210 protein-coding genes, 4 tRNA genes and 1 pseudogene (2 of these 215 only partly in view) are annotated in these 222,294 nt (G+C 70.0%); 115 read left to right on the top strand and 100 right to left on the bottom strand.

All coding sequences use genetic code 11. The annotated features are described in order from the left end of the window. Positions 1-2,138, top strand: partial view of an ABC transporter permease gene (locus tag DJ017_RS15565; RefSeq protein ID WP_111529574.1) — the 3' portion only. Its footprint begins 382 nt before the window's first position; 2,138 of the gene's 2,520 nt are visible here — the last part of the coding sequence; the start codon falls outside the window, past its left edge; it ends in the stop codon at positions 2,136-2,138. A gap of 62 nt (positions 2,139-2,200) precedes the next feature. Continuing rightward, positions 2,201-4,897 carry a phosphoenolpyruvate carboxylase gene (ppc, locus tag DJ017_RS15560; RefSeq protein ID WP_111529573.1) on the top strand — a complete coding sequence of 899 codons (2,697 nt, stop codon included), beginning with the start codon at positions 2,201-2,203 and terminating at the stop codon, positions 4,895-4,897. 4 nt (positions 4,898-4,901) lie between these two features. Here ppc and DJ017_RS15555 read toward each other — a convergent pair whose 3' ends face one another. Together DJ017_RS15555 and DJ017_RS15550 are read right to left on the bottom strand one after the other, a co-directional pair. Further along, on the bottom strand, positions 4,902-5,663 hold the full coding sequence (locus DJ017_RS15555; RefSeq protein ID WP_111529572.1) for a metallophosphoesterase family protein: 762 nt from the start codon (positions 5,661-5,663) through the stop codon (positions 4,902-4,904). Next, positions 5,647-6,426: a nucleotidyltransferase family protein gene (locus DJ017_RS15550; protein ID WP_111529571.1), complete on the bottom strand. Its 780-nt coding sequence runs from the start codon at positions 6,424-6,426 to the stop codon at positions 5,647-5,649. The genes DJ017_RS15555 and DJ017_RS15550 overlap by 17 nt, the downstream gene beginning before the upstream one ends. 354 nt (positions 6,427-6,780) lie before the next feature. Between DJ017_RS15550 and DJ017_RS15545 the strand changes: the two genes are divergently transcribed. Both DJ017_RS15545 and DJ017_RS15540 read left to right on the top strand, forming a co-directional pair. Next, the gene (locus tag DJ017_RS15545; RefSeq protein WP_227000164.1) at positions 6,781-12,639 is read left to right on the top strand and encodes a HAMP domain-containing protein; all 5,859 of its coding nucleotides are present in this window, start codon (positions 6,781-6,783) and stop codon (positions 12,637-12,639) included. Between the two features lies 1 nt (position 12,640). Further along, positions 12,641-14,740, top strand: coding sequence for a response regulator (locus tag DJ017_RS15540; RefSeq protein ID WP_111529570.1), 2,100 nt, complete (start codon positions 12,641-12,643; stop codon positions 14,738-14,740). Between the two features lie 3 nt (positions 14,741-14,743). On the opposite strand, the gene DJ017_RS15535 is transcribed toward DJ017_RS15540, so the two are convergent. The 4 genes from DJ017_RS15535 to DJ017_RS15520 form a co-directional block, all read right to left on the bottom strand. After that, entirely contained in the window at positions 14,744-15,028 is a 285-nt protein-coding gene (locus DJ017_RS15535) for a hypothetical protein (RefSeq protein ID WP_111529569.1), read from the bottom strand. Positions 15,029-15,065: 37 nt separating this feature from the next. Beyond that, a complete protein-coding gene (locus tag DJ017_RS15530) occupies positions 15,066-16,139 on the bottom strand; it encodes an aldose 1-epimerase (protein WP_111529568.1) in 1,074 nt (357 codons plus the stop codon). Beyond that, entirely contained in the window at positions 16,136-17,443 is a 1,308-nt protein-coding gene (locus DJ017_RS15525; protein WP_111529567.1) for a family 1 glycosylhydrolase, read from the bottom strand. The genes DJ017_RS15530 and DJ017_RS15525 overlap by 4 nt, the downstream gene beginning before the upstream one ends. Positions 17,444-17,553: 110 nt before the next feature. After that, positions 17,554-17,784, bottom strand: coding sequence for a hypothetical protein (locus DJ017_RS15520; protein WP_111529566.1), 231 nt, complete (start codon positions 17,782-17,784; stop codon positions 17,554-17,556). A 149-nt stretch (positions 17,785-17,933) separates the two neighbouring features. Here DJ017_RS15520 and DJ017_RS15515 point away from each other — a divergent pair, with 149 nt between their 5' ends. The 6 genes from DJ017_RS15515 (at position 17,934) to DJ017_RS15490 (ending at position 23,179) form a co-directional block, all read left to right on the top strand. Next, positions 17,934-18,782, top strand: coding sequence for an SMP-30/gluconolactonase/LRE family protein (locus DJ017_RS15515; RefSeq protein WP_111529565.1), 849 nt, complete (start codon positions 17,934-17,936; stop codon positions 18,780-18,782). Positions 18,783-18,898: 116 nt separating this feature from the next. Further along, positions 18,899-20,623 (top strand): IlvD/Edd family dehydratase, encoded by a 1,725-nt coding sequence (locus tag DJ017_RS15510; protein ID WP_111529564.1) that lies wholly within the window; start codon positions 18,899-18,901, stop codon positions 20,621-20,623. Further along, complete coding sequence (locus tag DJ017_RS15505) at positions 20,623-21,378, top strand: SDR family NAD(P)-dependent oxidoreductase (RefSeq protein ID WP_111529563.1); 756 nt, start codon at positions 20,623-20,625, stop codon at positions 21,376-21,378. The genes DJ017_RS15510 and DJ017_RS15505 overlap by 1 nt, the downstream gene beginning before the upstream one ends. After that, on the top strand, positions 21,378-22,292 hold the full coding sequence (locus tag DJ017_RS15500) for a 2-dehydro-3-deoxygalactonokinase (protein WP_111529562.1): 915 nt from the start codon (positions 21,378-21,380) through the stop codon (positions 22,290-22,292). Before DJ017_RS15505 ends, DJ017_RS15500 begins: the two co-directional genes overlap by 1 nt. Then, positions 22,289-22,912 (top strand): 2-dehydro-3-deoxy-6-phosphogalactonate aldolase, encoded by a 624-nt coding sequence (locus DJ017_RS15495; RefSeq protein WP_111529561.1) that lies wholly within the window; start codon positions 22,289-22,291, stop codon positions 22,910-22,912. Before DJ017_RS15500 ends, DJ017_RS15495 begins: the two co-directional genes overlap by 4 nt. Positions 22,913-22,972: 60 nt before the next feature. Continuing rightward, complete coding sequence (locus tag DJ017_RS15490; RefSeq protein ID WP_111529560.1) at positions 22,973-23,179, top strand: hypothetical protein; 207 nt, start codon at positions 22,973-22,975, stop codon at positions 23,177-23,179. A 21-nt stretch (positions 23,180-23,200) separates the two neighbouring features. On the opposite strand, the gene DJ017_RS15485 is transcribed toward DJ017_RS15490, so the two are convergent. Continuing rightward, on the bottom strand, positions 23,201-25,456 hold the full coding sequence (locus DJ017_RS15485) for a family 1 glycosylhydrolase (protein WP_111529559.1): 2,256 nt from the start codon (positions 25,454-25,456) through the stop codon (positions 23,201-23,203). 115 nt (positions 25,457-25,571) lie between these two features. Here DJ017_RS15485 and galE point away from each other — a divergent pair, with 115 nt between their 5' ends. The 3 genes from galE to DJ017_RS15470 all read left to right on the top strand — a co-directional run bounded on the left by galE (position 25,572) and on the right by DJ017_RS15470 (position 29,759). Beyond that, entirely contained in the window at positions 25,572-26,627 is a 1,056-nt protein-coding gene (galE, locus tag DJ017_RS15480) for a UDP-glucose 4-epimerase GalE (protein WP_111529558.1), read from the top strand. A 163-nt stretch (positions 26,628-26,790) separates the two neighbouring features. Then, entirely contained in the window at positions 26,791-29,202 is a 2,412-nt protein-coding gene (gene glf / locus DJ017_RS15475; protein ID WP_227000163.1) for a UDP-galactopyranose mutase, read from the top strand. Positions 29,203-29,324: 122 nt separating this feature from the next. Continuing rightward, entirely contained in the window at positions 29,325-29,759 is a 435-nt protein-coding gene (locus tag DJ017_RS15470) for a helix-turn-helix domain-containing protein (RefSeq protein WP_227000162.1), read from the top strand. A 16-nt stretch (positions 29,760-29,775) separates the two neighbouring features. On the opposite strand, the gene DJ017_RS15465 is transcribed toward DJ017_RS15470, so the two are convergent. After that, positions 29,776-31,410, bottom strand: a complete 1,635-nt coding sequence (locus tag DJ017_RS15465; RefSeq protein WP_111529557.1) for an AMP-binding protein — start codon at positions 31,408-31,410, stop codon at positions 29,776-29,778. 86 nt (positions 31,411-31,496) lie between these two features. Next, the gene (locus tag DJ017_RS15460) at positions 31,497-31,958 is read right to left on the bottom strand and encodes an Lrp/AsnC family transcriptional regulator (protein WP_165830646.1); all 462 of its coding nucleotides are present in this window, start codon (positions 31,956-31,958) and stop codon (positions 31,497-31,499) included. A 119-nt stretch (positions 31,959-32,077) separates the two neighbouring features. Here DJ017_RS15460 and DJ017_RS15455 point away from each other — a divergent pair, with 119 nt between their 5' ends. The 6 genes from DJ017_RS15455 (at position 32,078) to DJ017_RS15430 (ending at position 37,453) form a co-directional block, all read left to right on the top strand. Beyond that, positions 32,078-32,290, top strand: a complete 213-nt coding sequence (locus tag DJ017_RS15455; protein ID WP_111529555.1) for a DUF6356 family protein — start codon at positions 32,078-32,080, stop codon at positions 32,288-32,290. Between the two features lie 100 nt (positions 32,291-32,390). After that, positions 32,391-32,846 (top strand): hypothetical protein, encoded by a 456-nt coding sequence (locus tag DJ017_RS15450; protein ID WP_111529554.1) that lies wholly within the window; start codon positions 32,391-32,393, stop codon positions 32,844-32,846. A gap of 146 nt (positions 32,847-32,992) precedes the next feature. After that, on the top strand, positions 32,993-33,253 hold the full coding sequence (locus DJ017_RS15445) for an SWIB/MDM2 domain-containing protein (protein ID WP_111529553.1): 261 nt from the start codon (positions 32,993-32,995) through the stop codon (positions 33,251-33,253). A gap of 282 nt (positions 33,254-33,535) precedes the next feature. Beyond that, a complete protein-coding gene (locus tag DJ017_RS15440) occupies positions 33,536-34,726 on the top strand; it encodes a hypothetical protein (RefSeq protein ID WP_111529552.1) in 1,191 nt (396 codons plus the stop codon). A 101-nt stretch (positions 34,727-34,827) separates the two neighbouring features. Further along, positions 34,828-37,107, top strand: a complete 2,280-nt coding sequence (locus DJ017_RS15435; RefSeq protein ID WP_111529551.1) for a hybrid sensor histidine kinase/response regulator — start codon at positions 34,828-34,830, stop codon at positions 37,105-37,107. A gap of 85 nt (positions 37,108-37,192) precedes the next feature. Then, complete coding sequence (locus DJ017_RS15430; protein WP_111529550.1) at positions 37,193-37,453, top strand: hypothetical protein; 261 nt, start codon at positions 37,193-37,195, stop codon at positions 37,451-37,453. Between the two features lie 66 nt (positions 37,454-37,519). Here DJ017_RS15430 and DJ017_RS15425 read toward each other — a convergent pair. Further along, positions 37,520-37,595, bottom strand: a tRNA-Lys gene (locus tag DJ017_RS15425). 128 nt (positions 37,596-37,723) lie between these two features. On the opposite strand from DJ017_RS15425, the gene DJ017_RS15420 reads away from it, so the two are divergent. Next, positions 37,724-38,017 (top strand): Hpt domain-containing protein, encoded by a 294-nt coding sequence (locus tag DJ017_RS15420; RefSeq protein WP_227000161.1) that lies wholly within the window; start codon positions 37,724-37,726, stop codon positions 38,015-38,017. 18 nt (positions 38,018-38,035) lie between these two features. On the opposite strand, the gene DJ017_RS15415 is transcribed toward DJ017_RS15420, so the two are convergent. Together DJ017_RS15415 and gcvA are read right to left on the bottom strand one after the other, a co-directional pair. Continuing rightward, positions 38,036-38,362: a chorismate mutase gene (locus DJ017_RS15415; RefSeq protein WP_111529548.1), complete on the bottom strand. Its 327-nt coding sequence runs from the start codon at positions 38,360-38,362 to the stop codon at positions 38,036-38,038. Between the two features lie 17 nt (positions 38,363-38,379). Then, positions 38,380-39,336 carry a transcriptional regulator GcvA gene (gene gcvA, locus DJ017_RS15410; protein WP_111529547.1) on the bottom strand — a complete coding sequence of 319 codons (957 nt, stop codon included), beginning with the start codon at positions 39,334-39,336 and terminating at the stop codon, positions 38,380-38,382. Between the two features lie 175 nt (positions 39,337-39,511). On the opposite strand from gcvA, the gene cobA reads away from it, so the two are divergent. From cobA to DJ017_RS15380, 6 genes are read left to right on the top strand one after another with little or no spacing between them, the layout of a single operon-like run. Beyond that, positions 39,512-40,348 (top strand): uroporphyrinogen-III C-methyltransferase, encoded by an 837-nt coding sequence (cobA, locus tag DJ017_RS15405; RefSeq protein ID WP_111529546.1) that lies wholly within the window; start codon positions 39,512-39,514, stop codon positions 40,346-40,348. Continuing rightward, on the top strand, positions 40,345-40,704 hold the full coding sequence (locus DJ017_RS15400; RefSeq protein ID WP_111529545.1) for a DUF2849 domain-containing protein: 360 nt from the start codon (positions 40,345-40,347) through the stop codon (positions 40,702-40,704). Before cobA ends, DJ017_RS15400 begins: the two co-directional genes overlap by 4 nt. 7 nt (positions 40,705-40,711) lie before the next feature. After that, positions 40,712-42,367, top strand: coding sequence for a nitrite/sulfite reductase (locus tag DJ017_RS15395; protein WP_111529544.1), 1,656 nt, complete (start codon positions 40,712-40,714; stop codon positions 42,365-42,367). Then, positions 42,351-42,851 carry a DUF934 domain-containing protein gene (locus DJ017_RS15390; protein ID WP_111529543.1) on the top strand — a complete coding sequence of 167 codons (501 nt, stop codon included), beginning with the start codon at positions 42,351-42,353 and terminating at the stop codon, positions 42,849-42,851. The genes DJ017_RS15395 and DJ017_RS15390 overlap by 17 nt, the downstream gene beginning before the upstream one ends. 2 nt (positions 42,852-42,853) lie before the next feature. Further along, on the top strand, positions 42,854-43,594 hold the full coding sequence (locus DJ017_RS15385) for a phosphoadenylyl-sulfate reductase (protein ID WP_111530133.1): 741 nt from the start codon (positions 42,854-42,856) through the stop codon (positions 43,592-43,594). 36 nt (positions 43,595-43,630) lie between these two features. After that, complete coding sequence (locus DJ017_RS15380) at positions 43,631-44,452, top strand: ferredoxin--NADP reductase (RefSeq protein WP_111529542.1); 822 nt, start codon at positions 43,631-43,633, stop codon at positions 44,450-44,452. Here the strand turns inward: DJ017_RS15380 and DJ017_RS15375 are convergent, their stop codons facing one another. Together DJ017_RS15375 and DJ017_RS15370 are read right to left on the bottom strand one after the other, a co-directional pair. After that, positions 44,453-44,974, bottom strand: a complete 522-nt coding sequence (locus DJ017_RS15375; protein ID WP_111529541.1) for an AAA family ATPase — start codon at positions 44,972-44,974, stop codon at positions 44,453-44,455. A 166-nt stretch (positions 44,975-45,140) separates the two neighbouring features. Continuing rightward, a complete protein-coding gene (locus DJ017_RS15370) occupies positions 45,141-45,620 on the bottom strand; it encodes a 3D domain-containing protein (protein ID WP_111529540.1) in 480 nt (159 codons plus the stop codon). A 186-nt stretch (positions 45,621-45,806) separates the two neighbouring features. On the opposite strand from DJ017_RS15370, the gene DJ017_RS15365 reads away from it, so the two are divergent. The 3 genes from DJ017_RS15365 to DJ017_RS15355 all read left to right on the top strand — a co-directional run bounded on the left by DJ017_RS15365 (position 45,807) and on the right by DJ017_RS15355 (position 47,921). Further along, on the top strand, positions 45,807-46,394 hold the full coding sequence (locus DJ017_RS15365; protein WP_111529539.1) for a glutathione S-transferase family protein: 588 nt from the start codon (positions 45,807-45,809) through the stop codon (positions 46,392-46,394). A 61-nt stretch (positions 46,395-46,455) separates the two neighbouring features. Then, the gene (locus DJ017_RS15360; protein WP_111529538.1) at positions 46,456-47,466 is read left to right on the top strand and encodes a phospholipase C/P1 nuclease family protein; all 1,011 of its coding nucleotides are present in this window, start codon (positions 46,456-46,458) and stop codon (positions 47,464-47,466) included. Further along, the gene (locus DJ017_RS15355; protein WP_111529537.1) at positions 47,466-47,921 is read left to right on the top strand and encodes an NUDIX domain-containing protein; all 456 of its coding nucleotides are present in this window, start codon (positions 47,466-47,468) and stop codon (positions 47,919-47,921) included. The genes DJ017_RS15360 and DJ017_RS15355 overlap by 1 nt, the downstream gene beginning before the upstream one ends. On the opposite strand, the gene DJ017_RS15350 is transcribed toward DJ017_RS15355, so the two are convergent. Then, positions 47,918-48,385 carry a low affinity iron permease family protein gene (locus DJ017_RS15350; protein ID WP_111529536.1) on the bottom strand — a complete coding sequence of 156 codons (468 nt, stop codon included), beginning with the start codon at positions 48,383-48,385 and terminating at the stop codon, positions 47,918-47,920. The genes DJ017_RS15355 and DJ017_RS15350 overlap by 4 nt on opposite strands. 78 nt (positions 48,386-48,463) lie before the next feature. On the opposite strand from DJ017_RS15350, the gene folD reads away from it, so the two are divergent. Then, positions 48,464-49,372 carry a bifunctional methylenetetrahydrofolate dehydrogenase/methenyltetrahydrofolate cyclohydrolase FolD gene (folD, locus tag DJ017_RS15345; protein WP_111529535.1) on the top strand — a complete coding sequence of 303 codons (909 nt, stop codon included), beginning with the start codon at positions 48,464-48,466 and terminating at the stop codon, positions 49,370-49,372. Between the two features lie 20 nt (positions 49,373-49,392). On the opposite strand, the gene DJ017_RS15340 is transcribed toward folD, so the two are convergent. Genes DJ017_RS15340 through DJ017_RS15325 form a run of 4 tightly spaced genes read right to left on the bottom strand, consistent with a single transcriptional unit; the run spans position 49,393 to position 52,941 of the window. Next, the gene (locus DJ017_RS15340) at positions 49,393-50,010 is read right to left on the bottom strand and encodes an ABC-type transport auxiliary lipoprotein family protein (protein WP_111529534.1); all 618 of its coding nucleotides are present in this window, start codon (positions 50,008-50,010) and stop codon (positions 49,393-49,395) included. Beyond that, positions 50,007-50,945, bottom strand: a complete 939-nt coding sequence (locus DJ017_RS15335) for an MlaD family protein (protein ID WP_111529533.1) — start codon at positions 50,943-50,945, stop codon at positions 50,007-50,009. Before DJ017_RS15335 ends, DJ017_RS15340 begins: the two co-directional genes overlap by 4 nt. Beyond that, on the bottom strand, positions 50,945-51,817 hold the full coding sequence (locus DJ017_RS15330) for an ABC transporter ATP-binding protein (RefSeq protein WP_111529532.1): 873 nt from the start codon (positions 51,815-51,817) through the stop codon (positions 50,945-50,947). Before DJ017_RS15330 ends, DJ017_RS15335 begins: the two co-directional genes overlap by 1 nt. Next, the gene (locus DJ017_RS15325; protein ID WP_111529531.1) at positions 51,814-52,941 is read right to left on the bottom strand and encodes an ABC transporter permease; all 1,128 of its coding nucleotides are present in this window, start codon (positions 52,939-52,941) and stop codon (positions 51,814-51,816) included. The genes DJ017_RS15330 and DJ017_RS15325 overlap by 4 nt, the downstream gene beginning before the upstream one ends. A gap of 260 nt (positions 52,942-53,201) precedes the next feature. Between DJ017_RS15325 and DJ017_RS15320 the strand changes: the two genes are divergently transcribed. Next, a complete protein-coding gene (locus DJ017_RS15320) occupies positions 53,202-53,540 on the top strand; it encodes a hypothetical protein (protein ID WP_111529530.1) in 339 nt (112 codons plus the stop codon). A 6-nt stretch (positions 53,541-53,546) separates the two neighbouring features. Here DJ017_RS15320 and trhA read toward each other — a convergent pair whose 3' ends face one another. Then, positions 53,547-54,227, bottom strand: a complete 681-nt coding sequence (trhA, locus tag DJ017_RS15315; RefSeq protein WP_111529529.1) for a PAQR family membrane homeostasis protein TrhA — start codon at positions 54,225-54,227, stop codon at positions 53,547-53,549. Between the two features lie 114 nt (positions 54,228-54,341). On the opposite strand from trhA, the gene DJ017_RS15310 reads away from it, so the two are divergent. Then, positions 54,342-54,875 (top strand): YdcF family protein, encoded by a 534-nt coding sequence (locus DJ017_RS15310; protein ID WP_111529528.1) that lies wholly within the window; start codon positions 54,342-54,344, stop codon positions 54,873-54,875. 14 nt (positions 54,876-54,889) lie between these two features. On the opposite strand, the gene DJ017_RS15305 is transcribed toward DJ017_RS15310, so the two are convergent. The 5 genes from DJ017_RS15305 to DJ017_RS15285 form a co-directional block, all read right to left on the bottom strand. After that, positions 54,890-55,297 carry a hypothetical protein gene (locus DJ017_RS15305; RefSeq protein WP_133255464.1) on the bottom strand — a complete coding sequence of 136 codons (408 nt, stop codon included), beginning with the start codon at positions 55,295-55,297 and terminating at the stop codon, positions 54,890-54,892. A gap of 88 nt (positions 55,298-55,385) precedes the next feature. After that, positions 55,386-55,973, bottom strand: a complete 588-nt coding sequence (locus DJ017_RS15300; protein ID WP_111529526.1) for a CatB-related O-acetyltransferase — start codon at positions 55,971-55,973, stop codon at positions 55,386-55,388. Positions 55,974-56,083: 110 nt separating this feature from the next. After that, positions 56,084-56,158 (bottom strand) — tRNA-Val (locus DJ017_RS15295). 35 nt (positions 56,159-56,193) lie between these two features. After that, positions 56,194-56,895 (bottom strand): phosphoglycolate phosphatase, encoded by a 702-nt coding sequence (gene gph, locus DJ017_RS15290; protein ID WP_111530132.1) that lies wholly within the window; start codon positions 56,893-56,895, stop codon positions 56,194-56,196. 13 nt (positions 56,896-56,908) lie between these two features. Further along, positions 56,909-59,176, bottom strand: coding sequence for a transferrin receptor-like dimerization domain-containing protein (locus DJ017_RS15285; protein WP_111529525.1), 2,268 nt, complete (start codon positions 59,174-59,176; stop codon positions 56,909-56,911). Positions 59,177-59,288: 112 nt separating this feature from the next. Here DJ017_RS15285 and glmU point away from each other — a divergent pair, with 112 nt between their 5' ends. The 6 genes from glmU to DJ017_RS15255 all read left to right on the top strand — a co-directional run bounded on the left by glmU (position 59,289) and on the right by DJ017_RS15255 (position 66,309). After that, positions 59,289-60,647 carry a bifunctional UDP-N-acetylglucosamine diphosphorylase/glucosamine-1-phosphate N-acetyltransferase GlmU gene (gene glmU, locus DJ017_RS15280; protein WP_111529524.1) on the top strand — a complete coding sequence of 453 codons (1,359 nt, stop codon included), beginning with the start codon at positions 59,289-59,291 and terminating at the stop codon, positions 60,645-60,647. Continuing rightward, entirely contained in the window at positions 60,647-61,333 is a 687-nt protein-coding gene (rpiA, locus tag DJ017_RS15275) for a ribose-5-phosphate isomerase RpiA (protein ID WP_111529523.1), read from the top strand. The genes glmU and rpiA overlap by 1 nt, the downstream gene beginning before the upstream one ends. Positions 61,334-61,353: 20 nt before the next feature. Next, positions 61,354-62,160, top strand: coding sequence for a glycosyltransferase family 25 protein (locus tag DJ017_RS15270; protein WP_111529522.1), 807 nt, complete (start codon positions 61,354-61,356; stop codon positions 62,158-62,160). Between the two features lie 95 nt (positions 62,161-62,255). After that, positions 62,256-63,638: a glutathione-disulfide reductase gene (gene gor / locus DJ017_RS15265; RefSeq protein ID WP_111529521.1), complete on the top strand. Its 1,383-nt coding sequence runs from the start codon at positions 62,256-62,258 to the stop codon at positions 63,636-63,638. Then, positions 63,635-64,828 carry an O-antigen ligase family protein gene (locus DJ017_RS15260; RefSeq protein ID WP_111529520.1) on the top strand — a complete coding sequence of 398 codons (1,194 nt, stop codon included), beginning with the start codon at positions 63,635-63,637 and terminating at the stop codon, positions 64,826-64,828. Before gor ends, DJ017_RS15260 begins: the two co-directional genes overlap by 4 nt. Positions 64,829-64,923: 95 nt before the next feature. Next, complete coding sequence (locus DJ017_RS15255) at positions 64,924-66,309, top strand: class II 3-deoxy-7-phosphoheptulonate synthase (protein WP_111529519.1); 1,386 nt, start codon at positions 64,924-64,926, stop codon at positions 66,307-66,309. On the opposite strand, the gene DJ017_RS15250 is transcribed toward DJ017_RS15255, so the two are convergent. Beyond that, positions 66,306-66,827: a Tautomerase enzyme gene (locus DJ017_RS15250; RefSeq protein ID WP_111529518.1), complete on the bottom strand. Its 522-nt coding sequence runs from the start codon at positions 66,825-66,827 to the stop codon at positions 66,306-66,308. The genes DJ017_RS15255 and DJ017_RS15250 overlap by 4 nt on opposite strands. Before the next feature lie 5 nt (positions 66,828-66,832). Then, positions 66,833-67,555, bottom strand: coding sequence for a cysteine hydrolase family protein (locus DJ017_RS15245; protein WP_227000160.1), 723 nt, complete (start codon positions 67,553-67,555; stop codon positions 66,833-66,835). A gap of 73 nt (positions 67,556-67,628) precedes the next feature. On the opposite strand from DJ017_RS15245, the gene DJ017_RS15240 reads away from it, so the two are divergent. Then, on the top strand, positions 67,629-68,534 hold the full coding sequence (locus DJ017_RS15240; RefSeq protein ID WP_111529517.1) for a LysR family transcriptional regulator: 906 nt from the start codon (positions 67,629-67,631) through the stop codon (positions 68,532-68,534). 15 nt (positions 68,535-68,549) lie between these two features. Here the strand turns inward: DJ017_RS15240 and DJ017_RS15235 are convergent, their stop codons facing one another. From DJ017_RS15235 to DJ017_RS15225, 3 genes are all read right to left on the bottom strand, one after another. Further along, a complete protein-coding gene (locus tag DJ017_RS15235; RefSeq protein WP_111529516.1) occupies positions 68,550-68,903 on the bottom strand; it encodes a YciI family protein in 354 nt (117 codons plus the stop codon). A gap of 111 nt (positions 68,904-69,014) precedes the next feature. Continuing rightward, on the bottom strand, positions 69,015-69,509 hold the full coding sequence (locus DJ017_RS15230; RefSeq protein ID WP_111529515.1) for an SRPBCC domain-containing protein: 495 nt from the start codon (positions 69,507-69,509) through the stop codon (positions 69,015-69,017). A gap of 120 nt (positions 69,510-69,629) precedes the next feature. Next, positions 69,630-70,175 (bottom strand): AAA family ATPase, encoded by a 546-nt coding sequence (locus DJ017_RS15225; protein ID WP_165830645.1) that lies wholly within the window; start codon positions 70,173-70,175, stop codon positions 69,630-69,632. Between the two features lie 302 nt (positions 70,176-70,477). Here DJ017_RS15225 and DJ017_RS15220 point away from each other — a divergent pair, with 302 nt between their 5' ends. After that, the gene (locus tag DJ017_RS15220; protein WP_133255463.1) at positions 70,478-71,002 is read left to right on the top strand and encodes a hypothetical protein; all 525 of its coding nucleotides are present in this window, start codon (positions 70,478-70,480) and stop codon (positions 71,000-71,002) included. Between the two features lie 75 nt (positions 71,003-71,077). Then, positions 71,078-72,457: an MATE family efflux transporter gene (locus tag DJ017_RS15215; protein WP_111529512.1), complete on the top strand. Its 1,380-nt coding sequence runs from the start codon at positions 71,078-71,080 to the stop codon at positions 72,455-72,457. On the opposite strand, the gene DJ017_RS15210 is transcribed toward DJ017_RS15215, so the two are convergent. The 3 genes from DJ017_RS15210 to DJ017_RS15200 all read right to left on the bottom strand — a co-directional run bounded on the left by DJ017_RS15210 (position 72,454) and on the right by DJ017_RS15200 (position 76,424). Beyond that, the gene (locus DJ017_RS15210; RefSeq protein ID WP_111529511.1) at positions 72,454-74,382 is read right to left on the bottom strand and encodes a pyrroloquinoline quinone-dependent dehydrogenase; all 1,929 of its coding nucleotides are present in this window, start codon (positions 74,380-74,382) and stop codon (positions 72,454-72,456) included. The two genes, DJ017_RS15215 and DJ017_RS15210, sit on opposite strands and share 4 nt — an antisense overlap. A gap of 60 nt (positions 74,383-74,442) precedes the next feature. Beyond that, on the bottom strand, positions 74,443-75,342 hold the full coding sequence (locus DJ017_RS15205) for a cobalamin biosynthesis protein CbiG (protein ID WP_111529510.1): 900 nt from the start codon (positions 75,340-75,342) through the stop codon (positions 74,443-74,445). Between the two features lie 80 nt (positions 75,343-75,422). Beyond that, positions 75,423-76,424 (bottom strand): NADP-dependent oxidoreductase, encoded by a 1,002-nt coding sequence (locus DJ017_RS15200; protein WP_111529509.1) that lies wholly within the window; start codon positions 76,422-76,424, stop codon positions 75,423-75,425. A gap of 115 nt (positions 76,425-76,539) precedes the next feature. On the opposite strand from DJ017_RS15200, the gene DJ017_RS15195 reads away from it, so the two are divergent. Further along, positions 76,540-77,463, top strand: coding sequence for a Gfo/Idh/MocA family protein (locus DJ017_RS15195; protein WP_111529508.1), 924 nt, complete (start codon positions 76,540-76,542; stop codon positions 77,461-77,463). Positions 77,464-77,531: 68 nt separating this feature from the next. On the opposite strand, the gene DJ017_RS15190 is transcribed toward DJ017_RS15195, so the two are convergent. After that, positions 77,532-80,189, bottom strand: a complete 2,658-nt coding sequence (locus DJ017_RS15190; protein WP_133255462.1) for a TonB-dependent receptor — start codon at positions 80,187-80,189, stop codon at positions 77,532-77,534. A 206-nt stretch (positions 80,190-80,395) separates the two neighbouring features. Beyond that, the gene (locus DJ017_RS15185) at positions 80,396-83,263 is read right to left on the bottom strand and encodes a TonB-dependent receptor (RefSeq protein WP_111529506.1); all 2,868 of its coding nucleotides are present in this window, start codon (positions 83,261-83,263) and stop codon (positions 80,396-80,398) included. Between the two features lie 206 nt (positions 83,264-83,469). Between DJ017_RS15185 and DJ017_RS15180 the strand changes: the two genes are divergently transcribed. After that, the gene (locus DJ017_RS15180) at positions 83,470-83,949 is read left to right on the top strand and encodes a glutathione peroxidase (protein WP_111529505.1); all 480 of its coding nucleotides are present in this window, start codon (positions 83,470-83,472) and stop codon (positions 83,947-83,949) included. Positions 83,950-83,982: 33 nt separating this feature from the next. Here DJ017_RS15180 and acuI read toward each other — a convergent pair whose 3' ends face one another. The 3 genes from acuI to DJ017_RS15165 all read right to left on the bottom strand — a co-directional run bounded on the left by acuI (position 83,983) and on the right by DJ017_RS15165 (position 90,625). After that, positions 83,983-84,978, bottom strand: a complete 996-nt coding sequence (gene acuI / locus DJ017_RS15175; protein ID WP_111529504.1) for an acrylyl-CoA reductase (NADPH) — start codon at positions 84,976-84,978, stop codon at positions 83,983-83,985. Between the two features lie 124 nt (positions 84,979-85,102). Continuing rightward, complete coding sequence (locus tag DJ017_RS15170) at positions 85,103-87,622, bottom strand: TonB-dependent receptor (RefSeq protein WP_111529503.1); 2,520 nt, start codon at positions 87,620-87,622, stop codon at positions 85,103-85,105. 261 nt (positions 87,623-87,883) lie between these two features. Continuing rightward, positions 87,884-90,625: a TonB-dependent receptor gene (locus tag DJ017_RS15165; RefSeq protein WP_111529502.1), complete on the bottom strand. Its 2,742-nt coding sequence runs from the start codon at positions 90,623-90,625 to the stop codon at positions 87,884-87,886. A gap of 370 nt (positions 90,626-90,995) precedes the next feature. Here DJ017_RS15165 and ilvD point away from each other — a divergent pair, with 370 nt between their 5' ends. After that, the gene (gene ilvD, locus DJ017_RS15160) at positions 90,996-92,735 is read left to right on the top strand and encodes a dihydroxy-acid dehydratase (RefSeq protein WP_111529501.1); all 1,740 of its coding nucleotides are present in this window, start codon (positions 90,996-90,998) and stop codon (positions 92,733-92,735) included. Further along, positions 92,735-93,424 carry an aspartate/glutamate racemase family protein gene (locus DJ017_RS15155; RefSeq protein ID WP_111529500.1) on the top strand — a complete coding sequence of 230 codons (690 nt, stop codon included), beginning with the start codon at positions 92,735-92,737 and terminating at the stop codon, positions 93,422-93,424. Before ilvD ends, DJ017_RS15155 begins: the two co-directional genes overlap by 1 nt. On the opposite strand, the gene DJ017_RS15150 is transcribed toward DJ017_RS15155, so the two are convergent. From DJ017_RS15150 to xth, 4 genes are read right to left on the bottom strand one after another with little or no spacing between them, the layout of a single operon-like run. Further along, complete coding sequence (locus DJ017_RS15150; RefSeq protein WP_111529499.1) at positions 93,421-94,113, bottom strand: NnrU family protein; 693 nt, start codon at positions 94,111-94,113, stop codon at positions 93,421-93,423. The genes DJ017_RS15155 and DJ017_RS15150 overlap by 4 nt on opposite strands. Before the next feature lie 47 nt (positions 94,114-94,160). Further along, positions 94,161-94,865, bottom strand: coding sequence for a hypothetical protein (locus DJ017_RS15145; RefSeq protein ID WP_111529498.1), 705 nt, complete (start codon positions 94,863-94,865; stop codon positions 94,161-94,163). Between the two features lie 49 nt (positions 94,866-94,914). Beyond that, a complete protein-coding gene (locus DJ017_RS15140; protein WP_111529497.1) occupies positions 94,915-95,349 on the bottom strand; it encodes a MarR family winged helix-turn-helix transcriptional regulator in 435 nt (144 codons plus the stop codon). A gap of 5 nt (positions 95,350-95,354) precedes the next feature. Continuing rightward, on the bottom strand, positions 95,355-96,149 hold the full coding sequence (gene xth, locus DJ017_RS15135; protein ID WP_111529496.1) for an exodeoxyribonuclease III: 795 nt from the start codon (positions 96,147-96,149) through the stop codon (positions 95,355-95,357). A 123-nt stretch (positions 96,150-96,272) separates the two neighbouring features. Here xth and DJ017_RS15130 point away from each other — a divergent pair, with 123 nt between their 5' ends. The 3 genes from DJ017_RS15130 (at position 96,273) to DJ017_RS15120 (ending at position 99,891) form a co-directional block, all read left to right on the top strand. Continuing rightward, a complete protein-coding gene (locus DJ017_RS15130; RefSeq protein WP_227000159.1) occupies positions 96,273-97,325 on the top strand; it encodes a phosphotransferase family protein in 1,053 nt (350 codons plus the stop codon). Positions 97,326-97,408: 83 nt separating this feature from the next. Then, positions 97,409-99,079 (top strand): class I adenylate-forming enzyme family protein, encoded by a 1,671-nt coding sequence (locus DJ017_RS15125; protein ID WP_111529495.1) that lies wholly within the window; start codon positions 97,409-97,411, stop codon positions 99,077-99,079. Then, positions 99,076-99,891: a phytanoyl-CoA dioxygenase family protein gene (locus DJ017_RS15120; protein ID WP_111529494.1), complete on the top strand. Its 816-nt coding sequence runs from the start codon at positions 99,076-99,078 to the stop codon at positions 99,889-99,891. Before DJ017_RS15125 ends, DJ017_RS15120 begins: the two co-directional genes overlap by 4 nt. A 1-nt stretch (position 99,892) precedes the next feature. Here the strand turns inward: DJ017_RS15120 and DJ017_RS15115 are convergent, their stop codons facing one another. Then, positions 99,893-100,081 (bottom strand): hypothetical protein, encoded by a 189-nt coding sequence (locus DJ017_RS15115; protein WP_111529493.1) that lies wholly within the window; start codon positions 100,079-100,081, stop codon positions 99,893-99,895. Between the two features lie 181 nt (positions 100,082-100,262). Between DJ017_RS15115 and DJ017_RS15110 the strand changes: the two genes are divergently transcribed. Beyond that, a complete protein-coding gene (locus DJ017_RS15110) occupies positions 100,263-100,475 on the top strand; it encodes a hypothetical protein (RefSeq protein WP_111529492.1) in 213 nt (70 codons plus the stop codon). Here the strand turns inward: DJ017_RS15110 and DJ017_RS15105 are convergent. Next, positions 100,472-101,251, bottom strand: coding sequence for a metallophosphoesterase family protein (locus DJ017_RS15105; RefSeq protein ID WP_111530129.1), 780 nt, complete (start codon positions 101,249-101,251; stop codon positions 100,472-100,474). The two genes, DJ017_RS15110 and DJ017_RS15105, sit on opposite strands and share 4 nt — an antisense overlap. Further along, positions 101,251-102,042: a hypothetical protein gene (locus tag DJ017_RS15100; RefSeq protein ID WP_111529491.1), complete on the bottom strand. Its 792-nt coding sequence runs from the start codon at positions 102,040-102,042 to the stop codon at positions 101,251-101,253. The genes DJ017_RS15105 and DJ017_RS15100 overlap by 1 nt, the downstream gene beginning before the upstream one ends. 149 nt (positions 102,043-102,191) lie before the next feature. On the opposite strand from DJ017_RS15100, the gene DJ017_RS15095 reads away from it, so the two are divergent. From DJ017_RS15095 to DJ017_RS15085, 3 genes are read left to right on the top strand one after another with little or no spacing between them, the layout of a single operon-like run. Further along, on the top strand, positions 102,192-102,845 hold the full coding sequence (locus tag DJ017_RS15095) for a glutathione S-transferase family protein (RefSeq protein WP_227000158.1): 654 nt from the start codon (positions 102,192-102,194) through the stop codon (positions 102,843-102,845). Continuing rightward, the gene (locus tag DJ017_RS15090; protein ID WP_111529490.1) at positions 102,845-103,189 is read left to right on the top strand and encodes an ArsR/SmtB family transcription factor; all 345 of its coding nucleotides are present in this window, start codon (positions 102,845-102,847) and stop codon (positions 103,187-103,189) included. The genes DJ017_RS15095 and DJ017_RS15090 overlap by 1 nt, the downstream gene beginning before the upstream one ends. Then, positions 103,189-103,656 (top strand): SRPBCC family protein, encoded by a 468-nt coding sequence (locus DJ017_RS15085; RefSeq protein ID WP_111529489.1) that lies wholly within the window; start codon positions 103,189-103,191, stop codon positions 103,654-103,656. Before DJ017_RS15090 ends, DJ017_RS15085 begins: the two co-directional genes overlap by 1 nt. On the opposite strand, the gene erpA is transcribed toward DJ017_RS15085, so the two are convergent. Further along, entirely contained in the window at positions 103,653-104,000 is a 348-nt protein-coding gene (gene erpA, locus DJ017_RS15080; RefSeq protein ID WP_111529488.1) for an iron-sulfur cluster insertion protein ErpA, read from the bottom strand. The genes DJ017_RS15085 and erpA overlap by 4 nt on opposite strands. Before the next feature lie 82 nt (positions 104,001-104,082). Here erpA and DJ017_RS15075 point away from each other — a divergent pair, with 82 nt between their 5' ends. The 12 genes from DJ017_RS15075 (at position 104,083) to DJ017_RS15020 (ending at position 115,458) form a co-directional block, all read left to right on the top strand. Continuing rightward, positions 104,083-105,261: a deoxyguanosinetriphosphate triphosphohydrolase gene (locus DJ017_RS15075; protein WP_111529487.1), complete on the top strand. Its 1,179-nt coding sequence runs from the start codon at positions 104,083-104,085 to the stop codon at positions 105,259-105,261. 161 nt (positions 105,262-105,422) lie between these two features. After that, on the top strand, positions 105,423-106,325 hold the full coding sequence (locus DJ017_RS15070; protein ID WP_111529486.1) for an SPOR domain-containing protein: 903 nt from the start codon (positions 105,423-105,425) through the stop codon (positions 106,323-106,325). Further along, a complete protein-coding gene (gene nagZ, locus DJ017_RS15065) occupies positions 106,322-107,353 on the top strand; it encodes a beta-N-acetylhexosaminidase (protein WP_111529485.1) in 1,032 nt (343 codons plus the stop codon). The genes DJ017_RS15070 and nagZ overlap by 4 nt, the downstream gene beginning before the upstream one ends. Continuing rightward, positions 107,350-108,156 (top strand): segregation and condensation protein A, encoded by an 807-nt coding sequence (locus DJ017_RS15060; RefSeq protein WP_111529484.1) that lies wholly within the window; start codon positions 107,350-107,352, stop codon positions 108,154-108,156. Before nagZ ends, DJ017_RS15060 begins: the two co-directional genes overlap by 4 nt. A 142-nt stretch (positions 108,157-108,298) precedes the next feature. Next, the gene (scpB, locus tag DJ017_RS15055; RefSeq protein ID WP_377284561.1) at positions 108,299-108,946 is read left to right on the top strand and encodes an SMC-Scp complex subunit ScpB; all 648 of its coding nucleotides are present in this window, start codon (positions 108,299-108,301) and stop codon (positions 108,944-108,946) included. A 139-nt stretch (positions 108,947-109,085) separates the two neighbouring features. Then, the gene (locus tag DJ017_RS15050) at positions 109,086-109,298 is read left to right on the top strand and encodes a Sec-independent protein translocase family protein (protein ID WP_111529482.1); all 213 of its coding nucleotides are present in this window, start codon (positions 109,086-109,088) and stop codon (positions 109,296-109,298) included. A gap of 56 nt (positions 109,299-109,354) precedes the next feature. After that, entirely contained in the window at positions 109,355-109,930 is a 576-nt protein-coding gene (tatB, locus tag DJ017_RS20845; RefSeq protein ID WP_111529481.1) for a Sec-independent protein translocase protein TatB, read from the top strand. Then, entirely contained in the window at positions 109,927-110,844 is a 918-nt protein-coding gene (gene tatC / locus DJ017_RS15040; protein ID WP_111529480.1) for a twin-arginine translocase subunit TatC, read from the top strand. Before tatB ends, tatC begins: the two co-directional genes overlap by 4 nt. 63 nt (positions 110,845-110,907) lie before the next feature. Next, the gene (gene serS, locus DJ017_RS15035; protein ID WP_111529479.1) at positions 110,908-112,194 is read left to right on the top strand and encodes a serine--tRNA ligase; all 1,287 of its coding nucleotides are present in this window, start codon (positions 110,908-110,910) and stop codon (positions 112,192-112,194) included. Next, positions 112,191-112,967: a 5'/3'-nucleotidase SurE gene (gene surE, locus DJ017_RS15030; protein ID WP_111529478.1), complete on the top strand. Its 777-nt coding sequence runs from the start codon at positions 112,191-112,193 to the stop codon at positions 112,965-112,967. Before serS ends, surE begins: the two co-directional genes overlap by 4 nt. 4 nt (positions 112,968-112,971) lie before the next feature. Further along, positions 112,972-113,628 carry a protein-L-isoaspartate(D-aspartate) O-methyltransferase gene (locus tag DJ017_RS15025; protein ID WP_111529477.1) on the top strand — a complete coding sequence of 219 codons (657 nt, stop codon included), beginning with the start codon at positions 112,972-112,974 and terminating at the stop codon, positions 113,626-113,628. A 102-nt stretch (positions 113,629-113,730) separates the two neighbouring features. Continuing rightward, positions 113,731-115,458 (top strand): LysM peptidoglycan-binding domain-containing protein, encoded by a 1,728-nt coding sequence (locus tag DJ017_RS15020; RefSeq protein WP_111529476.1) that lies wholly within the window; start codon positions 113,731-113,733, stop codon positions 115,456-115,458. Positions 115,459-115,491: 33 nt separating this feature from the next. On the opposite strand, the gene DJ017_RS15015 is transcribed toward DJ017_RS15020, so the two are convergent. Beyond that, a complete protein-coding gene (locus DJ017_RS15015; protein WP_111529475.1) occupies positions 115,492-116,331 on the bottom strand; it encodes an ATP-binding protein in 840 nt (279 codons plus the stop codon). Positions 116,332-116,446: 115 nt separating this feature from the next. On the opposite strand from DJ017_RS15015, the gene yajC reads away from it, so the two are divergent. The 6 genes from yajC (at position 116,447) to DJ017_RS14985 (ending at position 121,249) form a co-directional block, all read left to right on the top strand. Further along, positions 116,447-116,797, top strand: coding sequence for a preprotein translocase subunit YajC (gene yajC / locus DJ017_RS15010; protein WP_111529474.1), 351 nt, complete (start codon positions 116,447-116,449; stop codon positions 116,795-116,797). A 15-nt stretch (positions 116,798-116,812) separates the two neighbouring features. Then, positions 116,813-118,420, top strand: coding sequence for a protein translocase subunit SecD (secD, locus tag DJ017_RS15005; RefSeq protein WP_111529473.1), 1,608 nt, complete (start codon positions 116,813-116,815; stop codon positions 118,418-118,420). A 12-nt stretch (positions 118,421-118,432) separates the two neighbouring features. Next, on the top strand, positions 118,433-119,413 hold the full coding sequence (gene secF, locus DJ017_RS15000) for a protein translocase subunit SecF (RefSeq protein WP_111529472.1): 981 nt from the start codon (positions 118,433-118,435) through the stop codon (positions 119,411-119,413). Positions 119,414-119,427: 14 nt separating this feature from the next. Next, a complete protein-coding gene (locus DJ017_RS14995) occupies positions 119,428-119,787 on the top strand; it encodes an Mth938-like domain-containing protein (protein WP_111529471.1) in 360 nt (119 codons plus the stop codon). Between the two features lie 108 nt (positions 119,788-119,895). Continuing rightward, complete coding sequence (locus DJ017_RS14990) at positions 119,896-120,495, top strand: urate hydroxylase PuuD (RefSeq protein ID WP_111529470.1); 600 nt, start codon at positions 119,896-119,898, stop codon at positions 120,493-120,495. A 61-nt stretch (positions 120,496-120,556) separates the two neighbouring features. Continuing rightward, positions 120,557-121,249, top strand: a complete 693-nt coding sequence (locus DJ017_RS14985; protein ID WP_111529469.1) for a squalene/phytoene synthase family protein — start codon at positions 120,557-120,559, stop codon at positions 121,247-121,249. A 12-nt stretch (positions 121,250-121,261) separates the two neighbouring features. Here the strand turns inward: DJ017_RS14985 and trmFO are convergent, their stop codons facing one another. After that, entirely contained in the window at positions 121,262-122,665 is a 1,404-nt protein-coding gene (gene trmFO / locus DJ017_RS14980) for a methylenetetrahydrofolate--tRNA-(uracil(54)-C(5))-methyltransferase (FADH(2)-oxidizing) TrmFO (RefSeq protein ID WP_111529468.1), read from the bottom strand. A gap of 128 nt (positions 122,666-122,793) precedes the next feature. Here trmFO and DJ017_RS14975 point away from each other — a divergent pair, with 128 nt between their 5' ends. Both DJ017_RS14975 and DJ017_RS14970 read left to right on the top strand, forming a co-directional pair. Beyond that, positions 122,794-123,678: a hypothetical protein gene (locus DJ017_RS14975; RefSeq protein ID WP_111529467.1), complete on the top strand. Its 885-nt coding sequence runs from the start codon at positions 122,794-122,796 to the stop codon at positions 123,676-123,678. Positions 123,679-123,721: 43 nt separating this feature from the next. After that, positions 123,722-124,534: a hypothetical protein gene (locus tag DJ017_RS14970; RefSeq protein WP_111529466.1), complete on the top strand. Its 813-nt coding sequence runs from the start codon at positions 123,722-123,724 to the stop codon at positions 124,532-124,534. A 6-nt stretch (positions 124,535-124,540) separates the two neighbouring features. On the opposite strand, the gene DJ017_RS14965 is transcribed toward DJ017_RS14970, so the two are convergent. The 9 genes from DJ017_RS14965 to DJ017_RS14930 form a co-directional block, all read right to left on the bottom strand. Then, positions 124,541-125,152 carry a glutathione S-transferase family protein gene (locus DJ017_RS14965; protein WP_111529465.1) on the bottom strand — a complete coding sequence of 204 codons (612 nt, stop codon included), beginning with the start codon at positions 125,150-125,152 and terminating at the stop codon, positions 124,541-124,543. Further along, positions 125,149-128,040 (bottom strand): excinuclease ABC subunit UvrA, encoded by a 2,892-nt coding sequence (gene uvrA, locus DJ017_RS14960; RefSeq protein ID WP_111529464.1) that lies wholly within the window; start codon positions 128,038-128,040, stop codon positions 125,149-125,151. Before uvrA ends, DJ017_RS14965 begins: the two co-directional genes overlap by 4 nt. A 200-nt stretch (positions 128,041-128,240) precedes the next feature. Further along, complete coding sequence (locus DJ017_RS14955; protein ID WP_111529463.1) at positions 128,241-130,226, bottom strand: OPT family oligopeptide transporter; 1,986 nt, start codon at positions 130,224-130,226, stop codon at positions 128,241-128,243. A gap of 90 nt (positions 130,227-130,316) precedes the next feature. Beyond that, positions 130,317-130,778, bottom strand: coding sequence for a DUF1203 domain-containing protein (locus DJ017_RS14950; protein WP_227000226.1), 462 nt, complete (start codon positions 130,776-130,778; stop codon positions 130,317-130,319). Between the two features lie 27 nt (positions 130,779-130,805). Then, the gene (locus DJ017_RS14945) at positions 130,806-131,534 is read right to left on the bottom strand and encodes a 2OG-Fe(II) oxygenase (RefSeq protein WP_111529461.1); all 729 of its coding nucleotides are present in this window, start codon (positions 131,532-131,534) and stop codon (positions 130,806-130,808) included. A gap of 201 nt (positions 131,535-131,735) precedes the next feature. Then, positions 131,736-132,647, bottom strand: coding sequence for a LysR substrate-binding domain-containing protein (locus DJ017_RS14940; RefSeq protein ID WP_111529460.1), 912 nt, complete (start codon positions 132,645-132,647; stop codon positions 131,736-131,738). A 152-nt stretch (positions 132,648-132,799) separates the two neighbouring features. Further along, positions 132,800-135,661, bottom strand: coding sequence for a TonB-dependent receptor domain-containing protein (locus DJ017_RS14935; RefSeq protein ID WP_111529459.1), 2,862 nt, complete (start codon positions 135,659-135,661; stop codon positions 132,800-132,802). A gap of 187 nt (positions 135,662-135,848) precedes the next feature. Then, positions 135,849-136,019: a hypothetical protein gene (locus tag DJ017_RS20440; RefSeq protein ID WP_165830644.1), complete on the bottom strand. Its 171-nt coding sequence runs from the start codon at positions 136,017-136,019 to the stop codon at positions 135,849-135,851. A gap of 89 nt (positions 136,020-136,108) precedes the next feature. Then, positions 136,109-136,867 carry a hypothetical protein gene (locus DJ017_RS14930; protein ID WP_111529458.1) on the bottom strand — a complete coding sequence of 253 codons (759 nt, stop codon included), beginning with the start codon at positions 136,865-136,867 and terminating at the stop codon, positions 136,109-136,111. Between the two features lie 95 nt (positions 136,868-136,962). Here DJ017_RS14930 and DJ017_RS14925 point away from each other — a divergent pair, with 95 nt between their 5' ends. The 3 genes from DJ017_RS14925 (at position 136,963) to DJ017_RS14915 (ending at position 139,591) form a co-directional block, all read left to right on the top strand. Continuing rightward, on the top strand, positions 136,963-137,325 hold the full coding sequence (locus DJ017_RS14925) for a cupredoxin domain-containing protein (protein ID WP_111529457.1): 363 nt from the start codon (positions 136,963-136,965) through the stop codon (positions 137,323-137,325). A 74-nt stretch (positions 137,326-137,399) separates the two neighbouring features. After that, a complete protein-coding gene (locus tag DJ017_RS14920) occupies positions 137,400-137,852 on the top strand; it encodes an MgtC/SapB family protein (protein WP_111529456.1) in 453 nt (150 codons plus the stop codon). 137 nt (positions 137,853-137,989) lie between these two features. Beyond that, positions 137,990-139,591, top strand: a complete 1,602-nt coding sequence (locus DJ017_RS14915) for an ABC-F family ATP-binding cassette domain-containing protein (RefSeq protein WP_111529455.1) — start codon at positions 137,990-137,992, stop codon at positions 139,589-139,591. Here DJ017_RS14915 and DJ017_RS14910 read toward each other — a convergent pair. The 5 genes from DJ017_RS14910 to DJ017_RS14890 form a co-directional block, all read right to left on the bottom strand. After that, positions 139,586-140,026 (bottom strand): PaaI family thioesterase, encoded by a 441-nt coding sequence (locus DJ017_RS14910; protein WP_111529454.1) that lies wholly within the window; start codon positions 140,024-140,026, stop codon positions 139,586-139,588. The genes DJ017_RS14915 and DJ017_RS14910 overlap by 6 nt on opposite strands. A 13-nt stretch (positions 140,027-140,039) precedes the next feature. Beyond that, a complete protein-coding gene (locus tag DJ017_RS14905; RefSeq protein ID WP_111529453.1) occupies positions 140,040-140,555 on the bottom strand; it encodes a 6,7-dimethyl-8-ribityllumazine synthase in 516 nt (171 codons plus the stop codon). 351 nt (positions 140,556-140,906) lie between these two features. Continuing rightward, positions 140,907-141,359, bottom strand: a complete 453-nt coding sequence (locus tag DJ017_RS14900) for a flagellar basal body protein (RefSeq protein ID WP_111529452.1) — start codon at positions 141,357-141,359, stop codon at positions 140,907-140,909. Beyond that, on the bottom strand, positions 141,359-141,667 hold the full coding sequence (locus tag DJ017_RS14895) for a rod-binding protein (RefSeq protein ID WP_111529451.1): 309 nt from the start codon (positions 141,665-141,667) through the stop codon (positions 141,359-141,361). The genes DJ017_RS14900 and DJ017_RS14895 overlap by 1 nt, the downstream gene beginning before the upstream one ends. After that, on the bottom strand, positions 141,667-142,776 hold the full coding sequence (locus tag DJ017_RS14890) for a flagellar basal body P-ring protein FlgI (RefSeq protein WP_111529450.1): 1,110 nt from the start codon (positions 142,774-142,776) through the stop codon (positions 141,667-141,669). The genes DJ017_RS14895 and DJ017_RS14890 overlap by 1 nt, the downstream gene beginning before the upstream one ends. 200 nt (positions 142,777-142,976) lie before the next feature. Here DJ017_RS14890 and fliX point away from each other — a divergent pair, with 200 nt between their 5' ends. Continuing rightward, on the top strand, positions 142,977-143,441 hold the full coding sequence (fliX, locus tag DJ017_RS14885) for a flagellar assembly regulator FliX (RefSeq protein WP_111529449.1): 465 nt from the start codon (positions 142,977-142,979) through the stop codon (positions 143,439-143,441). A gap of 97 nt (positions 143,442-143,538) precedes the next feature. Further along, a complete protein-coding gene (gene dksA / locus DJ017_RS14880) occupies positions 143,539-143,967 on the top strand; it encodes an RNA polymerase-binding protein DksA (RefSeq protein ID WP_111529448.1) in 429 nt (142 codons plus the stop codon). Positions 143,968-144,028: 61 nt separating this feature from the next. On the opposite strand, the gene DJ017_RS14875 is transcribed toward dksA, so the two are convergent. Continuing rightward, on the bottom strand, positions 144,029-144,631 hold the full coding sequence (locus DJ017_RS14875) for an LOG family protein (RefSeq protein WP_111529447.1): 603 nt from the start codon (positions 144,629-144,631) through the stop codon (positions 144,029-144,031). 112 nt (positions 144,632-144,743) lie between these two features. On the opposite strand from DJ017_RS14875, the gene DJ017_RS14870 reads away from it, so the two are divergent. Together DJ017_RS14870 and DJ017_RS14865 are read left to right on the top strand one after the other, a co-directional pair. Next, on the top strand, positions 144,744-145,520 hold the full coding sequence (locus DJ017_RS14870; RefSeq protein ID WP_111529446.1) for a hypothetical protein: 777 nt from the start codon (positions 144,744-144,746) through the stop codon (positions 145,518-145,520). Between the two features lie 113 nt (positions 145,521-145,633). After that, a complete protein-coding gene (locus DJ017_RS14865; RefSeq protein WP_111530127.1) occupies positions 145,634-147,397 on the top strand; it encodes an ABCB family ABC transporter ATP-binding protein/permease in 1,764 nt (587 codons plus the stop codon). Here DJ017_RS14865 and DJ017_RS14860 read toward each other — a convergent pair. From DJ017_RS14860 to DJ017_RS14850, 3 genes are read right to left on the bottom strand one after another with little or no spacing between them, the layout of a single operon-like run. Further along, entirely contained in the window at positions 147,390-147,920 is a 531-nt protein-coding gene (locus DJ017_RS14860; protein ID WP_111529445.1) for a GNAT family N-acetyltransferase, read from the bottom strand. The genes DJ017_RS14865 and DJ017_RS14860 overlap by 8 nt on opposite strands. 13 nt (positions 147,921-147,933) lie before the next feature. Next, complete coding sequence (locus DJ017_RS14855; RefSeq protein WP_165830643.1) at positions 147,934-151,167, bottom strand: efflux RND transporter permease subunit; 3,234 nt, start codon at positions 151,165-151,167, stop codon at positions 147,934-147,936. Positions 151,168-151,194: 27 nt separating this feature from the next. After that, entirely contained in the window at positions 151,195-152,268 is a 1,074-nt protein-coding gene (locus DJ017_RS14850; RefSeq protein ID WP_111529443.1) for an efflux RND transporter periplasmic adaptor subunit, read from the bottom strand. A 235-nt stretch (positions 152,269-152,503) separates the two neighbouring features. On the opposite strand from DJ017_RS14850, the gene DJ017_RS14845 reads away from it, so the two are divergent. Beyond that, entirely contained in the window at positions 152,504-152,944 is a 441-nt protein-coding gene (locus DJ017_RS14845; RefSeq protein WP_111529442.1) for a VOC family protein, read from the top strand. Between the two features lie 3 nt (positions 152,945-152,947). Here DJ017_RS14845 and DJ017_RS14840 read toward each other — a convergent pair whose 3' ends face one another. From DJ017_RS14840 to cyoA, 7 genes are read right to left on the bottom strand one after another with little or no spacing between them, the layout of a single operon-like run. Next, positions 152,948-153,481, bottom strand: a complete 534-nt coding sequence (locus tag DJ017_RS14840) for a response regulator transcription factor (protein WP_111529441.1) — start codon at positions 153,479-153,481, stop codon at positions 152,948-152,950. After that, a complete protein-coding gene (locus DJ017_RS14835; RefSeq protein WP_111529440.1) occupies positions 153,478-154,791 on the bottom strand; it encodes an ATP-binding protein in 1,314 nt (437 codons plus the stop codon). The genes DJ017_RS14840 and DJ017_RS14835 overlap by 4 nt, the downstream gene beginning before the upstream one ends. After that, positions 154,775-155,527 carry an SURF1 family protein gene (locus tag DJ017_RS14830; RefSeq protein ID WP_111529439.1) on the bottom strand — a complete coding sequence of 251 codons (753 nt, stop codon included), beginning with the start codon at positions 155,525-155,527 and terminating at the stop codon, positions 154,775-154,777. The genes DJ017_RS14835 and DJ017_RS14830 overlap by 17 nt, the downstream gene beginning before the upstream one ends. Beyond that, on the bottom strand, positions 155,527-155,928 hold the full coding sequence (cyoD, locus tag DJ017_RS14825; protein ID WP_111529438.1) for a cytochrome o ubiquinol oxidase subunit IV: 402 nt from the start codon (positions 155,926-155,928) through the stop codon (positions 155,527-155,529). Before cyoD ends, DJ017_RS14830 begins: the two co-directional genes overlap by 1 nt. Continuing rightward, complete coding sequence (cyoC, locus tag DJ017_RS14820; protein WP_111529437.1) at positions 155,928-156,557, bottom strand: cytochrome o ubiquinol oxidase subunit III; 630 nt, start codon at positions 156,555-156,557, stop codon at positions 155,928-155,930. The genes cyoD and cyoC overlap by 1 nt, the downstream gene beginning before the upstream one ends. Then, positions 156,554-158,557, bottom strand: a complete 2,004-nt coding sequence (gene cyoB / locus DJ017_RS14815; RefSeq protein WP_111529436.1) for a cytochrome o ubiquinol oxidase subunit I — start codon at positions 158,555-158,557, stop codon at positions 156,554-156,556. The genes cyoC and cyoB overlap by 4 nt, the downstream gene beginning before the upstream one ends. Before the next feature lie 12 nt (positions 158,558-158,569). After that, entirely contained in the window at positions 158,570-159,550 is a 981-nt protein-coding gene (cyoA, locus tag DJ017_RS14810; protein WP_227000157.1) for a ubiquinol oxidase subunit II, read from the bottom strand. A gap of 181 nt (positions 159,551-159,731) precedes the next feature. On the opposite strand from cyoA, the gene DJ017_RS14805 reads away from it, so the two are divergent. Further along, positions 159,732-160,496 carry an MFS transporter gene (locus DJ017_RS14805; protein ID WP_133255461.1) on the top strand — a complete coding sequence of 255 codons (765 nt, stop codon included), beginning with the start codon at positions 159,732-159,734 and terminating at the stop codon, positions 160,494-160,496. A gap of 4 nt (positions 160,497-160,500) precedes the next feature. On the opposite strand, the gene DJ017_RS14800 is transcribed toward DJ017_RS14805, so the two are convergent. From DJ017_RS14800 to DJ017_RS14775, 6 genes are all read right to left on the bottom strand, one after another. Next, positions 160,501-161,037, bottom strand: coding sequence for a flavin reductase family protein (locus DJ017_RS14800; RefSeq protein ID WP_111529434.1), 537 nt, complete (start codon positions 161,035-161,037; stop codon positions 160,501-160,503). Continuing rightward, the gene (locus tag DJ017_RS14795) at positions 161,015-161,806 is read right to left on the bottom strand and encodes a 2-keto-4-pentenoate hydratase (RefSeq protein ID WP_111529433.1); all 792 of its coding nucleotides are present in this window, start codon (positions 161,804-161,806) and stop codon (positions 161,015-161,017) included. Before DJ017_RS14795 ends, DJ017_RS14800 begins: the two co-directional genes overlap by 23 nt. Further along, a complete protein-coding gene (locus tag DJ017_RS14790; protein WP_227000156.1) occupies positions 161,796-162,515 on the bottom strand; it encodes an HpcH/HpaI aldolase family protein in 720 nt (239 codons plus the stop codon). The genes DJ017_RS14795 and DJ017_RS14790 overlap by 11 nt, the downstream gene beginning before the upstream one ends. A 71-nt stretch (positions 162,516-162,586) precedes the next feature. After that, on the bottom strand, positions 162,587-163,417 hold the full coding sequence (locus DJ017_RS14785; protein WP_111529432.1) for a fumarylacetoacetate hydrolase family protein: 831 nt from the start codon (positions 163,415-163,417) through the stop codon (positions 162,587-162,589). Positions 163,418-163,473: 56 nt separating this feature from the next. Then, entirely contained in the window at positions 163,474-164,376 is a 903-nt protein-coding gene (locus DJ017_RS14780; RefSeq protein ID WP_111529431.1) for a VOC family protein, read from the bottom strand. Position 164,377: 1 nt separating this feature from the next. Next, complete coding sequence (locus tag DJ017_RS14775) at positions 164,378-165,850, bottom strand: aldehyde dehydrogenase (protein ID WP_227000155.1); 1,473 nt, start codon at positions 165,848-165,850, stop codon at positions 164,378-164,380. Between the two features lie 214 nt (positions 165,851-166,064). Between DJ017_RS14775 and DJ017_RS14770 the strand changes: the two genes are divergently transcribed. Further along, positions 166,065-166,724: a TetR/AcrR family transcriptional regulator gene (locus DJ017_RS14770; protein ID WP_111529429.1), complete on the top strand. Its 660-nt coding sequence runs from the start codon at positions 166,065-166,067 to the stop codon at positions 166,722-166,724. A 28-nt stretch (positions 166,725-166,752) separates the two neighbouring features. Here the strand turns inward: DJ017_RS14770 and DJ017_RS14765 are convergent, their stop codons facing one another. Together DJ017_RS14765 and DJ017_RS14760 are read right to left on the bottom strand one after the other, a co-directional pair. Then, the gene (locus DJ017_RS14765; protein WP_111529428.1) at positions 166,753-168,198 is read right to left on the bottom strand and encodes a 4-hydroxyphenylacetate 3-hydroxylase N-terminal domain-containing protein; all 1,446 of its coding nucleotides are present in this window, start codon (positions 168,196-168,198) and stop codon (positions 166,753-166,755) included. 211 nt (positions 168,199-168,409) lie between these two features. Next, positions 168,410-168,485 (bottom strand) — tRNA-Asn (locus DJ017_RS14760). 375 nt (positions 168,486-168,860) lie between these two features. On the opposite strand from DJ017_RS14760, the gene DJ017_RS14755 reads away from it, so the two are divergent. Beyond that, positions 168,861-170,285, top strand: a complete 1,425-nt coding sequence (locus DJ017_RS14755) for a Mur ligase domain-containing protein (protein ID WP_165830641.1) — start codon at positions 168,861-168,863, stop codon at positions 170,283-170,285. A gap of 125 nt (positions 170,286-170,410) precedes the next feature. Here DJ017_RS14755 and DJ017_RS14750 read toward each other — a convergent pair. Continuing rightward, positions 170,411-171,694, bottom strand: a pseudogene (locus DJ017_RS14750) (acyl-CoA dehydrogenase family protein); the annotation flags it as partial. Positions 171,695-171,817: 123 nt separating this feature from the next. Between DJ017_RS14750 and DJ017_RS14745 the strand changes: the two are divergent. Together DJ017_RS14745 and DJ017_RS14740 are read left to right on the top strand one after the other, a co-directional pair. Continuing rightward, complete coding sequence (locus tag DJ017_RS14745) at positions 171,818-172,813, top strand: phosphotransferase family protein (protein ID WP_111529425.1); 996 nt, start codon at positions 171,818-171,820, stop codon at positions 172,811-172,813. After that, the gene (locus DJ017_RS14740) at positions 172,810-173,166 is read left to right on the top strand and encodes a DUF6285 domain-containing protein (RefSeq protein ID WP_111529424.1); all 357 of its coding nucleotides are present in this window, start codon (positions 172,810-172,812) and stop codon (positions 173,164-173,166) included. The genes DJ017_RS14745 and DJ017_RS14740 overlap by 4 nt, the downstream gene beginning before the upstream one ends. Positions 173,167-173,293: 127 nt before the next feature. Here DJ017_RS14740 and DJ017_RS14735 read toward each other — a convergent pair whose 3' ends face one another. Then, the gene (locus DJ017_RS14735; RefSeq protein WP_111529423.1) at positions 173,294-173,581 is read right to left on the bottom strand and encodes a hypothetical protein; all 288 of its coding nucleotides are present in this window, start codon (positions 173,579-173,581) and stop codon (positions 173,294-173,296) included. Between the two features lie 75 nt (positions 173,582-173,656). Between DJ017_RS14735 and DJ017_RS14730 the strand changes: the two genes are divergently transcribed. Both DJ017_RS14730 and DJ017_RS20435 read left to right on the top strand, forming a co-directional pair. Then, a complete protein-coding gene (locus DJ017_RS14730; RefSeq protein ID WP_111529422.1) occupies positions 173,657-174,646 on the top strand; it encodes a helix-turn-helix transcriptional regulator in 990 nt (329 codons plus the stop codon). 37 nt (positions 174,647-174,683) lie between these two features. Beyond that, positions 174,684-174,842 (top strand): hypothetical protein, encoded by a 159-nt coding sequence (locus DJ017_RS20435; RefSeq protein ID WP_165830640.1) that lies wholly within the window; start codon positions 174,684-174,686, stop codon positions 174,840-174,842. On the opposite strand, the gene DJ017_RS14725 is transcribed toward DJ017_RS20435, so the two are convergent. Continuing rightward, positions 174,839-175,258 carry a CBS domain-containing protein gene (locus DJ017_RS14725; protein WP_111530124.1) on the bottom strand — a complete coding sequence of 140 codons (420 nt, stop codon included), beginning with the start codon at positions 175,256-175,258 and terminating at the stop codon, positions 174,839-174,841. The genes DJ017_RS20435 and DJ017_RS14725 overlap by 4 nt on opposite strands. Positions 175,259-175,431: 173 nt before the next feature. Here DJ017_RS14725 and DJ017_RS14720 point away from each other — a divergent pair, with 173 nt between their 5' ends. After that, the gene (locus DJ017_RS14720; protein ID WP_227000225.1) at positions 175,432-177,480 is read left to right on the top strand and encodes a prolyl oligopeptidase family serine peptidase; all 2,049 of its coding nucleotides are present in this window, start codon (positions 175,432-175,434) and stop codon (positions 177,478-177,480) included. 4 nt (positions 177,481-177,484) lie between these two features. On the opposite strand, the gene DJ017_RS14715 is transcribed toward DJ017_RS14720, so the two are convergent. From DJ017_RS14715 to DJ017_RS14690, 7 genes are all read right to left on the bottom strand, one after another. Next, positions 177,485-178,924, bottom strand: coding sequence for a cryptochrome/photolyase family protein (locus DJ017_RS14715; RefSeq protein WP_111529420.1), 1,440 nt, complete (start codon positions 178,922-178,924; stop codon positions 177,485-177,487). A gap of 66 nt (positions 178,925-178,990) precedes the next feature. After that, positions 178,991-179,119, bottom strand: coding sequence for a hypothetical protein (locus DJ017_RS20965; RefSeq protein WP_264371497.1), 129 nt, complete (start codon positions 179,117-179,119; stop codon positions 178,991-178,993). A gap of 22 nt (positions 179,120-179,141) precedes the next feature. Further along, on the bottom strand, positions 179,142-179,342 hold the full coding sequence (locus DJ017_RS14710; protein ID WP_111529419.1) for an RNA-binding protein: 201 nt from the start codon (positions 179,340-179,342) through the stop codon (positions 179,142-179,144). 77 nt (positions 179,343-179,419) lie between these two features. Then, positions 179,420-180,025, bottom strand: a complete 606-nt coding sequence (locus tag DJ017_RS14705; RefSeq protein WP_111529418.1) for a flavodoxin family protein — start codon at positions 180,023-180,025, stop codon at positions 179,420-179,422. After that, entirely contained in the window at positions 180,022-181,044 is a 1,023-nt protein-coding gene (locus DJ017_RS14700; RefSeq protein ID WP_111529417.1) for a Gfo/Idh/MocA family protein, read from the bottom strand. The genes DJ017_RS14705 and DJ017_RS14700 overlap by 4 nt, the downstream gene beginning before the upstream one ends. Beyond that, a complete protein-coding gene (locus DJ017_RS14695) occupies positions 181,041-182,027 on the bottom strand; it encodes an MDR/zinc-dependent alcohol dehydrogenase-like family protein (RefSeq protein WP_165830639.1) in 987 nt (328 codons plus the stop codon). The genes DJ017_RS14700 and DJ017_RS14695 overlap by 4 nt, the downstream gene beginning before the upstream one ends. Before the next feature lie 107 nt (positions 182,028-182,134). Continuing rightward, positions 182,135-182,208: transfer RNA gene (locus DJ017_RS14690), tRNA-Cys, on the bottom strand. A gap of 201 nt (positions 182,209-182,409) precedes the next feature. On the opposite strand from DJ017_RS14690, the gene DJ017_RS14685 reads away from it, so the two are divergent. The 8 genes from DJ017_RS14685 (at position 182,410) to DJ017_RS14650 (ending at position 193,548) form a co-directional block, all read left to right on the top strand. After that, positions 182,410-182,979, top strand: a complete 570-nt coding sequence (locus tag DJ017_RS14685) for a protein-L-isoaspartate O-methyltransferase family protein (protein WP_111529416.1) — start codon at positions 182,410-182,412, stop codon at positions 182,977-182,979. A gap of 121 nt (positions 182,980-183,100) precedes the next feature. Continuing rightward, positions 183,101-184,627, top strand: a complete 1,527-nt coding sequence (locus tag DJ017_RS14680) for a TolC family outer membrane protein (RefSeq protein WP_111529415.1) — start codon at positions 183,101-183,103, stop codon at positions 184,625-184,627. Positions 184,628-184,775: 148 nt separating this feature from the next. Further along, complete coding sequence (locus tag DJ017_RS14675) at positions 184,776-185,366, top strand: DUF2497 domain-containing protein (protein WP_111529414.1); 591 nt, start codon at positions 184,776-184,778, stop codon at positions 185,364-185,366. 204 nt (positions 185,367-185,570) lie between these two features. After that, on the top strand, positions 185,571-188,234 hold the full coding sequence (locus DJ017_RS14670) for a valine--tRNA ligase (protein WP_111529413.1): 2,664 nt from the start codon (positions 185,571-185,573) through the stop codon (positions 188,232-188,234). Between the two features lie 134 nt (positions 188,235-188,368). Continuing rightward, positions 188,369-189,244, top strand: coding sequence for a glutathione-dependent disulfide-bond oxidoreductase (yghU, locus tag DJ017_RS14665; RefSeq protein ID WP_111529412.1), 876 nt, complete (start codon positions 188,369-188,371; stop codon positions 189,242-189,244). Positions 189,245-189,387: 143 nt separating this feature from the next. Beyond that, positions 189,388-190,917 carry a S10 family peptidase gene (locus DJ017_RS14660; protein ID WP_111529411.1) on the top strand — a complete coding sequence of 510 codons (1,530 nt, stop codon included), beginning with the start codon at positions 189,388-189,390 and terminating at the stop codon, positions 190,915-190,917. A gap of 116 nt (positions 190,918-191,033) precedes the next feature. Beyond that, positions 191,034-192,797, top strand: coding sequence for a class I adenylate-forming enzyme family protein (locus DJ017_RS14655; RefSeq protein WP_111529410.1), 1,764 nt, complete (start codon positions 191,034-191,036; stop codon positions 192,795-192,797). A gap of 7 nt (positions 192,798-192,804) precedes the next feature. Further along, a complete protein-coding gene (locus tag DJ017_RS14650; protein ID WP_111529409.1) occupies positions 192,805-193,548 on the top strand; it encodes a TlyA family RNA methyltransferase in 744 nt (247 codons plus the stop codon). 58 nt (positions 193,549-193,606) lie between these two features. On the opposite strand, the gene DJ017_RS14645 is transcribed toward DJ017_RS14650, so the two are convergent. Beyond that, positions 193,607-194,230, bottom strand: coding sequence for a glycine zipper 2TM domain-containing protein (locus DJ017_RS14645; RefSeq protein WP_111529408.1), 624 nt, complete (start codon positions 194,228-194,230; stop codon positions 193,607-193,609). Between the two features lie 144 nt (positions 194,231-194,374). Between DJ017_RS14645 and DJ017_RS14640 the strand changes: the two genes are divergently transcribed. Beyond that, positions 194,375-195,658 (top strand): class I SAM-dependent RNA methyltransferase, encoded by a 1,284-nt coding sequence (locus tag DJ017_RS14640; protein WP_111529407.1) that lies wholly within the window; start codon positions 194,375-194,377, stop codon positions 195,656-195,658. Here DJ017_RS14640 and DJ017_RS14635 read toward each other — a convergent pair whose 3' ends face one another. After that, positions 195,659-196,735 (bottom strand): PA0069 family radical SAM protein, encoded by a 1,077-nt coding sequence (locus DJ017_RS14635; RefSeq protein WP_227000154.1) that lies wholly within the window; start codon positions 196,733-196,735, stop codon positions 195,659-195,661. It lies immediately after the preceding gene. Between the two features lie 79 nt (positions 196,736-196,814). Here DJ017_RS14635 and DJ017_RS14630 point away from each other — a divergent pair, with 79 nt between their 5' ends. Further along, positions 196,815-197,258, top strand: coding sequence for a glycosyltransferase family protein (locus DJ017_RS14630; protein ID WP_111529405.1), 444 nt, complete (start codon positions 196,815-196,817; stop codon positions 197,256-197,258). On the opposite strand, the gene DJ017_RS20960 is transcribed toward DJ017_RS14630, so the two are convergent. Together DJ017_RS20960 and DJ017_RS14620 are read right to left on the bottom strand one after the other, a co-directional pair. Then, positions 197,193-198,806: a lytic transglycosylase domain-containing protein gene (locus DJ017_RS20960; protein WP_111529404.1), complete on the bottom strand. Its 1,614-nt coding sequence runs from the start codon at positions 198,804-198,806 to the stop codon at positions 197,193-197,195. The genes DJ017_RS14630 and DJ017_RS20960 overlap by 66 nt on opposite strands. A 66-nt stretch (positions 198,807-198,872) precedes the next feature. Beyond that, on the bottom strand, positions 198,873-199,697 hold the full coding sequence (locus tag DJ017_RS14620) for a uracil-DNA glycosylase (protein WP_111529403.1): 825 nt from the start codon (positions 199,695-199,697) through the stop codon (positions 198,873-198,875). 57 nt (positions 199,698-199,754) lie between these two features. On the opposite strand from DJ017_RS14620, the gene DJ017_RS14615 reads away from it, so the two are divergent. Next, entirely contained in the window at positions 199,755-200,396 is a 642-nt protein-coding gene (locus DJ017_RS14615; RefSeq protein ID WP_111529402.1) for a glutathione S-transferase family protein, read from the top strand. On the opposite strand, the gene DJ017_RS14610 is transcribed toward DJ017_RS14615, so the two are convergent. Next, positions 200,393-200,731, bottom strand: coding sequence for a YciI family protein (locus tag DJ017_RS14610; protein WP_111529401.1), 339 nt, complete (start codon positions 200,729-200,731; stop codon positions 200,393-200,395). The genes DJ017_RS14615 and DJ017_RS14610 overlap by 4 nt on opposite strands. Positions 200,732-200,903: 172 nt before the next feature. Here DJ017_RS14610 and DJ017_RS14605 point away from each other — a divergent pair, with 172 nt between their 5' ends. The 5 genes from DJ017_RS14605 to DJ017_RS14585 all read left to right on the top strand — a co-directional run bounded on the left by DJ017_RS14605 (position 200,904) and on the right by DJ017_RS14585 (position 206,763). Continuing rightward, positions 200,904-201,692, top strand: coding sequence for an SDR family NAD(P)-dependent oxidoreductase (locus tag DJ017_RS14605; RefSeq protein ID WP_111529400.1), 789 nt, complete (start codon positions 200,904-200,906; stop codon positions 201,690-201,692). 65 nt (positions 201,693-201,757) lie between these two features. Continuing rightward, entirely contained in the window at positions 201,758-202,357 is a 600-nt protein-coding gene (locus tag DJ017_RS14600) for a hypothetical protein (RefSeq protein WP_111529399.1), read from the top strand. Beyond that, positions 202,354-203,529: a zinc-dependent alcohol dehydrogenase gene (locus tag DJ017_RS14595; RefSeq protein ID WP_111529398.1), complete on the top strand. Its 1,176-nt coding sequence runs from the start codon at positions 202,354-202,356 to the stop codon at positions 203,527-203,529. Before DJ017_RS14600 ends, DJ017_RS14595 begins: the two co-directional genes overlap by 4 nt. Positions 203,530-203,628: 99 nt before the next feature. After that, positions 203,629-204,336, top strand: coding sequence for a TetR/AcrR family transcriptional regulator (locus DJ017_RS14590; RefSeq protein ID WP_111529397.1), 708 nt, complete (start codon positions 203,629-203,631; stop codon positions 204,334-204,336). Between the two features lie 201 nt (positions 204,337-204,537). Beyond that, positions 204,538-206,763, top strand: coding sequence for a TonB-dependent receptor (locus tag DJ017_RS14585; protein WP_111529396.1), 2,226 nt, complete (start codon positions 204,538-204,540; stop codon positions 206,761-206,763). A 61-nt stretch (positions 206,764-206,824) separates the two neighbouring features. Here DJ017_RS14585 and DJ017_RS14580 read toward each other — a convergent pair whose 3' ends face one another. Continuing rightward, the gene (locus tag DJ017_RS14580) at positions 206,825-208,060 is read right to left on the bottom strand and encodes a pyridoxal phosphate-dependent decarboxylase family protein (protein ID WP_111529395.1); all 1,236 of its coding nucleotides are present in this window, start codon (positions 208,058-208,060) and stop codon (positions 206,825-206,827) included. 122 nt (positions 208,061-208,182) lie between these two features. Between DJ017_RS14580 and DJ017_RS14575 the strand changes: the two genes are divergently transcribed. Continuing rightward, positions 208,183-208,863, top strand: a complete 681-nt coding sequence (locus DJ017_RS14575; RefSeq protein ID WP_165830638.1) for a calcium-binding protein — start codon at positions 208,183-208,185, stop codon at positions 208,861-208,863. A gap of 52 nt (positions 208,864-208,915) precedes the next feature. On the opposite strand, the gene DJ017_RS14570 is transcribed toward DJ017_RS14575, so the two are convergent. Beyond that, on the bottom strand, positions 208,916-209,167 hold the full coding sequence (locus tag DJ017_RS14570; protein WP_111529393.1) for a hypothetical protein: 252 nt from the start codon (positions 209,165-209,167) through the stop codon (positions 208,916-208,918). A 346-nt stretch (positions 209,168-209,513) separates the two neighbouring features. On the opposite strand from DJ017_RS14570, the gene DJ017_RS14565 reads away from it, so the two are divergent. The 4 genes from DJ017_RS14565 to DJ017_RS14550 all read left to right on the top strand — a co-directional run bounded on the left by DJ017_RS14565 (position 209,514) and on the right by DJ017_RS14550 (position 214,210). After that, positions 209,514-209,738 carry a hypothetical protein gene (locus tag DJ017_RS14565; RefSeq protein ID WP_111529392.1) on the top strand — a complete coding sequence of 75 codons (225 nt, stop codon included), beginning with the start codon at positions 209,514-209,516 and terminating at the stop codon, positions 209,736-209,738. A gap of 162 nt (positions 209,739-209,900) precedes the next feature. Beyond that, positions 209,901-211,571, top strand: a complete 1,671-nt coding sequence (locus DJ017_RS14560; protein ID WP_111529391.1) for an electron transfer flavoprotein-ubiquinone oxidoreductase — start codon at positions 209,901-209,903, stop codon at positions 211,569-211,571. Between the two features lie 54 nt (positions 211,572-211,625). Further along, positions 211,626-213,320 (top strand): tetratricopeptide repeat protein, encoded by a 1,695-nt coding sequence (locus tag DJ017_RS14555; protein ID WP_111529390.1) that lies wholly within the window; start codon positions 211,626-211,628, stop codon positions 213,318-213,320. 2 nt (positions 213,321-213,322) lie between these two features. Then, a complete protein-coding gene (locus DJ017_RS14550; RefSeq protein ID WP_111529389.1) occupies positions 213,323-214,210 on the top strand; it encodes a 4-(cytidine 5'-diphospho)-2-C-methyl-D-erythritol kinase in 888 nt (295 codons plus the stop codon). 64 nt (positions 214,211-214,274) lie between these two features. Here DJ017_RS14550 and DJ017_RS14545 read toward each other — a convergent pair whose 3' ends face one another. Together DJ017_RS14545 and DJ017_RS14540 are read right to left on the bottom strand one after the other, a co-directional pair. Beyond that, on the bottom strand, positions 214,275-215,693 hold the full coding sequence (locus DJ017_RS14545; protein ID WP_111529388.1) for an ammonium transporter: 1,419 nt from the start codon (positions 215,691-215,693) through the stop codon (positions 214,275-214,277). Positions 215,694-215,720: 27 nt separating this feature from the next. Further along, complete coding sequence (locus DJ017_RS14540; RefSeq protein WP_111529387.1) at positions 215,721-216,059, bottom strand: P-II family nitrogen regulator; 339 nt, start codon at positions 216,057-216,059, stop codon at positions 215,721-215,723. A gap of 344 nt (positions 216,060-216,403) precedes the next feature. Between DJ017_RS14540 and DJ017_RS20665 the strand changes: the two genes are divergently transcribed. The 6 genes from DJ017_RS20665 to ppdK form a co-directional block, all read left to right on the top strand. Beyond that, positions 216,404-217,087, top strand: coding sequence for a fasciclin domain-containing protein (locus DJ017_RS20665; RefSeq protein ID WP_133255460.1), 684 nt, complete (start codon positions 216,404-216,406; stop codon positions 217,085-217,087). A 63-nt stretch (positions 217,088-217,150) separates the two neighbouring features. After that, entirely contained in the window at positions 217,151-217,570 is a 420-nt protein-coding gene (locus DJ017_RS20660; RefSeq protein WP_111529385.1) for a hypothetical protein, read from the top strand. 89 nt (positions 217,571-217,659) lie between these two features. After that, positions 217,660-218,559 carry a glycine--tRNA ligase subunit alpha gene (locus DJ017_RS14525; RefSeq protein WP_111529384.1) on the top strand — a complete coding sequence of 300 codons (900 nt, stop codon included), beginning with the start codon at positions 217,660-217,662 and terminating at the stop codon, positions 218,557-218,559. Further along, positions 218,556-219,068, top strand: a complete 513-nt coding sequence (locus DJ017_RS14520) for a DUF2314 domain-containing protein (RefSeq protein ID WP_111529383.1) — start codon at positions 218,556-218,558, stop codon at positions 219,066-219,068. The genes DJ017_RS14525 and DJ017_RS14520 overlap by 4 nt, the downstream gene beginning before the upstream one ends. Beyond that, the gene (gene glyS / locus DJ017_RS14515) at positions 219,068-221,077 is read left to right on the top strand and encodes a glycine--tRNA ligase subunit beta (RefSeq protein ID WP_111529382.1); all 2,010 of its coding nucleotides are present in this window, start codon (positions 219,068-219,070) and stop codon (positions 221,075-221,077) included. Before DJ017_RS14520 ends, glyS begins: the two co-directional genes overlap by 1 nt. Positions 221,078-221,117: 40 nt before the next feature. Beyond that, a protein-coding gene (ppdK, locus tag DJ017_RS14510) for a pyruvate, phosphate dikinase (RefSeq protein WP_111529381.1) crosses the window boundary here: on the top strand, positions 221,118-222,294 show its beginning. 1,520 nt of this gene lie beyond the right edge of the window; 1,177 of the gene's 2,697 nt are visible here — the first part of the coding sequence; it begins with the start codon at positions 221,118-221,120; the stop codon falls past the right edge of the window.

Below are 222,294 nucleotides of genomic sequence, written 5' to 3'. Positions count from 1 at the left end.
CCGCCCTGCGGCCGGAGGCGGGCGCCTGGGGCGCGGCGGTGGAGCAGGCGCTGCTCGACCGGCTGCACCTGAAGCTCGGCGACCGCTTCGACGCCGGCAACGTGCCGATCGTCGCGCGCGCCGTCCTGAAGGAGGAGCCGGACCGGCTGTCGCGCGGCTTCGCGCTCGGGCCGCGGGTGCTGACGCGGATGGGGGCGCTGGAGCAGGGCGGCTTCCTGGTCGCGGGCCTGCCGTTCGGCGAGACCGCCCGCATCGCCCTGAAGCCCGGCGTCGCGCCGAAGGGGGCGATGGCCCAGATCCGCCGTGAGCTGCCGGGCCGCAGCTTCCGCATCCGCGACCGCGACGACGCCGCGCCGGGCGTGAAGCGGCTGATCGACCAGCTCGAATATTTCCTCGGCTTCATCGGCCTGGCCTCGCTGGTGGCCGGCGGCCTCGGCGTGTTCGGCGCGGTCAGCGCCTACCTCGAGGCGCGCAAGCCGGCCATCGCCACCCTCAAGGCGCTCGGGGCGCAGGGCGCCCTGATCCGGGACGCCTACCTCGTCCAGATCGCCGTCCTGGCGGCGCTGGGGGTGGCCATCGGCCTGGTCGTCGGGGCCGTCGCGCCGCTGGCGCTGGGCGCGCTGGTGAAGGACAAGCTGCCGGTCCCGGCGCTGTTCGCGATCTACCCCTTGCCGCTGGCCAAGGCCGCGGCCTTCGGCCTGCTCTCGGCGGCCGCCTTCTCGCTGGCGCCGCTGGCGCGGGCGCGCGCCACGCCGCCCGCCAGCCTGTTCCGCAGCGACCTCTCCGGACGGGTGCGGTTCGGCCCCGAGATCATCGCCGCCGGCCTTGCCGCCGCAGGCCTTGCCGCCCTGGCGGTGGTCACCGCGCCGACCCCTCTGGCGGCTGGGATCATGATCGCCGGCGTCGCCGCGGCCTTCACGGTCCTCTGGGCGCTCGGCTGGGCCGCGGCGCGGCTCGCCGGGCGAATGCGGGCCGGGGCGCGGGGGGCGGTGCGCATCGGGCTCGCCAACCTCGCCGGACCGCGCTCGGCGGCCCGCACCGCCTCGCCCGCCATCGGCCTCGGAGTCGGGCTCCTGGCCTGCGTGGTCCTGATCCAGTCGAGCCTTCTCGCGGAGGTCTCGGACGTCGCGCCGCGCACCGCCCCGGCGCTGGTCTTCACCGACATCCCCGCCGAGCGGGCCGCCGAACTCGACGCCGTGGTCGCCCGGGCCTTCGGCCGGCCGCTGAGCCGCGAGACCTGGCTGCGCGCGCCCTTTTTCACGGGCCGGATCGTCAAGGTGCGCGGCGCGCCGGTCGATCCCAAGGCGCTGCCGGAGCGCGAGCGCTGGGCCTACGACAACGACATCTCCATGTCGGCCATCGGGCCCGAGCCGCCCAACCCGCAGATCACCGCCGGGCGGTGGTGGCCGGCCGGCTACGCCGGGCCGCCGCTCGCGGCGGTGGACGAGGACGTGGCCCGCGGCGCGGCGCTGAAGGTGGGCGACGCGATCACCGTCCAGGTGCTCGGCGTCGAGATCGAGGCCCGCGTGGCGGCCCTGCGCAAGGTCGAGTTCGGCAGCTTCGGCGCCAGCTTCCCCGTGGTCTTCACCCCTTCGGCGGTCGCGGGGGCGGACCTCCACCAGGTCGCCATCGCCAAGGCGGACCGCGCGGCCGAGGCGCGGGTCGTGCACGCCCTGGCCGGACCATTTCCCGAAGTGAACGTCATTTCCGTGCGCGAGCAGCTCGAGGCGGCCACCGACCTCTTCAACCGTGTGGCCCTTGCGGTGCGCGGGGCGGCGGCTGTGGCGGCCCTGGCCGGGCTGCTGGTGCTGGCGGGGGCGATCGCCGCCCGGGCCCGGGAGCGGACCCGCGAGGCGGCGATCCTGAAGGTGCTTGGCGCCAGCCGCGCCCAGATCCTCTTCGCCTATGTCCTGGAGTACGGCCTCGTGGGGGCGATCGCCGGCGCGGCGGGCGTGGCGCTGGGCTATGTGGCGGCCTGGCCGGTGGTGGTGAAGGTCTTCCAGGCCCATTGGAGCGTGGACTGGGCAGGTGTCGCGGCCCTGCTCGGCGCCGCCGCGGGCCTGGCCGGGGCAGGGGGCCTCGTGGCCGCCTTCCAGGCCCTGTCGCAGCGGCCGGCGCCGGCGCTGCGGGCCGAATAGGTTCTCTCGCCGGGGGACCATCAGGGGGTGACGGCCGGGCGCCTTCGTGCGTTCCTGTGTCGATGAGCCAGTCCCTCCCCGACCAGCTCCGCGCCACGGTGCGCTTCCTCGGCCGCGTGCTCGGAGACGTGATCCGCGCCCAGGACGGGGAGGCGGTGTTCAACCAGATCGAGGACATCCGCCAGGCCTCGGTGGGCTTCCACCGCGAGGGCACGGCGGCGGCCGCCCAGGTGATGGCCGAGCGGCTGTCCGGCCTGTCGCTCGCCGACACGGTGCGGTTCGTCCATTCGTTCGCCTGCTTCCTGCAGATCACCAACATCGCCGAGGACCAGATCCAGCGCCGGCGCGGGCGCGGCGGCGACGCCCGCGGCGACACGCTCGCCGGGGCGATCCGCGCGCTGAAGGCCGATGGCGTGGACCTCGAGGCGGTGGTGGCGCTGCTCCGCCAGGCCCTGATCGCGCCGGTCATCACCGCCCATCCCAGCGAGGTGCGGCGCAAGAGCGTGCTCGACCGCGTCGGCGCCATCGCCGACGACCTGGACGCCTTCGACCGCGCCCACACCGACGCCGAGCGCGCGGTGCTCGAACGCGAACTGGTCCGCCAGGTGTCGATCTTCTGGCGCACCCGCCTGCTGCGCTCGGTGAAGCTCGGCGTCGGCGACGAGATCGAGAACGCCGTCTCCTATCTGGAGCGCAGCTTCCTGCCCGAGGTGCCGAGGCTCTACGCCCATTGGCTGGAGGTGCTGGGCGAGCCCGAGCAGCTCAACAGCTTCCTGCGCGTCGGCTCCTGGGTGGGCGGCGACCGCGACGGCAATCCGTTCGTCACCGCCGAGGTGCTCCGCCAGGCGATGCGGCGCCAGTCGCAGGCGGCCCTGCGTATGTACCTCGAGGCGGTCAACGGGCTCGGCGCAGAGCTCTCGCTCTCCGGACGGCTGACGGCGGTCACGCCGGAGCTGCAGGCCCTCGCCGCCGCGGCCCACGACAGCTCGCCCCATCGCGCCGACGAGCCCTATCGGCAGGCGCTGATCGGCGTCTACGCCCGGCTGGCGGCCTCCTATCTGCGGCTGACCGGCGAGGCGCCGCCGCGCGCCCCGGTCGCCGAGGCCGAGCCCTACGACAGCCCGGATGACTTCAAGGCGGACCTCGAGACGGTGCTGGCGAGCCTCATCGCCCAGCACGGCGAAACCTTCGCCCGCGGGCCGCTGCCGGACCTGATCCGCGCGGTGGACACCTTCGGCTTCCACCTGGCGCGCCTGGACCTGCGCCAGAACTCGGCGGTGCACGCGCGCACGGTGGCCGAGCTCCTCAAAGTGGCCGGGGTCTGCGAGGACTACGAAGCGCTGGACGAGGCGGGCCGCCGGGCGCTGCTGATCTCCGAGCTCGGCCATGGGCGACTGCTCTATTCGCCCTTCGCCGACTACAGCGAGGAGACCCGCCGCGAGCACGCGGTGCTGAGCGCCGCGGCCGAGGTGAAGCGGCTCTACGGCAAGGACGCGATCCGCGCCTACATCGTCTCCAACACCACCTCGGTCTCAGACCTGCTGGAAGTCTATCTGCTGCTCAAGGAGGTGGGGCTCTATGCGCCCGGCGATCCGCCGCGCACCGGTGTCTTCGCCGAGCCGCTCTTCGAGACCATCGATGACCTGCGCGCCGCGCCGCAGACCCTGCGGGAGTACCTCGAACTGCCGCTCGTCCGACGCCTCGTCGAGCCGATCGGGCTGCAGGAGGTGATGATCGGCTATTCGGACTCCAACAAGGACGGCAGCTACCTGACCTCGACCTGGGAGCTCTACCAGACCTCCCGCGCGCTGGGCCGTGTGACCCATGACCTTGGCCTGCGGCTGCAGCTTTTCCACGGCCGCGGCGGGGCGGTGGGCCGGGGCGGCGGCTCGTCCTTCGACGCGATCCTGGCGCAGCCGGCCGGCACGGTGAACGGGCGGATCCGCATCACCGAACAGGGCGAGGTGGTGGCCAACAAGTACGCCGACCCCGAACTTGCCCGGCAGAGCCTGGAGACCCTGACCGCGGGCGTGGTGCTGGCGTCGCTGCGCAAGGCCGCCGAGGCCGAGGTCGCCGCGCCCCACGCCGATGCGATGGAAGCTCTGTCGCGAGAATCCATGGCGGCCTACCGCGCCCTGGTCCACGAGACGCCCGGCTTCGTCGATTATTTCTACGGCGCGACGCCGATCAGCGAGATCGCCGACCTCAACATCGGCAGCCGGCCGACCTCGCGCCAGGCGAGCCGCAGCCTCGCCGGTCTGCGCGCGATTCCGTGGGTGTTCTCCTGGTCGCAGTCGCGGGCCATGCTGCCGGGCTGGTACGGCTTCGGATCGGCCGTGGCCAAGGCCGGCGTGCCGATCGCCACCCTGGCCGAGCTGCACGAGACCTGGCCGTTCTTCTCCTCGGCCCTGGCCAACATGGAGATGGTGCTCGCCAAGTCGGACATGGCCATCGCCGGGCGTTACGCCGGCCTCGTCCAGGACGAAGCCCTCGCGCAGACGGTGTTCGGCCAGATCCGTGCGGAGTGGGAGCGGACGGTCGAGGCCCTGCTGGCGATCACCGGCCAGACGGCGCTGCTGGACAAGAACCCGGACCTCGCGGCGGTGATCCGCTCGCGCCTGCCCTACATCGACCCGCTCAACCACCTGCAGATCGAACTCCTGCGCCGCCTCAGGATGGGCGACGACGAGGAGGCGGTGCGCGAGGGCATCCACCTGACCATCAACGGCATCGCCGCGGGCCTTCGCAACACCGGCTGAGGCGTCAGACCTCGATCAGGGCGAACTCGACGCCGAGGTCCCGGTTCAGCACCGGCCGGGCGACGTTGTAGACCGGCACCCCGCGCGGCGTGCGGCCCTCGTGGGCGCCCCGGTGTGCATGGCCGTGGACGACGCAGCGCACGCCGTCGAAGCGGTCGATGGTCTCGCCCAGCCGCGCCGAGCCGAGGAAGGGGAAGATCTCGTGCGGCTCGCCCTGCACGGTCTCCTCGACGGGAGAATAGTGCAGCACGACGACGGTCCGGTCGGTCTTGAGCATCCGCAGGGAGCTCTCGAGCTTCAGGTTCTCGTCGATGGAAGCCTGGACGAAGGTCTTGATCTCGGGCTCGCCGAAGGCGGAGAGCATGTAGCGCCCGAAGCCGCCGATGAAGCCCTTGGCCCCGGCGAAGCCCACGCCCTGCACCTCGATCGGCTCGCCCTCCAGGCAGCGCATGCCGGCCTGGTGGAGGATTCTCGCCACCTCGTCCGGCTGGCCGCACTCGTAGTCGTGGTTGCCGAGCACGCCGACCACGGGGATCTCGCAGGCCTGCAGGTCCTCGGCCAGGATCTCGGCCTCGGGCGTCTTGCCGAAGTTGGTGAGGTCGCCGCACAGGGCCAGGACGTCGGCCTCCTGGCTGATCCGCTGGAAGAGCTCGCGATAGGGGTGCCTGTGGCTCTCGACCACGTGCAGGTCGCCGATCGCGGCGAGCCTGAGCTTCCCCGTGCCGGGCGGCGACGCGAACCCCGGCGCGTCAGGCGATTGGCTCATGGCGCTCCTCTAGCCCCTTGCCGACCACGTCGGCGAAGCCCCACTCGGTGATGTCGGTGACGTAGTCGCGCGGGCTGAACAGGCGGCCGCGGCAGACCCGCACGCGGGCGGCGGGCAGGCCAATCTGGGCCTGCAGGCGGCCGGTGAGCTCCTCCATCAGCCAGGCCGGCACCAGGTCGCGCTCGGTGGGATAGACGAAGCGGAAGTTGAGGAGGTGGATCAGCAGCACCTCCCAGTGTGGCTCCATGTAGCGGAGCAGGCGGCGCCAATCGATCCGGTCGTGCGCCTTGAGGATCACGTGGACCACGTCGGCGCCGTCGTAGCGGTAGCGGTCCTGGATGAACATCTTCGAGAGGATGAGCTCGGTGGGCGGTGTGATGCCGACCTCGGCCCCGTAAACGGTGATGGTGTCGCCGCCCTGGAACCACTCGTCCGTGACCGGCGCGGCGCCGTTGGACATGGCGAAGATGACGTCGAAGAAGTGGTTGTCGCACCAGACCTTGGCGATCCAGCGCTCGTCCTCCACGTCGGTGCGGTAGCCGCGATCCTGGAAGAAGCGGAGGATCCGCGGGTAGTCGCCGGCCTTGCAGAAGACGTCGAGGTCCTTGGTCGGCCGGACGATGCCGGTGAAGGCCGTGACCGCATAGGTCCCGGAGAGCAGGAACGGGATCTTCGATTCCTTCAGGAGCTTGAGGCTCTCTGCATAGAAGGCCTCTGACTCGGGCGGAGGCTCGAAGGCGTCGTCGGGCGGCGCGTGGGACATGCGGGCGTGGCGCTCCATCGGGGGCGAGGCGCCCCGGCCGGAAACGGCGGCTCTGGCGGCAGGTTCCGCATCGCCCTGAGCGGAACTAGCTTAGCTATTGTTTCAATTTGATTTTTTAAGTCGGCTCTGGGACAAAGGGACATCCTACCGGATCGCAGCGTGCGGGGGCGCGCGCGGGACGGCCGGCAGGCAATCGCAAATTTATTCCGCATTCCGGGAACCCGCAGCGGTGTCTGCGTGTTCGCTGGAAAGGCGGGGGTGTGTCTTGTTCCCGGGCCTGTCCGTCTTCGCGCGCGCAGGCCCCGACAGCATCATGCATCCCCGGCGCTCAATCGCTCAGTTCCCGGGGGAACCATGCCGCAAGCCGCCGTCAAGACCAGCTCCGCCGCCAAGGCCTCGCGCAAGGCCAGGCCATCCGGAGCGGCGATCGGCCCCAACGAACTGCTCGCCGCCCTGCGCGCCTTCCGGCGCGGCGACTTCTCGGTGCGGCTGCCCCGCGGCCTGACCGGCGTCGACGGCGAGATCGCCGAGGCGTTCAACGACGTGGTCGAGATGAACGACCGCATGACCAGGGAATTCGAGCGGCTCGGCGAGACGGTCGGCCGCCAGGGCAAGATCAACCACCGGGCCAAGCTGCCGGCCGCCCAGGGCTCCTGGGCCGCCAGCGTCGACGCGGTGAACACCCTGATCGCCGACATGGTCCACCCGACCGCGGAAATGGCCCGCGTGATCAACGCGGTGGCCAAGGGCGACCTGTCCCAGACCATGGACCTTGAGAACGAGGAGCGGCCGCTGCGCGGCGAGTTCCTGCGCATCGGCAAGGTCGTGAACACCATGGTGGGCCAGCTCGGCTCCTTCGCCTCGGAAGTGACCCGCGTGGCCCGCGAGGTGGGTACGGAAGGCAAGCTCGGCGGTCAGGCCCAGGTGAAGGGCGTCGCCGGCACCTGGAAGGACCTCACCGACAACGTGAACCTGATGGCCGCCAACCTGACCGGCCAGGTCCGTAACATCGCCGAGGTGACCACCGCCGTGGCCAACGGCGACCTCTCCAAGAAGATCACCGTGGATGTGCGCGGCGAGATCCTGGAGCTGAAGAACACCATCAACACCATGGTGGACCAGCTGAACTCCTTCGCCTCGGAAGTGACCCGGGTGGCGAGGGAAGTGGGCACCGAAGGCAAGCTCGGCGGCCAGGCCCAGGTGAAGGGCGTCGCCGGTACGTGGAAAGAGCTGACTGACAACGTGAACCTGATGGCCGCGAACCTGACCGGCCAGGTGCGTAACATCGCCGAGGTGACCACCGCCGTGGCCAACGGCGACCTCTCCAAGAAGATCACCGTGGACGTGAAGGGGGAAATCCTCGAGCTGAAGAACACCATCAACACCATGGTGGACCAGCTCAACGCCTTCGCCTCGGAAGTGACCCGCGTGGCCCGCGAAGTGGGTACGGAGGGAAAGCTTGGCGGTCAGGCCCGAGTGGAAGGCGTCACCGGCGCCTGGAAGGACCTCACCGACAACGTGAACTTCATGGCCGCCAACCTGACCGGCCAGGTGCGTAACATCGCCGAGGTGACCACCGCCGTGGCCAACGGCGACCTCTCCAAGAAGATCACCGTGGACGTGCGCGGCGAGATCCTGGAGCTGAAGAACACCATCAACACCATGGTGGACCAGCTCAACGCCTTCGCGAGCGAAGTGACCCGCGTGGCCCGCGAGGTGGGTACGGAAGGCAAGCTCGGCGGTCAGGCCCAGGTGAAGGGCGTCGCCGGCACCTGGAAGGACCTCACCGACAACGTGAACCTGATGGCTGGCAACCTGACCGGCCAGGTGCGTAACATCGCCGAGGTGACCACCGCCGTGGCCAACGGCGACCTCTCCAAGAAGATCACCGTGGACGTGCGCGGCGAGATCCTCGAGCTGAAGAACACCATCAACACCATGGTGGACCAGCTGAACTCCTTCGCCTCGGAAGTGACCCGGGTGGCGAGGGAAGTGGGTACGGAAGGCAAGCTCGGCGGTCAGGCCCAGGTGAAGGGCGTCGCCGGCACCTGGAAGGACCTCACCGACAACGTGAACCTGATGGCCGCCAACCTGACCGGCCAGGTCCGTAACATCGCCGAGGTGACCACCGCCGTGGCCAACGGCGACCTCTCCAAGAAGATCACCGTGGACGTGAAGGGGGAAATCCTCGAGCTGAAGAACACCATCAACACCATGGTGGACCAGCTGAACTCCTTCGCCTCGGAAGTGACCCGGGTGGCGAGGGAAGTGGGTACGGAAGGCAAGCTCGGCGGCCAGGCCCAGGTGAAGGGCGTCGCCGGCACTTGGAAAGACCTCACCGACAACGTGAACTTCATGGCCGCGAACCTGACCGGCCAGGTCCGTAACATCGCCGAGGTGACCACCGCGGTGGCCATGGGCGACCTCTCCAAGAAGATCACCGTGGACGTGCGCGGCGAGATCCTGGAGCTGAAGAACACCATCAACACCATGGTGGACCAGCTCAACTCCTTCGCCTCGGAAGTGACCCGCGTGGCGAGGGAAGTGGGCACCGAGGGCAAGCTCGGCGGTCAGGCGCAGGTGCGCGGCGTCGCCGGCACCTGGAAGGACCTCACCGACAACGTGAACCTGATGGCCGCCAACCTGACCGGCCAGGTGCGTAACATCGCCGACGTGACCACCGCCGTGGCCAAGGGCGACCTCTCCAAGAAGATCACCGTGGACGTGCGCGGCGAGATCCTGGAGCTGAAGAACACCATCAACGTCATGGTGGACCAGCTGAACTCCTTCGCCTCGGAAGTGACCCGCGTGGCCCGCGAAGTGGGTACGGAAGGCAAGCTGGGCGGTCAGGCGCAGGTGCCCGGCGTCGCCGGCACCTGGAAAGACCTCACCGACAACGTGAACATGATGGCCAACAACCTCACGGGTCAGGTGCGTAACATCGCCGACGTCGTGACCGCGGTGGCCATGGGCGACCTGAAGCGCAAGCTGACCCTGGACGCCAAGGGCGAGATCGCGGCCCTGGCCGACACCATCAACGGGATGATCGAGACCCTGGCCACCTTCGCCGACCAGGTGACCAACGTGGCCCGCGAGGTGGGTATCGAGGGCAAGCTCGGCGGCCAGGCCCGGGTGCCCGGCGCCGCCGGCCTGTGGCGCGACCTGACCGACAACGTGAACGAACTGGCCGCCAACCTGACCACCCAGGTGCGCGCCATCGCCGAAGTGTCCACCGCCGTGACCAAGGGCGACCTGACGCGGTCGATCACCGTCGAGGCGTCCGGCGAGGTGGAAGAGCTGAAGAACAACATCAACGAGATGATCCGGAACCTCCGCGAGCAGACGTTGAAGAACACGGAGCAGGACTGGCTGAAGACCAACCTGGCCCGGTTCACGCGGATGCTGCAGGGCGAGCGCGACCTCTCGACGGTGTCGAACCTGGTGCTCTCGGAGCTGGCGCCGCTGATCAACGCACAGCACGCCGTGTTCTACGTCTCCGACCGCGACGAGGACGGGGCCATGGTGATGAACCTGGCCGCCTCCTACGCCTTCAACAGCCGCAAGCACCTGGCCAACTCGTTCAAGCTGCGCGAGGGCCTGATCGGCCAGTGCGCCTACGAGAAGAGCCGGATCCTGCTGACCAACGTGCCCACCGACTACGTGCAGGTGAGCTCGGGCCTCGGCGAGGCGCCGCCGAACAACATCATCGTCCTGCCGGCTCTCTTCGAAGGCGAGGTGAAGGCGGTGATCGAGCTCGCTACCTTCGGTGAGTTCAACGACACCCAGCAGCAGTTCCTCGACCAGCTGATGGAATCCATCGGCATCGTCTTGAACACCATCGCCGCCAACATGCGGACCGAGGGCCTCCTGAAGCAGTCGCAGCTGCTGACCTCCGAACTGCAGGCGCAGCAGGAGGAGCTGAAGAAGACCAACGACCGGCTGGAGCAGCAGGCCGCCTCGCTCCGTCAGTCGGAGGAGCTGCTGCGCACCAAGCAGGAGGAATTGCAGCAGACCAACGCCGAGCTGCAGGAGAAGGCGCACCTGCTGTCGATCCAGAACCAGCAGGTGGAAGCCAAGAACCGCGAGGTGGAGCAGGCGAAGCTGGCCCTCGAGGAGAAGGCCGAGCAGCTGGCCCTGACGTCCAAGTACAAGTCCGAGTTCCTGGCCAACATGAGCCACGAGCTGCGGACGCCGCTGAACTCGCTGCTGATCCTCTCGAAGCTGCTGGCCGACAACGGTCAGGGCAACCTGAGCGACAAGCAGGTCGAGTTCGCCCGCAACATCCACGACGCGGGCACCGACCTCCTGGGCCTCATCAACGACATCCTCGACCTGTCCAAGATCGAGAGCGGCACCGTCACCCTGGACATCAGCGAGATGTCCTTCGCCGGCCTTCGCGACCATGTCGACCGGACGTTCTCGCAGATCGCGGCGGACAAGAAGCTCGAGTTCCAGGTGGAGGTCGACCCGGCCTTGCCGCGGACCATGCTCACCGACGACAAGCGCCTGCAGCAGATCATCAAGAACCTGCTGTCGAACGCCTTCAAGTTCACCGACAAGGGCCATGTGAAGCTGCGCGTCGAGCGGGCGCACTCGGGCTGGCACGCCACCAACGACCACCTCAACACGGCCGGTCAGGTGCTGGCGTTCTCGGTCGAGGACACCGGCATCGGCATCCCCGAGGACAAGCAACGGATCATCTTCGAGAGCTTCCAGCAGGCCGATGGTTCGATCAGCCGCAAGTTCGGCGGCACGGGCCTTGGCCTCTCGATCAGCCGGGAGATCACCCGCCTGCTCGGCGGCGAGCTGAGGGTCACCTCGCAGCCCGGCAAGGGCTCGACCTTCACCCTCTACCTGCCGCTGAACTTCAGCCCGGCCCAGCAGCCGAGCCCGGCGGCCCGCGCCGCGGCGGCGGCCATGCCTCGGCCGATGCTGATGCCCTCGACCTTCTCGGAAGAACCCGTGGAGGCGGTGGCCGACGACCGCGACGACATCGGCTCCTCGGACTCGGTGGTGCTGATCGTCGAGGACGATCCGCGCTTCGCCTCGATCCTGCTCAGCCTGGTGCGGGAGAGCGGCTTCAAGGGCGTCGTGACCGGCGAGGGGGTGGCCGCGCCGTCGCTCGCCCGCCGCTTCGGGCCGGACGCCATCATGCTCGACATCGGCCTGCCGGACATGGACGGCCTGGCCCTGCTCGACCTCCTGAAGCGCACGCCCGAGACGCGGCACATCCCGGTGCACGTCATCTCGGCGGACGACCAGAAGGGCCTCGGCCTGTCGATGGGGGCCTTCGGCTTCACCCATAAGCCGGTGGAGCGCGAGGTGGTGGTCTCCACCCTGCAGGGCGTGAAGGGCTTCGTCGACAAGGCCGACCGGCGCATCGTGCTGGTGGGCGGCGAGGGGGAGGCGGCCGAGACGCTGCGCGAGTGCTTCACGGAGGTGGAGCTGGTCGACAGCCTCGAGGAGGTCCTGGCCCGCCCCGCGGCCGAGCGTCCCGACGGTCTGATGATCGAAGCCTCGGCCCTGCCGGCGGCCCAGATCGTCGAGCAGATGAAGCAGGCCGACGGCCGCTGCGTGCCGGCGGTGGTTTATGCGCCGGGCGAGCTGGAAGCCGATGATGACCGGCGTCTGCGCCTGGCGGTGTTCGGCGGCCTCGTCCGCCTGGCCCGCACGGCCGACCAGCTGGTCGACCAGGCGAGCCTGCTGCTGCACGAGCCGCTGGAGCGCCTGTCCGCCCAGGCCAAGGCCAAGGTCAACCAGTCCAAGCTGGATGATCCGGTGCTCGCCGGCCGTCGTATCGTGGTCATCGACGACGACATCCGGAACATCTTCTCGCTCGCCTCGGCGCTCGAGGAGTACGGGATCGAGCTGAGCTATGCCGAGAGCGGCCGCGCCGGGCTCGAGGTCATCGAGGCGCAACCCGACGTCGACGTGGTGCTTGTGGACATCATGATGCCCGACATGGACGGCTACGAGACGATCCGCGAGATTCGCTCGCGGGCCGGCATGGCCGACCTGCCGATCGTCGCGGTGACCGCCAAGGCGATGAAGGGAGACCGTCAGAAGTGCATCCAGGCGGGCGCCTCCGACTATGTGTCCAAGCCCGTGGACATCGACCACCTCGTCTCGGTGCTGCGCGTCTCGATCCAGCGCGCGGACGCCATGAAGCTGGCCAGTGACACGGTCGTTTCCCTGATGCCGCAAGCGAGCTGACGTGACCCGAGCCCTCAAGGCCAGTCCCGAGCCAACCTGGCGGGGGGAGCCGTCTCCGGCGCCCCCCGACCTGGACAAGCCGATCCAGGCGCGGATTCTGATCGTCGACGACGACGAGCGGAACGCCTTCGCCGCGATCCAGGCGCTGGAGGAGCTCGGCCACGACCTGGTGGTGGCGCGCTCGGGCGAGGAGGCGCTCAAGCGCCTGCTCACCGAGGAGTTCGCGGTCATCCTGCTCGACCTGCACATGCCGGGCATGGACGGCTACGAGACGGCGCAGTTCATCCGCGCCCGCAAGCGCACCTCGCGCACGCCGATCGTCTTCTTGACCGCGATCTTCCGGGACGAGGCCCACGTCTTCCAGGCCTATTCGGCCGGCGCGGTGGACGTGGTGTTCAAGCCGGTGGACCCGTTCATCCTCAAGTCGAAGGTGCAGGTCCTCGTCGATCTCTACCTCAAGACCGAGGAGGTGAAGCGTCAGTCGGCCTATCAGCAGTGGCTGCTGGACGAGCACGCCCGGGTGAAGGCCGAGAAGGATCAGGCCGAGCGCGCGCTGAGGGTGACCGAGGCGCGGCAGGAGGCGATCCTCAAGACGCTGCCGATCGTGATCCACTCGCGCAGCATCGAGCCGCCGTTCGCCCCGCAGTTCGTCTCCGAGGCGGTCGAGGACATCACCGGCTTTCCCGCCTCGCGCTTCGTCAAAGAAGCCGGGTTCGGCACCAGCCGCATCCATCCCGACGACGTCGACATGGTGGTCGAGCGGGTCGCGGCGGCGGCCGAGACGGGCCAGTACAGCGTCGAGTTCCGCTGGCTCTGCGCCGACGGCCAGTACCGAGTGCTTCAGGACCAGGGCGTCGTCGCCCCGAGCGAGGATGGCCAGGCCCGCGAGATATTCGGCGTCATCCTCGACGCCACCGATCGCAAGCAGCTGGAGGAGCAGCTCACCCAGGCCCGCAAGATGGAGGCGGTCGGCCAGCTGACCGGCGGGGTGGCCCACGACTTCAACAACCTGCTGACGGTGGTGCTCGGCAACGTCGACATGCTGGGCCGCAAGGCCGAGGACGAGGCCCGCCGCCAGCGGCGCATCGAGGCCATCCGCCTGGCCACCGAACGCGGCCGCGACCTGACCCGTCAGCTGCTGGCGTTTTCGCGTCGCCAGCACCTGTCCCCCGTCAGCCTCGACGTGAACGCCCTTATCCGCGACTTCAGCCCGCTGATCCGCCAGGCCGTCGGCGAGGCGGTGACGCTCGACCTGCGGCTCGGCGAGGAGGCGCTCTGCGCCCATGTCGACCCGACCCAGCTCGAGACCGCCCTCCTGAACCTCGCCGTCAATGCGCGCGACGCCATGCCGAGCGGCGGCGTCCTCACCCTGGCCACCGAGCGCGAGCCGGGGCCCAGGGGAGAGCGGGTGCTGATCGACGTCTCCGACACCGGCGTCGGCATGTCGCCCGAGATCCGCGAGCGGGTCTTCGAGCCGTTCTTCACCACCAAGGAAGTGGGCAAGGGCTCGGGCCTCGGCCTCAGCCAGGTCTATGGCTTCGTGCGCCAGTCCGATGGCGAGGTGCGCGTCGAGTCGACCCCCGGCGCCGGCACCCGCTTTCAGCTGCGGCTGCCGGCCTCCGACGCCCCCGTCGAGGTGGTGCGCGCCGAGGCGCCGCCGCCCGAGGCGCAGGGCGGCTCCGAGCGGGTGCTCCTCGTCGAGGACGATCCGACGGTCCTGGCCCTGACCCTCGATATGCTGACCGGGCTCGGCTACCAGGCGACGACGGCGACCAATGCCGCCGAGGCGCTCGAGGTCCTCCGCTCCGAGGCGCCGATCGACCTCTTGTTCTCCGACGTGGTCATGCCCGGCGGCCGCAGCGGCCTCGAACTGGCGCGCGAGGCGCGTGCGATGCGGCCCGGCCTGCCGGTGCTCCTGACCTCAGGCTTCATGGGCGAGGGGGCGGTGCTGGAGACGGCGGAATTCCCGCTGCTCGACAAGCCCTACGAGACCGCCGTCCTGGCCGCCAAGCTGCGCAAGGTGCTCGACCGGCCCGCCCGCCGCCGCCGCCGCGGCGCCGACCGGCTCAAGGCCAGCGAGGCCCTGCCGGCCGCCGAATAGGCTTCAGCCTTCCGAACTGCGGGCGATGGCGCGCAAGGCGGCGGCGAGGCCGCGCGCCCGGCGGCGGTCCATCTGAGGCTCGGCGCTCCGAGCCTCGCCGCGGGTGAGCGCATCGGCCATGGCCTCGAGCTCGTGGGCGCGGCCCTTCGGCGCGAAGGCGTCGGCCAGCATGATCGCCTCGGCGCGGAGCTCCTCCCTCAGCTCAGCCGGCAGGCTGGCGAGCAGGGCCTCGTCGAAGTCCACCACTTCGCCGGTCTGGATGTCGGTGCGGGGTCTGGCGCGGTCCATGTCTGGCCTCGTCGGAGCCAGAAAACCCGGTATGGGCTCAGGGGTTCCCCGCGGCGGTCGCCAGGGCGAAGGGCTCGACCCTGGCCTCGTAGGTCGCCGTGCCGCCGGGCTCCAGGCGCACCATGCCGGTGTCGCGCCCGCCCCATTCGGCGCCGAACGGATCGGCGAGGTTGAACTGCGGCTCCACGACGACGAAGGCCTGCTCCAGCGGCGCATAGATCTGGAAGGCGCCCACGTGCGGCGAGGGGGCGATGATCCTCAGGCCGAGGCCGGCGGCCGGATCCTGGATCTCCACGGCCGCGGCTTCGAGGTCGGTGAAGCAGTCGTCGAGATAGAGATCGCCCAACTGGGCCGGCCTTGCGAAGTCGTAGGGGCCGCCCGCCACCGGCGTGAGGCGGCCGGTCGGCAGCACCTCGTCATAGTCGTTGACCTCGACCCGCAACCGCGCGGGCACGCGCAGGCGCGCCTGCCGCCGGTCGCCGGAGGGCAGGGCGAAGTAGGGGTGCCAGCCCACGCCGAGCGGCAGCGGCCGGTCTCCGACATTCCGGGTCCGCACGGTCAGCAGCAAGGCGCCGCCCGCGAGGCTCCACTCGAAGTCCGCCTCGGCCTGCCCGGGCCAGCGTCCGCCAAAGTCGCCGGCCGCGAGGCGCCCGGTGATCCGGTCCCGCGACGGCTGGTCGAAGGGCACGGCCGCGTCGAGGATGAGGCCATGCATGGCGTACTGCTCGGCGCCCGGCCGCTTGCCGCCCCAGTTGCGCGGCAGGCGCACGCGCTCGCCCGCGATCTGCGTCTCGATCTCGCGCCGCTCGGGCAGGGCGCGGCCGCGGATGCGGTTGGCGTAGGGCAGCAGGATCGCCCCGCCGAAGCTGAAGGCGGCGTTGCCGGCGAAATCCTCGGGACCGCCGTCGAGGGCGCGCGCCGCCTCGGCCGTGGACGGGGCGTGGATGGCGTCGACGACGCGGCCGTCGGGCAGGCGCAGGCTCGCCTGCAGCAGCATGAAGCCGCGGCCGGGCAGCACCTCGGCGGCCAGGAAGGCGGGGCCGGAGGCGGGCGCGTCGCCGGCGATCAGGGTGACGACGGGCGCGCCGCCGATCGTCGCCCCGCCGGTCACGAGCGGCTCGAGGACGCCTGGCCTTGCTCGTCGTCGCCCACCTCGACGGCGCGCAGGTGGCGGGCCGCCGCGCGTTGGCGCTGGGCGGCGGGCTCCTCATGCTCCGAGGGCGGCACGATGGGGACGGAGAGGCAGACGCTCTGGGTCGGCAGCACCTCGCGCCAGTCGGCGATCAGCTGCTTGTAGCTGCGGCCCACGGGGCGGATCTCGCGGTTGAGATCGTAGAGCCCGACCGGGTGGATGCGGTTGTTCTTCTCGCGAAGCGCCACGTCCCAGTCCATCTGGTCGGTCAGCGAGTACCAGGTGAAGCCCACGGTCGGCACGCCGTCGTTGCGGACGCGCAGCACGTTGGCCCATTCCTTCCAGAGCCAGTTGACCGCCTCGTCGCCGTTCGGGCCCTCGGCGATGTTGGTCTCGGTGTGCATCACCGGCAGCCGGTAGCGGGCGTAGTACTGCCGGGTGATCTCCGAATAGCCGAAGATCTCGCCGGAGGCGCGGCTGATGCCCTGCGCGTCGACCCGGTGCTCGTTGGTCCAGTAGTAGTCGTTGCCCAGGATGCAGTGGTGGTGCAGCGCGTTGCCCAGGAAGAAGTGGTACTCGTCCCGGGTCATGCCGTTGTCCATCAGGTACTCGTACATCTCCGAGTCCACCCGGTGGCCGTAGTTCAGGTCCAGCGACAGGAAGCGCTTGGCGTTCTCGATCTCCGCCGGCTTGATGGCGGCCGGGTTCTCCGCATGGAAATATTCCGAGCTTTCCGACTGGATGAAGATCGCGTCGGCCCGGACCTTCAGGATCTCCATCATCGCCAGCACATTGGCCTTCACGATGTGCTTGAGGGCCGTGACGAAGGTCAGGTCGGTGGTGCCTTCCTCGTTCCACCAGCCGAACTTGGCGGAGAACTGGGCGCAGATGAACATCTCGTTGACCGGGGTGTAGAGCTGCACCCACGGGAAGCGCCGGGCGAAGGCGGCCGCATAGCGGGCGAACACCTCCGGGAAGTCCGGATTCTGGAAGTTGCCGAGCCAGTCGGGCACGCCGAAATGGCAGAGATCGACGATCGGGATGATGTCGCGCCGCTTCAGCTCGGCGAAGGTGACGTCGGCGAACTCCCAGTCGTAGCGGTCGGGGCCGATCAGGGTGGTGTGCAGCGGCGGGCCGTAGCGCAGGAAGCGCAGGCCGAGATCCTCGACGAGCTCGAAGTCCTTCCGCCAGTGCCGGTAGTGGCCGCAGGACTCCATCTGGTCCACGCGCTCGCGGCCACCGTTGATCTTGGGGATGGAGTTCTCGATCCCCGTTGCGAACATGAAGGCGGAGATGGCGCGTCCTCCGGATTGGCGCACAGGCGATCGCGCCCCGGAGCTAAACTCCGGCGCCGCGCCCAGGGTTCATTGTTCGGCTGGCGGTCCGAGGGCGATCAGCCCTCGGCCGGTTGTCCGTTGATCTTGCGGCAGCGGGACAGGAGGGCGAGGTGGTCGGCCCCGTTCTGGACGTTGCGCACCCAGGCCTTGTCGCCGTGCACCGCGACCACTTCGAAGTGCGGATAGAGGTTGGGGCCCGTGCGCACCAGATCGCCCACGTGGATATCCTCCTCGTAGTCACGCTCGTGACTGATGGAGAAAACGTCTGAGTAGCTCGACAGCGTCATCTGGTGGGATCCCCTCCCGATTCGTCAGGTTAGATAGTAGCTGGGTGACCCTGAACGGTAGCGAACGCGCCTAGTCAGGTTGTCGCAGGGTAGAAGTCGAAGGCATTACAGCAACGCCCCCAGCAGACGCCCGAACGGGCCGGAGGCACATGAGCAAGATCAGCTGCGCGGTGGAATCGGCCGATATCCTGGGCGAAGGCCCCTGCTGGAGCCCCCGGGAAGGGCGGCTCTACTGGTTCGACATCAAGGGCGCGCGCCTGAATTGGCTCGCTCCGGCGGACGGCCGATCGGGACGCTACGAGCTGCCGATGCGCGCAAGCGCCGCAGCCCCGACGGTCTCCGGCGCCCTGCTGCTGGCCACCGAGCGTGGACTCGCGTTCTTCGACCCGCGCACCGGCGCGACGGAGCTGCGTCAGCCGATGGACCTCGGCCCCGGGTTCCGCAGCAACGACGGCGTGCTGCTCGGTGACGGCTGCTTCTGGTGGTCGAGCATGGACGACGATGGCGGCAAGCGCCCGGGCCGGATCTTCCGCACCTGTCCCGACGGCTTCACCGAACCGGTGATCGAGGGGATCCACATCGCCAACAGCCTGGCCATGAGCCCGGACGGCCGCCGGCTCTACGTCGCGGATTCCGTCCGGCGAACGATCTGGGCCTGCGACACCGCCGATCTCTCCCGGCGCGAGGTCTTCGCTCGAACCGAGCTGGGCGGGCCGGACGGTTCCTGCGTCGACGCCGAGGGCTATCTGTGGAACGCCGAGTGGGGCGCCTCGCGCGTCGTCCGCTACGCGCCGGACGGGCGCATCGACCGCATCCTGGAGACCCCGGTCTCGCAGCCCAGCGCCTGCATGTTCGGCGGCGAGGACCTTGCCACCCTCTACATCACCAGCGCCTGGGAGGGCCTGTCGAACGCCGAGCGCGAGACGCAGCCGCTGGCCGGCGGGCTGTTCGCCGCGGAGGTCGGCGTCAGGGGACTGCCGCTGCCCCTCTTCGCCTGAGCTTCTTCGCCTAACCTCTTCGCCCGACCTCTTCGCCTGGCGCGCCGCTGAACCGTCACGCGTGCTCGCGGGTTCTGCCCTCAAGGGCGCCGCCGAGAGAAGCAGGGGACACGCGCATGGCCAAGCCACCGCTGCGCAGCCAGCGAAGCTACGGCAAGATCGACCGCGACGGCTTCATCCACCGGAGCTGGATCAAGGCCACGGGCCTCCCCGAGCACGTCTTCGACGGCCGCCCGATCATCGGCATCGCCAACACCTGGTCGGAGCTGGTCACCTGCCAGGTGCACCTGCGCGAACTCGCCGGCTTCGTGAAGCGCGGGATCTGGGAGGCCGGCGGGGTGCCCATCGAGTTCCCGGCCATGAGCCTGCCGGAGACCCAGATGCGGCCGACGGCCATGCTGTTCCGCAACCTGCTCGCCATGGAGGTGGAGGAATCGATCCGCGCCAACCCCATCGACGGGGTGGTGCTGCTGGGCGGCTGCGACAAGACCACGCCCGGCCTCTTGATGGGGGCGGCGAGCGTCGACCTGCCGGCCATCTTCGTGTCCTCGGGCCCGATGCTGAACGGCAAGTTCCGCGGCCAGGACATCGGCTCGGGCACGGACGTCTGGCGCTTCTCCGAGGAGGTCCGCGCCGGTGACATGAGCCTGGCGGACTTCATGGCCGCCGAGAGCGGCATGAGCCGCTCGGCCGGCACCTGCAACACCATGGGCACCGCCTCCACCATGTCGGCCATCGTCGAGGGGCTGGGCATGAGCCTGCCCAACAATTCGGCCCTGCCGGCGGTGGACGCGCGACGCCGGGTGCTGGCGCACCTCTCTGGCAACCGCATCGTTCAGATGGTGAAGGATGACGTGAAGCCCTCGGACATCCTGACCCGCGAGGCGTTCGAGAACGCGATCCTGGTTCACGCCGCCATCGGCGGCTCCACCAATGCGGTGGTGCACCTGCTGGCCCTGGCTGGCCGGGTCGGCGTGCCGCTCGACCTTCACGACTTCGACGTGATCGGGCGCGAGGTCCCGCTGCTGGTGAACCTGATGCCCTCCGGCCAGTACCTGATGGAGGACTTCTGCTACGCCGGCGGCGTGCCCGCCGTGCTCAACGAGCTCGGCGATCTGCTGCGGCGCGAGGCGGTGACCGCCTGGGGCAAGACCCAGGGCGAGATCGCCGCCGGCGGCGAGGTCTGGAACCGCGAGGTGATCGGCACGCGCGAGGTCCCGGTCGGGCCTTCGTCGGGCGTCTGGGTGCTGACCGGCAACCTCTGTCCGGACGGGGCGATCCTGAAGCCCAGCGCCGCAACGCCGGAGTTGCTCACCCACCGCGGCAAGGCCGTCGTCTTCGAGGACATCGAGGACTACCATGCCCGCATCGACGATCCCGACCTGCCGGTGGACGCGACCTCGATCCTGGTGCTGAAGGGCTGCGGACCGAAGGGCTATCCCGGCATGCCGGAGGTCGGGAACATGGCCCTGCCGCGCAAGCTCCTGGAGCTGGGCGTGCGCGACATGGTGCGGATCTCGGACGCGCGGATGAGCGGCACCGCCTACGGCACGGTGATCCTGCACGTGGCGCCGGAATCCGAGGCCGGCGGTCCCCTGGCGCTGGTGCAGACCGGCGACGAGATCGCCTTCGACGGCCCGGGCCGCCGTCTCGACCTGCTGGTCGACGAGGCCGAGCTCGCCCGACGGCGGCAGGCCTGGGAGGCGGCGCGCGCGGCCCCGAAGTACGACCGCGGCTGGTACCGGCTCTACATCGACACCGTCATGCAGGCGGACAAGGGCGTCGACCTCGACTTCCTGGTCGGCAAGTCCAGCGCCGACGTCACCCGGGAGTCCCACTGATGGCCGGCTTTGCGACCTATCCCAGCCTGAAGGACAGGGTGGTGTTCATCACCGGCGGAGCCTCCGGCATCGGCGCCACCTTCGTGACGAGTTTCCACGAGCAGGGGGCGAAGGTCGCCTTCGTCGACCTCAAGCAGGCCGACGGCGACGCCCTGATGTCCAAGCTCGGCGGCAACGCCTGGTTCCAGACCTGCGACGTGACCGACGCGGACGCCCTGCAGGGGGCGATCGCGGCGGCCGGCAAGGCCCTGGGCGACGTCACGGTGCTGATCAACAACGTCGCCAACGACACCCGCCAGGTGACGGCGGAGATGACGCCGCAGGCCTGGCGCAAGGACCTGGCGGTGAACCTCGATCCCGTCTTCATCGCCAGCCACGCGGTCTATCCGATGATGAAGCGCGCCGGCGGCGGGGTGATCGTCAACGTCTCGTCGATCAACGCGCTTCTCGGGCCCGAAAAGCTCGCCGGCTATGTGGCGGCCAAGGGCGGCATCAATTCGCTCTCCAAGACCCTGGCGCGCGAGTGGGGCGTCGACGGCGTCCGGGTCAACGCGCTGTCGCCCGGCTGGGTGGTGACCCCGCGCCAGCTCGAACTCTGGCTGACGCCGGAGGCGGAAGCGGAATGGATGAAGCAGGTGGCCCTGAAGACGCGCATCCTCCCCGAGGACATCGCGCGCCTGGCCCTGTTCCTCGCCTCCGACGACAGCCGCATGATCACCGGCCAAAACATCGTGATCGACGGAGGGCGCACCTGATGGCCGCGGCCCTGCTGGCCTGCGACTGGGGCACCACCAACCTGCGGGCCTGGACCCTGGACGAGGCGGGCGGCGTGGTCGCCGAGCGCGACTTCGACCTTGGCGTCTCCAGGCTCACGCCCGGCGAGGCGGGGCGGCGCTTCCAGGAGGAGGTGCAGCCGGCCCTGGATGCCGTCGGCCTGCCGGCGATCCTCTGCGGGATGGTCGGTTCCAACCTCGGCTGGACCAGCGTGCCCTATGTGGACTGTCCCGCGGGCCTGCCCGAGCTTGCCGGCAGCCTCGCCTCGGTGGAGGCGCACGCCGCCTGGGTGCGCATTGTCCCCGGCCTGCGCTGCGAGGGTCTCGTGGGCGCGCCGGACGTGATGCGCGGCGAGGAGACCCAGATCCTCGGTTGGGTGGCGCAGGATCCCGCCCGCGCGCGCGGCCGCCGGGTGGTCTGCCATCCCGGCACCCACGCCAAGTGGGTCCTGGTGGAGGAGGGCCGCATCGCCCGCTTCGTCACCGTCATGACCGGCGAGCTCTTCGCGGTGCTCTCCAAGCACAGCGTGTTGAAGGGCGAGGGCGGGGCGGACGATCCTGCCGCCTTCGAGGCAGGACTGGCCGCAGCGGGCGATGGCGATGCTCTGGCCGCGCGTCTGTTCACGGCCCGCTCGCGGGTGGTCGGCGGCGGCGCGCCGGCGGCGGGGACGCCGAGCTATCTCTCCGGCCTGCTGATCGGCGCCGAGGTCGCCAGCGCACCGCGGTTGCTGGGCCTGCAGGGCGGCGAGCCGGTGGATCTGCTCGGCGACGCGCGGCTCTGCGGGTTCTACCGCCGGGCGCTCGAACGGCGCGGCCTCGCCGTGGAGACTTTCGACGGCGAGGCGGCGGCGCGCGCGGGCCTCTTCGCCCTCTATCAGCAGGGAGGCCGGTCATGACCCTCGACGACGCCCTTCAAGCCTGCCCCGTCGTGGCGATCGTTCGCGGCGTCCGGCCGGACGAGATCCTTGCGCACGCGCAGGCGCTCTACGACGCCGGCGTCCGCGGCGTGGAGGTGCCGCTCAACTCGCCCGAGCCCATGGAGAGCATCTGGCGTCTCTCGGAAGAGTTCGGCGACCGGATGGTCACCGGCGGCGGCACGGTGCTGTCGGCCGACCGGGTGGATGCGGTGGCCCAGGCGGGCGGCCGGATCATCGTCTCGCCCAACACCTCCTGCGAAGTGATCCGCCGGGCGGTGGAGCTGAAGCTCGATCCGGCTCCGGGCTTCGCCACGGCGACCGAGGCGTTCATGGCGATCGAGGCCGGCGCCCGGCACCTGAAGCTCTTCCCGGCGGTCACCTATGGTCCCGCGCACCTCAAGCAGCTCAAGGCCGTCCTGCCGGCAGAGGCGGTGGTCTGGGCGGTGGGCGGCGTCGGCGCGGAGGACATGGACGCCTGGTGGGCGGCGGGCGCCCGCGCCTTCGGCCTTGGCGGCGAGCTCTATCGCCCTGGCCAGCCGCCCGAAGAGACCGCAGAAAAGGCGCGCAAGGTGGTGGCGGCGGCCCGGGCGCTGCGCTGAACTGAACGCCGCCTGCGCGGTTTACGAAGGCCACACCCGCCAGATCGGAAGGATGCCCCCATGAGACAGCTTGCGCGCTTCGCGATCTCCGTCCGCGCGGACGATTTCGTGCTCCATCTCGAGGACGAGGCCGGGGAGAAGATGGATTTCGCCGCCAGTCCCGAACAGCTCGACGCGGTGATCGACGCCCTCGACGAGCTCCTGTCCGAGAACGAAGAGGAGTTCTTCGGCGTGGAGGACGGCGCCGAGGGGGCGGGCCGGGGCTAGCCGTCGGCTCAGCTCACCCGCTCAGCTTACCGGCGCGTCGTCGCGCACCGCGCGGGTCTGGGGCGCGCCTTCCACCTGCGCCTCGGCCTCGGCGGCGAAGTCGGTCTCGGCGATCATCGCCACATAACGGGCGATCGCCTGGTCGAGCGGCGGCAGGGTCTGGCCGCGCTCGGTGTCGAGTGCTGCGAAGCTCGGCCGGCGCGCCGGCCAGCGGAAGGTGCGGCTCGGGACCTCGCGGATCATCTCCGGATCCAGCCCGACGGCCGCCGCGATGCGCCGCGCGAACTCGGCCCAGGAGACCGCCGCCGGATTAGCAAGGTGGCGGATCCCCGTCTCGCCGTCGATGACGAGGTCGAGCGTCGCATCCACCAGGTCCGGCACATAGGTCGGCGAGACCACAAGGTCGCTGGCGGCGTCGAACGGCAGGTCGACGGCCAGGGCGCGGATCACTTGGGCCGCGAAATTGTAGGGATCGTAGGGGGAGAAGAAGGCCGCCGTACGGATCATCAGCGCCCGCTCGAGGGCGAGGATCTCCCGTTCGGCTCGGGCCTTGCTTTCGCCGTAGGCATTGAGGGGGGCGACCGGATCGCTCTCCAGATAGGGCTCGCCCTTACGGCCGTCGAACACCAGGTCGCTGGAGAAGCCGGCGAACGGCAGGTCCCGCTCCGCGCAGGCCCGGGCCAGCCGGATCGCGCCCTCGGCGTTGGCGGCGTGGCAGGCCGCGGGGTCAGCCTCCGCCGCGTCGACCCGGACGAAGCCTGCGGCGTTGATCACGCCCCAGGCGCCGGTCCGGTCGAGCGCGCGGGCGATCGCCGCCTCGTCGTCGAGCGGCAGCTCGGCGCGGCTGGTCAGGCGGTAGTCGATGCCGCGCCATTCGCAGGCGCGCGCCAGGGCCTTGCCGAGGGTGCCGGTGGCGCCGGTGATCAGCAGCGGCCGGGAAGGCGCTTCGTCGGTGTGCCAGGCGCGCTTGGGCTCCGGCGTCTCGACCGTGCGGAACACGGGCCGGAACTCCAGGCGGATGTCGCGCCGCCACCAGCCTGGTCCCTGGGTGGCCGGATGCGGCGGCGCGGCCTCGCCCTCGGCCAGCCGCTTCAGTTCTCCGGCGAGCGCCGTCGGCCGCGGCGCGCCCGAGCGGACATCGAACGCGCCCACCTCGTAGTGGCCGTTATGGCGGGTGAGCAGGCTGTTCCAGTCGTAGGTCCCGAGCAGGGCCCAGGCGGTGACGGCCTCCACTTCCACGCCGCGCTCGCGCAGGCGCTGGGCCGTCCGCCACGCTTCGCGTATCCAGCGCACCTGCTCCTCTCGGGTGCAGCCGTTGTGGCTTTCGGTGACTGCGACCGGGCGGCCGTAGCGCGACCAGGCCTCGTCGAGGGCGCCTTCCAGGCCGCCCGGCGCCGGCAGGGCCACGCGCACCGCCTCGACGTCCGCGAAGGCCATGAAGTCGTTGCCGCCGATCCGCTCGGGCGGATAGGCCTCGGTGGCGTGATCCAGGAAGCGGTCGCTGGTCAGGTAGTGGTTCACCCCGATCACGTCGGCGGGGCAGGGGGCGTCGGCGATGCGCCGCAGCCGCTCGCCGAGCCCGAAGGATGCGAGCCGCGACCACAGGGGGTGGCCGTGCGTCACGCGCCCGGCCAGAAGGTCCCAGGTCATCCAGCGCCGGGTGTTGTCGTGGTCGGCCTGGATGGCGACGGGGCGGGTCGAGTAGGTTCGACCGAGGTCCTCGGTCTGGATGAGCCGCGCATCCGGCCGCACCGCGCGGATCTCGCGCATGGCGAGCGCAGTGGCCTCGATCTGGTTGAGCAGCGCGGCCCAGAACAGCGGCTCGTCGCTGAGGTGCGGGTACCAGTGGCCATAAAGGGCCGAGAAGCGGGCCGTCGTCAGGGGCTCGTTGATCGGCGTCCAGTCGCCGATCCAGGGATAGCGCTCGGCGGCCGCGCGGGCGTAGGCGGCGAAGGCGGCCGGGAACCCCTCGTCCACGAGGCTGGTGTAGCGCGGCCCGCTGCCATGGTGGAGGAGGCCGGCGATCGGGCGCATGCCCAAGGCGCGGATCCGCGCCAGCCGCTCGTCGGTCCAGCGCCAGTCGTGCTCATCAGGCCGGCGAGGCGCCACCCGCTCCCAGAGCACCGGGTATCTGAGCGCCTTCAGGCCCAGCGCGGCGAAGCGTTCGAGATCCCCGAGGCGCTGGTGATGGCCGGAGCGGACCGTCTGATCGTGGAACACACCGCCCACGCGGTTGACGGTCTGCTCGTGACCGCCCCACAGCTCAAGCTGACGCATCGGGCCCTGGCTTTCCCGTCGATCCCGAGGCCTTAAGGCGCGCCGTTCGCCAGTAGTTCCAACGACTTGCTGAATGTAGTTGGAACCGCTCCCCGAAGCCGGGGATTATGCCCGCATGGATCGGGGAACACGTCCCGCCGTGCTGGTCACGGGCGGCGCAGGCTACATCGGCGCTCACACGTCAAAGGCCCTCTACGAGCAGGGCTATTTTCCGGTCGTCTTCGATGACCTCAGCCTCGGCTATCGCGAGGCTGCGCAGTGGGGGACCTTCGTCCACGGCGACATCCGCGACACCCGGGCGGTCGCCGAGGCGCTCGAGGCGCACGGCGTCAAGACGGTGATCCACTTCGCCGGCCTGATCGAGGTGGGCCGCTCGGTGGTGCGGCCGGACCTGTTCTGGGACGTCAATGTCGCCGGCACGGTCAGCCTGCTGTCTGCCATGCGCGAGAAGGGCGTCGACCGACTGGTCTTCTCGTCCAGCGCGGCGGTCTACGGCCAGGGCGGCCGCGGGCCGCTGGAGGCCATCCGCGAGGATGCGCCCAAGGCGCCCGCCAGCCCCTACGGCGACACCAAGCTGGCCTGCGAATGGATGATCCAGGCCGAGTGCCGCGCCTATGGCCTGACGGCCGTGGCCCTGCGCTACTTCAACGCCGCCGGCGCGGACCCGTCCGGTCAGATCGGCGAGGCGCACGATCCGGAGACCCATCTCATCCCGCTGGCGATCGCCGCCGGGCTCGGGCGCGGCAAGCCGCTGACGGTGTTCGGCGATGACTTCGACACCCCCGACGGCACCTGCCTGCGCGACTACATCCACGTCAGCGACCTAGCCGACGCCCACGTCGCCGCCCTGAAGGTCGAGCTGGCCGCCGGCGTCTACGAGGCGGCCAACGTCGGCGCGGGCCAGGGGCGCTCGGTCAAGGAGGTGGTCGACACCGTCGGCCGCGCGCTGGGCAAGCCGGTGCCCCATTCGATGGGCGCTCGACGGGCGGGCGATCCGGCGAGCCTGGTCGCCGATCCCGCCCACGCCCAGGCCCTGCTGGGCTGGCGGGCGAAACGCTCGGACTTGGAGCAGATCGTCGCCGACGCCCTGCGCTGGGAGACCAATCCTGCTTATGGAACAGGTCTTCGTTCAGTCACGAGCGGCGTGTCTTCGAAGAACTCTGTCGAATAGTCGACGTATCGACAACTTGATCTAGCGGTGCTGGGCGGCCCAGCTTGATCTTTTGATTACTGAATAAACGAGCAAATCCGGGAGCTGCCGAAGGAACCTTCGGGTGAGGGAAGAATTATTCCCACGGGCTCCGTGTGTCGTTTTTTCAAAAGGATTGCCGCCCTTGGACTCTGAGCAGTTCCCGAGCGCCGCTGGCGCTGCGCCGTTCGCCATTCAGTTCGGGCCGCATCCGCGAGGTCGCCAGACCCTCATCTGCTTCAGCCACCTGCGCTGGAATTTCGTCTTCCAGCGACCGCAACACCTGATGACCCGCTTCGCCAGGGAACGGCGGGTGATCGTCTGGGAAGAGGCGGTCTTCGAGGCCTCGGACGCGACGCCGCGGCTCGACATGAATGTCGACGGCGAGAGCGGCGTGGTCGTGCTCACCCCCGTCCTGCCGGAGGGAACGCCGGCCGAGCGCCAGGAGGAGATCCTGCGCGGCCTGCTCGACACGGTCATCGCCGCCGTCGAGGGCGACATCGTCCGCTGGTACTACACCCCGATGATGTTGCCGTTCTCGCGGCACATCGAAGCCGTCTGCACGGTCTACGACTGCATGGACGAGCTGGCGAACTTCAAGTTCGCCCCGCCCGAGCTGACCCTTCTCGAGCGCGAGCTGATGGGCCTGGCCGATGTGGTGTTCACCGGCGGCTACAGCCTCTGGGAGGCCAAGCGCGACCGGCACCCCAACATCCATCCGTTCCCCTCGAGCGTGGACCGCGGCCACTTCGCCAAGGCGCGCAGCCTGCGCACCGAGCCCGACGACCAGGCGGTGCTGCCCTGGCCGCGGCTCGGCTTCTACGGCGTGGTCGACGAGCGCATGGACCTCGACCTGCTCGCCGCCCTGGCCGACGCCCGCCCGGAGTGGTCGGTGGTCATCCTCGGGCCGGTGGTGAAGATCGATCCCAAGGATCTGCCGCGCCGCCCGAACCTGCATTACCTGGGCGGCAAGGACTACGAGGACCTGCCGCGCTACCTGGCGGGCTGGGACGTGGCCCTGATGCCCTTCGCCATCAACGAGTCCACCCGCTTCATCAGCCCGACCAAGACGCCGGAATACCTGGCGGGCGGGCGGCCGGTGGTCTCGACGCCGATCGTCGACGTCGCCCGCCACTACGGTGAGCTGGAGGCGGTGAAGATCGCGGCCGACCCGGAGGCCTTCGTCTCCGCCTGCGACCAGGCGCTGGCCTTGTCGCGCATCCGCGGCGACTGGCTGAAGGCCGTGGACGCCACCCTCGCGGCGCTCTCCTGGGACGAGACCTTCGCCCGCATGAGCCTCGAGATCGCCCGGGCCGTCGCCAAGCGGGCGAAGGCGTCGGTGGCCGCCGGCGCCACCTCGGTGCTGGCCTCGCCGGTCATCCGGCCCGCCTCGCGCAGCCGAACCTTCGACTATCTTATCGTCGGCGCGGGCTTCGCCGGCTCGGTGCTCGCCGAGCGCCTCTCCAGCCAGCTCGGCAAGAAGGTGCTGCTCGTCGACCGCCGCTCCCACGTGGGCGGCAACGCCTATGACGAGAAGGACGCGGCCGGCGTGCTCATGCACCGCTACGGGCCGCACATCTTCCACACCAACTCCGACGAGGTGGCGGGCTACCTGTCCCAGTTCACCAGGTGGCGGCCCTACGAGCATCGGGTGCTGGCCTGCGTGAAGGGCGGGCTGCACGTGCCGATCCCGATCAACCGCACGACGCTGAACACCCTCTACGGGCTCGACCTGAGGACCGACGAGGAGGCCGCCGCCTATCTGGCGAGCCGCGCCGAGCCGGTGGAGCGGGTCAAGACCAGCGAGGACGTGGTGGTCTCGGCAGTGGGCCGTGAGCTCTACGAGACCTTCTTCCGCGGCTACACCCGCAAGCAGTGGGGCATGGATCCCTCCGAGCTGGACAAGAGCGTGACCGCCCGGGTGCCGACCCGCACGAACCTGGACGACCGCTATTTCACCGACAAGTTCCAGAACATGCCGGCCGATGGCTACACGCGGATGTTCGAGAACATGCTCGACCAGCCGGGGATCACCATCGAGCTGGGCGTCGACTTCGAGGACGTTCGCGAGGAGGTCGACTACGACCGCCTGATCTTCACCGGCCCGGTGGACGAGTATTTCGACTTCCGGTTCGGCAAGCTGCCCTATCGCAGCCTCTCGTTCCGGCACGAGACGCTGGACCAGGAGTGGTTCCAGCCGGTGGGGACGGTGAACTATCCCGAGGAGGGCACGCCCTACACCCGGATCAGCGAATACAAGCACATGACCGGGCAGGCCTCGCGCAAGACGACGATCACCTACGAGTATCCGCGGGCCGACGGCGACCCCTACTACCCGGTGCCGAGACCGGAGAACCAGGCCCTCTACAAGAAGTACGAGGCCCTGGCCCTGGAGACACAGGACGTCCATTTCGTCGGGCGGCTGGCCACCTACCGCTACTACAACATGGACCAGGTGGTCGGGCAGGCGCTGGCCACGTTCCGGCGAATCGCCGAGCGCGAGGGCCGGGCGGTCATCGCCGCCCAGGCGGCCGCGCGGGCCGTCGCCGCCAACTGACGGCGGGGGCGCGGCCACGAACAACAAGGGGGCGAGCAGGGCGTGCCGGCCTCGGCGCACCCCTCGCCCTTGCATTCGCAGACTTAATGCTCAAGGTTGCCGCCCCGCGGGAGACAACCGAGATGGTGCGCACGACGATGCAGGAGGCGATGGCGGCCGCACGCCGCATCGAGGCCGCGGCCGATCCGGTGGACGTGGCGGTGGGCGCGCGCATCCGGCTGCTGCGCAAGATGCGCGGCCTCTCCCAGCAGGCGCTCGCCGAGACGGCGGGCGTCACCTTCCAGCAGATCCAGAAGTACGAGCGCGGCGCCAACCGGGTCAGCGCCTCGATGCTGGCGCGCATCGCCGGCGCCCTCGAGGCGCCGGTGTCGGAGCTGTTCGGCGAGGCGGGCGGCCGCGCCTCGGCCATTGACGACGTCGCGGCCCTGCTGGCCCAGCCGGGCGCCCTGGAGCTGCTGCGGGCCTATGCCAAGCTGCCCCGCGGCGCGCCGCGCGCGGCCCTCGTCGAGTTCGTCCGCACGCTCGGCCGCGCCGCCGCCGAACCCGAGGCGGAATAGGCGGCGGAGCCCGCGATCAGGCCGGCTCGTTCAGCGCCTTGAGGGCGCGGTCCTTGACCGCCTTGTAGTCGACCTTGCCGTTGGGGGCCCGGCCGATGCTCTCCACCACCACCAGCTCGCGGGGCGCCTTGTAGCCGGCCAGGTGCTCGCGCACGTGCTCGGAGAGCTCGTTGAGCGTCGGCTCGGCGCCGCCGATCGGCTCGACCACGGCGCAGATGCGCTCGCCGAACCGGGCGTCGGGCACGCCGACCACCACCGCGTCGCGGATCTGCGGGTGGGTCTTGAGGGCCTCTTCGACCTCTTCGGGGAAGACCTTCTCGCCGCCGGTGTTGATGCAGACCGAGCCGCGGCCCAGCAGCTTCAGGGTGCCATCGGTGTTCACCTCGGCCCAGTCGCCCGGCACGCTCCAGCGGATGCCCTCGATGATCTTGAAGGTCTTGGCCGACTTCTCCTCGTCCTTGTAGTAGCCCATCGGCAGGAAGCCGGAGACGGCCACCAGGCCGCGTTCGCCGGAACCGGGCTCGACCCGCCGGCCGTCCTCGGTGAAGACGCCGCAGTTGGGGCCGAGGGCGAAGGCGGCGGTCTGCACCTCGGCGCCGGGCGCGGAGGCCGAGGCGCCCATGCCCACCGCCTCGGACGAGCCGAAGCTGTCGAAGATCATGGCGTTGGGGCAGAAGGAGAGCAGGCCGCGCTTGTTTTCCTGGCTCCACATCGAGCCCGACGAGCTCATCGAGCGCACCGAGGAGAGGTCCCAGCGGCCCGGATTGGCCTCCAGCGCCTCCAGCATCGGCGTCGAGAAGGCCAGGCCGACGAGGACGATGCCCTCGGCCTTCAGCCGCTCCACCTCGTTCCACAGCTCGATGGCGTTGAACTTGCGCGAGGGCAGGGTGGCGACCGTGCCGCCGAGATTGAGGGTGATGAAGGCCGAGAACTGGCCGGTGCCGTGCATCAGCGGCGCGGCGACGATAGTGGTCGGCTGATAGTGGCCGGGGACCTTCACGCGCTCGCCCGCCTGTTCGACGGCGGTGATACCCTCGATGCCCATGGCCGCGTTGCCGCCGGCCCCGACCACGTTGAAGAGGTCGTCCTGGCGCCACATCACGCCCTTAGGCATGCCCGTGGTGCCGCCGGTGTAGAGCAGCAGGAGGTCGTCGGGCGAGCGGCCCCACGGCGCCTTCACCGGCCGCGTCTCGGGGATTTTGGCGACGATCGCGTCGTAGTCGGCGGCCCAGGCCGGGACCGGGTGGCCCGGCTCGGCGAGGGCGACCCAGGCCTTCACCTTCGGCAGGCGATCGCGGATCTGCTCGAGGATCTCGGTGAAGCCGGCGTGGAAGACCACCGCCTCGGCGTCGGCGTTGTCGAAGAGGTAGAGAACCTCCTCCGCGCCATAGCGGTAGTTGGTGTTGACCGGCGCGTAGCCCGCCTTGAAGGCCGCGAAATAGGTCTCGAGATATTCCGGACCGTTGAACAGGTAGGCGGCGATCTTGGCCTGGTGGCCGAGGCCGGTGGCGATCAGGTGCGCCGCCAGGGCGTCGGCGCGCGCGTCGAACTGACTCCAGGTCACTTCCCGCTCACCCTGGATCAGGGCGGGCCTGTCCGGCTGCGCCGCGGCGATGGATTCCCACACGTCGGCGAAGGTCCAAGCCGTCATCGCCACTCTCCCTAACTTCTTGCTCTTTCGGACAATCAGGGAATGGGGCAGCTACGGAAGTCAACGCCCAACAGGTCTGGTCGCGATCAAATGGGCAGGGCCGTGGTGGCCTTGATCTCTTCCATGGCGAAGGCGGAGCTGACGTCGGCCAGCGGGGCCGTCGCGATCAGGCGCTTGTAGAAGGCGTCGTAGGCGGCGATGTCCTTGACCACGACCTTGAGCAGGTAGTCGGTGTCGCCCGACAGGCGGTAGAACTCGATCACCTCCGGAAGGCCCGCCGCGCCCTTGGCGAAGGCGTCCAGCCAGGCCTGGTCGTGGCGACTGGTGCGGATCGAGACGAACACCACCAGCCCGAGGTCCAGCCGGTCGCGGTCGAGCAGGGCCACGCGCCCGCGCACATAGCCCTCCTCGGTCAGCCGCTTCACCCGCTTCCAGCAGGGGGTCTGCGACAGGCCCGCGCGCTCGGCGAGCTCGGCGAGCGGCAGGGTGGCGTCGGCCTGCAGCTCCCGCAGGATGCGCCGGTCGATCGGATCGAGAAGATTCTTCACGCTATCCGCCAGAGATGGAGAAGCAGGTTCTCCAATTAGCCTGACAGGTAGCCGAAATCGACAATGATCTCCTCGTCGAACGGGGCGAGGGTCGTCGCTCGATGGCGAAAGGGGCTTCCATGCAGGCGTTCACCCGGCACCCGAACTCGGTGGGCGAGACCTATCTCGAGCACGCCGGCGTGGCGGCCGGCTACGGCGCGGCCCTGATCGGGGCCGGCCTGGCCTGCCTGGCCCACGCCGTCTGCCCGTGGATGTTCGAGCGCACCGCGAGCCGCCTCATCGGGCGGCTCTACGCCCACATGTCGCGCCGCGGGATCGTCGGCGGGGCCTGAGAGGGCGGAGCCTCGCGCGAGAGCTGGGAACGTCGCCGCTGGGCTTCGGGTTAGGTCCGCGACGCCGGGAAACCGGCCAGTAGCAGACCGAGGCGAGCCCATGGCGACGCACACCTATTCCGACGCAAACCCCGACGTCATGACCTACGAGGCGGTCGGACGGACCCAGCCCCGCGGCGGCTACGACGTGGGCGGCCGGATCTTCCTGTGGATCGCCTGGGCCGCGGCCTTCGGCTTCTGGGCGCTCACCATGAGCAGCTTCTTCGGCATCCTCGGCGCGATCTCCCACCCCGCCGGCCAGGGGCCGGTGGGCGATGTCGACGCCGGCGGCGTGGGCTGGCTGCTGATGGAGGTGGTCGGCGTCGTCGTGCTGGCGGCCGGCATGGCCTGGGGCGCGATGCGCTGGGCCACCCGCGACAAGCGCCTGGACGCCACCACCGAAGCCTCCACCGCCGCGCTCTACGACAGCGTCGAGCGGGCCGGCGGCGACGACATGGTGTCCCGCTCGCCCAACGCCCGCCGTCCCGAGGAGCGGGACTCCTATCGCCCGGCGTAAACGCGGCCCGGCGCCATTTTTGCGCGAGTTTCCCCAAAGCGAGCTTCTAAAGTGGCGCGCGCCGCCTAGCACTCCTAGGATACCTGCAAGCGACTCAGTCACGCACCTGCGTGGCGGGGCGCCCGAATTCTAGCTGGGGGAGCCCAATGGCCGACACCAAGAAGAACAACGCCCTGCAAAAGCCGATGACGCCGTCGTCCGAACTGGCCGCCGTCGTGGGCTCGGGACAGCTGTCCCGTGGCGAGTGCGTTTCCAAGATCTGGGACTACATCAAGAAGAACAACCTGCAGAACCCGTCCAACAAGCGCGAGATCATCGCGGACGCCAAGCTGAAGCCCGTCTTCGGCGGCAAGGACAAGGTCAGCATGTTCGAGATGAACAAGCACCTGGCGGCTCACCTGAAGTAGTACGCTTGCCGGCCGCCTTGGCTGCGGCCGCGACAGTCTGTGTGAACGGAGAACCTCGCCGGCCGCGCCGCGCGAGGTTTCTTCGTATCTGGGGCTCCCTGCAGCGGCCCCTCCGGTAAACCGGAGGTGGTTTCGGCGTAGGAAGGCCGATTAACCCTTTGGACCTAAGGTGCTTTCTCCCGCGCAGGGCGGGTGATGGCGCGAGGTGGATGCGTGCAGCCGACGGGCGCAACGCTCACACGTCCAGGGGAGGGGGCTGCGCAGCCGGAAACGGCGGGCGCGGTGCCGCGCGTCGTCGCCGCGGGGCTGGAGGCCTCGCTGGAGCGCTTCAGCGACCGGACCCTGCTCGCTGCCGGCAAGGTCAACCTGATCTCCGTCGAGGCCGTCGAGCAGCGCTTCGGCGCGCGCTGGGCGCTGCGCCAGGAGCAGGTCTACGGCTTCACCCAGCGCATTCTCGAACGCGGCCTTGGCCCTCGCGGCCTCTTCCTGCGCGTCTCCGAGACCGATTTCCTCATCGTCCAGCCGGATCTTGGGCGCCTCGCCGGGCAGGCCGCCTGCCTGCGCTACCTGCGCGAGATCCTCGAACACTTCCTGGGCGACTCCCACCTGGCCCCCAAGGGGATCCTGCAGGTCACGCGGATCGCGCCGGGCGCCCTGGACGCCAAGCAGGTGGACCTGGCCGCCGTCACCCGGATGGCCGACGAGGTCGCCGCCGCGCCGGCGCCGGCCGCCCCCGCCGCGGCGGAAGCCGCGCCCGCGCCCCGCCCGCGGATCGACCAGTGGTCGCCCTTCGTCTCGGCCGATGGCCGGCAACTGCGGGTCAGCGCGACCCTGGAGCCGGTCTACGAGCTGAAGGGCTTCACTCGCATCGGCTTCCGCATGAACCGGCGGGTCATCGTCACGCGCACCGGCGAGGCGCTCGGCCCCGCCGCGCTCGCCGACCTCTCCGCCGCCGAACTCCTGCGCATCGACCTGGCCACCGTCGCCCGGGGGATCGACCGCGTGCGGGCGGACAGCTCCGGCCAGCAGCAGCTCAGCCTGATCGTGCCGCTGTCCTATGCGAGTCTTTCGAGCGCCCGCGGCCGGGCCGAGCTGATCCAGCCTCTGCGCGAGGCCGGCGGGCTCGTCTCCTGCGGCGCCATCTGCGAGATCCTCGACATCGAGGGCGCGCCGGCCGGCGCGCTGTCGTCCGTCGTGGCCATGGTCAAGCCGTTCGCACTGCTGGTCGTCGGGCGGCTCAACACCGGCGCCGGGCCGCTGCTCGCCCGCCTCGCCGGCGCCGGCCTGCGCGCCCTGTCGATCGAGTGCCCGCAGGGCCTCTCAGACACCGAGTTCGCGCTCTGGGCCACCCAGACCATCCGGTCGTCCAAGCGGGTCGCGCCCTCGGTGATGGTCTACGGGGTCAGCTCGGAACGGCGCGCCGGCGAACTGGGGGTCCTCGGGGCCACCCACGTGAGCCTGCGGCTCGGCTGAACGGCCAAAATGTCGCACCCCTGTTCGGCGCTCCTTAACCACCCACGCGCGAAATCAGAGGGTAACGGACGAGAAAAGCCTTTCGGGGGAGGGGTTTAGTCATGGCCGTCGCGCCTGTGAGCGGGTCGGTGAGCGGGTCGGTGAACGAGCTGGGGGGAGAGCCGGAGGGCGTCGAAAGCGCGTCGGCCGCGATCCCCGAGCAGCACACGCCGTTCGAGCTGACGCTCGCCAGCATCGCCTTCCCGCTACCCGCCCGCTGCGCCTTCGACGCCTTCCACGGCCTTTGCCTGGCGCTCGCCGGCGCGCCGCAGCTGGCGGCGGTCTGGACGGCCGGAATGGTCCTGGCCGACGCCGCCCTTCAGCACGTCTACACCCGCATGGGCCGCACCGCCGCCGAGGCGGACTCCGACCGCGGGCTGCGACGGCTCTCCGTCCTGACGTTCCTGCGCACGGTGCTCAGCTATTCCGCGCCCGTGGCCTTCACCGTCGCCACGCGCAGCGAGGCGGGCCTGGCGCTCAGCGCCATCCTCATCATGCTCCTGACGACGCTGGGGGTGTCGCTGGGCTGGACCTCGCGGGCGATGTTCGCCGCCATGGTCGCGCCCGGCGTGGTCGCCATGGGCCTGATCGCCTTCTGGATCCTGGGCCCCGTCCACGGGGCGGCGGTGTTCCTGGCGCTGATGTCGCTCGCCGCGACGCTCATGCTCATCGCCATGGGCACGCACAAGGCGATCAGCGACTGGAGCCAGGCCAATACGCGCACCGCCTCGGCGATGATCGAGATGCAGGCCGCCCTGGAGCGATCCGAGGCCGCCGAGCGCCGCTTCCGCATCGCCGCCCAGCTCGCCCAGCTCCATGTCTTCGAGGTGGACTACCAGCGCCGCACCCTGGTCAGCCAGGGCGCCGAGTCCGACTTCTTCGACGAGCCGCCGACCTTCGAGAGCTTCACCGCCAATCCCTTCGGCCCCATCGCGCCCGAGGATCGGGAGCGGGCCGAAGCCGCCTGGCAGGCCTATTTCGACGGCGGCCCGCCGCCGCATGTGCTGTGCCGGATCGACCGCGCCGACGGGCGGGAGGTCTGGGCCTCGGCGGCCGGGGAGGTGATGGCCGGCGCCGACGGGCGCCCGCAGCGCCTGCTCTGCGCCCTGCACGACGTCACCGAGCTGAAGCGGTCCGAGCTGGCCCTGATCGAGGCCGTCGACCGCGCCGAGGCCGGCAGCCGGGCCAAGAGCGAATTCCTGGCGACCATGAGCCATGAGATCCGAACGCCGCTCAACGGCGTCCTCGGCATGACCCAGGCCATGGCGCGCGAGCGCCTCTCCAAGACCCAGCGCGATCGGCTCGAGGTCATCCGCCGCTCCGGCGAGAGCCTGCTCATGCTCCTCAACAGCGTGCTCGACCTGTCGAAGATCGAGGCCGGCAAGCTGGAGCTGGAGGAGGGCGAGATCGACATCGCCGCCCTGGCGCGCGGGGCGGTGGACGCCTTCGCCGCGCAGGCGCAGGAGAAGGGCGTCGCGCTGGAGCTCGAGGTCGCGCCCGAGGCGCGGGCCCTGTTCGTGGGCGACAGCGCCCGGGTCGGGCAGATCATCACCAACCTCGTCTCCAACGCGGTGAAGTTCACCGAGTCAGGCTCGGTGACGGTGCGCGTCGAGGCCCCGGAGGGCGGCCTGCGCCTGCAGGTCGCCGACACCGGCATCGGCATCTCGGCCGCCCAGCGCCGCGGCCTGTTCGACAAGTTCGTCCAGGCGGACGCCTCGACGACGCGTCGCTACGGCGGCACCGGGCTCGGCCTGGCCATCTCCCAGCAGCTGGCGCGGATGATGGGCGGCGAGATCGCTTTGAAGAGCACGCCGGGGGCGGGCTCCACCTTCACCGTCGACCTGCCGCTGGCCCGCCGCGGCGCGCCGGCCGAGGTCCCGCAGCAGGCCGAGCCGGCCCCGGTCGAGGACGGGCTCGCGGCGCTGCGTATCCTCGCCGCCGAGGACAACCCGGTGAACCAGCTCGTGCTCACCACCCTGCTGCAGCAGATCGGCGTCGACGCCACCGTGGTGCCCGACGGCGCCCAGGCGCTGCAGGCCTGGCGCGACGCCGACTGGGACCTGATCCTGATGGACGTCCAGATGCCCGTCATGGACGGCCTCTGCGCCACCGAGGCGATCCGCGCCGCCGAGGGCAAGAGCGGCCGCCGGCGCACGCCGATCGTCGCCCTGACCGCCAACGTGATGTCGCACCAGGTGGAAGCCTACCGCGCCGCCGGCATGGACGAAGTGGTGGCCAAGCCCATCGAGGTGGGCGCCCTGCTCAGGGCGATGGCCGGGGCCATGGTGCGCGAAGAGGCCGCACGGACCCCGACCCGCGCCGGGCGCACACGGCGGCGTTGACCTCCCTCAAGGCGCCGCCGCGCATTCGGCTGCAACCTCCTGGCCAATCTGGACCTTAGAGCTCCGGAACCTGGAGGATGGCCCGATGGCCGAGACGACGATCACCTATCGCGTGGTGAAGGAGCCCTACGGCTGGGCGGTGCGGATGCAGAACGGCCTGATGAGCCCGTTCCGCTCCCAGAAGCGCGCGACGGGCCACGCCCAGCGCCTGGCCGAGATCGAGCGCGCCATGGGCCGCGCCGCCATCGTGGTGATCGATCAGGCCTGGCCGACCGACTCGCCCGCCTGGCGCCGCTCGCCGCGCCGGCCGCAACTGCACTGGCTGCTCGCCCGCGCGACCTTCTGAGCGCCGGCCCGCTCGGGCGGCGTCCAGCGGCTGCCCGCTAGGGGAAGATCGTCTGAAGGAAGGAGATGGTGGGTGTACAAGGATTCGAACCTTGGACCCGCTGATTAAGAGTCAGCTGCTCTACCAACTGAGCTATACACCCGTCCCGGCTCCGGTTCGCCCCTTGCGGGTTCGCCCGGCGGCGAGGGCGCGGAAAATACGCGAAAACGCAGCGTTGGCAAGGCGGGTTTGAAGGCTTTGAGCGAGACCTCGAATTCCTCAGGCAAAACAGTGGATTTCGCCTACCTCGAACGCTTCGCCGCCGGCGACCGGGGGGTGGTGCGCGAGGTGCTCGAGCTGTTCCTGCAACAGGCCGCCATCTGGGCGCCGCAGCTCGAGGGCGCGCCCACCGGCTGGCGGGACGTCGCCCACACCATCAAGGGCGCGGCGCGCGGCGTCGGGGCAGGGGTCCTCGGCGATCTCTGCGAGGCGGCGGAGACCGAGGGCGAGACGGCCCTGCCGGCCATGCAGCAGGGGCTCGACCGGGCGGTGGCCGAGATCGAGGCCTACCTCGCCCAAGCCTAGGCCCAGGCCTGGCCCAGCTCAGGGCTGGCGGCGGAGCCGGTCCCAGACCTCGAACTCATAGGCGATGCAGCCCTCGATGAGGGTGCGCCAGACGGGCTCGGCGATGGCTTCTGAGAGCCCCTTGGCCCGCGCCTCGGCCTTCACCTTGGCGACCACGTCCTCGACCCGCGCCTCGTCGCGCACCGCGGCGCGGTCCTGCTTGATGCGGGCGGCGGCGTCCATGTAGCGCTGGCGCTCGGCCAGCATGGCCACCAGGGCGCGGTCGAGGGCGTCGACGCCCTGGCGCACCTCGGCCATGGTCGTGCAGTCCGCCGGCGGGCGGCGTTCGTCCGTCAGAAGGGTCATCGATGCTTGCGTCTCGTCTAGATGCCGGCGCCGTTGTCGATGGTCCGTAGCGCCTCCTCGTGCGCCAGGGCCTCGGCCTCGATCCAGTTGATGAAGGCCTTCACCTGCGGCAGCCGACCCTTTGCCTTGGGATGGACGAGGTAATAGGCGAAGTCGACCTGGGTGGCGATCTGCAAAGGCGCGATCAGCCGCCCGGCTTCCAGGTCGGCCTGGGCCAGGGTGCGCTTGGCCAGGGCCACGCCGCGGCCGTTCACCGCCGCCTCGATGACCAGGCTCGACTGGTTGAAGCGCGGGCCGCGGGTGCCGTCGATGCCCTTCACGCCGCGCGCCGCCAGCCACATGGACCAGTCGGGGCAGGAATCGTCGAGCTCGGGCGAGCCGTCGTGCAGCAGGACGTGATTGGCCAGGTCCTCGGGCGCGTCGAGGGGCGTCTGGGCGTGCAGCTCGGGGCTGATCACCGGGATCACGCTCTCGCTCATCAGCCGGTGGACCTCCAGGCCCGGATAGCGGCCGGAACCGTAGCGGACGGCCACGTCCACCTCGCCGGCGGTCAGGTCGACGAGTTCCATGCCGGCCTGCAGCCAGACATCGACCTGCGGATGCGCCCGCTCGAAGTCGCCCAGCCGCGGCACCAGCCACTTGGCGGCCAGGGAGGGCGGCGCGGTCAGGGTCAGCCGGCGGCCGTCGACCGCGGCGGTGAGCAGGGAGGCGGCTTCGGCCAGACGGTCGAAGGCTTCGCGCAGGGCGGGCAGGGCGGTCTGGGCCGCATCGGTCAGGAGGAGGCCCTTGGGCGTGCGCTTGAACAGCGCCGCGCCGACGTAATCCTCGAGGTTCTGGATCTGCTGGCTGACCGCGCCGGGCGTCACCGACAGCTCGTCGGCGGCGCGGCTGAAGTTCAGGTGCCGCGCGGCCGCTTCGAAGGCGCGGAGCGCGTTGAGCGGCGGCAGGCGGCGGCGCTCCGTCGTGCGTTCCATGAGATTTCCTGACAGCCCCGGCAGAAGTCCTTGGATTGCGAATTGGGGCGCGCCGCACCTAATTGCAAGCGTCCGCTGGTGTATCGGCCCTTTTCGCCGGCGGGCGAATGAACGGGGCGGGCGCAAGCCCGTCCCGTCTCGTTTCCGCCCAGTGAGTGTTTAGAGAACCTAATCCATGCCGCAGAGTCGCGACAGGTCCCGGCGCAGGGAAGGACTGGTGGTCCTTGGCGGCCGCAAGGCGGCGCAGGCGGGCGCGGTGTGGCTCGTGGGCGCCGGTCCCGGCGACCCCGAACTCCTGACCATCAAGGCGCTGAAGGCCCTTCAGGCCGCCGAGGTCGTGGTCCACGACGGCCTGGTCTCCGACGAGATCCTCGCCCTCGCGCCGGCGTCGGCGCGGCGCATCTCGGTGGCCAAGCGCAAGTCGCGCCATTCCTACAGCCAGGACGAGATCAACCGCATGCTGGTGGCCTTCGCGCTCGAGGGCCTGAAGGTGGTGCGTCTCAAGGGCGGCGATCCGTTCATCTTCGGCCGCGGCGGCGAGGAGCTGGAAGCCTGCCGCGCGGCCGGCGTCGAGTGCCACGTGGTGCCGGGCGTCACCGCGGCCCTGGCGGCGAGCGCGTCGGCCGGCGCGCCCCTCACTCACCGCGGCTCGGCCCAGGCGGTCACCTTCGTCACCGGCCACGCCCGGGAAGGCGCCGAGCCGGACCTCGACTGGGCCTCGCTGGCCCGGCCGAACCAGACGGTGGTGATCTACATGGGCCTGTCCATGGCCGCGCCGATCGCCGCGCGCCTCCTGGCCGCCGGCCGCGCGGCCGCGACCCCGGCGCTGATCGTCGAGAACGCCTCGCGCGCCGACGAGCGGCGCGTCCTGACCACCCTGGCCGGCCTGGCGGACGCCGCGGCCAGCCTGAAGGGCCCGGCCCTGCTGATCGTCGGCGAGGCCATGGCGCTGGCCCGCGACGGCGAGGCGCCGGCGCTGATCGAAACTATCGTGCGGGAGGCGCGGGCATGAGGGCCCTGACCGGAAACCGGCTGGCGGACGGCGAGACCGTCTTCTGGCGCAAGGGCCAGTGGGTCGAGCGCTTCGCCGAGGCCGAGCTGTTCGCCGACGACCAGGCCGCCGAGACCGCCGAAGCCAAGGCCAAGTCCGAGCTGACGGTCGTGGTCGACCCCTATCTGATCGACGTGATCGAGAGCGAGGGGCTTTGGGCGCCCCTGAGCTTCCGCGAGCGCATCCGCGCCCTCGGTCCGTCGAACCATCCCCAACACGGCAAGCAGGCGCTGGGCGGCGAGGACATCGCGGCCCTCCAGCAAGCCCATGGCGCGGCGCGCTCTACCGGCCGCGTCGCCCTGATCAAGCGGAAGTGAGGCCGGCATGTACCGCTATGACGTGATCGACAGGGAGTTCGTGGCCGACCGCGCCGCGGAGTTCCGCCACCAGGTGAACCGCCGCCTCGCCGGCGAGATCACCGAGGACCAGTTCAAGCCGATCCGCCTGCTCAACGGGCTCTATCTGCAGCTGCACGCCTACATGCTGCGGATCGCGATCCCCTACGGCACGCTGAACGGCAAGAAGCTGCGCAAGCTCGCCTGGATCGCCTCGACCTACGACAAGGGCTACGGCCACTTCACGACCCGCACGAACCTGCAGCTGCACTGGATCAAGCTGAAGGACGCGCCGGAGATCTTGGAGCATCTGGCCGAGGTCGAGATGCATTCGATGCAGACCTCGGGCAACACGATCCGCAACGTCACGGCCGATCCCTACGCGGGCGCCACCGCCGACGAGCTGGACGACCCGCGGGTCTGGTCCGAGGCGATCCGCCAGTGGTCGACCCTGCACCCGGAATTCTCGTTCCTGCCGCGCAAGTTCAAGATCGCGGTGACCGCCGCGGCCAAGGACCGGGCGGCGACCAAGATCTACGACATCGGCCTGGCCATGCGCCGCGGCCGCGGCGGCGAGCTCGGCTTCGAGGTGATGGTCGGCGGCGGTCTCGGCCGGACGCCCTATCTCGGCCCGACGATCCGCGAGTTCCTGCCCACGCGGCACCTGCTGAGCTACCTGCAGGCGATCCTGCGCGTCTACAACCGCTACGGCCGGCGCGACAACATCTGGAAGGCGCGGATCAAGATCCTGGTCGCCTCGCTCGGCGCCGAGGAATTCGCCCGCCAGGTCGAGGCCGAGTGGGAGAAGACCCGGAAGGAGGTCGTCGACCTGCCCGACACCGAGCTGGCCCGCATCCGCGGCTGGTTCACCCCCGGCTTCGCCAAGCTCAACCCGCGCTCCGAGGCGTTCGAGGCGGCCAAGGCGGGCGATCCCCGCTTCGCCCGCTGGGCGCGGCACAACGTGCATCCGCACAAGCAGCCCGGCTACGCCATCGTCGACGTGTCGCTGAAGACCCCGGGCGAGACCCCCGGCGACATGACCTCGGCCCAGATGGAGCTCGTGGCCGACCTCGCCGAGCGCTACTCGCTGGACGAGGTGCGGGTGCACTACACCCAGAACCTGATCCTGCCGCACGTGCGCCAGGACGACCTCCCGGCCGTCTACGAGGCGCTGAAGGGCGCGGGCCTGGCGACGCCGAACATCGACCTGATCACCGACATCATCGCCTGCCCGGGCCTCGACTACTGCGCCCTGGCCAACGCCCGCGCCATCCCGATCGCCCAGCAGATCGCCACCCGCTTCGCCGACGAGGAGAAGGCCGAGCTGGTGGGCGAGCTGAAGATCAAGATCTCGGGCTGCATCAACGCCTGCGGCCACCACCACGTGGGCCACATCGGCATCCTCGGCGTCGATAAGAAGGGCGAGGAGTTCTACCAGGTCACCCTGGGCGGCTCCGGCGAAGAGGACGCCGCGCTCGGCCAGATCCTTGGCCCGGCCCTGCCGGCCGACAAGGTCGCCCCCGCCGTCGAGCAGATGGTCGAGGTCTACATGCGCGAACGCAAGGACGGCGAGCGCTTCCTCGACACCTTCCGGCGCACCGGCGTCGCCCCGTTCAAAGAGGCCGTCTATGCCGACGCTCATTAAGTCCCAGGGCGGCCGCATGGTGCTGGCCAACGACCCCTTCACCCACGTGGACGACGACCAGGAGATCCCGCAGGGCGACGTCATCCTGTCGCTGACCCGCTTCCAGGCGGAAGGCGACCGGCTGCTCTCCGAAGGCCGTTCGGTCGGCGTGCGCCTGACCACGGAAGAAGAGGTCGAGGCCCTGGCCTACGACCTGCCGCGCATCGCCCTGGTGGCGCTGCAGTTCCCCAAGTTCCGGGACGGGCGGCACTACACCAACGCGCGGATCCTGCGCGAACGGCTCGCCTTCGGCCGCGAAGTGCGGGCGAGCGGGGACGTGCTGCTCGAGCAGGCGGGCTTCATGCTCCGCTGCGGCATCGACGCCTATGAGCCGGCGGACGGCTCCACCGCGGACGCCTGGGAAAGGGCCACCCAGCGCTTCCGCCATGTCTACCAGCGAGCGGCGGACGATCGCGTCCCCGCCTTCGTGGAGAGGGAAAAGTGAGCGTGGCCTACGATGAGATCCGTCCGGGTTCGGCCTTGGCCGCCCGCCTCGACGCCGAGCTTCGCCATGCGCATCCGCGCACGGTGCTGGAGGCCGCCTACGAGACCTTCGGCGACAAGCTGGCGCTGGTCTCGTCCTTCGGCGCGGAGTCGGCGGTGCTGCTGGACCTCGCCGCCAAGGTGAGCCCGGACATCCCGGTGCTGTTCCTCGACACCGGCATGCTGTTCGGCCAGACCCTGGACTACCGCAAGAACCTGGCCGCGCGGCTCGGCCTGACCGACGTGCGCGACCTGCGCCCGGCCTATCAGGACCTGGCCACCGCCGATCCCCAGGCCAAGCTCTGGCAGACCGACACCGACGCCTGCTGCCACGTGCGCAAGGTGCTGCCGCTGGATCGGGCGCTGGAGGGCTTCTCCGCCTGGATCACCGGCCGCAAGCGCTTCCACGGCGGCGACCGTATGTCGCTGCCGGTGGTCGAGACCACCGAAGACCATGTGAAGTTCAACCCGCTCGCCAACTGGACCAAGGCCGACCTCGACGCCTACATGGTCGAGCACGACCTGCCGGCCCACCCCCTCGTGGAGCAGGGCTTCGCCTCGATCGGCTGCTGGCCCTGCACCCAGCCGGTGGAGGACGGCGACGACGTCCGCGCCGGCCGCTGGAAGGGTCTGGACAAGACCGAGTGCGGTATCCATCTCGCCCGTGCGCCCGGCGCCGTGGCCAACGTCGGCGGCGACATCTAGCCCCGGCCCCGCTAAAGAGCGCGCAAAGAGACACCTATGACGGATGCGACCGTGACCTTGGCCCAACCGGCCCCGAAGGCCTCCAGCGCCTTCTTCGTGGAGAAGGTGACCTGGGTCCAGCACTGGACCGACACCCTGTTCTCGTTCCGCTGCACGCGCGACCCGGGCTTCCGCTTCCAGAGCGGCCAGTTCGTGATGGTCGGCCTGACGCTCGAGACCGGCAAGCCGCTGGTCCGCGCCTATTCCATCGCCTCGCCGGCCTGGCACGAGGAGCTGGAGTTCTATTCGATCAAGGTGCCGGACGGCCCGCTCACCTCGCGCCTGCAGCACCTGAAGGTCGGCGACGAGGTGCTGATCGGCCGCAAGCCCACCGGCACCCTGGTGCTGGACGGCCTCAAGCCCGGTAAGCGGCTCTACATGCTGGGCACCGGCACGGGCCTCGCGCCCTGGCTGTCCCTGGCCCGCGACCCGGAGGTCTACGAGCGCTTCGACGAGGTGATCGTCACCCACACGGTGCGCCACGTCAGCGACCTGAACTACCGCGAACTGTTCGAGCACGACCTGCCGAACGACGAGTACCTCGGCGAGATGATCGCGCCGAAGCTGAAGTACTATCCGACGGTGACGCGCGACCCGTTCAGGACGCAGGGTCGGATCACCGACCTCATCGAGAGCGGCCAGATCTTCCGCGACCTCGGCACGCCGCCGCTCGATCCGGCGGTGGACCGCGTCATGATCTGCGGCGGCCCCTCCGTGCTCGTGGACCTCAAGAAGCAGATGCTCGACCGCGGCTTCGTCGAGGGCTCGGTCGCCCAGCCCGGCGACTTCGTCATCGAACGCGCCTTCGTCGAGACCTGATCAGGCGAGGCCCGCGACGGCCTCCAGCACGAAGGCCGCCCGCGCTTCCACCGGGCCCACCGGCACGACCACCGGCGCATAGCCCAGCTTCGGCAGCTGGCGCATGACGAACCCGAACACGCGCTCGCCGTGGGCGAAGTCCTGGATGCGCTCGGCGTCGGTCCGGTAGATCTCGCGCCAGGGCGGGAAGACGAAGACGATCTCGGCGTAGCGCCGCGACGCCAGCGCCGCCTCCAGCTCGGGCCAGGGCGCGATCCCGTCGGCGCCGTGGCAGTCCATCAGCCCCCGGTCGAAGAAGACCCGCCGGTCCTCGTCGCGCCGGCCGTCGAAGGCGGCGATGTCCCGCGCGGCGATCCGGCGGAAGAAGGCCTCGCCGCCGCGCGCGCCTGGGTCTTCACGGATCACCGCCCGGGCGCTCTCCTCGACCACCAGCTCTCCCGAGGCCTCCAGGTGGCGCAGCAGCGTCGTCTTGCCCGCGCCCGGGCCGCCGGTGAAGACGAAGAAGTTCGGCTTGTGGATCATGCAGCCCCCGCTTGCGCACGCGCGTCATCCCGGTTTCGCCGCAGGCGAAGTCCGGGCCCGATGAACGTCGATGGATCGGGAGGGTGGGCGGCGTCGCCGTGGATCAGGCTCGGCCATCAGGCGGGTATGGATCCCGGTCAGCCGCTGCGCAGCTTCCGGCTCGCCCTCAGCCGCGTGGGCAGCCCTTGAATTCGCCGACCTTGATGGCGGTCAGCTGGGCCAGGTTCAGCGTCTGCGCCTTCTTGGCGGAGCTGGCGCCCGAGCCGGTGTAGAGGTCGATGCGCTTGCCCTTGATCGCGCCGCCGGTGTCGGAGGCGTACCAGTAGCCGTCATGGACCGAGCCGTCGGGCATCTTCATGCCGACGGTCTCCTTGATGAACAGCACGCTGCGCGTCGGGATCAAGTTGCGGTCGACCGCGACGGTGCGCATGGCCACGACCTTGCAGCCCAGCGAATCCAGGGCTCCCACGCCCTTGGCGCCGGCGTGGTACAGCGTCGCTTTCAGGTTCCACACGGGACCTGTGGGCAGCGTGCCGGTCACAAGTGAGGTGATCAGGTCGCCGACGGGATCGCTGGACGCGGCATGCGCGTTGGACCCGAGAACGAGAAAAGGCAGCACGGCCAGGGCGGCGAGGCGGCGTCGCATTGACGGCGTCTCCTTCGTCGTTGAACTGGTGGCCGGACTCGTACCGGCTGAGGCCGCCCCGGGCAACCCCGAACGGGCGCAAGATCGTGCCCTATCAGTTTTCCTAATAGGCCCCGTCAGGCGTCATCGCTTGATCGCGCCTGGGACTCCGGGCCAATCAAAGCTTGGCCATGGAGGACGGGCGAAATGAGAATTTTTGGGGACTCCATCTCGGGAAACTGCCTGAAGGTGAAGTGGACGGCCGATCATTTGAGGCTTCCGTACGAGTGGATCGAGACGGATGTGCTCAAGGCCGAGACCCGCACTGCGGCTTTTCTGGCGCTGAACCCGGCCGGGCAGGTTCCGGCCGTCGTTTTCGACGACGGACGTCCATTGGCCCAGTCCAACGCCATCATCCTGCACCTCGCGGAAGGCTCCGATCTCATCCCGAAAGACGCCTATGACCGGGCCCGCATGTTCGAGTGGCTGTTCTGGGAGCAGTACAGCCACGAGCCCTATGTGGCGGTGGCCCGTTTTCAGGTGCGCTATCTCGGCAAGTCCCCCGATGAGCTGGAGCCGCGCATCGTCGAGCGGGGAAAGGCGGCCCTCAAGCGGCTGGACGAGGCGCTCGCGGACGCCGACTTCCTGGTCGCCGGACGCCTGACGCTCGCCGACATCTCCCTCGTCGCCTACACCCGGATGGCCGGGGAGGGCGGCTTCCGGCTCGCCGACTATCCGAAGGTGCAGGCCTGGATCGGCCGCGTCGAAAAGGCCCTCGGCCTGCCGCCCGTGTAAGGTTCTGCGCGACCGGCGGTTGAGCCTTGCCTTCCCCACGGGGAGCGCTCAAACGAGGGGCATGAAACGGCTCAGTATTCTTGCGTTCGCGGCGGCGCTCGCGGCCGCGCCACAGGCCGCGATCGCCTGGGGTAACTCCGGTCACCGGATGATCGGCGAGACGGCGGTCAGGGCGCTGCCGGCCGAGATCCCGGCCTTCCTGCGTACGCCCCAGGCGGCCCTGGACGTCGGCGAATATTCGCGCGAGCCGGACCGGCTGAAGGGCGCCGGAAAGGCGTTCGACTACGAGTACAGCCCCGGCCACTTCGTCGATCTCGACGACGACGGCAAGGTGCTGGGCGGCCCGGCGCTCACCGCCTTGCCTCCGGACCGCGAGAGCTATGACACCGCCTTGCGGGCGGTCGGCCAGGACAGCTGGAAGGCCGGCTACCTGCCCTACGCGATCCTGGAATCCTATCAGCGGCTGTCGAAGGAATTCGCCTACTGGCGGGCGCTGAAGTACGCCGAGGCCAACCCGGCCTGGAAGGCCCACCGCGCCTGGTATGCGGCCGACCGCAGGCGGCGCGAGGCGCAGATCCTCCTCGCGGCCGGCCAGCTCTCCCACTTCGTGGCCGACGGCAGCCAGCCGCTGCACGTCTCCGTGCACTTCAACGGCTGGGGCGACTATCCCAATCCCGCCGGCTACACGACCTCCAAGCAGTTCCACCAGGCGTTCGAGGGCGACATGGTGCAGGCGGTGGTCAAGCCCGGCGAGGTCGCGGCCCGCATCGCCCCGCTGCGGCTGTGCCACTGCGCCATCGAGCAGCGGACGGCGTCCTACCTCGTCGCCACCGGCAAGCTCGTCCCGACGCTCTACGAGATCGACAAGGCCGGCGGTCTGCGGCCCGGCGACGCGCGCGGCCCCGCCTTCGCCCGCCAGCAGCTGGCGGTCGGCGCCTCGGAGCTGCGCGACATGATCGTCGAGGCCTGGCGCGCCTCGGACCAGCAGAAGGTCGGCTGGAAGCCCGTGCCGCTCGCCGACATCCTGGCGGGCAAGCAGGATCCGTTCCTGACCCTCTACGCGAGCGACTGATGGGCGCGCCGCAATTCGGGACCCCGCAGCCGGGGCGGGACTATCCCGATCGCCCGGCCGCCTTCGCCGTGGTCGAAAGAGACGGCAAGGTCGCCATCGTGCGCGTCACCTTCGAGAACGGCGGCGGGCGCACCGACCTGCCGGGCGGCGGCCTTGATCCCGGCGAGTCGCCGCAGGCGGCGGCGGCGCGCGAGTGCGGCGAGGAGGCGGGTCTGGTGGTCGAGGTAGGCGAGGAGCTGGTCGCGGCCGACCACTACTTCGTCAACGAGAAGGGCGAGGCCAAGAACACCCGAGGCCGGTTCTACGCCGCCCGCTTCGTGGCCGAGGACGCGGCCCTGAAGATCGAGGACGACCACGCGCTGGTCTGGATGGAGCCGGTCGCGGCGCTGCGGGCGCTCGACAGGGAGTCGCACGCCTGGGCCCTGGCCTGCTGGCTGCGGCGCGGCCGGCCCTAGGCGCGCTTGCGGCGAGGCGCGGCGGCGCGGCGCGTCGCCCGCTTTTGGGACGCGCTGATCTCGGCCTTGCGGCTGCGGCCCGCGCGCGCCTCGGCGCGGCGCACCACGTCGGGCCGGTGCTGCTCGCACTCGGCCAGGATGTCCTCGAGCTCCTCGTCCGAGAGATGCTCGATGCCGATGAACTCGTTCTTCGCCTGCGAGGCGCGGATCAGCTCGTCGAGCTTGGCCTGCAGGGCGGCGTTGTCGCGGTTCTGGGTGTTCTGGATCAGGAACACCATCAGGAAGGTGACGATGGTGGTGCCGGTGTTGATCACCAGCTGCCAGGTGTCCGAGTAGTGGAACACCGGCCCAGTGACCGCCCAGACCACGACGATCAGGCAGCACATCAGGAAGGCGGACGGCTTGCCGGTCCAGCGTGACGTGGCGCTCGCCGCCTGGGAAAACCATTGACTGAGTGAGGGCATCTCGGGACGACCGGCTCCGCTAGCGTTTGATTAGCCTGGCTTGAACGGGTACTCGGGGGCGCAGTTCCGGAGGCGCGCATGGCCGAGACCGCACACCAGGCCCAGATCATCGACGGCAAGATCTACGCCGAGCGCCTGCGGGCGCAGGTGGCCGAGGAGGTCGCCCGGCTGAAGGCCGACCACGGCCTCGTCCCCGGCCTCGCGGTCGTCCTGGTGGGCGATGATCCCGCCAGCCAGATCTACGTCCGATCCAAGGGCGAGAAGTCGCGCGAAGCGGGCATGCATTCGGTGACCCACACCCTGCCGGCCAAGACCACCCAGGACGAGCTGATGGCCCTGGTGGCCGCGCTCAATGCGGACCCCGCGATCCACGGCATCCTGGTCCAGCTGCCACTGCCCAAGCACCTCGACGAGAAGGCGGTGCTGACCGCCCTCGACCCGGACAAGGACGTCGACGGCCTGACCATGATCAACGCCGGCCGGCTGGCGAGCGGCCTGCCCGGCCTCTACCCCTGTACGCCCATGGGCTGCATGATCATGCTGCGCGAGACGGTGGGCGACCTGACCGGCAAGCGCGCGGTCGTGGTCGGCCGCTCGGTGCTGGTCGGCCGCCCGGTGGCCCAGCTGCTGCTGGCCGAGGACTGCACGGTGACCATCGCCCACTCGCGCACCAGGGACCTGCCGGCCGTCTGCCGCGAGGCCGACATCCTGGTCGCCGCCGTGGGCCGGCCGCGGATGATCCGCGGCGACTGGATCAAGCCCGGCGCGGCGGTGATCGACGTGGGCATCAACCGCGTGCCGTTCGATGATCCGATCAAGGCCGCCGAGGGGCGCACCAAGGTGGTCGGCGACGTCCACTTCAAGGAGGCCTCGAAGGTCGCCTCCTGGATCACGCCGGTGCCCGGCGGGGTCGGGCTGATGACCGTGGCGGTCCTGCTCCAGAACACCGTCACCGCCGCCAGGCGGCTGGCCGGCCTGGAGATCTAGATCCCCGAGATCCCGTCGATCTAGCTCGCCTTCTCGTTGGTCCAGGCGACCAGCTGATCGAGCACCTCGCCGGTCGCCTTGGCGTAGGCGTCGACGATGGCCGAAACCCGGTTGTCGCTGGCCCGGACGCGGGACTCGAAGACCTGCTCCGACACCAGCGTGCGGGCCCGGTCGCGGGTCATCAGGGCGTGGACCCGCACCAGCACGGTGGGCGCCGCCTTCGCACCGGCCTCGTAGCGGGTCTCGAAATTGCGCACGTCGGTCCTGAGGACGTAGTCGGTGGGCGCGGGGGCGCCGCGCGGCACCAGCCGCACATGCCCGCCGGAGGCCTCGAAGGCCGCGTCCATCGCCTGGTCGAACAGCACCTGCGCCGGCGCCGCCCAGCGCACCTCGGCGATGTAGGCGACCTTCGGGCCGGTCACCGTGACGATCCGGTCGCCGGCGGATTCCCGCTGGAACTCGCCGCCGCCCTGGAAGACGCCGACCGCACTGGCCGCGGGCTCGGCCTTGGCTGCCGCCGCCGGGGGCGTGAAGCGGTAGAGCTGGGCCGGCTTCGACTTGGGCAGCAGGGAGATGCAGCCAGACAGGCCGAGGGCGACGGCGGCCAGCAGGCCGAAGCGGAGGAGGGGGCGGCTCATGGCTTCACCTTCATGTCTTCGGCCGGCGCCTTGCCGAGCGTGCCGGTGGGGCTCGCCTCCACCTCGTTGACCAGGCGCTCAAGCGCCTGGGCGGCGGAGCGCAGCTGGATCACCGCGGCGGTGATCTGCGGCAGGCCGTTGGTGGCGAAGTCGGCGGTCGGGCCCTGCAGCTTGTCGACCATGCCGCGGACTTCCTTGGCGGTGACCTTCACCTCGTCGGCGGCGTCGGCGATGTTCTTCAGGCTGCGGCGGCCGTCGCCGTCCACCAGGCTCTGGCTCGACTTGGCGAGCTCGCTGACCTGCTGGATGGCCACGTCGGCGTCCTGCAGCGCCTTCTGGGCGTCGGCGATGATGTCCTTGCGCCGCTTCAGCTCGGCGGTGAACGCCTGGGTGTCGGAGAGCGCGGTCGAGAAGGTCTTGATGTTCTGGTCCGAAAGGACGCGGTTCACCCGGTCGAGCGCCTCGATCGTGCGGGTCAGCACGGTGCCGCCGCCCTGCAGCAGGTCGGAGATGGCGCTGCGCTGGCTGCGCAGCACCGGGATGGTGCCGTGGGGCACGGTGTCCTTCAGCAGCGGCTTGGCCGGCGTGCCGGCGGTGATCTGGACGTAGTTGACCCCGGTGATGCCCTGCGGCTCCAGGGTGGCGAAGGAATCCGCCCGGATCGGCACGTCGGAGGTCACCCGCACCCGGGCGATCACCCGGCTCGGATTGGTCCGGTCGAGCGCGATCTTGCCGACCTCGCCGACCTTGATGCCGTTGAAGCGGACCTCGCCGCCCTGATTCAGGCCCGCGATGGGGCCCTGGAAGACCACGTCGTAGAGGTCGTACTCGGCGTTGATCCGCAGGCGGGCCAGCCAGACCACGAAGATCAGTAGCCCGATGAACAGGATCAGCGACGAGAGGCCGACGAGGGCGTAGTTGGCGTTCTTTTCCATCAGGCGTCCGTCCTCGACCCAGCTGGGTTGGCCCCAGCTGGCTTGGCCCCAGCTGGCTTGGCCCCAGCTGGCTTGGCCTTGCCCGCGGCGGCGCGACCGCGCGGCCCCAGGAAGTATTCGCGGATCCAGGGATGGTCCGAGGATTCCAGTTCGCGCACCGGAGCGGCGGCGACAATGTGCTTGTCGGCCACCACGGCCACGCGGTCGGTGATCGCATAAAGCGTGTCGAGATCGTGCGTAATCATGAAGACGGTGAGGTCCAGGCTCTCCGAGAGGTCGCGGATCAGCTCGTCGAAGGCGGCGGCGCCGATCGGGTCGAGGCCCGAGGTGGGCTCGTCGAGGAACAGGAGCTGAGGGTCGAGCGCCAGCGCGCGGGCCAGGCCCGCCCGCTTGCGCATGCCCCCCGAGAGCTCGGCGGGCTTCAGCGATCCGGCGTCCGGGCGCAGCCCCACGAGCGCGATCTTCAGGTCGGCGAGCTCGTAGATCTCCTTGCGGGAGAGGTTGGTGTGCTCGAACAGCGGCGCGGCGACGTTTTCCTGTACGGTCAGGTTCGAGAACAGGGCGCCCATCTGGAACAGCACGCCCCAGCGGCGCTCGATGGCCGACCAGCGCCGGTCCGAGACGTGGGCGATGTCCTGGCCGAACACCTTCACCACCCCGGCGTCGGGGCGCTTCAGGCCGATGATGGTGTTGAGCAGAACCGACTTGCCGGCGCCGGAGCCGCCGACCACAGCGAACACCTCGCCGCGCGGCACCGTCAGGTCGAGGTTGTCGTGCACCACGTGGTCGCCGAAGGCCGTGCGCAGGCCCTTCACCTCGATCACCGGCCCCGTCTCGTCGAGCCCGTCCCTGGCGTCGCCGGTCTCGCTCACAGGTCGAGCTCCATGAACATCAGGGCGAAGGCGGCGTCGATCATGATGATGGCGAAGATGGCGTGCACTACCGCCGCGGTCACCCGCCGGCCGAGGCTCTCGACGTCGACGCCGACCTCCAGGCCCTGACGGCAGCCGATGCCGGCGATCACCGCGGCCATCACCGGCGCCTTGGAGAGCCCGACCCAGAAGTGGGTCGGCCCGACGTTGTCGACGATCCGCTGCAGGAAGAAGGCGGGGCCCAGGCCCAGCACGTTCCAGGTGACCACCAGGCCGCCGAACAGGCCGGCGAGCACCGCCACGAAGGTCAGCAGCGGGATGGTGATGAGCAGGGCGCCGAAGCGCGGGAACACCAGGGCCTCGAAGGGATCGACGCCCAGCACCTGCATGGCGTCGATCTCCTGGTTCATCTTCATCGAGCCGAGTTCGGCGGCGAAGGAGGAGGCCGAGCGGCCGGCCAGGAGGACCGCGGTGATGACGATGCCGAACTCGCGCAGCACCGCGATCCCGATCAGCTCGACGGTGAACACCTCGGCCCCGAACTGGCGCAGCTGGTTGATGCCCAGGAGCGCGATCACCGCGCCGATGAAGAAGGAGGTGACGGCGACGATCGGGATGGCGTCGAGGCCCGCCCGCTCCATCAGCCCGACGAGGGCCGGCCAGCGCACCCGCTTGGGCCGAGTGACGAGGTTGACCGCCGTGCGCCCCAGGACCACCAGCAGGTGGCCCAGGAAGACCATGGTGTCGATCGCCTCGGCGCCGACGTTCACCACGCCCTTGCCGACCCGGATGGTGAGTTCGTGGAAACCGGTGGGGGCGGGGCGCACCACCGCCTTGCGGCTGGCGGCCTGGGCGACGAGCGTCATCAGCCGCACCGTCTCCGGCCGCGCCTGGACGTGCGACAGGTCGAAGGCCTCGCCGGCCGCCTTGATCAGGGCGAAGGCGCCGGCGGTGTCGAGTCGCCCGACGCCGGTCAGGTCGAAATCCACGCGTCGCGGGCGGCCGAGCTCGCGACGCAGGGCCGCGCCGGCCGCGCCCATGGCGTCGGCCGTCCAGTCGCCGGTCAGGCGCACGGACGGGCCCTCGGTCCCGGGCTCGATCGAATAGACGGCGGCGCTCTCCATACCGGCGTGCGGGCTCCAGTCCTGCGGGGCGCCCGCCTGAGTCGTACGCCCCTCGGAAAGGAACCTAGCAGAGGCGGCGCCACCGCCGAACGCTCTTACTGCGGAGGTTGTTCCACAGCTTTGTGGCCACGCTCGCGCGGCCGTGAAGCGCCACGGTCAAGCTGGGCCAACATTTGGCCCAAGTCGCACGCCTATCCATGGCCGCGGGTCCCCGGGGGTTTCGGGGCGGGGCCCGAGGACGAAGGTTGTGGAGAGTGAGTTTGACCCGCCCGATCGAGCTCGCCGGCAAATCCGGCGCCCGTTATCGCTACCTGCCGCTGGAGGAGGACCGGTTCCTGCCGCCAGCCGGGGCCAACTTCGTGATCGCCGAGCTCACCAAGGACGGCCCGCGGATCGTCTATGCGGGCGAGACCGACAACCTGGCCAACCAGACCTGGCGCGGGGCGCTCGAGCGCGCGCGCCAGACCTACGCCAAGGCCAAGATCCTGACGCGGCTCAACGTCACCCGCGCCGTGCGCGAGGCCGAGCGCATCGACCTCATCGAGGAACACCAGCCGCCGCTGAACTCCGAATCCGGCGGCGCGGCCGGCCCGAACTAGGCCGCCCTAGCGGGTCGCCAGCACCACGCCCAGGAGCACCGCGGCCCAGTGCGCACCGGCGGCCGCCACCACGTGGCCGTGCCAGATGGCGCGCGAGAACTTCAGCCGCTTGTTGACGTAGAAGATCACGCCCGTCGTGTAGAGCAGGCCGCCGACGCCCAGCAGAAGCAGGGCGACCCAGGTCACCCCGTCGATCATCGGCTTCATGGCGACCACCACCAGCCAGCCCAGCGCCAGGTAGACCCCGACCCAGAACTTGCGGTCCACGTGGGTGAGGAACAGCTTTCCGAGCGCCCCGAAGCCGGCGATCGACCAGACGGCCGCGGTCATGCCCCAGGCCCAGGCGCCGGAGAGGGCATGGGTCGTGAACGGGGTGTAGGAGCCGGCGATCATCAGGAAGATGCCCGCATGGTCCAGCCGGCGCAGGGTCGGCCGGTATTGCGGCTTGGCGAAGTTGTAGGCGGTCGAGAAGGCCAGCATGGCCAGCAGGCCGGCGGCGTAGATCGAGACGCCCACCACCTTGCTGATCGAGCGCGCCTCGATGGCCAGGCCGAGCAGCACGCTGCCGCCCACCAGGGCGAGGGTCAGGCCGACCACATGGACCACGAGGTCGGCGCACTTGGCGGCCGGCGTCGGATAGTGGCGGGGCGGGCGCGCCGGCGGCGCTGCGATCTCGGCCGTGCTCATGGTTGTCTCCGGAGCGGTCTCCAGCAGGGCGAGCCCCCAGTCATGTGGAGCGGGCCCGGGCGATGCAAGTGAATTGACGATGACGCTGCGCCGCGATCCCGGCATGTTCGAGGCATGATCGAAACGAGAGGCGTCCCGGCGATCGTGATCTTCGGCGCGGCGGTGCTGCGCGACGGACGGCCCTCGCCGAGCCTGGCCCGCCGGATCGGCTACGGTCACGCCGCCTCCGAGGCCCTGCCGGACGCGCCGATCCTCTGCTCCGGCGGGATCGGTCGGCACGGTCCGAGCGAAGCGGCGGTGATGGCCGAGCGGCTCGCCGGCCTGGGCGTCGATCCCGGACGGCTGGTGCTGGACGAGGCGAGCCTCGACACCCTGCAGAGCGTCGTCGCCACGGCCAGGTTCGTGCGCGCCCGCTCGCTGGCGGGCTGCGTCGTCTGTTCGGACCGCTATCACCTGCCGCGCATCCGGCTGATGCTTGGCGCGCTCGGCGTCGCGACGCAGGTCGGTCCCGTGGCGCCCGGCCGCGGCGGCGCGCCCCTGGCCCACTGGACCCGGATGCGGCTCAGGGAGTCCGTGGCGATTCCCTACGACCTCGGCATCGTGCTCACGCGTCGGCGCCGGCTGCTCGCCGAGATCGGCGAGGCCTGATCGGCCCTCACGTCCTAGGGCTGGCAGCGGACCTGGCAGGCTTCCGGATGGACCCCGCCATAGAAGTCCAGCGTCCCGCAGGTGATCGCCGAGACCGCCTTGAGGTCGCCCTGCCAGGCGCTCGGGTTGGCCGGGGCGCAGCCGTGGGCCGGCGAGGCGAACATCAGGTACTGGTTGCCGTACATGCACATGAAGCCGCCCTGGTCCGTGACGACGGCCTGGAAGACCGGGACGTCGAGCGGACCGCCGCTCCCGCGGCGCACGGGCGTCCAGCCGGCCGGCGCCGTCACCGGAAGGCCGGCGGGGCACGTCAGGGTCGTCGTGGCCTTCAGCGCTCGGCTCGGCGCCGGCTGAGGTTGCGCCTGGGCGAGGCCTGCGGCGAGCATCAGGCCGAACGCGGCCGCCATTCCGATCTTCGACATCAGGGCCCCCATCGCCGACAGGCCGCGACGATAGGCGCAGCCTTGGCCGGGCAGCAAGGCTGGTCCGAGATCGCGGTTCCGGGGCCCTCTAGCCGCCCAGCTCCGGCCGGTGCCGGGCGATCAGCTCCCGCAGTAGCGCCGGCGTCGGCGCAGAGCAGAGCGTCGCGGTCAGCTCGCGGATGGTCTCCAGCGGCAGGTCCCACCAGCGCAGCGCCAGCAACAACTCGCGGACCTCCTCGTCGAAGCGGAAGCGCACCACCTCGGCCGGATTGCCGGCGACGATGGCGTAAGGCGGCACGTCCCGGCTGACCACCGCCCGCGCGCCCACCGCAGCGCCGTCGCCGATGGTGACGCCGGACATGATCGTGCAGCCGTGGGCGAGCCAGACGTCATGGCCGATCACGATGTCGCCCCGCGTCGCCGGGTGGCCAGCGACCTGCGGATCGCCGAGCTCGGCCTGATGGATGTGCCCGAACGGATAGGTGGAGATCCAGTCCGTGCGGTGGTTGCCGCCCAGGATGAAGGTGATCTCTTCGGCCAGCGAGCAGAAGCTGCCGACGCGCAGGGCCGCGCCCTCGCCCCACTGCATGACGCGGACGCGGTCGAAGCCGTAGGTGTAGCGGCCGAACGAGACCGGGCTGTTGCCCGCCGTGCCCGTGACGCCGTTCGCTGTCATGGCTGTCCCCCTTCAGACGCCGCCGTGCATAAGGCCAGGCGCGGCCCCGCGACAATCCCGACGCGGGCGATCCCGGGCAGGCCGCCGGCGGCTCGAATGAAGGGAAGGAATGGTGGATGCGACAGGGATTGAACCTGTGACCCCCTCGGTGTGAACGAGGTGCTCTCCCGCTGAGCTACGCATCCGCCGGCAGGAAGGATGGGGCGTATAGCCGGGAGGCTCACGCTCCGCAAGCGCTGAGGAGCCGAACGCAGGCGTCCGGCAGCTCGTCGAAGTGGTCGATGAGCACATCGGGCTCGAGCTCGGCCGCCGGAACCTGGGTGTAGCCGAAGCTGACCAGCACCAGGGCCGCGCCGGCCGCCCGCGCAGCGCCGGCGTCGGTGTCCGCGTCGCCGACCATGACCGCGCGGGGCAGGGCGCCCCCCGCCGCCGCCACGGCGGCCTCAAGATGACGCCCGTCCGGCTTGCGGGCGGGCGCAGCCTCGGGCCCGACAATGGCCTCGAACAGCTGGCTGATCTCCAGCGCGTCGAGGAGCACGCGGGCCAGGTCGCCGGGCTTGTTGGTGCACACCGCCAGCTTCGCCCCGGCGGCCCGCAGGCGGGTCAGCGCCTCGACGACGCCGGGAAAGGGCCGGCTCTCGTCGGCGATGTGGGCCAGGTAGTGGGCCAGGAAGCGATCGAAGATCTCCGGCGTGCGCTCCGGCGCCAGGGGGGCGTTCGCCACCTCGAAGCCCCGCTCCAGCAGCCGCCGCGCGCCGTGGCCGATCAGCGGCCGCGCCTCCGCCATCGGCAGGGGGGCGATCCCTTCCTGCGCCAGGATGACGTTCAGCGTGCCGACGAGGTCGGGGGCGGTGTCGACGAGGGTCCCGTCGAGGTCGAAGGCGATGACCGCGCCGCGGAGGACGTCCGGGAGAGCGGTCAGGTCCGAGGTCGTGTCATTTGCCATTGAGGATCGCGGTCGCCTTGTCGAGCTGGGCGGCGTAGGCGTCGAAGGCCTTGGCCGTCAGACCGATATAGGCGCTCGCGTCGGCGAAGCGACGTTCCTCGATGGCTTCGCGCACGCCCGGCAGGGTCTTGGCGCCATAGCCGGTGAAGCGGCCGGGGGCATAGACCATGTTCTTGTACCAGGGGCGGCCGGGCAGGCCTTCGTCGCGCAGCAGGGTCTGGGCGATCGGCCGGGTGATCGCCTCGACCTGGTCCTTCTGCGCCTTGGAGAGCGAGGGGCCCTTGGCGGCGAGCGCGTCGTCGAAGGCCTTGGCGCTGGCCTTCAGCTTGGCGACCGAGGCGTCCAGCGGGGCGAAGGGCAGGGGCGGCGACAGCTCGTAGGCGCTCGGCGGCGCGTGGCTCTCCGTCGGGTCGGCCGCCAGGTCGTAGGCCTTGGCCGCCAGCAGCTTGGCCTGGGCGGCGGCTTCGTCGCGCTTGCTGTCGGCGAGCTTCTTCACCTCGTCGAGGTAGCGGCCCACGGTGTCGGCGAAATCGCCGTAGCGCTGCACCGGCAGGTCGGCGTCGGCCAGCCGGACGACCATCCGCCCGACGGTGCGGGCGAGCGTCGCGTCATAGGCGAAGCCCGGGTCGACGAACCGGCTGTGGTGCTCGTAGTCATCGTAGAGCGAGTGATAGACCCCGGCGCTCTCCCCTTCGCCGCCGTAGCCGATGTTCAGCGAAGCCACGCCCAGGTGCTGCAGGAAGGTCGAATAGTCCGACCCCGAGCCGAGCGGGCCGATCAGCAGGTCCTTGGTCGGGTCGGCGGCCACCTTGCCCAGCGCCTTGGCCTGCTCGTTGGCGCCGGGATCGTTGGCGCTGACGGCGAGCCGGGCGCGCAGCCGCTGGCCGACGCTGGCCCCGGTTTCCGGATCCTTCACGTCGGCGGCCACCTGGTTCACGAAGTGCTGGAACTCGTGGCTGCCCTCCGCGCCCAGGAAGCCGCGGGCGTTGCCGTCCGAGTTGATGTAGATGAGCGCCTTCGCCTTGAGCTCGGCGGCGTGGGTCTCGGCCCATTCGGTGGAGCCGAGCAGCATCGGCTCCTCGCCGTCCCAGCTCGTGTAGACGATGGTCCGCTTCGGCTTCCAGCCGGCCTTGTAGAACGCGCCCAGCGCCTTGGCCTCGGCGAGTTCGGCGATCTGGCCGGACAGCGGATCCGACGCGCCCATCACCCAGCCGTCGTGGTGGTTGCCGCGGACGATCCATTCGTTGGGCTTCTCGCGGCCCTTCAGGGTGGCGACCACGTCGTAGAGCGGCTTCAGCGACCAGTCCGACTTCACCGCCAGGTGGATCTTGGCCTGCTCGCCGCCGCCCACGTGGTAGGTGATCGGCAGCGACCCGCGCCAGCTTCCCGGCGCCACCGGCCCGTCCAGCGCCTGCAGCAGCACCTGGGCGTCGGCGTAGGAGATCGGCAGGGTCGGGATCTTGAGGACCGTCTGGGCCTCTTCCCGGGTCAGGCGCTTGGCGTCCTTGGTCGCCCCCACGCCCGGGGTCAGCGGATCGCCCGGATAGAGCGTCATGTCGGCCACCGAGCCGCGCTGGAAGCCATGCGGCGGGCGGGCCGCGCCCTTCGGATAGACGTCGTCCGTCGAATAGCCGTCGTCGCGCGGGTCCGAATAGATGATGCAGCCCACCGCCCCGTGATCCTGGGCGAGCTTGGGCTTCAAGCCCCGCCAGCCCTGGCCGTAGCGGGCGATGACGATCTTGCCCTTCACCGACACGCCCATGCGCTCCAGCGCGTCGTAGTCGGCGGGCATGCCGTAGTTCACGTAGACGACCGGCGCGGTGACGTCGCCATCGCCCTGGAAGGCGACGTAGGCCGGCAGGGCGCTGGCCTGGCCGCGCACGGAGCTCTCGTCGCCGGGGATCGGCGGCTCCTGCAGCGTGGCCTTGAAGCCGGCGCCGGGCCCGGAGACCAGCTCCAGCGCCTCGGAGATCGGCGTCGGGTAGAGCACCCAGAAGGTCTCGATCTTGGAATCCCAGCCCCAGGCCTTGAACTGGGCGTTCATCCACTCGGCGTTGGCCTTGTCGTGGGCCGAGCCCACATGGTTCGGCTCGGCGGCCATCTGCTTCAGCCAGCGGCCCATCTCGGCGGGATCGACGGCGGCGTCGAGCCTCGTCTCCAGATCCTTCTGCGTCGGCGGTGCGGCGGCGTGGGCGGCGGTGAACGCGCCCAGCGCGCAGGCGGACAGCAGGGCGGCGAGGCGGACGCGGCTGGTCATGTGGAAAAATCCCCCGGTACTGGAACGGCGACGCTAGCCGCTTCTCGCCGCCGGTCACAAGGGCTGGTAATCGGTGCGGGTTCTCGATGACTCGTTTGGAGGCAGTCCGCCCATGAGCGCCCGCGCAGCCGTCATCCTGGCCGCAGGCCAGGGGACGCGCATGAAGTCCAAGACGCCCAAGGTGCTGCACAAGGTCGGCGGCCGCCCGCTGCTCGACCGCATGATCGATACCGTCCAGGCGACCGGCTGCGAACGCATCGTGGTGGTGGTCGGGACCCACAGCCCCGAAGTCCGGGCGCGGGTCGTCGACCGGCTGGGCGAGGCCGCCGTGGCCGTTCAGGAGACCCCGCTCGGCACCGCGCACGCCGTCCTGGCCGCACGTGACGCCCTGGCCGACTTCGAGGGCGACGTGCTGATCACCTATGCCGACGCCCCGCTGCTCAGCCCCGAGGACCTGCAGCCCCTGTTCGCCCTGCGCGCCAACGGGGCCGACGTCGCCCTGATGGCCTTCGAGCCGGTCGATCCGCTGCTCTATGGCCGCGTGATCAAGGGCGCCGATGGCCATGTGATCCGCATCGTCGAGGCGCGCGACGCGACGCCCGAGGAGAAGGCGGTGAAGTGCTGTAACGCCGGCATGATGGTCGCCGACCGGGCGAAGCTGTTCGGCTGGCTGGCCCGCGTCGGCAACGACAACGTCAAGCAGGAGTACTACCTCACCGACGTGGTCGGCCTCGCCGTCGGCGACGGCGGCCTGGTGCGGGCGCACTCCGCGCCGGAGAGCGCGGTGATGGGCTGCGACACGCCCCTCCAGCTCGCCCAGGCCGAGGCGATCTTCCAACAGCGCCGGCGCGCCCACTTCCTGGCCGAGGGCGTGGCCCTGATGGCGCCGGACACCGTCCACTTCAGCTGGGACACGAAGATCGCCCCGGGCGCCACGGTCGAGCAGTTCGTGGTCTTCGCCCCCGGCGTGACGGTCGAGACGGGCGCCGTGATCCGCGCCTTCAGCCACCTCGAGGGGGCGGTGGTGCGCGAAGGCGCCCTGATCGGTCCCTATGCCCGGCTGCGCCCCGGCGCGGACATCGGCGAGGAGGCCCACATCGGCAACTTCGTCGAGGTCAAGAAGGTCGCCGTCGGCAAGGGCGCCAAGGCCAACCACCTCGCCTATCTGGGGGACGGCACGGTCGGGGCGGGCGCGAACATCGGCGCCGGCACCATCTTCTGCAACTACGACGGCTTCTTCAAATACGACACCCATGTGGGGGAGGGCGCCTTCGTCGGCTCCAACTCCTCCCTCGTGGCCCCGGTGACCATCGGGGCGGGCGCCTATACGGGCTCCGGCTCGACCATCACCGCCGACGTCGCGCCCGACGCCCTGGCGCTCGGCCGCGGCCGGCAGGTGGAGAAGGCCGGCTGGGCGGCGGAGTTCCGCAAGGCGAAATCGGCCGAGAAGGCCGCGAAAAAGGGCAAGTGATGAGCGACGTGGACGCCCAGAAGCGCGCCTCCGGCGAGGCCGCGGCGGAGCTCGCCGAGAGCGGCATGGTGGTGGGCCTGGGCACCGGCTCGACGGCCGCCTGGTTCGTCAAGGCGCTGGCCGCGCGCAAGCTCGACGTCACCTGCGTCTGCACCTCGGTGGCGACCGCCGACCTGGCCGCCGGCCTCGGGCTCCGGATCGCCGAGCTCGGCGAGACGCGCGAGATCGACCTGACGGTGGACGGCGCGGACGAGATCGGGCCCGGCCTGTCGCTCATCAAGGGCGGCGGCGCGGCCCTGCTGCGCGAGAAGCTGGTGTGGGAGGCCTCGAAGCGCTGCGTCGTCATCGCCGACGCCGCCAAGCAGGTCCCCCTGCTCGGCAAGTTCCCCCTGCCGATCGAGGTGGTCGCCTTCGGACACAAGACCACCCAGCTTCGCCTCTGCGACGCCCTGGCCGAATGCGACATCGGCGTCGCCCCGCGCCTGCGGATGAAGGACGGGGCGCCGGTGCTGACCGACGGCGGGAACGTGATCTACGACGCCGCCTGCGGCCGCATCGAGGATCCCGCCGCGCTCGCCGCGGCGCTGAAGAGCGTCACCGGCGTGGTCGACCACGGCCTGTTCCTCGACCTCGCCGACCTGGCCCTGGTGGGCACGGTCGACGGCGTGATCCGCCTCGAGCCCTGAGGCGTTCCAGGCCCCCGCCGATGTGGTCGCATCCGATCTTCGTCATCAACCTGAAGACCAGCCCCGAGCGGCGCGAGGCGGCGGCCGCCCAGCTGCGGCGGGTGGGCCTGACGCCGACCTTCGTGGAGGCGGTCGACGGCCGCAAGTTGCCCGCCGAGGAGATCGCCCGGCTGGTGGATGCGCCGGGCCGCCTGCGCCGGGCGCCCAAGCCGCTCTCCGCCGCCGAGGTCGGCTGCTATCTCTCGCACTGGAACGTGCTGGAGCGGATGCTCGCCGAGGGGCATTCCCAGGCCCTGGTCATGGAGGACGACCTGCTGGCCGGCGAGGAGCTGCCCGCCGTCCTCGACGGCATCGCCGACAAGGTCCTGCCGCCCTACGAGATGATCAAGCTCGGCATCTCCGAGCCGCTGACCAAGGACTTCACCGCCATCCTGCCGCTGACCGAGGCCTCGGCGCTGGTGCGCCACCACAATGTGGTCAACTCCAACCTCGCCTATGTGATCACCGCCGAGGGCGCGCGGCGGTTCATGAGCTATGGCCGGCCGATCCGTTATCCGGTGGACGTGGCCATGAACCGCTCCTGGCGGCACGGGCTCGACATCCTGGCCGTGCGGCCCTGGCCGGTGCTGCCCAACCCGGCCTTCAACTCGACCATCGGCGAGGACCGCTTCGAGGAGAAGGAGGCCACCGGCACGCCCGGCCAGCGCCTCGAGCGCCGCGCCCGCAAGGCCTACGACAGCCTGGCCAAGCGCATGGACGTCAAGAAGCGCCTGAAGCGCGACGCCGCCTGGCGCGAGGGGCGGGAACCAACTGAGGGCGAGGGCTAGGAGCGGGCCGGCGCATCGGTCTAGATAGCCCGCGAGTTTGCACTGGGTCGGCGCCGCCCCATCTCCATTCAGGGCCGCTGTTCGAGGAGCTTCCCTTGGCGAAATACGACTACGACCTCTTCGTGATCGGGGCCGGTTCGGGCGGCGTGCGCGCCGCGCGGCTGGCGGCGCTGTCCGGCGCAAGGGTGCTGGTGGCCGAGGAGCACCGCGTCGGCGGCACCTGCGTGATCCGCGGCTGCGTGCCCAAGAAGCTGATGGTCTACGCCTCGGAGTACGCCCACAGCTTCGAGATCGCCAAGGGCTACGGCTGGACCGTCGAGAACGCCACCTTCGACTGGACCGAGTTCCTCAAGGCGAAGGACAAGGAAATCGCCCGCCTTTCGGGGATCTATGTCCGCAACCTCGAGAACGCCGGCGCCGAGCTGGTGCACGGCAAGGCGCGGATCCTCGACGCCCACACCGTCGAGGTCGTCGGCCGCGGCGCGGTGAGCGTCGACAAGATCCTCATCGCCACCGGCGGGCGGCCCTGGATGCCCAAGGAGCTGCCCGGCGTCGAGCACGCCATCAGCTCCAACGAGGCCTTCCACCTGACCGAGCTGCCGAAGCGGGTCGTGGTCGCCGGCGGCGGCTACATCGCCGTCGAATTCGCCTGCATTTACGCCGGCTTGGGTGCGGAGGTTCACCTGGTCCATCGCGGTCCGAACATCCTGCGCGGCTTCGACGACGACATCCGCACCCATGTCGCCGAGGAGATGGGCCGGCGCGGGATCAAGGTCATCCTCTCGACCCAGCACACCGCCATCGAGAAGACCGAGACCGGCCTCGTCAGCCGCCTGGCCAACGGCCATTTCTGCGAGAGCGACGTGGTCATGTTCGCCCTCGGCCGCGAGCCCTACGTCGAGGGCCTCGGCCTCGAGGCCGCCGGCGTGAAGCTCGACGAGCGCGGCGCGGTGATGGTCGACGAATACTCCCGCACCAACGTCGCCAACATCTGGGCCGTGGGCGACGTCACCGACCGCATCAACCTGACGCCGGTGGCGATCCGCGAGGGCCACGCCTTCGCCGACACCGAGTTCTACGGCAAGCCGACGAGCTTCGACCACGAGATGGTCGCCTCCGCCGTCTTCTCCCAGCCGCCGGTCGGCACCGTCGGCCTGTCGGAGGCCGACGCCCGGCACAAGTACGGCAAGGTCGACATCTACATGACCCGCTTCCGGCCGATGAAGACCGCTTTCGCCAACGACGACGAGCGGTGCCTGATGAAGCTGGTCGTCGAGGCCGAGGGCCAACGGGTCGTCGGCTGCCACATTGTCGGCCCCGACTCCGGCGAGATGATCCAGATGGCGGCCATCGCCATGAAGATGGGCGTCACCAAGCAGCAGTGGGATTCCACCTGCGCGGTGCATCCCACCCTCGCCGAGGAGCTGGTCACCATGCGCGAGAAGCACGTGCCGCAGGGCCTGGGCCAGGCCGCGTGACGGAGGCGCAGGCGGTGGGGGCCCGCGGCGTCAGCCTGTCCAGGTGGTGCGGCTGGGTGGTGGTCGGCGGCCTGGCGCTGACCCCGCTGCTCGGCTGGCTGGGGCCGATGGGCTTTGCGGTGCTGGTCGGCCTGATGGGCCTTCTTTGCCTGCCGGCCCTGCGGATCGCCGATGAGGACCGGCCACAGGCGGTGGTGCTGCTGACCGCGCTCGTCTGGGCGGCCATGTCCACGGCCTGGAGCCCGTACCATCCCTCCAAGCCCGGCAATAACACCGCCCTCAAGCTCGCCTTCGAGCTGCCGCTGTTCTGGTCGGCCATGTGCGCGGCCCGCGCCGCCGACCCGCGGCTGAGGACGCTCGCCCTGAAGGTGCTCGCCTGGGGCACGGCCCTGTTCGGCGTCCTGCTCCTTGCCGAGGTGGTCGCTGATGCGCGCATCTTCGAGACCCTGCACCTGAAGTTCTACGGCCCGATCCGCCACGACATCTCCCAGACCAAGGTCGCCCACTCCGCCTTCGTCCTGGCGCTCCTGACCCCGTTGGCCTTCGCCGCGGCGCTGCGGGCGCGGGTGACGCCCTGGGTCGTGCTGCCGATGGCGGCCGGCGCGATCCTCGCCGGCCTCAGGTTCAAGGGCGAGGCGCCGGCGCTGGCCATCTTCCTCGCCGTCATCGTCGGCCTGGCGTCCTGGCGCTGGCCGAAGGGCGGGCCGCGCGCCCTGGCCGCCGGCGCGGTGGTCTATTGGCTCGCCGCGCCGCTGGTGATCCTCGGCGTCCGCGCCGCGGGGCTCTATGAAACCCTCCAGCACAGGGTCGAGCTCTCCTGGTCCATGCGCATGGACTACTGGCGCCACGCCGTGGACTGGACCCTCGACCATCCGATCCGCGGCTGGGGGCTCGACGCCAGCCGGATGTTCAGCCCGGGCATCGTGCTCCACCCGCACGACGACGCCCTGCAGGTCTGGCTGGAGCTCGGCGGCGTCGGCGCCGTGCTCGCCGCGGCCTTCTTCGCCCTGACCCTCAACCGCCTGGCCCGCGAGGAAGCGGACGCGCCGACCGCCGGCGTCGTCGCCGCCTGCACGGTCTATCTCCTGTTCGGCGCGCTCAACTTCGGCGTTTGGCAGGAGTGGTGGCTCGCCCTGGGCGGGCTGGCGGCGGTGGGTGCGGCGCTGCTGCGCGGCCCCGCTCCCTCCTAAGCATCGACCTGACGCCCTACATCGACTAGAAGCGGCCCTCGCCAAACAGCGCTCCCTCAAGGGCGCACAAGAGGGGGCGTGGAGTAGGGAAGGCCATGACCGAGCACTGGACGCCGGCATCCTGGCGGTCGAAGCCCGCCAAGCACATTCCGACGGACTATCCGGACGAGGCGGCCCTCTCGCGGGTCGAGCAGACCCTACGTGGCATGCCGCCCCTGGTGTTCGCCGGCGAGGCGCGCCGCCTGAAGTCCCTGCTGGGCGAGGTGGCCGAGGGCCGCGCCTTCCTGCTGCAGGGCGGCGACTGCGCCGAGAGCTTCAAGGAATTCCACGCCGACAACATCCGCGACACCTTCCGCCTGATCCTGCAGATGGCGGTGGTGCTGACCTTCGCCGGTGGCAAGCCGGTGGTGAAGGTGGGCCGAATGGCCGGCCAGTTCGGCAAGCCGCGCTCCTCGCCCGTCGAGACCCAGGGCGAGGTCACCCTGCCGTCCTACCGCGGCGACAACATCAACGGCATGGACTTCACCTCGGAGTCGCGCACGCCGGACCCGCAGCGGCTGATGCAGGCCTACGCCCAGTCGTCGGCGACCCTCAACCTGCTGCGCGCCTTCGCCGGCGGCGGCTACGCCGACCTCTACAACATCCACCGCTGGACCCTGGGCTTCGTCTCCGACAGCCCGCAGGGCGCCCGCTACCGCGAGCTCTCCGAGAAGATCTCCGAGGCCCTGACCTTCATGGCCGCCATCGGGGTGACGCCCGAGACCCAGCGCGACCTGCACCAGGTGGAGTTCTTCACCAGCCACGAGGGCCTGCTGCTGAACTTCGAGGAGGCCATGACCCGGGTCGATAGCACCTCGGGCGACTGGTACGACACCTCGGCCCACCTCCTGTGGATCGGCGAGCGCACGCGCGAGCTCGACGGCGCCCACATCGAGTACTTCAAGGGCATCAAGAACCCGATCGGCGTGAAGTGCGGCCCGACCATGGAGGCCGACGACGTCCTGCGTCTCGTCGACACCCTCAACCCGCGCAACGAGCCTGGCCGCCTGACGCTCTACGGCCGCTTCGGTTTCGACAAGATCGAGGACCGCCTGCCGCGCCTCCTGAAGGCGACCCGGTCTTCGGGCCGCAACGTGGTCTGGGCGATCGACCCGATGCACGGCAACACCCTGACGGCGGCCAACGGCTACAAGACCCGGCCCTTCGACCGGATCCTGTCCGAGGTCCGCAGCTTCGTGGAGATCTGCAAGGCCGAGGGCGTCCATCCCGGCGGCGTGCACCTGGAGATGACCGGCCAGAACGTCACCGAGTGCCTCGGCGGCGCCCGCGCCCTGTCCGAGGGCGATCTCGCGGACCGCTACCACACCCATTGCGACCCGCGCCTCAACGGCGAGCAGGCGCTGGAGCTGGCCTTCCTTGTCGCCGAGAAGCTCAAGGAAGACCGCACCGAGGTCTCCCGACGCGCCGCCCAGGCGGTCTAGGACTCCGCCGGCCCCAGGGCCTGGCGCAGCAGGGTGAGCGCGCGCTGGCGCTGCAGGCTCTCCAGCCTCGCCGCCGCGGCGGGCGCTGCGGCCTCGCCCAGCAGGTAGCCGACGATGTCCGGCAGCCGGCGAACGACCCCGCGGGCGCCCCAGCGCCCATCGGCGATCTCGGCCGGGAACACCCAGACGCGCGGGCTCACCGCGTCGAACGGCGCCGCCTCGGCCCGGGCCACCGCCTCGGTGATCTGGCGCACCAGGCTGGCGAACCGCGCCCCGTCGCCGTACTGGCCGTCGGGGACCTGCGGGATGAACCGGTAGCGCGGCGCATCCGCCGGCGCGCCGGCCACGAACACCTGCGGCCGGTGCAGGAAGAGGACGCTCACCGCCTGGGCGCGGGCGTTGCCGGGGTCCAGCCCCTCCTCGTGGGCGAGCAGGATGTCGGTCACCTCCCTGATCAGCACGGCCTCGGCCGCGGGCGTCAGCGCGCCTTCGGGGATCACGGCGTCGATCATCGGCATGACGGCTACTCCCCGGCCTCGAGGGCGGCCGCGCTCGGCAGCACCCAGGCGAAGCGGTCGTTGAGGGCGGTGAGGGTCGCGCGCCGCAGGTCCGCCGCGCTCAGCACGCTGCCGTCCGGCCCCGGGATCGCCCGCTCGGCCGTGGCGGAGGCGACCACGAACACCTGGTAGTCGAGGTCGAAGGCGGCCCGGCTCGTGGAGTCCAGGCACATGTGGGCCATGAACCCGGTGAGGATCAGCTGTCGGCGGCCGAGCCTCTGCAGCAGAGGCTGCAGGTCGGTCTTGTTGAAGGCGTTGGGGTAGAGCTTCGTCACCACCGGCTCGCCCGGCGCCGGCGCGGCCTCGGGCAGGATCTCGTCGCCCGGGCTGCCGGCGGCGAACACCGCCGAGCCTGGCGGGCTCACCTGCTGGACGTGGATCACCGGCACATGGTGCGCGGCCGCCCAGGCGCGCAGGCGGCGGATCTCGGCCAGGGCCTGCGGCATGCCTTCCAGCGCCAGGGGGCCGCGGACGTACTCCTGCTGCGCGTCGATGATCACCAGCGCCGCGGAGGCCGGATCGATCACGGGGCGCGCGCTCGCGCCGCGCAGGTCGCGCAGGGTGATGGGCCCGGATGAAGGCCCGGATGAAAACTTGGGTGCAGGCGCGGGTGCAGGTTGGGCGAGAGCCGCGGGCCCGGCGGCCAGCAGCATCAGGCCGCCGGCCAGGGCGAGGGGGTATGTGGACATCGAAGGGGTCTCCTGTTGGCTGACGGGAAGGTGAGGGCTGGCGGCCTGCGCGAAAATTCGCGATGATCGCACAATGGATGTGCAGGAACGCACGGTGTCGGCCGAGATCGACTGGGATGACGTCCGCGTCTTCCTGGCGGTGGCGCGCGCCGGCAGCTTCTCCGGCGCCGCGCGCGAACTCGGGGTCAATCACACGACGGTCGGCCGGCGGCTGACGTCCCTCGAGGCGGCGCTCGGCGGCCGTCCGCTGCTGGAGCGCCGGCCCGACGGCTATGTCCTGACCCCCGCCGGCGCCGCCGCCGCGAGCGAGGCCGAGCGCATGGATCTCGCCAGCCATGCCCTGCGCCGGGCGGTGGAGGTCGGCGAGGAGCTGGCCGGTCCCGTCCGCATCAGCTCGCTCGCCTCCTTCGGCGAACGCATCCTGGCCGCCCCGCTCGCCGCCCTGGCCGCGGCCCACCCCTCGCTTCGGCTCGAACTGGTGGGCGAGGATCGCAACGTCCAGCTTTCCAAGGGCGAGGCGGACATCGCCATCCGCTTCGGCCGCCCGGCCGACGACGAGGCCCTGACCCGGCAGATCGGCGAGGTCGGCTACCGCCTCTACGCCGCGCCGGGCTACCTCGCCGCCACGCCCGCGCAGACCCGCCGGTTCGTGGGCTTCAGCGATGACATGGCCAGGATCGCGCCGGGTGCGGCCCGCCTGCGCGAGCTCATGGGCGGCCAGCCGCCGACCCTGCGCTGCGGCGCCTTCGCCGCCCAGGCCGCCGCCGCCGCGGCCGGCGCGGGCATCGCCATGCTGCCGCTCTACCTGGGCGAGGGAGCTCCCGGCCTCGTCCGCGTCGATCCCGCGGCCGACCGCGTCTGGAGCCAGCCGATCTGGCTCGTCGTCCGGGCCGACGTCCGGCGCGTCGCCCGCGTGCGCCGCGTCGCGGACGTCCTCGCGGAGGCCGTCGAAACCCGGGCCGCCGACCTCCGCGGCTGAACGGCCCGGCCAGCGTCACGATGGCGCGGCCATCACCTCCCGCAGCTCCACCGCGCCGTGTCCGACGGTCGGGCAGCGCGCCGCCCACTGGCTCGCGCTCGCGAGGTCGGCGGCCTCGATCAGGTAGTAGCCGCCCACCTGTTCCTTGGTCTCGGCGAACGGGCCATCGGTGACGATCGGCCGGCCGCCCTTGGTGGTCAGGGTCCGGCCGCTCCGGCTGGGAGTCAGCCGGCCGGTGGACACCAGCGCGCCGGCTGTCTGCAGGGCCTCGTTGAACGCCATGTATTCCGCCGTCCGAAGCGACCGTTCCTCAGGCGTGAGCTCCAGCCACCCGGACTCGTCCACGTGGAGGATCAGAAGATAGTGCATCGATGGTCTCCGTCTTCGCCGGCCGGCCGAACGCCCCCCGGTCGCCAGGATGACGGACGCCCACGACAGGACCCGACATTTTTCTTTCGATGGCTTTCTTCGGACGCTCGCTCAGGCGGTTCGGCGCTGCGACGCGAGGAGCTCATCCAGCTGGTCGAACTGCTCGGCCGCCATCGCCTGCATGCCGGCGGCATCGGGCACGGCCTCGGCGGAGGGATAGAGCTCGCTCAGGACCAGCAGCGTCCGCTCGCGCCGATCCTCCAAGGTCACGGTCGTCACAGGCCCGCCCTCGCTCTCCTCGTTGGTCCAGACCAGGCGCGACGGGGGTGTCACCTCGAGGTACTTGCCGAAAAAGCTCGCCGAGTCCGATGCGCCGTCGCCGAACGTGAGCCGGTAGCCCCCGCCCGTGCGGGCGTCGATCTCGCAGGCGCTGAGCACCGCGCCCATCGACTTCGGCGCCCACCACAGCCTGAAGAGCTCAGGCCGCGTCCAGGCTTCGAACACCGCCTGCGTCGGGCTGTCGAACGTCCGCGTGACGACGAGCTCGCGTCCCGATTGTCGCGCGACCGTGGCGTCCCTCCGCCCGGGCTGGCCGTTCCGGCGCATATTGCTTTCCTCTCCGCTCGTTTCCACCGGAACGACGAACGAGCGCCCGGCCAGCCGACATCGCGGCCCCGGCAGCCACGCGGGGCGCCGCCTCGGCGCCGGCCGCCGCGCACGGCTCGGCTAGTGCGTCGCCTCGGGCTGCTCCGCTGCGAGGGCGGCCGTCACGTGGTCGCTGGCGCTCAGCACCGCGCCCTCGAGCTCGGCCGGCGCGGGGGCCTCGTAGATGGCCTCGAGCATCTGGAACATCTCCGGCGTCACCTCCATGACGAAGGTCTCGCCCTTGGCCGTGTTCCGGTCGAGGACGCGGGCGCGGCGGACCTCCTGCGGCGCGTCGACGAAGTGCCACTGCAGGGACAGGCCTTTCGCCTCGGCCATCTCGCGGATCCGATCGCGGTCCGCCCGCCGCATGCCGCCCGTGTCGAGGACCACCGAGGTCCCGGCGGCCAGCACGGCCTCGGCCGTGGACCAGATCAGCGCGTTGCAGCGGCCGAGGCGCTCCATCATCCAGGCGAACTCGATCGGACCCTGGAGGTCGGGGCCGAACAGGCGTGCGCCCCACTCGTCGAGGACGAAGGGGACCGCGCCCTCGCGGCGGGCCAAGGCGTGGGCATAGGTGGTCTTCCCTGCGGCGCAGGGCCCGAAGATGACGTTGAGCGTGGCTGGCAAGGCGCGACTCCTCCCTCGGAGCTCGGGAGTCAGGCGGATGCTCCCCCTTGGCCTCGAACGGCTCAGCTTGATCTTCGTTCCTTGCAGCCCCCATCGGCCCGGGCCGCAGGGAACGCCGCCCCTCCTTCCTCCGCCGCAAAGCGGCCGGAGGGGACCGCCCGCCGAAGCCGGCGCCGCGCAACGGCGGGGGTGGAGGCGGGCAAGCCGCCTCCGCAGCAGGGCGACCGGCGGAGGCAGGTCGGGCTGCAAGATTTTCGCGAAATCCCTTGCCGGTCCGCGGAACGTATGTTCTTCTTTTGTTCATGTCCGAGGCCATTGGCGATCGCAGGTTGGAGATGTTGGGGGCGTTCGCCGAGCTGGCGTTGTCCCTGGCGCGCGACCTGCACGGCGCCGCGCTGGCGGCGGAGGAGCCGGAGGCCAAGGTCCGCCTGGCCGATGCTTGCCACCGCATGGGACGAGGCCTGCGCCAGACCTTGGCGCTGCACGAGCGCCTGGAGCGCAGCGCCGAGCGCGCCGCGCGCGAGGACGCCGGCTTCGTGGTCGAACAGCAGAAGGCCCGCCGCACGCGCCGCAAGACGCAGGTCAAGGCCACCATCGCCCGTCTCGTCTGGAGTGAGTACGAGCCGGCGGACGACGACGCCGAGGACGTCCTCGAGCGGCTCGACAAGGTGCTGGACGCCGAGGCCGAACTGGACGGCTTCGAGGACGAGCCCGTCGAAACCCAGATCGCCCGCATCTGCCGGCTGATCGGCTACGAGTTGCCGCCGCTGGATCCAGCGGCCCGAACGCCCGCGCCGCCGGAGGCGGCCTTCCACTCCTCCGCCTGACGGCGAGAAGCTTCACTTGCGGTGAGCGGGTCCCTACTTCAGTCTCCCCCGCTTCGCCGAAACCCGAGGCTTCCCATGGACCGCCCAGCGGCCCAGACGGCGCCGTCCCCCGCGGATGTGCGCGCCCAGCTCGTCCGTCGAGACCTGGCCCAGCTCCTGAAGCTGTCGGGGCCGGTCGTGCTCGCGCGCCTGGGCATCATGGTGATGGGCCTCTCCGACGCCATCGTCGTCGGCCGCTATTCGGCGACCCAGCTCGGCTACCACGCGCTCGCCTGGGCGCCGACGAGCGTGGTGGTCACCATGTGCGTCGGCCTGCTCACCGGGGTGCAGGTGATGACCGCCCGCGCCATCGGCGAGGGGCGGCGCGCCGAGACCGGCGCCGTGCTGCGCCGCGGCCTGGCCTACAGCCTCTGGATCGGCCTCGTCTCCACCCTGCTGCTGGCGCTGGGCGGGCCGCCGTTCCTGCACGCCATCGGCCTGCAGCCGGACCTGGCCGACGGGGCGGCGAGGGTGCTCCTCGTCTTCTGCCTGTCCCTGCCGGGCTACGCGATCAGCGTCGCCGCGAGCTTCTGGCTCGAGGGCCTCTCCAAGCCCGGCCCCGCGGCCTGGGCGATGTGGGCCGCCAACGCCGTGAACCTCGGCCTCGACCTCCTGCTGGTGCCCGGGACCTTCGGCTTGCCGGCCCTCGGCGCGATGGGCGGCGCCTGGGCGACCACCGGCGCGCGGACCTTTCTGGCGGTCGCGACCCTGGCCTACATCGCCCTGATGCCCGAGGCGCGGGCGCTTGGAGTCTTCACCAAGCCCGAGCGCAACCGGGCGGCCGAGGCCGAGCAACGGCGGATCGGCTTCGGCGCCGGCGTCTCCAACTTCTTCGAGGTGGCCTCGTTCTCGAGCATGAACGTCATCGCCGGCTGGATCGGCGGCCTCGCCGTGGCGGCCTGGGCCATCGTGCTCAATGTGGCGGCCATCGTCTTCATGGTCCCGCTGGGCCTGGCGACCGCCACCGCGGTGCTGGTCGGCCGGGCCTACGGCGCCCGCGACGAGGCCGGCGTCAACCGCGCCGGCGCGGTCACCTTCAGCGTCACGGCCGTGTTCGGCGTGCTGGTGACGGCCTTCGTCTGGCCGAACGCCGAGCTCCTGTCGCGCGGCTACACCGAGAACGCCCAGACCCTGGCCATGGCCGTCCCCGCCCTGGCGCTCGCCTCGCTGATGTTCCTGCCCGACGCCCTGCAGGTCGTCGCGGCCATGGCGCTGCGCGCCCGGGGCGATGTGTGGCTGCCCACCGGCACCCACCTGACGAGCTACATCGTGGTCATGGCCCCGCTCGCCTGGTGGCTGGCCATCCCGATGCACATGGGCGTGCAGGGCATCGCCCTGGCCGTGGTAATCGCCAGCTTCCTTTCCGGCGTGCTCCTGCTCGGCCGCTTCTGGATGCTAAGCCGCCGGTCCCTCTAGCGGAGCGGGCCGGGCAGGGCGTAGGCGACCAGAGTGTCGCCGCGCTTGGTGTTCGACTTCGAGTGGCCGCCGGCGGCGATCACCACGTACTGACGCCCCTGCCAGACATAGGTCATGGGCGTCGCCTGGCCGCCGGCCGGCAGGCGGCCGCGCCAGAGCTCTTTGCCGGTCCTGGCGTCGAAGGCCCGCAGGTAGTTGTCCATGGCCGCGCCGATGAAGACGAGGCCGGAGCCGGTGGCGATCGGGCCGCCGAAGTTCGGCGTGCCGGTCCCGCGCAGGATGAGCTGCGAACCCGGCGCGAGGTCGCGGGTGGTGCCGAGCGGGACCTGCCAGAGGATCTTGCCGGTCTTCATGTCGATGGCGTGCAGCTGCCCCCAGGGCGGCGGGTTGCAGGGCAGGCCGATCGGCGAGAGCAGGGCCTCGCGGCGCATACCGAACGGCGCGCCGGTCTGCGGCGAGATCTCCTTGTTCGGCTCGCTGCGCCTGGCCGCCGCTACCTTGTCGGCCGGGATCAGGGTCACGCGATGCAGGGCGTTGGAGGTGTTGACGTAGGCCACCTGGCGCGCGGCGTCGAAGGCCAGCCCGCCCCAGTTCACGCCGCCGCCGGTGAACGGATAGACCAGCGTCCCTTGGGTCGAGGGCGGGGTGTACATCCCCTCGAACCGCGCTCCGGCGATCAGCTTGCGGCAGGCGCCGCGCCCGATCGGCCCTAGGCCATAGGCGTCCTCGGGCTTGATGGTGGCGGGGCCGAGCGGCTTCGGGGCGACGGGGAACGGCTGGGTGGGCGACAGCGCCTCGCCCGGCGCGCCGCCCTGCGGCACGGGCTGTTCGACCACCGGGATCACCGGCGCGCCGGTGTCGCGGGCGAGGGTGAAGATCAGTCCCTGCTTGGTGGCCTGGATGACGGCCGGCGTGCTGCGGCCGCCGTAGCCGACGTCGGCGAGGGTCGGCTGGGCTGGGATGTCGTAGTCCCAGACGTCGTGGTGGGTGGTCTGGAAGGCCCAGGCCACGTGGCCGGTGGCGGCCTCCAGGGCGACCACGGAGTTCGCCTGGCCGTCGGGACCTTTGCGCGCGCCGCCGAAGAAGTCCGGGCTTGGGCTGGTGGTCGGGACGAACACGAGGCCGCGCGCGGCGTCCACCGACATCGGAGCCCAGGCGTTGGCCGCCCCCGCCACCGTGCCCGGCGCGGCGCTGGCCAGCGGATCGAAGCTCCACTTCGGCGCGCCGGTGCGCACGTCGTAGGCGCGCACCGAGCCCGGGACTTCCCGGACCCGCTGGTTGTCGTCGAGCGAGGAGCCGACGATGAGCGTGTCGCCGACGATCACCGGCGGCGAGGTGATCTGCATCTGGCCGCTGTGCGCGAGCACCACGCCCGCGCCCACGTCCACCGTCCCGCTGCGGCCGAAGCCGGCGCAGGGCGCGCCGGTCGCCGCGTCGAGCGCGATCAGGCGGCGGTCGACGGTCCCGACATAGATGCGCTCGGAGCAGCGGACGTTGTCGGCCACGCTCGTGTCCCGCCAGTAGGTCACGCCCCTGCAGGTGAAGTCGTTGGGATAGCGGACTTTCGGATCGACCTTGGGATCGAACGACCAGAAGGGCTTTCCCGTCGCCGGGTCGACCGCGAACACCGCGTCGAACTGCGAGCAGGCGTAGAGACGGCCGTTGGCGAGGATCGGCGTCGTCTCGAACGACGCCCGCTTCAGGTCGTGGCGCGCCGCCTCGCCGGTGGAGTAGGTCCAGGCGACCTTCAGCTCCTTGACGTTGTCCGGGGTGATCTGGCCGGCCGGCGAATAGCGTTGGCCGCCCGCGTCGCCGCCGTAGAAGGCCCAGCCCACGTCCGGCGCACGCGTGACCGGCACGTCTTCGGGCCTGCGGGAACAGGATGCGGCGAGGAGCGCCGCCGCCACCACCACCACCTTGCGCATGTCCAAGACTCCCCAGCCGCGACGGGGGCATCTGACCTCAGGCTGGCGACAAGGCCAAGCCTAGCCGGCGCCGAGGATCCAGCCTTCCTCGCGCTCGGCGTCGAGCACCGCGTCGGCCGCCGCAGCTTTCGGCGGTCCGAAGACGGCGCCGAGCTTGTTCGCCTCGTCCAGGCGCGCGAAGTGCTCGGCCGTGGCCCGCACCTGCACCAGGTCCTTGACCTCACCGGGCGCGCCTTCCGGCTTGAGCAGCGAGGGATAGACCTCGGCCGCGACGATCTCGACGCCGGCGAGGTCCGCCTCGGTCAGCGGCTTGAAGCCGGTCTCGAACGGCCAGACCTTCATCGCCTCGCCGCGGGCCAGCTTGAGCCGCCGCACGGCCGGGATGCCGAGCAGCGCCTGGCCGCCGACGGAGCCGTTGTAGTAGAGCTTCCAGATCGAGGCCGCGCCCTTGGCGGCGAGGTCCGCGTGCCGGAACTCCGGCAGGTCGTCCGGGCCGTGCGCGCGGGTGCGCTTGGGCTGGAGGGTGGTGAGCGCGTCCTTCGGCGGGCAGCCCCAGAAAGGGAACGGCCCGCCGGTCAGGCGGCGGTTGATCTCCGAGCCGACCCCGAAGCGGTTGTTGGTGTTGTCGGCCTTGTCCTTGACCATCTTGTCGAGCTGATCCCAGACCGCCCGCCAGGTCGGTTCGCCGGTGAGCTTCAGCGCCGGGGCGAAGCCGCGCGGGAAACCCAGCGGGAAGTCGAACCCGAGGAGGGCGCGCTCGCCGCGCTTCTTCAAGTCGTCGAGGATGACGGCGAGCCGCTTCTCGGCCTCCGCGCGCGTCGGCGGATTGTAGCTCTCGAAGGCCATGCGGAAGCGCAGGTCGCGCTTCAGCACGCCGATCCAGATGGAATCCGCGCCCGTGGTCGGCTTCGCCGCCGCACTCCAGTCGACGATGATGTAGGCGCTGAACAGGCGCGGCACGCGGGGCTCCAGTTAGGACGGACCGAGGCTTCTAGACTCTGGGCCCGTCCGGTCCAACGCCCCCCGCGTGTGGCTCCGGTTCAGGCCAGCTTGACGAGCATCTTGCCCGTGTTTTCGCCGGAGAACAGCCCCAGGAACGCGTCGGGCGCCTTGTCGATGCCCTCGAACACGGTCTCCTGCCATTTCACCTTGCCTTCCTTCACCCAGCCGGAGAGGTCCTCGACGAACTTCGGCAGCAGGTCGGAGTGATGGGAGACGATGAAGCCCTCCATGCGGATGTTCTTGCCGATCAGCTGGGCGAGGTTGCGCGGGCCGGGCGGCGGTTCGGTGGCGTTGTAGATCGAGATCATCCCGCAGATCGCGAACCGGGCGAACAGGCGGGCGGTGTTGAGGGCCGCCTCGAGGTGGGCGCCGCCGACGTTGTCGAAGTAGACGTCGATGCCCTCCGGCGCGCCGGCGAGGACCGCGGCGGTGAGGTCCTTCTCGGCCTTGTAGTCGATGGCGTGGTCGACGCCGATGCTCTTGAGGAAGGCCACCTTCTCCGGGCCGCCGGCCGAGCCGATCACCTTGTGGCCCTTGGCCTTGGCGATCTGGCAGACCAGCGAGCCGACCGCGCCGGCGGCGCCGGAGACGAACACCACGTCGCCGTCCTTCAGACCTGCGACGCGCAGCAGGCCGGCATAGGCGGTCAGGCCCGGCATGCCCGCGACGCCGAGGAAGGCCTGCACGGGCAGGCCCTTGGTGTCGAGCTTCTGCACCGTGTTGGCCGGCGCGGTGTAGCCTTCGCGCCAGCCGTAGCCGGACTGGACGAGGTCGCCTTCCTTGAGGCTCGGGTCGTTGGAGGCGACCACCTGGCCGATGGCGCCGCCGTCCATCACCTTGCCGAGCTGGAAGGGCGGGGCGTAGCTCTTCACGTCGTTCATGCGGCCGCGCATGTAGGGGTCGACGGTCATCCAGAGGTTCTTCACCTGGACTTCGCCCGGCCCCGGGGCGCGCAGCTCGACCGTGGCGGTTTCGAAGTTGTCACGGGTGGGCATGCCCACGGGGCGGCTCTTCAGCCGGATCTCTTTGACGGTCGTCATGGGTTCCTCCTCACGCGCTCGCGGCGCGGCCCTTTAAACGGCTGTTTAGCTCGTGCGCCCGGGTGGCGTCGAGGGGCCGCGCCTGCTAGGCCCTGCCGCCGAACCGGAGGCATCCATGGCTGAGTCTTTGCGGGGCGGCGTCATCGGCGCAGGCGTGTTCGGCGGCTACCATGCCAACCAGTACGCGAAGCTGGGCGGCGTGACGCTGTCGGCCGTGCTGGATCCGATCCCCGAGCGGGCCGCCAAGGTGGCCATGCCGCTGGGCGGCCGCGGCTTCACCGATCTCGACGCCTTCCTCGAGGCGGTGGACGTGGTGACGGTGGCTTCGCCCGCCGTGCTGCACGCCGAGCACGCCCTGGCGGCGATCGCGGCCGGCAAGCCGATCTACGTCGAGAAGCCGATCGCGGTCAGCGTCGCCGACGGCGAGAAGATCCGTGAGGCCGCCCGCGCCAAGGGCGTCATCGTCGCCTGCGGCCATCAGGAGCGCGTCACCTTCCAGGCGATGGGCCTGCTGGACGCCCCGGAGCAGCCGCTCCGGCTCGAGGCGCTGCGTCACGGCACGCCGTCGGAGCGCAGCCAGGACGTCTCGGCCATCCTCGACCTGATGATCCACGACATCGACCTGGCGCTCTCGCTCTCCGACGCCGAGCCGGTGACCGCCGAAGGCGAGGGACGCCTGGCCGCCACCGGCCTCTGGGACACCGCCCAGGCCGAGGTCACCTTCGACGACGGCTTCACGGCGATCTTCGACGTCAGCCGCATCGCCGAGGCGCGCAAGCGGACCATGCGGGTGGTCTTCCCCTCGGGCGAGGTGGAGATCGACTTCCTGGCGCGCACGTTCCGCAACACCACGCCCTTCGCCTTCAACCCCGACTACGCGGATACGCCGGCGGCCAAGGATCCGCTGGGCGTCAGCGTCGCCGGCTTCATCGCCGCCGTGCGGGGCGAGGCGCCGCGGCCGGTGGTGACGGCGGACGAGGCGATCCGCGCCCTCGACCTCGCCCTGGCCGTCGAGCAGGGCTTGGACGCGCAGTCCTAGGGGCGCTGTCCAAAAGAAGAGGCGCCCCGCCGGAGCGGAGCGCCTTGGTCTGATCAGTGATCTCCAGCCTAGAAGAACTTGTGCTGGATCTCGATGCCGTAGGTCCGGGGAGGGGTCACCGAATAGGTGCTCCAGATACCCTGGTTGACGACGGTCTGGGCGGCCGTCGCCGGGTTGACCACGGTGCCGACGAAGGCCGAGCCGATAGCGCCGCCGTCGTAGCCGATCTTGTTGAAGATGTTCTTCCCGAACAGGATCACCCGGTTGCGGCTGTCGGCCGACGTCCAGGTCAGGCGGGCGTCCCACTGGTCCCACGAGGGCGCGCGGTTGTAGGCGCGCGTGAAGAGCGCGCCGTACTGGGCGTCACGCCAGACGTAGCTCACCGAGCCCACGAGATCGCCGCCGAACAGAGACCGCCAAGTGTAGTTGGCGTTTACGGCGAACTTGTTCTTGGGGGCGTTCGGCAAGCGGTTGCCGGACAGATCCTGGGTGCCCAGCGTGTCGATGGGCTTGGCGCCCGGCTGGGTGGCCGTCGGGTCGGCGACGTCGATGGCCGAGCCCTTCTTCACGTGGGCGTCGTTGTACGAATAGTTGAACAGGACCTGCAGGTTCTCGATCGGCAGCCAGGTGATCTCCGCCTCGAAGCCCTGGCTCACGGACTTCGGAACGTTGATGAAGTTGGTCGCCACCTGGCCCGCGCCCGAGAGCACCGAGATCGGCACCTGCAGGTTCTTGTAGTCGTAATAGTAGGCGGCCAGGTTGGTCTGCAGCGTGCTGCCGAAGTTCTTCTTCAGGCCGATCTCGTAGGAGTCGACCAGTTCCTTGTCGGCCCAGGCGTTGGGGGCGAGGAAGGTGAAGATCCCGACGTAATAGCCGCCGGACTTATAGCCGCGGCTGTACTTGGCGTAGACGTTGGTGTCGGTGTCGGGCTGCCACTCCAGTCCGGCGGTTCCGGTGGTGGCCTGCCAGGTGGAGTCGTAGTCGCGCGACGCCAGGCCCGTCGCCGGGTCGAAGCGCGTGGGCGAGACGATGCCGCGGGGCAGGGCGTTGGCCGGCGGATTCGAGACGGCGAAGGCGGTGATGTCGGCGACCTGCGGGCCGGCAGGCCCGAAGACTTCGGCCGGGAAGCCGCCGTAGCAGACCGAGGTGCCCCAGCACAGCAGCCGCACGGACTCGGTGCCGTCCTTGCGGTCGTGGCTGTAGCGCAGGCCGAGCGTGGCCTTCCACTGGTCGGTGATCTTGTAGTCGATCTGCCCGAACGTGGCCCAGGAGATGGCTTCGGAATGCGGCCGGTTATCGTACCGCCGGTTGTCGGTCTCGGGCGCGCAGACGCCGCCGGTGGCGCCGCAGAACACGGAGGGCAGGAAGAAGGGGCCGTTCCACTGCGGCTGCGCATGGAGGGTGGTGTAGACCGGCTGGCGATAGGTCTGCCGGAAGTAGTATGCGCCGACCACGTACTGGAGCGGGCTGTCCCAAGTGGAGACGATATTGACCTCGTGGCTCCAGAACCGGTTGTACTCGCGGTAGTCGAAGGCCTCCTGCGGGAACACGCGCAGGCCGCTCGCCAGCGTGTAGGCCAGCACCGGTGTCGTCGAGGTGTTGAGCAGCGAGCCGCCGGCCGTCGAGGTCGGGCCGGTGAGCTTGTAGTGATAGTCGACGCCGCCGGTGACGTACTTGATGTCGAAGTTCTTGGCGTGCCAGGTCAGGTGGATCGCCTCGGTGTTGTAGACCGGCAGGCGCACCACGTAGGGAATGATCCGGGCGATCTTCCAGGGTGAGCTCTGCGCGGGATTCACGCAGCCGAGGGGCGAGACGTTGACCACATTGGTGACGCCGGAGGCGGGATTGCACGCGTAGCCGGCGTTCAGCTGGATGCCGCCGGGGGTCGCGAACTCGTAGGTCGGATAGGGCGCCGGGGTCCACCCGCCGGAGCCGCCGCCCGGACCGCCCGCGCCGTTGTGCCAGACGCCGTCGCCCCACTTGGCCCAGAAGTCCAGCTTGTCGTTGAAGAACTTGCCCTGCAGCTGGCCCTCGAGGAACCACTCATTGATGACGTTGCCTTCGCTCGGCGCGCCGGGGATGACGTTCTTCGACCAGCCCTCGGTCTGACGCTCCCAGTCGCCGGCGAGGCGGAACTGGACGTTGGGGATGAAGGTCGGCCCCGAGATCGCGCCCTCGAGGATGTGGTGGTCATAGTTCTCGTAGGTGCCGCGAACCTCGGCGTACCACTGCTCCGTCGGACGCTTGGAGATCTCGTTGATGGCGCCGCCGATGGAGTTGCGGCCGTAGAGCGTGCCCTGCGGCCCCCGCAGCACCTCGACCCGATCCAGGAAGAGCGTCGATCGGCCGGCCTGGACGGCGAAGGTCTCGTAGACGCCGTCGTTGTAGTTGGCGACCGAGGCGTCGCCGGACAGCACGTTGGTCAGTCGCCCGACGCCGCGGAGCGACACCCGGTCGGTGGCCGAATTGTAGGTCAGGCCAGGCGTGAAGTTGGTCATGTCCTGGATCGAGTTGATCCCGACCAGTTCGCGCTTGTTGTCGGTGAAGGCGGAGACGGCCACCGGCACGTCCTGGAGGTTCTGCTCCCGCTTCTCAGCGGTGACGACCAGTTCCTCGATCGTGGTGGCGGAGGTCGGCCCGCCGGGTCGTGTCTGGGCGTGGCTTACGCCGCCCACCGCAGCGGCCAGCAGAGCGCTGGTCGCAAACAGGCTCACTTTATAGTTCACGCTGCGTCCTCCCCATATCGCGTCATGTGACGCTTTTGTAATTTTTAGGGGAGGCTGATCCTCGCTTTCCGACGCGTCAATCAAAATTCCGTCCAATTCTGAGTAGGCGTCGGCGTACTCGAATTTCAAAAACGCGATTATCGAGAGCGCAAAGAAAAAGGGCGGCAGATGTCTCTGCCGCCCTCGCTCAGGATTGGAGCTTCAGGTCACCACTTCTTCTGGACGAAGACGCCGTAGGTACGCGGCTCCGTGTAGAAGGCGTTGCGGAACAGGCCCGAGCTGTCGTCGGTCAGGTAGAAGTCCTGGATGGCGTGCTCGTCGGTGGCGTTCTTCACGTACGCCCCGAATTCCCACCCCTTGTCGGCGTTGGCCATGGTGAAGGTGGCGTTCACGTTCTGCCAGGAGTCGAGCCGGTCGGCCGCGCTGTTGTAGATGCGGGCGTAGGACTTATCCTGCCAGTAGTAATCGCCGCGCAGCGTCGCCGCCCAGTTCGGCCCGAAGTCCCAGGTGTATTGGGCGCCGAGCGACACCGTGAAGTGCGGCGAGTTCGGCAGCTCCTTGCCCTTCAGCTGGACCGGCACGCCATCGCTGATCGCGCCGCCGAAGGGGTTGGAGCCCACCGAGACCGCGTTGGTGCCCGGGATCAGCGTGCCCGCGCCGGCCGTGGAGGCCGCGCTGCAGAGGCCGAGCAGGACGTACGGGTCGTTGGTGGCGTTGGCGATCGACAGCGCCGTCTGAGCCGAGGTCAGGGTCGTCACGCAGTTCGACGCCGCCGACGACTTGGCCAGGATCAGCCCGGCCGCGCCCTGGGTGCGGTCGAAGGTGTCGATGGACTCGCCGCCGCCGATCTCGGTGTCCAGCCAGCCGACGTTGGCGTTCAGGCGGAGCCCGGCCACCGGTTGCCAGATCGACTCGACCTCGACGCCCTTGATCTTGGCGTCGATGTTCTCGTTCAGCGCGTTCCGGTTCACGATCTTGGAGATCTGGTAGCCGGTGTAGTTGTAGTAGAACCCGGTCACGTTCAGCTGCATGGCGCCGCCGAGCAGGGTGTTCTTCGTCCCAATTTCGTAGGCGTCCACGAACTCGGGCGCGAAGGTCGGCTTCGGACAGATGACGCCCGCCGCCGCCGAACAGGCCGGGTTCAGGCCGCCGGCCTTATAGCCCCGCGAGTAGAAGGCGTAGATCAGGGTCTCGTCGGTGAAGTCGAGCTTCGGCTTCCAGTCGAAACCGAGGCGGCCGGTGACCTTCTTGAACTCGACGCTGGACGAGGCCGGGGTCGAGGGGATCAGGCCAAAGCCGGGCGCGCTCAGCGTCACGGCGTAGTTCTGCACTGTCTTCTTGTCGTCGGTGTAGCGCAGGCCCAACGTCCACTTGAAGGTGTCCGTCATCTGGTAATAGGCCTCGCCGAAGATCGCCGAGGAATCCAGCTTATAGGGCTGGTAGTTGTCGTAGTAGTTGTGGCCCGACCGGTTCGGCTGCTGGTTCTGGTCGATCCCCAGGCAAGGCGCCGTCGTGCAGAGCGGGTTCGGCGTACCCGACGCCGCCGTGATCAGGAAGTTGTTGAGCTGGTTGTAGGCGGTCGACGGGTTGAACATCACATAGTAGTCGCCGCTCGACTCGTAGTTCATCTTGAGCGCGCCGACGTTGAAGTTCAGCGGGCCCTTGAAGTCGGACTGCAGTCGCACTTCGTGGCTGTAGGACCGGCTGTGGCTGCCCGAGATGTCCACCGTGGTGAACAGGTTACGCGCGCCGAGCTGCGGGTCGTTGATGACGCCGCCCGGGAACAAGGTGGCGTAGATCGCCGCATAGGTCGCCGGCGGCAGGCCGACGCCCGCCACGGCCGCGGGCGAGGTGAAGTAGTTGATCGGGTTCGGCGTGGCGTTCATCGCGACGCTCGGCACGTAACGGAAGTAGTCTTCCTGCGTGTAGAGGTCGTTGACGCTGTAGGCGCCGGTCCAGCTCAGGGTCAGGGAGTCCGTCGGGTTCCAGGCGACGTTCGCCTCGTAGATGTCGGACTTGGCCCGGTACACCGGATCGAAGAAGGACTCGATGTTGTAGGGGTTCGGGTCCTGCATCTTGCCGGCGAAGGCGTCGCCGGTCTGCTGGCCGGTGAGGGCGGCGTAGAGCGCGCCGAGGGTGGACTGGCTGTTCACCGTGCCGAAGATGTTCGGCGAGTTGACCGGCGTCGCCTGACAGCCCTGGGTGAAGAAGCCGCGCTCGATGAGGGCGACGCCCGAGTTGGCGGAGTAGCCGAGGCCGCCGAGGGTCGCCGGGCCCGGGTCCTTCACGCACAGCTGCTTGCCGACGCGCGAACGGTTGTCGTCTTCCTTGAAGTGATCCCAGACCACATAGGCCTTGAGGCTCGAGCTCGGGGTGAAGGAGATCGAGGCGCGGGTGCCGTAGAGGTCGCGGTCGTCGGCCTCGTTGCCGGTGGTGATGTTCTTCCCGTAGCCGTCGCGCTTCAGGTAGGTGCCGGCCAGGCGCACGGCGAACATGTCGCCGAGCGGGATGTTGACCATGCCGCGGGCGCGGATGGCGTTGTGGTTGCCGTATTCGGCCCGGCCCATGGCCTCGAAGTGGTCGGTGGGCTTGGCGCTGATCAGGTTGATCACGCCGCCGGTGGCGTTACGGCCATACAGGGTGCCCTGCGGACCGCGCAGCACTTCGACCCGCTCGAGGTCGTAGAACTCCGATTCGAACAGGTTGTTGGAGATCAGCGGGGCGTTGTTGAGGTGCACCGCGATGCCGGCGTCGCCGGAGCCGGCGGTCAGCTTCGAGCCGATGCCGCGGATCTGGAAGTTGTAGCCGGTGAAGTTGCCCTTGGCGAAGTTCACGTTGGGAACGGCCAGGACGAGGTTCGGACCGCCTTCGATCTTCTGCTTCTCGAGCGAGTCCTGGTTGAAGGCGGAGACGGCGATCGGCACGTCCTGGAGCGCTTCCTCGCGCTTTTGGGCGGTGACGACCAGTTCCTCGATGGTGGTGCCGCTGGCAGGACGCGTTTGCGCCTCCGCGGCCGACGCAGTTACGGCGGCGAGCAACGCGCTCGTCGCCAGAAGATGGATCTTCAGGCTCATTGGTTTTCCTCCCCGGGCACGTCATTGCGTGACCGTTTGTTGTTATCCGCTGAGGCTTGCGCCGGCTGAGTTGGGCGTCAATGACGGATGAACGACGTTCCGCGATCCGGGGGCACACAACGTTACGTTAAGTTGCGCCGGCGCCACAGGAGGACGACCATATCCTCCGCAAAGGTTGTGATGCCGCCACCCAGAGGAGACGCCCCATGTCCGCCAGCGCCCACGAGTTCGCCTTCCAGACCATCGACGGCGCGCCGCTGCCGCTGACCACCTTCCGCGACAAGGTGGTGCTGGTGGTCAACACCGCCTCCCAATGCGGACTCACCCCCCAGTACGACGGGCTCGAGAAGCTCTATTCGGAGTACAAGGACCGTGGTCTGGTGGTGCTGGGCGTGCCCTGCAACCAGTTCGCCGGCCAGGAGCCGGGGACCGAATCCGAGATCAAGGACTTCTGCGAGACGCGGTTCAGCATCGACTTCCCGCTCACCGCCAAGACTGACGTCAAGGGCGACACCGCCCACCCGTTCTATAAGTGGGCCGTGGGCCAGCTCGGCGAGCCGGCCGAGCCGGTGTGGAACTTCCACAAGATCCTGATCGGCAGGAACGGCGAGGCGATCCGCGCCTTCGGCCCGCGCACCGACCCGCTGGACAGCGAGGTGACGGAGGAGATCGAGAAGGCGCTCTGAGGGGCGAAGCGCGGCGATCGCCTCGCCCGCGCGTCAGGCGTTGACGTCGACGACGACGCGGCCGCGGACCTTGCCTTCGAGGATCTCGGTCCCGAGGCGGGGGAGGTCGGCGAGGCTGGCGCGGCTGGTCATGGCGTCGAGCTTGGCGAGGTCCAGGTCCTTGGCGAGGCGATTCCAGGCCTCCACGCGATCGGGCTTGGGACGCATGACGCTGTCGATGCCGGCGAGGGTGACGCCGCGCAGGATGAAGGGCGCGACGGAGCCGGGTAGGTCCATGCCCTGGGCGAGGCCGCAGGCGGTGACGACGCCGCCATAGCGGGTCTGGGACAGCACGTTGGCGAGGGTGTGGCTGCCGACCGCGTCCACCGCGCCGGCCCAGCGCTCCTTGGCGAGCGGGCGGGCCGGGCCCTGGAAGTCGGCGGCGTCCACCACGTCGGCGGCGCCGAGGCCGCGCAGGTAGTCGCCCTCGGTCTCCTTGCGGCGCGAGGAGGCGACGACGGTGTAGCCGAGCTTCGACAGCACGGCGATGGCGACGCTGCCGACGCCGCCGGCCGCGCCGGTCACCAGCACCTCGCCCTTCTGCGGCGTGACGCCCAGGCGCTCGAGGCCGAGCACGCAGAGCAAAGCCGTGTAGCCGGCGGTGCCGATGGCCATGGCGTGGGCGTTGGAGATCGCGTCCGGCAGCTTCACCAGCCAGTCGCCCTTGACCCGGGCCATCTGGGCGTAGCCGCCGTTGTGGCCCTCGCCCACGCCCCAGCCGTTCAGCACCACCCGGTCGCCGGCCTTGAACTCGGCGTGGTCGGAGCTTTCCACCACGCCGGCGAAGTCGATCCCCGGAACCAGCGGGAAGGCGCGCACCACCGGCGACTTGCCGGTGAGAGCCAGACCGTCCTTGAAGTTGACGGTGGAGTGGTCGACGCGGACCACCACGTCGCCTTCGCCGAGATCGGCGAGGGTGAGGTCCTCGAAGCGGAGCTCCTGGCCGGCGTCGGTCTTGTGAACGCGCAGGGCGCGGAAGGTCTGGCTCACGTCTGGGCTCCCTCGATCTTGTCCCGTGCTGTAGGGCGCATCGGCGCGGCGGACGTCAAGCCGCAAAGCGAAAGGCGCCCCGCCGGAGCGGGACGCCTGGCGCGATCAGCCGATGGTCGAGCCTCTAGAAGCGGTATTGTAGTTCCACGCCATAGGTGCGCGGCGGCACGAGGACATAGGTGCGGCTGAGGCTGCCGTTCGACTGGACGGTGGCGCTGACGGTGTCGAAGTCCTTCTCGTCCGTCAGGTTCTTGCCATAGACGATGACGCTGTAGCGCTTGGACTCGCCGGTCCAGGTGGCGCGCGCGTCGATCTGGCCCCGGGCGCCGGCCTGGTACCAGGGATGGTCGAAGATCGAGCTGTAGACCTTGTCCCGCCAGACGTAGCTGCCGGACAGGTTCAGCGATCCGCCGCTCAGCTCCCAGGTGTAGTTCGCGTTCAGCGAGACCTTGTTCTTGGCCGACAGCGGCATGTGGTTGTTCTTGGCGCCGACGACGCCGGTCACCGGGTCCTGGATGGCGCCGGGATCGGTGATCCTGGCGTCGAGGTAGGCGTAGTTGAACAGCAGCTGCAGGTTCTCGAGCGGGATCCAGGTGCTCTCCAGCTCGAAGCCGATGTTGCGCACCTTCGGCAGGTTGAAGAACAGGGTGATGATCGGCTGGCTCGGGAACTGGACGCTGATCGGCACCTGGGCGTCCTGATAGTCGTAATAGAAGGTCGAGACGTTGGTCTGCAGCGTAGGGCTCCAGTCGCGCTTCAGCCCGACTTCGTAGGCGTCGACGTGCTCGGCGTCGGTCTCGGGGAAGGCCTGGATGGTCCCGGAGTTGAAGCCGCCCGCCTTGTAGCCGCGGCTGTACTTGGCATAGGCCATGGTCCGCGCCTCGGGCTTCCATTCCACCCCGACCGTGCCGGTCCAGGCGTCCCACGTGTCGGCCAGGCGGCGGCTGCGAATGCCGGTCGCCGGGTCGGTGACCGCGGGGGCCACGACGCCCTTCTGCGGCAGGGTCGAACCGGTCGGGCGCGCGCCGCTGAAGCTCGAGCCGGTGATGTCGATGACCGGGGTCAGGGTCCCGAGGTTGCGCGGGTCCACCGCCGCCGAACAGCCGAAGCAGAACAGGCGGCCCTGTTCGACGCCCTTCTTCTTGTCGAAGGTGTAGCGAAGGCCGGCGGTGAGCTTGACCGTGTCGCTCGCCTGCCAGTCGACCTGGCCGAAGGCCGCCCGCGACTGCGCGTGCATGAACTGGTCGGTGTAGTAGATCAGCCGCGTCGGGTTCGGGGCCGCGCTCGAGGGCGTGGAGAGCTGCGCCTGGTCCGGCTCGGTGATGTAGACCGGCTGGTGGTACTGCTCCTCGTACTCGTAGAGGCCGGCGATCCACTGCAGCGGCCCGCTTCCGGTGGAGGCGAGGTCGAACTCGTTGCTCCAGAACTTCTTGTCCTCGATGTAGTTGAGGATGACGTTCGGGCGCACGGTCAGCGGCTGGCACCCCGGCACGAAGCGGCAGACCGCCGTCGGGTTCAGCGGAACCTGGTAGGACAGCACCGCGGTGTTATCGTAGTCGCTGATCTGATTGTAGAAATAGCGCCCATAGCCCCCGACGTACTTCAGGTCCATGCCCGGCAGATGCCAGGTCACGTGGGCGGCGAGCTCCTGGGTCGGGTCCTCGTGCTGGGTGCTCGGCGTATTGGCGCTGAAGGCCCGCACGTCGCCGGTCTGGAAGACGATGTTGTTCCGCGCCGGTCCGAGCGCCGTCAGGTTCAGGCCCGACAGCAGGCCGTAGCCGGTGGGCGGCGAGAGCGTGCCGGGCGGGAAGAGCGAGGGATCCACCGGGGTGAGGGCGCTGCCGCTGGTGCGCCCGCCGGGCGTCGCCCGGTCGCGCATCTGGAAGCTGTCGTACTTCAGCCAGACGTCGACGGGGCCGAGCGTGGCGTCCATCTGGGCGATCAGATAGGTCTCGCGCCGCACCTCGCCCTCGTCAGGACCGCCGGCGACGTTGTGGAACCAGCCGCCGTCCTCGTCGATGTGGTAGCCGCCGACGGAGAAGCGCAGGTCCTCGTTCACCGGCAGGCTGACGAGCATCTGGTAGTTCTTGAGCCCGTAGTTGCCGACGATCATCCGCGCCTCGCCGGAGAACTCCTGGGTCGGGCGCTTGGTAATGATGTTGATCGCCCCGCCGACCGCGTTGCGGCCGTAGAGCGTGCCCTGAGGCCCGCGCAGCACCTCGATGCGGTCGACGAGGATCGGCGGCAGGGCGGCGTTGGTCGAGAACGAGGAATAGAAGCCGTCGTTGTAGTTGGCGACGCCCGGCTCGGAGGCCAGGTTGTTGGTGAGCCGGCCGATGCCCCGCAGGAAGATCCGGTCGTTGCCCGACGAGTAGGCGAGGCCGGGGGTGAAGTTGGTGAGGTCCTGGATGGTGTTGATGCCCACCAGGTCTCGCCTCTCGGACGTGAAGGCGGAGACGGCCACGGGCACGTCCTGGAGGTTCTGGGCCCGCTTCTCGGCGGTGACCACCAGCTCCTCGATGGTGGTGGCGCCGGCCGCGGTTGGCCGAGCCTGGCGGGCGTCCTGGGCCGCGGCCTTCTGGCCTGCGCTGAGCGAGGCGGCCAGCAGGGCGCTGGTGGCGAGCAGAGTCGTCCTGGAAATCATCTGAAGAGCCCCTCCCGAACCCCGGGCGGCTCTGCGGCCGCGCCGGCTTAACGCTGGGGAGGCTGAATTAGAACACGCGGTACGTCAATTCGCCATTCAAGAGCCGGTACGGGTGATCGACGTTCAGTTTACCTAGCTATTTGGCAGAACTGGCGAAAAAATTTGAAAAGCAGGTCGGTCTGTCAAAATGTCCGTCGGACCAAGAAAAAGGGCGCTCCGGCGAACCGGAGCGCCCTCTTCGGGCCGATGAGGGCCTAAGGCTTAGAAGAAGCGATACTGCAGCTCGACGCCGTAGGTGCGCGGCGGGGTGAGCTCGAAGTTCGGCGCCCCGGTGGGGGTCGAGATGCGCTGCGAAGCGGCGATGGCCGCGTCGTAGCCCTTGGTGTCGCCGACGTTCTTCACGTAGCCGATGATCGTGTACTTGTTGTCCCGATCGGTGAAGGCGGCCCGCAGGTCGAACTGATCCCAGGACGGCGCTTCGTTGTAGGAGCGCGTGAAGATGTTGGCGTAGGCCTTGTCACGCCACACGTAGCTGGCGCTCAGGCTCAGATTGCCCGGATCCAGGTTGAACGTGTAGGTGCCGTTCAGGGCGACCTTGTTCCGCGGCGCCTGGGGCAGCTTGTTGCCCTTCACGCTGACGGGGCCGCTGCCGGTGTTGTTCACGTCGGTGTAGAGACCGCTCTTGGTGATCTCCGTGTCGTTGAACGAGTAATCCAGCGACAGGCGCAGCGGGTCGATCGGCTGCCAGATCACGTCCAGCTCCAGACCGTCGGACCGCGACTTCGGCACGTTGATGAACTGCGTCGCGGCGATGCCGTTGTTCACGACCGTCACCGGGGCCTGGAGGTTGGCGTAGTCCAGGTAGAAGAGGGCGGCGTTCACCTGCAGGTTCCGGCCGAAGTTCTTCTTCAGGCCGACTTCGAAGGCGTTGACGGTCTCTTCCTTCGCCTCGGGCTGGCTCAGCAGGCTGCCGGCGGCGAAGCCGAACGCCTTGTAGCCGCGGCTGTAGCGGGCGTAGGCCATGGTGCCTTCCGACGGATCCCACTGGGCGCCGAGGGTGCCGGTCCAGGCGTCGGAGGTGTCGTCAAGGTGACGGATGAAGCGGCCCGTCTTCGGATCGACTGCGCCCTGGGTGCAGGTGGTCGGCGTGGTGCACTTCACCGGGTCGGTGACGCCCTTGATGCCGCCGGGGCCGGTGACCGGCACCAGGTTGCCGGTGATGTCCAGCGCGCCGTTGCCGAGGCCGTTCAGGCCCGCGAGGGCCGGAATGCCGAGCACCGGGGCGAGGCTGCCGAGGGCGTTCAGGTTGCCGAGGAGGCTACCCCAGTTGGCCGCGGTGCCGGGACCGAAGCCGTTGAGGCCCAGCGCAGTGTAGAGGCTCGGCATACAGGCGTCGGAATAGCAGAGGATGCGATAGGCTTCCGAGCCGTACTTGTGGTCCTTGGTGTAGCGCAGGCCGGCCGTGAACTTCAGGGTTTCGGTGGCCTTCCAGTCCAGCTGGCCGAAGAGCGCCTTGCTCTCGGTGGTCATGCTGTACTCGTTGGTCGCCCAGTTGCCCGACGGGTTGGCCGCCGCGCCCAGGATCGGGTGCTGCAGCTGCGGGCTATTGGCCGTGGCGAGGTTCGCCGTCGGCACGGTCGCGGCGTAGTCTTCCTTGAAGTAGTAGGCGCCGAGGATCCACTGCAGCGGCGAGTCCGTGGTCGACGTGATGTTGATCTCGTGGCTCGTCCACGTCGGGTGTTCGAAGTAGTAGTAGGTGTTGTTGCCGTTGACCGTGAGCGGGGCGCAGTCCTGCGGCGACAGGCCGGCCGCGAAGGCCCCGTGCAGGGTGCCGCAGATCGAGCCCGGAGCGAGCGGGATCTGGTAGGAGGCGACGTTGGTGTTGTCCATGTCGCCGGTCAGGTCGTAGTCGTAGTTCTCGTGGCTTCCCAGGTACTTAACGTCGAATTTCGGCGCATGGTACACGAGGGTGGTCGACAGCAGGTGCGTGTTGGTCAGGCGCACGTGCAGCGGCGTGTTGGTGTTGAAGGTGTGGGCGTCGTTCAGCGCCGGGTTGGTGGTGGTCGTGCCGCCGTTGAACTGCTGCAGGCTGCCCGGGACGACGCCGGCGAGGCCGCTGGCGGTCGAATAGCCGTGGGCCGGGTTGTAGATCACGGTGAAGGCCGGATCCATCAGCGCGGTCTCGTAGGCGCCGCCGAGATAGCCGGCGCGGGCGCCGGGGCCGCCGCGGTTGTCCCACCGCAGGGTCTCGTACTTCAGCCAGGCTTCCACGTGCTCGCCGAGGTTGGCGTCGAGCTGGAACTGCCAGTCGTACTCGTTCCGCTTCGCGCCTTCGGTCGGCATGTTGCGGTTGACGTTCTTGTAGTAGCCCTCGGTCTGGTCGAGCTTGTAGCCGGCCACGCGGAAGCGCAGGCCCTCGGCCAGCGGGCCGGACGCGGCGACCTGGAGGTTGGTGTAGCCGAAGTTCTCGGCGATCGCCCGCACCTCGGCGTAGGGGTGATCGGTCGGCTTCGGCGAGATGATGTTGATCGCGCCGCCGATCGAGTTGCGGCCGTAGAGCGTGCCCTGCGGGCCGCGCAGCACTTCCACCCGGTCGACCAGCAGCGGCGGGGCGCCGGCCAGCACCGTCGAGGTGGTGAAGAGGCCGTCCACGTAGATGGCCACGGCCGCGTCGGCGGCGTGGATGTTGGTCAGGCGGCCGATGCCGCGGACGCTCGCGCGGTCGGTGGCGCTCGAATAGACGAGGCCCGGGGTGAAGTTCGTGTAGTCCTGGATCGAGGTGATGCCCATCACGTCGCGCTGCTTGGCCGTGAAGGCCGAGATGGCGACGGGGACGTCCTGCAGGCTCTGCTCACGCTTTTCAGCGGTGACCACCAGCTCTTCGATGGTCGTGCCCGCGGCCGGGGCGGCCGGCTTGCTACTTGCGGTTTGGGCGTGGGCGGTGGTTCCGAGCGAGACTGCCAGCAGGGCGCCGGACGCAAAGAGGGTATGTTTTAGATTCATGTCGACGCTGCCTCCCCGCAGCCTGGCGAGCGCTATTTTGCGCGGTTATGGCGCAGTAGCTGCGTCAGCAACCCTAGGCGCGTCAACGGATTCCGATAAGTGAACGGCGATAACTTATTATCACTCACCTAGGCTGGCGCCGATGACACAGGTGCTGCGAGGGTCGATCTCGCGCGCGGCGCGAGGTGACCCGAAGTCAATTGGCCGGCCTGCCCTAGCGACAACCTAGGGGTGCGCGTGGGCCGACATCGAACGGCCAAGCTCGCCGACCGATTTCTAGGTGTCTGACTTTGCTTGCTCTTTGCCCCCCGGGGCGATCCTCTGAAGGTCCGCCGATGAACCGCGCCAGGCCTTGGGAGCTTAGAGGTCCATGCATCGCCGCCCCGACGGATCCTGGGACAAGAGCCGCCTGCCGAGCCGGCACACCACCGAGGGGCCGTCGCGCGCGCCGCACCGCTCCTATTACTACGCCATGGGACTCGGCAGCCGGGACATCGCCGCGCCGTTCGTCGGCGTCGCCTCTTGCTGGAACCAGGCCGCCCCGTGCAACACCTCGCTGATGCGCCAGGCCAATGCGGCGGCGGAGGGGGTGAAGGCGGCCGGCGCGACCCCGCGCGAGTTCTGCACCATCACCGTCACCGACGGCATCGCCATGGGCCACGAGGGCATGCGCTCCTCCCTGGTCAGCCGCGAGGTGATCGCCGACTCGGTGGAACTGACCATGCGCGGCCATGCCTACGACGCCCTCGTCGGCGTCGCCGGCTGCGACAAGTCCTTGCCGGGAATGATGATGGCCATGCTGCGGCTGAACGTGCCGAGCGCCTTCATCTACGGCGGCTCGATCCTGCCGGGTCAGTGGCAGGGGCGCGAGGTGACCGTGCAGGACGTGTTCGAGGGAGTCGGAAAGCACTCGGCCGGCCAGATGAGCCTCGAGGAGCTCTGCGACCTGGAGCAGCACGCCTGTCCGGGCGACGGGGCCTGCGGCGGGCAGTACACGGCCAACACCATGGCCTGCGTCTCCGAGGCGATCGGCCTGGCCCTGCCGCTGTCCTCGGCCCTGCCGGCCGCCTACGAGCGCCGCGACGACTACGCCCGGGCCACGGGCGAGGCGGTGGTGCGGCTCCTGGAGCGCAACATCCGGCCGCGCGACATCTGCACCCGCGAGGCCTTCGAGAACGCCGCCGTGGTGGTGGCTGCGACCGGCGGCTCGACCAACGGCGGCCTGCACCTGCCGGCCATGGCGCACGAGGCGGGGATCGAATTCACCCTGCGCGACGTGGCCGAGATCATGAGGCGCACGCCCTACCTGGCCGACCTGATGCCCGGCGGTCGCTATCCGGCCAAGGCGATGGGCGAGGCGGGCGGCGTGCCGATGCTGCTCCGGACCCTGCTCGACGCCGGCCTGATCCACGGCGACTGCATGACCGTGACGGGCCGGACGATCCGCGAGAACCTCGAGGGCGTCGTCTGGAACCCGGACCAGGACGTCATCCGGCCGGCGGACCGGCCACTGTCGTCGACCGGCGGGGTCGTCGGCCTGTGGGGCTCGCTCGCCCCGGACGGCGCCATCGTCAAGGTGGCCGGGCTGAAGCACACCAAACACCGCGGCCCGGCCCGGGTGTTCGACGGCGAGGAAGCCTGCTTCGCCGCGGTCGAGGCCCGTCACTACCGGGAAGGCGATGTGCTGGTGATCCGCTACGAGGGGCCGAGGGGCGGGCCCGGCATGCGCGAGATGCTGTCGACCACCGCTGCCATCTACGGCCAGGGGGTGGAGAACATCGCCCTCGTCACCGATGGCCGGTTCTCGGGCGCGACCCGCGGGCTCTGCGTCGGCCACGTGGGGCCGGAGGCGGCGGCCGGCGGGCCGATCGCCCTCGTCAAGGACGGCGACATCATCTCCATCGACGCCGACGCCGGGACCATCGCGCTCGAGGTCGATCCGATCGAGCTGGAGCACCGCGCCCACGAGCTGTCGCTTGAGGAACCGCGCACGACGAACTACGGCTCAGGCGCGCTCTGGAAGTTCGCGCAGGCCGTGGGCCCGGCCCACCTCGGCGCGGTCACCCACCCGGGCGCGGCTGGCGAAACCCACGTCTACGCGGACATCTGATGAAGACCCTGGGACTGCTCGGCGGCATGAGCGCCGAGAGCACGGTGATCTACTACGCTGAGCTCAATCGTCTGGTGCGCGAGCGGCTGGGCGGGCTGCACTCGGCCAAGCTGATCGTCTGGTCGGTGGATTTCGCGCCGATCGCCGCGCTCCAGGCCAGAGACGACTGGGCCGCGACGGGCGAGATCCTGGGCGACGCCGCCCGCCGGCTGGCCGAGGCCGGCGCCGAGGCGATCCTGATCTGCGCCAACACGATGCACACGAACGCGCCGCAGGTGGAGGCCGCCGCCGGCGTGCCGCTGATCCACATCGCCGACGCCACCGCCGCCGCCTTGAAGGCCAGGGGCGTTACGCGGCCCCTGCTGCTCGCCACCCGCTTCACCATGGAGAAGGCCTTCTACCGGGACCGCCTGGCGGCCGCCGGCCTCCCATCGCTGGTGCCCGGCGAGGAGGAGCGGGCGAGGCTGCACGCCATCATCTACGACGAGCTCTGCCAGGGCGTGATCTCGCCGGCCTCGAAGGACGAGGTGCTGGCGATGATCCGTCGCGGCCGGGCGGCGGGCGCGGACGGGGTGATCTTCGGCTGCACCGAGATCGGCCTGCTGATCGATCCGGCCGAGCTGGAGCTGCCCGGCGTCGACACCGCCATCGTGCACTGCGAGGCGGCGGTGGACTTCGCCCTGGCTTAGGGGAAGGCGCGGACGCCGAAGAGGAGCGGGTGGGCCCAGCCGAGGGCGGCCCAGGCGATCACCCCCAGGGCCAGGCGCCACCAGCCGATCTCGCCGAGGCTCAGCCGCTGGCGGCCGGCGGCCACGGCGGCGAAGGGGATGTTGGAAGTCTGGGCGGCGAAGGCGTCCCAGCCCTTGCCCAGCTTGCGCCGGCGCTTGGCGTCGATGCTGACCGTGCCGAAGAGGGCGAGCGCGAGCATCGAGCCGAACAGCATGATCGACGCGAGGTCGCCGTTCACCAGCAGGTGGCCGAGCGCCCAGACCGCCACGCCCCAGAGGAAGGGATGGCGGGTGATCCGCAGCATGCCCTTCACGACCTCGGGGTTCTGGAGGCTCGCCTCCTGGCGCACGCTGGTCGGATTGGGCGTCGTCAGTCCCGGCAGGATCAGCAGCATGGCCAGGAGCTGCAGGGCGAGCTGGACCGAGCGGGTGAGGGGCGTGATGTCCCAGAGGACGTCGTCGGCCGCGGCGTGCCGCGCCTGGGCGTAGGCGAAGCCCAGCCAGACGATGCCGGCGAGGGACGCGAGGCTGAAGAGGCCCATGTAGGGACCTTCACCGATCCGGCCGGTCAGGGCGTCGCGCGCCCGGGTGCCGGAGATCAACAGGTGGATGGCCAGGAAAACGGCGGCGGCGGCGATCAGCATCGGCATGTGAAGGTCCCTCCCGGAGCGGACGGTCGCTCGATGATTTTACGCTGTCAAGTTATGGCGTCGGCCTCGTCGTCATCGTCGAAGGCCTCGGCGTCGTCCTCCCAGGGCGGCGGCTCGACCGCGCGGGGCGGCGCGGCGGCGACGGGCGGCTCCGGCGACGGCGGGGCCGCCGCGGCAGGGGGCGGCGGCGCGGACGCCGGAGCGACGACCGGCGCCTCGCGGCGCGGCAGCGGCCGGCGCAGCAGGGACTCGATGCGGGCGATCCAGCGGTTCGCTTCCTGCACGGCCTCCGCCGAGGTCATGGCGCCCTTGCGCGTCTCGTCCTCGGGCAGCCAGAGGTCCATGACGAAATCGGGGTGGGCGGCGTCGTCGAAGATCAGGCGGAAGGTGACCTGGGTGTCGGCGCCGCGCAGCATGTCGAGCGCTCGCCGCGCCTCGCCGCGCCAGACGCGGGCCAGCACCTGGCCATCGACGGCCAGCTCGGCCCCGATCAGCTCCTCGATCTTGTAGACCAGGCACCAGCCGCCGGCGTCCCAGGTGAGGGCGAGCTGGTTGGCGGTGAAGTTGAAGCCCAGGCCCTTGCCGCGGCCGTGCGCCACCAGCAGGGCGTGGGGCGCCTCGCCGAGGACGCGCGTGAGGCTGCGGCGCACCCGCCGGCCCTCGTCCATGGACCAGATGACGCCGCCCCCCGCCAGGGTCAGGCCCGCGCCGGCGAAGGCGAGGGAAATGAGAAGGCGGCCGACCTCGTTCATGCCGACAGGCTAAGCCCGTTAGCTGAGTCTGGCCTAGGACGGGTCTGCTTCAGGCGCCGATGCGCTTCAGCGTCCTCAGGAGGTCCCGGAAGATGGCCCCGTTGCTGGACAGCTCGGCGAGGTTCCGCCGGGTGATGGCCTCGAGCATGGCCTCGGCCGGCGGCGTCAGGCGCAGAAGGATGCGGCGGCGGTCGGCCTCCGAGGGCGCGCGGACGACGAGATCGCGCTCGGCCAGCCGGCCCACCAGTTCGACCGCGCTGTGGTTCTTGATGAGCAGGCACTCGGCCAGCTCGCCGATGGTCATGGGCTCTGGGCCCGAGTGGGCGCGGATGGCGAGGAGCGCCTGATGCTGCTGGCTGGTCAGCCCGGCCTCGCGCGCCGAGGCGTCGCTGAAGGCGGCGAACTTGCGCAGGGCCAGGCGGAAGGCGCCCACCGACTGGAAGTCCTCGGTGGAGAGCGGCGGCGGGGAGCGGCGGGCCGCCATGGGGCTCAGACGTCCAGCTCGATGACCAGGGGAACGTGGTCGGAAGGCTTGTCCCAACTGCGCACGTCGCGGTGGATGGAGACGCCGGTCAACAGGTCCGCGGCCTGCGGCGAGAGCAGGGCGTGGTCGATGCGGATGCCGTTGTTCCGCTGCCAGGCGCCGGCCTGGTAGTCCCAGAAGGTGTAGGCGCCCGGGGCGCCGTCGGCCTGCAGGTAGGCGTCGGCAAGGCCCATCCACTTCAGGGCCCGGAACGCCTCGCGGGACTCTCTCTGGAAGAGCGCGTCCTCTACCCAGTTGTTGGGGAACTCCGCGTCGCGCGGCTCGGGGATGACGTTGTAGTCGCCGAGCAGGGCCAGCGGCTCCTCGTAGGCGAGAAGCGCCTGAATGTGGGCCTTCAGCCGTCCCATCCAGGCGAGCTTGTAGGCGAACTTCTCCGTGCCCACCGGATTGCCGTTCGGCAGGTAGATGGAGGCGACGCGCACCGGGCGCCGGCCGGCGATGACCGCCTCGATGTAGCGGGCGTGCTCGTCGTCCTCCCCACCGTGTTCGGGATGGTTGGGCAGGCCCTTACGGACGTCCTCCAGCGGGAACTTCGAGAGCAGGGCGACGCCGTTGTAGGTCTTCTGGCCGTGGACGGCGATGTTGTAGCCAAGCCGTTCAAAGGCTTCGGCGGGGAACTTCTCGTCGACGCACTTGATCTCCTGCAGGCAGGCGACGTCGGGCTTCGCCTCCTCGAACCAGCGCACGACGGTCTCCAGCCGGGCGTTGATCGAGTTCACGTTCCAGGTGGCGATGCGCATGCGGGGCTCCGTCGAGGCGGCGAAGCTAGAGGCGCCCGGCCCACCGCTCAAGCGTCTGGCTCAAGCCCTTGGGCGCCGCCGCGTCACGGCGCTAGCTTCGCGGCCATCAAGAGGAGGCCCGCCTTGTCAGAACCCGCGATCCCGGTCCGCGACGTCGTTCCTGCGCACCGCTTCGACGAGGCCCGCCTCGAGCAGTGGCTCACGCGCCACGTCGACGGATTCGGCCGCAACATGCGCGTGCAGCAGTTCCAGGGGGGCGCCTCGAACCCGACCTTCCTGCTCACCACCGAGACGGCGGACGGGCCCTGGCGCTACGTGCTGCGCAAGAAGCCGCCGGGCCAGCTGCTGGCCAGCGCCCACCAGGTCGACCGCGAGCACCGGATCATGAAGGCGCTGGAGGGCCGGGTCCCCGTGCCGCACATGCGCGCCCTGTGCGAGGACCCCGAGGTCATCGGCACCGCCTTCTACGTCATGGACTTCCTGCCGGGCCGGATCTTCCGGGACGCCACCCTGCCGGGCCTGACCCCGGCCGACCGGGCGGCGGTGTATGACGAGCTGAACGCCACCCTCGCCAAGCTGCACCAGGTGGACTTCGAGGCGGTGGGGCTCGGCGACTACGGCCGGCCGGGCAACTACTTCGAGCGCCAGGTGGCCCGCTGGACGCGCCAATACCGCGACGCCGAGACCGAGACGGTGCCGGAGATGGAGGCGCTGATCGAGAAGCTGCCGGCCCGCATCCCGGCCGACCAGTCGGTGTCGATCGCCCACGGCGACTACCGGCTGGAGAACGTCATGTTCCACCCCACCGAGCCGAAGCTGATCGCGGTGCTCGACTGGGAGCTCTCGACCATCGGCCACCCGCTGGCGGACCTCGGCTACAACGGCTTCATGTGGCGCTCGCATTCGCCGTCCTGGGGGATGCTGGACGGGGTGGACTTCGCCACCAGCGGCATCCCGACCGAGGCAGACTATGTGGCCGCCTACTGCCGCCGCACGGGCCGCCATGAGATCGAGGACTGGCCGTTCTACGTGGCCTTCGGCGTGTTCCGCCTGGCCTCCATCTCCCAGGGCGTCTACCGGCGCATCCTGGCCGGCATCGCCGCCAGCGAACGGCCCGCCGAGAACGGCGCGCCGGCCCTGGCCAAGCAGGCGCTGGAGATCCTCGAGGGCGGTTGATCCGCGTCGATGTCTGACGTGACGTGACCCTTGACCGGTCCCGCTCCCCCGCCGTTCGATGAGCGCCTGGGAGGAAGCGAGCCATGCCCTCGCGCCAGGATGTCATCGCGGCCATGACCGCGAGCGGGCCGTTCGAGCTCGCCCACGACCACTCGGCCGGATACCCGGCGCGCGTCTATCGCAACGCGCCCGCCTCGATGCGCGAGCTGCTGCTCGCCACCCGCGCCCACGGGGACAAGCCCTTCCTGATCTACGAGGACCGGTCGCTGACCTACGCCGAGCACTTCGGCCGGGTGGCGGCCCTGGCGGCCTATCTTAAGGGCCTCGGGGTGGCGAAGGGCGATCGCGTGGCCATCGGCATGCGCAACTATCCCGAATGGAGCCTGGCGTTCTGGGCCTGCCAGGCGATCGGGGCCATCGCCGTGGCGCTGAACGCCTGGTGGACGACCGCCGAGCTCGCCTACGCCCTGGAGGACGCCGAGCCCAAGGCTGTGGTGGTGGACAGGGAGCGCCTCGACCGCATGCGGCCGCTGATCGGCGGCTTCGATCCCGCCGCGGTCATCGTGGCGCGGCGCGGCGAACACGGCCTGGGCGGCGTCGACCTGGAGGCCGTGGCCGGCGAGGCGGCCGAGGACCTGCCGGAGGCCGAGGTCGGCCCGGAGGATCTCGCCACCATCCTCTACACCTCGGGTACGACGGGCTTTCCGAAGGGGGCGATGGCGACCCATCGCAACCACGTCACCAACACCATGAACTCGCTGCTCTCCGGGGCGGCGGCGCGGGTGGCGGCGGGCGCGCCGGAGCCCGGGCCCGACACCCCGCAGCCCGGCGTGCTGCAGACCTTCCCCTTCTTCCACATCGGCGGCCTGACCGGCCTCTATGTCAGCGCGGTCGCCGGTTCCAAGATGGCGCTGATGTACAAGTGGGCGCCGGCCGAGGCGGTGAAGATCGTCGAGACCCACCGGCTGAGCGGAGTCTCGGGCGTGCCGATCGTGGTCCGCCAGTTCCTGGAAGCGGCGGCGGCCTCGGGCGCCGACGTCAGCTCCATCGCCGGGGTGACCTCTGGGGGCGCGCCGGTGCCGCCGGATCTGATCCGCCGCATCGAGAGCCAGTTCGCGGCCAAGGCCGCGCCCGGCAACGGCTATGGCCTGACCGAGACCACCAGCGCGGTGATCGTCAACGGCGGCGCCGACTACTTCGCCCAGCCGGACAGCGTCGGCCGGCCGGCGCCGACGGCCGAGATCTGTGTCGTGGACGACGAGGGGCGGCCCGTGCCCGACGGTCAGGTCGGCGAGATCTGGGTGCGCGGGCCGAACGTGATCCCCGGCTACTGGAAGAAGCCCGAGGCCACCGAGGCGGCGTTCGGCGGCGGCTGGTTCCGCACCGGCGATCTCGGCTACGTGGACGCGCAGGGGCTCTACTACGTCGTCGACCGCAAGAAGGACGTGATCATCCGCGGCGGCGAGAACGTCTATTGCGCCGAGGTGGAGGCCGCGATCCTGGAGCAGCCGGGCGTGCTGGACGCGGCCGTCGTCGGCCTGCCGCACCCGGACTACGGGGAAGAGGTGGCCGCGGTCATCCAGGTGGCGCCCCAGGACCTGAGCGGTCCGATCGCCGACCAGGTGCGCGCCGCCCTCGCCGAGCGGCTGGCGAAGTTCAAGATCCCGACCGCGATTAGGCTGACCGCCGATCCCCTGCCGCGCACCGCCACCGGCAAGGTCTTGAAGCGGGAGCTGAAGGAGGTGTTCGCATGAGCCTGGCTCTGGACTACGACTGGCCGGCGCTGCGCGAGGCCTGGGACCGGGACGGGGTGGTCAAGCTGCCAGCGGCGCTGAACGCGGCCCAGCTCGCCGAGACCCTGGCCGCTTATGAGTGGAGCCTGGCGAACCCGGGGCCGGGCGCCTCGCGCGATCGCCACACCCCGGAGGTCACCTTCTACAACGACCTCTTCAACCCGAACGCCCTGACCGGCTACCGCGAGATGCTGCAGCGCTCGCCGATCCCGTCCTATGTCGCCGAGCTGTGGCGCACCCCGGACGTCTGGTTCTTCTACGAGCAGGTGTTCCTGAAGGAGGGCGGGGAGGTGCGCCGCACGCCATGGCACCAGGACTCCTCCTACCTCGCGATCGACGGCCAGGACCTGGCGGTGGTGTGGATCAGCTTCGACCGCCTGTCGCAGGCGGATTCCCTGGAGTTCGTGAAGGGCTCCCACCACGGGATCCTCTACAACGGCTCGGCCTTCAAGCCGGGCGACGACACCGCGCCGCTGCACCGCGGGTCGAGCTTGCCGCGCCTGCCCGATATCGAGGGCGACCGCAGCGGCTGGGACATCGTCTCCTGGCCGGTGGAGCCGGGCGACATCATCGTCTTCCATCCAAAGGTGCTGCACGGCGGCGGCGCGACCCACGGCGGCATGCGGCGGCGCACCCTGACGCTGCGATTCTTCGGCGACCGCTCGGTCTACGACCCGCGCGACGGCGGGGCCGGGCCGCCGATCAAGGGCTTCCACCAGCGGATGTCGGCCGGCGCGCCGTTCCGCGACGACAGCTTCCTGAAGCTGCGCTGACCTAGAGGTGCAGGGTGTAGAGGAGCGACTGCTCCTCGAGCACCTCGATGCTGACCCGCAAGCCCTTGGCCATCAGCTCGCGGCCGGTGCGTTCGGCGCTGTCGAGATCCTCGCAGGCCAGGCGCTCGGGCGTGCCGGAGCCGTTCAGGTTCTCGACGAAGAGCACATAGCTGCGGGCCGCGTCCGACATGGGACCGGGTTAGGACAAGCCGGCGCGCCGGCTCAACCAACCCAGGGATGAAGCCTTTCGCGGTATCGCGCGTGAGGCGGGATGCAATTCGCCGCACCAGTCGTTTGGGTGGGGAGCCAGACGCCGCCCTGACCGTTGAAGCAGGTGGGACGGTCGGGTCATCGACACAAAGGGTTCGAGCATGAGGGCACGCGACGTCCGCGCCATCACGTTCTGGCTGACGAGCAGCCTCGTCCTGCTGTTCGCAGTCTATGCGGCCACCCGCAGCGTCATTGCCGCGGCGGCCTTGCTGGCCGCTTACAATGCCTGGCTGCTCAGCCGCGCCCGCATGCGCCGCGTCTTCCGCCGCCTGCGGGGCGAGAACATGGACTTCACCGGCTACTACATCGACTAGGCCGTCGCCGCCTCCGGCTGGGCGGGGGCCCAGACGTCGGAGCGCCTGGCCTGCAGGATCGCCACCTCGCCGTCCTCCAGCCGGGCCGCGGTGAGCACCCCGGTCGCGTAGGCGCCGGTGTCGAGCCCCAGGCGATGTTCCATCAGCTGCGGCTGTTCGCCGAGCCAGGTGTGGCCGTGGACGATGATCTTGGGGAAGGGGCCCGGCTGGTCGACGAAGCCGCGGCGCATCCACAGCAGGTCGTTCTCGCTCTGCGCCTCCAGCGGCGTCCCCGGCCGGATGCCAGCGTGGACGAAGGCGTAGTCGCCGATGACCACCAGGGTCTCCAGTTGCAGGAGGAGCTTCAGGTGCGAGGCGGGCATCCGCTCCAGCAACTCGTCGCGGGCGGCGCGCAGGGCCTCGGGCGAGGCCTCGGGCGGCGGCTGCACGCCGTAGGCGCCGAGGGTCTCCGCGCCCCCGAAGCCGAGCCACGGGGCGCCGCGCTCGGGCTCGTCCATGAACTCCAGGAGGCCCTGCTCGTGGTTGCCCTTCAGGAAGTGGATGTCGAGATCGCGGCGGCGCTGGAGCCAGACCAGGGCCTCCATGACCTGGGCCGAGTGGGGGCCGCGGTCCACATAGTCGCCGAGGAAGACGAGGACCGGCCGGCGGCCCCGCGCGTGCTCGGCGCTGTCCGCGGCGATCCTGGCCAGAAGGTCCTTCATCAACCCGTAGCAGCCGTGGATGTCGCCGATGGCGTAGACCAGTTGGCCGCCCACCTTGCTCGCCGCCTGCGCCATCACCACCACCAGGCGGGATAGCGAGGGTGGAAGCGCGTGCGGATGGCGTGCGGCGCGGCGCGCTCGCGCCGGTGGACGCTGGCGCGCTGCAGGTCGGCGGCGATGGAGCGGTAACCGGCCACCAGGCGGGCGGGATCGTGGGCGGCGCGGCGACGGGTGGTCTCCCAGCGCTCGCGGGCCGAGACGATGGTCGTGCGCGGCGCGCCGGCGCGGATCGCCTCCGCATAGGCCTGCCGCAGGCGCCGGTCGGCGGCCTTCACCTCGGCGTAGGAGCAGCAGGTCCCCTTGGCGCGGGTCCGCTTCACCGCCGCGCGGCGGGGGCTGGCCGCCGGCGGCGGGGCGAGCGCCATGGCCGGGATCGGCGGCGAGGGCGCGGCCAGGGAGGCGTCGGCCGCCTGCGGCGTCTGCACCGGCGGGGCCATCTCGATCGGCAAGGCGTCGGGCCGGGGCAGGGCGGGGGCCGCCGACGGCGCGGCGGCGTGCGGCTTCGGCTTGACGATCAGCGAGCCGGCGGCGACGCCGGCCAGGGCGGCGGCGGCCAGCGCCCCGACGCTGGCGAGGCTCAGGCCGCGGTGTGTCTCGACGGCGGGCGCCCGCCGGCCCATGAGGCCGCTGAGTGGGCCCCTGGTCGGACCTGTGGGCGCAGAGTTGGCTTGCGACGTGGCGTCCTCGCGCTCCGGTTGGCCGAAGATGGCTTCGAGGTCGGCCGACACGCCGCGCGCGCGGGCGCGGCGGTCTTCAGCGGGATCGGAGTGGGGCGCATCGAGATGCGCGGCCGCGTCGGACGCCATGGAACACCTTCGTAGAGCCGTGCGCCGTCCCAGAGCACGCCAAGCTGACGTCCCATAAACTTTCGCCGCCAAGCTTCGATCCACCGGGGCCAAAGAAACCGCGGTTGCCGGGCCCGGAAACCGGTGATACTTAAGTATCAACTTAAGTGATGGAGCTCGCCATGTTCGTGCTGCACGGCCACCCGCTGTCCTCCTTCCACCAGAAGGCGGCGGTCGCGTTCTACGACACCGGGACGCCCTTCGAATTCGCCATGCTGGACCTCGGCGACGAGGCGGAGCGGGCGCGCTTCACCGCCCTGTGGCCGTTCGGCAAGATGCCGGTGTTGGAGGATCGGGCGCGCGGCCAGGTGGTGGGCGAGTCCACCGCGGTGATCGAGCACCTGGCGGCGACGACCCCGGCCGCGGCGCGGCTGATCCCGGCCGATCCGGAGACCGCCCGCCGGACGCGGCTGATGGACCGGATCTTCGATCTCTACGTCCAGGCGCCGTTCCAGCGTTTCGGCGACCACCGGCGCGAGGTTCCGGGCGCGCGCGACGAGGCGATCCCGGAGCTCGTCAAGGGCCAGCTGGCCACCGCCTACGGCTATCTCGAGGGGGCGCTGGCGGGGCGCGCCTGGGCCGCGGGCGAGGACTTCACCCTGGCCGACTGCGGGGCGGGGCCGGCGCTGTTCTATGCGAACCGCATCCTCCCGATCGCCGACCACCCGAACATCGCCGCCTATTTCGAGCGGCTGAAGGCGCGCCCCTCCTATGCCCGGGCGTTCGAGGAATCGAAGCCGTACCTGGACTGGGTGCCGTTCTGATGGCGCCCGCCGGCGCGCCTCTCGACCGGGTGTTCCATGCGCTCGCCGACCCGGCGCGGCGGAGCATGCTGGAGCGGCTGAGCCGGGGGCCCGCCTCGGTCAGCGAGCTCGCCCAGCCGCTGTCCATGTCCCTGCCGGCGGTGGTTCAGCACCTGGCCGTGCTGGAGGAGAGCGGGCTGGTGCGGAGCCAGAAGGTGGGGCGCGTGCGCACCTGCCAGATCGAGGCCGGCGGCATGCAGCGGGCCGAACAGTGGATCAACGAGCGGCGCCTCGCCTGGGAGCGGCGCCTGGACCGGCTCGGCGGCTACCTCGACGCCCAGGCGGAGAAGGAAGGGGAATCCTGATGACCGAGCGCAACATCACCCACGGCACGTTCCACATCGAGCGGGTCTATCCGCACCCGGTGGAGCGGGTCTATGCGGCCTTCGCCACAGCCGAGGGCAAGGCGGGCTGGTTCGGCGGCGGCGAGGAGCAGACCATCCTCGAGCGGGTGTTCGATTTCCGCGAGGGGGGCCGGGAGCGGGCGGTCGGCCGCTGGGAATCCGGAACCGTCTCGCAGTTCGACGCCACCTACTTCGACATCGTGCCGGACGCGCGCATCGTCTACGCCTACGAGATGCACATCGACGGGGTGAAGATCTCGGTCTCCCTGGCCACCATCGAGTTCAAGCCGGCGGCGGGCGGCACGCGCCTCCTGCTCAGCGAAAGCGGCGCCTTCCTCGACGGCTACGACGATGCCGGCTCGCGCGAGCACGGGACCAATTTCCTGATGGATCGCGTGGGCGAATATCTCGCCCGATCAGCCGCTTAGATCGAGAAGCTGACGCCGCAGCCGCAGCTCGACTTGGCGTTCGGGTTCCGCACCTGGAACTGGGCGCCGACCAGCTCCTCGACGAAATCGATCTCGGAGCCCTTCACCAGGGCCATGGAGACGACGTCGACCAGGGCGCGGGCGCCGTCGCGCTCGACCACGAGGTCGTCCTCGTTGAGCTGGTCGGTGAGGTCGAACTGGTACTGGAAGCCCGAGCAGCCGCCGCCCTCGACGGCGACGCGCAGCATGACCGGCCGGCCCTCGGCCTCGCCGATGGCGCGGATGCGGCGGGCGGCGCTCTCGGAAAGCGTCACGTCTTGGGTCTGGCTGGCTGCTGTGGTCATGTCTGGTTAAACGAAATCAGGGCTAAGCCTATATGAGGTCCCCCGCGGCTTCGACCAAGAGGCCAGCTGATCGAAGGCGCTGATGCCCACCTCTCTTCCGCCCCGCGCGCCCTATGCCGAACGTCCCTCCGCCTCCCGCGGCCGCAAGGTCGCCGAGGACGAGAGCCGCACGCGCACGCCCTTCGCCCGCGACCGCGACCGGATCATCCACTCGACCGCCTTCCGCCGCCTCAAGGAGAAGACCCAGGTCTTCGTGGCCCACGAGGGCGACCACTTCAGGACGCGCCTGACGCACTCGCTGGAGGTGGCGCAGATCGCCCGCTCGCTGGCGACGGCCCTGGGGCTGGACGCCGACCTCGCCGAGACCATCGCGCTCGCCCACGACCTCGGCCACCCGCCGTTCGGCCACGCTGGCGAGGACGAGCTGCAGATCCAGATGGAGGACTTCGGCGGCTTCGACCACAACGTCCAGACCTTCCGGGTGGTGACCAAGCTGGAGCGCCGTTATCCGCGCTTCGACGGGCTGAACCTCACCTGGGAGACTCTGGAAGGGGTCATCAAGCACAACGGCCCGGTGGTCGACCGCCTCTCGCGGCCCTCCTGGCGGGCGATCGCCGAGTTCGACGCCGACTACGACCTGCGGCTCGACACCTGGGCTTCGGCCGAAGCCCAGGTCGCGGCCCTCTCCGACGACATCGCCTACAACAACCACGACGTGGACGACGGCGTGGCGGCCGGGGTGTTCCACCTCAAGGAGCTGCTCGACGTGCCGTTGATCGGGCCGCACGTGGAGAGCGCCTTCCGCGACTATCCCGACTGCGACCAGACCATCATCCGGCTCGAGGCGGTGCGGCGGATGATCGGGGCCATGGTCGACGACGTGCTGGCCGAGACCCAGCGCCGGGCCAAGGCGGGCAAGGTCGAGAGTCCCGAGGACGTGCGCATGCTGGGCCATGCCCTGGTCGCCTTCTCGCGCGACATGGTCGAGGACCTCGGCCAGCTCCGCGCTTTCCTCATGGAGCGCATGTACCGCCACTGGCGGGTCAACCGCACCCGCAGCCAGGCGCGCCGGATGTTGGGCGAGATGTTCCAGCTGTTCCTCTCCGAGCCCGACGTGATGCCCGCCGAATGGGGCCAGCGCGCCGCCGAGCGCGACCAGGCCGGCCGCGCCCGGGTGGTCTGCGACTACATCGCCGGCATGACCGACCGCTTCGCCATCGAGGAGCACAAGAAGCTCTTCCACCTCGACGTGTGGGGGTGACTTTGGGCGCGGCTGCGGCCTGACGCCCCATTCCAGGGGCCCGTCCGCCCACAGAAAATGCGGCCTCGAAGCCGACCCCGCGGCGATCGCTCGCTAGACTTGGGGTTGGTGGCGCGTGATTCGCCGATCGCGCGCCGGACGATCGTTCGGAGCCCTGGCCCATGTCCGACCACGAGCGCGGCGCCTATACGCCGCCCACCGATGCGCCCCTGTCCTTCGAGGCGCGCCAGCCCGTGCGCGGGGCGCGGCCGTTCCCGCTGACCCTGGTGGTCAGCGTCCTGGTGCTGCTGGGCCTCGCCGCCGCGATCTTCGTCTTCTACCGCTCCGGCGTGCGCCAGGCGGGCGGCGCGCCGCAGGTGGTCGGCACGCCGGTCGCCGGCATGAAGGCCCCGCCGCCGGCCGAGGCCCAGCCGCAGGATCCGGCCGCGGGCCTGGAGATCTACCGCTCGGAGAATGGCCAGCCGCCGCAGATGGTCCCGGCCCAGCCGCAGTTCACCCCGCCGCCTGAGCAGCCGCAGGCGCGGGCCCCGGTCGGTCCGCCGGTGGTCCTGGCGCCGGCCCAGCCCGGTCCCCAAACCGCGCCGCAGACCGCGCCCCAGCCGGCGCCGCCGCAACCCACGGCTCAGGCCGCCGCCGCGGCCCATCCGACCGCCCAGCCGCCGGCCCTGCGCCCGGCCCAGCCGGCGCCGACGCCCGCGCCCATCCCGGCCAAGCCCGCCGCCCAGATCCCGGCCAAACCGGTGGCCGTCGTCCCGCCGCCCAAGCCCGCGGCCGAGAAGCCGAAGCCCGTCGTCGCCGAAAAAGCGCCTGCGCCCGCCGCCAAGGGCGCGGCCGCCGTGCAGATCGGGGCGGTGTCCTCGCCGGCGCTGGCCGACAAGACCTGGAACGAGGCCGTGGCCGTCGCGCCGGGCCTCGCCGCCGGCAAGGGCAAGGGCGTCGAGAAGGTCGACCGCGACGGCAAGGTCCTCTACCGCACCTCGGTCACCGGCTTCGCCAGCAAGGAGGCCGCGGCCGCCTTCTGCGCCAAGCTGAAGGCCGCCGGGAAGGCCTGCTTCGTCAAGTGAGCGCGAAGGGAAGCCGCCTGGCCTGCATCCTGGGCTGCGCCGGCGCGGCGCTGAGCCGGGAGGAGGCCGCCTTCTTCAGGGACGTGAAGCCCTGGGGCTTCATCCTGTTCGCGCGCAACGCCGAGGATCCCGACCAGGTGCGCCGCCTGACGGACGCCCTGCGCGAGACCGTCGGCCGCGAGGACGCGCCGATCCTGATCGACCAGGAGGGCGGTCGAGTGCAGCGCCTGCGGCCGCCGCACTGGCGCAAGTACCCGCCGGGCCGCGCCTATGGCCAGCTCGCCGGCAACGACCCGCTGCTCAAGCGCGAGATCACCCGCCTCGGGGCGCGGCTCATCGCCCATGATCTGGCCGCGCTGGGGATCAACGTCGACTGCGTGCCGGTGCTCGACGTGCCCGACCCCTCCGGCCACGAGATCATCGGCGACCGCGCCTATGGCCAGACGCCGGAGGAGGTGGCGAGCCTCGGCCGCGCCGCCGCCGAGGGGCTGATCGCCGGCGGCGTGCTGCCGGTGGTCAAGCACATGCCCGGCCACGGCCGCGCCATGGCCGACAGCCACATGGAGCTGCCGGTGGTGGAGGCGTCCTGGGAGGAGCTCGACGCGCGCGACTTCGCTCCGTTCAAGGCCCTCTCGGACATGCCGATGGCGATGAGCGCCCACGTGATCTACACGGCCATCGATCCCAAGCGGCCCGGCACCACCTCGAAGAAGGTGCACAGGCGCGCCATCCGCGGCGCCATCGGCTTCGACGGCCTTGTGATGACCGACGATCTTTCGATGAAGGCGCTCTCGGGCGACTTTACGGACCGGGCGAGGGATTCGCTCGCGGCAGGATGCGACGTCGTGCTCCACTGCAACGGCGACATGGACGAGATGAAGGCCGTGGTCGAAGGCTGCGGACCCCTGAAGGGCAAGGCGGCCCGCCGCGCCGAGGCGGCGCTGGCCCGCATCCCGCGCCATTCCGAGCCGCTCGACGTCGAGGAGGCCGTGGCCCGCTTCGAAGCGGCGCTGCGGATTTCGGCGTGAGCGGCGGCTTCCAGCCCGGCCTCGATTTCTCCGCCGTGCAGACGGCGGTCGAGGACGGCGAGGCGCTGATCGTCGATATCGACGGCTACGAGGGCCCGCTGCACGTGCTGCTCGCCCTGGCCCGCAGCCAGAAGGTCGACCTCCTCAAGCTGTCGGTGCTCAAGCTGGCCGAGCAGTACCTGGCCTTCGTGAAGGAGGCGCGCCGCCGGCGCTTCTCGCTCGCCGCCGACTACCTCGTGATGGCGGCCTGGCTCGCCTACCTCAAGTCGCGGCTCCTGCTGCCCAAGCCGGAGAAGCTCAAGGAGGACGAGGCGCCGGCCGAGGAGGTCGCCGCCCGGCTGGCCTTCCGCCTCGCCAAGCTCGACGCCATGCGCAAGGCGGCGGAAGAGCTGAAGATCCGGCCCCAGCTCGGCCGCGACGTGTTCGGCCGCGGCGACCCCGAAGCCATCAAGATCGTGCCGTCCGGGCGCATCGAAGGCGACCTCTATTCCCTGATGAGCGCCTACATCGGCCAGCGGCAGAAAGACGCCGCGCGGCGCTACCAGCCGCGGCCCCAGCAGGCCTATCCGCTGGAGGACGCCCGCGAGCGACTGCGCCGGCTGCTGCCCGACCTCGACCGCTGGACGCCGCTCACCGGCGTCGCCCCCTTCGGCCCGGAAGGGCAGGGGCCGAGCCGCAAATCCTATGTCGCCTCGACCCTCTCGGCGAGCCTGGAGCTGGTGAAGGACGGCGCGCTCGAAGCCCGCCAGCTCGAAGCCTTCGCCGACATCTACCTGCGCGCCCGCAAGGGAGAGGCGGCGTGAGGGGCCCGGAATTAAGATGCTCCCCCCCAGGGGGAGCTGTCGCGAAGCGACTGCGGGGGTTGAAGCCCCCGGCGGCGAGGGGCGTGGGCCGCAACCCCCTCCGCTCCTTCGGACCACCTCCCCTTGAGGGGAGGATCGCATCGTGACCGCCGAGACCGAACGCGAGGTCGAGGCTCTGCTGTTTGCGGCGGCGGGGGCCCTGAGCCTCGACGACCTGGCGCGGCGGCTGCCGGAAGGCGCGGACGTGGAGGCCGCCCTGGCGGCGCTCGCCGCCCGCTATACGGGCAGGGGCGTGGAACTGGTCTGCGTCGCCGACCGCTGGCGCTTCCAGACCGCCGCCGATCTCGCCTGGCTGATGACCGAGGAGCGCGACGAGCCGCGCCGGCTCTCCAAGGCGGCCCAGGAGACCCTGGCGATCATCGCCTACCACCAGCCGGTGACCCGCGCCGAGATCGAGGCGGTGCGCGGCGTGGCGGCCAGCCGCGGGACGCTCGACGTCCTGCTGGAGCTCGGCCTGGTGCGCATGCGCGGGCGGCGGCGCACGCCGGGCCGGCCGGTCACCTACGGCACCACCGAAGCCTTCCTGGAGCACTATGGGCTGGCGAGCCTCGCCGACCTGCCGGGCGTCGCCGAGATGAAGGCCGCGGGCCTGCTCTCGCTGGACCTTCCGGCCGACTTCGCCATGCCCGATCCGGCGGCGCTGGGGCCCGACGAGGATCCGCTGGAAGCCGGCGAGGCGCCCGAATTCCACACAGATTACCTCGGCGAGGCCGAGGAGCTGGAAAACTAGTTCCGCGCGGCTGGCGGGGCGGGCTAGCGCCTCGGAATGCCGCGTGGCGTGCGTTGGCGGGACGGACTATATAGCCCGTCGAGACATATCGCGGGTCGCGGTCCGGGGGCCGCCGTCCGCCTGAAGGAGCTTTGGCGTCATGGGTTCGCTTTCCATCTGGCACGTCCTCATCGTGGTCGCGCTGCTCGCGCTGCTGTTCGGCGGCCGTGGGCGTATCTCCGGCATCATGGGCGACACCGCCAAGGGCATCCGGGCGTTCCGCGAAGGCCTGAAGGGCGAGGACGAAGAGACCAAGACGGCCGAAGCCAAGCCGCTGCCGAAGGAGTCCGAGAAGGACAAGGCTCACAGCTGAGCCGGGCGCCGCGCCGTCTCGTTTCCTCGCGGGTGAAAGCGCGCTAAGGCCACGTCATGTTCTTGGAAGGAAAGAGCCTCGAGCTCCTGCTGGCCGCCATCGCGGCCCTGGTGATCGTGGGCCCGAAGGACCTCCCGATCCTGTTGCGCCGGCTCGGCCAGTTCATGGCCAAGCTGCGCGGCATGGCGGCCGAGTTCCGCGCCAGCTTCGACGAGATGGCCCGCCAGTCCGAGCTCGACGAGCTGCGGCGTGAGGTCGAGGCGCTGCGCCGCGGCCAACTCGCCGACGAAGCCGCCCGCGCGGCGGGCCTGGCCGAGACCAACCAGGTGGTCGGCGAGATCCACCAAAGCCTTGCCGACGTCGGCGTCCAGCTGCATCCGCCGATGAGCTATCAGTACAGCGAGGCGCCCTCGGCGCCCGGTCCGGCCGAGGCTGCGCCGGCCATGACCATCGCCGCCGCCGAGCCGGCCCCCAAGAAGCCGCGCGCTAGGGCCAAGGCTCCGGCCGCTGCAAAGGACAAGCCGGAGGCCGCACCCAGGGCGCCGGCCAAGACAACGGCCAAGAAGGCGGCCGCGGGCGCCAAGCCGGACGCCAGGACGCGGGCCCGCAAGCCGGCGGGAGGCGAGGGGTGAGCGACTACACCTCCGACGAGGCCGAGATCGAGGCGTCCCGCGCGCCGCTGCTGGACCACCTGGTCGAGCTGCGTCAGCGGCTGATCACCTGCATCATCGCCTTCTTCGCCGCCTTCCTCGTCTGCTTCTATTTCGCCGGCCCGCTGTTCGAGTTCCTGCTGCGACCGTTCTCGATCGCCGCCCAGCTCCTGGCCCTGCGCCATGACACCCACGCGTCCGACCTCGGCGCCCAGGCCCTGGCCATGCTGACCGGGGCGAAGAACATGTTCCTGGCGCTGATCGGCGTCCTCGACCTGCCGACCCCGACCGGCAAGGTGACGAGCCTCGTCTTCACCGCGCCGCTGGAGTTCTTCTTCACGAAGGTGAAGCTGGCCGCGTTCGGGGCGATCATCCTCGCCTTCCCGGTGCTCGCCTGGCAGGTCTACGCCTTCGTGGCGCCGGGCCTCTACAAGCGCGAGCGGCGCGCCTTCCTGCCGTTCCTCGTCGCCGCGCCGGCGCTGTTCGTGATGGGCGCGGCGCTCGTCTACTACATGATCATGCCGTTCGTGCTGTGGTTCTCGCTCTCGCAGCAGATCGTCGGCACGGCGGGGATCTCGGTGCAGCTCCTGCCAAAGGTGTCGGACTACTTCGACCTGATCACCACGCTCGTCATCTGCTTCGGCCTGTTCTTCCAGTTGCCGGTGGTGCTGACGCTGGTGGCCATGGCGGGGCTGGTCAGCTCCCGGACCCTACTCTCCGGCTGGCGCTTCGCGGTGGCCGGCATCGTCATCGCCGCGGCCATCGTCACGCCGCCCGACCCGATCAGCATGACCCTCTTGGCCCTGCCGATCATCCTGCTCTACTTCATCTCGATCGGCTGCGTGCGCCTGATCGAGGGGCGCCGAGCGCGCGAGGACGCCGCCGCCGCAGCCTAGCGCCTTGGCGCCCCCGCCGACGCGCACTAGGAAGGGCCGCCCACCTATAGCCCACGGCCTCCGATGCACGACGTAAGAGCCATTCGCGAAACCCCCGAGCTTTACGAGAAAGCCTGGAGCGCGAAGGGGCTGTCCGGTTCCGAGCTGGTGGCGCAGATCCTCGGCCTCGACGCGAAGCTCCGTGAGGCCCAGACCCAGGGCCAGGCGCTCCAGGCCGAGCGCAACGACGCCTCCAAGAAGATCGGCCAGGCCAAGGCCCAGAAGGACGAGGCCGAGGCCACGCGCCTGATGGCGCATGTCGAGACCCTGAAGAAGGACCTCGAGGCCCACGCCGAAGCCGAGCGCGAGGCGGGCGAGGGCCTGAAGTCGCTGCTCGAGACCCTGCCCAACATCCCGGCCGCCGACGTGCCGCCGGGCAAGGACGAGCACGACAACGTCGAGGTCCGCCGCTGGGGCGAGCCCTTCGCGATCTCCTCGCCCAAGGACCACCAGTCGATCGGCGAAGGCCTCGGCCTGATGGACTTCGAGGCCGCCGCCCGCATGAGCGGCGCGCGCTTCGTCGTGCTGAAGGGCCAGCTCGCGCAGCTCGAGCGGGCCATCGGCCAGTTCATGCTCGACCTGCAGACCGAGGAGCACGGCTACACCGAGGTGAACCCGCCGCTGCTGGTCAACGACGCGGCCGCCTACGGCACCGACAAGCTGCCGAAGTTCGCGAGCGACCTCTTCCAGACCACCGACGGCCGCTGGCTGATCCCCACCGCCGAGGTTCCGCTGACGAGCCTCGTCATGGGGCAGATCCTCGCCGAGGAAGAGCTGCCGATGCGCGTGACGGCGCTGACGCCGTGCTTCCGCTCCGAAGCCGGCGCCTCGGGCCGCGACACCCGCGGCATGATCCGCCAGCACCAGTTCAACAAGGTCGAGCTCGTCTCGATCACCACGCCCGACCAGTCGGTGGAGGAGCACGAGCGGATGGTCTCCTGCGCCGAGACCGTGCTGAAGCGGCTGGAGCTGCCGTTCCGCACCATGCTGCTGTGCGCCGGCGACATGGGCTTCGGCGCGCGCAAGACCTACGACCTCGAGGTGTGGATCCCGTCCGAGGGCCGCTACCGCGAGATCAGCTCCTGCTCCAACTGCGGCGACTTCCAGGCCCGGCGGATGAACGCCCGCGCCAAGAAGGCCGGCGAGAAGGGCACGCGCTACGTTCACACCCTGAACGGCTCGGGCCTGGCCGTCGGCCGGACCCTGGTGGCGGTGATGGAGAACTATCAGGACGAGGGCGGGCGCATCGCCATCCCGCAGGCCCTGCACCGCTACCTGCCGGGGCTGACGCACATCGGGGGCGAGGGGTGAGGATCCTCCTCACCAACGACGACGGCATCAACGCCGAGGGCCTGGCCGTGCTGGAGCGGATCGCCGCCCAGCTGTCGGACGACGTCTGGGTCTGCGCTCCCGAGTACGAGCAGTCGGGAGCCAGCCGGGCGCTGACCCTGGCCGAGCCGATCCGGGTGCGGAAGCTCGGGGAGCGCAAGTTCGCCACCACCGGCACGCCGACGGACTGCGTCATGCTGGGCGTACGCGAGCTGATGGAGGGCGGTCCGCCGGACCTGGTGCTGTCGGGCGTCAACCGCGGCGCCAACCTCGCCGAGGACGTGACCATGTCCGGAACGGTGGCCGGGGCGATCGAGGCCATGGCCCTGGGCGTGCCGGGCGTCGCCCTGTCGCAGATGGGCTCCTACGACCCGTCGGACAACTACTTCGAGGCGGCCGAGGCCTTCGCGCCCGGGATCGTCAAGCGCCTCGTCGAGGTGGGCTGGCCCGCCGACGTGATCATGAACGTCAACTTCCCGGCCCTGCCCGTCGACAAGGTCGGCGAGGTGGAGGTCACCCGTCAGGGCTTCCGCGACGTGCAGGTGCGCATCGCCGAGAAGCGCACCGACCTGCGCGGCCGCGACTACTACTGGATCGGCTTCCGGCCCGAGCGCTCCAAGCCTGAGGAGGGCACGGATCTGCGCGCCCTCTACGAAGGCCGCATCTCGGTGACGCCGCTGCACATCGACCTGTCGCACATGGCCACGGTGTACGCGATGAAGGGGGCCCTCGGCGGCCCGCCGCCGAGGCTCTAGGCGCATGGCCGAGGACAACGAGACGCCCGACGCCGCCCTGGCCCGCCTGGTCCTGGCGCTGCGCTCGCAAGGGGTGACCGACCCGGCGGTGCTGAACGCCATCGAGACGACGCCCCGGGAGCTGTTCACGCCGGACCTCTTCAAGGAGCGGGCGTTCGAGGATTCGGCCCTGCCGATCGCCTGCGGCCAGACCATCAGCCAGCCGTTCATCGTCGGCCTGATGACCCAGGCGCTGAAGGTCGAGAGCCGCTCGCGGGTGCTCGAGATCGGCACCGGCTCCGGATACCAGACGACGATCCTCTCGAAGCTGTCGCGGCTGGTCTACACCATCGAGCGCTACCGGACGCTGATGAAGGAGGCCGAGTCCCGCTTCAAGGCGCTCGGTCTCACCAACGTGATCACCAAGTTCGGAGACGGCGGTAAAGGTTGGCCAGAACAGGCGCCTTTTGACCGCATTATGGTCACGGCGGCGGCGCCGTCCGAGCCCAAGGCCTTGCTTTCGCAGCTGAAGCCGAACGGCATCCTGGTTGCGCCCATCGGCAAGGGTCCGGTGCAGGAACTCCGACGATATACCGGCGACGGTAAGGGGGGCTTCACCGTCGAGGCGCTAACAGATGTGCGCTTCGTCCCCCTGTTGGACGGCGTGGCCAAGGAGCTCTGAGAGGCTTCCGCTACGGACGTTTGCGGGTGGCGGGGGTGGGAGGCATCCACCAAACTGCCCTCGCGCCCAGAATGATTCCTTTGACTGCCCTTGGGAGCGGCGATGACGCAAATCCTCGCAAGATCCGCCCTGGTCCTGTTCGCGACGACCGCTCTCGGAGCGTGCGCGACGCCGACCTATGCGGTGTCCATGGCCGACGCCTCGCGGGCGGGCGTGTCCGCCTCGGCGCGGGAAGGCCTGTTCACGCCGGCGGTGGATCGCGGCGAGGCTCCGGCCCAGCTGTTCCTGGCGGCGACGCACCGGCGCCATGCGACCAAGGCCGCGGCCAAACCCGTCGCCGACGAGACGCCCTCGACCTATACGGTCCGAAAGGGCGACACCCTGGGCAAGATCGCCGACAAGCTCGGCGTCTCGGTGACCGAGCTGAAGAAGGCCAACCGGCTTCGCGGCAATGCGATCGACGTCGGCCAGGAGCTGAAGGTCCCCGGCGCCGATAAGCCGGCCGACAAGGCCGAGCCGAAGACCTCGTCGAAGAGGTCCCGCGCCAAGGCCGAGCCCGAGGCGCCGACCAGCTACACGGTGAAGAAGGGCGACACCCTCTATTCGATCTCCAAGAAGCTCGGCATTGGCCTCGACGAGCTGCGCGAGGCCAACGACATCTCGGCGCGGGGCTCGATCCACGCCGGCCAGACCCTGAAACTTCCGGGCGCGGAAGCGCCGGCCGAGGAGCCGGCGCCCAAGGCCACGTCCTCGCGGCGCAAGACGACGGCGCGGGAGGAGGTCTCCGAGGGCTCGTCGGCGGCGGGCCGGGTGGTCGACGTCCAGGGGCCGCCGGTGGCCTACAAGGTCAAGAGGGGCGACACCCTCGACAAGATCGCCGACAAGCTCGACACCGACGTGCCGACGCTGAAGAAGGACAACAAGCTGAAGGGCTCGGCCATCCGTCCGGGTCAGACGCTAAAAGGTCCGCGGATCTATTCGAAGGCTTATGTGGCCCGTTCGGGCGACACCCTCGCCGAGGTCGCCCGGCGCTTCGGCGTGTCCACCGAGAAGCTGCGAGCGGCCAACGGCCTGTCGCGCCGCGCCTCCATCCGCTCGGGTCAGAAGCTCGTCCTGCCGGAGGGCTGGCGCGACCACGGCGCGTCGCCCGCGCCGCGGCGCGAGGAGGAGCGTCCCGCCGCGCCGACCGTGCGGCCGCGGGTCTATACGCCGCCCGTCGAGGAGCGGCCGCAGGTCATTACGCCGCCGGAGCGTGCGACCACGACCATCACCCCGGCGCCGAGCTCGGCCCCGCCGGCCGTGACTCCTCGGCCCTACGTGCCGCCAGTGGTGACGCCGAGGCCCTATTCGCCGCCACCGGCGACGACCAACGGCCCGCCGCTCGCGCCCCAGGCCGCCGCGCCGCCGACCGACGCCCAGATCTCCGAGCTTGGCCGGGGCCGCTTCCAGTGGCCGCTGAAGGGCCAGATCATCTCCGACTTCGGCCCCAAGACCGCCGGCCAGCGCAATGACGGCGTCAACATCCAGGCCAACGCCGGCGACGCGGTCCGCGCCGCCGCCAGCGGCGACGTGGTCTATGCCGGCGACCAGGTGCCGGGCTTCGGCAACCTCGTGCTGATCAAGCACGCCGACGGCTGGGTGACGGCCTACGGCCACCTGTCCCGCGTCGAGGTGAAGATGCAGCAGAAGGTCAGCCAGGGTCAGGAGATCGGCCAGGCCGGCTCCACCGGCGGGGTCGCCGAGCCGCAGCTCCACTTCGAGGTGCGCTATGCGCCGAGCCCGCTGGAGCGCGCCCGGCCGGTCGATCCCAAGCTCGTCCTGCCGCGCTGACTCCCTCCCTTTCAGGGGAGAGATGGGAGCGGTCTACAGCGGCAGGCTCTTGCCGAGTTCGCCCGCCAGGTCGCGGATGAACTGCCAGGCCACGCGGCCTGAGCGGCCGCCGCGGGTCTGCGCCCACTGCAGGGCGCGACGATCGAGATCCTCGACGCCCAGGCCGTAGGTCTCGGCGTAGCCCCTGACCGCCGCCAGGTAGGTCTCCTGGTCCATCGGCGGAAAGCCGATCCACAGGCCGAAGCGGTCGGAGACGCTGACCTCCTCCTCGGCGTCCTCGGCCGCGGCGATCAGGCCGCGGTCCTCGCCGTGGCCGCGCGGCATCAGGTGGCGGCGGTTCGAGGTGGCGACGAACAGGACGTTGGCCGGCGGGCCCGAGACGCCGCCCTCCATGGCCGATTTCAGCGCCTTGGCGGCCGCCGCGCCTTCCTCAAAGGACAGGTCGTCGCAGAGCACCAGGAAGCGCTCGGGCCGGACGCGCAGGGCGTCGAACAGCTGGGGCAGGGCGGTCACCTGGTCGCGGTCGACCTCGACCAGCTTCAGGTCGGGCGCGGTCTTGGTCACGGCCATGAAGGCGGCCTTGGCGAGCGAACTCTTGCCGGTGCCGCGCACGCCCCAGAGGAGAGCGTGGTTATAGGGCAGGCCCTCGGCGAAGCGCTGCAGGTTCTCGAGGAAGCGCCCCTTCTGTCGATCGACGCCGACCAGGCTTTCCAGCGACAGGGGATAGTCCGGCGCGGGGTGGAAGGCGCCGGTGTCCGGATCGTGGCGGAACAGCCGCGCGGCGGCGAAGTCGGGGCGGGCCCCGGCCGGCGGGGCGAGCCGCTCCAGGGCCTCGGCAATCCGCAGCAGGAGGGGTTGTAGCTCGGCGTCCATGGACTTCGGCTTACCTGTCGGCGGGTTCCATTGCAAAACCGCGGCAGAGCCCATAGCTTCCGGCCACCTTGACGGGGGTCCCCATCGGCCGCCCGCGACGCTACTCGGAGAGGCCATGTTCGCCACCCCCGCCTACGCCCAGACCGCCGCCGGCGCCGCCACGGGCGGTCCCCAGGACATGCTGATCCAGTTCCTGCCGCTGATCGCGCTGGTCGTGCTGTTCTATTTCCTGATGATCCGGCCGCAGCAGCGCCGGATGAAGGCGCACCAGCAGGCGATCTCCGCGGTGAAGCGCGGCGACACCGTGGTGCTGTCCTCGGGCATGATCGGCAAGGTCGTGCGGGTCGAGGACGCGGAAGTGGGCGTCGAGATCGCCACCGGCGTGACCGTGAAGGTGGTCAAGTCGATGATCTCCGAGGTGCGCACCCGCGGCGAGCCGGCCCCCGCGAACGATTCGAAGCACTAGGGCCACACCCCCGCCATGATGAACCTTTCGCGCTGGAAGGTCCTGCTCGTCGTCATCGCGACGGTGCTCGGGCTGGTGTTCACCCTGCCCAACCTCCTGCCCAAGCAGACGCTCGACGCCCTTCCGGGCTTCGTGCCGAAGAAGGCGCTGAACCTGGGTCTCGACCTGCAGGGCGGCTCCTCGCTGCTGCTCGAGGTCAACACCCAGGCGCTGATGGCCGAGCGCCTGACCAACATGATCGAGGACGTGCGCACCACCCTGCGCAACGACAACATCGATTTCACCGACCTTGGCCAGGTGAACGGCGGCATCAGCGTGCGGATCACCGATCCGGCCAAGCTGACCGAGGCCCAGAACGCCCTGCGGCGCACCCTGGCGGTTCCGCTGGCCGGCGCGGCCGGCGGCCAGGAGGTGACGGTCGCCACCGAGCCTGACCAGCGCATCCGCGTCGCCTTCGTGCCCGAGGCCTTCGACGCCGAGGCCGCCAAGGCGGTCGAGCAGTCGATCGAGATCGTCCGCCGGCGGATCGACCAGCTCGGCACCAAGGAGCCGGACATCGCCCGCCAGGGCAAGAACCGCATCTTCATCCAGGTGCCGGGCGAGAGCGATCCGGAGCGGCTGAAGAACATCATCGGCCAGACCGCCAAGCTGACCTTCCAGATGGTCGACGAGGGCGTGTCGCCGCAGGACGTGGCCGCCGGCCGCCTGCCGCCCGGCGACATCCTGCTGCCCTACGCCAACGCCACAGACGGCCCGCCGCTGCTGGTCAAGAAGCGGTCGGTTGTGACGGGCGAGATGCTGACCTCGGCTTCGCCGGGCTTCGATTCGCAGACCGGCCGCGCCATCGTCCAGTTCCGCTTCAACGGCGTCGGCGCGCGGCGCTTCGGCGACGTGACCAGCGCCAACATCGGCAAGCGCTTCGCCATCGTCCTCGACAACAAGATCATCTCGGCCCCGGTCATCCAGAGCGCCATCACCGGCGGCTCGGGCCAGATCACGGGCAACTTCACCGCCGAGAGCGCCAACGACCTCGCCGTCCTGCTGCGCGCCGGCGCCCTGCCGGCCCCGCTGAAGGTCGAGGAACAGCGCACGGTGGGCGCCGAACTGGGCGCCGACGCGGTCAGGGCCGGCACCATCTCCGCCGTCGTCGGCCTGGCCGGCGTCGTGGTGTTCATGATCGGCATCTACGGCGTCCTCTTCGGCGGCATCTCGCTGATCGGGCTCGTCGTGAACGGCCTGATGATCATCGGCATCATGAGCCTCACCCAGGCGACGCTCACCCTGCCGGGCATCGCGGGCCTGATCCTGACCCTGGCGGTGGCGGTGGACGCCAACGTGCTGATCTACGAGCGCATGCGCGACGAGCTACGGGCTGGCCGCAACCTGATCTCGGCCATGGACGCCGGCTTCAGCCGAGCGTTCGGCACGATCATGGACGCCAACATCACCCACCTGTTGTCGGCGCTGATCCTCTTCCAGTTCGGCTCCGGACCGGTGAAGGGCTTCGCCTGGACCCTGTCCATCGGCGTGCTGACGACCGTGTTCTCGGCGGTGCTGGTGTCCCAAGTGCTGCTCGCCTGGTGGTTCCGCACCACCCGGCCCAAGTCCCTGCCGATCGCGTAAGGAGCCAAGACCATGCATTTCTGGCCCCTGATCAAGGTCCTGCCGGTCCGCACCCACTTCCGGTTCGTGCGGCTGGCCAAGTACTTCGCCGCGCTGTCGATCGTCGCGGTGATCGGCTCGCTGTTCCTGGCGCTCTATCCGTTCACCCCGCCTTGCGGCGGGCTGGCGTGCGGCATCGACTTCAAGGGCGGTTCGGTGCTCGAGCTGTCGACCGCGCCCGCCGCGGCCGACCTCAGCAAGATCCGCGGCGCGGTGGATTCCATGCACCTGGGCGACATCCAGGTGCAGGGCTTCGGCTCGCCGTCCTCGGCCATGGTCCGCTTCCAGACCCCGGAAGGCGCCGACGCCAACAAGACCGCCGAGGCGGTGAAGGCGAAGATCGCCCAGGCGGTGTCGCCGGTGAAGTTCACCCGCGCCGACGTCGTCGGCCCCAAGGTCTCCACCGAGCTGCTCAGCTCGGGCGTCATGGCCCTGGGCGGCGCGATCCTGCTGATGCTGCTCTACATCTGGTTCCGGTTCGAGCTGCAGTTCGGACTGGGCGCGGTGGCGGCCCTGTTCCACGACGTCTTCCTGACCTTCGGCCTGATCGCCGTGATGCGGATCGAGTTCAACCTGACCGTCGTCGCCGCGATCCTGACCATCATCGGCTACTCGATGAACGACACCGTCGTGGTCTTCGACCGCTTCCGGGAGAACCTGCGGAAGTACAAGAAGATGCCGCTCGGTGAGGTGATCGACATGTCGATCAACGAGATGCTGACCCGGACCATCATCACCAGCTTCACCGCCGTGCTGGCGCTGATCGCCCTGGCGCTGTTCGGCGGGCCCTCGCTGTGGGGCCTGTCCATCGTCATGCTGTTCGGCATCGTGATCGGCACCTATTCGTCGATCTACATCGCCGCCCCGGTGATCATGCTGTGGGGCGTCAAGCGCGGCGAGGACGACGCCGAGGTGATCCAGCCGCCGGGCGGCGCGCGGCCGGCCCGGCCCTAAGGGGAACGGTCCTCGTGGCCCGCAACGCCCCCACCATCGACAGCTACGGGGCCGGCGGCTTCCGCCTCTCCGGCGAGTGGCATGCCGGCTCGGTGCTGATCGTCGGGGACGAGGCGCGAAGCTGGGCGGTGGCGAGCCTCGCCGAGCTGACGCCCGAGAGCCTGGCTCCGGTCTTCGCGGCCGGGCGGGCCGAGGTGGAATTCCTGCTGCTCGGGGTCGGGAAGGTCAACGCCATGCCGCCGATCGCGGTGCGCGATTCCCTGCGCGCCATGGGCATGGGGCTGGAGTTCATGGCCACGGCCGAGGCCGCCAAGCTCTACAACTTCCTCACGGCCGAGGGCCGCCGGCTGGCGGCCGCCCTGATCGCCGTCTAGGCGGCCGGTGCTCTCCTAGGGGCGCCCCAAGCTGCGCCGTGCCTTCCGGCCTGCGTCGAAACGCCCTATACCTGAGTCCAACGGTAGGACTCGCTCGGGGACGTTTCCATGACTGCTATGCTCTCAAACCTGCGAAATACGCTGATCGTCAGCTTCATCCTGGCGATCGTGATCATCGCCGGCTACCTGATGCACCACGGCGGCGCGGACGCCATCTTCTGGCAGGGCGTGTTCCGCTGGCTGCACGTGCTGTTCGGCATCCTGTGGATCGGCCTGCTCTACTACTTCAACTTCGTGCAGATCCGGAAAATGCCGGAGATCCCGGCGGAGCTGAAGCCGGCGGTCTCGAAGTACATCGCGCCTGAGGCGCTGTTCTGGTTCCGCTGGGCGGCCCTGTTCACCTGGGTGATGGGAATCATCCTGGCCTTCAACCGCGGCTACCTCGTCTCGGCCTTCCTGCTGGGCAACGGCTTCCAGGTGCCGCAGTTCGCCTTCATCGGCCTGGGCATGTGGCTGGCGACGATCATGTTCATCAACGTCTGGGCCTTCATCTGGCCGGCCCAGAAGATCGCCCTCGGCATCGTCGACGCCGACGCGGACGCCAAGGCGGCCGCCGGCCGCAAGGCGATGATCTTCTCCCGCATCAACACCTTCCTGTCGGTGCCGATGCTGGTGACCATGACCATGAACCAGACGATCTTCGGCTGATCGCCGAAACGATCTAGGATCGGAAGGCCCGCCTCACCGGCGGGCCTTTTGGTTTTGAGTGATGGACGACGCGCCGCAAGAAGACCTCGACCCCGCGGATCTGGACACCCAGCTGCGCCGCGTGGACCCGGACCGCTGGATGTCGAGCCGGTTCATCGGCGACGCCGACAAGCGGGCCGACGTGGTGGCGCTCTACGCCTTCGACCACGAGCTGGCGCGCGCCCCGCGGATCACGAGCAATTCCCTGCTGGGCGAGATCCGGCTGACCTGGTGGCGCGAGGTGCTGGACGAGATCTTCGAGGGTCGGCCCGTGCGCCGCCATCCGACGGCCCAGGCTCTGGCCGAGGCGGTCCGCCGCCGCGGGCTCACCCGCCCCCCGCTGGAGACCCTGATCGACGCCCGCTATCGCGAGCTGGACGCCTCGCCCATGGACGCCAAGGAGGCGCTGGCCTGGGCGCGGGACACGGGCGGCCTAGCCGCCGAGATCGCCGCCCTGATCCTGGCGCCGGGCGCCGATGTCGGACCGGCGCGGGCCGCGGGCACGGCCTGGGCGCTCGGGCGCAAGGCCGCCGAGGCGCCGGTGTTCGGCGGCGTCTTCGAGAAGACCCTGGCCGGCGCCCGCGCGGCGATGAAGCACCTCCCGCCTGAGGCGTTCCCGGCCGTCGCCCACGCGGCGCTCGCCGGCCGGCGCAAAGGCTCGGACCTTGCCCGCCGGCTGCGTCTCATCTGGGCTGTCGCCAGAGGGCGGATCTAGCGACGGATCCAGCTACTCCGCCGGTTCGAGCGCCCGTTGGCCTTCGATCCAAGCGTCGAGGTCGGCAAGGGCGCGCTCGCCCACCAGCCGCTTCTTGGCGCGGCCGCGCTCCTTGTTGGGCAGGCGCTTGCCGTCGGGGCCGTACTTGGGCGCCTCCAGCGGCGGCAGCAGGCCGTAGTTGATGTTCATCGGCTGGAACGAGCCGGCGCCGCCTTCCAGGTGACCGCCGGTGATGTGGGCGACGAGCGCGCCCAGCGCCGTGGTCGGCGGCGGGGCGACGGCGGCGCGGCCCAGCCGTTCGGCGGCGGCGAAGCGGCCGGCGAGGAGGCCCACCGCGGCGCTCTCCACATAACCCTCGACGCCGGTGACCTGGCCCGCGAAGCGCAGGCGCGGGTCGGCCTTCATGCGCAGGGTCCCGTCCAGCAGGCGCGGCGAGTTCAGGAAGGTGTTGCGGTGCAGGCCGCCGAGACGGGCGAACACCGCCTTCTCGAGGCCGGGGATCATGCGGAAGACCTCGGTCTGGGCGCCGTGCTTCAGCTTGGTCTGGAAGCCGACCATGTTCCAAAGGGTGCCGAGCGCGTTGTCCTGGCGCAGCTGGACGATGGCGTAGGCCTTCTCGTCGGGCTTGTGGGCATTGGTCAGCCCGACCGGCTTCATCGGGCCGTGGCGCAGGGTCTCGCGGCCGCGTTCGGCCATCACCTCGATGGGCAGGCAGCCGTCGAAATATGGGACGTGCTCCCACTCCTTGAACTCGGACTTGGGCGAGGTCAGCAGGGCGTCGATGAAGGCCTCGTACTGCTCCTTGGTCATCGGGCAGTTGATGTACGCCGCCGCATCGCCGCCGGGACCTTCCTTGTCGTAGCGCGACTGGCGCCAGGCGATGTCCATGTCGACGGACTCGAGGTGCACGATCGGGGCGATGGCGTCGAAGAACGAGAGTTGGCCCTCGCCGGTGAGGGCCAGGATGGCCTCGGACAGGGCGGGCGAGGTGAGGGGGCCGGTGGCGACGACGACGCTGTCCCAATCCGCGGGCGGCAGGCCGGCCACCTCCTCGCGGGCGATGGTGACCAGCGGGTGGGCTTCGAGGCGCGCGGTGACGGCCTCGGAGAAGCCTTCCCGGTCGACGGCCAGGGCGCCGCCGGCCGGCACCTGGTGGGCGTCGCCGCAGGCCATGATCACCGAGCCGAGCTTGCGCATCTCGGCGTGCAGCAGGCCGACCGCATTGCCGGTCCAGTCGTCGGCCCGGAAGGAGTTGGAGCAGACCAGCTCGGCCAGCCGGTCCGTCTGGTGGGCGTCGGTCTTGCGCACGGGGCGCATCTCGTGGAGCACGACGGGCACGCCGGCCTGGGCCAGCTGCCATGTGGCTTCGGAACCGGCGAGGCCGCCGCCCACCACGTGCACGGGTCTGATCGTCATGCGTGGCTAACTAGCAACGATCGGGCCCGTTCGCGAGCGGGGCCTTGCGTGCGCCTGCGGCCCCGCACAATTTGCAGCGAAAGGGGGACCGACTCGTTCAAAGGAAGGCGAGTGGGTCAGGGACGCAGATGAGCCGTTTTTCGCCGAGTGACGCCGCCCTCGAGGGCTTCCGCCTGACGCGGGAGCGCCCCGGAACGGTGCTTGCCTGGGGCGTGGTCTACGCCATCGGCATCACCCTGATCGGCCAGCTCATGCTCGCCGCCCTCGATCCCCAGCTGATGCACCTCGTTGGCAAGCGCGACCTGGCGCCGGACGACATCGAGCAGATCAGCACCATGCTGGCCAAGTCGTGGCCGGCGTTCCTGCTGGTGCTGGCCCCCGTCATGGCCCTCACCGCCACGTTCCAGGCCGGCATCTACCGCCTGGTGCTGCGACCGCAGGAGAAGGGCTTCCTGCACCTGCGCTTCGGCGCCGACGAGCTGAAGCTCGCGGCGGTCAATGTGCTGATGGTGGTGATCGGCCTCATCTGCCTGTTCGTGGAGTTCATCGCCCTCAACCTCGCAGGACAGGGTGGCGGGGTGTTCGCCCTGATCGGCGCGGCCGCGATCCTGGCCTTCACGATCTGGGTGGGCGTGCGCCTGTCGCTGGTCACGCCCTACACCTTCGCCGAGCACAAGATCGACCTGAAGGGCGCCTGGGCCCTGACCCGCGGCCACTTCTGGCGGCTGCTGGGCATGCTGGTGCTAGCGGTGATCTTCTACATCATGGTCTGGCTGCTGATCAGCATCGTGGCCGCTGCGCTGGTGGCGCTGGCCGGCGGCGCCGAGGCGATCGCCGACATCCGCCATCTCGGCCCGGCGGCGCTGATCTCGTTCCTGCTCTACCTGGCGCTCGAGCTGATCCTGCAGGTGGTGCAGGTGGTGATGATCTCCTCGCCGCTGGCGGTCGCCTACCAGCAGCTCCACGTGGACCCGCCGGCCGCGCCTGCCCCTGCGGAGCCGTTGAGCGCCTGACGCCGGCAAGGCTAAGCTGGGCGTCCGACCCTTGGGATCCTCGATGACCAGCTTCTCGCCCAGCGACGCGGCGCTCGCCGGCGCCCAGACGATCCGCCGCCACTGGCGCGTGGTGGCGGGCTGGGCCCTTTTCAATCTCGTCGCCCTGGTGGCCATGATCGTGGTGACCGTGGTGGTCGCCATCGGCGTCTCGGCCGCGGCCGGCGGCGGCGCGAGCGAGCTGAGCGGCGTGCTCGGCGGGCTCGTGGCCAGCATCGGAACCGTCGCCATCCAGGTGATCATCGTCGGCGGCCTCTACCGCCTGATGGTGCGCCCCGAGGAGCCGGCCTTCCTGCACCTGCGGATCGGACCGGACGAGCTGCGCATCTTCGCCGTCTGGCTCGGGCTGATGGTGATCATCTTCCTGGTGATCGGGGTGGCGGTGATGGGCGCGGCGGCCATGCGCGACACGCCTGGAGCCGGCTTTGCGATCGTCACGGCCGGCTTCGTGGCGGCGGTCTGGCTGGGCGTGCGCTTCTCGATGGCGGCGCCGGCCTCCTTCGCCCAGCGGCGGCTGGTCTTCGCCCAGTCCTGGCGGATCACCCGCGGCCAGGTCTGGCGGCTCATCGGCATGTCCCTGCTGGCGGCGTGCCTCGTGGCCCTGGTCAGCATCGCGGCCTGGGTGGCGCTGGTGCTGGTCTCGGGCTTCACCGCCGGCTTCGGCTCGGTGATCGAGGCGATGAGCGACCCCGAGGCCCTGCAGAGCCACCCGGGGCTCTACCTTTCCCAGATGGCCTTCGAACTCGTGCTCTCTCCGTTCATGATCGTGCTCGGCGCGGCCCCGGCCATGGCGGCCTACCAGGCGCTGGAAGGCTAGGTCGGCTCAGGCCTGGGCGCTCGGCCGGGCCGAGACGCGCTCGCGCCAGGCCCGCACGTTCGACAGATCGTCGGGGACCGGCAGGCCGATCCAGTCGGCGAAGTCCACCGTCGTCAGGGCGCAGATGTCGGCCATCGAATAGGCCTCGCCGGCGATGAAGGCGCGTCCGGCGAGCTCGCGGTCGAGCCAGCTCAGGGCCTTGCCGTAGGCCTCGCGGTTGGACTCGCCGAAGTCCTTGTACTGGGTCAGCAGGGCGGCGGTGCGCGGATGGGCGTGGCGCCAGAAGTTGCCGACCGGCTGCATCACCGTGAACTCGACGCGGCGGATCCACATGTCGACCAGCGCCTTCTCGACCGGAGTCCGGCCGAACAGCGGCGGCTCAGGCTGCGTCTCGTCGAAGTAGCGGCAGATGGCGACCGTCTCGGAGATCGCCGTGCCGTCGTCGAGCACCAGGGTCGGCACCTGGCCGAGCGAATTGCGCGCCCGGTGCTCGGGGCTCTTGTGCTCTCCCTTCATCAGGCTGACCGGCGTCTCGGGCAGGTCGATGCCCTTCTCCGCCAGGAAGATGCGCACCCGCCTGGGGTTCGGCGCCGGGTTGGGCGCTCCGTAGAGAATCATGCGCGTTTCCTGGCTGCGCCGCGGCGTTCGCGGTGGCGTTCGAGGAGTTCGGCGAGGTAGCGGCCGGTCCAGCTCTTGGGATTGCCCGCGACCTGCTCGGGGCTGCCCTGGGCGACGATCTCGCCGCCGCCGTCGCCGCCTTCGGGACCGAAGTCGACCAGCCAGTCGGCCGTCTTCACGACGTCGAGGTTGTGCTCGATGACGACCACGGTGTTGCCCTGGTCGACCAGCTCGTGGAGCACCTCCAGGAGCTTCTTCACGTCCTCGAAGTGCAGGCCCGTGGTCGGCTCGTCGAGGATGTAGAGGGTCTTGCCCGTGGCGCGCCGGCTCAGCTCCTTGGAGAGCTTGACCCGCTGGGCCTCGCCGCCCGAGAGCGTCGTCGCCTGCTGGCCGACCTTCACATAGCCGAGGCCGACGCGCTTCAGCGTCTCCATCTTTTCGCGGATCGGCGGCACCGCCTTGAAGAACTCGGCGGCCTCCTCGACGGTCATGTCGAGGACGTCGGCGATGTTCTTGCCCTTGAACATCACCTCCAGCGTCTCGCGGTTGTAGCGGCGGCCGTGGCAGACGTCGCAGGTGACGTAGACGTCCGGCAGGAAGTGCATCTCGATCTTGATCAGGCCGTCGCCCTGACAGGCCTCGCAGCGGCCGCCCTTGACGTTGAACGAGAAGCGGCCGGGGCCGTAGCCGCGCGCCTTGCTCTCCGGCAGGCCGGCGAACCAGTCGCGGATGGGCTGAAAGGCGCCGGTGTAGGTCGCCGGGTTCGAGCGCGGCGTGCGTCCGATCGGCGACTGGTCGATGTCGATGACCTTGTCGAAGTGCTCCAGCCCCTCGATCCGTTCGTGCGGCGCGGGGGCGTCAGAGGCGTTGTGCAGCCGGCGCGCGGCGGCCTTGTAGAGGGTCTCGATGGTGAAGGTGGACTTGCCGCCGCCCGAGACGCCGGTGATGCAGGTGAAGGCGCCGATCGGGATCTCGCCGGTGACGGCCTTGAGGTTGTTGCCGGTGGCGCCGATGACCCGCAGCATCTTCTTCTTCGAGAACGGTCGGCGGTCCTGCGGCACCTCGATCTCGCGGGCGCCGGAGAGATACTGGCCGGTCAGGCTCTTCGGCTCGGCCATGATGTCGGCCGGCTTGCCCTGCGCGATGATCTCGCCGCCGTGGACGCCGGCGGCCGGGCCCATGTCGATCACATGGTCGGCGGTGAGGATCGCCTCCTCGTCGTGCTCCACCACCAGCACCGAATTGCCGAGGTCGCGCAGGCCCTTGAGGCTGTTCAGCAGGCGGGTGTTGTCGCGCTGGTGCAGGCCGATGGAGGGCTCGTCGAGGACGTAGAGCACGCCGGTCAGGCCCGAGCCGATCTGGCTGGCCAGGCGGATGCGCTGGCTCTCGCCGCCGGAAAGGGTGCCGGAGCCGCGGGAGAGGTTCAGGTAGTCGAGGCCGACGTCCACCAGGAAGCGCAGGCGGTCGTTGATCTCCTTCAGGATCCGCCGGGCGATCTCCATCTGCTTGTCGGTGAGCTGGCCGTCCAGGGTGTCGAACCAGTTCCGGGCGTTCTTGATCGCCAGGTTGGAGATCTCGCCGATGTGCTTGCCGGCGATCTTCACCGCCAGCGCCTCGGGCTTCAGGCGGAAGCCCCCGCAGGCTTCGCACGGCGTCTCGGACTGGTAGCGGCCGAGCTCCTCGCGGACCCAGGAGGAATCCGTCTCGCGCCAGCGGCGCTCGAGGTTCGGCAGCACGCCCTCGAAGGTCTTGTTGACCTCGTAGCGGCGGGCGTTGTCGTCGTAGACGAAGCGGACCTTCTCATCGCCCGAGCCGTGCAGCACCACCTGCTTGGCCTTGTCCGGCAGCTTGTACCAGGGCTCGTCCATGGAGAAGCCGTAGTGCCGCGCCAGCGCCTGCAGGGTCTGGGTGTAGAGCGGGGAGGGACCGCGCGCCCAGGGCGCCACCGCGCCCTTGTGCAGGGTGCGGTCCTTATCCGGAACGACCAGGTCGGCGTCGAAGGCGAGCTTGGCCCCGAGGCCATCGCAGACCGGGCAGGCGCCGTAGGGGTTGTTGAACGAGAAGAGGCGCGGCTCGATCTCGCTGATCGTGAAGCCGGAGACCGGGCAGGCGAACTTCTCGGAGAAGATCAGCCGGCGGGGCTCGGCCTCGGTCGGGTCCTTGTCGGCCCATTCGGCCACGGCGATGCCGTCGGCGAGCCGCAGGGCGGTCTCCAGGCTGTCGGCGTAGCGGCTCTCGAGGCCAGGCTTGGTGACCAGCCTGTCCACGACCACGTCGATGTCGTGCTTGAACTTCTTGTCGAGGGCCGGCGCGTCCTCGATCGGGTAGAACTCGCCGTCGATCTTCAGCCGCTGGAAGCCGGCCTTCTGCCACTCGGCGATCTCCTTGCGGTATTCGCCCTTGCGGCCGCGCACCACGGGCGCGAGCAGGTAGATGCGGGTCCCTTCGTCGAGGGCCGTCAGCTTGTCGACCATCTGGCTGACGGTCTGGCTTTCGATCGGCAGGCCGGTGGCCGGCGAATAGGGCACGCCCACGCGCGCCCAGAGCAGGCGCATGTAGTCGTGGATCTCGGTCACCGTGCCGACGGTGGAGCGCGGGTTGCGGCTGGTGGTCTTCTGCTCGATGGAGATGGCCGGCGACAGGCCCTCGATGAGGTCCACGTCCGGCTTGCTCATCAGCTCCAGGAACTGGCGGGCGTAGGCCGAGAGGCTCTCCACGTAGCGCCGCTGGCCCTCGGCGTAGATGGTGTCGAAGGCGAGCGAGCTCTTGCCCGACCCGGAGAGCCCGGTCAGCACCACCAGCTCGCCGCGCGGGATGTCCACGCTGACGTCCTTGAGGTTGTGCTCACGCGCCCCACGGACGCGGATCAGGTTCTGGTGGTCGGCCATTTTGTCCCGGAAACGATTGGTCTTCGCCGAAGGTCCCCCACAAGGCGCCCGCAAGGACGCTCGGCAAGCGCCTTAATGTAGGCGTCCGACCCGACTCATTACACCAGAACGCAAGGGGAACGAAGCCCCTGCGTCGATCCGGCCTCCGGACCTGCTGACACCACGCTGTCAGCAGGGTGGAGGATCAGGACAGGCGAGGATCAGGCCCGCTTCGCCTGTCTGGCGACCCACAGGTAGAGGCCGGCGGCCACCAGGGCGTAGACGGCGATGGCCAGCGGCGTCGCCGGGGCGAAGTCGGCGGGGACGAGGGCCAGGGGCGCGCCCTTGCCCGTGGCGACGATCAGGGCGGCGTGGGCCACGTTCAGCAGGGAGTCGCCGACGATGTAGCCGGAGACCAGCAGCACGCCGAGGCGCTTGGTCGCCTCGGGGCTCCGCCCCTTGTCCGCGCGGCGGTCGAAGATCCAGCCGGCGAAGGCGCCGATGATCACCGGCACGGTGACGCTGGAGGGCAGGTAGATGGCGAGGGCCGCGCCTAGCGGCGGCAGGCTGTAGCGGCCGCTGCGGCGGAGGAGTTCGTCGACGGCGACCAGGGCCGCGCCCACGAGGCCGCCGACGCCGATCAGGCCCCAGTTCAGGTTGCCGCCGATCACGCCGGTGGCGATGGTCGAGATCAGGGTCGCCTGCGGCGCGGCCAGGGGCGTGCCGGAAATGCCGTGCACCGGCGCGCCGGCGAAGCCGTAGGCCTTGTTGAGCAGGTTGAGGATCACCGGGATCACCAGCGAGCCGGCGATGACGCCGATCACCAGGGCGACCTGCTGGCGCCAGGGCGTGGCGTCGACGAGCTGGCCGGTCTTGAGGTCCTGCAGGTTGTCGTTGGCGCTGATGGCCACCGAGATCAGCACGCTGGTGACCAGCAGGGCGAAGGCGACGAGCGGCTTGGCGTCGCCCGCCTTGAGCACGGGCAGGCCGATGGCCGCGACGATCAGGGCCGCGCCGAGCACCGACAGGATGGCCATGCCCGACACCGGGCTGTTGGACGAGCCGATCAGGCCGGCCATGTAGCCGCAGACCGCGGCCACGGCGAAGCCCGCCACCGCGATGTAGAGCACGGCGGCGATCGTCAGCGGGACCACGAGGCCCGCGAGCGGCCCGCCGGACAGGAAGACGGCGATGATCACCGCGATCGGCGCCAGGCAGGCGAGCGAGATCAGGGTCATCACCCCGATCGGGATGTCCTGTTCGGTGCGGGCCAGGCTGGCGCCCTGGCCGGCCCGGCGGCGGCGCTCGGCGGCCATGGCGCCCGCGACGCCGGTGACCAGGGGCTTGGCGAGCTTGGCCAAGGTCCAGATGGCGGCGACGCCGATCGCCCCGGCGCCGATGAAGCGCACCTGGTGGCTCCAGACGCCCTGGGCCCAGTCGGAGACGCTGGTCGCCGCATCGGCCGGCGACATGGCGGTGAGGATCGGGGCGGCGAAGCCCCAGGCGACGATCAGGCCGACCATCATGGCCGCGCCGACCGCGACGCCCATCAGGTGGCCGGCGCCGAAGAGGGCGAGGGAGGCCTGGGCGCCGAGGCCGGTGGCGCCGCCGTTGGGCGTGCGCACGTAGCGGGAGACCTCGGCGGAGAACAGCTGGGCGGCGGTGGCAAGGGCGTAGGCGGCGCCGGCGAGGGCGCCCACGGTGATGGTGATCAGGCCCTTGCGGCTGTCCGCCTCGGCCTCGGGCGTGTCGCCGTGCTCGCCCGAGCCGACCTTGAGCACCTGGGCGGCGGCGACGCCTTCGGGATAGGGTAGGTCGCTCTCGGTGACGAGCGCCCGGCGCAGGGGGATCGTGTACATGACCCCGAGGACGCCCCCGAGGGCGCAGAGGCCGAAGGTCATCCAGAACGGGAAGCCCGTCCAGGCGCCGACGATGACGAGGCCCGGCAGGACGAACACCACCGAGGCCATGGCGCCGGCCGCCGAGGCCACCGTCTGGACGATGTTATTCTCGTAGATCGAGGCGTTCCGGAAGGCCCGGAGCAGGGCCATGGAGATGACGGCGGCCGGGATCGAGGTGGCGAAGGTCAGCGCCACCTTCAGGCCCAGGAAGACGTTGGCGGCGGTGAAGACGAAGGTGATCAGCACCCCCAGGATCACGCCCCGGACCGTCAGCTCCACGCGCGGAGCCGCTTCTTTCGCCGCCATTCTCTTGCCTTCCAAACCCCCGCGCCCCCGCGCGGTCCAGCCCCCGTTAGAGCCGGAACCTTGCTCCGGCTCAAGAGGCTGGCGGCAAGCTTATGCCCTGTCGATGCGGGCGGCGTAGCAACCCCTGCCCGCGTAGTGGGCGTGGATGTAGGCGACGTTCGGGTCGGCCAGCATACTCTCGATAGCCGGCTCGACCTCCGGGCCGGGGGCGACGACGCCGTCGGTCATCATGCCGGCCGCGTCGAAGGCCCGCAGGGAAATGTAAGGCCGCGAGGTCAGGACCGGGGCCGGCGCGTCCACGTAGCGGGCCGTCTCGGCCGCGCTCTCGTTGACGAAGATGGCGTGGCTGGCGCGGAACGGGGTGTCGGCGGGCTGGTGCTCGAAATTGAGGAGCAGGAGGGTGTCGCCGGTCTTTGCGTCCTGAAGCGTCAGGCGGCAGGCATAGCCGTGGTCGGCGGTGGCGGTGTGGCGCTGGATGCCGCGGCCGGCGAGCTCGGCGTCGGAAAGGCCGAACAGCGGGCGGAAGTCCTCGATGGGCAGGCCGGTGATCACATAGGACAAGGGAAGGCTCCTTCGATGTCAGGCGGCGTCGTGGAAGATAACGCCGAGGGTGTGGCGCGATCCCGCGCGCAGGCGGCTGACGCCGTGGCGCAGGTTGACGCGATAGGGCCCGCGGGCGCCCGACACGGGCCGTTCGCGGACGGGGAAGATGACGGCGTCGCCCTGGGTCAGGGGCACGACCTCGACGCGCGACTGCATGCGCGGGCGCTGCTCGGTGAGGACGAACTCGCCGCCCTCGAAATCGCGGCCCGGCGCGGAGAGCAGGATGGCGAGCTGCAGCGGGAAGACGTGCTCGCCGTAGAGGTCCTGGTGCAGGCAGTTGTAGTCGCCCGGACCGTAGCGCAGGAGGAGCGGCGTCGGGCGCGTCTGGTCCGCCGCGTGGCAGCGCGCGAGGAAATCGGCGTGCGCGGCGGGGAAGCGGGTCTCGACCCCCAAGGCCTGGTTCCAGCGGTTCGCGATGGCGGCGAGGGGCGGATAGAAGCCGGCGCGCAGCGTGCTGACGAGATCGGGCAGGGGATAGGCGAAGTAGCGGTACTCGCCGCGCCCGAAGCCGTGGCGGGCCATGATCACCTGGCTGCGGAAATGCTGCGGGGCATCGTACCAGGCCGCGAGAGCGGCGCAGGTCTGGGGCGTCAGCAGGCCGCGCACGACGGCGCAGCCGTGGGCGTTCAGCTCGGCCTCGAGGGCGGGCCAGTCGAGGCCGTCGATGCGGGCCGAAAGGTCGGCGGCGGGAAGGCGGGCGTCCATGCGCGAGAGATCGGCCGCGCGGCCCGGCGCTTCAATCGGGCAAGATCAACACAGGTCCGAAAGCCGCGATCTCCAATGCTCCCCCACAGGGGGAGCTGTCGCGGAGCGACTGAGGAGGTCGAAGAGCAGGGCGGTCGACGGGCGGCGCGGACGGCGCCCCTCCGGTGCTTCGGACCACCGCCCCCCATGGGAGAATGGGGGTCACGCCCCGACCAGGGCCATCTCCGGCGGCGGCGGGGCGGTGGCGGCCTCCTCGAGCAGCCAGTCGCGGAAGCGGGCGAGGCCTTTCTTCGGCGTCTGGTCGGGCAGGATGAGCTGGAAGCGGGCGGGCGTGCGCACGAAGCCGAAGGGGGCGACGAGGCGACCGGCGGCGATGTCGCCCGCCACATAGATCCAAGGCGTGATGCCGACGCCGAGCCCCGCCGCCGCGGCCTCCAGGGTGTAGAAGATGTGCTCGTACTCGCGGTGCTCTGACGTCTCGGGCAGCAGCATGCCGGCATGGTCGGCCCACTCGGCCCAGGCCTGCGGATGGGAGCGGGTGTGCAGGCGGGGCAGGGCGCCGAGCTGGGCGGGACTGACGCCCGCCGCGTGCAGAGCCGGCGAGAGCACCGGGCCGTGGAAGTTGTCGAGCAGTGGGGTCGCCGTGCCGCCCTCCACATGCGCCGTTTCGGAGAGCCGGATCGCCGCGTCGAACGGCTCGCGCGCGAAATCGACGGGCCGGTAGGCCTCGGTCACCCGGATCGAGATCTCCGGATGGCGGGCGTGGAAGCCGGCGAGCTTGGGGATCAGCCAGCGCATAGCGAGGGTGCCGACGCAGGAGACATGGATCTCGCGGTCGCCGGCGCCGCTCACCTCCACGAAGCTGCGCTCCAGCTCGTCGAAGGTCGCGCCGAGCGAGCGGGCCAGCCGCTCGCCGGCGTCGGTGAGCCGAAGGTTGTTGCGTGGGCCGTGGGTCAGGCGGACGCCGCAGAGGCGCTCGAGGCTGCGAACCTGGCGGCTCACCGCCCCGTGGGTGACGCAGAGCTCATCGGCCGCCAGGCTCATCCGCCCATGCCGGGCGAAGGCCTCGAAGGCGCGCAGGGCGGTCAGCGGCAGGTGTCGGCGCTTCGGCATCGTGATCTCAGCTCACAAGCGGAGCATCGGACGAACATCGGTCGGCCGCAAACGACATCTCCGCCCCTCGTTCGTGATCTGAGCTCACAGACCTCGGCAAGAGAACGCCCGCCCGGTCGCCCGGGCGGGCCAGACTCTCGCCGAGGCGCGCCCTACTGCGGGCGGTAGCTCAGGCGGAAGTAGATGAACCGGCCCGGCACGTCATAGACGTTGGGGTCGAAGTTGTTCAGGTCGCAGCTGATGCAGCCGGGCGGGTCCTTGTCGAACAGGTTGTTCGCGCCGAGGGCCAGCGACAGGCCGGTGGTCAGGAACGACGGCGTCCAGCGGATCTGGCCGTCCACATAGGTGCGGGCCGCCATCTTGTTGTTGCCGGCGGCCGGCTCCGTCACCGAGGAGATGTAGCGCACGCCGAGGGTCGCGCCCCAGTCGGCCTTGTCCCAGTCGACCATCAGGTTGGACTTGGTCTTGGGGAAGGCCTGGCTCGGGCTGCCGCGCTCGGTGCCCTCGCGCTTCACCGGCTGGAAGCCCGTCGAGGTGGGCTGCTGCTCGGTGTACTCGAGGAGCCGCGTGGTGTTCCAGCTGGCGTTGAAGCGGCCCATGTCCCACTCCGGCGAGCGCCACAGCAGGTTCACGTCGAGCGACCGGGTCTGGATGCCGCCGATGTTGATCAGCGGGTTCGAGATCCCCGAGATCGCCCCCGAGGCCGTGCGCGTGATGGTGGCGCAGGACAGCGGGTCATTGGTGTTGGCGCAGCGGTCGAGCAGGGTCTGGCCGCTCAGCGCCTGGATGGCGCCGTCGAGCTTGATGTCCGAATAGGCCACCTCGATCGAGCCGCCGTCGGCCCAGGAGAGGCCGCGCAGGAACTTGGGCTCCCAGACGAAGCTGTAGTTCCAGCCCTTGCTGGTCTCGGGCTTCAGGTCGTGGTTGCCCGAGGTGATGACCGCGATCTGCGGGTTGAGCTGCACGTAGCTGCCGTTGGCCGGCACGCCGCGGGCGACGCAGTTGGCGCGGACCGTGGCGCTGGCCGCCGTGCCGCCGGCGAGCCCCAGCATGTCGGAGCACGGGTCGGTGACGCTGGCGTCGAAGCGCGAGGCGGTGCCGAACAGCTCGCCGATGGTCGGGGCCCGGAAGCCCTGCGCGTAGGAGCCGCGGACCAGCACGTCCTCGACCGGACGCCAGGCGAGGCCGCCCTTGTAGGTCGAGTCCTTGCCAGAGGTGGAATAGTCGAACCAGCGGCCGGCCACCGAGGCGTCGAGGCGGTAGATGAACGGCGTGTCTTTGATCAGCGGGATGCGCAGTTCGCCATACGCTTCCTTGACCGTGATCTTGCCGCTCGCCGGCTGGGCCGGGATGTCGGAGGTCAGGCCCTCGACCACGAGGGCGTCGGGCTGGAAGTAGCCGGTGGTGCGGCGGTGCTCGAGGCCGGCGGCGAAGGCTAGCGGCCCGGCTGGCAGGTCGAACAGGTCGCCCGTGATGTTGGCGGTGACGTCCGACAGCTCCTGCTGAGAGGAGTCATGCTCGGTGAAGCCGATATAGTTGAGCATGGCCGAGGTGATCGTCCCGGCGCCGCCGAACAGGTTCAGCGGCACGCAGGAGCCCGTGCACTGCGCGATTGGGCCCAGCGCCTGCTGCACGCGGGCGGCGTTGATGTTGCCGGTGAAGGTCTGGTCGGCGTGGTTGCGCGACCACTCGGCGTTCACGTCCCAGTGCCAGGTGCGGTCCATGACGCCGAAGTCGCCATAGAAGCTGCCCATGACGTTCCAGGTGTCGACCGTCTGCTCGTAGTGGCGCGGGCCCGCCTCGACCATCCGGCGGCCGACGAAGGTCAGGGTGCCCGGGCCGAGGTCGAAGCCGAACGGGTTGTAGGGGTTGCTCGCCGAGATGGTGATCGTGTCGAGCAGGTTGCCGTTGCCGGCGTCGGGGCCGACGAACAGCGGCAGCGGCGCGGCCTGGTTGGCCGACTTGCGCTCCACGAACGAGGCGCGGGCCCGGAAGTGGACCTTATCGGTGATGTCCTGGGTCACCGTGGCGAAGGCGCTCACCCGCTCCAGCGGTGTCAGGATGTAGTTGTAGGGCTGGAAGTTGAAGCGGTCGGCGGTCGAGAACGCCTTGTAGCTGCCCGCCGCGCTGGTCGGGTCGGCCGGGATGTAGGTCGGCCGCACGCCGACGCCCAGCGCCTGACGCAGCGTCAGGTCGAGGTCGTTGCCGGTGTTGGGATCGTGGACGAGCACCCGCGCCAGCGGCGTGCCCGACGAGCAGCCGCCGTCGAGGCAGGAGGTGGAGTAGGGCGCCGGGAAGCGGGAGATCGAGCGGTCGTTGGACGACACCGGATCCTGCTTGAAGTAACCGCCGCCGATCACGATCGAGGTCGGGCCGGTCGAGACGCCCCAGGAGACGTTGTAGTCCTGGGTCAGGCCGTCGCCCTCCGAGAACTCGCCCACCTGGGCGCTCGCCTGGAAGCCGTTCTGGCGCTGCTTGGTGATGATGTTGACGACGCCCGAGATGGCGTCGGAGCCGTAGATCGGCGAGGCGCCTTCCTGGAGCACTTCCATCCGGTCGATCATCGCCGTCGGGATGGTGTTGAGGTCGACCGAGCCCGGCACGCCCGAGGCGGAGGCGCCGCCCACCCAGCGTTGGCCGTCGACCAGCACCAGAGCCCGGCGCGAGCCGAGGTAGCGCAGGTCGATCTCGGCGGAGCCGGCGCCGACGCCGCCGCCGTCCGGCGGGTTGCCGGAGTTGCCGGAGTTGTTGAACTTGGCGTTCAGGCCGCCGCCGGCGGACGGGATCCGCTGCAGCACGTCTACCGTCGAGGTGAGGCCGCTCTTGGCCACCATCTCCTGGTCGATCTGGACCACGGGCTGGTCCTGATCGAGCGGGCTCGTGCGGATGCGCGAGCCGGTGACGACGATTTCCGAGACCTGGTTGTTCTGCTGCTGGGCGTAGGCGACGCCGAGGCTGCCGCCGGCCGACAGGGCCGTCACGCCCATCAGGGCGACGCGAGTTAGGAGCTTCATCAATTTCCCCCAGTAGGGCGTCGGAGCGCCGGTCGCGCGAAGCGACTCAGCGAACCAATCGCCGGTTGTGGCGGGAGGATGGGCTGGGCCGTCACCGGACTGTCAAGCAGGCCGGATCACGGCGATCGACGAGCGCCGGTCGGTGTGGCCGCCAGGACTCAGGCGCGAGACCGACGCCGAGCGCGGCTCAGCGGTCCCAGGGCGGCGGGAGACGGTGGCGATCGCGAAGGCCGTGGCGCTCGGCGAGGTGCGCCTGAAGCATCCGCCACCAGAGCCCGGCGAGGCGGCGCGGCAGCCGCAGCGGATCGATGAGCGGCAGCAGCGGCAGGGCCGCCGGCGTGAGCTGGTGCAGGGTCATGGGGCCTCCGCGATCTCAGGGAGAGGATCGCGGGCGGGACGGGCACGGACAAACGATCTTGCGGCCGCCTGTCCGTGAGTTCCGCGCCCTTAGAAGCGCTTCTCCCATTCGAGGGCGAAGCGCACCTGGCCGTCGGTGGCGTGACGCGCTTCGCCGACCGGCAGGAGGTAGGCCGCCTCGAACTCCAGCTCGCCCTTGGCCCAGGCCGGGCGACCCTCCCAGCGCGCCATCGGGCCCAGGAAGTGCGCCTGGCGCCCGCCGAAGGCGCGGTTCGTGCCGAGGTCGCCGAACGCCTGCAGCCCGACCTGGACGTGACGTCCCGCGTCCAGCGTGCCTTGCGCGGCGTAGCCGAACTCGGTGGCGCCCTCGCCGGGGCGGTCGGTCAGCGCCTGCTCGGCGATCAGGTTGAGGAGGCCGTGGACCGGGCCGAACTGGCGCGCCAGCAGGATCTTGCCTTCGAGCTTGCCGGACTCGTTGTGGATGCGCTGCTCGTATTCGAGGTAGGCGCCGACGTCGACGCCGGTCCCCGGCAACTGGCCGAGGTAGGCGACGCCCTCGACGGCGATCGAATCGAGCTTGCGGCCATCGCCGGGCTCGTCCTCGAACTCGCCCAGAACAGCCAGGCTCAGGCGGTCGGAAAAGCCGTGCTCCAGTTCGACCACGGCCGCGGAGTCGCCGTTCTCGTCGCCGCCCGTGAGCCGGCCGCCGCGGACCTCCACCTCGGTGACGCCGTTCTTCACGTAGGGCGAATAGACCTGGTTGGCGAGGCCCGGGGCCGCGCTCGCCGCTCCCGCCCAGCCCATCGTCGCCGCGACGATCGCCGCCGCCGCCAGTCCCGCCCTGCCCATGCCCGTATCACTCCATTTGTTGCGAGCCGTTCGCATATAGTGTTGCGAGCGATTGTCAATTGCAGGATAAGGGTGGGGCAATCGAGGAGAAGCCCATGGGCTCGAAACCGGTCGCTGCTGTCCTGACGGTCCTGCTGTCCGTCCTTCCCGCCGTGGCGACGAGCGCGCCGGCGGCGTCTGGCGCGGAGGAGGTGCGGGTGAGCCTGACCCTCCGGGACCACCGGTTCGCGCCCGACAAGGTCACGGTGCCGGCCGGCCGCACGGTGCGCATCGAGCTCATCAACGAAGATCCCGCCGTGGAGGAATTCGACAGCGAAGACCTCCGCGTCGAGAAGGACGTCACCCCGCGGGCTCGGGCGAGCTTCACGGTGGGGCCCCTGAAGCCGGGGACCTACAACTTCATGGGCGAGTTGCATCCGGACACCGCGTCCGGCGTCCTGACCGCGGTGGCCGACTAGGCGGGGCCGACCAGCCCTGAGCGCTTGACCCGCCTCAAAGCGGGGTTCGGACTGTCGGGGCATTGAGTCCCGCCATGTCAGATCCGCAGATCATCCTCCGCATCTTCGTCGCCGCCCTGGCGTGTTCGATGCTCGGGCTGGAGCGTTCGCGCCGCTACCAGTTCATCGGCGCGCGCACCTTCGGCCTGATCGGCATCGGGGGCGCGGTGGCCGGGGCCATGGCCGCCCGGCTCGGCGTCATCGACCCGGCCGCCACCAGCCGCACCCTGCAGGGCATGCTGGCCGGCATCGGCTTCCTCGGCGCCGGCGTCATCGTCCATCCGGGCGTGCGCCTGCGCACGGTGGGCGTCACCACGGCGGCGGCGATCTGGGTGGCGGCGGTCCTCGGCTTCGCGGCCGGCATCGGCGAATGGTTGCTGGTGATGGCCGGGGCGGGCTTCTCCCTGGTCCTGCTGGTCATGCCGGAGCCGCTGGCTTCGAAGGAAGACCGGGACCGCGCCCGCCGGGAGGCCGAGACCAGTCGCTGACTGGGACCTGATCGGCTGCTGTTGCGCCCCCCTGCGGCGCGCCCTACCTTTGCGCCTTCCGTATAGGAGGTCTTCGACCATGCGCCACGCGACGGACATCCCGCTCGTCCCGAACGTCCACGTCGCATCGGTCGCCCATGTCTGCCCCCTCCACGCCCGCCTTCCTGACGCTCGATTCCGTCGCCGCCCGAACCCCTGACGGCCGCACCCTCTTCGAAGACCTGACCCTCGCCCTCGGCCGCGAGCGTACAGGCCTCGTCGGCCGAAACGGCGTCGGCAAGACCACGCTCCTGCGCATCCTCTCCGGCGAGGCCGATCCCGCCGAGGGCGCCGTCGCCCGCACCGGCTCGGTGGGCGTGCTCGCCCAGTCGCTCGAGCCGCCGCCTGGCGCCTGCGTCGCCGATCTGATGGGCCTGGCCGAGCCCCTCGCGCGCCTGTCCCGGATCGCAGGCGGGGAGGGGGACGCCGAGGACCTTGCAGAGGCGGACTGGACGCTGGAGGCGCGCCTCGAGGCCGCCCTGGCGGGCGTGGGCCTCGCCGGCCTCGACCTGCAGCGCCCGGCCGCCGACCTCAGTGGCGGCCAGCGCACCCGCGCCGCGCTCGCCGGCCTGATCGCCCGCGGCCCCGACGTCCTCCTGCTCGACGAGCCGACCAACAACCTCGATGCGGCGGGCCGCGCCCTGGTGGCCGAGGCGTTGGGCGCCTGGAGCGGCGGAGCGGTGGTGGTGAGCCACGACCGGGCGCTGCTGCGGCGCATGGACCGGATCGTCGAACTGACCAGCCTGGGCGCCCGCATCTATGGCGGCGGCTACGACCTCTATGCCGAGCGCAAGGCCGCCGAGGAGGCGGCCGCAGCGCGCGACCTCGCGGAGGCGGAGCGGGCGGTGGCGCGTGCGTCGCGTGAGGCCCAGGCGGCCACCGAGCGACAGGCGCGCCGCGACGCCGCCGGCCGCCGCTTCGCCGCGCGCCGGAGCGAGCCGAAGATCCTGCTGGGGCGCCAGGCCGAACGGGCCGAGAACTCGGGCGGCCGCGGGGATCGCCTGGCCGAGCGCCAGAAGGCGGAGGCCGTCGCCCAGCTCGCCGAGGCCGGGGCCAGGGTGGAGCGCCTGCGGACGCTGGCCTTCGATCTCCCGCCCTCGGGTCTCGCCGCGGGCAAGACGGTGCTCGTCATCGAGGACGCGGGCTTCGCCTACGCCGGCGGCCCACCGGTCCTCTCAGGATTCAGCCTGCGGATCACCGGGCCGGAGCGCATCGCCCTGCAGGGGCCGAACGGCGCCGGCAAGACCACCGCCATCCGCCTGGCGGCCGGCGAGCTCTCGCCCACTGTTGGCGCGGTGCGGCTCGGCGTCCGCCCGGCGCTCGTCGACCAGCAGACGGCGATCCTCAAGACGGACGAGACCCTGATCGAGGCCTATCGCCGACTGAACCCAGCGGCCACGATCAACGACGCCCACGCGGCCCTGGCGCGCTTCCTGTTCCGTAACCGGGACGCGGGCAAGCGGGTGGGCGCCTTGAGCGGCGGCGAGCGGCTGCGCGCGGCCCTGGCCTGCGTCCTGGCCGGCGAGGCGCCGCCCCAGCTCCTGATCCTCGACGAGCCGACCAACCATCTCGATCTCGACTCGATCGCCGCGGTGGAGGCGGCGCTCCGCGGGTATGACGGGGCCCTGCTCGTGGCCAGTCACGACCCCGACTTCCTCGCGGAAATCGGGGTCGCGCGGACGGTCAGCTTGCGGTCATGACGCCTTCCTCTCCGCCTCGCGCCCGACGACGCGGAAGACCGCGTCGGCCCTGGCGCACGGCTGGCCATCGGCCGTGACGAAGGCCTGCGCGAAGCAGAGCGTGGAGCCCGGTTTCACGAACACCGTGTCGAACTCCAGCCACTGGCCCTTGTAGGCCGCGCCGAGGAAGTCGACGGAGAGGCTCACCGTCACCAGGCCGCCGGCGTGGCCGAGCGTGCGGGCGCAGGAGAGCCCCATGGCGTTGTCGGCCAGCGCCGAGATCAGCCCGCCGTGGACGAAGCCGCGGCTGTTGGTGTGGGCCGCCGCGGCGCGCAGCCCGAGGATCACCCGCTCTCCCGCCAGGCGGCTGAAGAGCGGCTCCCAGGGATCGGTCAGTGGGCTCTTGCGGTCGTGCGGCTCGAAACCCGGCAAGGGGCCGTCGATGCTTTGATCCATCGCCGCGCCTCCCTCACGCCGCCAGCTTGGCGAGGCTGTCGAGGGTCAGGCGGCAGGCGCGCGCCGCCTCCTGGCCCTTCACCCGGAAGTGCTCGTAGAAGAACCGCTGGTGGACGTCGTGCTCATGGAAATGGTGCGGCGTCAGCACGACGGAGAACACGGGGGTCTCGGTGGCGAGCTGCACCTGCATGAGGGCGTTGACCACCGTCCCGGCGACGAAATCGTGGCGGTAGATGCCGCCGTCGACCACGAAGGCCGCCGCCACGATCGCGGCGTAGCGGCCGGTGCGGGCCAGGGTCTGGGCGTGCAGCGGGATCTCGAAGGCGCCGGGGGTCTCGAAGCGGTCGATGCCCTCGGCGGGGAAGCCGAGCGCGGTCATCTCCTCGACGAAGCCGGTATGGGCCTCGCGGACGATGTCGGCATGCCACAGGCCGTGCACGAAGCCGATGCGGGCTGCGCGATAGGCGCCGTTGGCGGTGGGGAGTTCGTAGGCGACCGGCTGGCTGGCCTGTTGGATCGCTTGGGTCATGGTCTAATCCCTGATCGGGGTTGAGCCACGACTCAGGGAGACGCCGAAGTCCGCGCGGGACTCCTTGCGGAGTCCGGACGCGGATCGGCGGTTCTCATAACCGGACTATGACCGTCGGCCCCGGGATCGCACCGGTGTCTGCTCGTCCCTGCCGGCCGACTGGAGAGACTGGCCGTCAGGCGCCCGCGGGCTCGTCCCTCCGCCGCCCGCATGGAGCCTTGGAGGGCATTACCGCCGGTGGGGAGTTTCACCCCGCCCTGAGAACGTAGTCCGCCGGAACAGCCCGGCGGCAGGGCCGACCATAACCCCGTTCCGCAAGGTCATACAATCGTTTGAAATCGGGCGGGAGGTTCAGGCCCGGCGGTTGAGGGTGATGGCCCGGCCGTCCGCGGGCTTCACGGCCCGCTCGCCGCTGGGGCCATAGCCTTCGGCGGCGCCCTTCTGACGCTGGCTGGCGACTTCCTCGGCGATGGCCTTGACCAACCCCTCGGTGACGGTGCGGGCCGCGTCGAGGGCGCGGGACTGGCGGGCGAGGACGGCGTCGAAGGCCTCGGTCGCGCGGACCAGCCGGGTGCGGTCGGCCAGGGGCGCGCCGGCGATCAGTTTCGGATTGGCCCGCACCTTGGCCGACTCGTGGCGGTAGATGTTGGCCAGCTTGGAGGTCTCGTCGATCAGGCCGGCGGCGTCCTGCGGACGGTGCTGCTCGAAGGCCTGGGCCTGGACGGCGATCAGCTCGGTGAGGCGCTCGGTCAGGGTGACGAGCTGGGCGACGCGGTCGGTGGCGTCCTGGGCGGAGAGGGCCATCAGCTCAGCCCCTGCAGCTTGAGCATCTCGCGCTCGACGCTCGCGGCGACGCCGACGCCGCCGGTCCTGGTGACCTGCTTGGCCATGGCGTCGGTGAGCACCGAGCGGAACATCTCCTCGCCGGGGCCGCCGCCGAAGGGGCCGTCGGTCGAGAGGCCGGCGAACATCTGCTGCATCATCACCGACAGGAAGGAGGACTCGAAGTCCTGGGCGGTCTGCTTGATCTGGCTGCGCTTGGCCATTTCCGCGGCGGTGGGCTGGGCGGTGGGCGCGAGCAGGGACGGGGAGACCGAGAGCGGGGTCGTCATCACATCACCTCGATGTCGGCCTGCAGCGCGCCCGCGGCCTTGATGGTCTGGAGGATGGAAATCATGTCGCGCGGGGTGACGCCGAGGGCGTTGAGGCCGGCGACCAGGGTGGCGAGCGAGGCGCCCGACCTCACGGTCAGGAACTGCTTGCCCTTCTCCTCGTCGACCGAGACGTCGGACTGGGGCACCACGGCCGTGCTGCCGGTGCGGGCGAAGGGGGGCGGCTGGCTGACCGCCGGGCTCTCGCGCACCGTGATGGTCAGGTTGCCCTGCTGGATGGCGACCGTGGAGACCCGAACGTTCTCGCCCATGACGATGACGCCGGCGACTTCGTCGATGACCACCTTCGCGGGCGAGTCGGGCTCGACCGAGAGGTTCTCGGCCTGGGTGATGAAGCCCATCATGTCCTGGCCGGCGGGGGCGCGGACGGCCACGATGGTCGGGTTCTCGGCGAGGGCCGAGCCCGGCCACTTGGCGTTGATCACGTCGGCGATGCGGTGGGCGGTGGTGAAGTCGGGGTTCTTCAGGGTCAGCCGCATCTGCGGCATCGCGTCGAAGTTGAAGGCGATCTCGCGCTCGACGATGGCCCCGCCGGCGATGCGGCCGGCGGTCGGCACGCCCTTGGAGACGGTCGAGCCCGAGGCGCCCTGGGCGCTGATCGAGCCGGTCTGCACCGTGCCCTGGGCCACCGCATAGGCCTGGCCGTCGGCCCCCAGAAGCGGGGTGACCAGCAGGGTGCCGCCCAGCAGGCTCTTGGCGTCGCCGAGGGCGGACACGTTGACGTCGACGTGGGCGCCGGCCGCGGCGAAGGCCGGCAGCTTGGCGGTGACCATCACGGCGGCGACGTTCTTGGTGTTCAGGTTCGCGTCGCGGGTGTTGACGCCCAGCCGCTCCAGCATCGCCTCGAGGCTCTGCTTGGTCATCGGTGCGTTGCGCAGGGCGTCGCCGGTGCCGTTCAGGCCGACCACGATGCCGTAGCCGACCAGCATGTTGTCGCGCACGCCCTCGAAGTCGACGATGTCCTTGATCCGCGACTTGGCGAAGGCCGGCGCGCCGGAGACGGCGACGGCCAGGAGGCCTGCGGCGAGGGCTCGGAAGAGATGACGCATGTTCACCGACGAAGCTGCTTCGCTCGTGTGCATGCGAGGCGCGTGCCAATTGGAGCGCGTCGAAAACCTATGTAAAATCAGCAGGACAGATGGTTAACGGGCAGGTTGCCGGCGCCTCCCGGCAGAAATTGCCCGGCATTAACCATACTGCAATCACCCGGGCCCGAACCTTCAGGCTGAGCCAGGAGTAGAGTCGGCGCATGAAGGTCACCGGAACAGGTGGGGTCGGACAGGCGGGCGGGCCACGCTCGTCGCGCCCGGCCGGCGGCGGCGATGGCTTCCGGCTGCCGGGCGCGCAGGCCCCGGCCGCGCCGAGCCAGAGCACGGGCGTCAGCTCCGCCAATGCGGTCGTGGGGGTCGAGGCGCTGCTCACCCTGCAGGACGTCGGCGGTCCGCTGGAGCGCAAGCGCCGGGCGGTGGGCCGGGCGAGCCGGCTGCTGGACGTGCTCGAAGGCCTGAAGATCGCCCTCCTGGAGGGCCGGGTGACCGGCGCCGACCTGGAGCGCCTGCACCGCACGATCCGCGAACAGCGCGCCGCCACCGACGATCCGCGCCTCGAAGGCCTCCTCGACGAGATAGAGACGCGCGCCTCGGTTGAGCTCGCCAAGCTTGAGCAGGCCCGGAGCCTCACCCAGGGGGAGGGCGAGGGCCCGCGTGCGGCATGATCACGCGGGTATTACCGCGAGCGATTTGAAACCACTGTTCATTTTGCTATAAGCCGCCCGCGTGTCACTCGGGGAGTTCAGGGGGCTCGAGGTGTCCATGAAAACAGCCGCAGTTCTGGCTGAAAAGTCCGACTACCGTCCTTCCGAGGACGAGGAGTTCATGAACGAGCGTCAGCTTGAGTACTTCAAGCAGAAGCTCATGAACTGGAAGGAGGAAATCCTCAGGGAATCTCGCGAGACCCTGACGCACCTCCAGAGCGAGACTGAAAACCATCCCGACCTCGCGGACCGGGCCTCGTCGGAAACCGACCGGGCACTGGAGCTGCGCACCCGCGATCGCCAGCGCAAGCTGATTTCCAAGATCGACGAGGCGCTCCGCAGGATCGAGGACGGCTCCTACGGCTACTGCGAGGAGACCGGCGAGCCGATCGGCGTGGCCCGTCTCGAAGCCCGCCCGATCGCCACCCTGAGCCTGGAAGCCCAGGAGCGGCACGAGCGGCGCGAGCGCGTCCACCGCGACGACTGACCCTCGCGGAGCGGTTGCAGACTTCGACGGCCCCGCAAGGGGCCGTTTGTGTTTTGGGAAGCTAGGCCTTGCGGGCCAGGCGCTGGTCGACTTGGACGGTCTCGCCGGACATCGCGAAGAGCGCGGGGACGATCTCCTCCACCGTCTCCACCGACTTCCAGCAATCCATGAATTCCGGCGGGGTGAGGTTCTCGTCGACGGTCATCTGGAAGAGCTGGAACAGGGGCGCCCAGAAGCCGCGCGGGTTGTAGAAGACCACCGGTTTGGCGTGCAGGTCGAGGCGGCGCCACGAGAGCAGCTCGACCACCTCCTCCAGGGTGCCGACGCCGCCGGGCAGGATGACGAAGCCGTCGGCGCGCTCGAACATCATCATCTTGCGCTCGTGCATGTTGCTGACGACCACGTGCTCGACGCTCTCCAGCGCCCGCTCGCGTCCCACCAGGAAGTCGGGGATGATGCCGAGCACCCGGCCGCCCGCCTCGTGGGCGGCGCGGGCGCAGGCGCCCATCAGGCCGACCCCGCCGCCGCCATAGACGAGCTTCAGCTCGGCCGCCGCCAGGGCCGCGCCGAGGTCCTTGGCGGCGGTCAGGAAGGCAGGATCGGCGGCGTCGGACGAGCCGCAGAAGACGCAGATCGCGTCCAGGGCCTGGGTGGTTTGCGCCATGGGGTGGCCATCTCCTCGCGGACCGACGCTTGCGGGCCCGTCCCGAAGGTCCGATTAGCTAGGGCTGAGGTTAAGGAGATTCAATCGTCCCGTGTTCCCGAAAACCGCGACCTTGTTCGTTCCTGCAACCGTCCTGGTCGCCGCCCTGACGGCCGCCCTGGCGCTCAACGCCTGTGGGCGCAAGCCCGCGGCCCCGGCCGACAAGCCGGCGGCCAACGATCCGCAGACCGCCTACGCCGCCCCGCCGGCCGTGCACGAGGTCCGTAGCGGCCCGGCCGGCGTGACCGTGGCCGGGACCGCGCCGGCCGGCGCGCAGGTGCGGTTGGCGACGCCCGAGGGTCAGGCGGTGTTCGCGCCGGTCGACGCCCAGGGCCGCTTCCGCTTCGACCTGCCACCGACCAACGAGGCGCGGATCTTCGGCCTGTCCGAAAAGGTCCAGGGCCGCCAGGTGCAGGCCCAGGGCTATCTGGCCGTCGGGCCGCAAGGCCGCGCGGCCGTCCTGCGGGCCGGGGCAGGGGCCGCGCGGCTCGATCCGCGCCCGGCGCCCTCGCTCTCGGCGGTGGACTTCGACCGCGACGGCTCGGTGGTGGTCTCCGGGGCTGCGCCGGCCGGCGCGCTGATCTTCCTGCGCCTCGACGGACGCCAGGCGGCGCAGGTGCGCGCCGACGCCCAGGGCCGCTGGACAATCGCCCTGCCGCAGCCGCTCTCCAAGGGCGTCCATGCGATCGAGGCGGCCGGCGACAGCTTCACCAACACCGCCCAGGTCGCGATCGACCCGCCCGCGCCCCTTGCGCAGGGACCGCTGCGTAGCCAGTTCACCAGCGGCGCCCTGAGGCTCGACTGGCTGACGCCCGGGGGCGGGGTGCAGTCCACCCTGCTGCTCGACTGAGCGGCGCTGAGCGAGGGGCATACGGTTTGGCTCACATCCATGCCGCCGCGGCGCGGGCGCGCGAGCCGGGCGGCGTCGCGCCGGCGGGCGTGACATTCGACGTCTGGAGCTCCATGGGCGACCTCTGGCGCCTGGTGCTGCGCTCGGGCGCGCCGCAGCTCCACCTGCGCCTGGGCGTGGCCCTCGGCCTGGTCTTCCTCGGCAAGGTCGCCGGGGTCTGGTCGCCGGTGGTGCTGGGCGACGCCATCAACCACCTGGCCTCGCGCGAGGCCGAGCCGTCCTTCCCGCTGTTCGTGATCGGGGCGCTCGGCGCCTCGGGGCTGAGCCTGGCGGCCGCCTCGGCCCCTTATCTGCGCGACGCCATCTTCCTGCGGGTCTCCCAGGCGACCATGGCCAGGGCGGCGGTCGAGAGCTTCCAGCACGCGCTCGGCCTCTCGCTCGACTTCCATCAGTCCAAGCGGATGGGCGCCCTGTCGCGGATCATCGACCGCGGCTCGCGCTCGACCGACTTCCTGATCCGCAGCGTGGTCTTCAACATCGGCCCGACCCTGATCGAGCTGTTGCTGGCCATGGGCGTCATGGCCCTGCGCCTGGGCTGGGCCTTCTCGGCGATCACCTTCGTCACCATAGTCATCTATGTGATCGTCACCTTTAGGATCACCGACTGGCGGCTGTCGCACCGACGGGCGCTCAACGAGACGGACAGCAAGGCCGCCGGCCTCGCGGTGGACGCGCTCATCAACTACGAGACGGTGAAAACCTTCGGGGCGGAGACGCGCGTGGTCGGCGGCTACGGCCAGGCCATGGGCGACTACGTGGACGCCAGCGTCCGGGCGAACGCCTCGCTCAACATGCTCAACTTCGCCCAGCAGACCATCCTGCAGACAGGTCTTGCGGTGATGACGGTGGTGACCGGTCTCACGGTCGTGCACGGCCAGATGACCGTGGGCGGCATCTTCACGGCGACGTTGCTGCTGCGGAACCTCTACCAGCCGCTCGGCATGCTGGGCTTCAACTACCGCGAGATCCGTCAGGCCTTCATCGACATGGAGCAGATGGTCGACCTGCTGGGGGTTGCGCCGGAGATCACCGATGCGCCCCAGGCCAGGGACCTGCCGCCGGCCAGCGGGCAGGGGGCGGCGCTCGCCTTCGAGGACGTCAGCTTCCGCCACGACGCCCGCTCGGTCGGCCTGCGGGGCGTGAGCTTCGAGGTCCGGCCCGGCCAGACCGTGGCCATCGTCGGTCCCTCCGGCGGCGGCAAGACCACGGCCGTGCGCTTGGCCATGCGGCTGATCGATCCCCAGGCGGGGCGGGTCGCGATCGACGGGCTCGACCTGAAGGCGGTGCGCCTCGCCTCCTTGCGCCGGGCGGTGGCGCTCGTGCCGCAGGACGTGGCCCTCTTCAACGACACCCTGTTCGCCAACATCGCCTTCGCGCGGCCGGACGCCACGCCGGACGAGGTGCGGGCGGCAGCCGACGCCGCCGAACTCGGCCCCTTCATCGAGGGCCTGCCGAACGGGCTCTCGACCCTGGTCGGCGAGCGGGGCCTGAAGCTCTCCGGCGGCGAGCGCCAGCGGGTCGGCATCGCCCGGGCTCTGCTGGCCAACCCGCGCCTGCTGATCCTCGACGAGGCCACCAGCGCGCTGGACGGTCCCACCGAGGCGGCGATCCAGGAGACCCTGCGCAAGGTGCGCGCCGGGCGCACCACCCTGGTGGTCGCCCACCGGCTCTCGACCATCGTCGACGCCGACCAGATCCTGGTCCTGCGCCGCGGCCGCATCGTCGAGCATGGGACCCATGCCGAGCTGCTGGAGAAGACCGGCGAGTATGCGGCCCTGTGGCGGCGCCAGACGCGGGCGGCCGAGCTCGTCAGCTGATCGCCTTAGCCATGCGCACCAGCGGCACGGCCGCCCCGCCGCGGGCGTCCTCGACGGCCTCGATGTCGCGGTAGCCGCACTGGGAATAGAGCGCCCGACCGGAGAGGGTGGCCATCAGCTCCAGACGCCTGAAGCCTTCGGCCCGTGCGGCGTCCTCGCAGAGCTGCAGGATCAGCCGGCCGACCCCGCGGCGGGCGAAGTCGGGGTGGGTGTACATCGCCCGCACCCGCGCCGGCTCCGTGGCCGGGTCGAGGATGGCGGCGTCGCGACCGGGCGTATGGTCGCCGCCATAGAGGGTCGCCCGCCGGCTCCAGCCGCCGCAGCCGGCGATGCGGCCGCCGTCCTCGACCACGAAATAGGTGCGGTCGGCGACGAGCTGACGGTCGAGCCCCATGATCGCGCGGCTGGCGGCGATCTGCTCGCTGTCGAGGAAGCCCCGCTGCAGCTCCGCGATAGCCGCGTCCATCACCGCCGAGAGGGCCGGGATGTCGGCCTCGCTCGCCAGGCGATGGGTCAGCGACATCCCCGGCTTCCGCCTACTCCGCCGCCTGCGGCAGGTCGTTCGAGGGGATCGGCCGGGCCGGGCCCTTCGGGGGCAGGCCGAGCTTCTTGCGGCCCCAGCCCCACATCCGCCCGAACCGCGCCGACAGCGTCTTGGGCGCGGCCAGCATGACCGGCGTCAGCACCAGGGTCAGGAGGGTCGAGAAGGAGAGGCCCCAGACCACCGCGGCCGAGAGCTGCACCCACCACTCCGAACCCGGCGCCTTGTACTCCAGATGGCCGGCCCGGAAGTTCGGGTGGATCTGGAACATCAGGGGCAGGAGGCCCACCACGGTCACAACCGTGGTCAGCATGACCGGCCGGAAGCGCTGGGCGGCGGCCCGCACCGACGCCTCGTCGGCGGCGAAGCCTTGCCGGCGGAGCTGGTAGAAGGTGTCCACCAGCACGATGTTGTGGCCCACCACGACGCCGGCGAGGGCGACCACCCCGGTGCCCATCATGATCACCGAGATGTAGTCGAAGGTGTGCAGCAGGTTGACCTGGACGCCCAGGAATACGCCCACCGTCGACAGGGCCACGGCCGAGAGGGTGACGAACACGCCGTAGAAGCTGTTGAACTGCCACAGCAGGATCACGCCCATCATGAACAGCGAGACCGTCATGGCGGTCATGAAGAAGGCCTGAGCCTTCTGGCCCTCCTCGTCGGCGCCGCGGAACTTCCAGCGGATCGAGGGGTCGAGATTGGCCTTCTCCAGCCAGGGCTTGAGCCGGGCGATCTTCTGATTGGCGGCGACGCCCGGCTTGGCGTTGGCCTGGACGATGACCACCCGCTGGCTGTCGCGGCGGTAGATCGAGGTCACCTGCTGGGCCGGCACCTGCTTGACGAAATAGCTCGCCGGCACCGGGCCCTGGGGCGTGGTGATCTTGAGGCTCTGGAAGGCGGCCACGTTGCGCGCTTCCGAGGGGAAGCGGACGCGGATGTCGAGCTCGTCGGTGGCGTCGTCCGGCCGGAAGCGGCCGGCCAGGACCCCGCCGGTGACGAACTGGATCGCCTGACCCACCGAGAGCACGTCGACGCCGTAGCGGCCGGCGGCCTCGCGGTCGACGCTGAGGTTCCACTGGATGCCGGGCGAGGTGCGGTTGTCCTCGAGGTCCTTGAGCTGCGGATCGGCCTCGAGCTTGGCCTTCACGATGTCGGCGGCGTGGTTCAGCACCGCCGGGTCGCGGCCGCGCAGCTCGACCTGGATGTCCTTGCCGATCGGCGGGCCGCCCTGCGGCTCGCGCACCTCGGTCTGGATGCCGGGCAGCTCGGCGACGCGCTGGCGCACCACCTTGGCGATGTCGGCCCCGCGCAGGCCCATCTCCTTGCGGTCCTCGTAGTCGGCGAACTCCACCTGGATGCGGCCGACCGTGTCGTTGGGCGCGCCGCCGTTGCCGAGCGACTGCATGGGGCCGGAGCGGACGTAGAGCGACTTCACGCCCTTGATGCCCACCAGCCGCCGCTCGACGCTGGCGACGAGCTGGTCGTCGGCCTCCACCGAGAGGTTGCCGCGGGCCTTCACCCAGACGGTGACGAACTCGGGGTCCTGCTTGAGGAAGAACTCGGTCGCGTGCTTCGAGGAGCCGAACCACATGACGATCGCCACCACGACCGTCAGGGCCGCGGCCATGGTGAGCAGCGGGTGATGGCCGAGGCGCGAGATGGTCCGCGAGTACCAGCCCATGAAGCCGGTCATCTCGGTGGGGTCGCCGTGCTCGGCCTTGTGCAGCTCGGCCAGGGCCTCGGCGTCCACCGCCGCCTTGCGCCCGAAGATCGAGCCGAGGGCCGGGGTGAAGATCAGGGCCACGAAGATCGAGGCGCCCAGCACGAAGAACAGGGTCAGCGGCAGGAAGCTCATGAACTTCCCGGCGATCGAGTTCCAGAACATGAACGGCACGAAGGCGCACAGCGTCGTCAGGGTGCCGTTGACCACCGGCCAGAACATCCGCTTGCCGGCGGCGGCGAAGGCCTCCTCCTTGGGCAGGCCCTCGGCCATCTTCCGGTCGGCGTACTCGACGACGACGATGCCGCCGTCCACCAGGATGCCGACCGCCAGCACCAGGCCGAACATGACCATCTGGTTCAGGGTCACGCCGCGCCCGTGCAGCATCATGAAGGCCAGGAGGAAGCAGACCGGGATCGCCACGCCGACCATCAGGCCCTGGCGGATGCCCAGGCTGCCGACCACGATCAGCATGACCAGCAGGGTGGCGGTGAGCAGGCCACTCTCCAGCACCAGCAGGGTGCGGCCGATGAATTCGCTCTCGTCGTAGACGAAGTCGGCGCGGATGGTGGAGGGCCAGCGCGCCTCCTCCTTCTTCACCAGGTCACGCACCTGGGCGGTGGTGTCGAGGATGTTCGAGCCGATGCGCTTGACGACGTCCAGCGAGAACGAGCGGTCGCCGTTGTAGCGGGTCAGCGAGGTCGGCTCCTTGAAGGTGCGGTGCACCTCGCCGATGTCGCCGATGGTCACCAGCCGGTCGCCGTTCTTCTTGATCGGCAGGGCCAGGATGTCGATCGGATTGACCACCACGCCCGGCACCTTGACCGCGAACTTGCCCGAGCCGGACTGCAGGTCGCCGGCGGGGACGAGCTGGTTGTTGCGGGCGATCACCGCGCCGATGTCGTTGGTGGTGACGTTGTAGGCCTCCATCCGCAGGGGATCGATGGTGACCTCGAGCATCTCCTCGCGAGCGCCGCTCATGTCGGCCGACAGCACGCCCGGCAGGGTCTCCAGCCGGTCCTTCAGGTCGCGGGTGAGGGCGTAGAGCTCGCGCTCGGGCGCATTGCCGTGGATGACCACGCCGATGACCGGGTTCTCGGCCGGGTTCTGCTCGTCGACGATCGGCTGCTCGGCGTCTGGCGGGAAGCGGGCGCGGGCCAGGTCGACCTTGGCCCGGACGTCCGCCATCACCTTGTCCTTGTTGAAGTTCGGCTCGAACTCCAGCAGCACGATGGCCTGGTTCTCCCGCGCCACGGCGTTCATCTGCTTCAGGCCCTCGAGGGTCTGAAGCTGCAGCTCCATGGGCTTGATGAGCAGGCGCTCGGCGTCCTCGGGGCTGACCCCCGGGAACGGCACGACCACCGACACGAACGGGAAGGGGATGTCGGGGTCCGCCTCGCGCGGCATGTTCAGGTAGGAGAAGAACCCGAAGATGGCGGCGATGAGGGTGACGCCCAGCACCACCTTGCGGCGCTTGATGGCTCCGTCGATCAGGGCGGCGATCATGCTCATCCCTCCCAGGTCCCCGCGCGCCTAGAGCGCGGCGGCGACGCGAACCTTCTGGCCCTCGGCCACGTACGACTGGCCGACGGTGATGATGCGGGTGGAGCCGGCGAGGCCCTTCACCCAGGCGCCTTGCGGCGTCTGCTCGAGGACGGTCACCGGCGCGAAGGCCACGCGCTCGTCGGCGGTGACATAGCGCAGGCCCTGGCGGCCGGCGGCGTCCAGCACCAGGGCCGAGACCGGCACCAGGTGCGCCGGGCCCTGGCCCGCGGCCACGCGGACGTCGGCCGAGAGGCCCGAGCGTACGGCGAGCTGGCCGTTCGGCACGATGATCTCGAGGTGATAGGTGCGGGTCGCCGGGTCAGCGTCGCGGGCCACGTAGCGGATGCGGCCCTGCAGCTTCTGGCCGTCGACCAGGGTGGCGACCGCGGGCTCGCCGACGTGCAGCTTGGCGGCGTCCGTCTCGGGCACGTCGCCGACGATCAGCAGCGGGTTCAGCTCGATCATCACGCCGCAGGACTGGCCGGGCGACAGATAGGTCCCGACCTCGGCGTCGCGGTGGTCGAAGACGCCGGTGAAGGGCGCGCGGATCTCCACCTGGCGCAAGGCGATCTCGGCCTGGCGCACGGAGGCTTGGGCCGAATCCAGCGCGGCCTGGGCGGCCAGCACCTGGGTCGGCGAGCGGTAGCCCTTGCGCGACAGCTCCGCGGCGGCCTGCTGCTGGAGCTGGGCGGACTTGTAGTTGGCCTTGGCCTGGTCGAGCGTCGCCTGCCGCGCGTCCACCGAGAGCCGGCAGAGCACTGCGCCCTGGCGTACAACCGTACCTTGCAAAACCGGAGTTGCAGCCACGAGGCCGGCGGTCTCCGACTTGACCTGCACGGTGCGGGTGGCCTGGGTGCGGCCGCGCAGCACCACGTCGTACTCGCGCACGCTCTCGGGCACGAGCTTGACCTGCACCGCCGGCGCCGCGTTGGCGGCCGGGGTCGCCTTGGCCTGGGCGGGATTCGCCGTGTGACCGCCGCCGAACAGGCCGCGGACGACGAAATAGAGAACCACCAGCGCCGCCACGCCGATGACAAAGACATACTGAGATTTCAGTCGCATCGAACTATCCCCCGGAGCCTCCGTCCGCCCGCGCGACACGCCGGTTCGCGCACGGAGCCCCCGATCTTAGACCGCAGTGTCTGATGCCACCGTTACGCGAGTGCAAATGAATTCGCAGACACTTTCGGACGGGACGAGAAATTCCCCGCGAGCGCGACTACATTGCAGCATGGCCCGTCGGGTGACGTGGCGTGACCTCATGGCGCACAGCTTACACCGTAAGGAATAAAGACCGGTGAAATATCTTCACACCATGGTCCGGGTCGCCGACCTGGACGCCTCGCTGGATTTTTACTGCAACAAGCTCGGCCTGCAGGAGGTCTCCCGCGTCGAGAACGAGGCCGGACGTTTCACCCTCGTGTTCCTGTGCGCGCCGGACGACGTGGAAGCGGCCAGGACGAACAAGGCGCCCACCATCGAGCTCACCTTCAACTGGGATCCGGAAGAGTACGGCGGCGGCCGCAACTTCGGCCACCTGGCCTATGCGGTGGACGACATCTACGCCGCCTGCCAGCGGCTGATGGACGGCGGGGTGACGATCAACCGGCCGCCGCGCGACGGCCGCATGGCCTTCGTCCGCTCGCCGGACAACGTGTCCATCGAGCTGCTGCAGAAGGGCCCGGCGCTGGCGCCGGCTGAGCCATGGGCCTCGATGCCCAACACGGGCGTCTGGTAGCCCCTACTTGAGCTGACGCTTTTCCAGCTTCCGGGCGAGGGTGCGGCGGTGCATGCCCAGCCGCCGCGCCGTCTCGGAGATGTTGAAGTCGGTCTCGACCAGCGTCTCGTGGATGCGCTCCCACTCGAGGGTCTTGATCGAGGTGGGGCGCGGGCTGATCGGGGCGGTGGCGTCGCCGCCGGCCTTGGCGAAGGCGGCCTCGATGTCGTCGCTGTTGGCCGGCTTGGCCAGGTAGTGGCAGGCGCCGAGCTTGATCGCCTCCACCGCCGTGGCGATGCTCGCGAAGCCGGTGAGCACGACGATGCGCATCTGCGGGTCGTGGGCGTGCAGGGCCTGGACGCAGGCCAGGCCGCTCTCCCCGGCGAGCTTCAGGTCCACCACCGCGAACGGCGGCGTCGTCTCGGCCAGCACCGCCTGGGTTTCGGCGAGGCTCGTCGCCCGGCGCACCTCGTAGCCCTTGCGCTCGAAGGACCGCTGGAGCGCCTGGGCGAACTTCTCGTCGTCCTCGATGATCAGCAGCTGGGGGGCGTCGCTCATGCGGGGGCCTCGATCGAAAGGGCGCTGAGCGGCAGGGAGAGGGTGACCTCCGCCCCGCCGGTGTCGCGGTTGCGGGCGCTGACGCGGCCGCCGAGCTTGCGCACCACATTGACCACCAGGAACAGGCCGAGCCCGCCGCCTGCCTTGCCCTTGGTGGACTGATAGGGCTTGCCGAGCCCGGTGAGGATCTCGGTCGGGAAGCCGGGGCCGGCGTCCTGCACCCGAATGGTCAGCTGGTCGCCGTCCAGGCGGCTGCGCATCCACACGCCGTCTGGCGAGGCGTCGAGGGCGTTGTCCAGGAGGTTGGTGATCGCCTGCTTCAGCGCCGAGTCCGCGACCACGAGCGGATCGGCCGCCAGCCCGTCCTCGTAGCCGGCCACGGCCGGCCCGCGGCGGTCGCGCCACTCCTCGAAGACGCCCGCCAGATACGACTTGAGCGAGGCCGCCCCGGCGTTCTCGGCCCGCGCCTCGCCGGCCGACAGCAGGACGCCGGTGACGATCTGTTTGCAGCGCGCCACCTCCGACCGCATGTCCTCGATCTCCTGGGCGAGCTCCTTGTCCCGGGCGAGCTTGGGCATGCGCCGCCAGTCGCCGAGGATGACGTCGAGGGTGGCCAGGGGCGTGCCGAGCTCGTGCGCCGCGCCGGAGGCCAGGAGGCCCATCCGCACGATATGGTCCTCCTCCGCCGCCCGCTGGCGCAGGGCCGCCAGGCGCGCGTCGCGCAGGCGCAGGTTGGCGTTGATCCGGCTGATGAAGATCACCAGCAGCACGGCGTCGAGGCCGAAGCCGACGATCGCGCCGGCGATGTAGAGGGTGAAGAGGTCGGGGCCGCCGGGCGGCAGCACTAGGGGACGGTAGGCCGCCGTCAGGCCGAGGAAGCAGAGCATGGCCACGCCGACCATGCCCCACACCGCCCAGGCCTCCAGCAGCACCGCGCCGAGGATCACCTGCAGCAGGTAGAGCGATGTGAACGGGTTGGTCGGCCCGCCGCTCAGGTAGAGCAAGGCGGTCAGCACCAGGGCGTCGAAGGAGAGGGTGACGAAGAGCTCGCGGTTGGTCACCGGGTTGGGCCAGCGCAGACGCATGACGCTGACGGTGTTGCCGGCCACGAACACTGCCAGCACCAGGCCCATGGCGGCGAGCGGCAGGTCCACCTTCAGGCCGAATTCCACCACCCCGATGGTGACGATCTGGCCGAGCACGGCGATCCAGCGCAGCTGCACGAGCTGCAGCAGGTTCTTGCGCGCGGTGGCGGCCGCCAGCGGGGCCTGGTCGCGCGTCAACCGGGGATCGTCAGCGGTCGGGATCATCGCGTGGCGGACTTGCCGGCTTCGGCCGTCGTTTGTCCAGCATGGCCCAGCCGGCCCAGGCCGCGACCATGGCGGCCAGCCCGAACCAGGTGAGGGCGTAGGAGAGGTGGCTGTTCCGGAAGCTGATCACGGTAAGTCCGCCGCGCGGCCAACCTCCAGTATTTGGGGTGGCGTCGGCGTCGATGAAATAGGGGGCGACGGGGCCGAGGTGCTTGGCCGCCGCGATCGCCGCCACGTCGCGCGAGTACCAGCGGTCCTCGGCGGGTCGGTTGGCCCGCAGGAAGCCGCCGTGCGGCTCGCTCATCCGCATGAGGCCGGTGACCGTCGTGGCGCCCGAGATCTGGCCTCTGACGCGGGCGGCGGGGTCGTTCAGGTCGGCCGGGACGAAGCCGCGATTGACCAGCACGGTGAAGCCCCCCTCGGTGCGGAGCGGGGTCATCACCCAGTAGCCGGGGCCGAGCTCGGTGACCGCCTGGGCGAGGGTCTCCTTGTCGTTCAGGAACATCCCGGCGACGCGAACGCGCCGGTACTCGTCGCGGGCGGCCGAGACGGCGGGCCAGTCGGCGGGGCCAGGGGCCGGCGCGGGAGCGGCGTGCACGCGGGCGTCCACCCGGGCGATGAGGTCGAGCTTCCAGGCGCGCCGTTCGAGCTGCCAGGTCCCGAGGGCGCAGAGCAGGGCGAAGGCCAGGACGGCCGCGATCGACGCGACGACGCGCCGGCCGCGGCCGCGCGCCATCAGGGGGCCTCCCGCATCTGCTGCGGGGTCATCGGCATCATGTTGTGGTCGAGGTGGTACATCACCCATAGGGAGCCCGAGAGCACGATCACGACCAGCAGCAGGGTGAACAGCAGCGCGAGCAGGGTCCAGCCCCCTTCGGAGCGGCTGTTCATGTGCAGGAAGTAGACCATGTGCACCACCACCTGCACGGCGGCGAGGCCCATGACCACCAGGCCGGTCAGGCCGGGGTTGCCGAGCGGATGGGTCAGGACCAGCCAGAACGGAACCGCGGTGAGCGCCGCGGCCAGCAGGAAGCCGGCGAGGTAGTCCTTGCGGCTGAAGTGCGGGATCCCATCGTCATGGTGGTGATGGGCCTCGCCATGAATGGCGCCATGGATCTCGGGGGTCGTGGCGCTCATCACAGCACTCCCAGCAGGTAGACGAAGGAGAAGACGCCGATCCAGACGACGTCCAGGAAGTGCCAGAAGAGGCTGAGGCACATCAGCCGGCGGCGGTTGGTGGAGGTGAGGCCGCGGTCGGCCACCTGGGTCATCAGGGTGACCAGCCAGATCACCCCGCAGGTGACGTGCAGGCCGTGCGTGCCGACCAGGGTGAAGAAGGCCGAGAGGAAGGCGCTGCGCTGCGGCCCCGCGCCTTCGCCGATCAGGTGGGCGAACTCGGTGAGCTCCAGGCCGAGGAAGGCGCAGCCGAAGAGCCCCGTCACCGCCAGCCACCCCAGGGTCTCCTTCACCCGGCCGTTCTGGGTCGCGATCATCGCGAAGCCGTAGGTGATCGAGGAGAACAGCAGCATGGCCGTGTTCACCGCCACCATCGGCAGGTCGAAGATCTCCGCCCCGGTCGGGCCGCCGGCGTACTGGCGGCCGAGCACGCCGTAGGTGGCGAAAAGCACCGCGAAGATGAGGCAGTCGCTCATCAGGTAGATCCAGAACCCGAGCAGGGTCCCGTTCTGCGGGTGGTGCTCTTCGGTCAGATAGAAGTCGGGCCCGGCCCGGTCCGCCACCAGGCGGAGGCTGGATGCGGTGCTCATGCCACCTTCCTCAGAAGCTCGGTGCGCGCGCCTTCGGCGCGGATCACGTCCTCCACGGGGATGTGGAAGTCGCGGTCGTCGTTGAAGCTGTGGGCGATGGCCGCGACGACGATCGCCGCCATGCCGGCCGCCGCCAGCCACCAGATGTGCCAGACGAGGGCGAACCCGACCGCCGTCGAAAGGCCCGCCAGCACCGCCCCGGCGCCGGTGTTCTTGGGCATGTGGATGGGCAGGAAGCCGGACGTCGGGCGCACGTAGCCGCGCTGCTTCATGTCCCACCAGGCGTCGTGGGCGTGGATCACCGGCGTGAAGGCGAAGTTGTAGTCGGCCGGCGGCGAGGAGGTCGCCCATTCCAGGGTGCGGCCGTTCCACGGGTCGCCGGTCACGTCGCGCAGCTCATCGCGCTTCATGACACTGACCACGATCTGGACGATGAACGAGACGATGCCCATCAGGATGACCAGGGCGCCGAGGGCGGCGATGGCGAACCAGATCCGCAGCGAGGGATCGTCGAAGTGGCTGAGCCGGCGGGTCACGCCCATCAGGCCGAGGACGTAGAGCGGGGTGAAGGCCAGCCAGAAGCCGACGAACCAGCACCAGAAGGACATCTTCCCCCAGAACGGATCGAGCTTGAAGCCGAAGGCCTTGGGGAACCAGTAGGCGATGCCGGCGAACATGCCGAACACCACGCCGCCGATGATCACGTTGTGGAAGTGGGCGACGAGGAACAGCGAGTTGTGCAGCACGAAGTCGGCCGGCGGCACCGCCAGCAGCACGCCCGTCATGCCGCCGATGACGAAGGTGACCATGAAGCCGACGGTCCACAGCATGGGCAGCTCGTAGCGCACCCGGCCACGGTACATGGTGAAGAGCCAGTTGAAGATCTTGGCCCCGGTCGGGATCGAGATGACCATGGTGGTGATCCCGAAGAAGCCGTTGACGTCGCCGCCGGCCCCCATGGTGAAGAAGTGGTGCAGCCAGACGAGGTAGCTGAGCACCGTGATCACCACGGTGGCGTAGACCATCGAGGTGTAGCCGAAGAGGCGCTTGCCGCTGAACGTGGAGACGACCTCGGAGAACACGCCGAAGGCCGGCAGGACGAGGATGTAGACCTCCGGGTGGCCCCAGATCCAGATCAGGTTCACGTACATCATCGGGTTGCCCCCGAGGTCGTTCGTGAAGAAGTTCGTGCCGACCATTCGGTCCATGGACAGCAGCGCCAGCACCGCGGTCAGCACCGGGAAGGTGGCGACGATCAGGACGTTGGTGCAGAGCGCCGTCCAGGTGAACACCGGCATCTTCATCAGGCTCATGCCCGGCGCCCGCATCTTGACGATGGTGGCGATCAGGTTGACGCCCGATAGCAGTGTCCCGACGCCGGCGATCTGCAGCGACCATATGTAGTAGTCGACCCCGACGTCGGGGCTGTAGGCGAGGTTCGACAGTGGCGGGTAGGCGAGCCAGCCGGTGCGCGCGAACTCGCCGACGAACAGCGACATCATCACCGTCACCGCGCCGCCGACGGTCATCCAGAAGCTGAAGTTGTTGAGGAACGGGAACGCCACGTCGCGGGCGCCGATCTGCATCGGCACCACGAAATTCATCAGGCCCGTGACCAGGGGCATGGCCACGAAGAAGATCATGATCACGCCGTGGGCGGTGAAGATCTGGTCGTAGTGCTGCGGCGGCAGGTAGCCGTGGTCGGCGCCGAAGGACATCACCTGCTGGGCCCGCATCATCAGGGCGTCGGCGAAGCCGCGCAGCAGCATGACCACCGCCAGCACGATGTACATGATGCCGATCTTCTTGTGGTCGACGCTGGTGAACCACTCGCGCCACAGATAGCCCCAGAGCTTGTAGCGGGTGATCAGGCCGAGCACCGCCAGGCCGCCGAGGGCGACCACGGCGAAGGTGCCCATGAGGATCGGCTCGTGCAGGGGCAGGGCGTCCCAGCTGAGCCGGCCGAAGATGAAGTGGGTGAGGTCTGAGCTGTTCGACATCGGATTACCGGATCAGAGGGCCGGCCGCTTGGCGGCGCGCGGGTCGGCGCACTGCGGATTCCTGGCCTGGGCGACGGCGGCGGCGTCGGCCTGGGCGGTGTGGGTCATGCGGTCCTTGCAGACCTGGCCGGGCGCGGCGCAGCGGTTGACCACGTCGAGGAAGAGGTTCGGGTCGGCGCCGGCGAAGCGGCGCACCGGCTCGTCGGCGGACGGCTTCTCGAGCTTCAGGTAGTCGGCGCGGGTGAGTTGCGGGCCGCCGGCCTTGGCGGCGGCGACCCAGCGCTGGAAGTCGGCCTCGCTCAAGCCCTTGAAGCGGAACTTCATTCCCGAGAAGCCCGCCCCGGAATAGTTGGCCGAGAAGCCCTCGTAGTCGCCCGCCTTGTTCACCACCGCGTGCAACTGGGTCTGCATGCCGGGCATGGCGTAGACCTGTCCGGCCAGGGCCGGGACGTAGAAGGAGTTCATCACCGAGGAGGCGGTGATCTTGAACGCGATCGGCCGGTCCACCGGGGCGGCCATCTCGTTGACCGTGGCGACGCCCAGCTCCGGATAGATGAACAGCCATTTCCAATCGAGGGCGACGACCTCGACCTGCAGCGGCTTCACGCCCGCCGCCACGGGCCGGTTCGGCGCCAGGCGGGGCAGGGGACGATAGGGGTCGAGGGTGTGGCTGGTGATCCAGGTGACCGTGCCGAGGATCATGATGATCGCCAGCGGCGCGGCCCAGACGGCCATCTCGATCTTGGTCGAGTGGTGCCACTCCGGGTCGTAATCCGCCTTGAGGTTCGAGGCCCGGTACTTCCAGGCGAAGAACAGGGTCAGCGCGATCACCGGCACGATGATCAGCAGCATGAGTCCGGTGGCGAGCAGGATGAGGTCGCGTTGTTGCACCGCGATATCGCCCGCGGGGTCCATCACGACCATCTTGCAGCCGGCCAAGCCGAGCAGCAGGGGCGCGGCGGCCGCGCCCCTGAAAAATCTACCGATTTTCACCGTTCTGAACCCGAACCAGATTTATATTGCGTCGCAATACGCCCGCCCTGCGGGGCTCGGGATTGGACGGTTTGTCCTAGGGGCTTGCCTCCCCGTGGGCCTCAGGCATGCTGTTCCCCAAGAGACCGCCGATCAGGCGGCGCGGCCCGGTGGGCCGGTTCTGCGTTGGGGAGGAATGGCGATGAGCCAAGAGTACGCGCGCGGCTATGTCCTGCCGTCGTCGTTCGGCCTGGAGGTCGAGGCGCGGCGGCTGCACTCCAGCGCCCGCGCGCCTGGCCTCGGCGACGTGGCCGGGGCGGTAGCCATCGGCGCCTTCCCCAAGGCCTTCGACGCCTTCACCTGCCTGGCGGCCGCGGTCTTCATCTTCCCGCAGGTCCTGTTCCCGGGCATGGACCGGACCCTGGCGGTGGCGGCCAGCCTCGGGGTCTGCGCGCTCGCCTACGCCATGGGGCCGCTCGGCGAGATCCTCTTCCGGGCAGTGGACCGCCGCCATGGCCGGGGCGTGCGCCTGACCGCCGCCCGCTTCATGCTGGGAGCCTCCACGGCGGCCATCGCCTTCCTGCCCGCCGGCGCACTGGCGGTGCTGTTCCTCGCCGCCTGCCGGACCGCCCAGGGCCTCGCGCTCGGCGGCGTGCGCGCCGATAGCCCGGCGCTCGCCCAGGTGGCCCTGACCCGCGAGGGGCGCGTCTCCCTGGCCTTCGTCCGCAGCCTCGGCGTCCTCGCCGCCCTGCTGCTGGCCGCCGCCATCTTCGCGATCTTCAAGGTCGGGCTCTCCGCCGCCGACTTCGCCGCCTGGGGCTGGCGCTATCCGTTCGTGCTGGGCGTCGCGGCCAACACCGTGGCCCTGTTCGCCGACCTTCGGCTCCTGGCCACCCACGACCGCGAGCAGGCGCCGGACCGCCCAGCCGTCCGGCTCGCGGCCGTCGACGGCGCGCGGGTGGACTGAGGTCTCAGAGCGCCCGGAAGGCCCCGCGGTGGAAGACAAGCGGCGCGGCGTCTTTCGCCAGCCGCAGGTCCAGCACCTTGCCCAGGATCAGCACATGATCGCCGCCGTCGTGCTCGGCGGCGGTGCGGCATTCGAAGCGCGCGGCGCAATCGCGGAGGTCCGGGGTGCCGTGGTCCGACAGGCTCCACCGGAGCCCGGCGAACTTGTCCTGGGCCTTGGAGGCGAACTGGGCAGCCAGCGGCTCCTGACCGGCCTGGAGCACGTGCACGGCGAAGCGCTGTGAGCCCTGGAACGCCGCCAGCGACCGGCTCGCGCGCCCCAAGGACCAAAGCACCATAGGCGGGCACAGCGACACCGAGTTGAAGCTGGAGGAGGTGACGCCCGCCGGGACGCCGTCGCGGTCAACCGTCGTGATCACCGTCACCCCCGTCGCGAAAGCGCCCAGGGCGTCGCGGAAGGCCCTTGTGTCGAATCCGGCCCGGTCGACTGCGCCGCTCGTCGGGCGCGGTGTGGCGACTTCAGACGAAGGATGTGGCGACATCGCCCAGGCCCTGATCGAACCGGCACACGATCTCGTCGCCCGCCTTGATCGGGAAGGCCCTGACGAACGAGCCGGTCAGGATCACCTGGCCGGGTTCGAAGGCGACGCCAAATCCGCCGAGCTTGTTGGCCAGCCAGGCCACGGCGGTGACGGGGTTGCCCAGTACCGCGGAAGCTTCACCTTCCTGCTCGACGTGGCCGTTCCGCAAGATCGAACCTTGGACCCGCCGGACGTCGATGGCCTCGAGGCGGCGTGGATTGGCCCCGAGGACGACGCCGCCGCAGGCGGCGAGGTCGGCCACGGTGTCGATGATGTTCATGCCCGGCGCCCGAGCGACCCTGAAGTCGACGATCTCGATGGCCGGAACAACGAAGTCGGTGGCTCGGATCACGTCCACCGGCAGGATGCCGGGCCCCTTCAGGGCGGATTTCATCACAAAGGCGATCTCGATCTCGATCATGGGATCGAAGAAGTTCGCCGCGGAGATCGGCGTGCCTTCGGGAAGGAACATGCCGTCGGTGACGGCGCTGAAGTCCGGCTCGTCCGAACCGGCCATCTCCTGCATCGGCTTGGAGGTCAGGCCGACCTTGTAGCCGGCGATCCGAGCGCCACCGGCCACGCGGCGCGCGACGAACGCCTCCTGGATGCGGTAGGCGTCCTCGACTTCGATCCCGGGGTAGGTCCGAGTCAGCAGGGGCAGGGGTGCGCGAGTGCGGTACGCCCCTTCGAGATCATCGACGATCCGCGTGCGGGTGATCTCATCGAGCATGGCGCGGTCCCGTCATCGACTTGCGGACCGCCTGAAGATCGGCCCGCCCCACCGCCGACAGGGCGGCGATGTCGGTGGTCGTCGAGACCATCTGGAAACCCTGTCCGAGCCGTCGCGGCGCCACGTCCGCGTTCGACAGCACGGCCATCTTCACGCCCGAACTGCGCGCTGCCGAGGCGACCTGCGCAATCGCCTCGTCGAACGCCGGCTGTCCGTCATTGTCCCCGGGCGGCAACCCGAGCGCGATTGACAGGTCGAACGGACCGACGAAGAGGGCGTCCACGCCCGGGGTATGTGCAATGGCGTCCACCTGTTCCAGGGCCTCCGCCGTCTCGATCATCGGAATGACCAGGACCTGAGAATTGGCGCTTTTGAAGTAGGCCGGACCGTCGCGGAGGCCGACGCGAACTGGGCCGAAGCTGCGACGGCCGGCGGGCGGGTACAGGCAGGCCTCGACCGCACGCTGGGCGTCCTGCGCCGTCTGGATCATCGGGATGACGACGCCCATCGCGCCCGCGTCCAGGAGGCGGCCGATGATGCCAGGCTCGTTCCATGGGACCCGCACGATCGGCGCGGCCCCCGCGAGATCGATCGCCCGGATCATGGCTAGTGCGGTCTCGAAGTCCATGCAGCCGTGCTGCATGTCCACCAGCACCCAGTCGTAGCCGGCACGGGCCAGAGCTTCGGCCGGCAGGGCGTCTGGGATCATGCACCAGGCGCCGAGAAGGACCTCCCCGGCCCACAGTCGTGATTTGAGGGTGTTTCCTGCCATAGCGCCCATCAGAACTGGCCGAGGGCGACGCGCCGCACCGCCTCGGAATCGGTGGGCTGATGACCGACGGCGTAGGCCGGCGCCGGGATTTCCACGACTGTGTTGCTCAACCGGCCGACGCCGGTGACCTCCACCTCCACCACATCGCCGATGGTCATGGGACGGGAGTTGGCCGGCGTTCCGGTCAGGACGATGTCGCCGGGCAGGAAGGTGATGTGCCGGGAGAGGTCGGCGAACAGGAAGTCGATCGGGAACGTCATGTCGCTGACCGGCCCGTCCTGGACGACCTTGCCGTTGATGTAGGTGCGGACGCTCTGCTCGCGGATATCGACGCCCCGGACGATTCCCGGCCCGACCGGGCAGAAGCCGTCCTGTCCCTTCACCCGCAGCATCGAGCCGGCGTCGGTGTCGCGGAAGTCCTGGGCGCCGACGTCGTTGGCCGGAGCGAACCCCGCCAAGCACTCCCAGACGTCCTCGCGGGCCACGTTCCGCATCGGCTTGCCGACGATGGCGGCGATCTCGCCCTCGTAGTTCAGGTACTGGCAGTCGGCGGGCCGGCACACGCTGCCCCGATGCGAGTTGAGCGCGGTGGTCGGTTTCTGGAAATAAGTGGGATTGACCAGCGGGGGCGCTTTGAATTCCACCCGGCGCGAATCGTAGTTGAGGTGGATGCAGATGATCTTTGTAGGCTCGCAGGGAGGCAGATAGTTGGCCTCCGCCTCGCCGACCTCGCGCCCGTCGCCGAGCACGAGGCGATCACCCTCCGAGCGGACCCACTTCGGGGTCCCCTCATGAAGAATTCGCCGCCATTCTTCCCTGGGTCCATCAAGCACGGACATCGCAGAGTTCCTTCCCTTGATTATCTGTCTGGTCGCGCCGGCGCGCGCGTGAGCGGTCAGGCCGGGACCATGAAGCCCTTCATCGAGCCGGGGACCGGCGCGTGGCCGAAGGCGTCGCCCTCGTAATATTCGGACTGGGCCTGGGCGGGCCGGCCGCCCCAGCCGATCTCGTTCATAAATCCCGACGGGTTCTTGAAGTAGAACGAGAACATCTGATCGTTCGCATGGCTGCCGGGCTGGATGATGATCGGCAGGCCGGCACGGACGACGAGGTCGTGGGCCAGGCCCACGTCGGCCATGTTCTCCACCTCGAACATGATGTGGTTGATGCGCTTCTCGCCGGGTCCGGCGAAGGCGAAGGTGTGCTGCCGCTCGTTGCAGTTCAGGAACATCAGCGGGACCGGCTGCGGCAGGCCGGGAAGGGGCATCTTGTACTCGATGCCGCCACGCATCCCGAGGAGCCGGTAGAATTCATAGGTCTTCCCGAGGCCGGCGGTCTGCGACTGCATGATGTGGCCGAGGCCGCCGAGGCCGGTCTTGAAGCGCCCGTGCATCGGGCGGCCTGGATGGAACGGCTTGTCGAACTGGACGTGGGGGCCGTGGAAGATTTCGATGGCGAAGCCGTTGGGGTCGGCCAGCATCATGACCTCGAGCACGTGCCGGGCCTCGGCCTCGGCTTGCGAGCCCAGCCGGAAGACGACGCCGGCCGCGTCGAGGCGCGAGGCCATGTCACGGAATTCGTCCTGTCCCGCGACGCGTAGGCCGGCGACGAGCAGATCGTCGGCGTCGTCACGGACCAGGGTGACCCGATGATGCCAGTAGTCCATCCGCAGGTAGCACTTGTCCGGCTCCAGGGACGGAACGACTTCCAGACCCAGCACCTGTGAGGCGAACGCCTTCCAAGCCTCGAGGTCGCTGACGCCAAGCGTCAGATAGCCAAGCTCAGTCACGCCGCCCATGTCAGCCTCCCTGCTGTCCGAACGATCCCTTGCGGACCGCGATGTTTTTGATGTCGCTGTAGAAATCGAAGCTCCAGGAGCCGCCCTCGCGGCCGATCCCGGAGTCGCGGCTGCCGCCGAACGGGGCGGCGAGGTCGCGAACGAAGAAGCAGTTGACCCACAGCGTGCCGGCCACGACCTGCGAGGCGATGCGCATGGCGCGGGCTTCATCGCGGCTGAACAGCACGCCGGCCAGCCCGTAATGTGTGTCGTTGGCGGCGGCGATCACCGCCGCCTCGTCCTCGAAGGTCTGCCAGGTCAGGACCGGGCCGAACACCTCGCGTTGGCTGATCTCCGATGCCGGGTCGACGTTCGCAAACAGGGTGGGCTGGAAGTAGAGCGGTCCGAAGTTGGCGGGGGATCCGCCCCACAGCGCCTCCGCGCCGGCTGCTTTCGCCCGCTCCACGAACCCGGCCACCCGGTCGAAGTGCTCCCGGGTGATGAGCGGCCCGACGCGCGTTGCGGGATCGCGCGGGTCACCCACGGCCATGTGAGCGACCGCCCCCCGAACCTTCTCGAGGAACGTCTTTTCGATCGACACCTCGACAAACACGCGGGTGCCTGCGAGGCACACTTGGCCGGCGTTCATATATTGGGCGGCGACGGTCTGTGCGGCGGCGTCGAGATCAGCGTCGGCGCAGACGATGAACGGGCTTTTGCCTCCCAGCTCAGCGCTCATGGGCGTGATCGAGCGGGCGGCCGCCTCGCCGATCAGCTTGGCCGTGTCGGTCGAGCCGGTGAAGCTGATCCGATCCACCTCGCCATGCTTGACGAGCGCGTCACCGGCGAGCTCGCCGATTCCCTGCACCACATTGAGGACGCCCGGGGGCAGGCCCGCGGCATGCGCCACCTCGGCCATCAGCGAACAGGTGAGGGGCGCCCATTCCGGCGGCTTCACCACCACGGTGTCCCCGGCCGCAAGCGCCGGCCCGACCTTCCACGTGGTCAGCATGAGCGGTGCGTTCCATGGCGTGATCAGCGCCGCCACTCCGGCAGGGTCGTAGCGGACGTGGTTGGTCACCTCCGTGCCTTCGATGACGTGACCCTGCAGGGTCGTCGCCCAGTCGGCGAAGAACTCGATGTTCTGGGCGGCCCGAGGGACCACCCGCATCAGGTTGCCGCCGAGCAGCGAGCCGTTGTCCATGGTCTCGACCGCGGCCAGCTCCTTGGCCCGGGCGCGCAGGCCCTCGGCGAACGCCTTCAGGATCGGCAGCCGACCCTCCGGCCCGAGCGCCGCCCAGGCGGGGAAGGCGCGCCGCGCCGCGTCCACCGCCTCATCGACCTCTGCCTTTCCGCCGCTGGCGATCTCGGCGAGGTGCGAACCGTCGATCGGAGAGGCGTCCTGGAACCGCTCCTTGGAGGGCACGCGGCGTCCGTCGATCCAGTGGTCGGTCGAGACCTCCACCCCGGCGATAAGGGCTGTGTTCTGGGCCACCGTCATCCTCCTTCATCGCCCCGCGGCGGGCTTTGGTGGTCAGCGGGCCGGGCGGCCCAACACTGACCATCTTCATTTCTGAGCATAGTCAGTTTACACTTCGATCCGGGCTCGTCAATTCCGTTGTGTCCGCGGGGCGCGGGCTCCGCGGCGCGATTGACAAGGGCGGCGACGCCCGGAATGCCTGGGGAGCCGAAGGGCGAAGAGGATGACGATGGACACGCGATCGAGCCGGGCAAACAAGCCGACGGGGCAGGGGGCTTCCCTCGGCCGCCGCGAGCGCAACAAGCTCGAGAAGCGCGCGCGGATCGTCGCGGCCGCCCGCCGACTGTTCGCGGAGAAGGGGTTCAACCAGACCACGACGCTGGAGCTCGCCGAGGCGGCCGATATCGGGACGGGGACGCTGTTTCTCTACGTCCGCTCCAAGGAGGATCTCCTCGTCCTCGTGTTCAAGGACGAGATGCTCGAGCGCGCCGTGGCCGCCTTCGATGGCCTGCCGAAGGACGCGCCGCTGCTCGACCAGCTGGTCCAGGCGTTCACGGCCATGATGGAGCACCACGCGCGCGACCGAGATCTCGCGCGGATCCTGCTCAAGGAGATCATGTTCCCGGTCAACGATGAGCCCAGCGGTGACGTTTCGGAACTGATGGAGGCGATCTTCGAGCGCCTTGGGCGGCTCCTGGAGCGCGACAAGGGGGGCGAGCTGCGGGCGGACTTCGATTCGCGCCTGGTCGCCGAGACCCTGTTCTCCAGCTACTACATGGACCTTCTCCAGTGGCTGCGGGCGCGCCACTCGAAGGCCTGGTTCCAGGAGACGCTCAGACGGCACCTGGCGGTGACGATCATGGGGCTCCGCCGGCCTGCACCCGTCTAGGGGCAGGCCGGCGGGCGACGCCGTCAGCCTATGCGCCCGCGGCCGCGAGCATGTCGGGCACCTGCGACCAGGGGCGCTCCATCTGGGCGAACATGTGGTCCAGGGCCATGTTGCGGGGTGCGCTCGCCAGGTAGAAGCGCTCGTAGAGCTCTACCCGCCCGCCCAGCGCTGAGCCCGCGAAGTCCCAGGCGGTACGGAACAGGGACGCTCGCTCGCGCGCGCTCATGCCGTTCGAGCCGGGCATGAACTCCTGGATCAGCGGCCCGATCTCGGGATGGTCCATCGCGTCATGGGTCGGCGTCGCCAGCAGGTTGTGGGAGCCGATCGTCTTGATGATCTCGTTGGCGCGGACCATCCAGCCGGGCATCTGAGCCCGCAGGGCGCGGAGCGGCCGGTCGTCGCAGAAGAAGGCGCCGTTGCCCCAGTCGCGCGCGTCCGCTTCGGCGGCCCTGACCCCGGAGCGGGTCAGGCAGGCATAGCCCCAGAGCTCGCCCAGCATGGCCGCGGTGTCCGGGCGCTTGTCGGAGTTGGTGGCCTTGGCCATCCGGGCGCAGAGCTCATAGGCGAACTCCAGCTTCACCGCAGCGCGGATGCAGGTCTGCTGCATGATGTTGGCGGCCCAGCCGCCGCGCATCAGGCCGTTGTAGACGTCGAGATCGCCGTCGATGAACACCCGCTCCAGCGGGATCTCCACGTCGTCGAAGATCATGAAGGCGTCCTGCTCGTCGAAGCGGCTGGAGAACGGCCGGTCGGCGACGCTGGCGCTGACGCCGTAGTGGTCGCGGCAGAGGGTGTGCAGCCCCTTCGCCCCCATCGGGATTGAGAACGACAGCAGGGTGGCCGGGTCGGCGTTCGGCGGCTGCGGCTGGCCCGGATAGACGAACAGCTCATCCGCGAACGGACCGAGGGTGGCGAGGATCTTGGCCCCGCGGACGATGATGCTGTCCTTGGTCCTGCGGACCACCCGCAGCGCCAGCTTGCCGTTCACGCCTTCGAGGTCGGGTAGCGACTTGTCGACCACCGGATGGATGATGGTGTGGGTGAGGGACAGGTCGTTCTCGACGACCTCGCGGTAGAAGCGGCCAAGGCGCTCGGCCCCGGTGGCGTCGCCCTTGGCCGAGAAGATGTCGCTGCGGGCCATGAACCCGGCGAGGGTCACGTTCACATAGTCCGGCGTGCGGCCGAGCATGCCGCAGGAATAGGTCGCGAAGGACTCGAACGCGGCGTGGCGACGTCTGAGGTCCTCGCCGGTTTTCGGGACGATGAGGCTGGCGCTCATCGGCTTGCCTGTTTCAGGATCGTCGACCAGGCAGGCCTCGGCGTGGCTGTTCTGCCAGTCGAAGTAGCCGGCCATCCCGCCCAGCGAGCCCGCGAAGACCGGGTGGGTGCAGACATCGGCCTTCTCGGCCCCGAGCCACACCGCTCGCTCGTCGGCCAGACCGGCCAGATATTCTTTGCCTGTACGCGCCGTCATCGTTCCTCCTCTCCCGCTCGCGCGGGCTATGCGCTGGCCCGCTGACGCTACGCCGCGGGCTTTATGCGAGTATGATCATTTATGAGGATAGTCAGAAAAGTGCGCATGGCAAGGGCGTAGCGCGCGATAGGCAAGGAAGGTCCTCTGCGAGGCGCCGGTTTCATTGTCTTGAAAGGGAGGGCCGAGACGGCGTCGCCTCAGGCGGTCTCGATGGCTCCCGGAGCAGGACTCGAACCTGCGACAAGTCGGTTAACAGCCGACTGCTCTACCAACTGAGCTATCCGGGATCAGGCCGTCGAGGGCCGGGCATATACGCGTGCCCGGGCGGGGGCGCAAGCGCTCGTGATCGCGCTGTCCACAGGGGCCGGACCTGCGGGCGAAAAAAGAGCCCGGCGCAAGCGCCGGGCTAAATAAAGTCGGTGATGGTGGGGTGTCTTCAAGGAAGACGCCGACAGGGTGAATCTTCGCGGTTAATCGGTGGTTAACGGAGGTAAGCGCCTCAAATGACTCATTAATCACGGCGGCCGGCGCGCCTCTTGGGCGAATCGATGCGATTCCAAGGTCGCCCTGCGAGAGACCCTTTGTCGCCCCGGATTGGAGCGGCGAGGGCTTTGGGCTAGTCGATGCGGATCGTCTCCGCGTCACGAATCGAGGCTCGTCCGATGCGCATCCACTTCACCGGGATCGCCGGCGCCGGCATGAGCGCCGTGGCCCTGATGATGCGTGACGCGGGCCACGAGGTGTCGGGCTCCGACGCGGACGCGTTCCCGCCGCTGTCGACCTATGTGGAGAGCCTGGGCTTTCCTTTCTTCCGCAGCTTCGCCGCCGAGAACCTGCCCGAGGGGCTCGACCTCCTGGTGCTGGGCGCCAGCGCCAAGCTCGGCGGCGCCGACAATCCCGAGGTCGCCGCGGCCAAGGCGCGGGGCGTGCGGATCACCACCTTCCCGGAGCTGGTGGGGGAGGCGACGGCGGCTCGGCTCAACACCGTGGTCGCCGGCTCCTTCGGCAAGTCCACCTGCACCGCCCTGATGGCTCACGTGCTGCGCGAGAGCGGCGTCGACGCGGGATGGATGATCGGCGCCATCTCGCCCTCGCTGCCGGCCACCGGCCACTGGGGGAGCGCGCCCGAGGTCGTCCTCGAGGGCGACGAGTACATCGTCGGGCCCAACGATCGCCGCTCGAAGTTCGTGCTCTACCACCCGCGCGATGTGCTGCTGACCTCGCTGATCCACGACCACGTCAACGTCTTCCCGACCTTCGCCGACTACGAGGCGCCGTTCCGCGAGCTGCTGCGCCTCCTGCCGGGCGAGGGGCTGCTGACGGTCCGTGAGCATCCGGCGACCCGCGCCATCGTCGGCGAGGCCGCCTGCCGGATCGTCTGGTACGACACCCGGCGCTGCCCGGAATCTCACGACGTCTGGTGGTCCGACGAGGTGGTGTTCGGCGAGACCAGCCGCTTCACCCTGGTCAGCCCGGCAGGGCGGCGCATTCCCCTCGCCACGACCCTGCTGGGCGAACACAACATCGAGAACATCGTCGGCGTCTCCGCCTACCTGCTGGAGCGGGGGCTCGTCACCGAGGAGCAACTGGCCCGCGCGGTCGCCTCGTTCGGCGGCATCCGCCGTCGCCTCGACCGGCTGACGACCCGCTCGGCGATCCCGGTGATCGAGGGCTTCGGCTCGTCCTACGAGAAGGCGCGCTCGGCCATCGAGGCCATGCTGCTGCACTATCCGGACCGGCCGCTCACCGTCGTTTTCGAGCCGCACACCTTCTCCTGGCGCAGCCGTGACGCGCTCGCCTGGTACGACACGGTGTTCGCCGGCGCCGCCCGCGTGCTCATGGTTCCGCCGCCGACCCACGGGGCCGAGAGTCATCACCAGTCGACCCACGATGAGATCCTGCAGCGCACCCGCGCGGCCGGCGTCTCCGTGCAGGGCGTCGCGCGCGCCGACCAGGCGATCGGCGCGCTCTCGGCGCTCAGCGGCGACGAGGTGGTGCTGCTGCTGTCCTCAGGGCCCCTGATGGGCCTCCCCGACAGCCTGCCGCCGGTGTTCGACCGGCTATACGGGGAGAGCGCCGCGGCCTAGGGCCGCGCCGGGATGGGCTGCACATAGTCGTCGGCGATCCCCTGGTCGTCGCGCTGCGTGGCCGCGCGCTCGGCGTCGGTCGGGCGGTCGGACTTGCGGTAATCGACGTCGTCCCAGGTCAGGCCCGCCATCTCCTTACGGCGAGGCCCGAGGTAGCCGAACAGATAGGCGGCCACCTTGCGCATCTGGATCTCCTCCGAGCCCTCGGTGATCCGGTAGCGGCGGTGGTGGCGGTAGATGTGCTCGAAGGGCTTGTGACGCGAATAGCCGATGCCGCCGTGCACCTGCATGGCCCGGTCCGCCGCTTCGCAGACGAGCCGGTTGCCCCAGTAGTTGCACATGGAGACCTTGTCCGAGATCGTCCGCTCGATCTCCTTGTGGTCCATGCGGTCCATCTCCCAGGCGGTCTTGCGGATCAGCAGGCGGAGCATCTCGGCCTGGGTGGCGAGCTCCACCAGCGGCCACTGGATCGCCTGGTTCTCGGCCAGGGCCTTGCCGAACGGCTTGCGCATCCGGGCGTACTTCACGCTCTCGTTGATGCAGTAGACCGCCGCGCCCAGCGAGGAGGCGGCCTGGCGGATGCGGTTCTGGTGGACGAAGCTCTGGCCGATGGCCAGGCCGTTGCCGATCTCGCCCCAGTAGGCGTCCTCGGGCACCCAGACCTCCGTCAGGCTCACGCGCGGGTGGTCCGTGGGCATGTTGAAGGTCCAGAGGTACTCCTCCACCTTCACCCCGGGCGTCTCGGCCGGCACGATGAAGCAGGTGATGCCGCTGGCGTCGCCGTCCTTCCCGCTGGTGCGGGCAAAGACCATGATGTGCGTCGCCACGTGCATGCCCGTGGTCCACATCTTTTCGCCGCGGATCAGCCAGCCGGGCTGGCCGTCCTTGTCCTGGCGGACGGCGGTGGTCTCCATGAAGGTGGCGTCGGAGCCGTGATAGGGCTCGGTCAGGCCGAAGCCGGTCCGGAGCTTCCCGGAGAGCAGCTGGTCCGCGTAGCGCTCATACTGGGAGTTGGTCGCGAACTCCTTGAACAGCAGGATGAAGGGGTTGTTGCCGACGATCGAGTGCTCGTTCTGCAGGTCGTTGTGCAGGCCCAGGCCTTTGGCCGCCAGGTGCTCGCGGATCACCGCCAGGTCGAGCTGGCTGCCGCCCTTGCCGCCGAGTTCGGTCGGCCAGCCGTAGCGCAGGTGCCCGGCCGCGTCGGCGCGGCGACGGGCCTCGGCCAGCAGCTCCTCCCATTCCTTCTTGGGCAGGCCGCCCTTTTCCCAGTCGGTGCGCTCGTATTCGCGCCGGTGGTCGAAGAAGCGGATGTTGTCGTCCTGCTGCTCGAGCGGCTTGATCTCCGCCTCGATGAAACGGTCCAGCTCGGCCAGGTACTCGACGAGGTGGGGCGGCAGTTCGAAATCCATGGTTCGTTTCCTTACGGGGCCGCTTTTGTGCGCGGCTCTGACCTTGCGTGAGTGGTTTACAAGCGGGGCCGGCGCCCCCCAGATCGGCCCCAGGATAAACCAGCCTGAAGGTTCCGTACGGTCATGACCGTGGACGTCCCAGCCGCGCTCCAGAAGCTCGCGGTCCGCCTCTCCGGGGAGGGTGCGCGCGCGGTGGAGGCCCAGCGCCTGTCCGGCGGCGCCAGCATGGAGACCTGGGCCTTCGCCATCGAGGGGCCGAAGGGCCGCGAGGAGATGATCCTGCGGCGCCGCTCGGGGCCCTACGATGCGGAGACCTCGCGCTCCACGAGCCTGGCGGCCGAGGCGGCCCTGATCCGCGCCGTCCGGGCCAAAGACGCCCCGGCTCCGCCGCTCGTCCACCTGTGCGATGAACAGGACGGCCTCGGCGAGGCCCACGTCACCCGCCGGGTGGCCGGCGAGACACTCGGGCGCAAGATCAACACCGACGCCCGCTTCGACGGCGTGCGTCCGCTGCTCGCCCGCCAGTGCGGCGAGGTGCTGGCCAGGATCCACAGCGTCGAGCCGCCCGCCGAGGCCGGGCTGAAGTTCGCCGACGCCGCCGTCGAGCTCGATCGGTACGAGGAGATCTACCGTGTCTCCGGGGCCGAGCGGCCGGTGCTCGAGCTCGCCTTCCGTCACCTTCGCGACCACGTCCCCGCGCCGCGCGCGCCGGTGCTGCTGCACGGCGACTTCCGGAACGGGAACCTGATGATCGACCCGGAGAAGGGGCTCGCCGCCGTTCTCGACTGGGAGCTCTGCCACATCGGCGATCCGGCCGAGGACCTGGGCTGGATCTGCGTCAACTCCTGGCGGTTCGGCCGCCCCGACCGACCGGTCGGCGGCTTCGGCGAGTACGAGGACCTGCTGGCCGGCTACGAGGCCGCCGGCGGTGTGCCCATCCCCCTGGAGCGCGTGCGTTTCTGGCAGGCGCTGGGCAGCCTGAAGTGGGGCGTTATGTGCCTGACCATGTACATGAGCTGGCAGAGCGGGGCGACGAACTCGGTGGAGCGGCCGATGATCGGCCGCCGCGTCTCCGAGACCGAGATCGACCTCGTCAACATCCTGGAGGCGGGCCTGTGATCACCCACCCGAAGCCCGAGGAACTGGCCGAGGCCGTCGGCCGCTGGATCGACGAGATCCGGCCCCAGCTCGACCCGCGCAACCAGTTCCTGGCCCGCGTCGCCGCCAACGCCATCGCCGCCGTCGCGCGCGAGCTGAAGCTGGGCGACGAGGCCAAGGCCGCCGCCGTCCAGCGCCTGGAGCCGATCCTCGGCCACGGCGGCACATTCGAGGCGCTGAACTGGGAGCTCTGCGAGAAGCTGCGCGCCGGCGAGATGAACGCCCAGACGCCGGGACTGCTGCCCGCCCTGCGCGCCAACGTCCTGGACCAGCTCGCCATCGACCAGCCGAGCTACAAGCACGAAGGACTATAGATCCTCCCCTCCAGGGGGAGGTGGCCCGGAGGGCCGGAGGGGGTTGAAGTCCACGAACATCAAAGGCCCTGCCTCTCAACGCCTTAGTCGCTTCGCGACAGCTCCCCCTCAAGGGGAGCATCGCCGATCACGCCGCCTCCAGCACCCGGATGATCTCGCCCTCGCGCTCGTTCCACAGGATCGAGACGTTGGCGGCGCGCGCGGTCAGCTCGCCGAGGGCCGCGCGGATCTCCTTGTCCCTCAGGCGGCGTTGCGACAGCCGAAGCAGGGTGCGGCCGGCGCCCTGGTCCTGCTCCTCGTCGTGGAAGCGCAGCACCGCGTCGACCACGGCGGCGGGAAGAGCCGGGCGCTCCAGCTGCGGCAGGGCGCGGGCGGGGCGGCGGTAGGCGGGGCGGAAGGGACGGTAGGAAGCCATCGGTCCGAACTCCGTTGCGGGATGTCGATGGCTAGGGTTTGATCGGCTGGCGCGACAGAATCGGACGTACCTTAGATGAGGCACGAAAAGGCCGGCCGCCTGCTGGAGCTGGCGCGGATGCTCGCCAGCACGGCCGAGGGCCTCACCCTCGATGAGATCGCGCAGCGGCTGGGCGTCGGCCGCCGCACCGCCGAGCGCATGCGCGACGCCGTCCGCGAGGTCTTCCCGCAGATGGAGGAGGTGGAGGATCCGCCGACCCGGCGCTTCCGCATCCCGGCCGGGCTCGACGGGCTCTTCCAGGCGCCGACGGCCGAGGAGCTGGCGGCCCTCGCCACCGCGGCCGAGACCTTCGCGGCCCAGGGCGCCTCGGCGCGCGCCCAGGCTCTGAAATCCCTGGAGCAGAAGGTGCTGTCCGCGACCCGCGCCGCGGCGCGGCGCCGCCTGGCGCCCGATCTGGAGGCGCTGCTCCAGGCCGAGACCATCGCGGTGCAGGCCGGTCCGAGGCCGTTCGAGGACGAGACGGTCCTCTCGGCCGTGCGCGAGGCCCTGAAGGCGGCGGCCACGCTCACGTTCCGCTACGAGGGCGGCTCCCAGCCGGGGCGGGTGCGCGAGGTCGCGCCCTACGGCATCCTGTTCGGCCGGGCGAACTACCTGGTCGCGGCCGAGGGCGAGGGCAAGCCACGCAACTGGCGCCTCGACCGGATCAAGGACCCGGACGTCACGGACAGGCCTGCGCGCCGCGATCCTGCCTTCTCGCTGCAGGACTACGCCGACGAGAGCTTCGGCATCTATCAGGACGACACCCAGGACGTGGTGCTCCGCATCCTGCCGGCCTCGGCGGAGGGGGCGTTGCGCTGGCGCTTCCATTCCGACCAGAGCCTCGAGCAGCAGACGGACGGGTCGGTGATCGTCCGCTTCCGCGCGTCGGGCATGCGGGAACTCGCCTGGCACCTCTTCACCTGGGGCGACCAGGTGCAGGTGGTGGCGCCGCAGGTCCTGAAGGACACGCTCGTCGAGCAGATCGAGCTGGCCCGCAAGGCGCATACGTCCGGATCTGACGCATAGGGCCGATACGCCTCGTCCCGTGAACGAGGAGAGCCCCATGACCATCGCCTGCGACTACGCCGCCGTCTTCGAACTCGACGTCCGCCCGCGCCGCAACGCGCTTCGCCGCGCCGCCGCCCTGGCGGTCTGGACCGGCCTGTTCCTGGTCCGCCCGAAGCTGGCGCTCGCCATCTGGCGCGAGGCGCGCGGCGCCTAGCGGTGGTGCGCCGTCACCGATTTCAGGACTTCGCCCGAGACCTTGTCGCTGACCCCGCGCGAGATGTCGCCGAGGCTCAGCATGCCGACCAGGGCTCCGTCGCGGTCCATGACCGGCAGGCGGCGGATCTTCTGGCCTTCCATCACGCCGAGGGCGTCCGAGATGTCGTCGCCCGCCAGGCAGCAGATCGCGCCCCTGGTCATCACGTCGCGGGCCCTGAGAGTCGCGACATCTAGGCCGTCGCACAGCGCCCGGCAGGCGAGGTCGCGGTCGGTGATCATGCCGACGAGCTCGCCGTCCGACTTCACCGGGATCGCCCCCACGTCTTCCTGTTTCATCGTGCGCGCCACGTCGCGGATCGGGGTGTCCGGCTCCACGCAGATGACGCCCGGATGCATGGCGTCCTTGACCTTCATGGCTGGCTCCTTTTCGGTCTGATCCGCCGCGAGGCTGGACCGGCGGGGGATGTCCACCTTGACGCGGATCAATCCCGCCGGGCCATCGCCTCCGGCCTTGAGCTTCGCCCCCGAACCAGCGTCAATCGGGCCTCATGCGTTCCATCGCCATCATCCTCGCGGGAGTCTTCCTCATGGCCGCGGCGTCCCAGCCTTCCCGCACGCCCAGCGACGCCGCCCTGGAGGAGATCGAGGGCGCCGAGGCGATCGCCTGGGCCAAGGCGGAGAACGCCGCCTCCTTGCCGCGCCTGCAGTCCGACCCGCGCTACGCGGCCTTGCACGACGAGGCGCTCAAGATCGTCACCGCGAAGGATCGCATCCCCAACGTCGCCTTCGCCGGCGACGGGGCGCTGCGCGACTTCTGGCAGGACCAGGACCACGTCCAGGGGCTCTGGCGCACCATTTCGCCGGAGAGCTACCGGAGCGCCGCGCCAGAGTGGCGCACCCTGCTCGACGTCGACGCCCTGGCCAAGGCGGAGGGCGTGACCTGGGTGTTCGGCGGCGCCACCTGCCTCGCGCCCGACGACCGCTACTGCCTGATCCGGCTCTCCAACGGCGGCAAGGACGCGGCGGTGGTGCGCGAGTTCGACGCCGTCGAGCGCCGCTTCGTGGACGGCGGCTTCCAGCTGCCCGAGGCCAAGCCGAACGTCGACTGGGTGGATCGCGACACGCTCGTCGTCGCCACCGAGTGGAGCAAGGGCGAGGTCACCGAGAGCGGCTATCCCTATGTCGTGAAGCTGCTCAAGCGCGGCGAGCCGCTGGACGCCGCCCGCGAGGTCTATCGCGGCCAGGTCAAGGACGTCGCCGTCTCGCCCGTTGTGCTGCGCGACCCCGACGGGACCGCGCGCGCCGTCCTGATCGAGCGCGCCCTCGACTTCTTCAACACCGAGCACCTGATCCTCACGGATGGCGGCGCGGTGAAGACCGGCCTGCCGACCCGCTCCACCGTGCAGGCCTATGTGGCGGGCCGGGTGATCCTGACGCTGGAGCAGGACTGGCCGGAGGCCGGCTTCCAGGAGGGCGACCTGCTGAGCCTTGATCTTGTGGCCCTCCAGGCCGACCCGGCTCATCCCAAGCCCTCGCTCGTCCTTCGCCCCACGCCGAGCCAGTCCGTGGAGCAGGTGGCCTCGACGCGCGACCGGCTGGTGGTCGCCCTCTATGACAATGTAAAGGGCCAGGTCCTCTCCTTCGCGCCGGGCGAGACGGGCTGGACCGCCACGCGCCTCGACCTGCCGAAGGATTCCTCGATCCACATCGCCTCGGCTTCGGAGCACGACAACCGGCTGATCCTGTCGGTGACCGGCTTCCTCTCCCCGTCCACCCAGTGGCTGGCGGACGCGACGGGCGGCGAGCCGGTCAAGCTCAAGAGCCTGCCCGCGCGCTTCGACGCTTCGAAGGATGTGGTGGAGCAGCACTGGGCCACGTCGAAGGACGGTACGAAGGTCCCGTATTTCGTCGTCCGGCCCAAGGACCTGAAGCTCGACGGCCAGGCGCCGACGCTGCTCTACGCCTACGGCGGCTTCCAGGTCTCGATGACGCCGGCCTACGCCGCCACCGTCGGGAAGCTCTGGCTGGAGCGGGGCGGGGTCTATGTGGTCGCCAACATTCGCGGCGGTGGCGAGTTCGGGCCGCGCTGGCACAACGCCGGCCTGAAGCTCAACCGCATGCGGGTCTATGACGACTTCTTCGCGGTCAGCCAGGACCTCATCCACCGGGAGATCACCAGCCCGCGGCGTCTCGGCATCATGGGCGGCTCCAACGGCGGCCTGTTGATGGGCGTGGCCCTCACCAAGCGCCCGGAGCTCTATCGCGCCGTGGTCATCCAGGTGCCGCTGTTTGACATGATCAACTACACGCGCATCGGCGCCGGAGCCTCGTGGGTCGGCGAGTATGGCGACCCGGCCAATCCCGAGGAGCGCAGGGTCATCGAGGGCTATTCGCCGCTGCAGAACCTCAAGGCTGGCCAGCCCTATCCGCGGGTCTATATCGAGACCTCGACCAAGGACGACCGGGTCCATCCGGCCCATGCCCGCAAGGCCGCCGCGCGCTTGAAGGCGCTCGGCTACGACTATCTCTATTACGAGAACATGGAGGGCGGACACGCCGCGGCGGCCAACCTCAACGAGACCGCCCTGCGACTGGCGCTGGAATACACCTACCTGTCGCAACAGCTGATGGACTGACGGCTCAGGCCTTGGTCACGGCGTAGGCGTCGAGGGTCCGGCGCCGCGCCTCGGCATGGTCGACAATCGGCCGGGGGTAGGTGTCGCCGAGGCGCACGCCGGCGGCGGCCAGGTCCGCCGCGCCCGCGGTCCAGGGCGCGTGGATGGCCCGCGTCGGCAGCTTCGCCAGCTCGGGGATCCAGCGCCTCACGTAGTCGCCGTCCGGGTCGAAGGTCTCGCCCTGAGTCACTGGATTGAAGATGCGGAACCAGGGCGAGGCGTCGGCGCCGGACCCGGCCACCCACTGCCAGCTGGCCGCATTGTTCGCGAGATCGGCGTCCACCAGGGTGTCCCAGAACCAGGCCTCGCCCTCGCGCCAGTCGATGAGCAGGTCCTTGATGAGGAGGGAGGCGACGATCATCCGCACCCGGTTGTGCATCCAGCCGGTCGCCCACAGCTCGCGCATGCCGGCGTCGACGATCGGATAGCCGGTCCTACCGCGCCGCCAGGCCTCCAGGCCGGCACGGTCGTGTCGCCAGCCGACCCGGTCATACTCCGGCTTCAGCGCCTTCGTCGGCAGGTCCGGGAAGTGGAACAGCAGATGGGCGCTGAACTCACGCCACGCGAGCTCCGACAGGAAGGTGTCGACGCCCGCCGAGAACGGCTCGCCCGTCCTGGCCATTCCCGCCGTCGTCACGGCCCGCCAGACCGCCCAGGGGCTGATCTCGCCGAAGTGCAGGTGAGGGGAGAGCCGCGAGGTTCCGGACCGATCGGGGCGATTGCGCATGTCGCCATACTCGAAGACCGCGCCCGCGAGGAACGCCTTGAGCCGGGCCCGCGCGCCGGCCTCGCCCGGCGTCCAGGTTTCGCGCAGTCCGCCCGCCCAATCGGGGCGGGTCGGCAGGAGATCCCAGTCCGCCAGCCGCTCGCTCGGCGCGCCCGCGATGTCGATCCGCTCCGGCGGCCGCGAGGCGCCCACCGGCTCGGCCTGGGCGCGCAGGGCCCGCCAGAAGGGCGTGAATACGCGATAGGGCTCGCCCTGGCGGTTCAGGAAGTGTCCCGGCTCGGTCAGCAGCGAGCCGTTGAACGAGATCGCGGCGATTCCGCTCTGGCGCAGCGACATCATCAGCCGTGCGTCGCGGGCGACGGCCCAGGGCTCGTAGCACCGGTTCCAGAGAACCGCGCTGACGCCCGCGGTTCGGGCCAGATCGCCGACAACCCGTTCGGCCGACCCGCGGCGAAGGGCGAGGCCGCGTCCGCCCGAGCGCGCCTTCAGGTCGGCGTCAAGAGCCGTCAGGGAGCCGTGCAGCCACCACCGCGAGGCGGCGCCGGGCGCCCAGCATCCGGCGTCCTCGTCGTCCAATACATACAAGGGCAGGATCGGTTCGCCGGTCGCGATCGCCTGGGCCAGGGCCGGATTGTCGGCCAGCCGCAGGTCGCGCCGAAACCACACCAGGACGGTCACGTAAGGGGTCTCTCGAAGCTGCTGTCAGCCGGATACGCTCGCGCCCGGCGTTCGGATCAGCCTCGGCTAGACGAACCGCACGATCAGCCAGGCCACCACCGTCGTGACCGCCACGCCCACCAGGAAACCGCGGAAGAACGCGCCGTTGCGTTCCCACCAGAGGCGCTGAGCGCGCATCCGTTGGGCCCGATCCATGCGGCGGGGGGACATCGGCAACTTACGCCGGCGAGACTGAAGGGTGACGGCGGACGATCTCGTCGTGCAGCCGATAGAGGTGCTGGCGGGCGCTGCGGCGCGACAGGGCGATCTGGTCGCGCACGTGACGAACGGCGCCGGCCGGCCCGAAGCGGGCCTCCAGGTCATCGGCCTCTTCGGAAAGGGCGAGGCCGGCCTTCAGCTTGAACGGATTGAGGATCATCGACTCGGAACTGGCTTTCCCACGAAGGGGCCTTGAGCATCACCACATCACGGTTAACCAGATGTGACTTCCGGCGCTCAGGCTTCCTGGCGCGGCGCCGGCGATGCGGCCAGGGCGCGGGCCGCCCAGGCGAGGTTGCGGGCGGCGTTGCGGCCGACCTTGTCCGAGTAGTCGTGGGCCTGCGCGGTCTCCGTGTAATCCGGACCGGGGCCGGGCCCCAGGTGCCAATAGGTCCACGATTGGCCAGGCACCGTGAAGCCCACGTCGATGAGCGCCTGGCTGACGGTGCCGACGATGTGGTGCGCCCCGTCTTCGTTGCCGGTCACCACGACGCCGGCGACCTTGCCCATCGCGAGGGTGTGGCCCTGGTCGTCCATCTCGCTGAAGAAGGCGTCCATCCGCTCCAGCGCCCGCTTGGCGACGCTGGACATCTGGCCGAGCCAGGTAGGGGTGGCGATCACCAGGATGTCGCAGGCCGCGATCTTGGCGCGAACCCCCGGCCAAGCGTCGCCGTCCCCCTCGTCCGACTTCACTCCAGGCTTGATGTCGAGGTCGACGAGCCGGACGAGCTCGCAATCGATGCCGTCCTTGGCCCATTCGCCCATCAGCACCCGGGCGAGCGCTTCGGTGTTCGAGGTTTCCGGCGAGGCCTTGAGGGTGCAGTTGAGGATCAGCGCCTTCATCGTCCGTAGATCCTGTCCAGGGTTCGAGCCACCTCGACCAGCCGCTCGGCCGCGGGATCGAAGCCTTCACCGGCGGCGAGGCGGCGCGCCCAGTCGGCCGCCGCACGACCGCCCCAGGCGTCGGGCGGGGACGCGAGGGTCTTGCTCGCGGTGCCGTGGTAGCGCTCGGCCGTGAAGTCGTAAAACGAGCCGCCGACATTGCGCAGGGCCGCGCCGCCGTCCGTGCCGTAGAAGGCTGCCGAAATCTCCGCGTCGCGCCCGGCGTGCAGCCGCCAGGAACAGGCAAGCCGGACGGAGGTCCCGCCCTCCAGTTGGAGGAGGGCGCTCGCATAGTCCTCCACCCGGTCGGGCCGCGCAGAGAGCGGCTCGCCGCCCGCCAGCAACTGGGCCTGCACGTCGGTGACCGCCGGGAAGCCGAGGGTCCAGAGCGTCAGGTCCACCAGGTGGACGCCCAGATCCATGACGCAGCCGCCACCCGAGAGCGCCGGGTCATAGAACCATGGCTTGTCCGGGCCGTAGGCGTTGTGGAACACGAGGTCGACGGCATAGACGCGCCCAAGGCCGCCGGCCTCCACGATCTCGCGGATCGCGCGCATGCCCTCGGTGAAGCGGTAGGAGAGGTCGACGCACAGCAGCCGGTCGGCCCGGCGCGCAGCGTCCACCACCGCCTTCGCCTCCGCAGCCGTGCGGCCGAGCGGCTTCTGGCAGAAGACCGCTGCGCCGGCCTCGAGGGCGGCGATCGCCTGCTCGGCGTGCAGGGCGCTGGGGGTGGCGATGACCACGCCGTCGACACCGGCGGCCAGCAGGTCGTCCAGCGAGCCGGCGAGCTGGGCTTGCGGCGCCAGCTTCAGCGCCTCGGCGCACATCTCGGGCGAGGCGTCCGCCACCGCCGCGGCCTGGCAGGCGCCTTCGGCCAGGATCGCCTCCATGCGGTGGCGGCCGATCCAGCCGACTCCAAGGAAGCCGAGCCGAGGCTTCGTCTCGGTTCCGGCCGCCGCCGGCGCCAGGGTCTCGCTCATGGGTAGGTGACCAGGGCCTTGAGAAAGCCGTCTGGCCGGTCTCGGGTGGCGTCGAGCGCCGCGTCCAGCTCCTCGAGCGGGTAGACGTGCGTGTAGAGGCTGGAGGGGTCGAGCCGGCCGGCGGCAACTGCCGCCACCGCCTCGCGAATGCCCTGCATGTAGAGCTCGGGATCGCGCTCGTGGGCGTTGATCACGTCCAGGCCGCGCCAGTTCCAGAGCTGCATGTTGACCTGTCGCGCCCCGTCCTGGTGGTAGCCGGCAATCACCAGCCGGCCGCGCTCGCCGGTCAGTTCGCCGGCGAGGTCCAGCGGCCATTGCTTGCCGACCGCCTCGATCACGCGCTCGCAGAAGCGGCCCTCGGTCAGGTCCTTCACCGTCTCGATGATCTTCCAGTGATCGTCCATGGCGACGAGCTCGTCGGCGCCCATCCGCGCGGCGACGTCGAGGGAGAAGGGCCGGCGCGAGACCGCGATGATCCTCGCCCCGGCGTCCTTGGCGAGCCGCGTCAGGAGGGCGCCCAGGAACCCGACGCCGACCACGGCGACGGTTTGGCCGGGCCGGATCTCGGCGCGGCGGAAGATGTTCATGGCGCAGCCGAGCGGCTCGCCCGGGAAGGGCTCGCCAGCCAGGCTCGCCGGCAGCCGCACGCAGGCGCTCTCCTCGGCTAGGTCGTATTCGGCGTAGGCGGCGTAGGAGAGGGCGGCCACCCGGTCGTCGACCTTCAGCCCGCTGACGCCCTCGCCGACCGCGTCCACAACACCCCACCCTTCATGGCCGAGTGCGCCGGGCTTGGTCGGGAACTCCATCCACTCGGGCCCGGCCCAGGGGGTCAGGTTCGAGGCGCAGACCCCGCAGCCTTCCAGCTTCAGGCGCACCTGGCCCGGCCCCGGCTCGGGCCGGGTCACCTCTTCCAGGCGAATCTGGCCGGGCCCCGCCAGGACGGCGGCCCGCATCTTCTGGCCAGCGGCCACGGCCACGCTCATGCGGTCATCCCCCAAGTCGGCTTCGAAGATGATGAAGTCGCTCAGGCGAAGCTTTGTTCCCGGGCGGCGGGGCCACAGGCGGGAGAGGTGGAATTGATTGGAAAGTGTGGAGGCCTGAGCCGGAATCGAACCGGCGTGCACGGATTTGCAGTCCGCTGCGTAACCACTCCGCCATCAGGCCGTTCGCGGGCGCCGCGCCAGAGGGGGCGCCCGGGAGAGGGGCGGATCGCTAACAGAAGCGAACGTCTGCGGCAACGACTCTTGCCAACAGACTCTGGCCAGTAGACGAGGCGTCCGATTGCCTTGCCTCTCCGGCGCGCTATAAGCCGCACGCCCGCTCGCGGCCCCGAAGGTTCACGACTCGCGTTCAAGAGGATTCCCGATGGCCGACTACGCCGCCGCCCGTGAGAACATGGTCGAGAGCCAGGTGCGCACCCAGGATGTCACCGATGTGCGCATCCATGACGCCATGCGCGTCCTGCCGCGCGAGAGCTTCGTGCCGGCGGGCAAGGCCTACCTCGCCTATGCCGACATCGAGGTGGAGCACGCGCCAGGCCGCGTCCTTCTCAAGCCGCGCGACGTGGCCAAGCTGCTGCAGGTGGTCCGCCCGATGCCGGGCGAGACGGCGCTGGCGATCGCCGCGCCCTACGCCGCTGCGGTTCTCGAGCAGCTCGGCCTCGCCGTCACCCGCTGCGACGGCGATGACCTGAGGGCGGTTCCGGCCGGTCCGTTCGACGTCATCCTGGTGGAAGGCGCGGTGGGCAAGGCGCCGGCCTCGTGGCTCAACGCCCTGGCGCTCGGCGGCCGGCTGGGCGTGATCGAGCGGGACGGCCCGGTGGGCAAGGCCTGCGTCTACGTGAAGGCGGAGGACGGCGTCGGCCGTCGCGAGCTTTTCGACGCTACGCCCGCGGTTCTTGCCGGCCTTGAAATCCAGCACGGCTTTGCTTTCTGATTTGACATGAAACAACGCCGAAATCTGGACATGAAAAAAGCTTAAGCGAACGCCCCCTAGTCTTCGCCTCATGGCTCGGCATATAGGGCATACGTCTTTCTCGTCTCACCGGGGATTTGGAATGTCGAAGAGCCTTCGCGGACGGTTGCTGGCGGCCGGACTGGGCGTCGCCGGCCTGAGCGCAGCCGCTGCGCCCGCCTGGAGCGAGACCCTCTCGGACGCCATCGCGCTCGCCTATCAGACCAACCCCACGCTTCAGGCCCAGCGCGCCACGCAACGCGCGCTCGACGAGAACTGGGTCCAGGCCCGTTCGGGCTGGCGCCCGACGATCACCGCCAGCGCCTCGGTGAGCTGGGACGACGTCCGCACGCCGCGGGCCATCGGCGGCGGGATCCGGACACCTTCGATCTCCCAGGGCAACACGAGCGGCGCTCGGCTGTCCTTCAGCCAGCCGGTGTGGACCGGTGGGCGCACCGCCGCGGCCGTCTCGGCCGCGCAGGCCGACGTGCTTCAGGGCCGCGAGAACCTGCGCCGGGTCGAGTCCCAGGTGCTGCAGGCCGTGATCCAGGCCTACGAGGACGTCCGCCGCGACCAGGAGGCCCTCAACATCCGCCAGGAGGACCTCGGCGTCCTTCAGCGCCAGCTCGAAGAGAGCCGTGCGCGCTTCGACGTGGGTGAGATCACCCGCACCGACGTGGCCCAGTCAGAGGCGCGCCTCGCCGCCGCCCAGGCGCAGCTTCAGAGCTCCCAGGCCCAGCTCGCCGTCAGCCGCGCCGCCTACGCCACCGTCGTCGGCCAGAACCCCGGCACGCTCGAGCCGGAGCCGTCGCTGGCGTACCTGCTGCCGGCCGACCCGGACGAGGCCTTCTCGGTCGCCGAGAAATTCAACCCGCAGCTCCGCGCCCAGCAGTTCGCGGAGCAGGCCAGCCGCGCCCGCGTCGCCGGCGCCCGCGCCGAGCGCATGCCGCGCGTCGACCTGCAGAGCACCCTGACCTTCAACGGCTCGACCGGCATCGATCCGATTGCTCGCGACCTTTACCAGAAGGACGTGACGACGACGCTCGGCGTCACCCTGCCGCTGTTCAACGGCGGCCTGACCTCCTCGCGCATCCGCCAGGCCATCGAGCGCAACAACGCCGACCGGATCACCATCGAGGGCCAGCGCCGCTCGGTGCTGCAGCAGGTGACCCAGTACTGGAACACCCTGATCGCCTCGCGCGCGAACATCACTTCCAACACCCAGCAGGTGCGCGCCGCCGAGATCGCCGCCGAGGGCACCCGCCAGGAGCAGCAGGTCGGCCTGCGCACCACCCTCGACGTGCTGAACGCCGACGTCGAACTGCGGAACGCCCAGCTAAGCCTCGTCTCGGCGCGCCACGACGAGTATGTCTCGGCAGCCAACCTGCTGCTGGCTATGGGCCGGCTCGAGGGCAAGGATCTGGTGCCGACTACGCCGCAGTACGACGCGGCCCACAACTTCCGACGCTTGCGCATCTCGCTGGGCTGGGTGCCGTGGGAAGAGGGCATCGCCATCGTCGACCGCGCGGTCGCCGTGCCGCCGATCCCCATGGCCAGGCCCATGCCGCAGGAAAAGCCGATCCCGCCGGGCCTGCAGCCGCCGCCGGCTGCGCCCGCGCCGAAGAAGTAGTCGGCCCGCTCTCGGCGCGTCCTCGTCCGGTGGGTTTCGCCCCACGGGCGAATTTCACGGTGGCGTCCGGCCGCCGGGAAATTGCAGGATGGCCGAACCCCGCCTAGGCTGGGCAGCGACGGATTCTCGTCTTTTCGGCGGAAGGCGCATGGCAGAACAGACCTCCCAGGAACCGACGATGGAGGAGATCCTGGCCTCCATCCGGCGGATCATCTCCGAGGATGAGGCTCCGGAAGGGGCGGCCAAGGAAGCTGCGCCCCCCGTCGAGGAGCCCGCGCCCGAGCCGGAGCCGGAAGCGGCCATGCCCGAGCCGGAGCCTGTCCTGGCGGTCGCCGAGCCGGAGCCGGAGCCCGAGGAAGACGATGACGCGCTGGAGTTGACCGATCGGGTCGAAACCCACGGCGACCTCGACGTCTATTCGCCGGCCGAACCCGAGCCCGCCCCCGCCGCCCCGCCGCCGATGGCCGCGCCCGAGCCTGCCCCCGCGCCTGTCGCGGCCGCGCCCGAGGCGCCTGCGCCCAGCCTCGTCAGCGCGACCGCCGCCGCGGCGGCGGCCAACGCCTTCGGCAAGCTCGCCGAGACCGTCGCCATGCCCGCCGAGGGCCGCACTCTGGAAGACGTCGTGCGCGAGCTCCTGCGCCCGCTGCTCCAGCAATGGCTCGACGACCACCTGCCGGCCATCGTCCAGGAGGCCGTCCAGGCCGAGGTCGAGCGCATCGCCCGCAGCCGAGTACGCTAACCCCCGGCCCTCCTCCTCGGGGGAGGGAAGGCCGCGCCGGCGGCCCGGACGGGGGGAGTTTCGCTCGAGCGACGTGCGCCGGGCCTGATCCTCGCGCCCCCACCCGGTCCGGGCTACGCCCGGTCCATCCTCCTCCGAAGAGGAGGGATGCTTCCCCCTGATGGCGCGGGCATGTATGCAGCCCGCCAGCCTCAAAGACGCCCCATGCTTGAAAAGACCTTCGATCCCAAGACCGCCGAGCCGCGCCTGTACGCCGCCTGGGAAGCCTCCGGCGCGTTCGCGCCGACGAACGACCCGAACGCCGAGCCGTTCTCGATCGTCATCCCGCCGCCGAACGTCACCGGCTCGCTGCACATCGGCCACGCGCTGAACAACACCCTGCAAGATGTGCTGATCCGCTTCGAGCGGATGCGCGGCAAGGCGGCCTTGTGGCTGCCGGGCACCGACCATGCCGGCATCGCCACTCAGATGGTGGTCGAACGCCAGCTCGCCGCCGAGGGCAACATCGGTCGCCGCGACCTCGGGCGCGACGCCTTCGTCGACAAGGTCTGGGAGTGGAAGGCCAAGTCCGGCGGGACGATCGTCAACCAGCTCCGCCGGCTGGGCGCCTCGTGCGACTGGAGCCGGGAGCGCTTCACCCTGGACGAGGGCCTCTCGGCCGCCGTCCGCAAGGTGTTCGTCACCCTCTACAAGCAAAAGCTCATCTACCGCGACAAGCGGCTGGTGAACTGGGACCCGCACTTCCAGACCGCCATCTCCGACCTCGAGGTCGAGCAGCGCGAGGTGGACGGCCACTACTGGCATTTCGCCTATCCGCTGGAGGACGGCTCCGGCGAGATCGTCGTCGCCACGACACGCCCAGAGACCATGCTGGGCGATACGGCGGTCGCGGTCCATCCGTCGGACGACCGGTACAAGGGCCTGATCGGCAAGGCCGTGCGCCTGCCCATCGTCAATCGCCCTGTGCCGATCATCGCCGACGACTACGCCGATCCGGAGAAGGGCTCGGGCGCGGTGAAGATCACGCCGGCCCACGACTTCAACGACTTCGCCGTGGGCAAGCGCCACAACCTGCCGATGATCAACGTCCTCGATGACTTCGGGCGGATCAACGACAACGCGCCGGCCGAATACCGAGGCCTCGACCGCTTCGCGGCGCGCAAGAAGGTGGTGGAGCAGTTCGAGGCGCTCGGGCTGCTGCGCGGCATCGAGAAGACCCGCCACATGGTGCCGCACGGCGACCGCTCCGGCGTCGTGGTCGAGCCCTATCTGACCGACCAATGGTACGTCGCCGCCGAGGTGCTGGCCAAGCCGGCCATCGCCGCGGTGGAAACGGGCGACACCGTCTTCGTGCCCAAGCACTGGGAGAAGACCTATTTCGAGTGGATGCGGAACATCCAGCCCTGGTGCATCTCGCGCCAGCTCTGGTGGGGTCACCGCATTCCCGCCTGGTTCGGACCGGACGGCAAGGTGTTCGTCGAGGAGACCGAGGCCGAGGCCAGGCGTCAGGCCGAGGAGCACTACGGCCGGCCGACCGACCTGAAGCAGGACGAGGACGTCCTCGACACCTGGTTCTCCTCCGCCCTGTGGCCGTTCTCTACCCTCGGTTGGCCCGAAAAGAGCGAGGACGTCCGCCGCTTCTATCCGACCCACACCCTGATCACCGGCTTCGACATCATCTTTTTCTGGGTCGCCCGGATGATGATGCAGGGCATTCACTTCATGGGCGAGGTCCCGTTCAAGCGGGTCTTCATCAACGCCCTGGTCCGCGACGCCTCGGGCGCCAAGATGTCCAAGTCCAAGGGCAACGTCATGGACCCGCTGGAGCTGGTGGACGAGTTCGGGGCCGATGCCCTGCGCTTCACCCTGACGGCCATGAGCGGTGCGGCGCGCGACATCAAGCTCTCGCGGCAGCGCATTGAAGGTTATCGCAATTTCGGCACCAAGCTGTGGAACGCCACACGCTTCTGCCAGATGAACGGCTGCGCCCGCGCCGAGGCCTTCGACCCATCCCAGGTGAAGGGCACGCTCAATCGCTGGATCGTCGGCGAGACGGTGCGGACGGCGGGGGCGGTGACCGAAGCGCTCACCGACTGCGGCTTCGACGAGGCGGCCAACACCCTCTACCGCTTCATCTGGAACACCTTCTGCGACTGGTACGTCGAGCTCTCCAAGCCGATCCTGAATGGCGCCGACGCCGCGGCCAAGGCCGAGACGCAAGCCACGGCGGCCTGGGTGCTCGACCAGATCCTCGTCCTGTTGCACCCGATCATGCCGTTCCTCACCGAGGAACTGTGGGCGCAGACGGCCGACCTCGGGGCCGCGCGCGCGCACACGGGCTTCCTGTTGACCGCCCCCTGGCCGCAGCTGTCGGCGAGCCTGGTCGATGCGGCCGCCGACGCCGAGATCGAGCTGATCGTCGAGGCGATCTCCGAGGGGCGCTCGGTCCGCGCCGAGCTCAACGTGCCGCCTTCGGCCCGCCCGCCGCTGCTGGTGATCGAAGCCTCGGCCGAGCAGCGCAAGGTGCTCGAGGCCGCCGCGCCTCTGATCGGCCAGCTTCTCCGCGTCGCCGAGGTCCGCTTCGAGGACGCCGCGCCCGTCGGGGCCATCCCCTATGTGGTGAAGGGCGCGACGCTGGCGCTGCCGGTGGCCGAGTTCATCGACCTCGCCGCCGAGCGGACGCGCCTGGCCAAGGAAGTCGCCGGCCTCGGTTCTGAGATCGACAAACTCGGCAAGAAGCTCGGCAATCCCGACTTCGTGGCGCGCGCGCCCGAGGAGGTGGTCGAGGAGAACCGCGAGCGCCTCGCCGACGCCGAAGCGGCCAAGGCCAAGCTGGAAGGGGCGTTGGCGAGGCTCGGGGCGGCCTAGCCCCGGCGTGGACGGGGAGGGGCTCGCCCCATGCCCTGAAGCTATGCCGTGCGGCTGCGACATTGCGGCGCGCGCCGAGGGCGCCAATATGCCAAGCCCTGGGCCGCTCCACGCATATCAAGAAAGTCCGCCGAATGACCGACGCCGCCAAACCCGCTGGCCAGCAGCTCAGCGAGTACGTCCCGCCCAAGGTCTGGTCCTGGAACAAGGAGAACGGCGGGCGGTTCGCCAACATCAACCGCCCGATCGCCGGCCCTACTCACGAGAAGGACCTGCCTGTCGGCAAGCATCCCTTCCAGCTCTATTCGCTGGGCACGCCCAACGGCATCAAGGTGACCATCATGTTCGAGGAGCTCCTCGAACTGGGCCACAAGGGCGCGGAGTACGACGCCTGGCTGATCAACATCGGCTCCGGCGACCAGTTCTCGTCCGGCTTCGTCGACGTGAACCCCAATTCCAAGATCCCGGCCCTGATGGACCGGTCAGGCCCCAAGCCGATCCGGCTCTTCGAGTCCGGCGCGATCCTGATGCACCTGGCCGAGAAGTTCGGCGCCTTCCTGCCCGCCGATCCGGAGAAGCGCGCTGAGACCCTGTCCTGGCTCTTCTGGCAGGTCGGCTCCGCACCGTTCCTTGGTGGCGGCTTCGGCCACTTCTACGCCTACGCCCCGTTCAAGATCGAATACGCCATCGACCGCTACGCCATGGAGGTGAAGCGCCAGATGGACGTGCTGGATCGGCGCCTCGGCGAGGCCGAGTACCTGGCGGGCGATGAGTACACCATCGCCGACATGGCCACCTGGCCCTGGTACGGCGCGCTGGCCAAGGGACTGGTCTACGGGGCGGGCGAGTTCCTCGACGTGGGGTCCTACAAGAATGTCCAGCGCTGGACCGAGGCCGTCGGCCACCGCCCCGCCGTGCAGCGCGGGCGCCGCGTCAACCGCGCCGAAGGCAACGGCATCAAGGAACGTCACGACGCCAGCGACTTCGACAAGGTCGAAGAGAAGGCCTAGGGCGCACCGCCTTCCTTTCACGTCCGCGGGAAAGGAAGGTTCTTCCCCTCCATCGCCGCAGACCCGCGAAATCTATCTGCGGTTTCGCTTGCGGCTGCGCCGTTCTTGGCCATCCTGCGGCGACCAGAGGGGGAATCCTTAGCATGCGTAAGACGATGACGGCGGCCGCGGCCGTCCTGGCCCTGTGCGTGGGCTTCAGCGCGACGAGCGCCGCCTTCGCCGCCGACGAGCCGGCCAAGGCCGACGCCGCCAAGGACAAGGGCGGCGACAAGGACAAGATCGACTTCCCGCCGTTCCCGGCCGACGCCAGCGTCAAGCAGGTGATCCACATCGCCGGCAAGACGGTGAACTACACCGCCACCGTCGGCTCGCTGCCGGTGCGGGATGAGAAGGGCAAGAAGATCGCCGAGGTGGTCTTCACCGCCTACACCGTCGATGGCCCGCGCGATCCGGCCCGGCCCGTGACCTTCGCCTTCAACGGCGGCCCGGGCGCGGCCAGCGTCTATCTCAACATGGGCGCCATCGGGCCGAAGCGGATCCAGTTCGGCGCCCAGGGCGATTCAGCCTCCGATCCGGTCCGGCTGATCGACAACGCCGGCACCTGGCTCGATTTCACCGACCTCGTCTTCATCGATCCGGTCGGCACCGGCTACTCCCGTTCGCTGGTCGACCAGGAGGAGACCAAGAAGCACTTCTTCCAGGTCAAGGAGGATGTCGCCTACCTGTCGCGGATCGTTTTCGACTGGCTGGTGAAGAACGGCCGCATGGCCTCGCCCAAGTACGTGGTCGGCGAGAGCTACGGCGGCTACCGCGCCCCCGCCATCGCCCACTACCTGCAGTCCGAGCTGGGCGTCGGTCCGTCAGGCGTCGTGATGGTCTCCCCGTTCCTGGACGCCCGCACCCAGGCCTTCGAGGACATCTCGCCGCTGCCCTACATCGTCGCCCTGCCGTCCATGGCCGCGGCCAACTACGAGCGCCAGGGCAAGCCGCTCAACGGCCAGACCCTGGCCGAGGTCGAACATTACGCCCGCACCGACTTCGCCGTGGATCTCCTGGCCGGCCGCAAGGACCCCGCCGCGGTGGACCGCGTGGTCGACCACGTCACTCGCTACACCGGCCTCGACCCCGCCCTGGTGCAGCACATGGGCGGCCGCGTCGACACCGGCACGTTCCTGCGAGAGCTCTATCGCAAGGAGGGCAAGCTTGCCTCCGTCTACGACAGCAACGTCACGACCTGGGACCCGTACCCCTGGTCGCAGCAGCAGCGCGCCGGCGACCCGATCCTCGACGCCATCATCGCCCCGACCACCTCGGCCATGGTCGACTTCACCACCCGCACGGTCGGCTGGAAGGTCGAGGGCCGCTACAACGCCCTCTCCAACGCCGTGAACCAGGCCTGGGAGAAGAACTGGTTCACCCAGGTCGAGAGCGTCTCGGACCTGCGCCAGGCGGTGGCCGCCGACCCGAAGATGAAGGTGCTGATCGTCCACGGCTACGACGACCTTTCCTGCCCCTTCTTCGCCTCGCAGCTGATCGTCGACCAGATGCCGCAGATGGGCGATCCGGGGCGGGTGAAGATCTCGATCTATCCGGGCGGCCACATGTTCTACAGCCGCCCCGACAGCCAGTCGGCCTTCCGCCGCGACGTCATGAATCTCTACGGCGCGAGGTGACCGCTACGGCGCAGGCGCCGCCAAACGGCCGTTTGCGTCTGACGCTAGGTTATGCTTGTTCACCTACGACGCGGCGCGGGCGCCAAGACCTGCGCCGCCAGTAGGAGAACGCCCCCATGACCGATTCCGCGCTTCCCCCTGGCTGGCCCGCGATGTCGATCGCCCAGGCCCACGCCCTGATCACCCAGCCCGGTTCGCCGGCCGAGGTCGAGGAGCGCGAGATCCGGGGCGTGCGGACCAAGGTCTGGAAGAACCAGCCGCCGTCGCTGCGCGCCGTGGTCGAGACCGCCCGGACGCACGGCGACAGGATTTTCCTCGTCTACGAGGACGAGCGGGTCAGCTTCGAGGCCTTCTACCGCGCCGTCTCCAAGCTCGCGCACGCCATGGCCGAGCAGGGCGTCAGGAAGGGCGACCGGGTTGCGGTCATCATGCGCAACCTGCCCGAATGGGTGGTGGGCTTCTACGCCGCCGCCTCGCTGGGCGCGGTGGTCACGCCGCTGAACGCCTGGTGGACCGGGCCGGAGCTGGAGTACGGCCTGACCGACTCCGGCGCCAAGGTCGCCGTCGTCGACGCCGAGCGCTACGAGCGTATCGCCGAGCACCTGCACAACTGCCCCGACCTCGTCCGCGTCTACGTCTCGCGCGAGACCGCCGAGGAGATCGCCCACCCGCTCGTCACCAAGCTCGAGGACGTGCTGGGCGAAGCCAACGCCTGGAAGAGCCTGCCCGACGTCGCCCTGCCGCCGGTCGAGATCGACCCCGAGGACGACGCCACCATCTTCTACACCTCCGGGACCACGGGCCGCCCGAAGGGCGCGCTCGCCACCCAGCGGGCGGTGAACTGCAACATCATCACCGCCGCCGCCGCCGGCGCGCGCAGCTTCCTGCGCCGCGGCGAGGCCCCGCCCGCGCCCGATCCCAACGCGCCGCAGCGCTCGTCCCTGATCTCGGTGCCGTTCTTCCACGTCACCGGCTGCATGGCGGTGCTCAATGCCTCGACCTTCGCCGGGGCCAAGCTGGTCATGATGTACAAGTGGGACGTGATCCGCGCCTTCGAGCTGATCGAGCGGGAGAAGATCCAGTCCGCCGGCGGCGTGCCGACCATCGCCTGGCAGCTCATCGAGCATCCGGCCCGCGCCAACTACGACCTCTCGTCGCTGGAGAGCGTGGCCTACGGCGGCGCGCCGTCGGCCCCGGAGCTGGTGCGGCGCCTGCGTGAGACCTTCCCGAACTCCCAGCCCGGCCAGGGCTGGGGCATGACCGAGACCTGCGCCACCGTCACCTCTAACGGGGCCGAGGACTACATCAACCGGCCGGATAGCTGCGGCCCGGCCGCCGCGGTCGCCAAGCTCGAGATCCGCGACCCGGTCGACGGCAAGACGGTCCTGCCGGCCGGCCAGGTGGGCGAGCTCTGGTCCTTCGGGCCGATGAACTGCAAGGGCTACTGGAATAAGCCGGAGGCCACGGCTCAGACCTTCGTCGACGGCTGGGTGCGCACCGGCGATCTCGCGCGCCTCGACGAGGAAGGCTTCTGCTTCATCATCGACCGGGCCAAGGACATGCTGATCCGCGGCGGCGAGAACATCTACTGCGTCGAGGTGGAGAACGTCCTCTACGACCACCCGGCCGTGATGGACGCCGCAATCGTCGGCGTGCCGCATCGCACGCTCGGCGAGGAGCCGGCCGCCGTCGTCACCCTGAAGCCCGGCGCGGAGGCCAGCGAGGACGAGCTGCGCGGCTTCGTCGCCGAGCGGCTGGCCGCCTTCAAGGTGCCGATCAAGGTGGTGTTCTGGCACGAGACCCTGCCGCGCAATCCCAACGGCAAGATCCTCAAGAACGAGCTCAAGAAGCTGTTCGTCGAGGAGCAGGCTTCGGCCTGACGGCGGCCTGAGGAAGCGCGCCGACGTCCTGCTGGTCGAGCGCGGCCTCTTCGAGAGCCGCGCCAAGGCGCGCGCGGCCATCGAAGCCGGCGGCGTCACGGCCGACGGACGCCCGGTCGCCAAGGCCTCGGAGGCGATCGACGAGACCTGCGAGATCGTAGCGACGGCTGCCCATCCGTGGGTCGGCCGCGGCGCGCTCAAGCTCGTCCAAGCCCTCGACCTCTGGCCGGTGGAGGTGGCGGGGCGCGTGGTGCTGGACGTGGGCGCCTCCACAGGGGGCTTCACCGAGGTTTGCCTCAGCCGGGGTGCGGCGAAGGTCTATGCGGTGGACGTCGGGCGGGGACAGCTTCATTCCCGGCTCGCGGCCGATGCGCGGGTGGTGAGCCTGGAAGGCCTCGACGCGCGCTCCCTGACCCCGGACATGATCCCGGATCGCCCGGGCTTGATCGTCACCGACGTCAGCTTCATCGGCCTCGCCAAGGCCCTGCCGGCGGCCCTGGGCCTGGCCGGGGACGGCGCCGATCTCATCGCCCTGGTGAAACCGCAGTTCGAGGTCGGGCCCGAGCGCATCGGCAAGGGAGGCCTCGTCAAGGATGAGGCGGTGCGCGCCGAGGCCCTGGCCGGCGTGGCCGAGTTCCTGTCCGCCTCGGGCTGGCCCGTTCAGGCGAGCGCCGACAGCCCGATCGCCGGCGGCGACGGCAACCGCGAATGGCTGCTCTGGGCGCGCAAGGACGCGGGCGCAGAAAAATAGCGCCGCGGGGGGACGGCCCCGCGGCGCTTCAGGTCGGCTCGACGTCTAAACTCTACGCTCAGTCGACGACCTGATACCGGCCGTCGGAGTCCATGCAGACGCGCACGAAGCGCTTCTGGACGCGACCATCGGGGAGGTAGATCGGGCTCTCGGCGAGGGTGCAGCCGTCGGCGCCGACGCGGCCCTGGGCGATGCGGAAGCGCTCGCCGTGGCGCCCGTAGGCCCAGTCGCGATCCTCGTAGCGGCCCTCGTAGCGATAGGGCCGGTCATAACCATCGTCGCCGTAGCTGTTGTAGGCGGCCGGCGGCGGGGGAGGAGGGGGCGGCGGGGCGTAGCCAGGGCCATAGCTCGGCGCATAGCCGTTGCGGCAGGCGGCCGAGGAGTTGCCGACGCCGGCGCCGACGAGGGCGCCGAGCGCGCCGCCCAGCAGCGAGCCGTCCGAACGGTGGTGGTTGGCCGAGACCTGGCTGCCGATCACGGCGCCGAGGCCGCCGCCCACCAGGGCGCCGGTGATGCCGCGCCCGTTGGCCTCGCGGCGACACGGATCGTAGTAGCCGCCGCCATTGCCGTAGTACCCGTACTGGCCGTAGGGCTGGGCCTGGGCGGAAGCGCCGACCGCGCCCAGCGCCATCGCGCCGGCGACCGCGGCGGCCACGCCCCTGGCGAAGCTCGAACGGTTCATGGAAGTCCCCTCTCTCGAAACGCATGCGCGGCAGTTGAGCCGCTCTCCGGGAAGCTTATGCAGGGGCTTGTCTGAACGGCGGCCAACCGAGCCGTTCATTTTCGTTCATCAGGAATTCAGCGGCGCGGCGCAGGGCAGGACACCATGAGACCCCACAAACGCCGTCAAAGGCCCGCCCCGCCGCCGCCCGGCCCTCCGGTCGACCTGGTCATCGAGGCCATGGGCGGCGAGGGCGACGGCGTCGCCGCGGGCCCGCGGTTCGTGCCGTTCACCCTGCCGAGCGAGCGCGTCCGCGCCGAGGGCGGCGGCGAGCGGCTGTCGCTCGTCGAGGTGCTCGCGCCGAGCGCCGAGCGCGTCGAGCCGCCGTGCCCGCATTTCCTCGCCTGCGGCGGCTGCGCCCTTCAGCATTGGGCGCACGAGCCCTACCTCGCCTGGAAGGTCGAGCGCCTGGCGGGCACCCTGGCGCGCCAGCACATCGAGGCCGAGATCCTGCCGGCCTTCGCGGCGGCGCCTGCGACCCGTCGCCGGTTGGCCCTGCACGCCCGCAAGGGGTCAGCAGAGGCCGCCCGGCTCGGCTACAAGGCCCGCAAGTCCTGGGACCTGGTGGATATTGCCGTCTGCCCGATCGCCGACCCGAAGCTGCAGGCGGCGATCCCGGCGATGAAGCGCCTAGCCGCGCCGCTCTTCGAGCACCCGAAATCGGCCCCAACGCTGCACGTCACCCTGACCGACACCGGGATCGACATCGACATCTCCGGGGTCGAGCGGAAGTCCGGCGGCCTTTCGGCCGACGCCCGGATGCAGCTCGCCGAGCGCGCCGCGGAGGCGGACTTCGCACGGGTCACCCTCGACGGCGAGGTGGCCTACATGGCACGCCAGCCGACGGTCCGCCTGGGCGCCGCCACCGTCGCCCTGCCGGCCGGCGCCTTTCTCCAGGCGACGCGCGAGGCGGAGGCGGCGATGGCCGGCTTCGTGGCCGAGGCCGCCGCGGGCGCGGACCGCATCGCCGACCTCTACTGCGGCGTCGGCACCTTCACCTTCCGCCTTGCCGAGATCGCGCCGGTGCTGGCGGCGGACTTCGCCGGCGAGGCGGTGAGGGCGCTCACCGCCGCCCTGGCCAGCGCGCCCGGGCTGAAGGGCGTCACCGCCGAAGCGCGTGACCTCGTTCGCCGGCCTGTCCTGGCCGAGGAGCTGAAGCGCGTGGACGTGGCGGTGTTCGATCCGCCCCGCGCCGGCGCGGCCGAACAGACGGCCGAGCTCGCGCGTTCTGGTGTGGCCCGGGTGATCGGCGTCTCCTGCAATCCGGCGACCTTCGCCCGCGACTCCCGCACCCTCATCGACGCGGGCTTCCGGCTCGAGCGCGTCCTGCCGGTCGATCAGTTCCTGTGGTCGCCGCACGTCGAACTCGTAGGGGTGTTCCAGCGCTGATCATCCGAACAGCGCCAGCTGATCGCCGGCTTTGGGCGGTGGGCGGAACTGGGTGAGGTCGAGGGGCGCTAGGGGGCGGTCGAGGCCGTAGCGCTTCCTGGCGGTCGCGAAGCGGCGCGACATCAGGGCCGCGATCGGCCCCTCGCCCTTCATCCGCTTGCCCCACTGGCTGTCGTAGTCCTTGCCGCCGCGGATCTGGCGCACGAGGGACATGACCCGCGCGGCGCGGTCGGGGTGGTCGCTGGCGAGCCACTCTTGGAAGAGGTCCTTGATCTCCAGCGGCAGGCGCAGGGCCACATACCCGGCGCCGACCGCGCCGGCTTCGGCCGACCGCTCCAGGACGGCTTCCATCTCATGGTCGTTGAGGCCGGGGATACAGGGGGCGAACATGACCACCACCGGCACGCCGGCTTCGGAGAGGCGCTTCACCGCTTCGAGCCGGCGCTCGGGCGTGGCGGCGCGGGGCTCCATCGAGCGGGCGAGCGTGCGGTCGAGGGTGGTGATGGAGATCGCCACGCGGACCTGGTTCTTCTCAGCGCTGGATGCCAACACATCGAGGTCGCGCAGGATCAGGGCCGACTTGGTGATGATCGAGAACGGGTGGTTGAAGCGCTCCAGGACCTCAAGCACCTGGCGGGTGACGCGCAGGGCCCGTTCCTGCGGCTGGTAGGGATCGGTGTTGCCACCGATATGAATGAATTCAGGCGTGTAGCGCGGATTTCTCAGCTCGTTCTCGAGCAGCCGGCCGGCCTCGGGCTTGAAGAACAGCTTGCTCTCGAAATCGAGCCCCGGCGACAGGCCCATGTAGGCGTGGGCGGGGCGGGCGTAGCAGTAGATGCAACCGTGCTCGCAACCCCTGTACGGGTTGATGGAGCGGTTGAAGCCGACGTCGGGACTGTCATTGCGGGTGATGATCACCTTCGCCTTCTCCGGCGAGACGGTGGTCCTGATGGTGTCGACGACCTCGTCGTCCAGGGTCCAGCCGTCGTCGAAGGCCTCGCGGGCCTCCGCCTCGTAGCGGCCGCTGCGGTTGGAGCGGGCGCCGCGCCCGCGGATCTGCTGGGTGAAGGTCGTCACGGAGGCAAGCCTATCCGCGCGACGAGAACGAAACAAGAACCAAGTTGACGGGCCCCGCGTGGCGCGGGCAGGTCGAGCCATGCTTTCGGTGATTGTCGAGGCGCAGAACGAGGGGGAGCGTCTGCCAGGGGTTCTGGCGGTGCTGACCTCGGCTGCGGTGGAGGGCCTCGTCAGGGAGGCGACGATCGCGGGAGGCGGCCCGGAGGAGCTGCTTCAGGTGCTGCGCGAGGAGACCGGCGCGGAGCTGGCCCAGGACCTCGCCGAGGCCATCGGAGCTGCGAGATCCGACCTGCTGCTGATCATGGGGGCCGATTTCCGGCCGCGCCTGGGATGGATCGAAGCCCTGGCCCTGCACCTGCGCGAGGGCGGTCGCGAGGCCATCGTGACGGGGGAGGGCGGCGGCTTCCTGCGGCGGGCCCCGGGCGCGGTGCTGATCGGCCGGGCGAAGGCCGCCGGCCTAGTTCATCCCGACCTGCATCGCCTGCGCCGCGCCCTGAGCGGTGGCGCGCGCCGGATCGGCTAGGTCGAGGCGGGCGTCCACCTGGCGGGCGCCCCCGGCCAGGGCGTCGAGGCTCGCCGTCCCCTGGCCGAACAGCTGGCGATAGGTCCAGTAGCCGGCCATCACCTTCTGGACGTAGGCGCGGGTCTCGAAGGCCGGGATGCTCTCGATCAGGAGGAGGTCGTCGGCGTCGGGGCCGAGCGCCTGGGCCGTCTTGTTCACCAGGCCCGGCCCGCCGTTGTAGGCCGCCACGGCGCGGAGGATGTCTGGGCCGACGCCGCGCTCCATCAGCCAGGTGAGATAGTCCTGACCGACCCGCAGGTTCATGGCCGGGTCGAACATCGGGCTCATGTCGGCCTTCAGCTTGTCGTCGCCGGCGGCGCGCGCGGCGGCGTCGGGCATCAGCTGCATCAGGCCGATCGCGCCCTTCGGCGAGACCGCCTGCGGGTTGAAGCCGCTCTCCTGGCGGACGATGGCGTAGACCAGGGCGCGATCGATGGTGAAGCCGGAACGCGGCTGCAGGTCCGGGGTCGGGTAGTCGGCGCGGGCCGCGATCCGGGGCGCGACGCCCGGCGCCGGCGCGTCGGTGGAGATGCCGAGGGTCTGGGCGAGCTTGCCCCAGCGGGCGCGCTCCTCCTCGGTGCGGGCGAGCGCCAGGCCGGCGCGCAGCTCCTGGCCGCATTCCTGCAGCCGGCCGATCTGGGCCAGGGCGGCGGCGCGGTGGGCCCGGCTGTCGGCCGCCACGAAGTCGATCACCTCGGCTGGCGGACGGCTGTAGGCGGCGCGGATCAGGCCATCGATGGAGGGCGCGTCCGGCGTCTTGCCGGCGATCAGCTTCAGCCGGCGCTCGGCGATCATGCCGTAGAAGGTGTCCGGCGCCTGGGCGGCGGCGCGCAGGAAGATCTTGGCCTTGTCGTTCTCGCCGAGGATCTCGGACGAGCGGGCGGCCCAGTAGCCGCCGGCCGAGCGGGTCCAGGCGTCGCGCGCGCCGTCGCGCGCCACCTCGGCGAAGTAGGCCTGGGCCTCGCGGAACTGGCTGAGGCGATAGGCGGCCATGCCGGCGATGAACCGCTCGCCGGCCGCCGGCGCCAACTCCAGGGCGCGCTGCAGATCGCCGGCGAAGAAGGCGTCGCGGGCCTTCTGCGCGCGATCCGAGGCGGCGGCGAGTTCGGCGTGGCCGGGGTCGTCACCCAGCAGCAGGGCCGGCTGCGGCGGATCGGCGGCGTCGGCCGGCTTGCGCTTGGCCGCCAGGGCGAAGATGCGGTCGGCCACCGGCAGGTCGCGGAAGCGCGCCAGCCAGTCCGACAGCTCGTCGAAGGCGGCCTTGTGCGCCGTGGGATGCATCAGCTGGCGGAAGGAGAGGTAGCCGAGGAGCGATTTGTCCTTGATGTCCGCGGCCTTCATCTGGGCGTCGATGAAGTCGCCGCGCTCCACGTCCTGGAAGGCCGCCACATAGCGGTCGGCGTCATCGGTGGAGAGCGCGTGCGGGGTCTCCGCCGCCGCGGCGGTCGAAATGGCGGCGGCGCAGGCGAGCACGGCGGCCCCGACCTGCAGGCGCTTCGTCAGCGTCATGCCGTCTCCGCGACGCCCCCCGAAGCGAGACGGTCCGCGGTCCTCTTTGAAGTCCCCGACCAAGGGCTAACCGGGCCTCAGGGGACGATCAAGCCTTTCGGTGAGGGTCAGAAGGTCCGCCCACGCGCGCTTCTTCGCCGCAGGCTGGCGCAGCAGGAAGGCCGGATGCAGCGTCGGCATGGCCGGCAGCTCGAGCCCGCCGTCGGCCGAGCGCCACTCGAACCAGCGCCCGCGCAGCGACAGGATGCCTTCTTCGCGCTTGAGCATGGACTTGGCCGAGGCGCCGCCCACCAGCAGCAGGGCCTTCGGCTTCACTAGGGCCACGGCGCGCTCGACGAAGGGGGCGCAGATCGCCTGCTCCTGGGGCGAGGGCGTGCGGTTGCCCGGAGGTCGCCAGAAGACGGTATTGGTGATCATCACCCGATCGCTGAGGCCGGCGGCGGCGAGCATCCGGTCGAGCAGTTGGCCGGCGCGGCCGACGAAGGGCAGGCCCTGGGCGTCTTCCTCAGCCCCGGGGCCTTCGCCGACCACCATCACCGGCGCATCCTCGGCGCCGCGGTAGAAGACCGACTGGCGCGCGGCGCCTTCGAACTTGATCGGGCAGCCGTCGAAGGCGGCGATGGCGGCCTTGAGGGCCTCCAGGCTGTCGGCCTCGGCGGCGCGGGCCTGGGCCTCGGCGATGGCGGCGGAGATGTCGGGCTGACCCGCCCGGGCCGCGGCCGGCGCCGGCGCCGCGGCGACCTTGCGGGCCGGCGGCTGGGGCGGAACGATGCGCCCGGCCTCGATGCGATCGACCGGCGCGTCGAGCAGCACGGCGTCGACACCGGCGTCCGCCCAGAAGGCGAGCAGGCTTTCGGCGATCAGGCGGTCGGTCGGTTCGGCGACGGGCACAGGGCGATCCTAGCCGCTCCGCCGCCGCGGGAGAAGGAATCTGCTACCTCAGGCGCCATGACATACACACTCTTCTACGCACCGGGGACGGCGAGCCTATGCGTCCACTGGATGCTGATCGAGCTGGGCGTGGATTTCCGGGCCGAGGCGGTGGACCTGGAGGGCGGCGCCCAGAAGAGCGCCGACTACCTGCGCCTCAATCCCCAGGGGCGCGTCCCGACCCTGGCGATCGACGGGGAGGCCTATGGCGAGTCGGCGGCGCTCCTCATGCTGCTGAGCGAGCGCCATCCGGAGCACGGCTTCGCGCCCGCGCCCGGGTCAACGGACCGCGCGCGCTGGCTGGAGCTGATGGTCTACCTCGCCAACAACCTCTCGCCGCCATTCCGCGACTGGTTCTACGCCGGCAAGGACGGCGCGCCCGAGGGCGCGGCCCACGTCCAGGCGCTGGCGAAGGCCAAGGTCGAGGCGGTCTGGACGCGCCTGGACGAGCTGCTGACCGACGGCCGGCCCTACCTTCTCGGCGAAAAGGTCACCACCGCCGACTTCCTCGCCACCATGCTGATGCGCTGGTCGCGCAACATGGAGCGGCCGGCGACGAGCTGGCCGCGGCTGGCGGGCTACGTGCAGCGCATGCGCGCGCGGCCCGCCTTCCTCGAGCTCTGCCGGCGCGAGGGGCTGACGGAGTGGCTGAACCCCTAGCGGGTCGGGATCGGCAGGACGGGCATGATCTCCACGCCCTCGCCGGGGAAGATCGTGAAGTGCGGATGGCCCTCGAACATCCTGGCCGCGGCCTCGTGCGAATCCGCCTCGACGATCACGAAGGCGGCGAGGTTGTTGCTGATGTCGGAGGTCCCGGACTTGGAGACCTTCTTGGTCTTGCCGAGCGGGCCGCCGGTTTCGGCCACCTGAGCCGCGTGGCGCTCCATCCAGCCGCCCCAGGCCTCCATGCCCTTGGCGACGGTGGCGTCGTCCATCGGTCCGGCCGCCGCAGCGGCCTCCGGCGAGCCCGTGAAGACGGCGAGGAATTTGGCCATGGTTGTCTCCTGTAGTGAGGACGCGCGTGCCGCGTCCGCATCCTAGGACGTCCGGCGCCTGGGCGCTCCGACAATAGCGCGGCGCGGCGGACCGCTTTTTCGAAACGTGACGGAACTGCCCCCTCCGGACCCCGGTTGGGCGCGCGAACCCAGACCCTGAGGGACATCCGTCATGTCAGATTCCATTCGACCGCTCGCCGTGGTCACCGGCGCTTCGTCGGGCATCGGCTACGAACTCGCCAAGCTCTGCGTCGAGAACGGCCACGACCTGGTGATCGCCGCCGACCGGCCGGAAATCGTCGAAGCCGCCCAGGCCTTCCGCCAGATGGGGGCGAACGTCGACCACCTGCAGGTCGACCTTGCCGAGCGCGAGGGCGTGGATCGCCTCGTCGAGCTGATCGGCGGACGGCCGGTCGACGTTCTCCTGGCCAATGCCGGCCATGGCCTCGGCCACGCCTTCCTGGACGAGGCGGTGAGCGACTGGATGCACGTGCTGAACACCAACGTCACCGGCACGCTCTACCTCGTGCATCAGGTGGTCGGACGCATGCGCGAGCGCGACAAGGGGCGTGTGCTGTTCACGGGCTCCATCGCCGGCCTGATGCCGGGGAGCTTCCAGGCCGTCTACAATGGCACCAAGGCGTTCATCGACAGCTTCTCCTTCGCCCTGCGCAACGAGCTGAAGGACACCGGGATCACGGTCACCTGCCTGATGCCCGGGGCCACCGACACCGACTTCTTCGAGCGCGCGGGCCTCTCCGACACCAAGGTCGGGACCGGCAAGAAGGACGATCCGGCCATGGTCGCCAAGGTTGGGTTCGAGGCGATGATGAAGGGCGAGGGCGACGTGGTCGCCGGCATGAAGAACAAGATGCAGGCCGCCATGGCCGCGGTGACGCCCCAGAGCCAGCTCGCCGAGATGCACCGCAAGATGGCCGAGCCCGGCTCCGGCCAGTCCTGAACGGACGACCGGAACATCGGCCGCCCCCGGCGGCTTCTCATGGTCTCACCCGAAGGAGGCGTCGCATGACCCTTGCCGACACCGGCCAGGCCCGGCCGAACGGGCGCTCGCCCGACGGCCTATCCAAAGACTTCCCCAACGTGCTGGCGAAGGTGAAGGAGAAGATCTCCTATTCGCCGGCCAAGCGCGTCCAGCAGATGTCCCGCTCGCCGCGCCTGGCGATCGGGCCGTCCGGCAAGAAGATGCATCTGTCCACCGACCGGGTCCGGGCCCGGCCCGCCGTCAGCCCGACGCTCTCCATGAACATCGGCATGACCGCCATCGGCCTCGGTGTCTGGGGGCTCATGTTCCCCAAGAGCGTGGCGCGGACCCTCGGGGTCGACGCCCCGGCGCCGGTGATCCAGGCGATCTTCGGCCTGCGCGAGATGTGGACCGGCCTGACCCTGGCCGGCGATCCGACCAAGTCCGGCATGCTCTGGACGCGGGTGGCGGGCGACGCCTTCGATATCGCCGTCCTCAAGGCGCTCGACAATCCGCGGAACGCCCAGCGCGGCGCGGCCAAGGCCGCCCTGGGCTTCGTGCTGGCGGTGACCGCGCTCGACGTGATCACGGCCATCCGGATGACCAATGTGAAGCGGAACTGCGTGTCGGAGGCGAGGCGATGAAGGCGATCTGCTGGCAGGGCAAGAAGGACATCCGCTGCGAGGAGGTGCCCGATCCGAGGATCGAGGATCCGAAGGACGCGATCATCCGCGTCACTTCGACCTGCATCTGCGGCTCGGACCTGCACCTGATGAACGGCTTCGTGCCGACCATGATGCTGGGCGATGTCATGGGCCACGAGCCCATGGGTGAGGTGGTCGAGGTCGGATCCGAGGCCAGGGACAAGGGCCTCAATGTCGGCGACCGGGTGGTGGTGCCGTTCCAGATGGTCTGCGGCGAGTGCGAGCAGTGCCGCAAGCACAACTTCTCGCTCTGCCAGCGAACCAACCGGAACGCGGACCTCGCCAAGGCCTTCTTCGGCGACACCGTGGCCGGCCTGTTCGGCTACTCCCACATCACAGGCGGCTACGCAGGCGGCCAGGCCGAGTACCTGCGCGTGCCCTACGCGGCGACGACGGTGATCAAGATCCCCAAGGCGGGCGAGGACGAACGCTACCTCTTCCTCTCCGACATCCTGCCGACCGGCTGGCAGGCCGCCGACCAGGCCGACATCCAGCCCGAGGACACCGTGGCGATCTGGGGCTGCGGACCGGTGGCGCAGTTCGCCATCCTGGCCGCCCTCAAGCTCGGCGCGAAGCGGGTGATCGCCATCGACGACGTGCCGGAGCGGCTGGCCATGGCCCGCGCCCAGGGCGCCGAGGCGCTGGACCGGACCGGGATCAACGTCATCCAGACCCTGAAGGACATGACCGACGGCCATGGTCCGGAGAAGGTCATCGACGCCGTCGGCATCGAGGCCCACGGCCCGACCAAGGTGCTGGAGCTCATCGACAAGGTGCAGACCGCGCTGAAGCTCGAGACCGAGCGGCCGATCGCGCTCCGCGAGGCGATCATGGCCTGCAAGGCCGGCGGCACGGTCTCGATCCCCGGCGTCTACGGCGGCCTCTCCAACGCGATCCCCATGGGCGCCCTGATGAACAAGGGCCTGACGGTCCGCACCGGCCAGACGCACGTGAAGAAGTACGCCGACGACCTCTTGCGGCGCATCGACGAGGGCGACATCGATCCCACCTTCGTGGTCACCCACACCGTGCCGCTCGGCCGGGCGCCGGAGATGTACCAGACCTTCCGGGACAAGCAGGACGGCTGCGTGAAGGTGGTGCTCAAGCCCTGAGCAGTTGACCGACCAGGTGAGGGCCGGTTTCCCGGCGATCGGCGGCCCCGCTGCACGGCGGGGCTTGTCCGAACGGCCAAGCCAGCCGAGAAGGCGGGTATGGCCGGCGGCGAGAGCACAGGCGAAAAGGCCCCGGCGAGCGGTCGGGGACGGCGCAGGAAGGGCGAGGGACCCGACCTGCGCGGCGTCATCCTGGACGCTGCCGAGGAGCTGTTCTCGCGTCACGGCTTCTATGGCGTCACCGTTCGTCAGGTGGCGGCCGAGGCGGGCGTCGACACCGCCCTGATCCACTATTACTTCGGCGCCAAGCGCGAGCTGTTCGACGCGGTGTTTGCCCGGCGCGCCGAGATCCTGAACCAGGCGCGGCTCGACGCCATGGCCGCCTATCGGGCCGCCCATCCGCAGGACATGACCGTCGAAGGCGTGATCGAGGCGTTCATCGGCCCGCTGATCGACTTCTCCATGACCGGCGACCCGGGCTGGCGGAACTACTTCCGGCTCGTCGCCCTGGTGAACAACACCCCGGCCTGGGGCGGGGAGACCATGCACCGGTTCTTCGACCCGGTGGTGAGCCGCCTGATCGATACCCTGAAGGCAGCCCGGCCGGACGCCGAGATCCGCGACCTCTACTGGTGCTACCAGTTCCTCACCGGCTCGATGATGCTGGCGCTGTCGGAGACCGGCCGCATCGATCAGCTGTCGGACGGCCTCTGCCGGTCGAACGACATGGAGGCGGTGCGCGCGCGCCTGTTCGCCTATTGCGCGGCGGGGCTGGAAGAGATCATCGCGCGTCGCCCGGCCCATTGAAGCCCGCCCGGCGCTCCGCAGCTCGACTGTGACGTAAATTCATCAGTTGATTAAAAACACGGCATTCCGTCGCGGCAGGTGCTGGCGCGCGGCGCGCGATGCACGGCATCTACGCGCCTAATTCGCCATTCGGTGAAAAAACTGACCGGGTCGTCGTCCGCGCCATGGGGGACCGGACGGGAGACCCAGGGGAGGAGCTTGATGAAAGCCATGTTGAAGACGGCGCTCCTGGCGGGCGCCGCCTGCGCCGCCATTCCGGCCATCGCCAGTGCGCAAACGGCCTCGCAAGGCCAGGGCGTCAGCGCGGTCGAAGAGCTGGTGGTCACCGCCCGCCGGCGGGAAGAATCCCTGAAGGACGTGCCGGTCGCGGTCACCGCCGTCACTTCGGAGCGCCTCGAACAGCAGGGCGCGCGCGATATCACCACCCTGCAGCAGTTCACGCCGAACCTGACTCTGCAGGTGGCGCGCGGCTCGAACTCGACCCTGATCTCCTTCATCCGCGGCGTCGGCCAGCAGGATCCGCTGTGGGGCTTCGAGCCCGGCGTCGGCCTCTATGTCGACGACGTCTACGTCGCCCGCCCGCAGGCCGCGGTGCTGGACGTCTATGACATCGAGCGCATCGAAGTGCTGCGCGGCCCGCAGGGCACGCTCTACGGCCGCAACACGATCGGCGGCGCGGTGAAGTACGTCACCGCCAAGATCGGCGACCAGACCGAGGTGAAGGTCAAGGGGACCTACGGCTCGTACAACGAGTTCGACGCCGTCGCGTCGGTGAAGGGCAAGCTCACCGACACCCTGCGCATGGGCCTGACCTACGGCCACTTCGGCCACGACGGTTACGGCAAGAACCTCAACACCGGCGCGGAGCACTACAACAAGGACGTGGACGCCATGCGCGCCACGCTCGAGTGGAGCCCGACCGAGAAGCTGTTCTTCCGCCTGGCCGGGGACATGGTGCAGGACGACTCCGCGCCGCGTCACGGCCACCGCGAAGTGCCGGCGCTCAACATCCTGAGCCAGCCGATCGCCGGCGGCGCGCCGCCCTCCAATGTCTACGACACCTACGCCGGGGCGGGCGACAAGAACCACGTGGAGTCCAAGGGCCTGTCGCTGACCGGCGAATGGGACCTCTCCGACACCCTGAAGCTGAAGTCGATCACCGCCTACCGGAACGGCAAGACCAAGACGATCATCGACTTCGACGAACTGCCGCAGCCGCTGCTCGACATCCCCGGCTACTACGCCGACCACCAGTTCACCCAGGAACTGCAGCTGCTCTACACGGGCGAGAAGCTGCAGGGCGTGGCGGGCGTCTACTACCTGAACGCCACGGCGGCGGGCGCTTTCGACACCGTCGTCGGCCAGCTCAACCTGACCATCGCCACGGCCGGCTATGTGGACACCGAGAGCTACTCGGCCTTCGCCGACTTCAGCTACGACGTGACCGACGCCCTGAAGGTCTCGTTCGGCGGCCGCTACACCAAGGACGACAAGGAAGGCCACGTCTATCGCCAGAACTTCACGGGCATCCGTAGCCCGCTGTTCGGCAACGCGGCCGCCGTGCCGGGCCTGGTGCGCTCGAACTTCACGAACAGCCGCTCGTTCTCGAAGTTCACCCCGCGGGTCAGCGTCAGCTACAAGTTCGATCCGGACCTGACGGGCTATGTCTCCTACAGCCAGGGCTTCAAGTCCGGCGGCTTCGACATGCGGGCCGACGAGATCCTGACCCCGAGCTCCAAGAACGGCTATGCGCCGGAGACGGTGGAGAGCTACGAGGGCGGCCTGAAGGGCTACTTCTTCGACCGCCGCCTGTCGCTCAACTCGGCCCTGTTCTACGCCAAGTACAAGGACCAGCAGGTGACGGTGCAGACCCCGGTCGGCGCTTCGATCGCCAGCCAGGTGTTGAACATCGGCAAGTCGCACATGTACGGCGTCGAGCTGGAAGGCACGGCCTCGCTGACCTCGAACCTGACCGCCGGCGCCACGCTCGGCTACATCAAAGCCGAGTTCGACGAGTACAAGGCCTACAACCCGGCGACCAAGCTGGTGGAGGACTTCGCCAACAGCCGCGTCTTCCAGAACACCCCGGAATGGACCGGCTCGGCCTATTTCACCTACGGCGTGGACCTGGCCGACGGGCGGCTCGCCTTCACGCCGTCGGTTTCCTACCGCGACAAGTTCTCGATGTTCGAAACGCCCTCGATCCTCGACCAGAAGGCCTACTGGCTGGTCGATGCGAGCCTGGTGTGGACCGCCCCGGGCGATCGCTACCGGGTCAGCCTGAAGGGGACCAACCTCACCGACGAGCGCTACCGTGTCGGCGGCTACAACTTCCCGCAGAGCGCGGCCGTCTTCTACGGCAACTCGGTCAGCGCCTTCTACGGCCCACCGCGCACCGTGCTCGTGTCGGTGGAAGCCAAGTTCTAAGCGACGAACTTCCTCCCCGTTCGCTTCTGGCCGCGCCCCTCGGGGCGCGGCTCTTTTTTTGTCAGGAGTAACGGGCTTCGACGCCGGCCGGGGCCGCCGCGCCCTTCACCTCGGCGAGGGCCCAGGCAAGGTCGGCGAGATAGGCGTCCGCCACCTGCAGGTGGAAGGGCGAGAGCATCAGGTGCAGGCTCCTGGGCTCGGTGGTCAGGCTGGTGAACCAGCCCCGCTCGCGCATCTTGGCCCAGAGGCCGAGGGCGTCGGCGTCCGGATGGCGGAAGGCCATCAGGCCGAGCTGCGGACGACCCAACACCTGGAAGCCGAGCGCCTCCGCGCCGGCCTGGATCTTCTCGCGCGCGGCGACCACCTGGGCCTGCTTTTCGCGATAGCCGGCGACCCCCAGCACGTTCATCACCGCCCAGGCCGCGGAGATCGCGCCGCCTGGACGAGTGCCGGCGAGGGTTGGGGTGACCATCCGCCCGCCCGGCCAGTCCTGGAAGTCGAACACCATGAACTGCTGCAGGGCCTGCGCGCGGAAGAAGACGGTCGAGGCCCCCTTGGCGGCGTAGCCGTACTTGTGCAGGTCGGCCGAGATGGAGCGCACGCCCGCCAGCGCGAAGTCGAAGGGCGCGATGTCGGCCCCGTTCATGCGCACGAACGGCGCGAGGTAGCCGCCGACGCAGGCGTCTACGTGCAGCCACAGATCGCGCGTCAGGGCGAGCTCCGAGAGTTCGCCGATCGGGTCGATCAGGCCGTAGGGGAAGTTCGGCGCCGAGCCGACGATCATCACCGTGGCCGCATCGGCCGCCGCGCCCATCGCCGCGGCGTCGGCGAGGTAGTCCCTGAGCGCGATCCGCCGGACCTCGATCTCCATCAAAGCCGCGGCCTTGTCGAACGCGGGGTGGGCGGACCGCGGGATGACGATGTTGAGGGGCCCCGAGACGCACTTTCCCTTCCGCGCATAGTCGCGCGCGGCCTTCATGGCCATGGTGATGGAATCGGTGCCGCCGGAGGTGATGACGCCGCTCGCGCCCTCGGGGGCGTGCAGCAGCTCGAGGCCGAAGCCGACGACTTCCTCTTCCATGCGCTTGAGGCTCGGGAAGGCGGCCGGGCCCAGTCCGTTCTCCGACTGGAAGAGGGCGTAGGCCTCCCTCTGCACCCGCTCGATCTCGGGCCCGGCGTTGAACACGTAGACGGCCGTCTTCCCCTCGCGCCAGCGTACGTCGCCGCTCGCGTACTCGGCCATCCGGGGCTTCAGGGCGTCCCAGGCGACGCCGGTCTCGGGCAGGGGGCGAGGCATCGATGAACTCCTGACGACGGCCGCGTCGGACTCGCGTGTCGGATGAAACAGCCAAGCTTGCACGTTGGTGTTTCGAGGGGCGGCCACGCAAGGCCTGTCCCCTATCATCAGGGAGAGGGCATTTGTCCAAGCATTCCAGCCACGCCGACGACGGCGACGAGACCCAGACCTCGACGACCGGCGGAAACGACACCATCACCGCGACGCACGTCGAGGACGATCATTCGACGAGCGGCGCCGACAGCGTCAGCGGGCCTGAAAGCGAGGACCATGCCGCTCAGACCCTCACCGGGACGGCCGGCGACGACGTGCTCAAGGGGGAGGACGGGGCGGACAGCATCTCCGCCCTGGACGGCAACGACGTGCTGCGCGGCGACGGCGGGGCGGACACCCTGGACGGCGGCGCGGGCGACGACACGCTGGCCGGCGGGGAGGGGGCCAATGTGCTCACCGGCGGCGATGGCGCCGACCTCTTCGTGATCAAGGGCGAGGGGCATCTGGGCAAGACCGCCGACCGGCTCGACCAGATCACCGACTTCACCAGCGGTGAGGACAAGCTCGTCTTCGGTCACAAGCTGCACGTCACCGACGCCAATTTCGAGACGGCCACAGCCAGCGACTACGCCTCGGCGGTCGCCCTGGCGCGGCACGACATCGGCGCGGGTGGCGTGGATGTGGTCGCCGTGGAGGTTGGCAACGACGTCATCGTCTTCGCCGACACCCACGCGAACAACCATGTCGACGCCGGCGTGGTGCTGGTGGGCAAGACCCTCACGGATCTCGCGCCCGGGGACTTCGGCTAGACCTTAGCTACATTGGCTCTCCCGGGCGGCGCAGGCCGCCCGGGCAGGGCGATCAGACTTCGGCGCTGTCCAGCCCGTCGAGGCCTTCGGGCTCTCCGGTTCCCTCGACGACGCCGAAATCCTTTGAGCGCGTACGGCCGTCGAGCGTCAGCGCGCCTTCGGCGGCGAGGCCCCGGCGCAGCAATTCGCGCACGGCCGCCGCCCGGCTCGGCATTCGCCGGGCGAACCGCCAGTCGTCGAGCGCAGTCAGCTCCTCCTCGGTCAGCATGATCTGCAGCCGTTCTCCTCGGCTGACGTCAGACATCGACGGCCTCCAGACGAATTGATCCCACTCCTGGCCCCCTGCGCGGGCTCATGGCAAGGCTGCAACGCGTGAGCCGCCATTGGAGTTTCTTACTCATTTTGCGCCGATGCAGCCGCCTGCTGGTCAAGCCGAAGACGATAAGAATTAGTCCGACGCTCATCGTGTATAGAATGGCGAAGCGCCTAATCAGTATGCCGGGATAAAATAATAAAATGTCTTGAGTCTCGTCAGGAAAGAGAGCTGACTGTCTCAGGGCTTGGCGAAGTCTAGCCGATTTTTTGAGCTTCGGCGCTTTCCTTAGGGCCGAATTCGCCCCCGGGGCGTCCTCTCATTGAGGAGTGACGACATGAACGGCTACGAGGTGTTCGTCCACGACGACCGCTATTCGGTTCCGACGCTGCACCTGATTTCGGCGGCGAACCTCGGTGACGCCCGCCGCGCGGCGGACGCGCTTCTTCGCGCCAGTTCGCATCACCTCGGCGTCGAACTGTGGGGCGGCGGCGAGCAAATCTTGGCGATCGGCGTTTGCGCGGAGCGCCGGGCGGGCCCAGAGCTGCGGCTGGCCGAGTGATCTTCCGCGTCCCAACGCTTTCACAACAGAGCTTTTCCCCACGTCACTCGCGCGCCCGCGGTGGGGTAAGTGCTTGACCGCCCCTGTGTGACATCACGATAAGACCCCCGACGAACGTGCAGGCATGGCTCGCCTGCGCCACGAGGGAGCATTGGGGCGAACATGAGCGAAGACGTCGAACGCGAGAGCATGGAGTACGACGTCGTCATCGTCGGCGCCGGCCCGTCGGGCCTGTCCGCCGCGATCCGGCTCAAGCAACTCGCCGCCGAGGCCGGCGCCGACGTTTCGGTGGCGGTGCTCGAGAAGGGCGCCGAGGTCGGCGCGCACATTCTCTCCGGCGCGGTGATCGACCCGATCGGCATCTCCGAGCTGTATCCGAACTGGAAGGAACTCGGCGCGCCGCTTGAGACCGCGGTCACCGAAGACAAGTGGATGCTGCTCGGGCCGCAGGGCAGCCTCGAGCTGCCGACCTTCGCCATGCCGGGCTATCTGCACAACCACGGCAACTACATCGCCTCGCTCGGCAACGTCTGCCGCTGGCTCGGCCAGCAGGCGGAGGGCCTGGGCGTCGAGATCTATCCGGGCATGGCGGCCTCGCAGCCGGTGTTCGAGGGCGACAAGCTGGTCGGCGTCGTCGCTGGCGAGTTCGGCCGCGACAAGGACGGCAATCCGGGCCCGAACTACGAGCCCGGCATCGTGCTGAAGGGCAAGTACGTCTTCATCGGCGAGGGCGTGCGCGGCTCCATCGCCAAGGTGCTGAAGGACAAGTACGGCCTCGGCGAAGGCCGCGAGCCGGAGAAGTTCGGCATCGGCATCAAGGAGCTGTGGCAGGTGCCGGACGAGGTGTTCGTGCCCGGCCTCGTGCAGCACACCACCGGCTGGCCCCTCGATGAGCACACCGGCGGCGGCAGCTTCCTCTACCACTTCGGCGAGAACTACGTGGCCATCGGCTTCGTGGTGCACCTAAACTATAAGAACCCCTGGCTCTCGCCCTTCGACGAGTTCCAGCGCTTCAAGCACCACCCCGACATCGCCAAGTACCTCACGGGCGGCAAGCGGATCGCCTATGGCGCGCGCGCCATCGCCGAGGGCGGCCTGCAGTCGGTGCCGAAACTCTACTTCCCGGGCGGCGTCCTGCTGGGCGACAGCGCCGGCATGCTCAACGTTCCGCGGATCAAGGGCAGCCACATCGCCATCAAGAGCGGCATGCTGGCCGCCGAGGCGGCCTTCCAGGCGATCACCGCCGGCCGCGCCGGCGACGAGCTGGTCGAGTACGACACCGCCTGGAACCACTCCTGGATCCGCAAGGAGCTGAGCAAGGTCCGCAACGGCAAGCCGCTGCTCTCCAAGTACGGCACGAGCATCGGCGGCTTCCTCGCCATGGTCGACATGCACACGACCAACATCTTCAACGGCTTCTCGTTCTTCGGGACCATGAAGCACGGCAAGACTGATGCGGCGTCCACGGGCCTGGCCAAGGACTACAAGCCGATCGTCTATCCGAAGCCGGACGGGGTGCTGTCGTTCGACAAGCTGTCGTCGGTGTTCCTGTCGAGCACGAACCACGACGAGAACCAGCCCGCGCACCTCAAGCTGAAGGATCCGACGATCCCGGTCAGCGTGAACCTGCCCAAGTACGGAGAGCCCGCGCGCCTCTACTGCCCGGCCGGCGTCTACGAGGTTCTCTACGACGACAATGGCCAGAACCCGCGGTTCCAGATCAACTTCCAGAACTGCGTCCACTGCAAGACCTGCGACATCAAGGACCCGTCGCAGAACATCACCTGGACCACGCCGCAGGGCGGCGACGGGCCGAATTATCCGAATATGTGATCCTTGAGAGAGGTCGTCCTTGCGGCGGCCTCTTTTCACATCGAAGCTCGGCCCATGCGTCGCCGTCTCCTCCTCACCGCCGCCACATCCGTCGTCCTGATCGGGGGCTGCGCCAGCGCGCGTCCCGAGCCGGCAGCCGCCGCCGATCCGGCGATCGCCTCGCCCTATGGCCGCTTCCTGGCCGGCGAGGCGGCGCTCAACGAGGGACGCAGCGCCGAGGCCGCCCGCTTTTTCGACCAGGCGCGCAGCGCCGGGGAGGGCGAGGCCCTGGTCGCCGAGAAGGCGTTCACGGCGGCGCTGCTTGCCGGCGACATCGATCGCGCCGCGGCCCTGGCGCCGACCGGCGATAGCGCCTCCGAATCGGCCAAGCGGCTCGGCAAGCTGACGGTGGCGGTGAAAGCCCTGGCGGATGGCCGCGGGCTGGATGCGTACAACATGCTGTCCGGCGACGGGATCGCCTTCCCGCACCGCTCCGCCGCCGCGCTGCTCGCGCCATGGGCGGCCGCCCAGGCCGGCGACCTGGACGGCTCGCTGGTTCGACCGCAGGTGAGGGGCGACCGCGTCGTCGAATACTTCGGCCAGCTCGGCCAGGCGCAGCTCTACGAGCGCGCCCGCCGCTACGACGAGGCCGAGACGGACTATAAGGCGGTGCTGAGCGGCGCGGCCCGCAGCGAGACCGCCGTCATCGCCTATGGCGAGTTCCTGGAGCGCAGGGGCCGCCGCGCCGACGCCGTCGCGCTGTACGACAGCATCCTCGGCCAGGATCCGACCAGCGTGGCCCTGAAGGCCGCCCGCGAGCGCGCCGCCGCCGGCCGCCCGGCGCCGGCTCAGCCGACCCTGCGGGAGGGTGCGGCCCAAGCGCTGTTGGCCCCCGCCGCGGTGATGACCACGGCCAAGCAGTCGCAGTTCGCCCTGGCCTATCTGCGGCTGGCGCTCAAGCTCGACCCAGCGCGCGACGAGGCCTGGATGATGGTCGGCGACCTGATGTCCTCCGCCGGCGACCAGGCCGCCGCGCGACAGGCCTATTCCAAGCCCCGGCCGGGTTCGGTGCAGTACCCCTCGGCCCAGGCCAAGCTCGCCTGGACCTATCAGAACGCCGGCGACAAGCAGACCGCGCTGAAGCTCGCCCGCACGGCGGCGGCCTCGGGATCCGTGGAAGGACGCCTGACCCTCGCCGACCTGCTCCGCGCCGACGAGCAGTATGCCGAATCCGCCGAGGTCCTGAGCGGCCTGATCAAGGAGGCGAAGACGCCGGACTGGCGGCTGCTCTACGCCCGCGGCGTGGCCTATGAGCGGATCGGCCGTTGGCCGGAAGGCGAGAAGGACCTCAAGGCTGCGCTGCAAGCCGCGCCTGAGGAGCCGGAGCTGCTCAACTACCTCGGCTATTCCTGGATCGACCGCGGCGAGCATCTCAAGGAAGCCATGGACATGGTCGAGAAGGCGGTCGCCGCCAATCCGCGCTCGGGGGCCATGGTCGACAGCCTGGGCTGGGCCTACTACCGGCTCGGCGATTACAAGAAGGCCGTCGACAAGCTCGAGGAGGCCGTCGAGCTCGAGGCCGGCGATCCGGAGATCAACAACCACCTGGGCGACGCCTACTGGAAGGTGGGGCGCAAGGACGAGGCGCTGTTCCAATGGAAGCGCGTCCTGACTCTGCAGCCCGATTCCAAGATCAAGGGCGATGCGGAGGCGAAGATCGCCTCGGCGGCCGGTCCCGACGGCCCCGCCCGCAAGATCGCCGGGGAATAGCCATGCCCAAGGCGGCGTTCGCGCCGGCGAAGGTGAACCTGTTCCTGCACGTGGGCCCGCCCGCGGCGGACGGCTATCACCCGATCTGCAGCCTCATGGTCTTCGCCGACATCGGCGACGTGGTCATGGCCTATCAGGCCGAGGCGCTCGAGGTGACGGTGCTTGGTCCCTTCGCGTCGGCCCTGGAGGGGGAGGGGAACAATCTCGTCCTGCGGGCGGCGCGCGGACTGATCGCCGAGGCGCGGCGGCCGGTAGCCCCGTTCGGCATCTCCCTCGACAAGCGCCTGCCGGTGGCCGCGGGGCTCGGCGGCGGTTCGTCCGACGCCGGCGCAACGCTGCGGTTGCTGCGCGAGCTCGGACTGAAGGCGCCGGAGGATCGGCTGGAGATGGTGGCCGAGAGCCTGGGCGCCGATGGCGCGGCCTGCCTCTGGGGGCGTCCGGTCCTGGCCGAGGGGCGCGGAGAGCGCCTGACGCCGGCGCCGGCCCTGCCGACGCTGGAAGCCGTGCTGGTCAATCCAAGGGTCCCGGTACAGACCGGCGAGGTCTACAAGGCCTATGACGCGAGCGGCGCGTTCGGCGACGTGACGCCGCCGCCCGCACCCGATCGCTTCGAGGACGTGGTGGAGTTGGCCGCCTGGCTGTCCATGCAGCGCAACGACCTGGAGCCGGCCGCCATCCGGGTGGCGCCGGCCGTCGGTGACGTCCTCGAGACCCTGAGGGGCGAGCCGGAGACCCTGCTGGCCCGCGTCTCGGGATCGGGCGGCACCTGCTTCGCCCTCTGCCGCAGCGACCTGGAGGCCGAGACCCTGGCCCAGCGCATCGAGGCCATGGCGCCGGACTGGTGGGTCCGACGCTGCCGCCTCGGCGGTCCCTGGCCGGACCCGGAATAGCTCCGATGCGAAAACGGGGGCCCCGAAGGACCCCCGTTCCGTACGCTTGGGGAGGAAACTAACTCTATTCGTGCAGGGCTTCGCCGTGCAGGGCGAGGTCGAGGCCCTCGACTTCGCCTTCCTCGGAGACCCTGAGGCCGATGGTGAACTTGCAGATGTAGAGGATCACCAGGGTGGCCACGGCGGTCCAGCCGATGGTCACGGCGACGCCGATCACCTGCTTCATCAGCGAGGCGTCCTTGCCCAGGGCGTTGATGGCCGGGTCGGCCAGCACGCCGGTCAGCAGGGCGCCGGTGATGCCGGCGATGCCGTGAACCCCGAAGGCGTCCAGGCTGTCGTCGTACTTGAAGATGCGCTTCAGCCAGACCGCGCCGGCGTAGGCCGCGGCCCCGCCGAGCACGCCGACAATGAGCGCCCCGGCGCCGTTCACGAAGCCCGAGGCCGGGGTGATGGCGACGAGGCCGGCGACGGCGCCCGAGGCGAGACCCAGCATCGAGGGCTTCTTGCGCTCGACCCACTCGATGACCATCCAGGCCAGGCCGGCGGCGCCGGTGGCCACCTGGGTGTTCAGCATCGCCGCGCCGGCCAGGGCGCCCGAGCTCACGGCCGAGCCGGCGTTGAAGCCGAACCAGCCCACCCACAGCAGCGAAGCGCCGATCATCGTGAAGACGAGGTTGTGCGGCGCCATGTTCTCGCTGCCGAGGCCCTTGCGCTTGCCGAGGACGAGCGCGCAGACGAGGCCCGCGACACCGGCGTTGATGTGCACCACCGTACCGCCGGCGAAGTCGAGGACGCCGAGGCCGCCGAGGAAGCCGCCGCCCCACACCCAGTGCGCCACGGGCACGTAGACGACCAGCGACCACAGGGCGGTGAAGAGCAGCAGCGCCGAGAACTTCATGCGCTCCGCGAACGCCCCGGCGATCAGGGCGGGGGTGATGATCGCGAACGTCATCTGGAACATCATGAAGACGGATTCCGGGATGGTCGCGGCCAGGCTGTTGGCCTGATCCACCGCCACGCCCTTCATCAGGGCCTCTCCGAAGCCGCCGATGTACTTGTTGAGCCCGGCGTCCGGGTTGCTCGTGAAGGCGGCCGAGTAGCCGACCACCATCCAGAGCACCGTGATCAGGCAGGTGATGGCGAAGGACTGGGCCACCGTCGCGATCACGTTCTTCTTGCGCACCATGCCGCCGTAGAACAGCGCCAGGCCCGGGATGGTCATCATCAGCACCAGGGCGGTGGAGGTGAGCATCCAGGCGGTGTCGCCGCTGTCGAGCTTGGGCTTGGCGGGCTCGGCGGCAGGCGCCGCAGCCGGAGCGGCCGCAGGCGCGGCCTCAGTGGTCGCGGCCGGCGCGGCGGCGGCGGCAGCAGGGGCCGCCTCGGTGGTGTTGGTTTGCGCCAGCGCCGGAGCGGCCAATGCGCCCCCCGCCAGCGAGGCGGCCAGCGCGAACGCGGCCAACCGCTTGAACTTGAAGAAAGTCATTGGATTTCCCTTGTCCCGATGTCCGCGTCAGAGCGCCGCCGAACCGGTCTCGCCGGTCCGGATGCGCACGGCTTCCTCGACGTTCAGGACGAAGATCTTCCCGTCCCCGATCTTGCCCGTGGCGGCCGCGGCCTTGATGGCCTCCACCGCCTTGGCCACGGCCGAATCCTCGACCACCGCCTCGAGCTGCACCTTCGGCAGGAAGTTCACCTGGTACTCAGCCCCTCGGTAGATCTCCGTCTGGCCACGTTGGCGGCCATAGCCTTTCACTTCCGAGACCGTCAGACCTTCCACGCCGGCGCCGACGAGCGCTTCGCGCACGTCGTCCAGCTTGAATGGCTTCACGATCGCCATGATGAGTTTCATCCGCTCGCTCCCGCGCGACCCCTCGTGAAGACGGGCCCCACCTCGTGTTGACCTAAGGCCGCCGTTTAGGTCCCCCTCTCGACGACACCTCGACGCTATCGGCGCGCGGGGCGGAGAGGGCGGGCGCCGAGGGGCTGATCGCGATTAAGGCGGATTGCGCCCAATTCCTGAGCGCTGCGCGGCGCGGGCGCCCGCATTTCGGGCGCCACGGCCCGTCGAGAGGGCTTGATTCACGAACCCGTGAGGCCTGAAACTCGCCGTATTGCGAGGCGTAATGGGCCCAACCGCCGACCTCGCGGACGGCGGGCCTGACGGCTTGCGCCACCTATTTCTCGAGGAGTCGAATGACCTATCGCCTGCTGACCGCCGCGGCCTGCGCCGCCCTCGTCGCCGGAGCCGCCGGCGCCGCCTGGGCCCAGCCCGCCGCTCCGGCCCCCGCGGCCGCCCAGCCTGCAGCTCCGGCCGCAGCCGCTGCGCCTGCCGCGGCCCCTGCCTACACGCCGATCACCCCGGCCGGCGATATCGTCCAGACCCTGGCCGCTTCCGGCCAGTTCAAGACCTTCATCAAGGGCCTCGACGCCACCAACCTTACCGCCGTGCTCAAGCAGCAGCCGCACCTGACGGTGCTGGCGCCCACCGACGCGGCTTTCGCGGCCTATGGCGACACCGCCAAGCTCCTCGCCGACCTGCCGGCGCTGCAGAAACTGCTGCTGCACCACGTGATCAACGCCGAGGTCGACACGGCCAAGCTCAAGGGAGCCCACGGCCCGGTGGCCACCGGCGCCGGCGACAAGGTGGTGCTCGACGGGGTCGGCGCGACCTTCAAGGCCGACCAGGCCAACATCCTGCAGGCCGACGTGAAGGCCTCCAACGGCCTCATCGATGTGGTCGACCAGGTGCTGAAGGCGGGCTCGGTCCCTGAGACCATCGCCGACGCGGCCCCGCCGGCCGAGGAGAAGCCGGCCGCCGAACCGGCCAAGCCCGCGGCGAAGAAGGCGCCCGCCAAGGGAACCAAGCGGGGCCACTAATAGCTTGAGAGGTTAAAGGCGGGGCGGGGCTTTTGGTCAGATCGCGACAGGAGTCCTTTGGAGATGAATCTGAAACACCTCGCCCTCGCCAGCGCCGCCACGCTCGTCATGGCCGGCGCGGCCTACGCCCAGCAATCCTCGACCAGCTCGTCGACCGCGACCGGGGCCACGCCGCCGGTTGCGGGTTCGACGGATCCGTCCGCCAACACCCCGGGCGCCTATCCGAGCACCGGCGGCTCTACGACCACGACGGACACCACTACGACGGGCACGACGACGAGCACGACCACTGGCTCGGCTTCGACCGACGTGACCAGCTCGACCGCCGCCACGGCCCCGTCGGCGACGGCCTCCGGCTCTAACGCCAGCGTCACCACGACCATGGTCACCAACGGCCCGGTGCCGGACACGCCCGAGAACCGGCGCAAGTACGGCGGGCCGATGTCGCATGCCGGCAAGCGCACGGCGGCGCGCGGCAACTGATCTAACCAGCCGGTTCGGCTTGAAGCGAAGGTCGGCGGGCCCTATAGGTCCGCCGACTTTTTTCGCGCCTGCGAAGGCCCCGCCACCCGATGCCTGACAAGCCGCTTTCGTTTCAGGGCCTGATCCTGAAGCTGCACGACTATTGGAGCCGTCAGGGCTGCGTCATCCTGCAGCCCCACGACGTCGAGGTGGGGGCCGGCACCCTGCACCCGGCGACGGTGCTGCGCGCCCTGGGCCCGAAGCCCTGGCGGGCGGCCTATGTGCAGCCCTCGCGCCGCCCGGCGGACGGCCGCTATGGCGAGAATCCCAATCGGCTGCAGCACTATTACCAGTACCAGGTGATCCTGAAGCCGAACCCGCCGGATCTGCAGGACCTCTACCTGGGCAGCCTGGAGGCGATCGGCCTCGACACCCGCCTGCACGACATCCGCTTCGTCGAGGACGACTGGGAGAATCCCACCGTCGGGGCCTGGGGTCTCGGCTGGGAGGTCTGGTGCGACGGCATGGAAGTCACCCAGTACACCTACTTCCAGCAGGTCGGCGGCCTCGACGTGAGCCCGGTGGCCGGCGAGCTGACCTATGGCCTGGAGCGCCTGGCCATGTACCTGCAGGGCGTCAACCACTTCACCGAACTGGCCTTCAACGATCCCGACGGCCCGGCGCCGATGACCTATGGCGAGGTGTTCCTGGAAAACGAGCGGCAGCAGTCGGAGGCGAACTTCCACCTCTATGACGTCGCCACCCTGAAGCGGCAGTTCGAGGACATGGAGCGGGTGGTGCCGGAGCTGCTGAAGGGTCGCGGGCCGCAGGGCCAGATCACCGTGCTGCCGGCTTACGACCACGTGCTGAAGGCGAGCCACCTGTTCAACCTGATGGACGCCCGCGGCGCGATCGCCGTCGCCGAACGGCAGAGCTACATCGGCCGCATCCGCGACCTGACCAAGATGTGCGCCGAAGCCTGGGTGGCCAACGAAGGGGGCAATGCATGATGCGCGCCGCCGTCCCCGGCATCGTCGCTCTGATGATCGTCACCGCCGTGGCGACGCCGGCCTGCTCGCGGTCGGACGCGGACATCGTGCAGTGGACCGGGCCCGACGACGCCGAGATGCTGGCCGCCGAGAGCCAAGCCAAGCAGACGCTGCCGGTGTTCTGGCGCCGTGTGAAGTCCGGAGATCCGCAGATCGACCTGGCCTTGTTGAAGATCGGCTTTCCCGCGCCCCGGGAGGGGACCGAGTACCTTTGGCTCGCCGTCGGCCCCGATAGTGACGCCGACCATCGCGGCGAGGTGCTGAACGAGCCGGAAGCCGCCGAGGGCGTTCGCGCCGGACAGATCGTCACTTTCGATCCGGCGCGGATCGGTGACTGGTCATATCGCAAGGCCGGCAAGTACTACGGCCAGTACACCACGCGCGTGATGATCAAGCGGACCGATCCGCAGACCGCGCGCGAGGAAGCCGCGGACCTGTCGCCGATGCCGCTGGAACCCGAGTCCAACTGATGCCGCAGCTGCTCGTCGAACTGTTCTCGGAAGAGATCCCCGCGCGCATGCAGGCCCAGGCCGCGCGCGACCTGGAGCGCATGGTCCGTGACCGGCTGGCCGCCGAAGGCTTCCTGCCCGAGGCGATCAAGACCTTCGCCGGACCCCGTCGCCTGACCCTGGTGGCCGAAGGGCTGCCCGCCGCCCAGGCCGACCGGCACGAGGAGCGCAAGGGTCCCCGGGTCGGCGCGCCCGACCAGGCGATCGAAGGCTTTCTGCGCTCCACGGGCCTGAACCGCGAGCAGCTCACCGAGAAGGACGGCGTCTACTTCGCCCACCTTCACAAGCCCGGCCGCCCGACCCCGGAGATCGTCGCCGAGATGATCGAGGCGATCGTCCGCGGCTTCCCCTGGCCGAAGTCGATGACCTGGGGCACGGGGACGCTGCGCTGGGTGCGGCCGGTGCACCGCATCCTCTGCGTCTTCGATGGCGAGGTCGTGCCGTTCTCGATCGACGGCATCGCCAGCGGCGACCTCACCGAGGGCCACCGCTTCATGGGCGCGCGCCAGTCGTTCAATGCGCGCGACTTCGACGCCTACCAGGATGGCCTTGCGAGGCACTTCGTCGTGCTCGACCCGGAGGAGCGCAAGGAGCGGATCATGGACGCCGCCCGCACGCTCTGCTTCGCGCGCAACTTCGAGCTCGTGGAAGACGAGGGGCTGCTGGACGAGGTGGCGGGGCTCGCCGAATGGCCGACGCCGATCCTCGGCGACATGGACCCGGCCTTCCTCGACCTGCCGCCGGAGGTGATCCGCACCTCCATGCGCGTGCACCAGCGCTACTTCGCCGTGCGCGATCCGAAGACCGGCTTCCTGGTCCCGCACTTCGTCACTGTCGCGAACATCGAGGCCGAGGACGGCGGGAAGGCGATCGCGTCCGGCAACGCGCGGGTGCTGTCCGCGCGCCTGAACGACGCCCGGTTCTTCTGGGAAGAGGACAAGAAGGTCCGCCTGGCCGACCGGCTCGAGAAGCTGAAGGGCGTGACCTTCCACGCCAAGCTCGGCTCGATGGCGGACCGCGTGGCGCGCATCGAGAAGCTCGCCGCAGAGCTCGCGCCGTTCGTCCGCGACGACGGCCAGACCGCGGCCAAGGCGGTCGAGGCGGCGCGTCTCTGCAAGGCCGACCTGGTCTCCGGCATGGTCGGGGAATTCCCCGAGCTGCAGGGCGTCATGGGCGGCTATTACGCCGAGCACGAGGGCCTCGATCCGGAGGTCTCGGACGCGATCCGCGACCACTACAAGCCCCAGGGGCCGTCCGACGACGTGCCCGTGCAGGCCGTGGCCGCCACGGTGGCCCTGGCGGACAAGCTGGACACCTTGATCAGCTTCTTCGGCATCGACGAGAAGCCGACCGGCAGCCGTGATCCCTATGCGCTGCGCCGGGCGGCCCTGGGGGTGATCCGCATCCTCCTGCAGTCGCGCACGCGCCTGCCGCTCAGGACGTTCGTCTCGGCGGACCTGCTCGCCTTCTTCGCCGACCGCCTCAAGGTGCTGCTGCGCGAGCAGGGACAGCGGCATGACCTGGTGGACGCGGTCTTCGCCCTCGGCGACGACGACATCGTGCGCATCGTCTCCCGCGTGAACGCCCTGGACGAGTTCCTCAAGACCGAGGACGGGGCCAACCTCTTGGCCGGCTACAAGCGTGCGGTGAACATCCTCAAGGCCGAGGAGAAGAAGGGCCCGCTACCGTCGGGCGAGCCGGTCGACATGGCCGGCGCGCCGCCCGAGGAGGCCGGGCTGATCAACGCCATCGGCCACATGGAGATCGAGAGCGGCAAGGCGCTGGCGAAGGAAGACTTCGCCGCGGCCATGCGCGAGCTCGCGGCGCTGCGGGCGCCCGTCGACGCGTTTTTCGACAAGGTGCTAGTGAACTCGGACGTCGCTGCGGAACGCGAAAACCGCCTGCGGCTTCTGGCCAAGGTCCGTGACGCCATGGGGCGGGTGGCGGACTTCGGACAAGTGACAGGTTAAGCCCGGAAATTGCGGCCGGGCCAAACGAGAGGGTGAGCTCATGACGGCCGACACGATGGTGAAGACGCGGTGGGTCTATACCTTCGGCGGCGGGCGTGCCGACGGCGACGCCTCCATGAAGAACCTGCTGGGCGGCAAGGGCGCGAACCTCGCCGAGATGTCGGCGCTTGGCCTGCCGGTGCCCCCGGGCTTCACCATCACGACCGAGTGCTGCACCTACTACTACGCCAACGAGCGGACTTATCCGGCCGACCTCAAGGACCAGGTCGCCCAGGGCCTGAAGAAGGTCGAGGAGATCACCGGCAAGTCGTTCGGCGATCCGGCGAATCCGCTGCTCGTCTCGGTGCGCTCGGGCGCGCGGGCCTCGATGCCCGGCATGATGGACACGGTGCTGAACCTCGGCCTCAACGACGAGACCGCCGAGGGTCTGGCCAAGCTGGCCGGCGACCGCCGCTTCGCCTTCGACAGCTACCGCCGCTTCATCCAGATGTATTCGAACGTGGTGCTCGACCTCGATCACCATATGTTCGAGGAGATCCTCGACGAGCATAAGGAGCGCCTCGACGTCACCGTCGACACGGCGCTTTCGGCCGAGGACTGGGAAGCCGTCGTCGCCGACTACAAGAAGGCCGTGGAGGCCGAGCTCGGCGAGCCCTTCCCGCAGGATCCGCACGCCCAGCTGTGGGGCGCGGTCGGGGCCGTGTTCGCCAGCTGGATGAACGACCGGGCAAAGTTCTATCGCCGCATGCACGACATCCCCGAGAGCTGGGGCACGGCCGTCAACGTCCAGGCCATGGTGTTCGGCAACATGGGCGAGACCTCGGCCACGGGCGTCGCCTTCACCCGCAATCCGTCCACCGGCGAGAACCGCCTCTATGGCGAGTTCCTGATCAACGCCCAGGGCGAGGACGTGGTCGCTGGCATCCGCACGCCCCAGGCCCTGACCAAGATCGCGCGGGAGGAGATGGGCGAGAAGCAGCCCTCCATGGAGGAGGCGCTGCCGGAGGTCTTCGCCCAGTTCAAGTCCGTCGTCGAGAAGCTCGAGAAGCACTATCGCGACATGCAGGACATCGAGTTCACGGTGGAGAAGGGCCGTCTGTACATGCTGCAGACGCGCAACGGGAAACGCACGGCCAAGGCCGCGCTAAAGGTCGCCGTCGACCTCGCCAGCGAGGGCCTGATCACCCGGGAAGAGGCGGTCATGCGGGTCGAGCCCG

The organism is Phenylobacterium soli, assembly GCF_003254475.1.
In the GTDB taxonomy this organism is placed as follows: domain Bacteria; phylum Pseudomonadota; class Alphaproteobacteria; order Caulobacterales; family Caulobacteraceae; genus Phenylobacterium; species Phenylobacterium soli.
The sequence above is the reverse complement of the archived record's forward strand: the minus strand, read 5'-3'. Positions and strand labels throughout refer to the sequence as shown.

Excerpts from the sequence above, each read along its gene's own strand:
- ppc (WP_111529573.1), top strand. The coding sequence starts at position 2,201 with ATGAGCCAGTCCCTCCCCGACCAGCTCCGCGCCACGGTGCGCTTCCTC.
- DJ017_RS15555 (WP_111529572.1), bottom strand. The coding sequence starts at position 5,663 with ATGAGCCAATCGCCTGACGCGCCGGGGTTCGCGTCGCCGCCCGGCACG.
- DJ017_RS15550 (WP_111529571.1), bottom strand. The coding sequence starts at position 6,426 with ATGTCCCACGCGCCGCCCGACGACGCCTTCGAGCCTCCGCCCGAGTCA.
- DJ017_RS15545 (WP_227000164.1), top strand. The coding sequence starts at position 6,781 with ATGCCGCAAGCCGCCGTCAAGACCAGCTCCGCCGCCAAGGCCTCGCGC.
- DJ017_RS15535 (WP_111529569.1), bottom strand. The coding sequence starts at position 15,028 with ATGGACCGCGCCAGACCCCGCACCGACATCCAGACCGGCGAAGTGGTG.
- DJ017_RS15525 (WP_111529567.1), bottom strand. The coding sequence starts at position 17,443 with ATGTTCGCAACGGGGATCGAGAACTCCATCCCCAAGATCAACGGTGGC.
- DJ017_RS15520 (WP_111529566.1), bottom strand. The coding sequence starts at position 17,784 with ATGACGCTGTCGAGCTACTCAGACGTTTTCTCCATCAGTCACGAGCGT.
- DJ017_RS15515 (WP_111529565.1), top strand. The coding sequence starts at position 17,934 with ATGAGCAAGATCAGCTGCGCGGTGGAATCGGCCGATATCCTGGGCGAA.
- DJ017_RS15510 (WP_111529564.1), top strand. The coding sequence starts at position 18,899 with ATGGCCAAGCCACCGCTGCGCAGCCAGCGAAGCTACGGCAAGATCGAC.
- DJ017_RS15505 (WP_111529563.1), top strand. The coding sequence starts at position 20,623 with ATGGCCGGCTTTGCGACCTATCCCAGCCTGAAGGACAGGGTGGTGTTC.
- DJ017_RS15500 (WP_111529562.1), top strand. The coding sequence starts at position 21,378 with ATGGCCGCGGCCCTGCTGGCCTGCGACTGGGGCACCACCAACCTGCGG.
- DJ017_RS15495 (WP_111529561.1), top strand. The coding sequence starts at position 22,289 with ATGACCCTCGACGACGCCCTTCAAGCCTGCCCCGTCGTGGCGATCGTT.
- DJ017_RS15490 (WP_111529560.1), top strand. The coding sequence starts at position 22,973 with ATGAGACAGCTTGCGCGCTTCGCGATCTCCGTCCGCGCGGACGATTTC.
- DJ017_RS15485 (WP_111529559.1), bottom strand. The coding sequence starts at position 25,456 with ATGCGTCAGCTTGAGCTGTGGGGCGGTCACGAGCAGACCGTCAACCGC.
- galE (WP_111529558.1), top strand. The coding sequence starts at position 25,572 with ATGGATCGGGGAACACGTCCCGCCGTGCTGGTCACGGGCGGCGCAGGC.
- DJ017_RS15470 (WP_227000162.1), top strand. The coding sequence starts at position 29,325 with ATGGTGCGCACGACGATGCAGGAGGCGATGGCGGCCGCACGCCGCATC.
- DJ017_RS15465 (WP_111529557.1), bottom strand. The coding sequence starts at position 31,410 with ATGACGGCTTGGACCTTCGCCGACGTGTGGGAATCCATCGCCGCGGCG.
- DJ017_RS15455 (WP_111529555.1), top strand. The coding sequence starts at position 32,078 with ATGCAGGCGTTCACCCGGCACCCGAACTCGGTGGGCGAGACCTATCTC.
- DJ017_RS15450 (WP_111529554.1), top strand. The coding sequence starts at position 32,391 with ATGGCGACGCACACCTATTCCGACGCAAACCCCGACGTCATGACCTAC.
- DJ017_RS15445 (WP_111529553.1), top strand. The coding sequence starts at position 32,993 with ATGGCCGACACCAAGAAGAACAACGCCCTGCAAAAGCCGATGACGCCG.
- DJ017_RS15435 (WP_111529551.1), top strand. The coding sequence starts at position 34,828 with ATGGCCGTCGCGCCTGTGAGCGGGTCGGTGAGCGGGTCGGTGAACGAG.
- DJ017_RS15430 (WP_111529550.1), top strand. The coding sequence starts at position 37,193 with ATGGCCGAGACGACGATCACCTATCGCGTGGTGAAGGAGCCCTACGGC.
- DJ017_RS15415 (WP_111529548.1), bottom strand. The coding sequence starts at position 38,362 with ATGACCCTTCTGACGGACGAACGCCGCCCGCCGGCGGACTGCACGACC.
- gcvA (WP_111529547.1), bottom strand. The coding sequence starts at position 39,336 with ATGGAACGCACGACGGAGCGCCGCCGCCTGCCGCCGCTCAACGCGCTC.
- cobA (WP_111529546.1), top strand. The coding sequence starts at position 39,512 with ATGCCGCAGAGTCGCGACAGGTCCCGGCGCAGGGAAGGACTGGTGGTC.
- DJ017_RS15400 (WP_111529545.1), top strand. The coding sequence starts at position 40,345 with ATGAGGGCCCTGACCGGAAACCGGCTGGCGGACGGCGAGACCGTCTTC.
- DJ017_RS15395 (WP_111529544.1), top strand. The coding sequence starts at position 40,712 with ATGTACCGCTATGACGTGATCGACAGGGAGTTCGTGGCCGACCGCGCC.
- DJ017_RS15390 (WP_111529543.1), top strand. The coding sequence starts at position 42,351 with ATGCCGACGCTCATTAAGTCCCAGGGCGGCCGCATGGTGCTGGCCAAC.
- DJ017_RS15380 (WP_111529542.1), top strand. The coding sequence starts at position 43,631 with ATGACGGATGCGACCGTGACCTTGGCCCAACCGGCCCCGAAGGCCTCC.
- DJ017_RS15375 (WP_111529541.1), bottom strand. The coding sequence starts at position 44,974 with ATGATCCACAAGCCGAACTTCTTCGTCTTCACCGGCGGCCCGGGCGCG.
- DJ017_RS15370 (WP_111529540.1), bottom strand. The coding sequence starts at position 45,620 with ATGCGACGCCGCCTCGCCGCCCTGGCCGTGCTGCCTTTTCTCGTTCTC.
- DJ017_RS15365 (WP_111529539.1), top strand. The coding sequence starts at position 45,807 with ATGAGAATTTTTGGGGACTCCATCTCGGGAAACTGCCTGAAGGTGAAG.
- DJ017_RS15360 (WP_111529538.1), top strand. The coding sequence starts at position 46,456 with ATGAAACGGCTCAGTATTCTTGCGTTCGCGGCGGCGCTCGCGGCCGCG.
- DJ017_RS15355 (WP_111529537.1), top strand. The coding sequence starts at position 47,466 with ATGGGCGCGCCGCAATTCGGGACCCCGCAGCCGGGGCGGGACTATCCC.
- DJ017_RS15350 (WP_111529536.1), bottom strand. The coding sequence starts at position 48,385 with ATGCCCTCACTCAGTCAATGGTTTTCCCAGGCGGCGAGCGCCACGTCA.
- folD (WP_111529535.1), top strand. The coding sequence starts at position 48,464 with ATGGCCGAGACCGCACACCAGGCCCAGATCATCGACGGCAAGATCTAC.
- DJ017_RS15340 (WP_111529534.1), bottom strand. The coding sequence starts at position 50,010 with ATGAGCCGCCCCCTCCTCCGCTTCGGCCTGCTGGCCGCCGTCGCCCTC.
- DJ017_RS15335 (WP_111529533.1), bottom strand. The coding sequence starts at position 50,945 with ATGGAAAAGAACGCCAACTACGCCCTCGTCGGCCTCTCGTCGCTGATC.
- DJ017_RS15325 (WP_111529531.1), bottom strand. The coding sequence starts at position 52,941 with ATGGAGAGCGCCGCCGTCTATTCGATCGAGCCCGGGACCGAGGGCCCG.
- trhA (WP_111529529.1), bottom strand. The coding sequence starts at position 54,227 with ATGAGCACGGCCGAGATCGCAGCGCCGCCGGCGCGCCCGCCCCGCCAC.
- DJ017_RS15310 (WP_111529528.1), top strand. The coding sequence starts at position 54,342 with ATGATCGAAACGAGAGGCGTCCCGGCGATCGTGATCTTCGGCGCGGCG.
- DJ017_RS15305 (WP_133255464.1), bottom strand. The coding sequence starts at position 55,297 with ATGTCGAAGATCGGAATGGCGGCCGCGTTCGGCCTGATGCTCGCCGCA.
- DJ017_RS15300 (WP_111529526.1), bottom strand. The coding sequence starts at position 55,973 with ATGACAGCGAACGGCGTCACGGGCACGGCGGGCAACAGCCCGGTCTCG.
- DJ017_RS15285 (WP_111529525.1), bottom strand. The coding sequence starts at position 59,176 with ATGACCAGCCGCGTCCGCCTCGCCGCCCTGCTGTCCGCCTGCGCGCTG.
- glmU (WP_111529524.1), top strand. The coding sequence starts at position 59,289 with ATGAGCGCCCGCGCAGCCGTCATCCTGGCCGCAGGCCAGGGGACGCGC.
- rpiA (WP_111529523.1), top strand. The coding sequence starts at position 60,647 with ATGAGCGACGTGGACGCCCAGAAGCGCGCCTCCGGCGAGGCCGCGGCG.
- DJ017_RS15270 (WP_111529522.1), top strand. The coding sequence starts at position 61,354 with ATGTGGTCGCATCCGATCTTCGTCATCAACCTGAAGACCAGCCCCGAG.
- DJ017_RS15255 (WP_111529519.1), top strand. The coding sequence starts at position 64,924 with ATGACCGAGCACTGGACGCCGGCATCCTGGCGGTCGAAGCCCGCCAAG.
- DJ017_RS15250 (WP_111529518.1), bottom strand. The coding sequence starts at position 66,827 with ATGCCGATGATCGACGCCGTGATCCCCGAAGGCGCGCTGACGCCCGCG.
- DJ017_RS15245 (WP_227000160.1), bottom strand. The coding sequence starts at position 67,555 with ATGTCCACATACCCCCTCGCCCTGGCCGGCGGCCTGATGCTGCTGGCC.
- DJ017_RS15240 (WP_111529517.1), top strand. The coding sequence starts at position 67,629 with ATGGATGTGCAGGAACGCACGGTGTCGGCCGAGATCGACTGGGATGAC.
- DJ017_RS15235 (WP_111529516.1), bottom strand. The coding sequence starts at position 68,903 with ATGCACTATCTTCTGATCCTCCACGTGGACGAGTCCGGGTGGCTGGAG.
- DJ017_RS15230 (WP_111529515.1), bottom strand. The coding sequence starts at position 69,509 with ATGCGCCGGAACGGCCAGCCCGGGCGGAGGGACGCCACGGTCGCGCGA.
- DJ017_RS15220 (WP_133255463.1), top strand. The coding sequence starts at position 70,478 with ATGTCCGAGGCCATTGGCGATCGCAGGTTGGAGATGTTGGGGGCGTTC.
- DJ017_RS15215 (WP_111529512.1), top strand. The coding sequence starts at position 71,078 with ATGGACCGCCCAGCGGCCCAGACGGCGCCGTCCCCCGCGGATGTGCGC.
- DJ017_RS15210 (WP_111529511.1), bottom strand. The coding sequence starts at position 74,382 with ATGCGCAAGGTGGTGGTGGTGGCGGCGGCGCTCCTCGCCGCATCCTGT.
- DJ017_RS15200 (WP_111529509.1), bottom strand. The coding sequence starts at position 76,424 with ATGACGACCGTCAAAGAGATCCGGCTGAAGAGCCGCCCCGTGGGCATG.
- DJ017_RS15195 (WP_111529508.1), top strand. The coding sequence starts at position 76,540 with ATGGCTGAGTCTTTGCGGGGCGGCGTCATCGGCGCAGGCGTGTTCGGC.
- DJ017_RS15185 (WP_111529506.1), bottom strand. The coding sequence starts at position 83,263 with ATGAGCCTGAAGATCCATCTTCTGGCGACGAGCGCGTTGCTCGCCGCC.
- DJ017_RS15180 (WP_111529505.1), top strand. The coding sequence starts at position 83,470 with ATGTCCGCCAGCGCCCACGAGTTCGCCTTCCAGACCATCGACGGCGCG.
- DJ017_RS15170 (WP_111529503.1), bottom strand. The coding sequence starts at position 87,622 with ATGATTTCCAGGACGACTCTGCTCGCCACCAGCGCCCTGCTGGCCGCC.
- DJ017_RS15165 (WP_111529502.1), bottom strand. The coding sequence starts at position 90,625 with ATGAATCTAAAACATACCCTCTTTGCGTCCGGCGCCCTGCTGGCAGTC.
- ilvD (WP_111529501.1), top strand. The coding sequence starts at position 90,996 with ATGCATCGCCGCCCCGACGGATCCTGGGACAAGAGCCGCCTGCCGAGC.
- DJ017_RS15155 (WP_111529500.1), top strand. The coding sequence starts at position 92,735 with ATGAAGACCCTGGGACTGCTCGGCGGCATGAGCGCCGAGAGCACGGTG.
- DJ017_RS15150 (WP_111529499.1), bottom strand. The coding sequence starts at position 94,113 with ATGCCGATGCTGATCGCCGCCGCCGCCGTTTTCCTGGCCATCCACCTG.
- DJ017_RS15145 (WP_111529498.1), bottom strand. The coding sequence starts at position 94,865 with ATGAACGAGGTCGGCCGCCTTCTCATTTCCCTCGCCTTCGCCGGCGCG.
- DJ017_RS15140 (WP_111529497.1), bottom strand. The coding sequence starts at position 95,349 with ATGGCGGCCCGCCGCTCCCCGCCGCCGCTCTCCACCGAGGACTTCCAG.
- xth (WP_111529496.1), bottom strand. The coding sequence starts at position 96,149 with ATGCGCATCGCCACCTGGAACGTGAACTCGATCAACGCCCGGCTGGAG.
- DJ017_RS15125 (WP_111529495.1), top strand. The coding sequence starts at position 97,409 with ATGCCCTCGCGCCAGGATGTCATCGCGGCCATGACCGCGAGCGGGCCG.
- DJ017_RS15120 (WP_111529494.1), top strand. The coding sequence starts at position 99,076 with ATGAGCCTGGCTCTGGACTACGACTGGCCGGCGCTGCGCGAGGCCTGG.
- DJ017_RS15115 (WP_111529493.1), bottom strand. The coding sequence starts at position 100,081 with ATGTCGGACGCGGCCCGCAGCTATGTGCTCTTCGTCGAGAACCTGAAC.
- DJ017_RS15110 (WP_111529492.1), top strand. The coding sequence starts at position 100,263 with ATGAGGGCACGCGACGTCCGCGCCATCACGTTCTGGCTGACGAGCAGC.
- DJ017_RS15105 (WP_111530129.1), bottom strand. The coding sequence starts at position 101,251 with ATGGCGCAGGCGGCGAGCAAGGTGGGCGGCCAACTGGTCTACGCCATC.
- DJ017_RS15100 (WP_111529491.1), bottom strand. The coding sequence starts at position 102,042 with ATGGCGTCCGACGCGGCCGCGCATCTCGATGCGCCCCACTCCGATCCC.
- DJ017_RS15095 (WP_227000158.1), top strand. The coding sequence starts at position 102,192 with ATGGAGCTCGCCATGTTCGTGCTGCACGGCCACCCGCTGTCCTCCTTC.
- DJ017_RS15090 (WP_111529490.1), top strand. The coding sequence starts at position 102,845 with ATGGCGCCCGCCGGCGCGCCTCTCGACCGGGTGTTCCATGCGCTCGCC.
- DJ017_RS15085 (WP_111529489.1), top strand. The coding sequence starts at position 103,189 with ATGACCGAGCGCAACATCACCCACGGCACGTTCCACATCGAGCGGGTC.
- erpA (WP_111529488.1), bottom strand. The coding sequence starts at position 104,000 with ATGACCACAGCAGCCAGCCAGACCCAAGACGTGACGCTTTCCGAGAGC.
- DJ017_RS15075 (WP_111529487.1), top strand. The coding sequence starts at position 104,083 with ATGCCCACCTCTCTTCCGCCCCGCGCGCCCTATGCCGAACGTCCCTCC.
- DJ017_RS15070 (WP_111529486.1), top strand. The coding sequence starts at position 105,423 with ATGTCCGACCACGAGCGCGGCGCCTATACGCCGCCCACCGATGCGCCC.
- DJ017_RS15050 (WP_111529482.1), top strand. The coding sequence starts at position 109,086 with ATGGGTTCGCTTTCCATCTGGCACGTCCTCATCGTGGTCGCGCTGCTC.
- tatB (WP_111529481.1), top strand. The coding sequence starts at position 109,355 with ATGTTCTTGGAAGGAAAGAGCCTCGAGCTCCTGCTGGCCGCCATCGCG.
- serS (WP_111529479.1), top strand. The coding sequence starts at position 110,908 with ATGCACGACGTAAGAGCCATTCGCGAAACCCCCGAGCTTTACGAGAAA.
- DJ017_RS15025 (WP_111529477.1), top strand. The coding sequence starts at position 112,972 with ATGGCCGAGGACAACGAGACGCCCGACGCCGCCCTGGCCCGCCTGGTC.
- DJ017_RS15020 (WP_111529476.1), top strand. The coding sequence starts at position 113,731 with ATGACGCAAATCCTCGCAAGATCCGCCCTGGTCCTGTTCGCGACGACC.
- DJ017_RS15015 (WP_111529475.1), bottom strand. The coding sequence starts at position 116,331 with ATGGACGCCGAGCTACAACCCCTCCTGCTGCGGATTGCCGAGGCCCTG.
- yajC (WP_111529474.1), top strand. The coding sequence starts at position 116,447 with ATGTTCGCCACCCCCGCCTACGCCCAGACCGCCGCCGGCGCCGCCACG.
- secD (WP_111529473.1), top strand. The coding sequence starts at position 116,813 with ATGATGAACCTTTCGCGCTGGAAGGTCCTGCTCGTCGTCATCGCGACG.
- secF (WP_111529472.1), top strand. The coding sequence starts at position 118,433 with ATGCATTTCTGGCCCCTGATCAAGGTCCTGCCGGTCCGCACCCACTTC.
- DJ017_RS14990 (WP_111529470.1), top strand. The coding sequence starts at position 119,896 with ATGACTGCTATGCTCTCAAACCTGCGAAATACGCTGATCGTCAGCTTC.
- DJ017_RS14985 (WP_111529469.1), top strand. The coding sequence starts at position 120,557 with ATGGACGACGCGCCGCAAGAAGACCTCGACCCCGCGGATCTGGACACC.
- trmFO (WP_111529468.1), bottom strand. The coding sequence starts at position 122,665 with ATGACGATCAGACCCGTGCACGTGGTGGGCGGCGGCCTCGCCGGTTCC.
- DJ017_RS14975 (WP_111529467.1), top strand. The coding sequence starts at position 122,794 with ATGAGCCGTTTTTCGCCGAGTGACGCCGCCCTCGAGGGCTTCCGCCTG.
- DJ017_RS14970 (WP_111529466.1), top strand. The coding sequence starts at position 123,722 with ATGACCAGCTTCTCGCCCAGCGACGCGGCGCTCGCCGGCGCCCAGACG.
- DJ017_RS14965 (WP_111529465.1), bottom strand. The coding sequence starts at position 125,152 with ATGATTCTCTACGGAGCGCCCAACCCGGCGCCGAACCCCAGGCGGGTG.
- uvrA (WP_111529464.1), bottom strand. The coding sequence starts at position 128,040 with ATGGCCGACCACCAGAACCTGATCCGCGTCCGTGGGGCGCGTGAGCAC.
- DJ017_RS14955 (WP_111529463.1), bottom strand. The coding sequence starts at position 130,226 with ATGGCGGCGAAAGAAGCGGCTCCGCGCGTGGAGCTGACGGTCCGGGGC.
- DJ017_RS14945 (WP_111529461.1), bottom strand. The coding sequence starts at position 131,534 with ATGGACGCCCGCCTTCCCGCCGCCGACCTTTCGGCCCGCATCGACGGC.
- DJ017_RS14940 (WP_111529460.1), bottom strand. The coding sequence starts at position 132,647 with ATGCCGAAGCGCCGACACCTGCCGCTGACCGCCCTGCGCGCCTTCGAG.
- DJ017_RS14935 (WP_111529459.1), bottom strand. The coding sequence starts at position 135,661 with ATGAAGCTCCTAACTCGCGTCGCCCTGATGGGCGTGACGGCCCTGTCG.
- DJ017_RS20440 (WP_165830644.1), bottom strand. The coding sequence starts at position 136,019 with ATGACCCTGCACCAGCTCACGCCGGCGGCCCTGCCGCTGCTGCCGCTC.
- DJ017_RS14930 (WP_111529458.1), bottom strand. The coding sequence starts at position 136,867 with ATGGGCAGGGCGGGACTGGCGGCGGCGGCGATCGTCGCGGCGACGATG.
- DJ017_RS14925 (WP_111529457.1), top strand. The coding sequence starts at position 136,963 with ATGGGCTCGAAACCGGTCGCTGCTGTCCTGACGGTCCTGCTGTCCGTC.
- DJ017_RS14920 (WP_111529456.1), top strand. The coding sequence starts at position 137,400 with ATGTCAGATCCGCAGATCATCCTCCGCATCTTCGTCGCCGCCCTGGCG.
- DJ017_RS14915 (WP_111529455.1), top strand. The coding sequence starts at position 137,990 with ATGTCTGCCCCCTCCACGCCCGCCTTCCTGACGCTCGATTCCGTCGCC.
- DJ017_RS14910 (WP_111529454.1), bottom strand. The coding sequence starts at position 140,026 with ATGGATCAAAGCATCGACGGCCCCTTGCCGGGTTTCGAGCCGCACGAC.
- DJ017_RS14905 (WP_111529453.1), bottom strand. The coding sequence starts at position 140,555 with ATGACCCAAGCGATCCAACAGGCCAGCCAGCCGGTCGCCTACGAACTC.
- DJ017_RS14900 (WP_111529452.1), bottom strand. The coding sequence starts at position 141,359 with ATGGCCCTCTCCGCCCAGGACGCCACCGACCGCGTCGCCCAGCTCGTC.
- DJ017_RS14895 (WP_111529451.1), bottom strand. The coding sequence starts at position 141,667 with ATGACGACCCCGCTCTCGGTCTCCCCGTCCCTGCTCGCGCCCACCGCC.
- DJ017_RS14890 (WP_111529450.1), bottom strand. The coding sequence starts at position 142,776 with ATGCGTCATCTCTTCCGAGCCCTCGCCGCAGGCCTCCTGGCCGTCGCC.
- fliX (WP_111529449.1), top strand. The coding sequence starts at position 142,977 with ATGAAGGTCACCGGAACAGGTGGGGTCGGACAGGCGGGCGGGCCACGC.
- dksA (WP_111529448.1), top strand. The coding sequence starts at position 143,539 with ATGAAAACAGCCGCAGTTCTGGCTGAAAAGTCCGACTACCGTCCTTCC.
- DJ017_RS14875 (WP_111529447.1), bottom strand. The coding sequence starts at position 144,631 with ATGGCGCAAACCACCCAGGCCCTGGACGCGATCTGCGTCTTCTGCGGC.
- DJ017_RS14865 (WP_111530127.1), top strand. The coding sequence starts at position 145,634 with ATGGGCGACCTCTGGCGCCTGGTGCTGCGCTCGGGCGCGCCGCAGCTC.
- DJ017_RS14860 (WP_111529445.1), bottom strand. The coding sequence starts at position 147,920 with ATGTCGCTGACCCATCGCCTGGCGAGCGAGGCCGACATCCCGGCCCTC.
- DJ017_RS14855 (WP_165830643.1), bottom strand. The coding sequence starts at position 151,167 with ATGATCGCCGCCCTGATCGACGGAGCCATCAAGCGCCGCAAGGTGGTG.
- DJ017_RS14850 (WP_111529443.1), bottom strand. The coding sequence starts at position 152,268 with ATGCGACTGAAATCTCAGTATGTCTTTGTCATCGGCGTGGCGGCGCTG.
- DJ017_RS14840 (WP_111529441.1), bottom strand. The coding sequence starts at position 153,481 with ATGAGCGACGCCCCCCAGCTGCTGATCATCGAGGACGACGAGAAGTTC.
- DJ017_RS14835 (WP_111529440.1), bottom strand. The coding sequence starts at position 154,791 with ATGATCCCGACCGCTGACGATCCCCGGTTGACGCGCGACCAGGCCCCG.
- DJ017_RS14830 (WP_111529439.1), bottom strand. The coding sequence starts at position 155,527 with ATGGCGCGCGGCCGCGGCCGGCGCGTCGTCGCGTCGATCGCGGCCGTC.
- cyoD (WP_111529438.1), bottom strand. The coding sequence starts at position 155,928 with ATGAGCGCCACGACCCCCGAGATCCATGGCGCCATTCATGGCGAGGCC.
- cyoC (WP_111529437.1), bottom strand. The coding sequence starts at position 156,557 with ATGAGCACCGCATCCAGCCTCCGCCTGGTGGCGGACCGGGCCGGGCCC.
- cyoB (WP_111529436.1), bottom strand. The coding sequence starts at position 158,557 with ATGTCGAACAGCTCAGACCTCACCCACTTCATCTTCGGCCGGCTCAGC.
- DJ017_RS14805 (WP_133255461.1), top strand. The coding sequence starts at position 159,732 with ATGAGCCAAGAGTACGCGCGCGGCTATGTCCTGCCGTCGTCGTTCGGC.
- DJ017_RS14800 (WP_111529434.1), bottom strand. The coding sequence starts at position 161,037 with ATGTCGCCACATCCTTCGTCTGAAGTCGCCACACCGCGCCCGACGAGC.
- DJ017_RS14795 (WP_111529433.1), bottom strand. The coding sequence starts at position 161,806 with ATGCTCGATGAGATCACCCGCACGCGGATCGTCGATGATCTCGAAGGG.
- DJ017_RS14790 (WP_227000156.1), bottom strand. The coding sequence starts at position 162,515 with ATGATCCCAGACGCCCTGCCGGCCGAAGCTCTGGCCCGTGCCGGCTAC.
- DJ017_RS14785 (WP_111529432.1), bottom strand. The coding sequence starts at position 163,417 with ATGTCCGTGCTTGATGGACCCAGGGAAGAATGGCGGCGAATTCTTCAT.
- DJ017_RS14780 (WP_111529431.1), bottom strand. The coding sequence starts at position 164,376 with ATGGGCGGCGTGACTGAGCTTGGCTATCTGACGCTTGGCGTCAGCGAC.
- DJ017_RS14770 (WP_111529429.1), top strand. The coding sequence starts at position 166,065 with ATGGACACGCGATCGAGCCGGGCAAACAAGCCGACGGGGCAGGGGGCT.
- DJ017_RS14765 (WP_111529428.1), bottom strand. The coding sequence starts at position 168,198 with ATGACGGCGCGTACAGGCAAAGAATATCTGGCCGGTCTGGCCGACGAG.
- DJ017_RS14755 (WP_165830641.1), top strand. The coding sequence starts at position 168,861 with ATGCGCATCCACTTCACCGGGATCGCCGGCGCCGGCATGAGCGCCGTG.
- DJ017_RS14745 (WP_111529425.1), top strand. The coding sequence starts at position 171,818 with ATGACCGTGGACGTCCCAGCCGCGCTCCAGAAGCTCGCGGTCCGCCTC.
- DJ017_RS14735 (WP_111529423.1), bottom strand. The coding sequence starts at position 173,581 with ATGGCTTCCTACCGTCCCTTCCGCCCCGCCTACCGCCGCCCCGCCCGC.
- DJ017_RS14730 (WP_111529422.1), top strand. The coding sequence starts at position 173,657 with ATGAGGCACGAAAAGGCCGGCCGCCTGCTGGAGCTGGCGCGGATGCTC.
- DJ017_RS20435 (WP_165830640.1), top strand. The coding sequence starts at position 174,684 with ATGACCATCGCCTGCGACTACGCCGCCGTCTTCGAACTCGACGTCCGC.
- DJ017_RS14725 (WP_111530124.1), bottom strand. The coding sequence starts at position 175,258 with ATGAAGGTCAAGGACGCCATGCATCCGGGCGTCATCTGCGTGGAGCCG.
- DJ017_RS14720 (WP_227000225.1), top strand. The coding sequence starts at position 175,432 with ATGGCCGCGGCGTCCCAGCCTTCCCGCACGCCCAGCGACGCCGCCCTG.
- DJ017_RS20965 (WP_264371497.1), bottom strand. The coding sequence starts at position 179,119 with ATGGATCGGGCCCAACGGATGCGCGCTCAGCGCCTCTGGTGGGAACGC.
- DJ017_RS14710 (WP_111529419.1), bottom strand. The coding sequence starts at position 179,342 with ATGATCCTCAATCCGTTCAAGCTGAAGGCCGGCCTCGCCCTTTCCGAA.
- DJ017_RS14705 (WP_111529418.1), bottom strand. The coding sequence starts at position 180,025 with ATGAAGGCGCTGATCCTCAACTGCACCCTCAAGGCCTCGCCGGAAACC.
- DJ017_RS14700 (WP_111529417.1), bottom strand. The coding sequence starts at position 181,044 with ATGAGCGAGACCCTGGCGCCGGCGGCGGCCGGAACCGAGACGAAGCCT.
- DJ017_RS14695 (WP_165830639.1), bottom strand. The coding sequence starts at position 182,027 with ATGAGCGTGGCCGTGGCCGCTGGCCAGAAGATGCGGGCCGCCGTCCTG.
- DJ017_RS14685 (WP_111529416.1), top strand. The coding sequence starts at position 182,410 with ATGGCCGACTACGCCGCCGCCCGTGAGAACATGGTCGAGAGCCAGGTG.
- DJ017_RS14680 (WP_111529415.1), top strand. The coding sequence starts at position 183,101 with ATGTCGAAGAGCCTTCGCGGACGGTTGCTGGCGGCCGGACTGGGCGTC.
- DJ017_RS14675 (WP_111529414.1), top strand. The coding sequence starts at position 184,776 with ATGGCAGAACAGACCTCCCAGGAACCGACGATGGAGGAGATCCTGGCC.
- DJ017_RS14670 (WP_111529413.1), top strand. The coding sequence starts at position 185,571 with ATGCTTGAAAAGACCTTCGATCCCAAGACCGCCGAGCCGCGCCTGTAC.
- yghU (WP_111529412.1), top strand. The coding sequence starts at position 188,369 with ATGACCGACGCCGCCAAACCCGCTGGCCAGCAGCTCAGCGAGTACGTC.
- DJ017_RS14660 (WP_111529411.1), top strand. The coding sequence starts at position 189,388 with ATGCGTAAGACGATGACGGCGGCCGCGGCCGTCCTGGCCCTGTGCGTG.
- DJ017_RS14655 (WP_111529410.1), top strand. The coding sequence starts at position 191,034 with ATGACCGATTCCGCGCTTCCCCCTGGCTGGCCCGCGATGTCGATCGCC.
- DJ017_RS14645 (WP_111529408.1), bottom strand. The coding sequence starts at position 194,230 with ATGAACCGTTCGAGCTTCGCCAGGGGCGTGGCCGCCGCGGTCGCCGGC.
- DJ017_RS14640 (WP_111529407.1), top strand. The coding sequence starts at position 194,375 with ATGAGACCCCACAAACGCCGTCAAAGGCCCGCCCCGCCGCCGCCCGGC.
- DJ017_RS14630 (WP_111529405.1), top strand. The coding sequence starts at position 196,815 with ATGCTTTCGGTGATTGTCGAGGCGCAGAACGAGGGGGAGCGTCTGCCA.
- DJ017_RS20960 (WP_111529404.1), bottom strand. The coding sequence starts at position 198,806 with ATGACGCTGACGAAGCGCCTGCAGGTCGGGGCCGCCGTGCTCGCCTGC.
- DJ017_RS14615 (WP_111529402.1), top strand. The coding sequence starts at position 199,755 with ATGACATACACACTCTTCTACGCACCGGGGACGGCGAGCCTATGCGTC.
- DJ017_RS14610 (WP_111529401.1), bottom strand. The coding sequence starts at position 200,731 with ATGGCCAAATTCCTCGCCGTCTTCACGGGCTCGCCGGAGGCCGCTGCG.
- DJ017_RS14605 (WP_111529400.1), top strand. The coding sequence starts at position 200,904 with ATGTCAGATTCCATTCGACCGCTCGCCGTGGTCACCGGCGCTTCGTCG.
- DJ017_RS14600 (WP_111529399.1), top strand. The coding sequence starts at position 201,758 with ATGACCCTTGCCGACACCGGCCAGGCCCGGCCGAACGGGCGCTCGCCC.
- DJ017_RS14595 (WP_111529398.1), top strand. The coding sequence starts at position 202,354 with ATGAAGGCGATCTGCTGGCAGGGCAAGAAGGACATCCGCTGCGAGGAG.
- DJ017_RS14590 (WP_111529397.1), top strand. The coding sequence starts at position 203,629 with ATGGCCGGCGGCGAGAGCACAGGCGAAAAGGCCCCGGCGAGCGGTCGG.
- DJ017_RS14585 (WP_111529396.1), top strand. The coding sequence starts at position 204,538 with ATGAAAGCCATGTTGAAGACGGCGCTCCTGGCGGGCGCCGCCTGCGCC.
- DJ017_RS14580 (WP_111529395.1), bottom strand. The coding sequence starts at position 208,060 with ATGCCTCGCCCCCTGCCCGAGACCGGCGTCGCCTGGGACGCCCTGAAG.
- DJ017_RS14570 (WP_111529393.1), bottom strand. The coding sequence starts at position 209,167 with ATGTCTGACGTCAGCCGAGGAGAACGGCTGCAGATCATGCTGACCGAG.
- DJ017_RS14565 (WP_111529392.1), top strand. The coding sequence starts at position 209,514 with ATGAACGGCTACGAGGTGTTCGTCCACGACGACCGCTATTCGGTTCCG.
- DJ017_RS14560 (WP_111529391.1), top strand. The coding sequence starts at position 209,901 with ATGAGCGAAGACGTCGAACGCGAGAGCATGGAGTACGACGTCGTCATC.
- DJ017_RS14555 (WP_111529390.1), top strand. The coding sequence starts at position 211,626 with ATGCGTCGCCGTCTCCTCCTCACCGCCGCCACATCCGTCGTCCTGATC.
- DJ017_RS14550 (WP_111529389.1), top strand. The coding sequence starts at position 213,323 with ATGCCCAAGGCGGCGTTCGCGCCGGCGAAGGTGAACCTGTTCCTGCAC.
- DJ017_RS14545 (WP_111529388.1), bottom strand. The coding sequence starts at position 215,693 with ATGACTTTCTTCAAGTTCAAGCGGTTGGCCGCGTTCGCGCTGGCCGCC.
- DJ017_RS14540 (WP_111529387.1), bottom strand. The coding sequence starts at position 216,059 with ATGAAACTCATCATGGCGATCGTGAAGCCATTCAAGCTGGACGACGTG.
- DJ017_RS20665 (WP_133255460.1), top strand. The coding sequence starts at position 216,404 with ATGACCTATCGCCTGCTGACCGCCGCGGCCTGCGCCGCCCTCGTCGCC.
- DJ017_RS20660 (WP_111529385.1), top strand. The coding sequence starts at position 217,151 with ATGAATCTGAAACACCTCGCCCTCGCCAGCGCCGCCACGCTCGTCATG.
- DJ017_RS14525 (WP_111529384.1), top strand. The coding sequence starts at position 217,660 with ATGCCTGACAAGCCGCTTTCGTTTCAGGGCCTGATCCTGAAGCTGCAC.
- DJ017_RS14520 (WP_111529383.1), top strand. The coding sequence starts at position 218,556 with ATGATGCGCGCCGCCGTCCCCGGCATCGTCGCTCTGATGATCGTCACC.
- glyS (WP_111529382.1), top strand. The coding sequence starts at position 219,068 with ATGCCGCAGCTGCTCGTCGAACTGTTCTCGGAAGAGATCCCCGCGCGC.